General features: G+C 39.8%; 209 protein-coding genes, 1 tRNA gene and 6 pseudogenes (1 of these 216 cut by a window edge). 129 read left to right on the top strand and 87 right to left on the bottom strand.

All coding sequences use genetic code 11. From position 1 onward, the window contains the following. Positions 1 to 597 precede the first annotated feature (597 nt). The 6 genes from ACHB7C_RS06705 (at position 598) to ACHB7C_RS06680 (ending at position 5,353) form a co-directional block, all read left to right on the top strand. Positions 598 to 1,569: a hypothetical protein gene (locus ACHB7C_RS06705; RefSeq protein WP_395346804.1), complete on the top strand. Its 972-nt coding sequence runs from the start codon at positions 598 to 600 to the stop codon at positions 1,567 to 1,569. A 123-nt stretch (positions 1,570 to 1,692) separates the two neighbouring features. Next, positions 1,693 to 2,580, top strand: a complete 888-nt coding sequence (locus ACHB7C_RS06700; protein ID WP_395346802.1) for a GTPase family protein — start codon at positions 1,693 to 1,695, stop codon at positions 2,578 to 2,580. Between the two features lie 303 nt (positions 2,581 to 2,883). Continuing rightward, positions 2,884 to 3,348 carry a hypothetical protein gene (locus tag ACHB7C_RS06695; RefSeq protein WP_272667956.1) on the top strand — a complete coding sequence of 155 codons (465 nt, stop codon included), beginning with the start codon at positions 2,884 to 2,886 and terminating at the stop codon, positions 3,346 to 3,348. A gap of 158 nt (positions 3,349 to 3,506) precedes the next feature. Then, the gene (locus tag ACHB7C_RS06690; protein ID WP_395346800.1) at positions 3,507 to 3,848 is read left to right on the top strand and encodes a hypothetical protein; all 342 of its coding nucleotides are present in this window, start codon (positions 3,507 to 3,509) and stop codon (positions 3,846 to 3,848) included. A gap of 169 nt (positions 3,849 to 4,017) precedes the next feature. Next, the gene (locus ACHB7C_RS06685) at positions 4,018 to 4,464 is read left to right on the top strand and encodes an antirestriction protein (protein WP_395346798.1); all 447 of its coding nucleotides are present in this window, start codon (positions 4,018 to 4,020) and stop codon (positions 4,462 to 4,464) included. A gap of 61 nt (positions 4,465 to 4,525) precedes the next feature. Continuing rightward, entirely contained in the window at positions 4,526 to 5,353 is an 828-nt protein-coding gene (locus ACHB7C_RS06680) for a DUF932 domain-containing protein (protein ID WP_395346796.1), read from the top strand. Between the two features lie 81 nt (positions 5,354 to 5,434). On the opposite strand, the gene ACHB7C_RS06675 is transcribed toward ACHB7C_RS06680, so the two are convergent. The 5 genes and pseudogenes from ACHB7C_RS06675 to ACHB7C_RS06655 form a co-directional block, all read right to left on the bottom strand. Continuing rightward, positions 5,435 to 5,779, bottom strand: coding sequence for a cell envelope integrity TolA C-terminal domain-containing protein (locus ACHB7C_RS06675; RefSeq protein WP_395346794.1), 345 nt, complete (start codon positions 5,777 to 5,779; stop codon positions 5,435 to 5,437). 320 nt (positions 5,780 to 6,099) lie between these two features. Further along, on the bottom strand, positions 6,100 to 7,383 hold the full coding sequence (locus tag ACHB7C_RS06670) for a DUF4225 domain-containing protein (protein WP_395346792.1): 1,284 nt from the start codon (positions 7,381 to 7,383) through the stop codon (positions 6,100 to 6,102). Between the two features lie 426 nt (positions 7,384 to 7,809). After that, a pseudogene (locus ACHB7C_RS06665) lies at positions 7,810 to 7,964 on the bottom strand (IS3 family transposase); the annotation flags it as partial. Between the two features lie 231 nt (positions 7,965 to 8,195). Beyond that, complete coding sequence (locus ACHB7C_RS06660; protein WP_042845652.1) at positions 8,196 to 8,690, bottom strand: FidL-like protein; 495 nt, start codon at positions 8,688 to 8,690, stop codon at positions 8,196 to 8,198. 7 nt (positions 8,691 to 8,697) lie between these two features. Next, positions 8,698 to 9,519 carry a winged helix-turn-helix domain-containing protein gene (locus ACHB7C_RS06655; protein ID WP_198860961.1) on the bottom strand — a complete coding sequence of 274 codons (822 nt, stop codon included), beginning with the start codon at positions 9,517 to 9,519 and terminating at the stop codon, positions 8,698 to 8,700. A 1,158-nt stretch (positions 9,520 to 10,677) separates the two neighbouring features. On the opposite strand from ACHB7C_RS06655, the gene ACHB7C_RS06650 reads away from it, so the two are divergent. The 15 genes from ACHB7C_RS06650 (at position 10,678) to ACHB7C_RS06580 (ending at position 24,078) form a co-directional block, all read left to right on the top strand. Beyond that, positions 10,678 to 10,968: a helix-turn-helix domain-containing protein gene (locus ACHB7C_RS06650; protein WP_048605919.1), complete on the top strand. Its 291-nt coding sequence runs from the start codon at positions 10,678 to 10,680 to the stop codon at positions 10,966 to 10,968. A 143-nt stretch (positions 10,969 to 11,111) separates the two neighbouring features. Then, complete coding sequence (locus ACHB7C_RS06645) at positions 11,112 to 11,681, top strand: fimbrial protein (RefSeq protein WP_042845650.1); 570 nt, start codon at positions 11,112 to 11,114, stop codon at positions 11,679 to 11,681. A 132-nt stretch (positions 11,682 to 11,813) separates the two neighbouring features. Beyond that, complete coding sequence (locus ACHB7C_RS06640; RefSeq protein ID WP_166685017.1) at positions 11,814 to 12,281, top strand: fimbrial protein; 468 nt, start codon at positions 11,814 to 11,816, stop codon at positions 12,279 to 12,281. A gap of 40 nt (positions 12,282 to 12,321) precedes the next feature. Next, complete coding sequence (locus ACHB7C_RS06635; RefSeq protein WP_210855765.1) at positions 12,322 to 14,829, top strand: fimbria/pilus outer membrane usher protein; 2,508 nt, start codon at positions 12,322 to 12,324, stop codon at positions 14,827 to 14,829. 40 nt (positions 14,830 to 14,869) lie between these two features. Beyond that, positions 14,870 to 15,610 (top strand): fimbria/pilus periplasmic chaperone, encoded by a 741-nt coding sequence (locus tag ACHB7C_RS06630; protein WP_042845648.1) that lies wholly within the window; start codon positions 14,870 to 14,872, stop codon positions 15,608 to 15,610. Positions 15,611 to 15,635: 25 nt separating this feature from the next. Next, entirely contained in the window at positions 15,636 to 16,235 is a 600-nt protein-coding gene (locus ACHB7C_RS06625; RefSeq protein WP_166685015.1) for a fimbrial protein, read from the top strand. A gap of 17 nt (positions 16,236 to 16,252) precedes the next feature. Then, positions 16,253 to 16,771, top strand: a complete 519-nt coding sequence (locus ACHB7C_RS06620) for a fimbrial protein (protein WP_198860959.1) — start codon at positions 16,253 to 16,255, stop codon at positions 16,769 to 16,771. Positions 16,772 to 16,812: 41 nt separating this feature from the next. Further along, positions 16,813 to 17,259: a fimbrial protein gene (locus ACHB7C_RS06615; RefSeq protein WP_395346785.1), complete on the top strand. Its 447-nt coding sequence runs from the start codon at positions 16,813 to 16,815 to the stop codon at positions 17,257 to 17,259. Between the two features lie 112 nt (positions 17,260 to 17,371). Beyond that, positions 17,372 to 17,899: a fimbrial protein gene (locus ACHB7C_RS06610; RefSeq protein ID WP_166685013.1), complete on the top strand. Its 528-nt coding sequence runs from the start codon at positions 17,372 to 17,374 to the stop codon at positions 17,897 to 17,899. A 63-nt stretch (positions 17,900 to 17,962) separates the two neighbouring features. Continuing rightward, the gene (locus tag ACHB7C_RS06605) at positions 17,963 to 18,475 is read left to right on the top strand and encodes a fimbrial protein (RefSeq protein WP_166685012.1); all 513 of its coding nucleotides are present in this window, start codon (positions 17,963 to 17,965) and stop codon (positions 18,473 to 18,475) included. 39 nt (positions 18,476 to 18,514) lie between these two features. Further along, positions 18,515 to 19,276 (top strand): hypothetical protein, encoded by a 762-nt coding sequence (locus tag ACHB7C_RS06600; protein WP_166685011.1) that lies wholly within the window; start codon positions 18,515 to 18,517, stop codon positions 19,274 to 19,276. Between the two features lie 636 nt (positions 19,277 to 19,912). Further along, positions 19,913 to 21,178, top strand: a complete 1,266-nt coding sequence (mtnK, locus tag ACHB7C_RS06595; protein WP_166685010.1) for an S-methyl-5-thioribose kinase — start codon at positions 19,913 to 19,915, stop codon at positions 21,176 to 21,178. Between the two features lie 9 nt (positions 21,179 to 21,187). Continuing rightward, positions 21,188 to 22,288, top strand: coding sequence for an S-methyl-5-thioribose-1-phosphate isomerase (gene mtnA, locus ACHB7C_RS06590; protein ID WP_048605932.1), 1,101 nt, complete (start codon positions 21,188 to 21,190; stop codon positions 22,286 to 22,288). Between the two features lie 43 nt (positions 22,289 to 22,331). Continuing rightward, positions 22,332 to 22,979 carry an L-fuculose-phosphate aldolase gene (locus ACHB7C_RS06585; RefSeq protein ID WP_395346782.1) on the top strand — a complete coding sequence of 216 codons (648 nt, stop codon included), beginning with the start codon at positions 22,332 to 22,334 and terminating at the stop codon, positions 22,977 to 22,979. 94 nt (positions 22,980 to 23,073) lie between these two features. Continuing rightward, entirely contained in the window at positions 23,074 to 24,078 is a 1,005-nt protein-coding gene (locus ACHB7C_RS06580; protein WP_042845635.1) for a multidrug DMT transporter permease, read from the top strand. Between the two features lie 81 nt (positions 24,079 to 24,159). On the opposite strand, the gene ACHB7C_RS06575 is transcribed toward ACHB7C_RS06580, so the two are convergent. The 17 genes from ACHB7C_RS06575 to ACHB7C_RS06495 form a co-directional block, all read right to left on the bottom strand. Continuing rightward, positions 24,160 to 25,164, bottom strand: a complete 1,005-nt coding sequence (locus tag ACHB7C_RS06575) for a sugar-binding transcriptional regulator (RefSeq protein WP_042845634.1) — start codon at positions 25,162 to 25,164, stop codon at positions 24,160 to 24,162. A gap of 398 nt (positions 25,165 to 25,562) precedes the next feature. Further along, positions 25,563 to 27,206: a thiamine pyrophosphate-binding protein gene (locus ACHB7C_RS06570; RefSeq protein WP_395346779.1), complete on the bottom strand. Its 1,644-nt coding sequence runs from the start codon at positions 27,204 to 27,206 to the stop codon at positions 25,563 to 25,565. A gap of 41 nt (positions 27,207 to 27,247) precedes the next feature. After that, positions 27,248 to 28,717 (bottom strand): aldehyde dehydrogenase, encoded by a 1,470-nt coding sequence (locus ACHB7C_RS06565; RefSeq protein ID WP_042845632.1) that lies wholly within the window; start codon positions 28,715 to 28,717, stop codon positions 27,248 to 27,250. 13 nt (positions 28,718 to 28,730) lie between these two features. Continuing rightward, positions 28,731 to 29,522: an aspartate dehydrogenase gene (locus ACHB7C_RS06560; protein ID WP_042845630.1), complete on the bottom strand. Its 792-nt coding sequence runs from the start codon at positions 29,520 to 29,522 to the stop codon at positions 28,731 to 28,733. A gap of 10 nt (positions 29,523 to 29,532) precedes the next feature. Then, entirely contained in the window at positions 29,533 to 30,327 is a 795-nt protein-coding gene (locus tag ACHB7C_RS06555; RefSeq protein WP_395346777.1) for an SDR family oxidoreductase, read from the bottom strand. Positions 30,328 to 30,337: 10 nt separating this feature from the next. Further along, positions 30,338 to 31,177, bottom strand: coding sequence for an alpha/beta fold hydrolase (locus ACHB7C_RS06550; protein WP_129466672.1), 840 nt, complete (start codon positions 31,175 to 31,177; stop codon positions 30,338 to 30,340). 15 nt (positions 31,178 to 31,192) lie between these two features. Then, positions 31,193 to 31,705, bottom strand: a complete 513-nt coding sequence (locus ACHB7C_RS06545) for a cupin domain-containing protein (protein ID WP_042845626.1) — start codon at positions 31,703 to 31,705, stop codon at positions 31,193 to 31,195. 24 nt (positions 31,706 to 31,729) lie between these two features. Beyond that, positions 31,730 to 33,010, bottom strand: coding sequence for an MFS transporter (locus ACHB7C_RS06540; RefSeq protein WP_048605944.1), 1,281 nt, complete (start codon positions 33,008 to 33,010; stop codon positions 31,730 to 31,732). 21 nt (positions 33,011 to 33,031) lie between these two features. Then, a complete protein-coding gene (locus ACHB7C_RS06535) occupies positions 33,032 to 34,246 on the bottom strand; it encodes an NAD(P)/FAD-dependent oxidoreductase (RefSeq protein ID WP_131680056.1) in 1,215 nt (404 codons plus the stop codon). A gap of 4 nt (positions 34,247 to 34,250) precedes the next feature. Continuing rightward, the gene (locus tag ACHB7C_RS06530) at positions 34,251 to 35,177 is read right to left on the bottom strand and encodes a VOC family protein (protein ID WP_048605946.1); all 927 of its coding nucleotides are present in this window, start codon (positions 35,175 to 35,177) and stop codon (positions 34,251 to 34,253) included. Positions 35,178 to 35,287: 110 nt separating this feature from the next. Continuing rightward, positions 35,288 to 36,064 (bottom strand): IclR family transcriptional regulator, encoded by a 777-nt coding sequence (locus ACHB7C_RS06525; protein ID WP_042845622.1) that lies wholly within the window; start codon positions 36,062 to 36,064, stop codon positions 35,288 to 35,290. A gap of 29 nt (positions 36,065 to 36,093) precedes the next feature. Continuing rightward, on the bottom strand, positions 36,094 to 36,849 hold the full coding sequence (locus ACHB7C_RS06520) for an SDR family oxidoreductase (RefSeq protein ID WP_198860957.1): 756 nt from the start codon (positions 36,847 to 36,849) through the stop codon (positions 36,094 to 36,096). After that, positions 36,842 to 37,882 carry an aromatic ring-hydroxylating dioxygenase subunit alpha gene (locus ACHB7C_RS06515; protein ID WP_129466520.1) on the bottom strand — a complete coding sequence of 347 codons (1,041 nt, stop codon included), beginning with the start codon at positions 37,880 to 37,882 and terminating at the stop codon, positions 36,842 to 36,844. Before ACHB7C_RS06515 ends, ACHB7C_RS06520 begins: the two co-directional genes overlap by 8 nt. A gap of 58 nt (positions 37,883 to 37,940) precedes the next feature. Further along, complete coding sequence (locus ACHB7C_RS06510; protein WP_042845619.1) at positions 37,941 to 38,249, bottom strand: recombinase-like helix-turn-helix domain-containing protein; 309 nt, start codon at positions 38,247 to 38,249, stop codon at positions 37,941 to 37,943. Positions 38,250 to 38,251: 2 nt separating this feature from the next. Further along, positions 38,252 to 38,566 carry a non-heme iron oxygenase ferredoxin subunit gene (locus ACHB7C_RS06505; RefSeq protein WP_042845618.1) on the bottom strand — a complete coding sequence of 105 codons (315 nt, stop codon included), beginning with the start codon at positions 38,564 to 38,566 and terminating at the stop codon, positions 38,252 to 38,254. Positions 38,567 to 38,985: 419 nt separating this feature from the next. Continuing rightward, complete coding sequence (locus ACHB7C_RS06500; protein ID WP_048605950.1) at positions 38,986 to 40,332, bottom strand: MFS transporter; 1,347 nt, start codon at positions 40,330 to 40,332, stop codon at positions 38,986 to 38,988. A gap of 72 nt (positions 40,333 to 40,404) precedes the next feature. Continuing rightward, the gene (locus ACHB7C_RS06495) at positions 40,405 to 41,283 is read right to left on the bottom strand and encodes an SMP-30/gluconolactonase/LRE family protein (protein WP_048605952.1); all 879 of its coding nucleotides are present in this window, start codon (positions 41,281 to 41,283) and stop codon (positions 40,405 to 40,407) included. Between the two features lie 556 nt (positions 41,284 to 41,839). Between ACHB7C_RS06495 and ACHB7C_RS06490 the strand changes: the two genes are divergently transcribed. From ACHB7C_RS06490 to dmsD, 4 genes are read left to right on the top strand one after another with little or no spacing between them, the layout of a single operon-like run. Further along, on the top strand, positions 41,840 to 44,284 hold the full coding sequence (locus ACHB7C_RS06490; RefSeq protein WP_042845937.1) for a DMSO/selenate family reductase complex A subunit: 2,445 nt from the start codon (positions 41,840 to 41,842) through the stop codon (positions 44,282 to 44,284). Between the two features lie 14 nt (positions 44,285 to 44,298). Continuing rightward, positions 44,299 to 44,916, top strand: a complete 618-nt coding sequence (locus ACHB7C_RS06485) for a DMSO/selenate family reductase complex B subunit (RefSeq protein WP_042845616.1) — start codon at positions 44,299 to 44,301, stop codon at positions 44,914 to 44,916. Position 44,917: 1 nt separating this feature from the next. Then, positions 44,918 to 45,769, top strand: a complete 852-nt coding sequence (locus ACHB7C_RS06480) for a DmsC/YnfH family molybdoenzyme membrane anchor subunit (RefSeq protein WP_042845615.1) — start codon at positions 44,918 to 44,920, stop codon at positions 45,767 to 45,769. Positions 45,770 to 45,826: 57 nt separating this feature from the next. After that, positions 45,827 to 46,462, top strand: coding sequence for a Tat proofreading chaperone DmsD (gene dmsD, locus ACHB7C_RS06475; RefSeq protein ID WP_272678257.1), 636 nt, complete (start codon positions 45,827 to 45,829; stop codon positions 46,460 to 46,462). 62 nt (positions 46,463 to 46,524) lie between these two features. On the opposite strand, the gene ACHB7C_RS06470 is transcribed toward dmsD, so the two are convergent. Further along, positions 46,525 to 47,931: a cytochrome-c peroxidase gene (locus ACHB7C_RS06470; protein WP_042845614.1), complete on the bottom strand. Its 1,407-nt coding sequence runs from the start codon at positions 47,929 to 47,931 to the stop codon at positions 46,525 to 46,527. 595 nt (positions 47,932 to 48,526) lie between these two features. Here ACHB7C_RS06470 and ACHB7C_RS06465 point away from each other — a divergent pair. Next, positions 48,527 to 50,254, top strand: a complete 1,728-nt coding sequence (locus ACHB7C_RS06465) for a lysophospholipid acyltransferase family protein (RefSeq protein ID WP_166685002.1) — start codon at positions 48,527 to 48,529, stop codon at positions 50,252 to 50,254. A 70-nt stretch (positions 50,255 to 50,324) separates the two neighbouring features. On the opposite strand, the gene ACHB7C_RS06460 is transcribed toward ACHB7C_RS06465, so the two are convergent. Next, positions 50,325 to 51,593, bottom strand: coding sequence for a cytosine permease (locus ACHB7C_RS06460; protein WP_042845612.1), 1,269 nt, complete (start codon positions 51,591 to 51,593; stop codon positions 50,325 to 50,327). 702 nt (positions 51,594 to 52,295) lie between these two features. Here ACHB7C_RS06460 and ACHB7C_RS06455 point away from each other — a divergent pair. The 3 genes from ACHB7C_RS06455 to ACHB7C_RS06445 all read left to right on the top strand — a co-directional run bounded on the left by ACHB7C_RS06455 (position 52,296) and on the right by ACHB7C_RS06445 (position 55,687). Next, positions 52,296 to 52,958, top strand: coding sequence for an ABC transporter ATP-binding protein (locus ACHB7C_RS06455; RefSeq protein ID WP_048605956.1), 663 nt, complete (start codon positions 52,296 to 52,298; stop codon positions 52,956 to 52,958). A gap of 62 nt (positions 52,959 to 53,020) precedes the next feature. Beyond that, positions 53,021 to 53,953, top strand: a complete 933-nt coding sequence (locus tag ACHB7C_RS06450; RefSeq protein ID WP_370661197.1) for an ABC transporter substrate-binding protein — start codon at positions 53,021 to 53,023, stop codon at positions 53,951 to 53,953. 72 nt (positions 53,954 to 54,025) lie between these two features. Next, positions 54,026 to 55,687 carry an iron ABC transporter permease gene (locus ACHB7C_RS06445; RefSeq protein WP_166685001.1) on the top strand — a complete coding sequence of 554 codons (1,662 nt, stop codon included), beginning with the start codon at positions 54,026 to 54,028 and terminating at the stop codon, positions 55,685 to 55,687. 57 nt (positions 55,688 to 55,744) lie between these two features. On the opposite strand, the gene yghU is transcribed toward ACHB7C_RS06445, so the two are convergent. After that, entirely contained in the window at positions 55,745 to 56,587 is an 843-nt protein-coding gene (yghU, locus tag ACHB7C_RS06440; RefSeq protein WP_198860952.1) for a glutathione-dependent disulfide-bond oxidoreductase, read from the bottom strand. 486 nt (positions 56,588 to 57,073) lie between these two features. Here yghU and ACHB7C_RS06435 point away from each other — a divergent pair, with 486 nt between their 5' ends. The 7 genes from ACHB7C_RS06435 to ACHB7C_RS06405 all read left to right on the top strand — a co-directional run bounded on the left by ACHB7C_RS06435 (position 57,074) and on the right by ACHB7C_RS06405 (position 66,014). Beyond that, entirely contained in the window at positions 57,074 to 58,591 is a 1,518-nt protein-coding gene (locus tag ACHB7C_RS06435) for a class I adenylate-forming enzyme family protein (RefSeq protein ID WP_042845604.1), read from the top strand. Between the two features lie 69 nt (positions 58,592 to 58,660). Beyond that, positions 58,661 to 60,229, top strand: coding sequence for an acyl CoA:acetate/3-ketoacid CoA transferase (locus ACHB7C_RS06430; RefSeq protein WP_042845603.1), 1,569 nt, complete (start codon positions 58,661 to 58,663; stop codon positions 60,227 to 60,229). 26 nt (positions 60,230 to 60,255) lie between these two features. Beyond that, positions 60,256 to 60,993: a 3-oxoacyl-ACP reductase FabG gene (fabG, locus tag ACHB7C_RS06425; RefSeq protein ID WP_071548652.1), complete on the top strand. Its 738-nt coding sequence runs from the start codon at positions 60,256 to 60,258 to the stop codon at positions 60,991 to 60,993. Between the two features lie 8 nt (positions 60,994 to 61,001). Then, the gene (locus ACHB7C_RS06420; RefSeq protein WP_071548651.1) at positions 61,002 to 62,186 is read left to right on the top strand and encodes a thiolase family protein; all 1,185 of its coding nucleotides are present in this window, start codon (positions 61,002 to 61,004) and stop codon (positions 62,184 to 62,186) included. A 121-nt stretch (positions 62,187 to 62,307) separates the two neighbouring features. After that, entirely contained in the window at positions 62,308 to 63,648 is a 1,341-nt protein-coding gene (locus ACHB7C_RS06415; protein WP_071548650.1) for an MFS transporter, read from the top strand. A 33-nt stretch (positions 63,649 to 63,681) separates the two neighbouring features. Next, positions 63,682 to 64,845 (top strand): glycerate kinase, encoded by a 1,164-nt coding sequence (locus tag ACHB7C_RS06410; protein ID WP_042845597.1) that lies wholly within the window; start codon positions 63,682 to 63,684, stop codon positions 64,843 to 64,845. A gap of 14 nt (positions 64,846 to 64,859) precedes the next feature. Further along, positions 64,860 to 66,014 (top strand): sugar diacid recognition domain-containing protein, encoded by a 1,155-nt coding sequence (locus ACHB7C_RS06405; RefSeq protein WP_042845596.1) that lies wholly within the window; start codon positions 64,860 to 64,862, stop codon positions 66,012 to 66,014. 12 nt (positions 66,015 to 66,026) lie between these two features. On the opposite strand, the gene narL is transcribed toward ACHB7C_RS06405, so the two are convergent. Next, complete coding sequence (gene narL / locus ACHB7C_RS06400; RefSeq protein ID WP_042845594.1) at positions 66,027 to 66,683, bottom strand: two-component system response regulator NarL; 657 nt, start codon at positions 66,681 to 66,683, stop codon at positions 66,027 to 66,029. A 21-nt stretch (positions 66,684 to 66,704) separates the two neighbouring features. Beyond that, positions 66,705 to 68,432 (bottom strand): nitrate/nitrite two-component system sensor histidine kinase NarX, encoded by a 1,728-nt coding sequence (narX, locus tag ACHB7C_RS06395; RefSeq protein WP_048605964.1) that lies wholly within the window; start codon positions 68,430 to 68,432, stop codon positions 66,705 to 66,707. A 331-nt stretch (positions 68,433 to 68,763) separates the two neighbouring features. Between narX and ACHB7C_RS06390 the strand changes: the two genes are divergently transcribed. From ACHB7C_RS06390 to ACHB7C_RS06335, 12 genes are all read left to right on the top strand, one after another. Next, positions 68,764 to 70,167, top strand: a complete 1,404-nt coding sequence (locus ACHB7C_RS06390) for a NarK family nitrate/nitrite MFS transporter (protein ID WP_042845590.1) — start codon at positions 68,764 to 68,766, stop codon at positions 70,165 to 70,167. Positions 70,168 to 70,236: 69 nt separating this feature from the next. Further along, positions 70,237 to 73,998, top strand: a complete 3,762-nt coding sequence (locus ACHB7C_RS06385) for a nitrate reductase subunit alpha (RefSeq protein ID WP_210831517.1) — start codon at positions 70,237 to 70,239, stop codon at positions 73,996 to 73,998. Continuing rightward, entirely contained in the window at positions 73,998 to 75,539 is a 1,542-nt protein-coding gene (narH, locus tag ACHB7C_RS06380) for a nitrate reductase subunit beta (RefSeq protein WP_042845586.1), read from the top strand. Before ACHB7C_RS06385 ends, narH begins: the two co-directional genes overlap by 1 nt. After that, positions 75,536 to 76,258, top strand: a complete 723-nt coding sequence (narJ, locus tag ACHB7C_RS06375; protein ID WP_210831518.1) for a nitrate reductase molybdenum cofactor assembly chaperone — start codon at positions 75,536 to 75,538, stop codon at positions 76,256 to 76,258. Before narH ends, narJ begins: the two co-directional genes overlap by 4 nt. Beyond that, positions 76,255 to 76,932, top strand: coding sequence for a respiratory nitrate reductase subunit gamma (narI, locus tag ACHB7C_RS06370; protein ID WP_042845582.1), 678 nt, complete (start codon positions 76,255 to 76,257; stop codon positions 76,930 to 76,932). Before narJ ends, narI begins: the two co-directional genes overlap by 4 nt. 308 nt (positions 76,933 to 77,240) lie before the next feature. Next, the gene (locus ACHB7C_RS06365; RefSeq protein WP_395346763.1) at positions 77,241 to 78,200 is read left to right on the top strand and encodes a D-2-hydroxyacid dehydrogenase; all 960 of its coding nucleotides are present in this window, start codon (positions 77,241 to 77,243) and stop codon (positions 78,198 to 78,200) included. Between the two features lie 30 nt (positions 78,201 to 78,230). Further along, on the top strand, positions 78,231 to 79,040 hold the full coding sequence (locus ACHB7C_RS06360) for a class I fructose-bisphosphate aldolase (protein WP_004259316.1): 810 nt from the start codon (positions 78,231 to 78,233) through the stop codon (positions 79,038 to 79,040). 36 nt (positions 79,041 to 79,076) lie between these two features. Then, positions 79,077 to 80,117, top strand: a complete 1,041-nt coding sequence (locus ACHB7C_RS06355) for a zinc-dependent dehydrogenase (protein ID WP_042845579.1) — start codon at positions 79,077 to 79,079, stop codon at positions 80,115 to 80,117. A gap of 20 nt (positions 80,118 to 80,137) precedes the next feature. Beyond that, on the top strand, positions 80,138 to 81,640 hold the full coding sequence (locus tag ACHB7C_RS06350; protein ID WP_042845578.1) for an FGGY-family carbohydrate kinase: 1,503 nt from the start codon (positions 80,138 to 80,140) through the stop codon (positions 81,638 to 81,640). Between the two features lie 134 nt (positions 81,641 to 81,774). Next, positions 81,775 to 83,097 (top strand): MFS transporter, encoded by a 1,323-nt coding sequence (locus tag ACHB7C_RS06345; protein WP_042845577.1) that lies wholly within the window; start codon positions 81,775 to 81,777, stop codon positions 83,095 to 83,097. An 80-nt stretch (positions 83,098 to 83,177) separates the two neighbouring features. Further along, the gene (locus ACHB7C_RS06340) at positions 83,178 to 84,323 is read left to right on the top strand and encodes a glycerate kinase (RefSeq protein WP_395346760.1); all 1,146 of its coding nucleotides are present in this window, start codon (positions 83,178 to 83,180) and stop codon (positions 84,321 to 84,323) included. 175 nt (positions 84,324 to 84,498) lie between these two features. Beyond that, positions 84,499 to 85,656 (top strand): sugar diacid recognition domain-containing protein, encoded by a 1,158-nt coding sequence (locus ACHB7C_RS06335; RefSeq protein WP_042845573.1) that lies wholly within the window; start codon positions 84,499 to 84,501, stop codon positions 85,654 to 85,656. A 75-nt stretch (positions 85,657 to 85,731) separates the two neighbouring features. Here the strand turns inward: ACHB7C_RS06335 and ACHB7C_RS06330 are convergent, their stop codons facing one another. From ACHB7C_RS06330 to ACHB7C_RS06305, 6 genes are read right to left on the bottom strand one after another with little or no spacing between them, the layout of a single operon-like run. Next, entirely contained in the window at positions 85,732 to 86,382 is a 651-nt protein-coding gene (locus ACHB7C_RS06330) for a 3-oxoacid CoA-transferase subunit B (protein WP_395346757.1), read from the bottom strand. Continuing rightward, on the bottom strand, positions 86,382 to 87,038 hold the full coding sequence (gene atoD / locus ACHB7C_RS06325; protein WP_042845929.1) for an acetate CoA-transferase subunit alpha: 657 nt from the start codon (positions 87,036 to 87,038) through the stop codon (positions 86,382 to 86,384). Before atoD ends, ACHB7C_RS06330 begins: the two co-directional genes overlap by 1 nt. A 13-nt stretch (positions 87,039 to 87,051) precedes the next feature. Beyond that, positions 87,052 to 88,233, bottom strand: a complete 1,182-nt coding sequence (locus ACHB7C_RS06320) for an acetyl-CoA C-acetyltransferase (protein WP_395346755.1) — start codon at positions 88,231 to 88,233, stop codon at positions 87,052 to 87,054. Continuing rightward, complete coding sequence (locus tag ACHB7C_RS06315) at positions 88,230 to 89,063, bottom strand: 3-keto-5-aminohexanoate cleavage protein (RefSeq protein WP_395346753.1); 834 nt, start codon at positions 89,061 to 89,063, stop codon at positions 88,230 to 88,232. Before ACHB7C_RS06315 ends, ACHB7C_RS06320 begins: the two co-directional genes overlap by 4 nt. A 16-nt stretch (positions 89,064 to 89,079) precedes the next feature. Continuing rightward, positions 89,080 to 90,336 (bottom strand): MFS transporter, encoded by a 1,257-nt coding sequence (locus tag ACHB7C_RS06310; RefSeq protein WP_052219321.1) that lies wholly within the window; start codon positions 90,334 to 90,336, stop codon positions 89,080 to 89,082. A gap of 14 nt (positions 90,337 to 90,350) precedes the next feature. Then, entirely contained in the window at positions 90,351 to 91,127 is a 777-nt protein-coding gene (locus ACHB7C_RS06305) for a cyclase family protein (RefSeq protein WP_395346751.1), read from the bottom strand. A 317-nt stretch (positions 91,128 to 91,444) separates the two neighbouring features. On the opposite strand from ACHB7C_RS06305, the gene ACHB7C_RS06300 reads away from it, so the two are divergent. From ACHB7C_RS06300 to ACHB7C_RS06230, 15 genes are all read left to right on the top strand, one after another. Beyond that, positions 91,445 to 92,125 (top strand): TetR/AcrR family transcriptional regulator, encoded by a 681-nt coding sequence (locus ACHB7C_RS06300; protein ID WP_042845564.1) that lies wholly within the window; start codon positions 91,445 to 91,447, stop codon positions 92,123 to 92,125. Positions 92,126 to 93,406: 1,281 nt separating this feature from the next. Continuing rightward, entirely contained in the window at positions 93,407 to 93,937 is a 531-nt protein-coding gene (locus ACHB7C_RS06295; protein WP_166684993.1) for a fimbrial protein, read from the top strand. A 79-nt stretch (positions 93,938 to 94,016) separates the two neighbouring features. Continuing rightward, positions 94,017 to 94,568 carry a fimbrial protein gene (locus ACHB7C_RS06290; protein WP_166684992.1) on the top strand — a complete coding sequence of 184 codons (552 nt, stop codon included), beginning with the start codon at positions 94,017 to 94,019 and terminating at the stop codon, positions 94,566 to 94,568. A 20-nt stretch (positions 94,569 to 94,588) separates the two neighbouring features. Next, positions 94,589 to 97,279 carry an outer membrane usher protein gene (locus ACHB7C_RS06285; protein ID WP_198860948.1) on the top strand — a complete coding sequence of 897 codons (2,691 nt, stop codon included), beginning with the start codon at positions 94,589 to 94,591 and terminating at the stop codon, positions 97,277 to 97,279. Positions 97,280 to 97,314: 35 nt separating this feature from the next. Next, positions 97,315 to 98,067 carry a fimbria/pilus periplasmic chaperone gene (locus tag ACHB7C_RS06280; RefSeq protein ID WP_166686583.1) on the top strand — a complete coding sequence of 251 codons (753 nt, stop codon included), beginning with the start codon at positions 97,315 to 97,317 and terminating at the stop codon, positions 98,065 to 98,067. 13 nt (positions 98,068 to 98,080) lie between these two features. Continuing rightward, entirely contained in the window at positions 98,081 to 98,662 is a 582-nt protein-coding gene (locus ACHB7C_RS06275; RefSeq protein WP_166684989.1) for a fimbrial protein, read from the top strand. Continuing rightward, positions 98,655 to 99,209, top strand: a complete 555-nt coding sequence (locus ACHB7C_RS06270) for a fimbrial protein (protein ID WP_166684988.1) — start codon at positions 98,655 to 98,657, stop codon at positions 99,207 to 99,209. Before ACHB7C_RS06275 ends, ACHB7C_RS06270 begins: the two co-directional genes overlap by 8 nt. A gap of 10 nt (positions 99,210 to 99,219) precedes the next feature. After that, on the top strand, positions 99,220 to 99,705 hold the full coding sequence (locus ACHB7C_RS06265) for a fimbrial protein (protein WP_233102474.1): 486 nt from the start codon (positions 99,220 to 99,222) through the stop codon (positions 99,703 to 99,705). Beyond that, complete coding sequence (locus tag ACHB7C_RS06260) at positions 99,705 to 100,235, top strand: fimbrial protein (RefSeq protein WP_166684987.1); 531 nt, start codon at positions 99,705 to 99,707, stop codon at positions 100,233 to 100,235. The genes ACHB7C_RS06265 and ACHB7C_RS06260 overlap by 1 nt, the downstream gene beginning before the upstream one ends. 16 nt (positions 100,236 to 100,251) lie before the next feature. After that, complete coding sequence (locus ACHB7C_RS06255; protein WP_166684986.1) at positions 100,252 to 101,094, top strand: adhesin; 843 nt, start codon at positions 100,252 to 100,254, stop codon at positions 101,092 to 101,094. A gap of 14 nt (positions 101,095 to 101,108) precedes the next feature. Continuing rightward, entirely contained in the window at positions 101,109 to 101,381 is a 273-nt protein-coding gene (locus ACHB7C_RS06250) for a helix-turn-helix domain-containing protein (protein ID WP_042845554.1), read from the top strand. A 366-nt stretch (positions 101,382 to 101,747) separates the two neighbouring features. Continuing rightward, a complete protein-coding gene (locus ACHB7C_RS06245) occupies positions 101,748 to 102,716 on the top strand; it encodes a siderophore ABC transporter substrate-binding protein (RefSeq protein WP_166684985.1) in 969 nt (322 codons plus the stop codon). 3 nt (positions 102,717 to 102,719) lie between these two features. Next, positions 102,720 to 103,682 (top strand): ABC transporter permease, encoded by a 963-nt coding sequence (locus ACHB7C_RS06240; RefSeq protein ID WP_042845551.1) that lies wholly within the window; start codon positions 102,720 to 102,722, stop codon positions 103,680 to 103,682. Beyond that, positions 103,669 to 104,652 (top strand): iron chelate uptake ABC transporter family permease subunit, encoded by a 984-nt coding sequence (locus tag ACHB7C_RS06235; protein ID WP_042845549.1) that lies wholly within the window; start codon positions 103,669 to 103,671, stop codon positions 104,650 to 104,652. Before ACHB7C_RS06240 ends, ACHB7C_RS06235 begins: the two co-directional genes overlap by 14 nt. Before the next feature lies 1 nt (position 104,653). Next, positions 104,654 to 105,412 (top strand): ABC transporter ATP-binding protein, encoded by a 759-nt coding sequence (locus ACHB7C_RS06230; protein WP_042845548.1) that lies wholly within the window; start codon positions 104,654 to 104,656, stop codon positions 105,410 to 105,412. Between the two features lie 117 nt (positions 105,413 to 105,529). On the opposite strand, the gene ACHB7C_RS06225 is transcribed toward ACHB7C_RS06230, so the two are convergent. The 4 genes from ACHB7C_RS06225 to ACHB7C_RS06210 form a co-directional block, all read right to left on the bottom strand. Then, positions 105,530 to 106,996 carry a hypothetical protein gene (locus ACHB7C_RS06225; RefSeq protein ID WP_042845546.1) on the bottom strand — a complete coding sequence of 489 codons (1,467 nt, stop codon included), beginning with the start codon at positions 106,994 to 106,996 and terminating at the stop codon, positions 105,530 to 105,532. Between the two features lie 218 nt (positions 106,997 to 107,214). Continuing rightward, positions 107,215 to 107,718 carry a RidA family protein gene (locus ACHB7C_RS06220; RefSeq protein ID WP_042845544.1) on the bottom strand — a complete coding sequence of 168 codons (504 nt, stop codon included), beginning with the start codon at positions 107,716 to 107,718 and terminating at the stop codon, positions 107,215 to 107,217. A gap of 121 nt (positions 107,719 to 107,839) precedes the next feature. Continuing rightward, the gene (locus ACHB7C_RS06215) at positions 107,840 to 109,258 is read right to left on the bottom strand and encodes an FAD-binding oxidoreductase (protein ID WP_042845542.1); all 1,419 of its coding nucleotides are present in this window, start codon (positions 109,256 to 109,258) and stop codon (positions 107,840 to 107,842) included. Positions 109,259 to 110,121: 863 nt separating this feature from the next. Then, positions 110,122 to 110,784 (bottom strand): DUF1028 domain-containing protein, encoded by a 663-nt coding sequence (locus ACHB7C_RS06210; RefSeq protein WP_042845541.1) that lies wholly within the window; start codon positions 110,782 to 110,784, stop codon positions 110,122 to 110,124. A gap of 163 nt (positions 110,785 to 110,947) precedes the next feature. Here ACHB7C_RS06210 and ACHB7C_RS06205 point away from each other — a divergent pair, with 163 nt between their 5' ends. Genes ACHB7C_RS06205 through ACHB7C_RS06180 form a run of 6 tightly spaced genes read left to right on the top strand, consistent with a single transcriptional unit; the run spans position 110,948 to position 117,946 of the window. After that, a complete protein-coding gene (locus ACHB7C_RS06205) occupies positions 110,948 to 112,507 on the top strand; it encodes an ABC transporter substrate-binding protein (protein ID WP_042845539.1) in 1,560 nt (519 codons plus the stop codon). 48 nt (positions 112,508 to 112,555) lie between these two features. Further along, complete coding sequence (locus ACHB7C_RS06200; RefSeq protein ID WP_042845538.1) at positions 112,556 to 113,503, top strand: ABC transporter permease; 948 nt, start codon at positions 112,556 to 112,558, stop codon at positions 113,501 to 113,503. Beyond that, the gene (locus tag ACHB7C_RS06195) at positions 113,500 to 115,293 is read left to right on the top strand and encodes a dipeptide/oligopeptide/nickel ABC transporter permease/ATP-binding protein (RefSeq protein ID WP_210786969.1); all 1,794 of its coding nucleotides are present in this window, start codon (positions 113,500 to 113,502) and stop codon (positions 115,291 to 115,293) included. Before ACHB7C_RS06200 ends, ACHB7C_RS06195 begins: the two co-directional genes overlap by 4 nt. Further along, a complete protein-coding gene (locus ACHB7C_RS06190; RefSeq protein WP_395346742.1) occupies positions 115,293 to 116,090 on the top strand; it encodes an ABC transporter ATP-binding protein in 798 nt (265 codons plus the stop codon). The genes ACHB7C_RS06195 and ACHB7C_RS06190 overlap by 1 nt, the downstream gene beginning before the upstream one ends. A 31-nt stretch (positions 116,091 to 116,121) precedes the next feature. Further along, positions 116,122 to 116,892: a FadR/GntR family transcriptional regulator gene (locus tag ACHB7C_RS06185; RefSeq protein WP_042845532.1), complete on the top strand. Its 771-nt coding sequence runs from the start codon at positions 116,122 to 116,124 to the stop codon at positions 116,890 to 116,892. A 4-nt stretch (positions 116,893 to 116,896) separates the two neighbouring features. Beyond that, positions 116,897 to 117,946, top strand: coding sequence for an osmoprotectant NAGGN system M42 family peptidase (locus ACHB7C_RS06180; RefSeq protein WP_129466485.1), 1,050 nt, complete (start codon positions 116,897 to 116,899; stop codon positions 117,944 to 117,946). Between the two features lie 53 nt (positions 117,947 to 117,999). Here the strand turns inward: ACHB7C_RS06180 and ACHB7C_RS06175 are convergent, their stop codons facing one another. Together ACHB7C_RS06175 and dsdX are read right to left on the bottom strand one after the other, a co-directional pair. Beyond that, positions 118,000 to 119,334 carry a D-serine ammonia-lyase gene (locus ACHB7C_RS06175; protein WP_042845528.1) on the bottom strand — a complete coding sequence of 445 codons (1,335 nt, stop codon included), beginning with the start codon at positions 119,332 to 119,334 and terminating at the stop codon, positions 118,000 to 118,002. 12 nt (positions 119,335 to 119,346) lie between these two features. Further along, entirely contained in the window at positions 119,347 to 120,684 is a 1,338-nt protein-coding gene (gene dsdX / locus ACHB7C_RS06170; RefSeq protein WP_042845526.1) for a D-serine transporter DsdX, read from the bottom strand. A 228-nt stretch (positions 120,685 to 120,912) separates the two neighbouring features. On the opposite strand from dsdX, the gene dsdC reads away from it, so the two are divergent. Further along, positions 120,913 to 121,866: a DNA-binding transcriptional regulator DsdC gene (gene dsdC / locus ACHB7C_RS06165; protein ID WP_129466481.1), complete on the top strand. Its 954-nt coding sequence runs from the start codon at positions 120,913 to 120,915 to the stop codon at positions 121,864 to 121,866. Positions 121,867 to 122,010: 144 nt separating this feature from the next. Here dsdC and ACHB7C_RS06160 read toward each other — a convergent pair whose 3' ends face one another. The 7 genes from ACHB7C_RS06160 to ACHB7C_RS06130 form a co-directional block, all read right to left on the bottom strand. Next, the gene (locus ACHB7C_RS06160; RefSeq protein WP_395346739.1) at positions 122,011 to 123,483 is read right to left on the bottom strand and encodes an FGGY-family carbohydrate kinase; all 1,473 of its coding nucleotides are present in this window, start codon (positions 123,481 to 123,483) and stop codon (positions 122,011 to 122,013) included. 11 nt (positions 123,484 to 123,494) lie between these two features. Continuing rightward, a complete protein-coding gene (locus tag ACHB7C_RS06155; RefSeq protein WP_042845516.1) occupies positions 123,495 to 124,358 on the bottom strand; it encodes an L-ribulose-5-phosphate 3-epimerase in 864 nt (287 codons plus the stop codon). A 19-nt stretch (positions 124,359 to 124,377) separates the two neighbouring features. Further along, entirely contained in the window at positions 124,378 to 125,412 is a 1,035-nt protein-coding gene (locus tag ACHB7C_RS06150; protein ID WP_042845514.1) for an ABC transporter permease, read from the bottom strand. 13 nt (positions 125,413 to 125,425) lie between these two features. Beyond that, positions 125,426 to 126,415, bottom strand: coding sequence for an ABC transporter permease (locus ACHB7C_RS06145; protein ID WP_042845513.1), 990 nt, complete (start codon positions 126,413 to 126,415; stop codon positions 125,426 to 125,428). Further along, entirely contained in the window at positions 126,408 to 127,925 is a 1,518-nt protein-coding gene (locus tag ACHB7C_RS06140) for a sugar ABC transporter ATP-binding protein (protein ID WP_131680072.1), read from the bottom strand. Before ACHB7C_RS06140 ends, ACHB7C_RS06145 begins: the two co-directional genes overlap by 8 nt. Before the next feature lie 157 nt (positions 127,926 to 128,082). Continuing rightward, on the bottom strand, positions 128,083 to 129,075 hold the full coding sequence (locus ACHB7C_RS06135; RefSeq protein WP_042845921.1) for a substrate-binding domain-containing protein: 993 nt from the start codon (positions 129,073 to 129,075) through the stop codon (positions 128,083 to 128,085). 212 nt (positions 129,076 to 129,287) lie between these two features. Next, positions 129,288 to 130,100, bottom strand: coding sequence for a DeoR/GlpR family DNA-binding transcription regulator (locus ACHB7C_RS06130; protein ID WP_042845509.1), 813 nt, complete (start codon positions 130,098 to 130,100; stop codon positions 129,288 to 129,290). A gap of 454 nt (positions 130,101 to 130,554) precedes the next feature. On the opposite strand from ACHB7C_RS06130, the gene araD reads away from it, so the two are divergent. Next, positions 130,555 to 131,253, top strand: coding sequence for an L-ribulose-5-phosphate 4-epimerase (gene araD / locus ACHB7C_RS06125; RefSeq protein ID WP_042845508.1), 699 nt, complete (start codon positions 130,555 to 130,557; stop codon positions 131,251 to 131,253). Between the two features lie 335 nt (positions 131,254 to 131,588). Here araD and ACHB7C_RS06120 read toward each other — a convergent pair whose 3' ends face one another. Continuing rightward, a complete protein-coding gene (locus ACHB7C_RS06120) occupies positions 131,589 to 133,079 on the bottom strand; it encodes an altronate dehydratase family protein (RefSeq protein WP_349488445.1) in 1,491 nt (496 codons plus the stop codon). 252 nt (positions 133,080 to 133,331) lie between these two features. Here ACHB7C_RS06120 and exuR point away from each other — a divergent pair, with 252 nt between their 5' ends. Then, the gene (exuR, locus tag ACHB7C_RS06115; RefSeq protein WP_042845504.1) at positions 133,332 to 134,093 is read left to right on the top strand and encodes a transcriptional regulator ExuR; all 762 of its coding nucleotides are present in this window, start codon (positions 133,332 to 133,334) and stop codon (positions 134,091 to 134,093) included. On the opposite strand, the gene ACHB7C_RS06110 is transcribed toward exuR, so the two are convergent. From ACHB7C_RS06110 to ACHB7C_RS06100, 3 genes are all read right to left on the bottom strand, one after another. Further along, on the bottom strand, positions 134,094 to 134,828 hold the full coding sequence (locus ACHB7C_RS06110; protein ID WP_042845502.1) for a Crp/Fnr family transcriptional regulator: 735 nt from the start codon (positions 134,826 to 134,828) through the stop codon (positions 134,094 to 134,096). Positions 134,829 to 135,000: 172 nt separating this feature from the next. Further along, positions 135,001 to 136,311 (bottom strand): MFS transporter, encoded by a 1,311-nt coding sequence (locus tag ACHB7C_RS06105; RefSeq protein ID WP_042845500.1) that lies wholly within the window; start codon positions 136,309 to 136,311, stop codon positions 135,001 to 135,003. 188 nt (positions 136,312 to 136,499) lie between these two features. Beyond that, positions 136,500 to 137,612 (bottom strand): mandelate racemase/muconate lactonizing enzyme family protein, encoded by a 1,113-nt coding sequence (locus tag ACHB7C_RS06100; RefSeq protein WP_048605999.1) that lies wholly within the window; start codon positions 137,610 to 137,612, stop codon positions 136,500 to 136,502. 365 nt (positions 137,613 to 137,977) lie between these two features. Between ACHB7C_RS06100 and ACHB7C_RS06095 the strand changes: the two genes are divergently transcribed. After that, positions 137,978 to 139,297 carry a polysaccharide deacetylase family protein gene (locus ACHB7C_RS06095; protein WP_042845498.1) on the top strand — a complete coding sequence of 440 codons (1,320 nt, stop codon included), beginning with the start codon at positions 137,978 to 137,980 and terminating at the stop codon, positions 139,295 to 139,297. Between the two features lie 38 nt (positions 139,298 to 139,335). Here the strand turns inward: ACHB7C_RS06095 and ACHB7C_RS06090 are convergent, their stop codons facing one another. The 9 genes from ACHB7C_RS06090 to ACHB7C_RS06050 form a co-directional block, all read right to left on the bottom strand. Then, complete coding sequence (locus ACHB7C_RS06090; protein WP_048606001.1) at positions 139,336 to 140,439, bottom strand: acyl-CoA desaturase; 1,104 nt, start codon at positions 140,437 to 140,439, stop codon at positions 139,336 to 139,338. Next, complete coding sequence (locus tag ACHB7C_RS06085) at positions 140,432 to 141,553, bottom strand: sterol desaturase family protein (RefSeq protein ID WP_129466467.1); 1,122 nt, start codon at positions 141,551 to 141,553, stop codon at positions 140,432 to 140,434. Before ACHB7C_RS06085 ends, ACHB7C_RS06090 begins: the two co-directional genes overlap by 8 nt. Then, positions 141,550 to 142,161: a phosphatase PAP2 family protein gene (locus ACHB7C_RS06080; RefSeq protein ID WP_048606004.1), complete on the bottom strand. Its 612-nt coding sequence runs from the start codon at positions 142,159 to 142,161 to the stop codon at positions 141,550 to 141,552. The genes ACHB7C_RS06085 and ACHB7C_RS06080 overlap by 4 nt, the downstream gene beginning before the upstream one ends. After that, positions 142,158 to 143,423, bottom strand: coding sequence for a F390 synthetase-related protein (locus ACHB7C_RS06075; RefSeq protein ID WP_131680218.1), 1,266 nt, complete (start codon positions 143,421 to 143,423; stop codon positions 142,158 to 142,160). The genes ACHB7C_RS06080 and ACHB7C_RS06075 overlap by 4 nt, the downstream gene beginning before the upstream one ends. Positions 143,424 to 143,431: 8 nt before the next feature. Next, positions 143,432 to 144,235 (bottom strand): MBL fold metallo-hydrolase, encoded by an 804-nt coding sequence (locus ACHB7C_RS06070; RefSeq protein ID WP_042845493.1) that lies wholly within the window; start codon positions 144,233 to 144,235, stop codon positions 143,432 to 143,434. Next, positions 144,229 to 145,236 carry an NAD(P)-dependent oxidoreductase gene (locus tag ACHB7C_RS06065; RefSeq protein ID WP_129466669.1) on the bottom strand — a complete coding sequence of 336 codons (1,008 nt, stop codon included), beginning with the start codon at positions 145,234 to 145,236 and terminating at the stop codon, positions 144,229 to 144,231. The genes ACHB7C_RS06070 and ACHB7C_RS06065 overlap by 7 nt, the downstream gene beginning before the upstream one ends. Then, a complete protein-coding gene (locus ACHB7C_RS06060) occupies positions 145,233 to 146,231 on the bottom strand; it encodes a 3-oxoacyl-[acyl-carrier-protein] synthase III C-terminal domain-containing protein (RefSeq protein WP_042845492.1) in 999 nt (332 codons plus the stop codon). The genes ACHB7C_RS06065 and ACHB7C_RS06060 overlap by 4 nt, the downstream gene beginning before the upstream one ends. 56 nt (positions 146,232 to 146,287) lie before the next feature. Further along, positions 146,288 to 147,205 carry a LysR family transcriptional regulator gene (locus ACHB7C_RS06055; RefSeq protein ID WP_395346730.1) on the bottom strand — a complete coding sequence of 306 codons (918 nt, stop codon included), beginning with the start codon at positions 147,203 to 147,205 and terminating at the stop codon, positions 146,288 to 146,290. An 85-nt stretch (positions 147,206 to 147,290) separates the two neighbouring features. Next, positions 147,291 to 148,301 (bottom strand): nitrilase family protein, encoded by a 1,011-nt coding sequence (locus ACHB7C_RS06050; RefSeq protein ID WP_131680119.1) that lies wholly within the window; start codon positions 148,299 to 148,301, stop codon positions 147,291 to 147,293. A gap of 1,275 nt (positions 148,302 to 149,576) precedes the next feature. Here ACHB7C_RS06050 and ACHB7C_RS06045 point away from each other — a divergent pair. From ACHB7C_RS06045 to ACHB7C_RS06020, 6 genes are all read left to right on the top strand, one after another. Next, a complete protein-coding gene (locus tag ACHB7C_RS06045; protein WP_042845488.1) occupies positions 149,577 to 149,819 on the top strand; it encodes a helix-turn-helix domain-containing protein in 243 nt (80 codons plus the stop codon). 237 nt (positions 149,820 to 150,056) lie between these two features. Beyond that, positions 150,057 to 150,614 carry a fimbrial protein gene (locus tag ACHB7C_RS06040; RefSeq protein WP_042845487.1) on the top strand — a complete coding sequence of 186 codons (558 nt, stop codon included), beginning with the start codon at positions 150,057 to 150,059 and terminating at the stop codon, positions 150,612 to 150,614. 81 nt (positions 150,615 to 150,695) lie between these two features. Next, entirely contained in the window at positions 150,696 to 153,191 is a 2,496-nt protein-coding gene (locus ACHB7C_RS06035; protein ID WP_129466463.1) for a fimbria/pilus outer membrane usher protein, read from the top strand. Positions 153,192 to 153,202: 11 nt separating this feature from the next. Next, positions 153,203 to 153,931: a molecular chaperone gene (locus tag ACHB7C_RS06030; protein ID WP_129466462.1), complete on the top strand. Its 729-nt coding sequence runs from the start codon at positions 153,203 to 153,205 to the stop codon at positions 153,929 to 153,931. Positions 153,932 to 154,016: 85 nt separating this feature from the next. After that, a complete protein-coding gene (locus ACHB7C_RS06025; protein WP_226619077.1) occupies positions 154,017 to 154,493 on the top strand; it encodes a fimbrial protein in 477 nt (158 codons plus the stop codon). Positions 154,494 to 154,507: 14 nt separating this feature from the next. Next, on the top strand, positions 154,508 to 155,473 hold the full coding sequence (locus tag ACHB7C_RS06020) for a fimbrial protein (RefSeq protein ID WP_166684973.1): 966 nt from the start codon (positions 154,508 to 154,510) through the stop codon (positions 155,471 to 155,473). 108 nt (positions 155,474 to 155,581) lie between these two features. Here ACHB7C_RS06020 and ACHB7C_RS06015 read toward each other — a convergent pair whose 3' ends face one another. Next, on the bottom strand, positions 155,582 to 157,228 hold the full coding sequence (locus ACHB7C_RS06015) for a fumarate hydratase (RefSeq protein WP_042845480.1): 1,647 nt from the start codon (positions 157,226 to 157,228) through the stop codon (positions 155,582 to 155,584). Positions 157,229 to 158,107: 879 nt separating this feature from the next. On the opposite strand from ACHB7C_RS06015, the gene potA reads away from it, so the two are divergent. The 4 genes from potA to potD all read left to right on the top strand — a co-directional run bounded on the left by potA (position 158,108) and on the right by potD (position 162,066). Beyond that, positions 158,108 to 159,217, top strand: coding sequence for a spermidine/putrescine ABC transporter ATP-binding protein PotA (potA, locus tag ACHB7C_RS06010; protein ID WP_042845479.1), 1,110 nt, complete (start codon positions 158,108 to 158,110; stop codon positions 159,215 to 159,217). Beyond that, positions 159,204 to 160,067 (top strand): spermidine/putrescine ABC transporter permease PotB, encoded by an 864-nt coding sequence (gene potB, locus ACHB7C_RS06005; RefSeq protein WP_042845478.1) that lies wholly within the window; start codon positions 159,204 to 159,206, stop codon positions 160,065 to 160,067. Before potA ends, potB begins: the two co-directional genes overlap by 14 nt. Beyond that, positions 160,064 to 160,849, top strand: a complete 786-nt coding sequence (potC, locus tag ACHB7C_RS06000; protein WP_042845477.1) for a spermidine/putrescine ABC transporter permease PotC — start codon at positions 160,064 to 160,066, stop codon at positions 160,847 to 160,849. The genes potB and potC overlap by 4 nt, the downstream gene beginning before the upstream one ends. A gap of 167 nt (positions 160,850 to 161,016) precedes the next feature. Then, positions 161,017 to 162,066, top strand: a complete 1,050-nt coding sequence (potD, locus tag ACHB7C_RS05995; RefSeq protein ID WP_042845476.1) for a spermidine/putrescine ABC transporter substrate-binding protein PotD — start codon at positions 161,017 to 161,019, stop codon at positions 162,064 to 162,066. A gap of 80 nt (positions 162,067 to 162,146) precedes the next feature. Here potD and ACHB7C_RS05990 read toward each other — a convergent pair whose 3' ends face one another. Then, on the bottom strand, positions 162,147 to 162,707 hold the full coding sequence (locus ACHB7C_RS05990; protein WP_395346723.1) for an NADPH-dependent FMN reductase: 561 nt from the start codon (positions 162,705 to 162,707) through the stop codon (positions 162,147 to 162,149). Positions 162,708 to 163,015: 308 nt separating this feature from the next. Here ACHB7C_RS05990 and ACHB7C_RS05985 point away from each other — a divergent pair, with 308 nt between their 5' ends. The 18 genes from ACHB7C_RS05985 (at position 163,016) to ACHB7C_RS05900 (ending at position 178,233) form a co-directional block, all read left to right on the top strand. Then, the gene (locus tag ACHB7C_RS05985; protein ID WP_042845473.1) at positions 163,016 to 163,594 is read left to right on the top strand and encodes a TetR/AcrR family transcriptional regulator; all 579 of its coding nucleotides are present in this window, start codon (positions 163,016 to 163,018) and stop codon (positions 163,592 to 163,594) included. A gap of 52 nt (positions 163,595 to 163,646) precedes the next feature. Next, the gene (locus ACHB7C_RS05980) at positions 163,647 to 164,489 is read left to right on the top strand and encodes a transcriptional regulator (protein ID WP_166684972.1); all 843 of its coding nucleotides are present in this window, start codon (positions 163,647 to 163,649) and stop codon (positions 164,487 to 164,489) included. Continuing rightward, positions 164,486 to 165,004: a FidL-like protein gene (locus ACHB7C_RS05975; RefSeq protein ID WP_042845470.1), complete on the top strand. Its 519-nt coding sequence runs from the start codon at positions 164,486 to 164,488 to the stop codon at positions 165,002 to 165,004. The genes ACHB7C_RS05980 and ACHB7C_RS05975 overlap by 4 nt, the downstream gene beginning before the upstream one ends. A 657-nt stretch (positions 165,005 to 165,661) precedes the next feature. Further along, positions 165,662 to 165,940, top strand: a complete 279-nt coding sequence (locus ACHB7C_RS05970; RefSeq protein ID WP_004249182.1) for a BMC domain-containing protein — start codon at positions 165,662 to 165,664, stop codon at positions 165,938 to 165,940. A 20-nt stretch (positions 165,941 to 165,960) separates the two neighbouring features. After that, the gene (locus ACHB7C_RS05965) at positions 165,961 to 166,245 is read left to right on the top strand and encodes a BMC domain-containing protein (protein ID WP_042845468.1); all 285 of its coding nucleotides are present in this window, start codon (positions 165,961 to 165,963) and stop codon (positions 166,243 to 166,245) included. Between the two features lie 15 nt (positions 166,246 to 166,260). Then, on the top strand, positions 166,261 to 166,539 hold the full coding sequence (locus ACHB7C_RS05960; protein WP_004259063.1) for a BMC domain-containing protein: 279 nt from the start codon (positions 166,261 to 166,263) through the stop codon (positions 166,537 to 166,539). A gap of 68 nt (positions 166,540 to 166,607) precedes the next feature. Beyond that, positions 166,608 to 168,242: an acetaldehyde dehydrogenase (acetylating) gene (locus ACHB7C_RS05955; protein ID WP_053083841.1), complete on the top strand. Its 1,635-nt coding sequence runs from the start codon at positions 166,608 to 166,610 to the stop codon at positions 168,240 to 168,242. A gap of 26 nt (positions 168,243 to 168,268) precedes the next feature. Continuing rightward, on the top strand, positions 168,269 to 168,526 hold the full coding sequence (locus ACHB7C_RS05950) for a EutN/CcmL family microcompartment protein (protein ID WP_004259057.1): 258 nt from the start codon (positions 168,269 to 168,271) through the stop codon (positions 168,524 to 168,526). Positions 168,527 to 168,533: 7 nt separating this feature from the next. After that, the gene (locus ACHB7C_RS05945) at positions 168,534 to 169,664 is read left to right on the top strand and encodes a 1-propanol dehydrogenase PduQ (protein ID WP_071548630.1); all 1,131 of its coding nucleotides are present in this window, start codon (positions 168,534 to 168,536) and stop codon (positions 169,662 to 169,664) included. A gap of 57 nt (positions 169,665 to 169,721) precedes the next feature. Continuing rightward, positions 169,722 to 173,153 carry a choline trimethylamine-lyase gene (gene cutC / locus ACHB7C_RS05940; RefSeq protein WP_048606016.1) on the top strand — a complete coding sequence of 1,144 codons (3,432 nt, stop codon included), beginning with the start codon at positions 169,722 to 169,724 and terminating at the stop codon, positions 173,151 to 173,153. 78 nt (positions 173,154 to 173,231) lie between these two features. Then, entirely contained in the window at positions 173,232 to 174,182 is a 951-nt protein-coding gene (gene cutD / locus ACHB7C_RS05935) for a choline TMA-lyase-activating enzyme (protein ID WP_042845465.1), read from the top strand. 21 nt (positions 174,183 to 174,203) lie between these two features. Next, positions 174,204 to 174,641, top strand: a complete 438-nt coding sequence (locus ACHB7C_RS05930) for a BMC domain-containing protein (protein ID WP_042845463.1) — start codon at positions 174,204 to 174,206, stop codon at positions 174,639 to 174,641. Further along, positions 174,638 to 175,282: a phosphate propanoyltransferase gene (gene pduL, locus ACHB7C_RS05925; protein WP_048606020.1), complete on the top strand. Its 645-nt coding sequence runs from the start codon at positions 174,638 to 174,640 to the stop codon at positions 175,280 to 175,282. The genes ACHB7C_RS05930 and pduL overlap by 4 nt, the downstream gene beginning before the upstream one ends. Before the next feature lie 14 nt (positions 175,283 to 175,296). Next, positions 175,297 to 175,986 carry a hypothetical protein gene (locus ACHB7C_RS05920; protein ID WP_042845458.1) on the top strand — a complete coding sequence of 230 codons (690 nt, stop codon included), beginning with the start codon at positions 175,297 to 175,299 and terminating at the stop codon, positions 175,984 to 175,986. 62 nt (positions 175,987 to 176,048) lie between these two features. Beyond that, positions 176,049 to 176,465, top strand: a complete 417-nt coding sequence (locus ACHB7C_RS05915) for a multidrug efflux SMR transporter (RefSeq protein ID WP_042845457.1) — start codon at positions 176,049 to 176,051, stop codon at positions 176,463 to 176,465. Positions 176,466 to 176,486: 21 nt separating this feature from the next. Further along, a complete protein-coding gene (locus tag ACHB7C_RS05910; protein WP_042845455.1) occupies positions 176,487 to 176,813 on the top strand; it encodes a multidrug efflux SMR transporter in 327 nt (108 codons plus the stop codon). 205 nt (positions 176,814 to 177,018) lie between these two features. Beyond that, complete coding sequence (locus ACHB7C_RS05905; RefSeq protein ID WP_042845453.1) at positions 177,019 to 177,354, top strand: tRNA-binding protein; 336 nt, start codon at positions 177,019 to 177,021, stop codon at positions 177,352 to 177,354. 177 nt (positions 177,355 to 177,531) lie between these two features. Further along, on the top strand, positions 177,532 to 178,233 hold the full coding sequence (locus ACHB7C_RS05900) for an AraC family transcriptional regulator (RefSeq protein ID WP_166684970.1): 702 nt from the start codon (positions 177,532 to 177,534) through the stop codon (positions 178,231 to 178,233). A gap of 101 nt (positions 178,234 to 178,334) precedes the next feature. On the opposite strand, the gene ACHB7C_RS05895 is transcribed toward ACHB7C_RS05900, so the two are convergent. Then, positions 178,335 to 178,742, bottom strand: coding sequence for a DUF2628 domain-containing protein (locus ACHB7C_RS05895; protein WP_048606024.1), 408 nt, complete (start codon positions 178,740 to 178,742; stop codon positions 178,335 to 178,337). 192 nt (positions 178,743 to 178,934) lie between these two features. Continuing rightward, positions 178,935 to 179,315, bottom strand: coding sequence for a DUF1992 domain-containing protein (locus ACHB7C_RS05890; protein ID WP_042845917.1), 381 nt, complete (start codon positions 179,313 to 179,315; stop codon positions 178,935 to 178,937). 457 nt (positions 179,316 to 179,772) lie between these two features. On the opposite strand from ACHB7C_RS05890, the gene ACHB7C_RS05885 reads away from it, so the two are divergent. After that, entirely contained in the window at positions 179,773 to 181,344 is a 1,572-nt protein-coding gene (locus ACHB7C_RS05885) for an AbgT family transporter (RefSeq protein WP_042845449.1), read from the top strand. A gap of 147 nt (positions 181,345 to 181,491) precedes the next feature. Here the strand turns inward: ACHB7C_RS05885 and ACHB7C_RS05880 are convergent, their stop codons facing one another. Next, positions 181,492 to 181,809, bottom strand: a complete 318-nt coding sequence (locus ACHB7C_RS05880) for an MGMT family protein (RefSeq protein WP_042845448.1) — start codon at positions 181,807 to 181,809, stop codon at positions 181,492 to 181,494. 1,239 nt (positions 181,810 to 183,048) lie between these two features. Between ACHB7C_RS05880 and ACHB7C_RS05875 the strand changes: the two genes are divergently transcribed. From ACHB7C_RS05875 to ACHB7C_RS05840, 8 genes are all read left to right on the top strand, one after another. Then, on the top strand, positions 183,049 to 183,366 hold the full coding sequence (locus tag ACHB7C_RS05875; RefSeq protein WP_210856087.1) for a helix-turn-helix domain-containing protein: 318 nt from the start codon (positions 183,049 to 183,051) through the stop codon (positions 183,364 to 183,366). A 105-nt stretch (positions 183,367 to 183,471) separates the two neighbouring features. Next, entirely contained in the window at positions 183,472 to 184,005 is a 534-nt protein-coding gene (locus tag ACHB7C_RS05870; RefSeq protein ID WP_198860935.1) for a fimbrial protein, read from the top strand. Between the two features lie 70 nt (positions 184,006 to 184,075). Continuing rightward, positions 184,076 to 184,606: a fimbrial protein gene (locus tag ACHB7C_RS05865; RefSeq protein ID WP_166684968.1), complete on the top strand. Its 531-nt coding sequence runs from the start codon at positions 184,076 to 184,078 to the stop codon at positions 184,604 to 184,606. A 31-nt stretch (positions 184,607 to 184,637) separates the two neighbouring features. Beyond that, positions 184,638 to 187,169 carry an outer membrane usher protein gene (locus ACHB7C_RS05860; protein ID WP_233102473.1) on the top strand — a complete coding sequence of 844 codons (2,532 nt, stop codon included), beginning with the start codon at positions 184,638 to 184,640 and terminating at the stop codon, positions 187,167 to 187,169. A 69-nt stretch (positions 187,170 to 187,238) separates the two neighbouring features. Next, complete coding sequence (locus ACHB7C_RS05855; RefSeq protein WP_166684966.1) at positions 187,239 to 187,979, top strand: fimbria/pilus periplasmic chaperone; 741 nt, start codon at positions 187,239 to 187,241, stop codon at positions 187,977 to 187,979. A 33-nt stretch (positions 187,980 to 188,012) separates the two neighbouring features. Then, entirely contained in the window at positions 188,013 to 188,639 is a 627-nt protein-coding gene (locus ACHB7C_RS05850; RefSeq protein WP_166684965.1) for a fimbrial protein, read from the top strand. Between the two features lie 17 nt (positions 188,640 to 188,656). Next, positions 188,657 to 189,184, top strand: coding sequence for a fimbrial protein (locus tag ACHB7C_RS05845; RefSeq protein WP_233102472.1), 528 nt, complete (start codon positions 188,657 to 188,659; stop codon positions 189,182 to 189,184). Between the two features lie 31 nt (positions 189,185 to 189,215). Then, the gene (locus ACHB7C_RS05840) at positions 189,216 to 190,310 is read left to right on the top strand and encodes a hypothetical protein (RefSeq protein ID WP_395346705.1); all 1,095 of its coding nucleotides are present in this window, start codon (positions 189,216 to 189,218) and stop codon (positions 190,308 to 190,310) included. Positions 190,311 to 190,603: 293 nt separating this feature from the next. On the opposite strand, the pseudogene ACHB7C_RS05835 reads toward ACHB7C_RS05840, so the two are convergent. Next, positions 190,604 to 191,242 (bottom strand): annotated as a pseudogene (locus ACHB7C_RS05835) (integrase core domain-containing protein); the annotation flags it as partial. A gap of 174 nt (positions 191,243 to 191,416) precedes the next feature. Between ACHB7C_RS05835 and ACHB7C_RS05830 the strand changes: the two are divergent. The 3 genes and pseudogenes from ACHB7C_RS05830 (at position 191,417) to ACHB7C_RS05820 (ending at position 194,299) form a co-directional block, all read left to right on the top strand. Then, positions 191,417 to 192,157, top strand: a complete 741-nt coding sequence (locus tag ACHB7C_RS05830; RefSeq protein WP_166684963.1) for an SDR family oxidoreductase — start codon at positions 191,417 to 191,419, stop codon at positions 192,155 to 192,157. 609 nt (positions 192,158 to 192,766) lie between these two features. Continuing rightward, positions 192,767 to 193,088: pseudogene (locus tag ACHB7C_RS05825) on the top strand (hypothetical protein). A 107-nt stretch (positions 193,089 to 193,195) separates the two neighbouring features. Continuing rightward, positions 193,196 to 194,299 carry a hypothetical protein gene (locus ACHB7C_RS05820; RefSeq protein ID WP_198860932.1) on the top strand — a complete coding sequence of 368 codons (1,104 nt, stop codon included), beginning with the start codon at positions 193,196 to 193,198 and terminating at the stop codon, positions 194,297 to 194,299. Between the two features lie 298 nt (positions 194,300 to 194,597). Here the strand turns inward: ACHB7C_RS05820 and ACHB7C_RS05815 are convergent. The 7 genes and pseudogenes from ACHB7C_RS05815 to aspA all read right to left on the bottom strand — a co-directional run. Continuing rightward, positions 194,598 to 194,915: pseudogene (locus tag ACHB7C_RS05815) on the bottom strand (molybdopterin-guanine dinucleotide biosynthesis protein MobC); the annotation flags it as partial. Positions 194,916 to 194,955: 40 nt separating this feature from the next. Further along, positions 194,956 to 195,809: pseudogene (locus ACHB7C_RS05810) on the bottom strand (tyrosine-type recombinase/integrase); the annotation flags it as partial. A gap of 189 nt (positions 195,810 to 195,998) precedes the next feature. Further along, positions 195,999 to 196,074 (bottom strand) — tRNA-Phe (locus tag ACHB7C_RS05805). Positions 196,075 to 196,200: 126 nt separating this feature from the next. Further along, positions 196,201 to 196,779 (bottom strand): transcriptional regulator, encoded by a 579-nt coding sequence (locus tag ACHB7C_RS05800; protein ID WP_042845447.1) that lies wholly within the window; start codon positions 196,777 to 196,779, stop codon positions 196,201 to 196,203. A 267-nt stretch (positions 196,780 to 197,046) separates the two neighbouring features. Then, on the bottom strand, positions 197,047 to 197,340 hold the full coding sequence (locus ACHB7C_RS05795; protein ID WP_042846388.1) for a helix-turn-helix domain-containing protein: 294 nt from the start codon (positions 197,338 to 197,340) through the stop codon (positions 197,047 to 197,049). A gap of 673 nt (positions 197,341 to 198,013) precedes the next feature. Further along, complete coding sequence (locus tag ACHB7C_RS05790; RefSeq protein WP_048606083.1) at positions 198,014 to 199,336, bottom strand: anaerobic C4-dicarboxylate transporter; 1,323 nt, start codon at positions 199,334 to 199,336, stop codon at positions 198,014 to 198,016. 144 nt (positions 199,337 to 199,480) lie between these two features. Beyond that, entirely contained in the window at positions 199,481 to 200,905 is a 1,425-nt protein-coding gene (gene aspA, locus ACHB7C_RS05785) for an aspartate ammonia-lyase (RefSeq protein WP_042846386.1), read from the bottom strand. A 440-nt stretch (positions 200,906 to 201,345) separates the two neighbouring features. Here aspA and ACHB7C_RS05780 point away from each other — a divergent pair, with 440 nt between their 5' ends. The 7 genes and pseudogenes from ACHB7C_RS05780 to ACHB7C_RS05750 all read left to right on the top strand — a co-directional run bounded on the left by ACHB7C_RS05780 (position 201,346) and on the right by ACHB7C_RS05750 (position 207,137). Further along, entirely contained in the window at positions 201,346 to 201,861 is a 516-nt protein-coding gene (locus ACHB7C_RS05780) for an FxsA family protein (protein WP_048606085.1), read from the top strand. Between the two features lie 163 nt (positions 201,862 to 202,024). Further along, the gene (locus tag ACHB7C_RS05775) at positions 202,025 to 202,318 is read left to right on the top strand and encodes a co-chaperone GroES (RefSeq protein WP_042846384.1); all 294 of its coding nucleotides are present in this window, start codon (positions 202,025 to 202,027) and stop codon (positions 202,316 to 202,318) included. 51 nt (positions 202,319 to 202,369) lie between these two features. Further along, on the top strand, positions 202,370 to 204,013 hold the full coding sequence (groL, locus tag ACHB7C_RS05770; RefSeq protein ID WP_042846383.1) for a chaperonin GroEL: 1,644 nt from the start codon (positions 202,370 to 202,372) through the stop codon (positions 204,011 to 204,013). Between the two features lie 244 nt (positions 204,014 to 204,257). Continuing rightward, entirely contained in the window at positions 204,258 to 205,601 is a 1,344-nt protein-coding gene (locus ACHB7C_RS05765; protein ID WP_395346697.1) for a colicin E3/pyocin S6 family cytotoxin, read from the top strand. 9 nt (positions 205,602 to 205,610) lie between these two features. Further along, positions 205,611 to 205,868 carry a colicin E3-like toxin immunity protein gene (locus ACHB7C_RS05760; RefSeq protein ID WP_166696485.1) on the top strand — a complete coding sequence of 86 codons (258 nt, stop codon included), beginning with the start codon at positions 205,611 to 205,613 and terminating at the stop codon, positions 205,866 to 205,868. A gap of 326 nt (positions 205,869 to 206,194) precedes the next feature. Then, positions 206,195 to 206,374 (top strand): annotated as a pseudogene (locus ACHB7C_RS05755) (transposase); the annotation flags it as partial. Between the two features lie 418 nt (positions 206,375 to 206,792). After that, positions 206,793 to 207,137 (top strand): DUF4156 domain-containing protein, encoded by a 345-nt coding sequence (locus ACHB7C_RS05750; protein WP_042846381.1) that lies wholly within the window; start codon positions 206,793 to 206,795, stop codon positions 207,135 to 207,137. A 47-nt stretch (positions 207,138 to 207,184) separates the two neighbouring features. Here ACHB7C_RS05750 and epmB read toward each other — a convergent pair whose 3' ends face one another. After that, a complete protein-coding gene (epmB, locus tag ACHB7C_RS05745; RefSeq protein ID WP_166684954.1) occupies positions 207,185 to 208,213 on the bottom strand; it encodes an EF-P beta-lysylation protein EpmB in 1,029 nt (342 codons plus the stop codon). Positions 208,214 to 208,256: 43 nt separating this feature from the next. Between epmB and efp the strand changes: the two genes are divergently transcribed. Beyond that, on the top strand, positions 208,257 to 208,823 hold the full coding sequence (gene efp / locus ACHB7C_RS05740) for an elongation factor P (RefSeq protein WP_042846375.1): 567 nt from the start codon (positions 208,257 to 208,259) through the stop codon (positions 208,821 to 208,823). Positions 208,824 to 208,907: 84 nt separating this feature from the next. Here efp and ACHB7C_RS05735 read toward each other — a convergent pair whose 3' ends face one another. The 3 genes from ACHB7C_RS05735 to ACHB7C_RS05725 form a co-directional block, all read right to left on the bottom strand. Further along, positions 208,908 to 209,105 carry a YbdD/YjiX family protein gene (locus tag ACHB7C_RS05735; RefSeq protein WP_004258665.1) on the bottom strand — a complete coding sequence of 66 codons (198 nt, stop codon included), beginning with the start codon at positions 209,103 to 209,105 and terminating at the stop codon, positions 208,908 to 208,910. Between the two features lie 121 nt (positions 209,106 to 209,226). After that, positions 209,227 to 211,320: a pyruvate/proton symporter CstA gene (gene cstA / locus ACHB7C_RS05730; protein WP_094301223.1), complete on the bottom strand. Its 2,094-nt coding sequence runs from the start codon at positions 211,318 to 211,320 to the stop codon at positions 209,227 to 209,229. Positions 211,321 to 211,681: 361 nt separating this feature from the next. After that, positions 211,682 to 212,590 (bottom strand): EamA family transporter, encoded by a 909-nt coding sequence (locus tag ACHB7C_RS05725; RefSeq protein WP_395346694.1) that lies wholly within the window; start codon positions 212,588 to 212,590, stop codon positions 211,682 to 211,684. A gap of 268 nt (positions 212,591 to 212,858) precedes the next feature. On the opposite strand from ACHB7C_RS05725, the gene sugE reads away from it, so the two are divergent. Continuing rightward, a complete protein-coding gene (sugE, locus tag ACHB7C_RS05720; protein WP_125890504.1) occupies positions 212,859 to 213,173 on the top strand; it encodes a quaternary ammonium compound efflux SMR transporter SugE in 315 nt (104 codons plus the stop codon). Between the two features lie 74 nt (positions 213,174 to 213,247). Here the strand turns inward: sugE and ACHB7C_RS05715 are convergent, their stop codons facing one another. After that, on the bottom strand, positions 213,248 to 213,466 hold the full coding sequence (locus ACHB7C_RS05715; RefSeq protein ID WP_166686601.1) for a helix-turn-helix transcriptional regulator: 219 nt from the start codon (positions 213,464 to 213,466) through the stop codon (positions 213,248 to 213,250). A 206-nt stretch (positions 213,467 to 213,672) separates the two neighbouring features. On the opposite strand from ACHB7C_RS05715, the gene ACHB7C_RS05710 reads away from it, so the two are divergent. Genes ACHB7C_RS05710 through ACHB7C_RS05695 form a run of 4 tightly spaced genes read left to right on the top strand, consistent with a single transcriptional unit; the run spans position 213,673 to position 217,683 of the window. Beyond that, positions 213,673 to 214,434 carry a helix-turn-helix transcriptional regulator gene (locus ACHB7C_RS05710; RefSeq protein WP_395346691.1) on the top strand — a complete coding sequence of 254 codons (762 nt, stop codon included), beginning with the start codon at positions 213,673 to 213,675 and terminating at the stop codon, positions 214,432 to 214,434. Between the two features lie 39 nt (positions 214,435 to 214,473). Then, a complete protein-coding gene (locus ACHB7C_RS05705; RefSeq protein WP_166696488.1) occupies positions 214,474 to 215,664 on the top strand; it encodes an MFS transporter in 1,191 nt (396 codons plus the stop codon). 16 nt (positions 215,665 to 215,680) lie between these two features. Next, complete coding sequence (locus tag ACHB7C_RS05700; RefSeq protein ID WP_166686604.1) at positions 215,681 to 216,445, top strand: hypothetical protein; 765 nt, start codon at positions 215,681 to 215,683, stop codon at positions 216,443 to 216,445. A gap of 53 nt (positions 216,446 to 216,498) precedes the next feature. Then, entirely contained in the window at positions 216,499 to 217,683 is a 1,185-nt protein-coding gene (locus ACHB7C_RS05695) for an MFS transporter (protein WP_166686605.1), read from the top strand. Positions 217,684 to 217,737: 54 nt separating this feature from the next. Here the strand turns inward: ACHB7C_RS05695 and ACHB7C_RS05690 are convergent, their stop codons facing one another. From ACHB7C_RS05690 to tet(59), 3 genes are all read right to left on the bottom strand, one after another. Then, positions 217,738 to 217,914, bottom strand: a complete 177-nt coding sequence (locus tag ACHB7C_RS05690; RefSeq protein ID WP_395346688.1) for a hypothetical protein — start codon at positions 217,912 to 217,914, stop codon at positions 217,738 to 217,740. A gap of 180 nt (positions 217,915 to 218,094) precedes the next feature. Beyond that, on the bottom strand, positions 218,095 to 218,676 hold the full coding sequence (locus ACHB7C_RS05685; protein WP_129466456.1) for a TetR/AcrR family transcriptional regulator: 582 nt from the start codon (positions 218,674 to 218,676) through the stop codon (positions 218,095 to 218,097). Between the two features lie 79 nt (positions 218,677 to 218,755). Further along, entirely contained in the window at positions 218,756 to 219,958 is a 1,203-nt protein-coding gene (gene tet(59), locus ACHB7C_RS05680) for a tetracycline efflux MFS transporter Tet(59) (RefSeq protein ID WP_349483652.1), read from the bottom strand. 80 nt (positions 219,959 to 220,038) lie between these two features. Here tet(59) and tetR point away from each other — a divergent pair, with 80 nt between their 5' ends. Further along, entirely contained in the window at positions 220,039 to 220,641 is a 603-nt protein-coding gene (gene tetR / locus ACHB7C_RS05675) for a tetracycline resistance transcriptional repressor TetR (protein WP_000113092.1), read from the top strand. 57 nt (positions 220,642 to 220,698) lie between these two features. Here tetR and ACHB7C_RS05670 read toward each other — a convergent pair whose 3' ends face one another. From ACHB7C_RS05670 to frdA, 5 genes are all read right to left on the bottom strand, one after another. Further along, on the bottom strand, positions 220,699 to 221,097 hold the full coding sequence (locus ACHB7C_RS05670) for a hypothetical protein (RefSeq protein WP_198860930.1): 399 nt from the start codon (positions 221,095 to 221,097) through the stop codon (positions 220,699 to 220,701). Positions 221,098 to 221,461: 364 nt separating this feature from the next. Continuing rightward, positions 221,462 to 221,815: a fumarate reductase subunit FrdD gene (frdD, locus tag ACHB7C_RS05665; RefSeq protein WP_042846361.1), complete on the bottom strand. Its 354-nt coding sequence runs from the start codon at positions 221,813 to 221,815 to the stop codon at positions 221,462 to 221,464. A gap of 15 nt (positions 221,816 to 221,830) precedes the next feature. Continuing rightward, entirely contained in the window at positions 221,831 to 222,226 is a 396-nt protein-coding gene (gene frdC / locus ACHB7C_RS05660) for a fumarate reductase subunit FrdC (protein WP_042846360.1), read from the bottom strand. Between the two features lie 14 nt (positions 222,227 to 222,240). Further along, a complete protein-coding gene (locus ACHB7C_RS05655) occupies positions 222,241 to 222,975 on the bottom strand; it encodes a succinate dehydrogenase/fumarate reductase iron-sulfur subunit (RefSeq protein ID WP_004258616.1) in 735 nt (244 codons plus the stop codon). Next, a complete protein-coding gene (frdA, locus tag ACHB7C_RS05650) occupies positions 222,968 to 224,764 on the bottom strand; it encodes a fumarate reductase (quinol) flavoprotein subunit (protein WP_129466454.1) in 1,797 nt (598 codons plus the stop codon). Before frdA ends, ACHB7C_RS05655 begins: the two co-directional genes overlap by 8 nt. Positions 224,765 to 225,585: 821 nt before the next feature. Between frdA and epmA the strand changes: the two genes are divergently transcribed. Further along, a complete protein-coding gene (gene epmA, locus ACHB7C_RS05645; RefSeq protein ID WP_042846358.1) occupies positions 225,586 to 226,563 on the top strand; it encodes an elongation factor P--(R)-beta-lysine ligase in 978 nt (325 codons plus the stop codon). Positions 226,564 to 226,630: 67 nt separating this feature from the next. Here epmA and glpQ read toward each other — a convergent pair whose 3' ends face one another. Further along, positions 226,631 to 227,698: a glycerophosphodiester phosphodiesterase gene (gene glpQ, locus ACHB7C_RS05640; RefSeq protein ID WP_042846355.1), complete on the bottom strand. Its 1,068-nt coding sequence runs from the start codon at positions 227,696 to 227,698 to the stop codon at positions 226,631 to 226,633. A 104-nt stretch (positions 227,699 to 227,802) separates the two neighbouring features. After that, complete coding sequence (gene glpT / locus ACHB7C_RS05635; protein WP_166684949.1) at positions 227,803 to 229,152, bottom strand: glycerol-3-phosphate transporter; 1,350 nt, start codon at positions 229,150 to 229,152, stop codon at positions 227,803 to 227,805. A gap of 439 nt (positions 229,153 to 229,591) precedes the next feature. Here glpT and glpA point away from each other — a divergent pair, with 439 nt between their 5' ends. Beyond that, positions 229,592 to 230,686 carry the 5' portion of an anaerobic glycerol-3-phosphate dehydrogenase subunit A gene (gene glpA / locus ACHB7C_RS05630; RefSeq protein WP_129466452.1) on the top strand. Its footprint extends 564 nt past the window's final position, so the window shows 1,095 of its 1,659 coding nt (coding positions 1-1,095); the start codon lies at positions 229,592 to 229,594; its stop codon lies beyond the right edge, outside the window.

Here is a 230,686-nt window from a genome sequence, read left to right as displayed (position 1 = left end):
GGTTCTATGCAGAAACTTATCATCAATCATGAGTCACTAAGAAATTTCATTTAATTAGTGAAAACTTAAAAATCAGTAGGTATTGATTCAAATATTTCTTCGGGCTTATTTTAATCCCATTGATATGGAAGCGAGGGTACTCGACTCACCTTTCATGAATCTAACTACAGTTATTCATAGTAATGACTGAGAATGAATAACCAGATTGGACTCAATACTATTTTGGGGAATAGATTAATCAATTATCATCTTTATCAAATTAAATAACCTTCTTTATTAAATAATACTAATTAACCTTAATGAAATATTTTAACTAAAAAATGGAGAGGGAAAGCATGGGTTAACTTGTTTAGAATTTGAGTGCTTTGAATGTTCAGACTTTGACTAAGCGCTCCTTGATGACAAGTAGGTACTACATTAGGATTGTTTTCTTCCATAAAAAGCATCTTTTGTGATTGAGTACCTGGAATTTAGCTTGTTTTTATCAAAATTAGTCATGAATAAATCATGGAAATTTGATGTGAAAAATAAGTATAAATCATGAGGTTTTAATGGTAGCATCTTGTCATTATCACGGCGTGATTTACTGGAGGAGAGATGGCTTTTAATTATAATGATTACTCAATGGAATTCAGTAAGAAGACACGTTCTGAGTATGATGTCTTATTGAATAGTAATAAAAGGGAATTAATTTATTATATTCATCGCTTACAGAGTTATAGAAATTGGCGAGCTTATATTTCAGATTTGAATTACAATGATATTAATAATATAAAAAAACAAATAGAAAACTCGATAAATAAATTTACATATCATGATGGTGATATAAATAAATTCATTGATAGAATGTTAAATGATTATCATAATCACGGTATTCGAGAAAGTGAATTTGAATGGTTGAAAAGTGATGAGCGAGCATGTTTTTTAGTATTATTAATGTTATTAATTAATAATACTAAACCTGATGATTTAATCGGTATAGAAGAAAATAACAAACTTAATCTTCAATCTGGCTCTATTTATTACTCTATCATTGCTTGGTTTGATAAATTCACTGAGCCAAGAAGTCAACGAAGTGGAAGGCATGAGAATGAAAAAAAATTAAAAAAATATTATGAAAGGTGCATGGGCTTAGATGAAAATTCAGTTTTCAGCTGGCTTATGGGTATGAATGATGTAGGTGAAATAAATTATTGTTATAACTACTTGCAACGATTAGGTATGAATACGTTAGTTGTTGCTGTGAGTAATGAGAGCGCAGAATTTATATTTCGCCTAGGTGAAAAATATAATGTTAATAAAAAATCAGTTTTAATCGCTTTTTTTGACTACCTATACTTATCATCAGATATAGGTGTTTTTGCTGCTGAAAACTTAAAAATGAAAATGGCGAGTGCGCTCTCTTCTTGGAAAAATAGAAAAAATAAAGAAGGCTATGTTGATGTGCATTTTGATATCAAAAAAGAAAATATTCCTAAGCTGGATGAACTTAAAAAACGATTTAACGTAATGTCTAAAAAGGATGTCGTCAATGCGTTGATAGAATATATGTATGATAAAAAGGAATAGTCTTTCTAGATATATTCAATAGTGAGTTTAAAATTTTTTCAGATATATATCATTTTAGTGATATCTCATCCTTGATATCTCAATAGCCATCCATTTGGATGGCTGATTTATTTTGAGGTTAATATGAAAAAATTATCAGGCTATGCCCTTATTCGTAGCCATCTGCGGCGCTACCCTCGTTCACTGCGTCAAACCTTATTAAAAGAGCTCAATCAGCTTGTTACCTATCAACCTGTAATTGGCATAATGGGCAAGACTGGTGTCGGGAAATCCAGTCTGTGTAATGCCTTATTTCGCAGTCAAGTTTGTGCTGTCAATGCTGTTGAAGCTTGTACTCGGCAGCCCCAACAGGTCAAGTTACGCTTTGGGCGGCACACACTAACGCTAGTTGATTTACCGGGTGTCGGAGAATGCCAACAGCGTGATGAGGAGTATCGTGAGCTCTATCGTGAGTGGATACCTAAACTCGATATGGTGCTTTGGGTTCTGAAAGCCGATGATCGCGCATTTTCTATTGAAGAACAGTTTTATCAAACAGTATTCACGGAGTATAACGGAGAGCTACCGGCTATTACTTGGATTTTGAATCAAGTCGATAAGATAGAGCCTGTAGAGCAGTGGCACTGGGCATCCGCTCAGCCTTCAAAACAGCAGCAAGCTCATATCACATTGAAACGACATGCTATCGCCAAACAAATGCATATCTCTGTAGACACCATCATTCCGATATCTGTTAAAGGCCGATATCACCTTCCCCAATTGGTGGAGGCGATTATTACTCATCTCCCAAAGCAGGCACGTAGTCCCTTAATCCCACATCTACAAAATACCTATCAGACCACAACGGTTATCAATCATGCGCGTAGCTCTTTCGGTGATACGGTCGTAGATATCATTGAGCGCGTGATTGATTTCGCACCACTTCCCCAAATCGCTCGGCACGCCCTCAAATCAACAACTCATCATATCGCTCAAGCAGCGCGCTCTGTTTGGTCATTTTTCTTTAGTTAATTCAATGAAATGACTGTCATATTGGGCCATCGATAAACGATTTTACGTTGTCATGATCGAATTTGTCGATCGAACCGATCGGTTTTTTTCATTATCTACATCGAAATGATGGCGATACAATCTCTTAGAGGTATCAATGAATTAAATTTATTAATAAAAATCAATGCGATAAATCGCAGGGTTTGTCACGTTATTAAGAATTGAGAACCATCAGTTGTTTGTTGAGTACTCACTTTTTGTTCGTATTAATGAAGTCTTAGAGCCTTTTACCTGAATAGGCAAAATCACTAACTGGAAAATATCATGAAAACAAAACTTATTGTTTCTGCACTTTTTATTTCGGCTTTAACACCCACATTCACTCACGCTTTTGGTAACTCACACACTTGGACGAGTAACAAAACGCAAGGCGTGACTGAGTTTGTCATTCAGGGTCAGGGCAAATCTCAGCTTTATCTGTCTTGTGAAGACAAAGGGGATAAACCCATTCAAATTATGTTTACGGATAGCAATGGTCATCAAACCCGCATGGATACGGGGCAATATTTGGAAATGAAATTTGACGGAAAGGAGGTATATCAAATCAGTGACAGCGCAAGTAGAGCTGGCTCAAGTCATGTCGAAGTCGCTTGGGATAATTTACGTCATGAAAAACAGGTCACCGTCTCCGCTGACGGCGGGAAACCCGTGACCTTTACCTTAAAGGGAGCAGCTAGCATTATCCCTGAAATGGGGAAAAACGGCTGCTGGACTCAATTTATCCTCTAAGTGCCCTTTGGACTCAACGATAAGAGACCTAACTCACTGAAGCCACGGGATAGTGAAAACCGTGACAGCATTGATCGAGTGGGGGATGTCTCCTTATTCGAGCTCAAGTCCGACATATCCGTGATTTTTACGCTCATTCCATCATAAGGATACTCATTATGAAAAAACTCACTTTTGCACTTTCGCTGGGGCTGATGACGTGTTTCGCCTATGCAGAAAAGGCGCCTATTCGACTCAGTGAAGGGCCCAGCAATGCCGGGCGTTCATACAGTAAAATCTATATCACCTCAAACGTTGATAGCGTGGTCATCAATAAAATTTTAGTTAATCGCGGAAATTGTAAGGATGCGGAATACCGTCCTTGGAAGCCTATTAGGCTGAATTTTGGTAATACCTACACACGTCTATTTACGGGTAAAAGCCCAGGAGTACCGTGCAATGTCATCGAGGTCGCCGTGGATACCAACCAAGGCGTTTGGACATTTGATTTCAATCCCTAATGTGATCATGTCAATTTTTACCACTAAAGGCCTGCTTCTTATCAGCAGGCCTTTTTGTTTACTGTCGTCATGACACTTCTTAGGTATCGGTAGTTAAACAGCTGGTTTGTAGTCCTGTTCACTCATCATTTTTATTACCCGTTATTAATTTATTAACAGGAGAAATCATATGTCTTCCTCTTATTCTGCTTCTGCGCTAGAACCAAACTCATTTATTCTCGCTAATGTCGTGCCGCTTTCAGCTAGACCAAATTTCTGGCAAAGCCACTTTGGTACAGTGAAAGGCTTCGCCACGTTTGAAGTAGTGATTTTCACTATTATGGGGCAGTTTTGTGATGAGTACACTGGCGGCTATTGGGAATACTGCACATTACCCAACGGCGGTGCATTTATTTATCCTGATTTGCCCCCTGAAAAACTCACACTATTCAATATGCACAATGGCAATGAAGCGGGACTAAGCCCTGAAGCGGCAGGTGTCGCCGTCTGCTTGATGCTGTATAGCCAATGGTCGTTCAGAACGGAAAGTGAACTACTGGTTGACCGTTTCTACCAGCTTCGTGATTACGCCATTCAACATCCTGAAAGTTCGGCCATTTTCCATCTTATCGATTAACACCTTTCTTAATTTATTCTTTCAGTTTTACCTATCTTATTTATATTCAAGGAAATTAACTATGACTCGTTTAGCTTCCCGCTTTGGTGCGGCGAATAGCATTCGTCGTGATCGCCCGTTAACCATTGAAGAACTGTTTCGTATTGTACCGAGTGTTTTCTCTGAAGAAAAACACGAATCCAGAAGTCAGCGTTACACTTACATCCCAACCATTACCTTATTAGATAGTCTTCAAAAGGAAGGCTTCTACCCGTTCTTTGCGTGCCAGACTCGTGTACGTGATGCCAGTCGTCGAGAGCACACCAAGCATATGTTAAGGCTCAGACGTCATGACCAAATCACAGGTATTCAAGTGCCTGAAATTATTCTTTTAAATAGCCATGATGGTTCAAGCAGTTATCAAATGTTACCGGGGTTATTTAGAGCAGTATGTCAAAATGGTTTAGTTTGCGGAGATACGTTTGGTGAAGTGCGTGTGCCGCACAAAGGTGATGTCGTTGGGAAGGTAATTAAAGGAGCTTATGAGGTGCTAGAAACCTTTGATACGGTAGCTGAAAAACGTGAACAAATGCAATCGTTATTGTTACCGCCACCAGCACAGCAAGCCTTAGCGCATGCGGCTTTGACTTATCGCTTTGGTGAGGAACATCAACCGATTACCGAAGAACAAGTGTTACAGCCTCGCCGTTGGGAGGATAAGAAAGATGATCTTTGGACGGTATACCAACGTTTGCAGGAGAATTTAATCAAAGGAGGATTATCAGGTAGGAATCCCAAAGGCAAGCGAGCTCGCACTCGTTCGGTGAATGGTATTGATGGGGACATTAAATTGAATAAGGCACTGTGGGTGATGACAGAAAAGATGCATGAGCATTTTGGCTGTAGCTAGTTTACTTAAGCAAAACTTTATTGGTGGGCAGGTTATGGATGTTAGCTAATCAGCTAGCATCCTGTCTAACCTTATGATTTTTTATAGTCGAAGGAGAATAAAAAACACATTTTTATCTGATGTTAAGTTATCTTCTGGGGTAGGCAGAAATTTAGTGTTTTCAATTAACTCTATGCCTCGAATGCAAAGCTTTTTGTCATTGTTACTATTTTTATCATGAGCAATAGCTGAAATTAATTTGCCGTCATTATCTAGAGTGACCTTAATTTCGCACTCTTTTCCCTTATAGAGGTCTACATCATAAAACCGACTCTGAATAGATTTTTGGACATTCGAAGCATAGGTATCCATTGGATGATTGTCGGTTGGTGCTGCACTTAAGTGCCCAGTAAAAAGAATGCTAAAAAATAAAAAAGACTTCTTCATGAAAACGACCTCATGTTTGTATCTATAATTTTTATTTATTCGGGTATTCTAACTTTGAAACAAAGCCAAGATACATTAGAAAAAATAAAAAAGAAGTAATGAAAATAACCCAATCATTTACATCATCATTTTTTATTAAGCTCATGATGTATAGGCTTATTGAACCCATAATATAAGAACTAATTATAACAACAACCCTAATGATTCTTAACTTTTTGTTTTTTCTATAATCAAAAAGTGTTTTTCTTTTTAAACTTATGAACATGAATATAAAAAAAACATTAAGTCCATAATAGATAAAGTACATATTAGGTTATTCCTTAATAAATATCTAATGGGTTCCCATCTAGGTCTTCAGTATATCTGTTTCCATTATTATCAATACATACTCGGATTCTTGTTGGAGACTCTGTATCGTCATGTCCACTAATAAGCAAAGCAAAATAGCAGTCTTCAACAATTTCTTTTACATTAGATATATTTTCTGGCTCACTAATAACTAAACTAACATGATTATTATCTTTATCTAGTACAAGGAGATTTTTCACATGATCTTTTATTTTTAATAATGAAACACCATCACTAAATATTTCAATACTGAGGAAGAAGTCCTTTTTTTGTTTATATGCTCTTTCAAGATCTTTTCTAACATACTCATCAAAAAATAAATGTTTTTTAGGGTTTCCATAATCATTTAATTTAGGTATTAACTTTAGTTTTCCTTGGACGGATACACCTAAATCGATAAGATCGTACGCTAAGTTTCCTACTGATTCATTAAAACCTAACAGTTTAGCAGTTGCTTTGTAGCCTTCACGTAAAGGGCCTTGGACATCACTATTTCCTTGATAGATTCCCATACCACCTTCATAAATTCCATTAGCTCCGTGTGCCATCAGTGGTGCGCCAATTAGGCATCCTAAGCCTGTAAAGCACAAACCAAAGCCAACAGTAACCATACCTATACCTCCAATAATTGATAGTCCATTTAATAGAAGGTCAAATGCCTGCTCGGTTAAGCTTTTTTTCTCTTGCTCTAGTTCGGCAGAACCTTGCTTGTAGCTTTTTTGACCAGACTCAACCTGATCAACAATTTGATAAGCGAAATTTTCAACATCGCTTTTAAATTCACTTTTTACGTCGGGATAATAAAGGTGTTTTTCACAAAGCTCATCTGCACAATCAATTAGGTGTTGCGCATCAATTCTAATTTTGTTGCTGTCATTGGCAATAATAGGAGGAGCGTAATTATTACTGGGTTGACTAATTGGTTGCTGAGTAGGGGGCTCGGAAGCTACAGGGTTATATGCGCGAGACATCGGTTCATCTTCTTTACTGTAGCAATCTGTGATGGAGTTTATCAGTCTTGCTTTACACGGACAGGAGCTAAAGCTATCCAGTGTTCCCGCCATCATTCTGCCATTACCCCATACATTGCTAACGCCACCCAGTATGTTGTATGTCCCAGAATGCTTTCCACAGGTAACTAGATCGCCCTGACGAGCAGCAGATCTTCCATGAAATATAAAGGTATTGTCGCCGGTTAAAATTTGACCGCCACATGTTGTTTTATCACCAACTCGTAAAAAATATCCTATAGCCATGCCTGTCCCTAAACGAAATTGAACTTAAGTTAAATGTTATTGTTGACCAGTGTTAAGCTATTGACAAGTTATTTTTAACAATCACTAAGGATTACAATAGATAAGAGTAGGGGGGTATTTTAATAATATTCAATAAAAATGATAAAGATGCTATTATGGCAACAGCTTATGTAAGAGGGTGGATGGTGCTAATTAACCCAGTTTTCAAACCTCAAACCATTGAGTATACATTTAAGTATATAAAAAATTGATTATAAATTTATATCAAATAAAAACAATGCATTGTCTGTTGAAAGCGAGTCCGGCCTTCGCACCATAAGAACACCAAGAGGCATCAACAGACGTCTTTTTTTGTATCTGAAATCCAGTGCTTGCAAGGCTTGTCCTTACTTTTGATGCTAAGATCAACTCGGATCGATTACCTGCATGCCCAATCATGTATCGGGTGATTTGGTGCTGAGTTTCAACAAAGCTTTGATAGCCTATTTATTATACCCATTCCGTTTTTAAGTGCCTAAAACGCGTTTGATTGGCGCATTGTCCCAGCAATTGCCTTGTTGAAATAAACTTTGCTTTAACTGGTTAACTCATTTATCCATAGTAAATTTACTAGCACTTATAGCGTTAGTAGCTTTGACCACGGAATAGCTCTGGTCAAGGAAAAACTAGTCTCAAATTAAATTCTGCACTGAAATTACGTCGAGTTTGCATTGTCATATAGGTCACCTTGAACTAATAACACCTCTATTCAGGTAGCCAATTGACTATGACACTTCAGTCCGTATATCTTCTCTCAATATGCTTTATTGATATCAGATAGGGGGCAACTCGTTTTCTTTTTGTTCCCCACAAATGAAGTAAGGGCCAAATGCACTGGAAAAGAGATACCTTCCAGGGGAGATTTGATTAATTTTCGAGTAACTGGTTGTACCAAAAGAAAATGCTTTTAAATAGTGATTGAATACTTCATCACTCACATTATCATTTTTTGCCTTCCTCACTAATGTAATTTTCGTTTTGATATTATCGATTTCATCAATAGTCGAGTTAGTATAGTGAACGACTCTATTCACGGAATAGGTTTTATCCGTGGAAATTGAACCAACCAACTTTATATAGCCGCTATTATCCTTTTGATGGACGATCCTTAAGTCAATTTCATATCCAGCTTTAGGGTATAAGGGAGACTCAAAATTTGAGTTAATTTGTGCACTACAGTATTTGTTGTCCTCTACAGTCACAGAATAAAAAAATAGGCCAACTGACAATAATGCAATGACACATAATAAAATAGTAATTTTTCTCATTCTTAACCTACCAATTTATTCGAGTTGAAATACATATTTTATTATCTTCGCACTTAGTCAGTAGGGTTTGTTTTTCTACTTGAGCATTACTATGGTTACTGTAGTAATAAAAAATGGCGCTGTTATTACATTGTAAATTAAACTCTTTTACATGTTTATCAATATCTTTTGAATTATTTTTATCGTCAAAATTACTGTTAAATGAATAAACAGGGCATGACCCTATTGTACTGACAAGGTACGTATTAACTTTGTCAAAGCTTAATGCACCAAAAAATAAATTATACATTGAAGCCAGTGTTAAAATGACGCTGAAGCCAAGTATAATTTTCAATGAGAAATTACGCTTTAACGTATAACATACTCGGGGTTTAGCTATAACGGAAGATACCGCGACTTGATTATGTGTATTAAGCTCAATTAAAGGTAGCTTATCCCTTCCATCAAGTTTTTCTGTATCTCCTTTTTCTTCACTATGGCGAACAAGCTCGGTGTTACGTTGTGTAATAATGAGTTCTGAAGATAAAATAACACCTTTTTTAGGAATATTTAAAATTGCATTATCTATCTCAAGGTGCTGATAAAGTAGTTTTCGCAGAGCACTGATATATTGGTTTAATGTATTAATTGAGGCAGTCAAACCATGCTCATCCCAAACTTTTTTTAAAAGCTCTTCTCTTGGGATGATCATGTTATTATTTTCGACTAATACTCTGAAAATACGATTTAAAATAGGTGTAAGCTTGGCCACTTCGCTGTTTGAGCCTAGCTGAATTATCTCACCAGTTTCAGAATCATATTCTATACAATTGTTCAATATATATATCATTGTTTATAATTTTTACTCTGTTAAAAATGATTTTTAAGTTTATAAATTTCACTTACAGTCAGTCTGTTAATTATATTAAGCACTACCTCACGATTTTACAACACATTGATTTGTGGTTTTCTTAATCTAAAGCATGAATGATTGATTTAACAATTAATATGAATAACAACCAAATTATTACACGAAAATGGAGTGATGTCAGTTAGAAAGGAAGGTTTTCAAAGAGGTTAGCTAGCTGTTTAGTCTAAAAAAATAAATTTTTTAGACTAATAGTTTTAAGTTTTAATAAAGTTTGGTTTTTTAATTTGATTTATAAGAAGTACTTTTTTACACCTAGAATACTATAGTCATATGATCCTACTCTGGGGATAATTAAAATTTAATAAACAATGGGTTACCTGTTTTCCGTGTTTGTATCTACTTTGAGTTACACTAAATAATCCCCTCTACATTCCAACATTTCCGTTGAAATGATTCATTTATTCCATTTCCTTATTTTCTTTAGACAGAAAGAACGAGCAAGTAAAATCACCTTTATAGATGAGCTTTGTTAGGCTTTAAAATTTAGCTACGGTACTAATATGACAGAAAAGCAAAAGTCTTATTTACCCCTTCAGTTTCTTTGTAGGTAGTCTTAAAACAAATATCTATTTTATCAACTAAAACTAAAGGTAATATTTATTCTATAGTGTAATTGTCATATTTTGACTATCTATATAAGTTATTTTAATAAAGTTATCATATATCTTTTATTGAATAACTGTAACAAATTGCAAGTATGATAGGTGAAGATATGAGTACTAAATATTAAATTTGACAATGTTAACGAAAACATAATTTATAACGTGATTAACCAAAGTTATTCAACCCATTGATATATAAGATTATAATAACTTATAATTAATTTTAATAGGTTATAATATATGTTTTTATATTTTTCAATAGGTCGTGCCTATCTAAAAGCTCGCTTTTCATTGCTTAAAACACTTTTACTCCAATATTGGATAAATCTATAGTAAGCGACATCAAATGAGTTGAGTTAAAAAATACTCCTCCGTTAAATGACTTATTATTATATTAGAATTTATTATTTAGAATCTGGCTATGGTTTTAAGCTAATCGATTATTGATTAAAATATATTTTTAGGAGACTTGGCTATGTTTGTAGAAAATGTAGATAAGATAAAAAGTGAAGTTAAATATATCAATGGATTAGATATTACAAAAGAAACGGGTAAGTTTTTAAAATCAGCTAGAATAGAAAAATGTTTGTCTGGTACTGAAGTTGGAAAATTATTATACCTGAGTCAACAGCAAGTTTCTCGTTATGAGAATGGGTTGTGTAATATATCGATCGATATGCTAAATAACTATTTGCATGCACTTGGCAAGGATTGGTCTGATTATTATTACTACGTTATTGCAAATAATTTTTCGAACAAAATTTAATTGTCTAATTTTAAATTTTAAAACTGATTTCCTTAATTAGAGTAATTAAGGGTTTTACTCATGCCTATAAATAGGTATGAGCTTAGTGTCAATGTTAATAATCATTCGGTTATTAATTTATTTTAATTTATATAGGTAAATATATGAAAAAGTTAGTTATCGCAACAATGGTTTTTGGTGCAATGAGTGCGTCAGCATTAGCAGTTGATGCAGGTACTGGTAAAGTTCATTTCAGTGGTTCAATTATTACAGCGCCATGTTCAATTGCACCAGGTGATGAAAACCAAGAAGTACCATTAGGACAAATTTCTAATACAACACTTGAATCAGGTGGTATGTCTTCAGCTCAACCATTCGCAATTAAACTGGAAGGTTGTACTTTAAATGCAAAATATAAAGGTACAAATGAAGATGGTGAAGAAGTTGAATTAACTTACAATAATACTGTTAATGTAAAATTCACCGGTACTGAATGGGTTAATTCTGGTAATAATACTGGTTTAATTCAAATTACTGGTGATGGACAAGGTGCTGGTGTTAAATTAATGACAGTTTCAGGAAATAAAATTGACCTGAATAGCTCTACAACCCAAAACTTTGTTGCAGGGGATAATTCACTAAGATTCCAAGCTGCTTTGCAAGGTGTTTCAGGTGCACAAGTTAACCCAGGCAAATTTGAAGCAACTACAAACTTTGTTCTTTCTTATAACTAAGTTTCTGCAAAATATTAAGTGCTGACCTATCAGGAAAACACTAAATACTAAATAAAGGACATACCACCAATGATTGTTATCAGGAAAATCACGGGCTTCCTAATTTTATTAATTATAGGAGCCAATAACTCTTTGGCTGATAACAATACTATTATTGGTAAGGTAAATATGCAAGGAAGCATTTTAGAAACAGCATGTGCTATTTCAATGGACTCTTATGACCAATCAATAGATATGGGTGTAATTCCAATGAGTCTTATAAATCAATATGGTCATAGTCCAATAAAGTATTTTTCAATTAAATTAATTGGTTGCCATTTAGAAACGTTATCAGGAAAGCATTGGAATTATTTCACATTAACATTCGATGGACCAGCCAAAAATAATTTGTTCGAATTATTTGGTCACGCAAAAGGAATATCATTGTCTCTAGAAGATGAAAAAGGAAATTTAATATATCCCAGTGTTCCTCTTAAAGAACACTCAATAATACCTGGGGAATCAAACTTAAAATATGGTGTGAAGCTTATGAGAAATGGTTTATCTCTAAAGTCAGGTGGATATAGAACAACAATAAAATTTAAAGTTGATTATCACTGAAGATATTTGACATTTATTTTTGGGTAGTCAGGAAATTAATATGCCTATTAAGCAAAATAAAATACGACAATATATATTAAAAGGCTTGATCATATCAATGCTCTATAGCAGTATGCTGACTACCACATTTGCTAGGGTAATTGAATTTAATACTGATGTATTAGATGTAGAAGATAGAAACAATATTGATTTAGAACAATTTAATCGTATTGGATTTATTATGCCTGGTACGTATAACTTGAAAATTAATATTAATGGTCATTCATTATCTGAAATGTCAGTTATATTTAATGAAAGTGAAACTTCAGATTCAGGTAGTGTGGCTTGCCTTTCCCCAGATATTGTCGAAAGATTAGGGTTAACAAAAGAAGCCTTAAATAAAGCATTATGGGAACAGGGTGGCCAATGCTTAAATTTAAATAGTTTAGATGGGATGTCTGTTGAAGGGGATCTATCTACCTCTTCACTTAATATTAATGTCCCTCAGGCCTATTTAGAACAAATTTATGAAAACTGGGACCCTCCTAGTCGTTGGGATCATGGTATTTCGGCTTTATTATTTGACTACAATATAAATGGAGCAATTAACGATTCGCTTGAACAAGATCAAACATCATCATCTTTAAGTGGAAATGGTGTAGCGGGTATTAATTTAGGTGCATGGAGATTCCGTGGTGAATGGCAATCTCAAATCAATCGTACAACTGGAGAACAAAAAACAACTCAACATAATTTTGATTGGAATCGTATCTATGCTTATCGAGCGATAGCCGCTTTGCAAGCAAAATTAACTCTAGGTGAGGATTTTTTAAATTCAGGTGTATTTGATGCATTTAAGTTTATTGGGCTTGGATTGCAATCTGATTTGAACATGCTGCCGCCTAACTTACGTGGTTATGCACCAGAAATAGTTGGAACAGCAAAGACAAATGCCACAATTACTATACGTCAGCAAGGAAGAGTGATTTATGAAACACAGGTCGCTCAAGGCCCATTTCGTATTCAAAACCTCAGTGATGCAATTACAGGAAAAATGAATGTTACAGTTGCTGAGCAAGATGGGACCACACAAACATTTGATGTTGATACCGCCAGTCTGCCCTTTTTAACACGGCCAGGTCAGGTTCAATATAAATTTGCAACGGGAAAACCTATTGATAACCAAGGCCACCGTCAAGGCGTGAGCTTCGGTATGGGAGAATTTTCATGGGGAGTCAGTAATGGCTGGTCATTATTTGGTGGAATATTAGGTAGTCAAGACTATAAATCAACATCTATTGGTATTGGTCGTGACCTGTTGGTTTTTGGCGCGCTTTCATTTGATATCACGCAGTCTATTGCAAATATTCCTAACGATGGTTCGTTAAAAGGTAAATCTTATCGTCTGAATTATTCAAAGCGTTTTGAGGAATATAACAGTCAAATTAACTTTGCTGGTTATCGTTTTTCAGAACGAGATTTTATGAATATGAGTGATTTTTTAGATTTTCGAGTAACAGGTATGCGTTATGGCTCTAGCAAAGAATTATATACGTTATCAATTAATAAGAACTTTATTGAAAGTGGTCTTTCTTTGTACTTTAACTATAACCACCAAACCTATTGGGACCGACCAGCCAATGATTATTACAGCTTAATGCTATCAAAATATTTTGATATAGGCAGTTGGAAAAATATTAGTGCAACTGTTTCCGCAAATAGGCAGCAAACAGACTCAAAAAGTGACGATAGCATTTATTTTTCAGTCTCTATACCTTGGGGAAGCTCTGCAAGCCTCGGTTATTCGATGGATATAAGTCATAACAATGTTTCAAATAATGCATCCTATTTCGATACATTAACAGAAAGAATGAATTATCAATTTAACATCGGAAACAATCGTAAAGGCGCGACAACAAGTGGGTACTTTTCATATCAAGGAAATGATGCTTGGCTTTCTACTAACGTTAGCTATGCGATGAATCAGTATCGTGCCGCTGGGTTTAGTGCAAATGGCGGATTAACAATAACACCAGAAGGTGGGGCATTCCATGGTTCTAGCCTTGCAGGGGGAACTCGGCTCTTGGTTGATACAGATGGTGTTCCTGATATTCCTATTCGTGGCTCAGGTATTGCAGTTAAAACGAATTTATTTGGTAAAGCAGTCATTAGCGACATGAGTAATTACAACCGAAATAATATACAAATTGATTTAAATAACTTACCCGATAATGCAGATGCGCAGCAGTCAGTGCAACAAGCAACATTAACGGAAGGAGCCGTCGGTTATAGACACTTTGATGTGTTATCAGGATTAAAAGGTATGGTCGTTATCAGGTTAGAAGATGGGACATATCCCGCTTTTGGTTCCCAAGTTAAAAATAGTAAAGGGCAAAACACCGGTATTGTCGGCGACGAAGGGAATACCTATTTGAGTGGAATTAATGCCGATGAAGTAATGCGAGTAAATTTATCTTCTAACCAAGAATGTAAAATTGTTTTTCCCAAAAAGTTGGATGACTTATCGGGAGGGTTATTGGCACTTTGTGTTCGAGAAAATCACCAATAATCTAATGTCTAAATAAAGAAAAAGTAAAGGTATATAAATTATGAAATATAAATTATCCCACAGTTTATTAATAGGGCTATCCAGCATTTTATTGGCAAACATGTCTTTCGCTGGTGTTTCTTTAGATCGCACTCGCATTATTTTTGACGGTAATCAAAAATCTGTCACTTTAAATATAAACAATAATAATCCTGAGCTACCTTACTTAGCTCAAGGTTGGTTAGAAAACCAAACTGGTGAGAAAATTACTAAGCCATTAGTTGCGTTGCCACCAATTCAACGTTTAGAGCCTAGTAAATCTAGCCAAATTAAAATTGATTTAATGCCAACGATAAACGAGTTACCACAAGATAGAGAAAGCCTATTCTATTTTAACTTGCGCGAAGTGCCACCTAAAAGTGATAAAGATAATGTATTGCAAATTGCGTTACAAACGCGAATAAAATTATTTTATCGCCCAGCAGCTATCGTTCCAAAAGATGATGAAAAACCATGGCAAGAAAAAATCACATTAGAGAAATCAGGACATGAGGTCATTGTCAAAAATCCAACGGCATATTACGTCACAATTTTAAATGCATTTTCAGACAGATTAAAAACCGATCCAAATGATTTTGCTCCAATAATGATCGCACCATTTGGTAGCGAAAAATTAGGTGTAAGTACAAGTGTTTTAGGTAATAACCCCGTACTGATTTATATCAATGATTACGGTGGTAGACCTGAATTACATTTCCGCTGCCAAGAAATGAACTGTCAAGTAGAAGAACAGAAATCCTGATACTCTTTAAGAAAAGGAATATAAGATGAATGTCTTTCAAAAAAAATGGAATCCTGTTCTATTACTATTTTCTATATCCGGAATGACATTTGCAGAAAATCAATTTCCAATTAATCATTGGGATGTTGATGGGCAGCATGGGCAAGTGCATGTGAAAGGAATACTAACAGAAAGTCCGTGTCGTATTGCAATGCATTCAATGTATCAAGATATTGAAATTAGCGATTTAAAAACAGCAGATTTTCCCAGTATTCATTCTATGGGAAATGAGTATCCGTTTTATATTGAACTACTTGATTGCCTTGCAACACCCGTTAACATGTTAGATCCGTACTCTGGTAATATGACATGGAGTAATGACCAACCTGGGTTTTCAATAAGGTTCGTCACAACTAAAAGTGAAAATATGTCGAAGTATATCTCAATTAGAGGTATTGAAGGCTTAGGCTTAGTACTGAAAGATAAACAAGGAAATACTATTACTCTAGGGGAATATACAAAACCTAAATTAGTTCCACAAGGGCAAAGTATTTTAACTTACAGTGTGATTCCTGTTAGAACCTCGATGAATATGACGCCAGGTAAATTTTCATCGGTTATTAGCTTCCAATTAAATTATGATTAACTCTGAGTAAAATTCATATGAAAGAGAGTATAAGTATTTTAATAATTTCGATACTAGTATCTATTTTGAGTATACAAATTCCATCTGCATTAGCAGCGAATTCTGTAAGGATTAATTTCAAAGGAAACTTAATTCAAAACCCACCTTGTGAAATTACAGGGTTAAATGGTAATGAAATTACTATTGACTTTCAAGATATGGTTATTAGAAATATAACTGGAATGAATTATATGCAGGAGATTAAATATAAATTGACTTGTGATGCGCCAAATAATACAGGGCTTTCATTAAGTATAAAGGGGACTGCTGCTAGTTTTAATACAAATTTACTTACAACGAGCAATACAAATTTAGGTATTTCATTTTATAGTGGATCTACAAATTTATCTACAATTCGTGTAAATCTTGACCCTATAAAGTTTCCAAATAGCCGTCGAGACCCTATCTATGCTAATCCAGTAATTAATGCTAAAGCAGCTAATATTACAGCGGGTAGTTTTACTGCAACTGCAACGCTTTTAGCGGAGTATGAATAAGGTTAAAATTTATTATTCAGTGTATCTATAAAGGTTTTCCTATGATAAAAAAAGTTAACATTTTTGCTAAGATGATAAACTATTTCTTATTTATATTTTTAATATTAAATAGCCCTAATGTTTTTTCTAATAACTCTACGAGCTTATCATTTAAAGGAAATCTTATTGATACACCTCCATGCGATATTTATGGAACAGAAGGCATCAATAAACCAGTTAATATTCAATTTAGTAAGATAGCGATTCAACGTATTGATGGTAAACGGTTCCAAAAAAATTGGTCTTTAAATATTGACTGTGGAGCTAATTTAGGCAGTAACGTGTCTTTAGAGCTAAATTATATGGGGAACCCAGTATTATTTGATGAAAAAGCATTAGAAACTTCCCGAGCTGGTATAGGGATTCGTTTATATAACGCAACAGATAGTACCGTTATTGCACCGAATGATAAGAAAAAACTTACTATGACAAATAATGGTAAATTATAGATTCCGCTATATTCTATACCCGTAAAAATAGCCAAGCCTACTACACCGATAATAGAAGGGAAATTTACAGCAACAGCAACAATTTCCATTAATTACCCCTAAGGAAATTAATATGAAAAAAATAAACTCTGGCCTATTTTGGGGTTTTCTAATGATGCTATGCGCAGCCTCATTTGGAGATAATAATAATACAGTTCAGTATGAAGGCACGTTAATTTCATTACCTTGTACAATAGATGAGAGTACGCCAACTGTAGTTGAGTTTGGTGTTATTGTTGATAAACAGCTTTATTTACATGAAAAAACATCACTAAAACCATTTTCTATTATTTTACAAGATTGTGATGTATCTATTGCCAATACAATTTCACTATCAGTTCAGGGTACTGCTGGTAATGTAACTTCGGATGGCTATTTAATGCTAAATCCTAGTAGTACAGCGAAAGGTGTTGTCATAGGTTTAATGGATAGCTCTGGGAAAAAGATACCTATGAATTCAGTGTTATCTCCTATTGCCATTTCAAATGGAACAATGGCGATTCAATTGAATGCCTTTGTTAAAATTGAAAGTCAAAATGAAACAAAAATAATACCTGGTGAGTTTACGGCTATGCTCTATTACACCTTGGATTTCAATTAATATACAAGTAAATTTTAAAAATGTCGTATTTGAATTCTAATGAAAGACCAATAGGTGATTTAAATGAATAAATCTAGAAAATGTAAAAGGGGATTTGTAAATGGTATAACATCCATACTTATATTTCTTGTTAATTTTAACGTTAATGCTGCAATATTTAATACGAATGTTAGTGTGATTGTTTTACAGCAGACTTGTGATATCACATCATCGATAAATCCAAATCAACCTATTACTATTGATTTTGGTGATATTTCTGTACCTAAAATTAATGGTTTAGAATATCAAAGGGAAATTCCTTTTAATTTAAATTGTTCTGATGGTGCAAATAACCCTGCATTAAAGCTACGAATAGTTGGGAGTGATGGCATATATTCCACAATGTTAGGGACAAGTAGAGATAATTTATCAATTATATTCCGATTTGGAAATAATATATTAAATTTAAATGGCTGGGCTAATTTTAATTACAGCTTAAGACCCAAGTTGACAGCCGCGCCTTTTACAATGAGCCATAGCACATTGACTGGCGGCACGTTTACTGCAAGCGCCACTTTGGTGGTTGAATACCAATAATAATTAAATGGTTATTGAAAATTGAAGGTAATATTTATTATGCCAAAAGTTATTTTTATTCTTATTTTTTTATTTTCGAGCATCGCTCACGCTGATCGTACGATGCTTTCAAACGTCAGTCAATCAGCCGCTTTATTAGTTACCGCTTCGTGGTTTACAACTGGAAGCAATAATCCTGCTGAAAATACAGTAATACCTTGTGCAGGTTCTCAATGTAGCTATGGTGTGGTTTTATACTATCAAAATGGAAGTATTATTGATTTTAATGGTCGAAGTATACCTGTTACAGCAGGAATGACTTGGAAGATGGCGAATGATGCTTTTGTTCGCCGATTTGGTGCAACAGGAATAGCAGCATGGCAATGGAATTGGCAACCAAGCCAATGGGATGTTTGTATAGGCGCAATCCCTGTAAGGTCAGGTGGATTCGGAGGAATAGGGAGGCCTTTTTCAATTTATAGTTCCCCTTGTACACCAGTACCGCCTGTTAATGTCCAATGTAACGTAAATGGTGATGCTAATATTACACACGGTACTTTAAATGCTGGGCAAGTTAATGGGCATACAGCAGAAGCTACTATTCAACTAAGCTGTAATCGAGCCGCAACAGTTTCAATTGAAGTCCCATCTCCAGATATTGATTTAGGTGGCGGTGTAAAATCTCGTGTTAGTGTCACAAACGGTAGTCGTATTTCGGTTGCCAATTCAGTGGCCTTAAAAATTAAATCGGTATTAAGCGGCACAGCTCCAACAGCAGGACAGCATTCAGGTAGCACAGTAATTGTATTCAATATTGTTTAGTTTAGAGAAAAAACACTATTTAGAAAATTGAATGCAATTCAAAACCAGCCCTGCCTAAATATACCTACGATCCCCTCCTGATGAGGGGGGAATGTGAAATCCCTCATTAGGGAGGATGATGTATATCAGTACTTAATCATTTATTTTGTTGTGTATTTATGTAGCTAATGAATTTTCAATATAGGGAGATTTGTGGGTATAAAAATAATGACTAAAAATAGAGTATTTAAATAGCAAATACTCTGAATGAATATAGCTAAAAGCCCCTCTTTTTACTCTAATAACCTATATATACCTAGCCATGACCACCCCGCCTTAAAATCAAATTCAGTTTTATCCTTAAAAATGAAGCGTTCGTAAATTAGATAAGAAATATTTAGCGCTCAATACTGAGAAAATTTAACCACTGTAGCAGTGAGGATTATCCTCTATATAACTATACAAATGAACTGTATATAAAACATAAGATAATCATGCTTAGGGTGGTTTTTATCGTCTTTAGGCTAAATCTTACCTGTGTCTCAATTTATTGGCTTTCAGAAAGTGAACATAGATCACATTAACTTTTACAATTGATAATGTATACTTTGCATATGTAAAGCATAAGGCGATTAAACAACAGTAAGGGGATTTGTTATGTTGGACTCAATTCCAGCAGGCTACAAGCCGCTGACGTGTGAAACACTACCAATTTATTTAGCTTCCAAACTGACTTCGTCATGCGAGTTAGGTGGAGAGCCTAATCAATGGAAAGTAAATGAAGTTGGTGATGGTAATTTGAATATGGTGTTTCTTGTTGAAGGGACACAAAAAACAATTGTGGTAAAACAGGCACTACCATGGGTCAGGGCTGGAGGGGAAAGCTGGCCATTGTCCCTGACTCGAGCAGGTTTTGAATACAATATTTTATCTCAAGAAGCTCGCTGTGCAGGCCATGAATTAGTTCCTGAAGTCTATTTTTATGACCAAGAAATGGCACTGTTTGCGATGGAGTACCTTTCACCTCATATCATCCTGCGTAAAGAAGTGATGGCAGGTAAAAAATTCCCAAAACTTGCTGAAGATATTGGGACATTTATTGCCAAAACTCTTTTTTATACCTCAGATATCGGTATGAAAGCCGATCAGAAAAAAGCGCTGACCGCTCAATTCTCTCTGAATCATGAGCTTTGTAAAATTACTGAAGATCTGATCTTCACTGAGCCATATTTCAATGCCGAACGTAATAATTGGCTATCCCCTGAGCTAGACCAAGCAGTAGAAAAGATGTGGCAAGATAAAGAAATGATCCAAGTTGCCATGCGTTATAAATATAAATTTATGACTGAAGCACAATCATTGTTACATGGTGACTTGCATTTAGGCTCAGTAATGGTCACCGAGAGTGATACAAAAGTTATCGACCCTGAATTTGGATTTATGGGACCAATGGCGTTTGATATTGGTAACTATATTGGCAATTTACTGATGGCTTTCTTTTCTAGACCAGCATGGGATGAAAATCCATCAAGTCGTGTTGAATATCAAAACTGGTTACTTGACCAAGTCGATTCAACTTGGTCTGTTTTTGTTCGAGAATTCCGCCAATTATGGAATACAAAAACACAAGGGGACGCGTGGCCTTCAGAACTCTATCAACATGAACTCGGCCGCCAAGCTTTACAGGAAGCCCAAGACCAATTCTTTGCCACACTACTTGAAGATTCCTTAGTCAATGCGGGAATGGAAATGAACCGCCGCATAATTGGATTCGCAGGGGTGGCAGAGTTTAAACAAATTAAAGACATTGCTCTTCGTGCTGAATGCGAAAAACGCGCACTTACCATGGCTCGCGAGCTTATTGTCAATGCCAGTCTTTATAAAGAGATGGCTTCAGTTATCCAATTAGCTAAAAAACAGTAAGAGGAATTCATGAATATTGAAGGGAAACACTATCGTACAGTTTGGGTTTCTAAAGATGGAAAATCAGTAGAAATTATCGACCAAACTAAACTGCCTTTTAAATTTGAAGTACTCACGCTCGATTCCGCACAAAAAGTAGCAACTGCTATTCAAGAAATGTGGGTGCGTGGGGCGCCTTTGATTGGGGTTGTTGCTGCTTACGGAATGGCACTAGGTATGCAACAGGACCCGAGTGATAAAAATCTACAATCAAGTTATGACTTGTTAATCAAGACCCGACCTACTGCTATCAATTTAAAGTGGGCACTCGATAGAATGATGGAAAGCTTGAAGGATGCTCCTGAACAGACGCGTAGGGACATTGCTTGGGAGCTTGCCGGAAAACTGGCCGATGAAGATGTCGAGTTGTGTGAGCAAATTGGGCTCCATGGCGTAGAAATTATTCGGGAAATCGCGAGTAAAAAACCGGCAGGCAGTGTCGTAAATATATTGACTCACTGTAATGCAGGCTGGCTTGCCACGGTCGATTGGGGGACCGCACTTTCGCCAATTTATAAGGCTCATGAAGAAGGGATTCGTATTCACGTTTGGGTAGATGAAACTCGCCCGCGTAATCAAGGTGGCCTTACTGCATTTGAATTGGGTTCACACGGAGTTCCTCACACATTAATTGCTGATAATGCCGGTGGTCACCTGATGCAGCATGGCGAAGTGGACCTATGCATTGTTGGTACTGACCGAACCACAACGCAGGGGGATGTCTGTAATAAAATTGGAACATATCTAAAAGCGCTGGCGGCTTATGATAATCAAATTCCATTTTATGTTGCGCTCCCATCTCCAACTATCGACTGGACGCTTAAGGATGGGAAAACAATCCCCATAGAGCAACGCAATGGTGCTGAACAGTCACATGTATATGGGATCAACCCCGAGGGTGAACTAAGTTGGGTTAATACTGCGCCGGCAGGCACCACATGTGGTAATTACGCCTTTGATGTCACGCCTGCTAAATATATTACTGGATTGATCACGGAGCGTGGTGTTTGTGCAGCGAATGAACCTGCATTAACCAACATGTTCGCCGACCTAAAAAATTCGGTTATTTAATTGAGTGTGCATGGGGTATATGCACGCTTTCTAAGGAACTAAGATGGAAAGACTCAAATTAGCGGCAGATATTATCGTTACTTGCCAGGAAATGAATGCTTCTGGGTTGAATCAAGGGACGTCGGGTAATGTCAGCGTGAGGTATCTTGATGGAATGCTCATTACACCAAGTGGTATACCTTATTCGAAAATGACACCCGATATGATTGTTTTTGTTGATGGTCAGGGGGTATCAGAGTCTGGAAAAACACCATCAAGTGAATGGCTCTTTCATCTGGCTTGCTACCAAGCCAGACCTGAATTAAATACGGTTATTCATACACATGCGGTGAACTGTACCGCGGTATCCATAATGAACCATGCGATCCCCGCAATTCATTATATGATAGCGGTGACAGGGACGGACCATATTCCTTGTATTCCATACCATACATTTGGTAGTGCTGAGCTTGCAAACAGTGTGTTTGAGGGAATTAAATCTAGCAAATCACTTTTGATGCAACACCACGGCATGATAGCGATGGAAACAACACTGGAAAAAGCGTTGTGGCTTGCTGGAGAAACAGAAACTCTAGCAGATCTCTACATCAAAATAGGCGGACTACACAGCAAAGTTCCCACTTTATCTAAAGAAGAAATGACAATAGTCATCGGTAAATTTAAAACGTACGGTTTAAAAACTGACGCTTAAATTCAACTTGTTCTCATCGATAGCAGCCATTTTATAAAATGGCTGCCAACCTCTACCTATAACGATTAATTATAATTATCCCAAGGAGTTATTCATGTTTATCGTGGAATCATATCCTATAGCAATAATTATGTGTTTTATCACGATGATTTGTTGGGGGTCATGGGCTAACACAACAAAACTAGTCAGTAATAAGAAATGGGAGTTCCCTCTCTTTTATTGGGACTATTCTCTCGGTGTTTTATTCTGTTCTCTATTATTTGCTTTTACTCTCGGGTCAATTGGTGAAGAAGGCCGTAGTTTTATTTCTGATATTCAGCAGGCGGATATCAATATTATCTTTCTTCCTATATTGGCAGGTATGATTTTTAATGTTTCAAATATTCTTCTTGTTGCTTCAATTAGTTTAGCTGGTATGGCTGTTGCATTCCCTGTCGGTGTTGGGCTTGCATTAGTTCTCGGTGTTATCACAACTTATATTGGTAGCCCTCAGGGGGACCCAACTATTTTGTTCTTAGGGGTTGCTTGTGTAGTCGCCGCAATCATCCTAACTGCGATTACTTACAGCCGTGTTACTCAATCATCGGATAAAAGTCGCCGTAATAAAGGCCTGATAACTGCTATTTTTGCCGGTATCATTATGGGGTCATTTTTCCGTTTCCTCGCTCAATCGATATCAGGTAATTTAAGTGAACCAGAAGCGGGGTTGATGACACCTTATTCTGCACTTGTATTATTTGCTTTAGGTTTGTTTTTATCTAACTTTGTCCTTAATACACTGGTAATGAAAAAACCAATCGTAGGAGAACCAGTTAAAGGGAAAATGTATTTCTCTGGTAGCTTAAGGGACCATCTCTGTGGTTGGTTGGGCGGAATCATCTGGTGTATTGGTTTAGGGCTGAGCCTAATCGCATCAGGGCAAGCAGGGTATGCAATATCCTATGGATTAGGGCAAGGAGCTACTATGATTGCCGTGATTTGGGGGGTATTTGTTTGGCGTGAATTCGCCAGCGCACCAGCTGGCACGAATAAGTTACTCTTAGCTATGTTTTTGCTGTATATCGCCGGTATTGTCCTTATCATAGCGGCAAATCAGTAAATATTTTGCCCCATTATGTCTATAGTGGGGTAAATATTCTTTTTTATTAGGTGGGCCGTAAAAAGTGCGGCACCTTGCTCTTTAGGATGGGGATGAATCAACGTTGGGCAGCTCGCAGGATAATAAAAACTCAGCTGTTCCTTCATCAACAATAAGGTCTGTGACATAGCCGCCGAGTAATGCCCCTAAGGTTGCAGCATAGCCGTTCTCGCCCCCAGCCAGAAATATTTTACGCTCAATTTGCCTTAATTGGGCAAGGCTTATTCCTAGTATCCGTTGGTCAACTTCAGCAATAACAGGTACTCCATTTTTGTCGTAGAACCGGCCACAAATGACGCCGACGGCCCCTGCATCTCGGTAGTTTTGCATTTCTTTTTTGCTTAGGACACCGACTTGAATTAACGGGTTTTCATCCAGTGCGCTTCCTACAACAAAGAAGGCTTTTGTGCAGTGAGTTAATACTTCAAAATTAGCACGAATGATGGGTTCAGCTTGTAATTCCATGGCTAACCTTGCACTGGAGACAACCGCTGGGACATGAAGAGAAGCCACTTTCCCTGACAGTTTAAACGCTATTTGTGACGACGATTCGAGGATTGTCAGGTCTGGCTGAGAAGGCATGGAACCTAGCATCTGGATCACGGTGACATTTTTACATGAATTTGGTGTCATCGTTTTGCTCATCTCATGGATGGTTCTTCCCCAAGCAACCCCAAGAACGTCATTGTTCTCGATAACTTGGTTTAAATACATCCCTCCAGCACGGGAAAGTCTGGAACGCATCAATTTTGAGTCTGTTCGTTTTCCGGCATGCTCGCCATCAGGCACAATGATAACTCGATACAAACCAAATTTATCACGAATACGTAAAGCGGCATCAATTGAGCCAAAGACATTGGTATCTAAATTGATCTGAACTAAACCATTTTCTCTAGCAGTTTGTAGATATTTGACGACGGTGACACGCGAAAGGCCCATTAGGGCAGCGACTTCAGTCTGGCTTTTGCCTTCCTGATAATATAGCCATGTTGCGTGTAATACAGGATCATCATTGAACAAGCTGCTGTTTACTTGCTCTTTACTCATTATTGTCTCCTGGCATCATTTGGAAAAGCCTAGTTTAAACTATAAGAATATTACAGCCAGTCTTTCTCAAGGTTGTTTGCTTTTTTGAGCGGGCAAATCATTATTGGGTTAATTCGTGAATAGAACAATAAAATTTAGAAACGATGCTTTGTATTATAAGGAAAAAAATGGTGATGCCCTAACTTCTATTTAAATATAATTTCCACTATCCACTCTCAATGTAAAATACATAATAACCTAACAAATACTAACCTGTTGTCAGGAGCGGATTTTTTGCCATATTGAGCAAAATGTGGTGAATCAGCTAGGAAAGTAATTTGTATCAGACATAGGAGAGTTTTTTGTTTAATGGATTTGTAAAGCGCGACGGAGTGCCGCGCTCGATAAGAAGTTAGAGGTTAAAATAGTTTTTTCTGCGGGGGGCCCGAGAAATTCATTTTACCGATATGATTCATTAATACTTCAACGACAACTGGCCGCTTTAAAGCAACAGCTTGATGAAGTATAGGTTGGAATTCGCTGGGTTTATCTACCGTTAGGGCGGTGATCCCCATCGATTGTGCTAGTTGGCTAAATGATGGTGTTAATAACTCATTATAATATTGGCGACCTGAGAAATATTTTTCCTGAATACCACGCATGACACCATAACCTTGGTCATTCATGATTATCAACACAATCGGTAGTTGTTCTTGAGCCATAGTCGCAAGCTCACCGACCCCTAACATCAAGCCGCCATCCCCAACTAAGCCAATCACTGCGGTATTTGGGTTGGCTTTCGTACTACCAATGGCCATCGCAAGGCCTAAGCCAATGGCACCCGCTAAGGAATGAATATTGTGCATCGGCTGTGTAGCTTTTAATAAACGGCTGCCCCATAAGCTGCCTGATACAGTAATGTCCCGCACAAAAATACCATGTTCGGGTAAGGCTTGCTCGACAGCATCACTGAGTTCACTGTATGGCCCGCATTGTGCCCTTAATTGCTGTTCTGCCAACTGAACGGCTTGTTGTATTTGCTGTTTCCATGCAGAAGAAACAGGGCGGTTAGCTTGCTCAATTTTATCGGCAAGCGCATTAAGCAGGCCTTTACAATCCCCTGTGATATTGAGGTCGGCTAAGTAATTGCGGTTTGCCGCTAACGGGTTAATATCAATTTGGATGATGGGGTGAGGTAATGGTAATGACCAAGTTTTAGTCTCATTACTGCGTAACCGGGAGCCCGCGACCAGCGTCAAATCACATTCACGCATTAATGTATCAATTGAGTCCGCATTATGAAAAGCACGCAGGCTGAACGGGTGATCATCCGATAAAATACCTCTTCCATGGGTGCTGCTGATTACGGCGACACCTTGGTTAGCCAAGCGTTTAACGGCTTCTACCGCCTGCAATGCACCGCCACCGACCCACAATAATGGGCGCTGTGCATGCTGAAGTTTGTCCCAAATGGCTTCTATCTGTGATGAGCAAATTGCGGGCAAAGTTGGCACAGAAAGCGGGGCACTTAATAAGGACAATGGCACTTGGGCACTTTGAATATCAATGGGGATTTCAATCGAAACAGGGCCACATGGGGCGGTTTGCGCAACTTGGATTGCTTTATGCAGTGTCGCCACCGCTTGTTCTGGTGTATGTACACGGAATGCTTGTTTAGAGCTTGAACGCAAGAAACCCAGTTGATCCGCTGTTTCATGAATAAACCCTGCATCCATATCTAAATAGGCTTTTTCAACCTGCCCAGTAATGTGGAGCATTGGTGAACAAGCATTCATAGCTTCAATCATTGACCCCACTGCATTTCCTGCTCCAGCCCCCGTACTCGTTAGCGCGACGCCTAAGCCACTAAAACGGCTGTGTGCATCGGCCATAGTTACTGCTCCGGCTTCTCCACGGCTTGGGGTAAAGTCAATTTTAGCACGACGGCCAATCGCATCGGCAATAGGTAAATTGTGAATAGAAATAACCCCGTAAACCGTTGTGACTTGGTATTGTTCAAGTGTTCTGGCGATAGCTTCGCCAACTGTAATCATTTCAGACATTGTATTCTCCTAAATGCAGCCGTAATCCTTTAACGGATAAGCTATTCACACCAACGGTTTGGTTGTGGGTTAAGTGCCAAAAAAAGGCTTTTTTGTTGCATATAGGCTTTTAGGCTTTCTAAGCCTTTTTCTCTGCCAATGCCACTTTCTTTAAAGCCCCCAAATGGGGTTGAGATGGAAAAAACTTTGTAGGTATTGACCCAAACTGTTCCTACATCAAGGGCATCCGCCAGTTTAAAGGCGCGAGTATAGTCGCGAGTCCAAATCCCCGCAGCCAGCCCATAAACGGAATCATTAGCTTCTTGGATCAATGTGGCTTCATCATCAAAGGGGATCACCACTAAGACGGGGCCGAAGATTTCTTCTTGGCAAACACTAGATTGATTACTGAGGCCTTCAATAATGGTCGGTAAGAAATAATTGCCATTTTGTAGTGCGGGGTCTGTGGGAACGGTACCGCCAAGGCGAATATGACCGCCTTGTTGGACGGCTTGTTCAACGTAGGTTTTGACGCTATCACGGTGAGCCGCTGAAATTAAAGGCCCCACATGGATGCGTTCTTGCCTTGGGTCGCCAATAATCAAGTTCTGGGTTAATTGGGTTAATTTTTCCATAAAAGGTTGGTAGATATCGCGGGCAACAAATAAGCGAGAACCTGCGATACAAGCTTGCCCCATTGAACTAAAAATACCGTAACAGACTCCATGAGCGGCAATGTCTAGGTCAGCATCTGCTAGCACAATTGTTGGGGATTTCCCACCCAGTTCGAGGGAGGTCGTGATCAGTTTATCAGCCGCAATATGAGCCAGTTGGCGACCCGTGTTTGTCCCCCCGGTGAAAGAGATTTTTCGCACTAACGGGTGGCGAACCAATGCATCACCCACAATAGAGCCTTTTCCCGGTAATACGCTGAGTAAGCCACTTGGTAACCCTGCTTGTTCAAAGAGTTCTGCCAATTTTAATGAAATTAGTGGCGTGGCTTCTGCAGGTTTTAAAATAACCGCATTACCTGCGGCAAGCGCCGGAGCAATTTTTTGCATATCGCTGGCAATGGGGGAGTTCCACGGTGTGATGGCGGCGATCACTCCGATGGGTTGGTAAGTGCTTATTGTCATCAAGTCTGGTTGGCGTCGAGGTGGAAGCTCCCCTCCAGAAACCTCACAAACGGCGGCAAAATAACGTGCGGTGGCGGCTGCGCTCATGACTAAACCACGCGCTTCAGCCCACGGCTTCCCGTTGTCCAAAGTTTGTAATTGCGTTAAGGTTTCACGCTGCTCATCAATCAATGCGCTGACGTTATATAAGATAGCCGCGCGTTGATGCGCAGGCATATTGCGCCAGGTAGGTTCTCGCCAAGCTTTGTCCGCCGCGTTTACGGCGTCTTGGACATCTTCAAGGCTGGCACTGTTGAGAGTAGCAACGACATGGTTATCACCCGGAAAACGTGATTGCATTTCAGGTCCACGACCTTGTTGCCATTTTCCCCCCACAAAAATATCCATTTTATTCATGATTAGGCTCCTATTAGCTTACCTGTTGCTCAGCAATACGGCGGCAAATTTCAACGGCACTTAGGGCTGCAAGCATAGATGTCTTTGGGTTTGAAGGTAGGGGGTTGCCATTTAACTCAATAGAAAAATGCCCGAAATCCCCTCTTACATCAATTTGATGCGAATTTTTGGTGGTGTCCGGATCAACGATGAGTTGTACCTGAGTTGCATCCATACCTATGCCATACAGTGCAACGGTAGCGGCAACATTAGCATTGGCTGGGAAGTTCAAGGCAGCTTCTCGCGCACTACCACTAAAAAAGGCGGTAGCTTCAGAGACACTCGATAAGTCGATATAACGCTCAGCAGCACCATTGCGCCAACTGGCAGGGCTTTTACGTGACTGATAAATGACGTGGGTAATGTTCGCCTCTTTGGCTGCTCGTAAACCATCAAGCCCAGCAACCGCGCCTGAGAGAGGAATTAGTTGGCTTTGATGACGCTTTGCTAATGTGGTTAGTGTGTTTTCGAAAGTGGCATCAGCCAGTACACCAGTGGAAATAATGGCAAGAGTCCAGCCCCTTTGTAAAATGGTTGGCGCATACTGCTGTACCGCTTGATGACCAGCACACTCCAACACTAAATCGGGGTGTTCGTTAAAGTCATCAAGGCTATCAATAGGGAGCACCGCGCCCTTGAAGCGTTCTTGTATTGCGTTATGGTGATGAGGGCGAGCCACAACCCAGCGAAGGGTTATTCCACTAGGTAAACGAGCAATCACTTCTTGTGCCATTGCACCATAACCAATCAACATTAATGTTTTCATAATTAACCCTTTAAATGTGATGGCTAAAGCCACCCGAAATATCTAAAGCGGCACCGGAGGTAAACGAAGCCATCGGTGAAGCTAAAAAAACTAAGGCACGGGCTGGTTCTTCTGGTTTCCCCAAACGTTGCATCGGGATCCCTCGCTTGTTAGCGATATCGCCAATCCATTGCTGCCAATCCAAGCTTTTATCACTCCGGTTTTCGAAACGACGCCGCCATTGGTCTGATTCGACCATACCGAGCAAAATTGAGTTAACGCGTATCCCTTTGGGTAGCAATGTTTTCGATAAATTTAATGTCATGTTCAACAGAGCAGCGCGTGCGGCAGATGTGGCGACCATATGGGGCTCGGGTTGTAACGCTAATAACGAATTAACACAGGTAATTGACGCAATATTGGATTGTTCTAAGAAAGGTAAAAAAGCATTTACTGGGTTAATGACACCAAATAATTTTAATTGTGCTTCATGTAACCAAGCGGCTTCAGGAGTGTCAGCATAGCTTGCAACATAGCCTTGACCCGCATTGTTAATCAGAAGATCAACTTGCCCATAGTGTTGATAAACATGTTGAGCGAAGTTTTCTGTTTGTTCCTTATCGAGGACATCACAGCGCTGTGCGATAAATTCCCCTTGAGGGTAGAGAGACCGTAATGTATTGAGAGCGTGTTGTAGTTTTTCAGTATCTCGACCACAAAAAGCAACTTTACAACCTTCGTCGAGTAACAGTTTGACTGTTGCAAAACCAATACCAGAGCTCCCTCCAGTCACGACAGCAATACGGTTATTTAACTGTAAATTCATAAGGATTCCTTTATTCGACTGGGTTGTATACCGTCTCTAAAAATTGTTTCAAATGGTGATTAAACTGTGTGGGGGTATCAAGGTAACTGGCATGTCCCGCTTGTTTAATCAACCAAAAAGGGCACTCTTGTTGTATCGCGAGCTGCTGTACTTGTTGTGGTGGCGTAATGGTGTCATCAGCGCCTGCCAGTATTTCGATTGGCCCGTTATAACCCTTTAAATACAAACTAATATCGTCATGGGCTAACATCCATGCTGCCGCAAGAAAGCCTTGGGGATTAAGTTTTTCCATATTTTGTTTCACCCAATCGATTTTTTCTGGGGTTGCATTGGGTGATAGTAGGGCGGCGGCTCGGTTTTCAGCATAGGCTTGTAACCCTGAATTAGTTACAATCATCTGCCGTTGTTGATACACGGAAGCTTGCTGTTCAGGGCTTTTAGAGGCATAGCCTTGAGCTGGATTAGCTAAAAATAATCCTTTTACTCGCTGAGAATATTGTGCGGCAAAAGCGCTAGCCATCAAGGCTCCGAGTGAATGCCCGACTAAAACGACCTGTTGTATTTTTAGGCTATCTAAAAAAGCTTTTAATGCTGTAGCATAGTCAACAGCAGTTGGTTTCGCTGTGTTGAGCATTGAGCTGCCCGAATAGCCGGGAGCATCCCAGCTATACAGTCGATAGTGGTCGGTCAGTGATGAAGAAGCCAGTTGGCTTACCCATGAGGCCGAGCCAGAGCTGATCCCGTGCAATAAAACGACGGCATGCCCATGACCTGAACAGCGCCAATTAAGGCGGTATTGGCCAAAATCAGCCAGTTGTTGTGCAGGAAGTTTTTCGATTGGCAAATTCATCACTGATAACTCCGGTTAGTTACGTTTCACTTTAGATAACGGGTGGTCTTCTGGGTAAGTCGGGATTGCAGGCTTTTGTGTGCCAATCATCACGCACATTAATGCCTCTTCCTCTCCATGATTAAATAGACCACGGTAAATCCCCGCTGGAACAGAAATTAGGTCACGTTCTTTGAGAACCGTTTCATACTCTTCGTCACCATCACGAACAAATAGCGTAATAGTGCCCTTCAGCATGAAAAACACTTCTTCAACATCAGGATGTAAATGTAAGGGGCCTTCACATTTGGCAGGTAATACCATGGTGGAGAAAGTGAAGTTCTCTGCGGGGACGGTATTCACGTCATTAGCAACACCTGTTGCACCAGTACCGATGTAGCGCATTTGGGCACGACGATATTTAGGGTCGTAATCAGCTTGGAATTTCAAGGCGTTCCAGTCATATTTACGGCCTTCAAGGCGAGCAATTCGTGATTCTATCCATTGTGCCATTGGGATATCTTGGGGTTTGATTTGAGGTTGTGACATAGCGTTATCTCCTACACAGAGTGATTAGTATTTTTTCAGTAGAGGCAGAAGTAGTAGGCTGCCGACTAAACCAATAATTACGATAAATAACAGCCCGCTATCCATAGTGTGAGTGGCGGTGATCAGCACCCCCATCAGCAGAGGTGCCGCCGCGCCAGCGAGGTTTCCTAGGCCATTGAATATGCCACCGGCCAATGCACTGACTTGTTTTTGTGTGACTTTAGCGAGTAGAGCGAAGATATTGGGAGCACCTGCTCCCCACATAAACATGCTAAATGCCATCATGAGGATGATGCTGTAGGTATCAGTGAGGAATAGCACTCCAGCTAAGCCCAATACCGCACCTAAGAGAGATACAAAACACACTAAAGCTCTACGGTCATAGCGGTCAGACAACCATGCGCCTATTCCTTCGCCAAACAACATGGCGATAAAGGGGAGAGAGGATAAGACCCCTGCATGCTCTAAGTGGATTGATTTCCCTTTAATTAAATAGCTTGGTAACCAGCCATTCATCCCCCAAAGATAAACAAGAAAAGCGATGTTAAACAGGCAGATAATCCAAAAATGGCTGTTTTGGAATAAGCGTTTTTTATGGGCTTGTATGGTCGCGAGCTGTTCGGCTGATCGTTTTTCACCCGCTGAGTTTTTGGTTTGAGCCTGACGATTTACTAAGTTAGGGTGACGGATACCAATCACGACTAGCCACCAAACGGGTACGGTAAAGGCCGCCATTACAAAGAAGGTACTTTGCCAGCCAAAATTATTCAGAAGATATAGGGCGATAGGGAAGCCTAGAGCCGCTCCAATTGGAGTTCCAAGTAACCACATCATGGTGGCGCGAGCCTGCATCTTAGGTGGAAATGTGCGGCGTACAATGGCGTAAGCAATGGCTAGCAGGGGGCCTTCAGCAATACCGAGCAAGATCCTCAGAAAAACCATCGTGCCGTAATGATGGGTAAACCCCATGAAAATCATTAAGAAGCACCAACTGCTAATCATAAACAGTAGCATTTTGGTTGGGTGGAATCGGTCGCCAATTCCACTAAGTAACATTGAGGAAACGCCATAAGCAAATAAAAATGCGCTCATCAGCAGACCTAAACGTGTTGGATCAAAGTCAATGCCAAGTGCCTGCTGAAACTTTTCATCTGAAAACAGAGCTGCAATACTGATTTTGTCGAAGAAAGCGAGCAATACACAGGAAAATAAGCCAATTGGGATTAACCAATTAATTTTTTCAGGGATGTCTTGGGCTTGTTGGTCATGTTCCTTGGCTTGTAAGGTAATGCTTTGATTAGCCATGTTATTTCTCCTTGCTGTACACTATTTCAGTGACATCAGTGAAAATGTTGGATCAGCAAGTTCAGAAGGATCCAGTTTGCGGTGACTTTGCATCCAACGCTTACCTAGCTTGATAGCGCGTGCATCATTGAAAGCAATCATTTGCACCAATTCATTAGTGTCATTCAGGGAAAAATGGACCTCTGAGTTTGGTGTATAGCGCTGGATGTGTTGTTGCGCTTGCGAAGTTGGTATGCCCAATATTTGAATATTATCTTGGTATTGATCCGACCATAGCCAAGCTGGCTCATCAAACCCTTCTGATTGCGGGTTTAACATGGCTTTTGCCGTCGTGATGGCTTGGTTTTGTGCGTAAGCCCAAGATTGCAGACATAAAGAAAGTGTTGGATGACAAGCCACGTCGCCAGCGGCGTAAATATCAGGGTGTGAGGTTTGCCCTTGGTCATTGATAACAATACCATGGGTGATATCAAGCCCAGCTTGTTTGGCGAGTTCAAGGTTTAATTCAACCCCAATCCCCATTACGGCTAGGTCGAATGTTTGCCATGGTTGCTTCTGGCAAGTGATTTGTAAGCGAGTCACTGACTCCCCAAGCTTAATGTCACCACAATCCGTAATGATATGTACGCCAGCTCGGGTATGGCGCTGTGCCAATGCTTCAGAGACATTTTGTGGAACGCTGCGTTCGCATAGGCGGCTTTGACGCTCAAAAATTGTGACATCTATTCCCATTTGACGTGCAGAGGCAGCGACCTCCAAGCCAATCCACCCGCCGCCAATGATGGCAATTTTCTTTGCCTCAAGGAGTGCTGAGCGTAGTTGTTGTGCATCGTTCCATGAGCGTAATGCGAAAACTTGTGGGTGTTTTTGCCAATCATTGGAGAGGTAACGGGGGCGTCCACCTGTGGCGAGTAACAGTTTTTCAAATGTTACAATACGGCCATCATTGAGGTGAACACATTTTGTTTTTGTATCAATCTTAGTGGCTCGCACTGGGCGAAACCATTGCAAATGTAAGGCTTGGGTGGCTTCTTCACTAAATAACCGAGACAGCGCAAAGCTTTCTAGTGTGAGTGCGGCTTTTGATAGCGGTGGGCGTTCATAAAAGTCATGATCTTCATCGCTGATAACAGAGATTTGGCCTTGGTAACCTTCATCTCGTAAGGTTTTTGCCGCCCAGCCACCTGCTTGCCCACCGCCAATAATGACAATACCACCTTGGATTAAGGAATTCATAGGGTTACTCCTTTACCGGTTTGACTTGACGACGGGTTTCATAATCTAGACCGCCTTCCACCGCCCACTCGGTGAATGAAACCAGTGAATGTTCCAGTTCGCGAGGCTGCCATTTATCCGTCAAGAAATCGTCATTGGTGTAATATTCAAAGGCGCCACCGGTCGGGCTGTTAACGTACCAAAAATAAGCCGATGAAATCGGGTGGCGGCCAGGACCAATAAAGGTGCTCCATTGCTGCCGGTTCATTGCTAAGCCCCCGCCAATGACTTCATGGATATCACGTACGGTAAAGGCAACATGATTAAGGCCGCTGCCACGGTGTGGTAATTTGAGTAGGAATAAATTGTGATGACAACCATTAACTTGAGCACGTAAAAAGACAGCACGGTCGATATAACGGTCAGAGACTTGAAAACCCAGCTTTTGGCAATAAAAGGCTTCTGTGGACGGTAAGTCGTCGACAAAAAATACCACATGGCCCACATTAATTGGCGTTGCTTTTTCGTAAACAGGGCTAGGTTGATCAATACGGCGAATATCCCCCCATTGGTTGATTGGTGAGATTTCTATTTCGACGCTCTGTTGCTGAGTGACGGTAAAAGCCACTGTCATACCATTCGGGTCACGGCATTCGGCGCCATCTCCAGTAAGTTTGAAACCATCACAACCCTGAATGTTTTCGATGATTTTATTGAGTTCAGTGGCATTTTCCGTCCCCCAAGTTATTCGACGCAGGGTTGAGCCTGTTTCAAAAGCAGGTGGAAGTGTAGGGTCTTGATGGTCAAAAAGTTGTATTTTTGCCCCAGAGAGCGTCGAAAATAATGACGGGTTGACCGCAGTAACCTGTAGGCCAAAATCATGTAAAAATTTTTGGCAGTTAGGGATGTCTTCGACACCAAATTCTAATTTTTCTATTCCAATCACTGACATAGCAAAGTCCTCTGTAGATTGGTGTTATTGCCAAAGGCACCTTTTGGGCAAAAGGAGTCTGAGGCTTATGGCAATAAACCTAAAAATGTAGGGTAGATAATTGCTTAACGCTAAACGGCTTTTGCTTGGTTCATACCACCAATAAATTCAGTCAATCTTTGCGCGGCATAACTCACTTCATTTTGTAATCGCTGGCGTTCCTGTGCCGGAATACTGTTCATCGGTACCATGATGCTAATCACCGCCTCTACGCCATTAGCTTGGTTGTAGACGGGGTAAACAATGGATGAAATCCCCCGACGATAAAATGATTCGCCGATCACGTAGCCACGCAATTTGTCGGCTTGGATCATTTGCCAGAATTCGTGTTTACTGCCTGCATTGTCGGGTAACTCATCGTGAGGGTAGAGTGCATCAAATTCCGCACGGTTCAGCCCACTAAGTAGCATGCGCCCAAGTGAGGTACGATGCGCGGATAAACGTGTTCCGACACTGACGTGGTTAATTTTTGATTCGGCACCACTGACCCGAGCGATATAAATAATATCTGTGCCATCGCGGATAACTAAATGGCTGTTACATTGGCTACGGTCTCTCAATTGTTCGATAATGGGTTGACCTAATTGAGTTAAATCTAACGATGCAATATAACCAAGACCAAGGCTTAATACTTTTCGCCCCAGAGAAAAGGCCCCTGTGCGTGGGTGTTGGACGAGAAAATCCAAATGCACCAATGTTTGGATAGCCCGATATGCCGTAGCCTTTGGCATATCGACTAAGCGCAAGATTTCAGCAAAAGTTAACTCACGATGTTGCTGAGCGAGGAGAAGAAGAAGTTGTAACCCTTTTTCCAAACCCGGTATTAAATATTTGCATGTTGAACTCATTGCCTTAACCCCTTAGCCAACTTGGTTAGTTAATTAAAAACAAAGCCACCATTAACGGGAATTAATTGCCCTGTGACAAAATTAGCCATTGGTGAAAGTAGATACAACGCGGTGCCTGTTACGTCTTCAGGGATTTGTTCACCTTGTAGTGCTCGGCCATTTTCATAAAGCTGGTGGCGCTCAGTAGGGACATATTCTGTTGCTTCAACTTTGGTAAGCCCCGGTGCAATAGCATTCACACAAATGCGGTGAGTACCAAGTTCGCGAGCCATTGAACGAGTCATACTGATAATGGCCCCTTTACTGGCGACATAAGCCATTAGCTTTGGTGCACCCCACAGTGCAGTATCGGAGGCAATATTGACGATTTTTCCATGGCCACTGAGTTTTAAAAATGGCAAAGCCGCTTTTGTGACTAGCCATGTTCCTCTGACATTGACGGTCATGACGTTATCCCACAGTGCTATGTCATACTCATCCAGTAACTTGCCGCCTACACCTGTTGCAAGAGCTGCGTTATTGATCAAACCATCAATAACCCCTTGCTGACCGATGATATCGAATGCATGCGCTATTGAATCAGGGGAAGCAAGGTCAAGCTGAACACCTTGTGCATCAAAGCCTTGGTTACGGAGTGTTTCAACGCTTTCTTGTAATCGTTGTTCTAGGATGTCACATAAGACAACATGAGCCCCTTGCTGCGCTGCGGCTTGGGCAAAACTAAAGCCAAGCCCTCTGGCTGCCCCAGTGATCACAATCCGTTTGCCCACTAATAAGTCACGCATTTTCAGCTACCTTGCTGTTTATTAGGTCAAATTGTTTTTTCGCTTCACGCTGCATTATCCGGCGTAGGCGCGATAGCCCCACATCATGTTGGTAGAGGAATTCTTTATTACGTGCGTTAGGCGCAAGGTTTTCTAAAATAACGCGGTCTTGTTCTAAGACATCCCAGTGCAACCCTTCTAGACGATTGCGGTACATAAAGCGCCATAAATCACGTTGCCAATCTTTGACTTTGCGGATGCGCCAGAAGAAGACCCGAGTATGATCACGGTCTTCAGGAACGACCATACCGATAATCCAAAAATGCCCACCCGGCCCAAAACGTTTTTGATAAGGAATGGATAAGCGCATCCAATTTGCGCCTGTGCTCGCAAATTCGACCCAATCGAAGTTGACGCCAATTTGGTCATTCTTACGGAAAATGAAACCATTTTTTGTCGCTTCAAGGATCATCTCTGACTGTTTGTCTCCTTCAGCCATTGAATGTGATGATGAATGGAGGTAGGTTCCGTGCATGGGGTCCATTACGTTTTCTAACGCGTACTGGTAATTGCATTTCCATGAGGCAGTACATAGGAAATGACTGTGATTTTCGTCATCCGCTAATTCTTCAGGGAACTCAAGAGCGGGTGGGGTTTCACCTTCAATGACAGCAAAGTAGAGAAAAATAGCCCCATGAATTTCTTGAACTGGGTAGGTCTTTAAGCATTTTTGCCCTTCAAGCGGACATTGGCTGACCGCTGGAACATCTTTAACGACACCGTCGCCACCGACTTCGACGCCGTGGTACCAGCAAGCAATGCGTTCACCTAGGTTCCACCCCATTGATAATCGAGCGCCACGATGTGGGCATCTATCTTCAAGTGCGTGAAGTTGGCCTTTATCATCTCGCCATAAAACGATTTGTTCTTCGAGCCGAGTGATGCCAATAGGGTTACTGCTTACTTCCCAACTGGATAATACGGGATACCATTGTCCACGTAACCCAACATCTAAATATTCTTGAGAGTTTTGAAGTTGTGTATTGGTTGTCATGATTTGCTTCCGTTTATCAAAGGCGTTTTAATTATATTTTCTGAGTAATGCCAAGGTGTTAATAACCATTGACGAGAAGAAATTCTCGGAAACTGCTGGAAGACCAAAGGTGACCTTGTCGGTCATATATTTGCAGCTGGTTTAATGCGCTAACTAATTCATCAAGGGTTTCAGTGCCTGCTGCAAATAGAGTCTCAAGTGCCGAAATTAGAGTGGTCTCATATTCATCAGGTATACGTGAACGGGTTTGCCAAACAATATTGGGGGCACTTCCCGGTGCTTGAATACTGCCTTTCCCCCCTTCACGGGCAGGAATGATTTGGTTATTTGCAGGTAAATAAGGATTAAAATTCTGAATGGGTTCCATTTCTACTCCTCAATTAAACTGATTTCGATTTGGTTTTCGTGAACTCGCGTTTGGTAGGTTTTTAAGTCACGACCTCCTGGTTCACGTAAACATTTTCCGGTTTTGATATCGAAAATGGCTTCATGTAGTGGGCATTCAACTTTTCCATCTTCTACAAAACCTTGACTTAAAAGGGCATAAGCATGCGGGCAAACATCTTCCAAGGCGTAATATTGGTCCTCAACCAAGAAGATCCCAATCTCGGCATTATCAACTTTGGCGGAAAAAGGAAATTCTTCTTGAACTTGTGATACATCACATACCGCAATCCAGCTCATTATTTTCTCCTTTTAAATGTGGGTAACATTTTGTTTCATATATAAAACATTGTTTATTATTTAAAACCAGATTAATTGTATGGACGATTATTAGTCAATCAAATGTTGGTTTTATGTAAAATAATCGTTTCAAAATGTGGGGTGTGTCTAGGTTATGATGATGTTTTGTTTCATATAAGAAACTCAAGCTGACATACGCAGAGTAAAGTGCAGACTAAGCTGGTCGTGTTAGAAAAGGTGAGAGAGTGGGGGTGAGAGAAGAGGGGGAATAAAATTAAAATGGCGCCTTATTTAGACGCCACTAAAAAAGCGTTTCACGTATAGTTAAAACTGATTGAAGAAATAACTTAATGTCGTTTAAGTACAAAACCACTTATATACAAAGTGGTTCTATACTTACTATTGTCAAAAATGAAGCGTTAACTTGCTACTGGGGTTTGATGGTTGTTATTTAATGGTGCATGGGTCGTAAAGAGTTGTAATATAACGCCTAATAATGCGCATGCAGCCATCGCAAAGAAGGTATAAATATAGCCTAAAGAACTATTCCAACCCCCGCCTAAATTGATTAACCAGCCCATTAATAACGGTGATAACGCACCGCCAATAAACATTGATGTGGTAATAATACCATTTGCTGTGGATATGGACTGGTCATTTGCATTATCTGATGCCATGGCATAGTAAATAGGCCAAACAGCGTTAGCGACTAAGCCAAAAAACAGTTGTATTGCGATGATTTTTGGCATTGAGGTTGCGAAGTAAAATAAAGCAATCCCGATACTCATCCATAAACCACAGATGATCAATGTTCTTTTTCTGCCTAAGATATCCGATAACCATGGCCAAACAATTTGCCCAACCACGCCCGTCAATGTAAAAATAATACTCAAACCCGCAGAAGCCGCTAAAGATAACCCCGAAACATGATATAGATAAGAAGGTAATACCATGCTTATCCCCATATAGACGATTTGAGTTAATAGGGTATTCCCGGCGGTTAAGGCAATATTTCTATTTTTTAGTGTTTTCAGGAAAATTTTTAACCCTTCACCTTTTTGAACTTGAGTACTGCTATTCTCAGCAGGTTTTGTCATCCCTGACTTTTCAATATGTTGATATAATATTGAAATCCTTGCAGCGGTAGAATATTTTGCCCAAAAAATCATAATAGGCAGTGCGACGATTAATGGAATAAAGAAACTATAGCGCCAATTTGCTTCGCCAAATTCAGAAATAATAAAGCTTGCGACAACGCCACTTAATAAAGCCCCAATAGGATAGCCCGTATGATGTACACCGAGAGCAAACCCTCTTTTTTCTTTAGGCCACCATTCAGCAGTATTACTGACGCCAACAGGTTCACCCCAGCCTGCACCTAAATTAACCCCAAAACGCAATAGAATAAAATAGGTTAAGTTATGGCTAATTGCTTTAAAACCTGAAACAAATGAAATTGCGGTATAACCTAAAACTAAAGGAACTTGAAAACGAGCTCGTTTCCAACCGGAGCCATATCGGTCACTTAATACAGAACCTGGTATGTCAAGAATAGCGAGAGCTATCATGATAATAGCAACAATATTACCCCACTCTTCAGGGCTTAAATTAAACTCTTGAGAAATAACCGGACCTAACCTTAAAATCATTTCTCTATCATAAGCATTCAATAACCAAATAAGCCAACATATGAATAATGAAACCCATGAATAGCGATGTATATTCTTAAAGGATATTTTATTATTTGAAACATTATTTTTAATCATAATTATAGCTCTTTTATAAGTATAATAATTTGAGGTTAATTGATATTAAATTTTGATTAGCAAATTGTTTATCTACCCACCAAATCTTTTTTCAGCTATGCCCTTTACACCAAGATTATGTATTGAGAATACGCTTCCTCTTAATTGACCATCTTCAGGGAAGCGAGGTAATGGTGGCCTTGCCATTGAAGTAACATATAAAATATCTAAATTTTCGCCGCCAAAAGCGACGCTGGTGACCTTTTTAACTGGCATTTCGATAATTCTGTCAATATCGCCGTCGGGGTTATATCTCACGATTTTCCCTGCATAAACGAGTGCATTCCAAAGGTAGCCTTCACTGTCAACAGTTGCTCCATCTGCAGCGCCTCCTGTTGATGTATCGACTTTGCAGAATGTCTGGCGATTATTAATATTACCTGTCGATACGTCATAATCATATTTCCATATTTCCCCTGTCCATGTATCAGCAAAATAAAAAATATCACCGTTTGGTGACCAACAAGGTGCATTAGAAACAATAATGTTTTGTTCTATTTTATGGAGTGAGTGGTCTGTATTTAATCGATATAACGCCCCTGATGGGTTATCTTCTTGCATGTCCATAGAGCCGACAACAAAGCGTCCTTGTCTATCGACTTTTCCATCATTAAACCTATTGTTAGGTTTGTCACTTTCAGGTGCGTGCAGAAGATGAGTTTCACCTGTTATAAAGTCAAGAATATATATTCCTTTTTCTAGGGCGACTATAGCCGAATGACCGTCTTTGCATAAAGCCATTGAGCCTATTTTTTGCCTAACATCCCAACATTTAATTTCAGTTCCTTTTTCTGTACATGAAAATACTCGTCCATCTAAGCTATCAATCCAATATAAACGTTGTTGTTCTACATCCCATATAGGGCCTTCCCCTAAATTGTTTTTTAAATCCAATAATATATTTATTTTCATTTTTCAAATCCTACTAATAACATTATTTAAACTAGGGTTATTTAATGGGTTTCGGGAGTGTGATTACTTACACGATTGGGTTAATTAGTTATAGAGAATCTTAATAGTAGGGGAATAACGCTGGAATAATGTGAAGATGGCAATGTTTATTATATATTCAATTGTTAAATCATTTGTTCATTTGCACAATGAAATAAAATTTAATATTGAGGTGGGTTCTTATATTTTTTTATTCTAATAGTTATCTAAAATAAAATCAATTGACTTAAATTAAATGTATAGTTAGGCATATTAACTAATACTTCTTAATAAAGGTAATAGATTAATCGAGATTAAATTAACTTTTTAACAGAAAGTGGATTAACTTTATAAATTTAACTTTAGTTATTTTTTGTGTCAATAAACCTTACATTTTGTAATGGATTATTGATCGCGCACAAGGCTCCATTCTGACCTGTCTATAGAATAACCATTGAAATTACATAACTTAGCTAAATACAAAAAAATTTTAATAAAGCTATTTAAACTTTAAGAAGCAATGTTAAGTGAGGCAGATATGGATAAAGCATTATCTGATAGGTTGCTCCAATCGGAAATCAGCCGTAGGAAATTAATGCAAACAGGTACTGCAGGTGGGCTAGCGCTTGCCAGTGGTGCATTAAGTTTACCCTTTTGCAGTGCCGCGAATACGAATGAAACTGCATCACAAACAATGACACCCAAGGAAAAAATTGTTTGGAGCGCATGTACGGTTAACTGTGGTAGCCGTTGCCCGTTACGGATGCATGTGGTCGACGGTGAAATTAAGTATGTCGAAACCGACAACACAGGCGATGATGTTTACGGGGACAAACATCAAGTAAAAGCGTGTTTACGTGGCCGCTCTATGCGACGCCGTGTGTATAACCCTGACCGCTTGAAATACCCAATGTTGCGTGTTGGTGCGCGAGGTGAGGGGAAGTTTAAGCAAATTAGTTGGGAAGAGGCCTACGATTTAATCAGTGACAATCTAAAACGTATCATTGCCGATTACGGTAATGAAGCGGTCTATTTGAACTATGGTACGGGGACTCTAGGGGGGACGGTTGCTCGTTCGTGGCCGCCGGCCAACTCACCTATTGCACGCCTAATGAATTGTACAGGTGGTTATTTAAACCACTATGGTACATACAGTACGGCACAAATTAGCTGTGCGATGCCTTATACCTATGGCAGTGGGGCGGGAAACAGTGTTTCTGATATCGAAAACTCTAAGTTAGTGGTGCTATTTGGTAATAACCCAGCTGAAACGCGAATGAGCGGTGGTGGTATTACTTATCAATTAGAGCAAGCGCGTGAGCGTTCGAATGCACGCATGATTGTTATTGACCCTCGCTATACTGATACGGCAGCAGGGCGCGAAGATGAATGGATACCGATCCGACCTGGTACTGATGCTGCATTGGTCGCGGGGCTTGCTCATGTGTTAATCACAGAAGACATGGTTGACCAACCTTTCTTAGATAAATACTGCGTTGGGTATGATGAGAAAACCCTCCCTGCGGATGCGCCGAAAAATGGCCACTATAAAGCGTATATTTTAGGTCAAGGGGATGATGGTGTAGAAAAAACACCACAATGGGCTGCGCAAATCACCGGTATTCCGGCAGATAAAATCATTAAACTCGCGCGTGAAATCGGTTCAGCAAAACCAGCTTATATTAGCCAAGGTTGGGGGCCTCAGCGCCATTCAAATGGTGAGCAGACAGCGAGAGCTATTGCGATGTTGCCGATTTTGACTGGCAATGTGGGAATTAGCGGGGGGAATACAGGGGCCCGCGAAGGGAATTACGATATTCCATTTGAACGCATGCCAACCCTTGAAAACCCAGTTAAAACCAGTATCTCTGTATTCTTATGGACAGATGCTATTGAACGCGGCCCTGAAATGACCGCAACTCGCGATGGTGTTCGGGGTAAAGACAAACTAGATGTGCCAATTAAATTTATTTGGAACTACGCGAGTAACAGTTTAATCAATCAACACTCAGATATTAATAAAACACATGAAATTCTTCAGGATGATAAAAAGTGTGAAATGATTGTTGTGATTGATAATCATATGACGGCTTCGGCAAAATATGCAGACTTAGTCCTGCCAGACTGTACGGCCTCGGAACAAATGGATTTTTGTTTAGATGGTGCTGCCAGTAATATGGGCTATGTCATTTTTGCCAGTCAGGCAATTGAACCTCGCTTTGAAAGTAAAACTGTGTACGAAATGTGTACGCAAATTGCACGTCGTATGGGGGTGGAAGAGAAATTTACCGAAGGGCGAACACAAGAAGAGTGGTTACGCCATTTATATGAAATTTCAAGAGAAAAACTGCCAGAACTCCCTGATTTTGAGACCTTCCAGCGACAAGGGATCTACAAAAAAATGAATCCGCAGGGACATGTGGTGGCACACCAAGCCTTCCGACAAGACCCTATTGCTAACCCACTAAATACGCCATCGGGCAAAATTGAGATCTATTCATCACGCTTAGCGGATATCGCGAAGACATGGACATTGGATGAAGGCGACCTGATTTCTCCTCTCCCAATGTATTCTCCTGGCTTTGAAAGCCATGATGACAAACTTACGGATAAGTATCCTTTGCAACTTAGTGGTTTTCACTATAAATCACGAGTTCACTCAACTTATGGCAACGTCGATGTGCTTAAGGCAGCTTGTTTACAAGAGATGTGGATTAACCCGATTGATGCAAAACGTCGCAACATCAAAAATGGCGATATGGTGCGTATTTTTAATGATAGGGGTGAGGTTCATATCAATGCCAAAGTAACACCAAGGATTATACCGGGGGTGGTGGCGATGGGGGAAGGGGCTTGGTATGCACCAGATGAAAACAAGATAGACCACGGTGGGAGCCTTAACGTATTGACCACGCAGCGTCCGTCACCGCTGGCAAAGGGTAACCCTCAGCACAGTAATCTTGTTGAAGTGGCTAGGGTATAGGGAGGAGATAAATCATGACAACCCAATATGGTTTTTATATTGACTCAGCCCGTTGTACGGGGTGTAAAACATGCGAATTAGCCTGTAAAGATTACAAAAATTTATCTCCTGAAGTGAATTTTCGACGTATTTACGAGTACACAGGGGGAGATTGGCAAGAAGATAACGGTGTATGGCATCAAAACGTCTTTAGTTACTACCTGTCAATCTCCTGCAACCACTGTGAAGACCCTGCGTGTGTCAAGGTGTGCCCGAGTGGTGCGATGCATAAACGTGAAGACGGCTTTGTGGTCGTAGATGAAAGTGTCTGTATTGGCTGCCGTTATTGCCATATGGCTTGTCCTTATGGTGCACCGCAGTTTAATGCGGAAAAAGGTCATATGACAAAATGTGATGGCTGTTATGAGCGAGTGGCAGAAGGGAAAAAACCGATTTGTGCAGAATCTTGCCCACTGCGAGCCCTCGATTTTGGTCCTATTGACGAGTTACGTAAAACTCACGGCAATTTGGCTGAGATAGCGCCATTACCTGAAGCGCATTATACCAAGCCAAATATTGTGATTAAACCTAACGCCAATAGTCGCCCTGTCAATGATACGACGGGTCATTTAGCCAATCCACGGGAGGTCTAAGATGGGCAACGGATTACATGAATGGCCGCTGATTTTATTCACCGTTTTAGGCCAAAGTATAGCAGGTGGTGCGATTGTGACCGGACTTGCATGGCTATCGACTGATGATAAACAGCAAAAACAGCGCATTGTTAATGCCATGCTAGTGCTATGGGTGCTAATGGGGCTAGGCTTCTTAGCCTCTATGATGCATATGGGGTCACCATTACGGGCCTTTAACTCGATGAACCGTGTATTTGCATCTTCATTAAGTAATGAAGTGCTGTTTGGTTCAATCTTTTTTGCCCTCGGGGGGCTTTGGTGGCTGCTATCTGCGCTGAAGAAAATGCCTGAGGGGTTAGGCAAAATTTGGTTGATCCTTACAATGCTAATGGGGTTAGTCTTTGTCTGGGCTATGACTCGCGTCTATATGATTAGTACTGTACCTACATGGGACACGCCACATACCACTATCGGCTTCTTTATGACGGTGTTTGTGGTGGGACCTATCTTAGGGACATTGTTACTGCGAATCGCTAAATTTCCCCTTCATAGCGGTAAGTTAGCGGCAATCAGTATTATTGCCTATATTGTGACTATCGCATCGGTGTTACTACAAAGTGGTGAAATAGCGCTAATCGCTAGCTCAGTACAAAAAGCGAGTGATTTAGTCCCTGACTACGGCTTATTGCAAATGATCCGTTTAGTGGCTACAAGCCTTGGCTTGTTGTTGTGGATCTTGCCAATTTTCCGTCAAAGTCAACCTTCTGCGGTAAGTTTGTTGATCGGCACATTATTGGTGTTGTTTGGTGAATTGATTGGACGTGGACTATTCTATGGTTTACATATGACAGTCGGTATGGCTGTTGCTTAATAGTAAACTTTTCAGCGTAGGGGGGTCCCTACGCTGACCACCGCAGAGACAATGAATATGCAAGACATGCGATTTCTTGAACAGGTAGCAATTACTGGACGCGTTCTCGGTTCTTTATTTTATTTCGCCCCAGATAGTGAAAATAATACGGATATTGTTGCTATTTTGCAGGAACCGACATGGCATGAAGAATGGCCATTTGACTTACCGTCTTTAACTACCATAAGTCAATTTTTTCAGTCCAGTATTCACGATGAAGAACCCTTGAACGAAGCCTGGCAGCGTTTATTTATCGGGCCTTATGCTTTACCAGCTCCCCCTTGGGGCTCAGTTTGGTTAGATAAAGAAAATATTATTTTCGGTGATTCAACTGTTGAGCTTCGTCAATGGATGCGTACAAAAGGCATTGAACCTGTGACGACCCAAAAAGAGCCTGAAGACCATATTGGCTTGGTCTTGATGTTAGCGGCTTGGTTAGCAGAGCAAAATAGGCGAGACGATCTTGAAGAGCTACTCGCGTGGCATCTTTTACCTTGGTCTGAACATTTTTTGGATACTTTAGCGGATACAGCAGACAGTGCTTTTTATATTGCAGTAGCGAAATTGACCAAAGAGACGCTTGCTGGCTATCAGCAACAAATCACACAGCCTGTTTTAGCAAAAACAGTGTATTACAAGGAAAACGCCGAGTAAAAAAATAGCACCATCCAGTTATAGGGTTGGTGCTATTGGTTTCTATTAATTGTTATTGTAGCTTAGGGTGTTGTTTCGCCTTGTTGTACATAAGGTGTATACACACCCGTTAAACTTTTCAAGAAGGCCACAATATCATCGACATCTTTTTGTGGGAGTTCTTTACCCACTTGATAACGCAGCATCAGTTTAACGGCTTCGTCTAAGGTTGCCACATCACCACGGTGGAAATAAGGTGCGGTTAGCTCGACATTACGCAGTGTTGGGACTTTCTGACGTAGCTTATCGCGTTCATCGGAAGTCACATTCATACGGCCAATATCTTGTGCAGTTATTTCACCGAATTCATAATCTTTCTTCAAGCCTAGAGGTTCGAAAGAGCGACCGCCGAGAATAATTCCCCCATGGCAAGTTGCACATTTATTCTCTTTAAATAGTTGGTAGCCATGTAATTGTTGAGCGGTCAGTGCACCGTTATCACCTCTTAACCAATTATCGAATGGAGAATCCGGGGTAATTAATGTTTTCTCAAACTCGGCAATGGCATCGGTAATGGTATCGCCTGTAAAACCTTCAGGATAGACGGCATTGAAATCGCTTTTTAAAACAGGGTCCTGATCCAATTTAACAATGATTTCATCCCAAGATTTTGAGGCCATTTCAATTGGGTTTAATGGCGGCCCACCGGCTTGAGCTTGTAAGTCAGGTGCTCGTCCATCCCAGAATTGCTCAACGTTAAATACGGAGTTAAATACCGTTGGTGCATTGATAGGTCCTACTGCACCGCCAACACCAATTGATGTTTTACGACCATCAACCCCGCCGGCATTTAACGCATGGCAATGGGCACAAGAGATAGTACTATCGCCAGATAGACGCGCATCATGGTAGAGGCGGAAACCTAAAGCGACTTTTTTGTCATCGACTTCCAGTGATTTGGGAATAGGCTGGATTGGTTCATTACGATGTTCAGCAGCCATATCTTCACTTGCGTAATGTTCTGCTCGTTGCTTGGCTATCCAATCAAGAAGTTTAGTTCGTTCTTCATCACTGACACTGCTCGCCCAATGAAGTGCGACATAGCGAGTTGGCGGCATCGTGTGGTTCTGCATAACCCACTCAATTTTGTTTAATTCACTTTGTGGAACAGGTTCTCCAGCGATAAGAGCAGCGCGTGCGGCTTCGAGGTTAAATGATTTATAGCCGAGTTGAATATCATATTCCATCAATTGTTTTGCGATGGGGAATGATGCATAGGCGGGTAAATCAGCTGATGGAGTATGGCAGTAATCGCATCCTTTTTCGTCAAAAAAACGGAGGACTTGATTATTTTCTGCAATTTTAGATGTCTGAATGTCATTATTTTGTCTACGTTGATTATCGTGATACCAAACGTAACCAGATAACCCAAAATATCCGAGTAAAAGCAAAAATATGACAGCGACCGTAATGCGAGTAAGCTTTTTCATTACACTATCCTTGGAAGATTGCGGTCAAATATATTTAAATATTTTTAATTAATATAATTCTACAGCCGGACTATGATGGATAAATAAAGCTGAAAGGTTCTTGATTTTTATCAACGATGGCCATCGGTTTAAACGATTGCTGAAATAAGATTTGCCTATCAATCAAACTAAAAAGAAAAATAATCAATTTTAATTATTGTACTTGATTGAATTATATGTGAATTAATTTGTGGCTTACATCATGATGTGAGAAAGTCTAAATATTAAAAACAAGTTACCTTTAATGATGGCTTCCCCTTTATTTTTAATTAATCTAAGTAAATGCAAGTAGAAAAATATATTTTTATGCTTTTTTGATATTGTTGTAAATTAAATGCATATTTTAATATTGAATATAATATGTAAATTTTTTCTAATTTTTAAAATAAATTCTATTTTCTCTCGTTATTGTTGTATCGGAATAATTGTAAAATATATTTATTAACCCCCACTGACATTATCTTTTTTTATCGCTTCATTATTTTGTCATAAAAAAGACATTTCATTGTCATGAGCCTGACTTAAGTTCCTTGTAACTAAGCTAGGAGATAGCATTATGTTTAGTGTCGATACCTTGCTCCACGATATTTACCCACAGCAGCTACCTTCAGTATGGAAGCGTCGTATATTGAAGCGCTTGCTTTTCGAAAAGGAATTTAATCAATTTGCGCTTAATTACCCACATTTAAAAGGTTTTGACCTGATAGAACAGGTTATGGAGTACTTTGATATTCGCAGTGAATTTGCCGAAAGAGATTTAGAAAATATCCCTACTCAGGGGCCAGTTGTTTTAGTGGCAAATCACCCGATTGGTTCTTTGGATGGCCTCGCGATATTACGAGCGGTGGCTACAGTTCGTCCCGACGTTAAAATCGTAGCTAACCAATTTCTGAGTTATATTGAGCCACTAAGTAGCTTGTTTATTCCTGTTGACAATATAAAGAGTAGAACTAGTCGCCAACAAGTTTCCAATATGCAACAACATTTGAATAACCAAGGGGCTTTGATTATTTTCCCTGCGGGGGAGGTTTCTAGGGTTAGCCGCAAAGGTATACGTGATGGACATTGGCGTAGTGGTTTTTTGCGTTTAGCAGCGAAAGCCCGGGCTGTTATTGTTCCCATTCATGTTCAAGGGCGTAATAGTTATTTATTTTATCTCACCTCGATGGTTTATCGCCCTTTATCAACGTTAATGTTAGTCAGGGAAATGTTTAAGCAACAAGGTAAACAAATAAAAATACGGATTGGTGGGCGTATACCATTTACACATTGGCATAATGGGCATATGAAGGCTCATGAATTAGCAGAACGATTTCGTCGTCATGTGTATTTACTGGGTAAGGGTAAAGCGGGGTTATTTACTAGTGAATCAGCCATTGCACTACCTGAAGACCGTTCAGAATTAAAAAAAGCGTTAGTTGCTTGCGAGCATTTGGGGATATTGCCTGATGGCAAAATGATTTATCTTTATCAACGAAATCAAGATATCAGGTCGCCTATACTTCGTGAGTTAGGCCGATTACGGGAAATTGCTTTTCGCGCTGTCGGTGAAGGGTCTGGAAAACGTCGTGATTTAGATAGCTACGATGATGACTATTGTCATCTGATCCTTTGGGATGAAGATGAGCTGGATATTGTGGGTGCCTATCGTTTTATCCCAACTGAGAAACAATTGGCTGTGAAAGGGTTAGCCGGTATTTACAGTTATAGCTTATTTCACTATGACCAAAAAATGTTACCTATTCTTGCTCAAGGGATTGAGTTAGGAAGAAGTTTTATTCAGCCTAAATATTGGGGCAAACGAGGTTTAGATTATTTATGGTTGGGAATAGGCGCCTATTTAGCCAAGTACCCACAATATCGTTATTTATTTGGTCCAGTGTCTATTTCTGGTGCGATGCCAGTAGCTGCAAGGGATTTATTAATTGCATTTTATCGGCTCTATTTTTCTGCAAAACAGACAATGGCACAATCACGCCAGCCTTATCCCGCTTCCTTACCGCAAGTGCTTGCCCAATTTGCGGGAGATAACTACCAAGAAGATTTAATTAAATTAAAGAGCTTACTCAATAATATCGGTTGTTCGATTCCGACACTTTATAAGCAATATACAGAACTGTGTGAGCCTGGGGGCGTACAGTTTATGGATTTTGGTTCAGACCCAGCTTTTAATGACTGTGTTGATGGTTTGATATTAGTCGACTTAACTAAATTAAAGCCTACACGCTATCAACGGTATGTGGGGGGACATTTAACAGGGAAAAGAGTCGCCACATCATTGTAATGAATCATAATTAAATGAATCCGATTTGAGAGGGGGATTGGGGGAATAGTTCTCCCCCAATTGTGTTTATCTATTTAGTGAAATTATGGCCAATAAGGTAGATGAGCGAAGAAGATATTAACCCTGCAACCACGACTGATAACTCAGGAGCGTAGGCATTCACAATTAATGCAATTCCTGATGCTAATATCCAAGAGATAAAAGCTAAAGGTTGCCAATTTTTTGACTCATCGTTTTTTCTTTTTAAGACTAATTGGTCCATGATAATAATTGCCGCAATAGGTGGAACAATCAATCCAAGTAAATTTAACCAAGTTTGGAATGCATTCCAAATCCCTGTCACCGCAACGATAATCCCAATCACACCAAGGATAATCGTTAAGGTTCTCATTTTTCCTTTTGTAATATGTGACCAACCAACAGCACCATTGTATAAACAATGAGTACAGCCCACGCCTAAGTTAACAAAAACAAAAATGATAGCCAAAATAGAAAGTAACGGGCTAGCATTGGCTAGGATAGTAATAAAATCTCCGCCAGTCACTTCTGGGTGCAATACCACTCCGGTGGCTACAATTATTGCGCCAATCACTTCTGCAAAGAACTTGGAAATTGGGAAGGCGGTAAATGCAGCTAAAAAACCTTGTTTACCATTTTTTGCCCAGCGGGTGAAATCTGCGGTCATAGTACCTGAATCGGTAAAGGTGGAGAAGATCATCGTTACAGCGACACCGAATGAAAGTACGCCAGCACCAACCGCAGGCTGATAATTAATAATATCTGATGAGCCATTTTTCATAGCAATAACAACAGAAATAATGCCGAGGATTAAATACATCGGGGCTGCAATATAGCCTAGAAAGGCTAATGCTTTTATGCCTATGAATGTGGCTCCAACATAAAGCACACCACCTAAGATAGTCATCAGTAATAGGTTCTGTCCAAATGAACGAAACATTGTGTCGCCAGTTAGGCCAACCATCAGAGCAAACCAACCTATAACGACGGTTGCCAGCAACCCTGAAACTGCAATATATCCACGCTGTCCAAATGTTTTTTTAGCCGAAATAGCAAAGTTTTCCCCGGTTTTTCCTGCTAAATAACTTAAGGAACCAATAACTAAACATAAAAGTAAATTACCCACGAGGATTGCAGTGACCCCCATTTTGAAACCAAGCATTGCTGTAACGACACCGCCAATCACTGCGCTGGTTAATACTAGAGGGAAGCTGTACCAAACGGCAGAAACGGAGGCAAAGCTTTTTCGATGTTCAATAGGGACTGGGACATGTTCATATTCGGAATCTAATAGAGCATTTTCTTTTTCTTTATTTGACATATTAGGTGAACCTCATTTTATTAAAAATAATTGGAGTACCTATAAAAATAAATTTTTAAATATTTATTGTTCTAATATTTATGGTTTATTAATAATGGCGAAATAGAATCTATTGTTAATAAATAAATTTATTAACTTGTAATAAAAATGTTTTTCTTGGTTTTTTTATGATAAATCAAGCATATCAATAGTCAGTAGTGAATAGAATCCATTTGAAATTAATTCATCAATAAGGTGGGTGATTGTTGATCTTTTTTCAATAAACAAGGTTTTATGTGATTGCTAACATCATTAAATAAGAAATTAATATTGTTTTTAGATGGTTTGTAAAAAATTCATTAGAGTTAATATTACTCTCATTAAATAATAATGTTTAAATTGTGATTAATATCAAATTGCGTGTTTTCTTATTGTTATTTAACTGTGTTTTTTATGTTTCTTTTAATTCGTAAAAAGTACTTTTATTCTGTCAAAATGGAATATTAATTTTTTATGATGCCATATGAAAATGCGATCTTTGCATGAATTAGGCTGTCATCATCCAATCATAAAATTGTCATCAATTTGACGTATTCAAGCCGTAGCATCATCCATAACGATTAAGTCCCAAAGAGGATACAAATAGTTATGCGACAAACTCTCTCTTCCTTGAGTGAGTCTCCCTGTCTTTTGCCATGTAGGCAGGAAACGGGGGGCTTACCGATGATCTCAATTCAACGTTTATCTCAGGCATTTTCACACCAATATGTACTAAATGGCATCGATTTATCTGTAGAAAAAGGCACGATCCTTGCGCTATTAGGGCCTTCTGGTTGCGGTAAAAGTACTTTGCTTAAATTATTAGCGGGTTTATTACAACCTTCTGGCGGTGCGATTTATTTTGGTGATCAACTGGTGGCGAATTCTCAACGCCTTGTTCCTCCTGAAAAGCGCAATCTTGGCATGGTATTTCAGGATTATGCGTTATGGCCGCATATGAGCGTATTTCAAAATGTGGCATTCCCTTTGCGTATGCGCGGTTTCAGTCGTCCAGAAATCGAAAATCATGTTATGGAAGCTTTAAAGCGTGTGGGGTTAGTGGATTTTGCTAAGCGGAAACCCGCTGATTTATCAGGGGGACAGCAACAACGTGTTGCCTTAGCTCGTGCCATTATTGCTGAGCCTAAAATTTTGTTATTCGATGAGCCTTTGTCAAATCTTGATGTTGCATTACGCCAATCACTTTGCGCAGAAATGGCTCAATTACTAAGAGCATTAGGGACTACCGCTGTATACGTAACACATGACCCCGCAGAGGCTAATGCACTAGCACATCAAGTTGCACATATGCGCAATGGAAATATTGAAAGTTTGACCACATTATGAAGAGAGAGACCGCTATGCAAAATTTACTGTCAAAGAACCGATTTTCACTAAAGGGTATCACAATGAGTCTTGGCCTTTCCTGTGCATTATTTTCCATTCCTTCCCAAGCAATTACGGTTTACACCGCAGGGCCTGGTGCTATGGCGAAACAATTGGCGGCGGGGTTTGAAAAACAAACAGGCACTAAAGTGAATGTTTTTCAAGCAACAACCGGGAAAGTAATGGCAAGGCTTGAAGCTGAACAAGCGAATCCCCGTGCTGATGTGTTGATTTCTGCATCATGGGATACGGCAGAGGATTTGCAACAAAGAGGTTGGCTGTTGCCTTATGAAAGCGCAAATGCCCAGCAAGTGCCTGCACGTTTTAAAACACCTTATTATGTCGCCCAAGGTGTTTCTGCATTGGGTATTGTGTGGAATAGCCAAAGTGGCACACCAAAACCTACAGATTGGCAGGATCTTGCTCAACCTGCTTTTAAAGATAAAGTCACGATGCCTGACCCTGCACTTTCTGGTGCATCATTAGATTTAGTCTTAGGGTTACAAAATGCCAAACAACAGGCTGCTTGGACATTATTTTCTGAATTAAAAGCCAATGGAATGGTGATTTCTGGGCCGAATGCGCAGGCGCTGACTCCTGTATTGCAAGGGGCAAAAGCGGCAGTATTTGGTGCGGTAGACTATGTGGCATATAGCAGTATTGCCAATGGTGAGTCGATTGAAGTCATTTTCCCTAGTAGCGGTACGGTAATTGCGCCTCGCCCGATGATGATTTTAAACAGTACTAAGCAACCTGATGAAGCCAAAGCCTTCATTGATTATGTATTATCTCCAGAAGGGCAAACGATAGTCGCTAACGCTTGGTTAATGCCTGCTAGGGCTGATATTGAAGGGAAGCGGCCTGATTTTTCAACACTCAAATTATTACCAGAAGCAACAGTAGATAACGCAGAACGTAGTGAAGTGCTAACGCGTTTAAGCGCACTTTTCCGTTAAATAATGCAACAAGGTAATTTTAATTAGCAAACCGCTGGGTATGCATAATACCCGGCAGGAGTGTTGTTTCTAATGATAAAAATTCGTTTTTTACCTTTATTGGTGCTCATTGCATTAATCATTTTAGTCGTGATCCCTTTGAGCTTCATTATTTTACAGGCGGTTTTCCCCCAATTAGGGCAGGGAATATTTGAACAACCATTCGAACCAATTATTCATTTACTGAATGAGCCAGAGCTTCCACTGTTATTGCAAAATACTTTGTTGTTAGGTGGTGGGGTCGCTGCCATCAGCGCAATGATTGCTATCCCTTTAGGGGCACTACGAGGCTTATTTAATATCCCTTTCGCAAAAGGCTGGGATTTACTGTTTCTAATCCCTTTTTTGATACCACCTTATATTGCGGGGTTATCATGGATGTTAACTCTGCAACCCAATGGCTATTCTCAGCAGCTTTTTGGTCTGAGCCCAGGAAGTGCTATTTTCTCATTAGGTGGCATGATGGGGATTATGGCTTTAAATTTATTCCCCGTATTATATTTTGCCGTATCGAGAAGCATGGCTGCGAATGGTAATAGACTTGCTGATGTGGCTCAGGTTCATGGCGCTACCCCTTGGCAGGCCTTTTTTAAAGTGACGTTGCCGTTATCATTACCATCGATTGCCGCTGGGTTACTACTCATTTTTACTCTAGCGATTGAAGAATACGGTATCCCAGCAGCAATTGGTGCGCCTAATGGTATTCGAGTATTAACAACGGATATTGAACAACGCTTAGCGGATTGGCCAATTGATTTACCCGGTGCAGCATCGTTATCACTGGTGCTGGCGAGTATGGCAATTTTGGCTTATACCTTACAGCGTTCTATTGTTTCTGGGAAAAATGTTGTCACGACGACAGGAAAAGCGGCAGCACAAGTGACTCGCTCGTTAGGTGGCTGGCGTTGGCCAGTTGTTGGGATATTTACATTTACTGCTTTTTTGGCGGTGGGAATGCCTTTATTAGCGATGTTTGGTACTGCATTTTCCGCCACGGTTTCAGGTGGATTGGCTTGGGATAACCTGACGTTAAGGCATTTCTCAGGGCTAATTGACTCGCAAACAGAGGCTCTTTCAGCATTGTTGACCAGCGTTTCTTTAGCGACTGTAACAGCAATATTGACAGGGATATTAGGTTTCTTATCGGCTTGGATCGTTGTATCACAACGTATTCGTGGTGCCGCTGTTATCGATGCGCTTTCTTTACTGCCAATTTCTATTCCTGGCATTGTTATTGCGGTAGGGATGATTTTGGCTTGGAACCAGCCCTTTTGGCCTATAACACCCTATCATACATGGGGGATCTTACTACTTGCTTATAGTTGTTTGCTTCTTCCTTACCCTGTACGTTATTGCAGTGCCGCATTAACCCAAATCGGCGGAAGTTTAACGGATGCTGCAAGGGTACATGGTGCTTCAGCTATCACGACATTACGTTTGGTACTTTTCCCGTTGGTATTACCGAGTTTAGTCGCAGCCATGATGTTAGTTTTTGCCGTGGCTTCTCGAGAGTTAGTTTCTTCATTATTGCTAGCCCCAGCGGGTATGCAAACCGTATCTATTTTTGTTTGGCGTCAGTTTGAACAAGGCTCGATAGGTAGTGGGATGGCAATGGCCTGTTTGGCGGTATTAATTAGCTTAAGCTTAATGCTGTGCGCACAATGGGTAGAACAGCGATATAGCAGAAAGTCATAAAATAAAGCGCAAGTAAGTTTGTGAGTACTTACTTGCGCGCAAGAGTCATTTAATACATTACTCGCTAATATCACTCGCATCGTGGCGTTCGCGGACTTGTTGTGCCGGGTCACCTTGTAGACGGTTCACTCGGCGTCCACGTTGCACGGCTGGGCGTGCATAAACTTCATCGGCCCAACGAATAACATTTTTATATTCATGGACAGATAAAAACTCAGCCGCATCGTATAACCAGCCTTTTACTAGAGCACCATACCATGGCCAAATTGCAATATCTGCAATCGTATAGCTGTCACCGGCGACATATTTATGGTTGGCTAAGCGCTTGTCTAATACATCGAGTTGGCGCTTGGTTTCCATCGCAAAACGGTTAATTGGGTATTCGAATTTTTCAGGAGCATAGGCATAGAAATGCCCAAAACCGCCACCTGCGAAAGGCGCTGAACCCATTTGCCAAAATAGCCATGAGAAGGTTTCGGCACGCTCTGGTTGGGCTGTCGGTAATAACGCCGAAAATTTTTCGGCTAAATACGTCAGAATCGAACCTGACTCAAATACTCGAATAGGTTCTTCGCCGCTTCTATCTACTAATGCGGGAATTTTTGAGTTAGGGTTAACTTCAACAAAACCAGAACTAAATTGGTCGCCTTCACCAATATTAATTAGCCAAGCGTCGTATTCTGCCTCTTTAATGCCAAGGGCTAGTAGCTCCTCTAACATGATAGTGACTTTTTGTCCGTTCGGCGTTCCTAAGGAATATAGCTGTAGTGGGTGCTTACCTACAGGTAATGCCTTTTCGTGAGTAGCACCAGAAATTGGGCGGTTTATATTCGCGAATTTTCCGCCATTGCCTTGTTCCCATTGCCAGACTTTAGGGGGAACATAAGGGGAGTTTGCCATGAGTTATCTCCTTAACCGTTTTAAAGGGGGCGATTTTTCTCTTCAATAATCTTATGTTGAATGATCTTCACTGTAGCAATCTGCGATGAATTCGCCACCTTTTTATCGTATTTTACTGCGGGAGGTGCTTGAACCGCACAGAATGCATGAAATAGCCACCTAAGAAAGTCAGTTAGTCATTTACACAAAGATTACCTTTAGGTGGGGGGATTGTTCATGCGCACAATAGCGAGTCAATAAATGGGATGAATATACTTAAGACTGAGGTTTGAAAATCATACCCAAAGTCAAATAGTTCAATTTATCATCATCTTTAACGCCAAAAAAGGCACTTAAGTAAAAAATAATTAACAAACCGATTGTGCAGATAGCTAACTTAAATAAAAAAAAGGTGTGAACAATATGTGAACATTGGCACTAATTTATGAGGTGGCATTTTATACATTGATAGTATATCAGCCATATTCAGTTGTGTTGGAGTGTCTCATGCTTGCATCAAATTCAAATATTTATCAAAGCTTATTAAATAGAGCAAAAATACAACCAGATGCTATAGCCATTGTATTTGAAGAGCAAAATTGGAGTTATCACCAGCTACTGGTTAAAGTAAACCAAACGATGCATTGGTTAACATCCAGTTTGCAATTGAATAAAGGTGACCGCATTGTATTAGGTTGGGGAAATACCATTGAATTCTGCCAATTATTTTATGCTGCTGTGGGGTTAGGGCTGCAAGTTATTCCTTTAAGTACTAAAATGAAAGAGTTTGAAGGAAAAGAACATGTACTGAATATCAATGCGAAGGCAATTTTTTGGGATGACAGTTATCAACCTTGGTTAGCTCCATTAAGTGTAAAAGGTATGAGCCTTTCACAATGGCGTGCCTTAACATTAACTGATGAAATTAACTTTATTAATCAGGTTGACAATGATGACCCTGCTGTAATTATTTTTACTTCAGGTACAACGGGTGCCCCTAAAGGTGCTGTTATTACCCATAAAAATATATTATCTGCAATATATGCATATCAGGAAACATTACAGTTATCTGAGAAAGATAAAACAATACTTGCTGTGCCTATTTACCACATTACAGGGCTTTCAGCTATTTTAGCCTTATTTATTCATATTGGTGGGACAATTTATCTACATAAAAAATTTAATGCACAAGAGATTATTTCCACAATTGCGAAGTCGAATATAACATTTTTACATGGTTCACCAACAGTATTTATATTATTAATTCAAAAAATAAAAGAAAATAAAAGTATCAATTTAGAAAGATTTAATACATTGCGAATGATTGCATGTGGTGCGGGCCATTTAAATGAAGGCACAATTAAAGAATTATCATATATTTTTTCAAAGACATCTATTCACTCTATATATGGCTTAACGGAAACATCGTCTCCTGCAACAGTTTACCGTGACGATATTCGTAGCAGTAATAAAAAAGCAAGTTCTGGTACGCCGGTACCGGGGATTCAAGTGGCGATCCGTAATGAAAAAGGTGATGATCAACCCGCAAATAGTACCGGTAATATCTGGGTTAAAGGGGATGTTGTGATCCAGCGTTATTGGCCTGATTGCCCTGCGAATAAATCTTCATTTAAAGATGGTTGGTTTTTTACTGGGGACATCGGTTATATGGATGATGAGGGCTACCTTTATATTCAAGATAGAATCAAAGATATGATTAACCGAGGTGGTGAAAAAATATATTCCATTGAAATGGAGGACCTTATTTCTAATTACCCTGGTGTCAATGAGGTTGCTGTTATCCCTATAGAAAGCGCAATTTATGGTGAAGAACCGATCGCATTTATTATTCCAGAAATGCAAGTGTGTTTAACCAGTAAAGAAGTTATTGAATGGCTAAAGGAGCGGGTTCCAAATTATAAAGTTCCTATAAAAATTATATTTACACGTAATTTTCCTAGAACTTGGAATGGGAAAATAAGTAAAAAAGATTTGAAAAAACGATATTACTCTTTAAATAACTAACATCTAAATTAGTTTTTAATTAATCAAATAAAAGGCTACGAAATATTAGCCTTTAGGCAGGTTTTTATCATGAATAATAAATTTATCTCTAAACAGGAAGCCGCTAAATTAATTAATGATGGCGATACAGTTTGTACTGTGGGAATGACCTTAACGAGTGCTGCTGAATCTATTTTATCGGCAATTGAGCAACGTTTTTTATCTGAAGGCTCTCCAAAACAATTAACTTTAGTCCATGCGGCAGGGCAATGTAACCGTATTCGGGGTAATCAACATTTTGCTCATCAAGGAATGGTGAAACGCATTATTGGTTCACATTGGGGGTTAGCCCCTCGCTGGATGCAGATGATCAACGATAATCAGGTTGAGGCTTACTGCCTTCCTCAAGGGCAGATGGTGCATTTATATGGTGCGATGGCGGCTGGTCTACCGGGGCGCTTGTCCAAAGTTGGGCTAGGGACTTTTATCGACCCTGACTTAGAGGGGGGAAGAATGAATGCGAAAACATTAGCGCTTCCGTCCCTTGTGGAGAAAGTTAATTTCAAAGGGGAAGCGTGGTTATGGTATCCCGAAATTCCATTGGATGTTGTCGTGATCCGCGGTACACATGCGGATACTAAAGGTAATTTGACCACAGATGAAGAAGCCATGTCGTTGGAGGTATTGCATGCTGTTTTAGCGGCAAAACGCTTTGGTGGGAAAGTCATTGCTCAGGTGAAGTATTGTGTTGAAGAGGGGACTTTGCACCCGAAGCGTGTCACTGTTCCAGCCAGTTTTATTGACCATATTGTGGTTTGTGATAACCCTGAAGAAGATCATCGTCAGTCCTCAAGTTGGTTCTTTGATCCCACATTGTGCGGCGATATTCGAACGCCAGTGCAGCAAACCACGCCGTTACCTCTTGATATTCGTAAGTTGATCGGGCGCATCGCTTGCCGTTATCTCACGGAAAACTGTGTGATCAACTTAGGAACAGGGATACCTAACGATGTGATCGGTTCAATTATCCAAGAAGAAAATGCGACCAAACGCGTAGATATCACTGTGGAATCTGGTATTTGGGGCGGTGTTCAAGCGGGGGGAATCGATTTTGGTATTGGCCGCAACCTTTCTGCCATGATCAGCCACCAAGACCAAATGTTGTATTACAACGGTGCAGGGGTAGATATCACCTATATGGGCGCGGGGGAAATGGATGCCAGTGGCCATGTTAATGCTACTTTGCTTGGCAATATTTGCCCGGGTGCAGGTGGGTTTATCGATATCACGCAGAATGCTCGTCACGTCGTTTTTTGCTCAACATTTACGGCTAAAGGGTTAGATATTCGTTGTGAAAATGGGCAGTTAAAGATTATTCGTGAAGGTGATATCCGCAAGTTGGTGGATAACGTTAGGCAGATTTCTTGGAACGCAGATGTGGCGCGTCAGATTAACCAAACTATGCATTTTGTCACGGAGCGTGCGGTATTTACCTTGGGTGAGAAAGTCCCTGTGTTAGTAGAAATCGCCCCGGGAATTGACCTTGAGCGTGACATTCTTGCTCATATGGATTTTGTACCAGAAATCTCCCCTGATTTAAAAGTGATGTGCTCTTCATTATTTAAAGAAGCGCCTTTTGATCTGATTTCATATTTATAGTCTCAATATTAAAGAGGGATTTACGCATGTTAGTCAAAAATAAAGTTGCCATTGTTACAGGATCAGCGAGAGGGATAGGGTTTGCCATTGCACAAGTATTGGCAGAAGAAGGTGCAAAAGTGGTGATATCTGACCTTTCGATGTCCTCTGGCGAAGAAAGTGCGAAGCAATTACAAGAAAAGGGTTATGAAGCTGTTTTCATCCCATGCGATATATCGAAGCGTGACCAGGTTAATGAGTTGTTTTCAAAGACAAAAGAACATTTTGGCACCATTGATGTATTAGTCAATAACGCAGGGATAAATCGTGATGGCATGCTGCATAAATTAACCGATGATGATTGGGATAAAGTTATCGATATCAATCTAAAAGGTACGTTTAATTGCATGCAAGAGGCTGCAAAACTCATGCGCGAACAAGGCAGCGGACGCATTGTAAATATTTCATCTGCAAGCTGGTTAGGGAATGTTGGGCAGGCAAATTATGCGGCATCGAAAGCAGGTGTCATTGGCCTAACGAAAACGGCCTGCCGCGAATTGGCACGTAAAGGGGTCACTGTGAATGCGATTTGCCCAGGGTTTATTGATACCGATATGACTCGTGGTGTTCCCGAAAAAGTGTGGGACATCATGATCAGTAAAATTCCAGCAGGCTTTGCAGGCGACCCGCGTGATGTCGGCCAATGTGTGGCATTTTTGGCTTCCGATAAAGCGCGTTATATCAATGGCGAAGTGATTAATGTTGGCGGCGGCATGGTGCTGTAGGAGGAAATATGAAACAAGCAAATGACATTGTGATTGTAAGTGGTGTGAGAACGGCAATTGGGACGATGGGTGGTAGCTTTGCGAACACTCACCAACATGATTTAGGTGCGTTAGTTATTCGTGAAGCGGTAAAGCGTGCAGGGATCGCCCCTGAAGATGTTAATGAAGTGATTGTGGGGAATGTGGGGCAAATCGCAGAAAGTGGGTTTATTGCCCGTATTTGCCAATTGCGAGCAGGCTTACCAAAAGAAACGACCGCGTATTCTGTTAATCGCCAATGTGGTTCAGGGTTACAAGCGTTAGCTGATGGCATGATGTTGTTACAAACTGGTCAATCAGATGTGGTTGTGGCTTGTGGTACAGAAAATATGACCATGCTGCCTTATTACCTGCGCAAAGCGCGTTACGGTTATCGCATGGGGAATGATGTTTTAGAAGATGGCTTAACGTCAATTCTTACTTGGCCTGAAGGCCCATATCATAATGGTATGACCGCAGAAAATGTGGCCGAGCAATTTCATATTTCCCGTGAAGAAATGGATGATTTCGCATGGAACAGTCAGCAAAAAGCATTGAAAGCCATTGAAGAAGGCTATTTTCAAACGCAAATTTTGCCAGTTGAAATCGCAGAAGGGCGTAAGGGAACGCGTATTTTTGATACGGATGAACACCCGCGCGATACACCACGTGAGAAGCTTGCCAAATTACGTCCCGCATTTAAGGCAGATGGCGTGATTACTGCGGCTAATTCATCAGGGATTAATGATGGAGCCGCTGCGTTAGTCATGATGCGACGCGAAGAAGCTGAAAAACGGGGTTTGAAACCTAGAATGAAAGTGGTTGATTGGGCCGTTGCGGGCTGTGAGGCTGCCATTATGGGGTTTGGCCCAGCACCTGCAACACGCCGCTTGATGGATAAACTCAAGATGGACGTCAAAGATATTGACCTTATTGAGTTAAATGAAGCTTTTGCCGCACAAGCAATCGCAGTGATGAATGATTTGTCGTTAGACAGTTCTCGAGTCAATGTGAATGGCGGCGCAATTGCCCTTGGTCACCCTGTTGGCGCTAGTGGAGCAATCCTACCTGTAAAATTAATGTACGAAATGGAGCGTCGTCAGGTTTCTACTGGGCTAGTGACCATGTGTATCGGTGGTGGTCAAGGGATATCAATGTTGTTTGAAAAAGAATAAGAAATATTGCAAGCAGAAAGCCCGACGTGGGGCGTCGGGCTGTTGCTGAAGTAATAACAACAGGTAAGTCACTTATGACGAAGAACTATACCTGTTTCACCACAACATGAGGATCTTATCTATGTTTTCTACAAATGCAAATTTAGATTATGTTGCGCAGGGTAAAAAAACGAACGCAAAGATATATCGCAACCTGATGCCTTTACTGATCTTAGCTTATATTATTAGTTTTATTGACCGAACAAATATTGGGATGGCAAAGCACGCCATGTCAATTGACTTAGGGCTGTCAGCAACTGCATTCGGTATTGGTGCAGGGCTGTTCTTTCTGACCTACTCGATTCTTGAGATCCCAAGTAATTTGATTATGGAAAAAGTGGGAGCGCGGTTTTGGATCACACGGATCATGATCACTTGGGGGTTATTATCTGCTGCGATGGCATTTGTGACCGGGCCTACCTCATTTTATATTTTACGCTTATTACTTGGTGCGGCTGAAGCAGGGTTATATCCCGGTGTTATCTTGTATATGACATATTGGTTTAGCCAAGAAGAGCGTGCCAAAGCAACAGGGCTATTTTTACTTGGTGTCTGTTTAGCCAATATTATCGGTGCGCCGTTAAGTGGCTTATTATTAAGTATGGATGGCTTATTAGGTTTCCATGGTTGGCAATGGATGTTTGTTATTGAAGGTTTACCTGCGGTGATCTTAGCTTTTGTTGTCTGGTTTGTTTTACCCAATAAACCTGAAGATGCAAAATGGTTAGATGAGGATGATCGCAATTATATTAAATATAAACATGAACAAGATAAAAACAGTATTAGTGTGAGTAATAGTAAATTTTCACTGATGGCAGCATTTAAAAATAAAGCCTTCATGATGATTGTCGCAATTTATTTTACTCATCAATTTTCAGTTTATGGCTTAAGTTATTTCTTACCAACAATTATTGGAGAATATGGCAAGTTAACACCAATTCAAATTGGGTTATTAACAGCTATACCTTGGATCTCAGCAGCGATTGGTGGCATTTTTGTGGCAAGAAAAGCCAATACACCTCGTCGTTCATCGCGCATTTTAATTTCAGGTTATGCTGTTATGGCTATCGGACTAGTGATTGGCGCTATGGGCGGGCCTGTTGTCGGTTTAATTGGATTCTGTTTAACCGCATTTATGTTTTTTGTTGTCCAATCTATTATTTTCTCGCTTCCACCAACCTATATGAGTGGCAGTATGCTGGCAGGTAGCTTGGCATTGTTAAATTGTCTGGGGTTATTTGGTGGTTTTCTTGGCCCATTTATTCTCGGATTTTTTGAGGACTATACTGGTACTGCTACATCTGGATTATGGTTTGGTGTTGGTTTACTTGTTATCGGCACCATTATCGCCTCACGGGTCAATACTGGTAGTATAGGGGATAGTGCAAAAGTGGAAGCTACTACCTCAATACAAGTAAAGTAATACAACATCGCCATTTACAATAGGAAAGTCTGCATGAAAATTGTTATCGCACTTGATTCCTTTAAAGGAAGTTGTTCAGCACAGCTTGCGTGTCAGGCTGTTGCAGAGGGTTTCGAGCGTGTATCCTCCGAGTTGGATGTGACGTTATTACCTATCTCTGATGGTGGAGAAGGTTTGTTGGAGTCACTAGAGCACAGCCCAGTATTATCAGGTGTCACACCTTATACTTTTAATTGTACTGGCCCATATGGAAGTAAGGTTGATGCACGATTATTAGTATTAGAAGGAAAGACGGCCTTTATTGAAATGGCGCAATGTTGTGGTTTAGAACTGGTTCAAGCAGAACATCGTCAAGTTGAAAAAGCGTCGACTTATGGCTTAGGTGAAATGGTAAAACATGCACTCGATTTAGGGTGCACACGCATTATTATCGGTATTGGTGGAAGTGCAACTAATGATGGTGGTGCGGGTTTTGCACAAGCTTTAGGCGCAGAGTTTTATGATAATGACCAACAGCTTATCGAATTTCCTATTAATGGCGAAAATTTGATAAATATCGCAAAGATTAACTTTGATAAATTCGATCCTCGTGTAGCGGATGTCGAATTTAATGTTTCTTGTGATGTTGAAAACCCGTTATTAGGTAAAAATGGCGCAACCTATATTTATGGCTCACAAAAAGGCGCTGATAAAGCGATGTTAGATAAGCTTGAGCTAGGCATGGCTCATTACGCTCAATTAATGACAAAAATTACAGGGAAGGATTTCTCATTGGATGCGGGGAGCGGCGCTGCTGGCGGATTAGGGGCTGGGCTACGTTGGTTTGTTTCCGCTAAGCTTGAGAAGGGGATCGACTTGGTGTTGGGGCTACTTGGTGCGGAGTCGTATATTCAGCAAGCCGACCTTGTTATCGTTGGGGAAGGGCGGCTTGATAGCCAAAGTGCCAATGGTAAAGCTCCTGTTGGTGTCGCTCGTATGGCAAGTCATTATGGGGTACCAACAATCGCACTATGTGGGGGGTACAGTGAAGATAGCCGTATTTTATATCAACATGGTATCACTGCCATGTGGTCACTTTGTCCGGGGCCAGTTTCCCTTGAGCAGGCAATGGTTAATGGAGAACGTTATTTAGCTGATACGGCTGAAAATTTGTTACGTACTGTATTATCTAGCCATAGTAAGCAAATAAAACATTAAGATGAGGCGGTAATATGCTACTGACTGAAAAATTAGCTAATGATATTGTCACTCGTGCAATGGGGATAATCCATCACAACGTCAATGTGATTAATAGTCAGGGTGTAATTATCGCCTCAGGTGAAAAAAAACGTATTGGTGAGACTCATGAAGTCGCGGTGGAAGTTATTCGCTGTGGTAAACGGATCACCATTTATAATGAAAATGAGGCGAGTCGCTATTCCAATGTCGCGCCTGGTATTAATCATCCAATTATGGTGGCAGATAACGTTGAATTAGTGATTGGTGTCAGTGGTGACCCGGTTATTATTCAACGTTATGCCGAATTAGCAATACTCACAGCAGAGTTATTAATTAAACAGGAAATTGAGCGGCGTAGTATTAATTGGCAGCATCGTTTACGTGATATGCTATTTGTGCAATTTATTGAAAGTACTACGCCAATGCAAGGTCGTAGTGCTTTATTGAAATTACACAATTCGGGCTTTTCATTTTCGTTGCCTACAATCCCGGTCATTATTAATATCGAAGCGATTCAATATCGGCCAGAAATTCTGGATTCCATTATTACTGAATTGTCAGCAATGGAAAAAAGTGATGTATTACTATTAAATAGCCGTGAAATTTTGATGTTATTTCCATCAACATTTTATAAAAACGAATCCTTTATTTCTCATCTACATTTTATTTTAGATAGTCAACTTAGCCAGTACTATATTGGTGTTGGGGTTCAAGCTGATACGGAAGAACATGTGAGAGATGCTGTTCATTTCGCACGTTCAGTCATTGATGTAGGGCGGTTAACAGTTCCTGAGAAACAAGTTTTTTTATTTAAAGAAATGGCCTCTCTGTGTTTATTTAATGAGTTGGAGAATAGCTATTTATTTAATTTTTTCTTAGATATTTGCAATAAAATATTATTACATGACTCGGGGGATATCTTGCTTGAAACCCTAGAGTTATTTTTATCGCAAAATGGCGAGGTTGGCAGCACGGCGCAACAGTTAGGTATTCATAGAAATACATTAAGTTATCGATTACAACAAATTAAAAAGCAAACAGGCTTAGACCCGACAAAGTTTACTGACCTTATTCAACTGTCTGTTGCTATGCATGGCTATCGTCGGCGTTATCCGAAACAACAGCCATGGTTGGATGCGTTAACTTGATCTTAATGGGCATTATTTTTGCTGTAAAACAAATATTGCAGCTTCGACCCGTGACTTTAAATTTAGTTTTTTCAATAAATGTTTTACATGTACTTTTACTGTACTTTCTGTGATTTGCAATTTATTAGCGATCAGTTTATTTGAAAGGCCTTGTGCTATTAAGTTTAAAATACGGGTTTCTCTTGGGGTCAACGACGACAAATTATGGTCCGCAGAGGTTCGATTGTCTCTTAATGATTCAGCTAATACGGTGGCAAGAGTAGGGCTAACTACCATTTTACCGCTGGCGGCTTCTTTTAAGGCAACAATCAGTTTTTCAGGTTCCATATCTTTTAATAAGTAACCGTCCGCCCCCCGCTTTAAAGCATTAATTAAGTCTTCGCTGTAGTTTGAGACAGTAAACAATATAATTCGGCCAGAAAGTTCTCGGCTACGCAAATCATCAAGTACTTCAAAACCATTCATACCGGGCATATTGAGGTCTAATAAAATTAAGTCAGGGTCTTGTTCTTCGGCAATTTTAATACCTGTCACCCCGTCATCAGCTTCACCAATTACCCGTAATGTGGGCTCTAAACTGATTAATTGCTTAACTCCGTTACGTAGCATTGGGTGGTCATCAATAAGTAAAATGGTGGATTGCCCAATGGTGGTATTTTTATTTTTCATGAACGAGTTGCTCCAATTTGGTTAAGACACACTCACAGGGAATATGACATTAACAATGGTTCCCCCTTGAGCTCTTGGGGTAATAGAATATTCCCCGTTTAAGCTTAGGGCTCTTTCTCTCATAATAATCAGCCCATAATGATTATTTTTTGCAGGTTGAAGTTGAATGCCTTCCCCATTATCTTCAATCATTACCGTAATTAACCCTGCATTTTCGACTAATGAAACCTGAGACCAATTAGCATTAGCGTGCTTTAGGATATTACTCAAGGCTTCTCGAATTATTTGTATAATATGGATAGCTTGATGTGGTGAAATACTTTTTGCTGGGATCTGATAATTTAAACCAATGTCAAAACCAATGCGTTGGCTAAATTCTTGAATGGTGCTCTCTAAAGAGGGCAGTAACCCAGGCTCTGTTAGTTTTAACCTAAAGGTTGTGAGTAATTCACGTAATTGGCTATAAGCCGAGTTAATTTCATTGCGCATTTCATGAAGTAAATCTTGATGCTGTTTGGGGAGTGGTCCGGGTTGCATTTGCAGGTAGCTAATTTGCATTTTTAAACAAGATAATGATTGGGCAATAGAATCATGCAGTTCTCTTGCGATAGCGGAACGTTCATCCATAATGAGCAATTGTTGCTGTTGTTCTAGTTGGTGCTCCATCGCTAACATACCCGCGATTTGCTTTACTAGCATGAGAACTAAATTATTTTGTTCATCAGATAATTGCTGATCTATTGCGATCTCCGCCAATATCACACCGTAACGGTGTAAGTTATCGGAGATATCCCAAGACATTATTGTTGTAGGTTGTATGGTTTCTGGTGATAGAAGGCCGCCACAATGGAATTCATGAAAGCAACGGTCATTATCTTCTTCATATAATCGTAAACTAATATTTTGCAATGGTGTTAGGTTCTTGAGTTCAACCAAGACTTTTTCTAATCGGTTTGCTAATGGTTCAATGGAATGTAATATGCGATTAGATTGATACAAATACAGTAGCACTTTGTTTTTACTTTGGAGATCGGCGGTTTTTTCTTCGACACGTGATTCTAGCTGGTGGTAACTTTGTGCTAACTCGTCTGACATTTGGTTTAAAGTTTGCCCAAGGGAGCTTAATTCATCTTGTTTTTTACCCGCAGAAAAACGCTGACTAAAGTCCTTATGGCTAATGGCATTGACCATATTTAATAGTTTCAGCCAAGGGTAGTAAATTTTTTTTCTAAGATGGCATATGGTAAGCAAAAGTAGAAATGCGACGAGGGCAATAAAAACCATTTGTGTTATTGAGACATAAGTTATTTTTCTCTCTGTTTTTTCATCAATATTACGGACTAACTCGTCGAGTTTATTAACAAACGTAATGACTTCAAAGCGGGCATCATTTGGTGACGTTGCATTAATAAGTGCAGGTTTTAAATTTGTTTCCCAATAATGATAAAGCTGAGTAAATTGGTCTGTTAAATTTTCTACCTCGATCACTTGAGTTAATTCTTGGCTTAATAAGTTGTTTTCGAGTTCGTTTAAATAGGTATCGGAATATGGGGTTAATGGGGTGAGAGAAAGCAAATGGTAACTTTGCATTCGTAATGCGCCTGATTTATTAATTGCGTGAGCATTTCCTTGAACGCTGGTAATCATGCTATTAGAAATAGCCATGCCAATAATACCGAGTACGGCAATCAATAGCATTAACCCGATGACTTGGTTAATGATTGAAAATCGGTGATAAGTCGTTGGCATAAATAATTCGTTCCTTTTTATTTGGTTATTCATTCTTTTCTATAACGTGGGTATTGTTCCTCTATTGTGCAAAATTGAATATGCCACTTCGGTGTTACTCCTTAATATCCCTCTGAGTCATTTCGCCTAAATTCAAACAGTAAAAACGGCCATTTAACGAATTTTATTTATTTAATTCAAATGATTAAATGGTTGTACTCCCCATACTCCTCTGGTGGTTTATCCAAAAAACGCACAAAATTTGATTTAAATCTGTCTTGATTTAGATCAGCTTCGCGGCGACATATTCGCCACACACTGCGATAAGAAATTGTGTTTATCGGGGTGATTTATGTCTCAACGAGATAATGTTAATAGTGGAGTTGCACAGCAAAATGCCAATAGTGTTATTCAGGACTGGCGTCCTGAAGAAACGCAATTTTGGCAGCAAACAGGAAAACGAATTGCAGAGCGTAATTTGTGGATTTCTATCCCTTGTTTGTTGCTCGCATTTTGCGTCTGGATGTTATTTAGTGCCGTTGCAGTGAATTTAAACAAAGTGGGTTTTAACTTTACCACTGACCAATTATTTTTATTAACAGCATTGCCTTCAGTGTCAGGGGCTTTATTACGAGTACCTTATTCTTTTGTTATTCCTATTTTTGGTGGGCGACGCTGGACAGCCATTAGTACGCTATTTTTGGTGATCCCTTGTATTTGGCTTGGCTACGCTATCCAAGACCCAACTACGCCTTATCAAATATTTGTCATTATTTCCCTTCTTTGTGGTTTTGCTGGGGCTAATTTCGCATCGAGCATGGCGAATATCAGTTTCTTTTTCCCAAAAGCACGTCAAGGAGGAGCACTAGGTCTGAATGGGGGGTTAGGTAACTTAGGTGTAAGCGTAATGCAATTGGTAGCACCATTTATCGTCGGGGTGGGTGTTTTTGCCTTTGCGGGTGGAACTGGGGCATTACAGCCCGATGGTTCAACCTTATGGCTAGAAAATGCCGCTTGGGTTTGGGTGCCATTTTTATTGTTATTTACAGTGATGGCATGGTTTGGCATGAATGATTTAGCGGCGAATAAAGCGTCATTAAAACAGCAATTGCCAGTGCTTAAACGCGGCCATTTATGGATTTTGAGCCTGTTGTATCTTTCTACCTTCGGTTCATTTATCGGTTTTTCTGCTGGTTTTGCCATGCTTTCTAAAACCCAGTTTCCCGACATTATTATCCTCAAATTTGCCTTTTTTGGCCCTTTCCTTGGTGCATTAGCTCGTCCATTAGGCGGCATGCTGTCAGACCGCTTTGGTGGAGTCAAAGTGACTTTCCTTAACTTTATTGTGATGGCGATTTTCTCTGGCTTGCTATTTTTCACCCTGCCTGAAAACGGACAAGGTGGTTCTTTTGGTGCTTTTTATGGGGTGTTTATGGTGCTGTTTTTAACCGCTGGGTTAGGCAGTGGCTCTACTTTTCAAATGATAGCCGTGGTCTTTCGTAAATTAACTATGGATAAAGCCATTGCCCGAGGTGCTTCAGAGCAAGAAGCACAAAAAGAAGCAGTAACAGAAAGTGCCGCAGCATTGGGTTTTATCTCAGCAATAGGCGCCATCGGTGGTTTCTTTATTCCAAAAGCGTTTGGTACCTCCTTAACGTTGACTGGGTCTCCCGCCGATGCAATGAAAGTGTTCTTTGTGTTTTATCTTTCCTGTGTGTTTATCACCTGGCTAGTTTATGGGCGTACACATAAATAATAACAAGCAATAAAGATTAATTTTAAGCAATGTACGGCGCGAGTCGCCGTCTCTTTGGAGGCAATCCGAATGAGCAAGTTTTTAGATAGATTTCGTTATTTCAAGCAATTAGGTGATACCTTCTCAGGTGAACACGGCCAAGAGTTAAACGTAAACCGTGACTGGGAAAATGGTTATCGTAGCCGTTGGCAGCACGATAAAGTGGTGCGATCTACTCATGGCGTTAACTGCACAGGTTCTTGCAGTTGGAAAATTTACGTCAAAAATGGTCTTGTCACGTGGGAAACGCAACAAACTGATTATCCTCGCACTCGCCCAGATCTACCCGACCATGAACCAAGAGGCTGCCCGCGTGGCGCGAGCTATTCATGGTATTTATATAGTGCTAATCGCGTGAAATATCCGATGATGCGTAAGCGCTTACTTAAACTGTGGCGCGAAGCAAAAGCTGAACATCAAGACCCTGTCAATGCATGGCTTTCTATCATCAGTGATCCGCAAAAGGCGCAAAGCTATAAGCAGGCGAGGGGACGCGGGGGCTTTGTGCGTTCAAGTTGGCAAGAGGTGAATGAACTGATTGCCGCAGCAAATGTGGCAACTATCAAGGAGTTTGGTCCCGATCGCATTGTCGGGTTCTCTCCAATACCTGCGATGTCAATGGTTTCTTACGCGTCGGGAGCGCGCTATTTATCGTTGATCGGTGGTGCATGTTTGAGCTTCTACGACTGGTACTGTGACTTGCCGCCTGCATCCCCCATGACGTGGGGTGAACAAACAGACGTACCAGAATCCGCTGACTGGTATAACTCGTCTTATATTATTGCTTGGGGATCTAATGTTCCGCAAACTCGGACCCCAGATGCCCATTTCTTTGCAGAAGTACGTTATAAAGGAACAAAAACGGTCGCAGTGACGCCAGACTACGCGGAAATTGCCAAATTATGTGACCATTGGTTGAACCCAAAACAAGGGACAGATAGCGCCATGGCAATGGCGATGGGGCATGTGATCCTCAATGAATTCCATGTCAAGCGTGAAGCCGAGTATTTCCGTGAATATATACGCACATATACGGATATGCCAATGCTGGTTATGCTCGATAAACGTGATGATGGCTCTTATGTGGCAGGCCGGATGCTGCGAGCATCTGACTTAGTTGATTCTTTGGGAGAAGAAAAAAACGCCGAATGGAAAACTATCGCCTTTGATGAAGAAACAGGCGAATTGTGTGCACCACAAGGGTCGATGGGGTTTCGTTGGGATGGTAGTCAGAAATGGAATCTAGAACCTAGGGCAGGGCAAGATGCTCATGACATTAAAATGAAACTTAGCCTTGCAGATATGCATGATGAGTTGGTGAATGTAGGGTTCCCGTATTTTGGTGGTTTAGAAAGTGAACATTTCCAAAGCGTTGAACTGAAAGACGTCTTACTGCACAAATTACCCGCGAAACGTATTCAGCTGTCCGATGGTCGTGAGTCTTTGGTGACCAGTGTCTATGATTTGATGCTTGCTAACTATGGTATCGACCGCGGGTTTGGTGATGAAAACTGTGCGGTTGATTACGATGATATGAAAGCCTATTCACCTGCTTGGGCGGAAAAAGTCACCGGTGTTAGCCGCCAAAACATTATTCGTATTGCCCGTGAATTTGCAGATACTGCTGAGAAAACCCATGGCCGTGCGATGGTGATTGTGGGGGCAGGGATTAACCATTGGTATCACATGGATATGACCTACCGTGCGATTATCAACATGTTGATCTTCTGTGGTTGTGTTGGGCAAAGCGGCGGCGGCTGGTCACATTATGTTGGGCAGGAAAAATTACGTCCACAAACAGGTTGGTTGCCATTAGCATTTGGACTTGATTGGCAGCGTCCACCACGCCATATGAACAGCACGTCATTTTTCTATAATCACTCAAGCCAATGGCGCTATGAAACGGTAAGTACTGAGGAATTATTATCGCCTTTAGCAGATAAAAAAGCCTTTAATGGTAGCTTGGTGGATATGAACGTACGTGCCGAACGTATGGGCTGGCTACCCTCAGCACCCCAGTTGAATGTGAACCCACTGAAGATTGCCAAACAAGCACAAGAAGCGGGGCTTTCTCCCGTTGATTTTACTGTTAACCAGTTGAAAGAAGGAAAGATCCGCTTTGCTTCGGAACAACCGGATGACTCACAAAATTTCCCTCGCAACTTGTTTATTTGGCGCTCTAACTTACTTGGTTCTGCTGGGAAAGGTCATGAATATTTATTGAAATATTTATTGGGAACTGAAAACGGTATTCAAGGCAAAGACTTAGGTCAACAAGGTGGCGTAAAACCACAAGAAGTTGAATGGCAAGATAAAGCTGCTGAAGGAAAAGTTGACCTTGTTGTGACATTAGATTTCAGAATGTCGAGTACTTGCTTATTTTCTGATGTCATTCTCCCTACAGCGACGTGGTATGAAAAAGACGATATGAATACATCAGATATGCATCCGTTTATTCATCCGTTGTCAGCTGCTGTTGACCCAGCTTGGGAATCAAAAAGCGATTGGGAAATCTATAAGGGTATTGCTAAAGCCTTCTCGGTGGTTAGTGAGGGGCATTTAGGTCAGGAAATCGATGTGGTGACTCTGCCTATTCAGCACGATAGTGCGGCAGAAATGGCCCAAGCTTTGGATGTTAAAGATTGGAAAAAAGGCCAGTGTGACCTGATCCCAGGTAAAACAGCACCGCATATTATGTGTGTTGAACGTGATTATCCAAGTACTTATGCACGTTTTATCTCTCTTGGCCCACTCATGGATAAATTGGGTAATGGGGGTAAAGGCATCAATTGGAATACACAAGATGAAATTGATTTCCTGAAAAAATTAAATAAAACCCAGCCAGAAGGTGCAAATCAAGGCCGCCCTAAAATTGAAACGGCAATTGATGCCGCAGAGGTCATTCTAACCTTAGCGCCGGAAACCAATGGGCAAGTTGCAGTGAAAGCGTGGGATGCGTTAGGTAAGGTGACTGGGCGTGACCACACCCATTTAGCGCGTTATAAAGAAGATGAAAAAATCCGTTTTCGCGATATTGTTGCACAACCACGTAAAATTATTTCCAGCCCCACATGGTCAGGCTTAGAAGATGAACATGTGTCTTACAATGCTTGCTATACCAATGTTCATGAAATGATCCCTTGGCGTACGCTAAGTGGTCGCCAACAACTTTATCAAGACCATGAATGGATGCGTGCTTTCGGGGAAAGCCTCGTCGTGTATCGCCCACCAATTGATACGCGGGCGGCTCAGCCATTAATGGGCAAAAAGCCTAATGGCTTCCCTGAAAAAGCACTGAATTTCTTAACTCCGCACCAAAAATGGGGTATCCACTCAACTTATAGTGACAATTTATTGATGTTGACATTAGGGCGTGGTGGGCCAGTGGTTTGGCTTAGCGAAGAAGATGCCCGCGAACTGGGTGTTGAAGATAACGATTGGATTGAAGCGTTTAACAGTAATGGTGCATTAACCGCCAAAGCGATCGTTAGCCAACGTATTCCTGATGGCATGATCATGATGTATCACGCCCAAGAACGGTTGATCAACTTACCCGGGTCTGAAATTACGGCTCAACGTGGCGGAATTCATAACTCTGTCACGCGTGTTTGCCCGAAACCGACCCATATGATCGGCGGCTATGCGCACCTTGCTTATAGCTTTAATTACTACGGAACCGTGGGTTCTAATCGTGATGAATTTGTGGTTGTTCGTAAAATGAAACAGGTTGACTGGCTGGATGGTGAAGGTGATGACTACCAGCAGACCTTGAGCGGAAAGGAGAAAGCATAATGAAAATTCGTTCTCAAGTCGGCATGGTATTAAACCTTGATAAGTGTATTGGTTGTCACACTTGTTCAGTGACCTGTAAAAACGTGTGGACCAGCCGCGAAGGTGTTGAATACGCTTGGTTTAATAATGTCGAAACTAAACCGGGTATTGGTTATCCCCATAATTGGGAAGATCAGGACAAATGGAAAGGCGGTTGGATCCGTACTATCAAAGGTAAATTAGTGCCGCGAATGGGTAACAAAGTTGGGGTTTTATCCAAAATTTTTGCCAATCCCGATGTCCCTGCATTAGATGATTATTATGAGCCATTTGATTATGACTATGGCCATTTAAAAAATGCCAAAGAAGGTAAACATGTGCCAACGGCACGTCCGCGCTCTTTGATCACGGGCGAGCGAATGAGCAATGTAAAAATGGGCCCCAATTGGGAGGATGATCTGGGAGGCGAGTTTTCTAAACGTGCACAAGATAAAAACTTTGAGCACATTCAGAAGGAAATGTATGGGCAGTTTGAAAACACCTTCATGATGTATTTACCTCGTCTTTGTGAACACTGTTTGAACCCTGCTTGTGTGGCCACGTGCCCAAGCGGTGCCATTTATAAGCGTTCTGAGGATGGCATTGTACTGATTGATCAAGATAAATGCCGCGGCTGGCGTATGTGTTTAACCGGTTGCCCATATAAAAAAATCTATTTCAATTGGAAAAGCGGTAAGTCAGAAAAATGTATTTTTTGTTATCCACGCATTGAGTCTGGGATGCCAACTGTTTGCTCTGAAACCTGTGTTGGTCGCATCCGTTATTTAGGCGTTTTGTTATATGACGCAGATAAAATTGAGTCAGCAGCTAGTGTGGAAAAAGAGACCGATCTTTATCAAAGCCAGTTGGATGTTTTCTTAGATCCCCATGATCCGCAAGTGATTGCTGAGGCTGAAAAACAAGGGATACCATTGAGCGTGATTGAAGCTGCACAAAAATCCCCAGTGTACAAAATGGCAATGGAATGGAAGTTGGCACTGCCATTACACCCTGAATATCGTACATTGCCGATGGTTTGGTATGTGCCGCCTTTGTCACCCATTCAATCTGTTGCAGATTCAGGGCTATTGGCAAGTAATGGGGTATTACCCGATGTAGAAAGCTTGCGCATTCCTGTGCAGTACCTTGCCAATTTATTAACGGCGGGGGACACCGAGCCGGTATTATTAGCACTGAAACGGATGTTGGCGATGCGCCATTATAAACGTGCAGAAACCGTTGAAAACCAATGTGATACTAGTGCACTAGAGCAAGTGGGTTTAACTGAATCACAGGCTCAAGAAATGTACCGTTATTTGGCGATTGCGAATTATGAAGACCGTTTTGTGATCCCATCTAGTCACCGTGAATTAGCACGTGAAGCTTTCCCTGAAGCTAAAGCTTGTGGTTTTAGCTTTGGTGACGGTTGCCATGGTAGTGATAGCAAAACAAATCTGTTTAACAGTAAACGTATTGATGCCATTGATATCACACCAAAAACAACACAGGAGAAAGCACTATGATGACGTTAAAAGTGATTTCTCGTTTATTAGAATACCCTTCAGAGGCGCTTTGGTTACATCGTGATGAACTGATTGAGGCATTAGAACAAGCAGATGAATTACCGATAACTCGGGCGATCCAATTGATGATGTTTGTACGTGAATATCTTAATGAAGAATTGTTGGATATGCAGGCACAATATTGTGAATTATTTGATAGAGGCCGGGCAACATCATTATTGTTATTTGAGCATGTTCATGGCGAGTCTCGTGACCGTGGCCAAGCTATGGTCGATTTAATGGCGCAATATCAACAATATGGTTTACAGATTGATTGCCGCGAACTTCCTGATCATTTACCTATTTATTTGGAGTATCTCACGGTCTTACCCACAACAGAGACCGTTGGCGGTTTACAGGATATCGCCCCTATTTTAGCGCTCCTTGGTGCAAGGCTGAAGCAACGTGAAAGTCGTTTTGCCACATTGTTTGAAGTATTACTCGAATTATCAAATAGTGAAATTGCCACCGAGCAATTAACCGAAAAAGTGGCTTTGGAATCGCGCGATGATACTCCACAAGCACTGGATGCAGTTTGGGAAGAGGAGCAAGTGAAATTTTTTGCTGATGAAAAAAACTGTGGTGGAGAAGTTACAGCCCATCAACATCGTTTTGCCAACGCCGTCACCCCACAATACTTGGATCTCGGCTCTAGCAGCCATGTAGGAGTGCAAAAATGAATTTTCTCAATCAATTTTTCTTCGACATCTATCCATATATTGCTGGTACTGTGTTTATTGTGGGTAGTTGGTTGCGTTATGACTATGGGCAATATACGTGGCGAGCAGGTTCTAGCCAAATGCTCGATAAGAAAAACATGCGCTTAGCATCAAATTTATTCCACGTGGGTATTATTGGTATTTTCGCAGGGCACTTTTTAGGGATGTTAACCCCACATTGGATGTATGAATCTTTCTTGCCAATGCATATAAAGCAATTAATGGCGATGATTGGTGGGGGCGCTGCAGGTGTGATGATGTTAATTGGTGGCGCGATGTTATTGAAACGCCGATTGACTAACCCTCGTATTCGCGCAACATCTTCTTTTGGTGACATCATGATTATGGTGTTGCTAGTGGTACAAGTGTGTTTAGGGTTACTGACTATTCCATTTTCAGCGCAACATATGGATGGTAGCGAGATGTTGAAACTTGTGGGATGGGCGCAGTCCATTGTGACATTCCATTGGGGGGCTTCAAATTACCTTGAAGGCGTTGGTATCGTGTTCAAGCTGCATATTGTGTTGGGGATGACGATATTTTTACTCTTCCCATTCTGCCGTTTAGTGCACATTTGGAGTGCACCTATCGAATACCTGACTCGTCGGTATCAATTGGTGAGAAATCGCCATTAAGTTCAGGCTTCACAAGGATGTGAGCCAGTACATTGCTCTTGTGTAACTTGTTCTTATATCAACAACAAATGTGGCCATTTTGGCACCCCATCTCATATGAGATGGGGTTTTTTGTTTGTGTTCTTATAAAATAATAATCTTGTGATCGAATTCATAACAAATTGTGCATCTTCACAATTATATTCAATTTTTCACGTTAAAAACTAGTCATTCTTACAATGCCTTCCTGATAAGTGAACTATATAATTTAATTAAATCAAAAAGTCTAATTGATATTAATTTTATTGATTAATTGGGTGGTAATAAAAATGACAGTTAAAATCGTGTTTCTCGATTATGAAACTTTCCCTGAAGGAATAAATATTAAGAAAATAAATAAAGAATATAGTTTAGAACTGTATGGGAAAACATCGGAAGATGAAATTATTGAGCGAGTAAAAAATGTAGACATTATTATTACCAATAAAGTAAAAATTACTAAAAAAGTTATTGAAGCTGCAAAGCAACTTAAATTTATTTCTGTCGCTGCAACAGGAACAGATGTGATTGATATTGGTGCTTGTAATGAGCGTAATATATTAGTTTCTAATATCAGAAATTATGCAATAAATACGGTTCCTGAGCATACGTTTACCTTGATTTTAGCCTTACGTCGTAACTTATTAGCCTATGCACAATCAGTACGAAATGGTCGTTGGCAAGAATCAGGCCAATTTTGTTATTTTGATTATAAAATTAATAATTTATCTGGTTCGACGCTTGGTATTATTGGTGATGGTGTCTTAGGTAAGGCAGTTGCTGATATCGCAAAAGCTTTTGGTATGAAGGTGCTATTTTCCACATACAAAGGCACGAATAATATGGGCCCACTATATACACCATTTGAAGATGTTGTTGCGAAAAGCGATATTATTTCTATTCATTGTCCACTACTGAAATCCACCAAGGATTTAATTAGCTTTCCAGAATTCGAGCAGATGAAACCATCTTGTATTTTAATTAATACTGCACGAGGTGGGATCGTTAATGAAGAAGCATTATATGGCGCTCTAATAAATAATAAAATATTAGGTGCTGGGTTTGATGTTTGTCTTTCAGAACCACCTGAAAAAGAAAGTTATATGATCAAATTAACTCAATTATCAAATTTTATTCTTACCCCTCATATCTCCTGGGCTAGTTTTGAAGCGATACAAACCTTATCAGACATGATGATGGACAATATCGAAGCCTTTTTATCTGGCCATCCTCAAAATTTAGTTAATTAATTCACTCATTGATTTAAAGAGGTCATCAATATGTTTTTAGGAAAAGAAATCCGTTTAAAAAGATTATTAAATAAAAAATCTGGTCGTCTTCTTGCAATTACCATGGATCATCCAATTACACGTGGTGTATTACCGGGAATTGGTGATATTAAATCCGTCATGAAACAGGTTGTTGCGGGCGCACCTGACGCTATTACGATGCATAAAGGTATTATTGAAAAGGTTTATCCTCCGTATGTCGCTTCCGATGTTTCTATCATCATGAAAGCGACAAGTTACTCCATACCTTACCATGAAGCTTATGACACACCGGTTGCTGACGTTGAAGAAGCCATTCGTTTAGGTGCAGACGCAATTTCAGTCGGCTGTATTATGGGCGGGCCAGAACAGGCACAGCAATTGACATTTTTAGGCCAAGTATCGAAAGCTGCTGCTTCCGCAGGACTGCCTTTAGTCGCACACATTTATCCAAAAGGCCCAATGATTGAAGACAGTTTTGATGCGAAAAATCTCGCTTACTGTGTTCGCGCAGGCGCTGAGCTAGGTGTCGATATCATCAAAACACTCTGGTCTGGTTCCCCTGAGACATTTAAATCTGTCGTGGATAGCTGCCCAGCTATGGTTGCTTTAGCTGGTGGTGATATGGGGAGCGATCTTGTTAGCTTCCTAACAAATACACGTAAAGCATTAGATATTGGTGTTGGTGGTGTGACGTATGGGCGCTTCGTATGGCAGCACGAAAACCCAACAGCAGTCATTAAAGCTCTGAATGCATTAATCAATGATGATTGTTCGGTTGACCAAGCTATCGCGGAATATAAGCAAGCGGGTGGCAAATAACTAACGTTCATAGCTGTTATGCATGGGGAGGAAAAAATGAAAGCAGCGGTATTGTATGCGCCTAATGAACTTAGAGTGGCAGACGTTAAATATCCACAAGTTGGTAAAGGTGACGTGGTTATTAAAGTCAAGGCAGCCGCGATTTGTGGAACTGACGGACGGATTATTTCCGGTAAAAAAACCAAAGGTGTGCGTTACCCTTCTGTAATAGGACATGAATTTTCAGGGGAAATTGTAGAAGTGGGTGAAAATGTGACCGACCTAAACGTCGGTGACGCAATCGCAGTTGACCCTGTCGTACCATGCCGTTCTTGTGTTTATTGTCGCATCGGTAAAGAAAATGTCTGTTTAAACCGCCAAGCGATCGGCTATGAATTTGATGGCGCTTTTGCGGAATATGTTCGAATACCAGAGGTTGCTTTGTCATCGGGTAATGTCTTTAAGATACCGCAAGGAATGTCTTTTGAAGCTGCAGCATTAGCAGAGCCGTTAGCTTGCTGTATCAATGGACAAAAAAATGTGGGTATTGAGCTCGGTGATACGGTGGTCATTATTGGTGCGGGGCCTATCGGGTTAATGCATGTGCAACTTGCACGTTTCTCAGGTGCGACAAATATTATTGTTAGTGAACTCAATGAACAACGCCAACAGGCTGCGTTAAATTGTGGTGCTACACGTGTCGTCAATAGCCAGCAAGAAAACTTACTGGATGTAGTAAAAGGCTTGACGGAAGGGGTGGGCGCAGATGTGGTGATTATTGCTATTGGCATCCCTGGATTAGTTAATCCTGCATTGGAACTCGCTAGAAAAGGAGGACGAGTTAACTTGTTTGCCGGCTTTTCAAAGGATGATATGGCGCAAATTGATGTCAATATTATTCACTACAACGAGCTTATTCTTACAGGAGCCAGTGCGTTAAGTCGAGAAGGATACCAGCAAGCCTTGACACTGATTTCTTCGGGCTTAATTGATATCGAGAAATTAGTGACTCACCGATTTGCTTTAGATGAGATCAACGAGGCCATGGCAACCGCTCAAAAAGGTGACGCGATTAAAATTATTATACATAACAATTAAAAGCAGGCGTTGGAGGCAGCATGATGGACAGTGTCTATTTGGGAATTGATGCAGGTAGCAGTAGTGTGAAGGTTTGTGCGTTTAATTTTCATGGAGAATTATTGGCAAAGGCTTCACGTGATACCAATATTATTTCCAAATCTCCCAAAAATCATGAAATTGACTTAAATGACTTTTGGAAAAAGACCGCAGATGCAGTCAAAGAAGTGACTTCTCAAGTAAAGAATATCGTATCTGTGAGTTTCTCTGTTGCTTGCCCAACGCTGGTTTTATTGGATAAACATAATAAACCCGTCTCAAATGGGATTACTTATCTTGATGGGCGTTCTGAAAGCTTCATACAGCAAACACTCGGGGAAAATATAACGCATGTTCGGGCGCTTTCTTGTAATAGTCCAAGTCCGTCCGCATGTTGGGTAGGAACGTTAGGATGGCTACAAGAACAACAGCCGGAATTAATGCAAAAAGTTCATAAGGTTGTGCTACTTAATAGTTTTTTATCTTTAAAGTTAGGGAGTCAAAAAGCTGCTATTGACCCGACCCAAGCCGCGTATTCTGGCGCTGTGGTTTTGTCTAAAGCGCCTAAGTGGTCAAAAGAACTATTAAGGTATTGGAAGTTTAATCACGATATTTTGCCGCCGATTTATCAATGCACTTCTGTGGTTGGTAAAGTGAGTAAAGAAGCCGCTCAAGAAACAGGATTAAAAGAAAATACGCCAATTATTTTAGGGTCGGCAGATACCGCTGCTGCTGCATTTGCAGTCGGGTTACTTGACCCTGAAACAGCTTTTGAATCAACAGGAACATCGGGAGTCATAACGTTTTGCTTAGAAGAGCCAAACTTTGACCCTCGTTTTATGAACCGGTACCACATAGTCCCCAATCAATGGTTGGCCCATGGGGCGATGTCGACAACTGGGGGGACATTCAGTTGGCTAAACCAGGCTGTTTGGCCGGAAGTTAATGACCATGAACAGTTGGAGATCTTTTCAAAATCATCAGTACCTGGTGCTAATGGCTTAATTTATCTGCCTTATTTAGCTGGAGAACGTAGCCCTATTTGGGATGTTAATGCATCGGGAGCATGGATAGGCTTACGTCTAAATCATACTCGCGATGATATGGTCAGGGCGGCATTTGAAGGTACAGCATATGGTTTAAAACAGATTTTGAATATTGCTAATGAAAAATGGGGAGTGATATTAGATGAATTACTCAGCGTAGGGGGAGGATCACGTAATACGTTATGGACTCAAATTAAAGCGGATATTCTTCAGGTTGAATATAATATTGCCCAAACAGCAGACGCAGCCGCTTTTGGCGCTGCAATGGTTGGTGCGACAGGAGCCGGTTTTTTCTGTGGCATTAATGACCCTGATTTACCGATTATAAAAACAGAAGATATCACATTCACACCAAATCAAGATAAAAAAACACAAGATACTTATAACAAGCAGTTTAATATTTACAATGGGCTGTATCCTTTATTAAAAGAAACAATGCATAGCTTGTCGAGTAAATAAATTAGTTGAAGTAACTTTAAATTAAATAACGTTCCTAAATGTTAATTTTAATGAATTAGCAGGGATCGTTTCATTCTTAAAAAAGCAGGTAATAAAACGTGTATTAAATAATAAACTGCTCTGGAGCGAAAATAATGATAAATTCAAATCCGATTAGACCAAAGACGAATTATCGTTGGGTGGTATTAGCCCTGATTTTCATCGTCTATGCTGTAAATTATGCAGACAGAAGTAATATTGGTGCGGTTCTACCTTTTATTACTGATGAGTTTAAATTAACTAATTTAGAAGCGGGTTCTCTCGCGAGTATGTTTTTCCTCGGTTATGCTTTATGCCAAATACCCGCAGGCTTTTGGATGGCGAAACGTGGGATCAGAGGTATGGTGTCATTATCCATTCTTGGTTTCTCTGCCATGACTTGGTTTATTGGCCTAGCCCAATCGGCCTTTGCTATCAAGTGGTTGCGCCTTGGCCTAGGTATGGCCGAAGCTCCAACCCCTGTCGGGCTAACGTCGACAATTAATAACTGGTTTCCAGCAAAAGAAAAAGCGACTGCCACTGGGGTTTATATTGCTTCAACGATGTTTGCTCCGATTATTGTTCCACCATTAGTCGTTTGGATTGCATTAACTTATGGATGGCGCTGGGTCTTTATTCTGTTTGCTATTCCCGGTATTTTTCTCGCAATTATTTGGTATTTATTTGTTAGAACAAAACCAGAGGAAAGTCGCTTTGTTTCGCAAAGTGAATTAGATTATATTCGTGCCGATAATTCAGAAATTGCAGAAAAGAAAATAGAAGGCAATATTGTTCTGAGTCCTAAATTTAATACGCTAGATAAATTTATTCGTGTTAAATCAGTCACACCATTAAGTTCAGCTTCCCAAATATTTAAATCTAAAAACATTTGGTGTAATACTATTTCTTATTTCATGATGGTAAGTATTTTATATGGAATATTAACATGGATACCTTCTTATCTGGTAAATGAAAAAGGCTTTTCATTTATGAAGATGGGCTTTGTTGCATCAATGCCATTTATTGGTGGGTTTATCGGTTCGATTTTTGGTGGCTGGATCTCTGATAAAGTTTTTGGTCGTCGTCGTAAACCCACCATGCTTTTTACCGCAGTAGCGACGATTGCCATGATGTTAGTGATGTTGAATGTACCTGAAAGCACGAGCACAGTTGCACTTGCCCTTTTCTCGGTAGGCTTGTTCTTGAATATTGGTTGGCCTGCATTTACTGCTTACCCGATGGGAGTCGCTGATAATAATAACTATCCAATTGCGATATCTGTTGTGAATAGTGGAGGAAACTTAGGTGGTTTCGTTTCACCTATGATGGCGGGGTTATTATTAGATATGACTGGTAAGTTTGATGCTGTTTTCTCTTACTTTGGTATCTGTGCGGTGATTGGCTTAATTATGATCCTCTTACTCGATGAACCAAAATAATAAAATGTCGTATCAGGTGGGCGAATACCCACCTGAATTTTTAACTTATTGATAATAAAATTTTCTAAAGGATTATTTTTATGAAAATAGTCATTGCACCTGACTCATTTAAAGAGAGTTTATCTGCATTGAAAGTCGCAACGGTTATTGAAAACGGGTTCAAAGAGGTATTTCCTCATGCAACTTATGTTAAGTGTCCTATTGCAGATGGTGGTGAAGGCACTGTTATCACGATGGTTGAGGCTACCAATGGGGAAATCTATCATCTTGATGTTATCGGTCCTTTAGGCACGAGTGTTCAGGCATTCTATGGTTTATCTCAAAATAAGCAGCAAGCATTTATTGAAATGGCTGCGGCAAGTGGACTAGAGCTAGTCCCTGTTGAATTAAGAAATCCGTTACTCACGACATCATATGGAACAGGGGAATTGATAAAAGCCTGCCTAGATACTGGAGTAAGGCAGATTATTATTGGTATAGGCGGAAGTGCAACCAATGATGGCGGAGCAGGAATGTTGCAAGCACTTGGAGCCAAATTATTAGATTCGCATGGGCAACAAATCAAATTAGGGGGACAAGCGCTTGCCGATTTAGCCTGTATTGATGTCAGCACAATGGACCCTAGGATAAAAGCTTGTCAATTTAGTATTGCTTGTGATGTTTCGAACCCATTAATTGGGAAAAACGGTGCATCTGTGATATTTGGCCCCCAAAAAGGTGCGACAAATGAACATGTTGAAATGTTAGACAAAAATTTAGAACATTTCGCAGATATCATTAAGCGAGATTTGCATGTGGAAGTTCATTATATTGCAGGAGCCGGTGCTGCAGGAGGGATGGGAGCAGCATTACTTGCTTTTCTAAAAGCGGAACTTAAGCCTGGTTTTGATATTATTGCACAAACCTTGAACCTTGAATCACACATGGTAGGGGCAAATTTAGTCATTACTGGTGAAGGCCGGTTAGATAGCCAAAGTTTAAATGGCAAAGTGCCTTTTGGCGTCGCTCAGTTAGCTAGAAAACATAAGATACCCGTTATTGCCATTGTTGGAAGCCTTGGTGATGATCTCAGTCATTTACAACAATATGGTATTGATTCAGCGTTTAGTATTTTACATAAAATCAGTTCACTAAAAGAAGCTCTAAATAATGCTGAAAGTAATTTATTTAATTGTACTAAAAATATTGCAAATACGCTGAATATTAAAATAGATAATAAAAATTGAAATAATAGTTTTGAAATTTAGCTTTGTTTGCTTTATTTTAAATGAGATTTATTTTTCTTGATTTTTTCAAGGAATATTGAATACTGGAGTTTATTAAATTAAAAATAAACATTATTAAAATTTATGATTGGAAAGTTTGTTTCTATTTTACAGCTCCAGTAAAAGAGGTTGAAATATGTATGATTATTGTCTTACCTCCAAATTAGCGCAAGAAATCGTTGATAGAACCATGAAAATTATTGATTGTAATATTAATGTTATGGATGAAACTGGATGTATTATAGGGAGTGGAGATAGTAATAGATTAGGTGAGTTTCATGAAGGTGCTTTGCTCGCAATCAAACAAAAACGAACTGTAGTTATTGATGATGCAACAGCAAATAATTTGCATGGGGTTAAACCGGGGATAAATTTACCTCTTTATCTTAATAGCAAGATTGTAGGAGTGATAGGTTTAACGGGAGAACCTTCTTTAATTAAGCAATTTGGAGAGCTTGTTTCAATGACCGCAGTTATGATGCTGGAACAAGCTGAAATTTATAATCATTTGAATTTGAATGATCGTTTTAAAGAAGAAATTATTTTAGCTTATATTGAAGATGGCACTATACCAGATAATATTACTGAGTGGTCTAAAAAACTTAATATTAACTTCTCCATTCCAAGGGTTGCTATTATTATTGAGATTGATAGCGGCCAGCTAGGAGTTAATAGTGCTTTTAGTGAGCTACAAGAAATTAAAAAACTTATTGAGTATAATAATGCAGATAACTTAGTCGCTATTCAGTCATTAACTGAGATTGTTTATTTGAGTCCTGCTCTAAATCAATTTAATCGTTGGAATATTGATGAGCAAAAAAAGAGAGTTATAAAGTTGGAGTCAGATATTCAAGATTTATTTAAATTACGCGTCAAAATAGCGTTAGGTAATTTTTTTCTAGATCTCCCAGAAGAGGCTATAAAAAAATCATATGAAACGGCAAAGGTTACCATGCAGGTTGGTAAAGCTAAAAAACCACAGTTAAAGATTTATTGCTATCAAGATATTATGTTGCCTGTGCTTTTATATGGATTGAGTTTTAAATGGTCTTCTGAAGAGTTATTAAAACCTTTAAATACATTATTGCATGAGGATGCTAATGGCGTTCTTATTAAAACATTAACGACTTGGTTTAAAAATAACTTACTTGCAAATGAAACCGCAAAAGAACTTTTTATTCATAGGAATACATTAGATTACCGATTAAAAAGAATATCGGATATAACGAAGTTAAACTTACTAACAATTGAAAGTAAAGTCCTCCTTTATGTTGCTTTACAATTAAAAATTTAAACTATATAAAAACTCGTAATATAAATGCCCCCCAATAGGTGAGCTAGTAATTATTGGGGGGGAGTTTATTTATCGTTATAGTTTTATTTCTTTTAGATTATCAGCGATCTCAAAATCAGCATCAGTACGGGCTTTAATGACCTCAACACTGGTTCCTGGTGCATATTCTACCAGTGTGAGCTGCCCACCAATAAAACAAAAAACTGCTAATTCAGTAATAATAGTTGAAACACAATTTTGTGCTGTCAAAGGAAGCTGACATTGACGCAGTATTTTTGCTTCTCCAGTTTTTGTGCAGTGCTCCATCGCAACAATAACATTTTTTGACCCTGTGACTAAGTCCATAGCACCCCCCATACCGGGCACCATTTTCCCAGGAACCATCCAATTTGCTAAATTACCCTGCTGATCGACTTCTAAACCACCTAATACACAAGCATCGATGTGCCCTCCACGTATTAGGGCAAAGGAAAAAGCGCTATCAAAAGTAGAGCCACCTTTTATAATGCCGCAGGGTTGCCCCCCTGCATTGGCTAAATCAGGGTCGGGATTGTGTATATCGACGGGGCAAATACCTAAAAAGCCGTTTTCGGATTGCAATAAAATATCGATACCGTCAGCAAGATGAGCTGCTACCATGGTGGGGAGGCCGATACCTAGGTTTACGACATCACCATCTTTCAACTCTTGCGCAACTCGGCGAGCAATAAATGTTTTTGTATCCATTATTGATCTCCTTGAAATAGGCCTGTTATCAGTAGACCCGGAGTCATTATAGAGTCAGGGGCTAGGCCCCCTACTTCAACTAATTGCTCTACTTCTGCAAATACCTTATCAGCGGCTAAAGCAATTAACGGATTAAAATTACGGGAAGCTAAACGATAATATAAATTGCCAACGATATCGCCAGTGTGAGCGTGAATAATGGCGATATCAGCTCGTAATGGGAGTTCAAGTAAATAGTCTTTACCTTCAATAGTTAGCCGCTGTTTACCTTCCTCAACCACGGTACCAACCCCTGTTGGTGTCAGAAAGCCGCCTAAACCGGCTCCACCTGAACGTATGCGTTCTGCCAGTGTCCCCTGAGGTACCAGTTCAACATCTAGTTCCCCAGAAATCATTTGTTTTCCTGTTTCTGGTAATAGACCGATATGTGAACTAATTAAACGTTTAACTCTTTTATTTTCAATTAAAGGAGCAACTCCGATCCCCGGTATTCCTGTATCGTTACCTATCAGTGTTAAATTTTTAACACCAGATTCTAAAATTATATTAACGAGAGCCGCTGGAGTGCCTTGCCCCATAAAACCACCATACATGATGCTCATTCCATCATGAAACTGGCTAATGACCTTATCTTTTTCGATGAGTTTATGTTTCATTTTCATCTCCATCTTAAGAAAGGCGTTCTACAATAACGGAAACACCTTGACCACCACCAACACATAATGTAGCAAGCCCTGTAGTTTTATTTTGCATTGTCAAAGCATGTAATAGAGAAACTAAGATGCGCGCTCCTGAAGCTCCAATAGGGTGACCTAACGCAATAGCACCACCGTTAACATTCGTTTTTTCAGGGTCGAATCCAAGCTCTCGACCTACGGCAATGAATTGCGCGGCAAAGGCTTCATTAGCTTCAATTAAATCAAGGTCATTGATATGTAGACCTGCTTTATCTAAGGCCTTCAATGTTGAATAAACTGGGGCAATTCCCATGACCGCTGGGTCAACTCCAGCTGTTGCGTAGCTACGAATTGCTGCTAAAGGTGTTAGTCCTAAATTTTTTGCTTGCTGACTCGACATAAGGAGCAAAGCAGCTGCTCCATCATTGATCCCTGATGAATTACCAGCAGTTACACTTCCAGTAGGTTCAAATACAGGATGAAGTTGACTTAAGGATTGATAAGAGGCATCGGAACGGATGTATTCATCTTGCTCAAAAATAAGATCTATTTTTTTATGTTTCACTGTTACGGGGACGATTTCTTGTTTGAATGCGCCTTTTTCAATCGCTATTTGTGCTCGAAGTTGCGATTGCAGAGCAATTTTATCTTGCTCCTCACGACTAATATTATAGCGTTTTGCGATGTTTTCTGCGGTGATCCCCATATGGTAACGATTGATAGCGCAGCTTAAACCATCGTGTACAACACTATCGGTTAAGGTTCCGTTTCCTAGCCGATAACCGAATCGAGCTTTATCCAATAAGTATGGCGCAGCCGACATATTTTCCATTCCGCCCGCTAAGACGATTTTATTATCACCTGTACGAATGGTCTGAGCTGCCACTATGATGCTTTTTAGTCCAGACCCGCACACCATATTTAGGGTTGTAGCCGGTGTTGTTTCAGGGAGCCCTGCCTGTAAGGCTGACTGACGAGCAGGGTTTTGCCCAAGTCCAGCTTGTAGTACATTACCTAATAAAACTTCATCCACATCATGAGGTTGAATTCCTGCTCGTTCAATTACGGCTTGTGCCACTATTGCTCCCAGATCGGTGGCTTTGATTGAAGCAAGTGAGCCTCCAAAGCTACCAATCGCAGTGCGTACCGCACTTACGATCACGACATCATTCATAAGGCTCTCCTTTTTAAGGTTAAAATACTGCGTGTTTCATCGGGAGTTGCGGGGGCTCTATCGACTTCATTAGCAAGGCGAACTGCTCGAGCTACAAATTCTGCATTAGATTGTGCTAACCGTCCTTTGCTGTAATAGACATTATCTTCCATACCAACACGAACATGCCCACCCATTGCTAAGGTTGTCATCAGAATAGGCATATGCCCTCTACCAATCCCAAATGCAGACCAATGTGCGTTTTCAGGGAGTAAACTACGTAAAAAAATGAGGTTTTCGACTGTTGCAGAGATACCACCAGCGGCACCTAGAACGAATTGATAATAAGCAGGGGTTTTAATAAGGTTTTTCTTTATATAGTACAGTGAGTTATAAAACATACCTGCATCAAAGACTTCAATTTCAGGGCGGACTTCATTATCTATCATTAGTTGTCCTAGCTTCTCTAAAAAAGCAGGGTGATTAATAAATAAGCCAGAGTGTGCCCAGTTCATTGAGCCACAATCATAGGAGGCAAGCTCAGGTTTCAGTTCGACGAGGTGGATCATGCGGGTTTCATCAGTGGCATTTAAATCACCAGATGTGGTGAGGTTAAGAACAATGTCACACTTTTCACGAATTAAAGTCACAGTTTCGCGAAATTTATTAATATCCATTGTTCCGCGTCCTTCATCATCACGCATATGCAAGTGGGCAATAGCAGCCCCTGCTTGCCAACACTCGTAGACGTCCTCTGCGATTTCCCGTGGTGTCAGCGGAATATTTGGATTATCGTTTTTAGTTGGAAAAGCCCCAGTGGTGGCAACAGTAATTATTGTTTTATTTGTCATATTAAAAACTCTTGAATTAAGCATCTGAATGAGTAGCAATATCTGGTGGGGTGGCTGAATACCTTGATTTATCGATATCTGGTAAGGTAAACATCATCACCCCAGCCAAACAGAAGAAAATTGCACAGATAATTAGCCCAGTGACTAATCCATAGCTCAGGGCAATGAAGCCCATTGCAAATGGGGCAAAAGCGGAAATGCCTCGACCAATATTGAAACAAAAGCCTGCACCCAAAGTACGTACGCGAGTGGGGAACAGTTCAGGAAAGTAAGACCCCATTAAGCCGACAAAGGCAGTAAAAAAGGCATAAACTGGTCCCATCACAAGGAGTGCCGTGTGCCCTGTCATATTGACGTAAATAGGTAAGGTTATTGCGGTACCAATAAAAGAGATTATGAGTGCGTTTCGACGACCGATTTTATCAGCCATCACACCGAATACGTTGTAACCAATGAACATGCCAATATTTAGAACAACAAAGAATAGGGACATATTTTCCATAGTAAGTCCGCGGTCTTTAGTTAAAAACATCGGCAACCAAGTGGTACATCCCCAGTAGCCAATTAAACCAAAGCTAGCGACTGTAGTTGCTAGGAAAGTATTGCGAGCCATTTCTTTTGAAAAAATTTCGCTAATTCGAATTTTTTCTCCACGTTGGGTTTGAGCGGCTTTCTCTTTTTTCCAACTTTCGGACTCAGGAACAAAAATAAGAAAATAAAATGCGGCAATAATGGCTCCAGCACCGCATAGAAAGAGAGCTCGCCAACCGTAGGTTGGAATAATTAAATAAGCAAGGAATGCAGCTAATCCAGCACCTGCGGGGAAAGAGCTTAAAACAAAGGAAGCTGCTCGCCCACGTTGTTTTGCAGGCCAGGTTTCAGCAATGTAAGCAACAATAATGCTCCAAACACCCCCGAGGCCTAACCCCGCTAAAAAACGTAATATTAAGATCTCAAACCAAGTATTTGTAAATGCAATTGCAGCGGTAAGCACACTAAATAGCATTAAGCTCCAAAATAGTGTTTTACGTCGTCCATAAGTATCCGCACACCAACCAACAACAATACTACTTAAACCAATACCGACCATTGTCGCTGTGGCAAGTAACCCTCCATCAGCTGTAGAAATACCAAGGTCTGCGATGATGACGGGCATGGCAACGGCAAGTAGAAGAATATCAACAGCATCGAACATGTATCCAAAGAAACCGCCAATGAGCACATGCCATTTTACCTTTTGATTACCTACAGCATTGTCATGAGATTGTGTCATGATGTTATCTCCCGCTAGAGGTCAAACATAGCGACTGCACGGCACCAGCCGGCGCTAGCAGCTTTTATTTTGATGGGAAAACAAGCAATCTTGAAACCAAAAGGGGGTAACTTATCAAGATTCGTCATTTTTTCCATATGATAATATTCGCGTTCAATACCTGCGAAATGCCCTTCCCAAATTAAAGATGAATCACCTGTTTCTTCAAATTCCTCTGCAATTAATGAAAGAGGGCGATCCCAGCTCCATGCATCGGTGCCAACAACTTTTATTCCATGTTTTAATAAATAGAGCGTGGCTTCCCGAGTCATTCCACAACCTGCGTTTAAATAGGCATTGGTTCCCCAATATTTCATTGCACCAGTCTGAATAACGACGATGTCGAGGGGTTTTAAGGTATAGCCAATTCGTGTTAGTTCAGCTTCAAGAATATCAACGGTAATTTTCTCACCATTACCAGGTATGGTGGAAAAGTCGAGTTTGACTCCATCAGAAAAGCACCATTCAAGAGGTATTTGGTCGATTGTACGAGCCGGCTCTCCTTGATTCATCGTCGGATGATAGTGCCAAGGGGCATCAAGATGGGTACCACTATGAGTGGTAAGTTGAATATATTCGATTGACCAACCTAGCCCACTAGGAAGATCTTTTTCTGTGGCAGTAGGGAAAAATTGGCGCATATGCTCGGCACCTTTATCGTGTCCCCTGTAATCTATTTTTGTTGGCATAGAAGGGGGGTCACAAGGTGTTTCATGCTCTATAGTGACACTCAGATCGATAATTTTCATCATTATCCTCACGCTTTTCATTTTATTGGTCGTACGTCCAACCTATATGTAATTTGGACGATCGTCTAAATTTATCTATTGATAACGTGAGGTTGATCGAAAAATAAACAAAGTTGTGATGGAGAGCCCAGTTTAGTGAAATGACTTAATTGAGGTATTTTCGTCATTTACCAGAGGGAATAGGTGGAAATCGAAAAGACTTTTTGAAAAGCTCGGGTATTTTCAATGATGGGCTTTATAATAGTAGACAGAAATATTAATGTGGTAAACGTGGTGAAAATTAATCAATCCTTTTTATAAGGCGCAAGTTACGGACGGCTATGCAAATATCGACATCGGAAAAAATTTTAAATGCTGCAGAAGAGTTGTTTGCTCAAAGTAGCTATGATGCTGTTTCTATTCGGCATATTACACAGAAAGCGGGCGTGAAATTAGCGCTTGCTCATTACCATTTTGGTACAAAAAAAGAGCTGTTTGATGCAGTTGTTAAACGGCGTATTGGTCTATTGAGCCAATCAAGAATTCAATTACTTAATCATTTTTTAGCTCAAAATGATGATCAGCCTTTGCCTATCGATAAAATTGTCCATGCTTTTGTATTGCCCTATCTCTATTGGCATTTGAATGGAGGTGAAGGATGGCGCAATTATGCACGTATAGTTTCTACTTTACTTGGTTATAACCTTTCTTTATTACAAGAGCAATTTGATGCTGGAGCGCACGTTTTCTTGCGAGAACTTCGTCGAACAATGCATTCAACGAAAGAAGAAAAAGTACAATGGGGGTTTGATTTTATGGTTGGCGTTATGTGCAACACATTCTCTGAAGTTGACCGTATTGGTGGTTTAACTAAAGGTTTATGTTCAATAGAAGACAAGGAACAGGCTTGTAGCTATCTCATTCCTTTTATTACATCTGGTTTAGAGCAATTGGCTTCATCACCACAAGCTGATCTTAAAGAAAACCTTGCACTGTTGTCTACCTTAACCCTTTCATTCTAGTCTATAGCATTTTTGAAACTATTGGTTATATGGCCTCTGTTGACACTAAATTTGACTGTATAACCAATAATAGAGAAACCCTATTGAACAAGTGAGCCTCTTTGTAATACTTATAATTGCTCAATTTGATGTATATCAAATGTTCAATGTAATTAGCTTATAATATGTGATTAAGATTAGGTAATGAAATAATCATGACTTATAAAGTAAGTTACGTGTTTTTTCTTAGTGGTAATAATGATGTATTAATGATTTCTGATATTTTTATCATGTAACTATTAATTAATATATAAAGCATTACGCCTATCAGTTGTTTTGATTTTATGTATTATTTGGTAGTGATATGAAACCAATTAAATTAAGTGGTTTTATTATAAAGTTTTAAGCTAAAATAGAGTATTTTAAAGTTTGCTACTTAAAATAGAGTGATAACGCATCATATATGATTGTGGAAAATTACCTTTAATTACTTTTTGATAAATCTTGTAACATTTTTAATTTCTATTAAATAGTAATCTTATTCTTTAATTTGACATGATGTTAATTTTTTGTTCTGAATCCATATATCTAATAATCTATGTTATTTTATACTTAATTGTTTCCTATTATATATTTCATTTAGTATTTACTTTGTTTTTCTTTCTTTGTTGTTCGGGTTTAACCTATTGATTTTACTATGGTTTTGTTTTATTTTATTTGGGTTTATAAATGTAACAAAAAGTAAAAATAGAAATATTGTGAAATTGTTTTATTTGTGATTTTGAGATGTTTCTCATTAATTATTATGCGATATAAATATCGTTTTAATTAATCTAATTTCTCTATATTTAACTTTTCCTTTAGCGACATTTTTTTTCACTAATGAAAACCTGTTTTATGAGTATAAAAAACTTTATTAATAATGTTTGGGTTTATTTTGTGGTTTTTTAATGGAAAAACTACAACTTAATTAGATTTGTTATATCAATTTATCCTATTACAGTGTGTTAGTTAAGATGTTTTTTTTGAATATTATATATATATCACCAGCTTACGGGTAAAGTTATTAATTAAACCTGAAATTTGACATAACCAAAATGAGGTATAATAATGGCGACGTATTGATACGTTGCTTAATTATTCATTTTATTAATGGAGTTTGATAAAAGGGAATAATTCTTGGTATCAATTTTTTAATGTTTACTAATCAAACATATTTTAAGAAAAAATTAAAATAATCGGATTAATAATAACTCATTATTTTAATTTGTGTCGTCTTTTTATCTAATGGAAATGTATAAAATGAAATTAAATAAACTTGCTTTAGTATTAGGTTTAGGTATGGCTGTTGTTGCTGGCTCTGCAGCTGCAAACCAAGGTGGCGGCCAAGTCACTTTTAAAGGTTCAATCATTGATGCTCCTTGCTCAATTCCACCAGGTTCTCAAGCATTTGAAGTCCCAATGGGTGCTATCGCAACATCTGCATTAAACGGTGGCGGTAAAAGTATTGCTCGCGATTTCAACATCCAATTAGAGCAGTGCGATATCACGACTCTGAAAACTGTTCAAACTACATTTACTGGTACGCCAAGTGACTCTGTAACTGATGGTTTAGCGATTGCAGGTACTGCGAAAAACGCAGGTATCGTGATCACTGATTTCAACGGTACTAAAATTGCTTTAGGTGCTAAATCTCCATCTCAAGCTTTATTCACTGGTGCAAACACACTGCGCTTCCAAGCGTATTTGCAAGGTGATGCTGATGCAACAAATAAACCAGCTGTACCAGGTGAATTTGACGCAATCGCAACATTTGCTCTGAGCTACCAGTAATTGGTATCGCCCGTACAAGGATGTATGGGCACTAATTTTAATGCGTTGAAATTGGTTATTAAGTTGAAATGGAGTCGCTATGAATCACTTTGGCATCATTGTCATGGTGCTTTCAGGAATGATATTTGCCCCGATAGCGAGTGCGCAAAATCAAAATTCTCGGGCACAAAGTCAGTTCAAAGGAACTGTCACTATGGGTGGTTCAATCATTGAGAGCCCTTGTGCAATTGATGCAGATAGCCGAGATCAATCAGTTAACATAACAACTGTACCGGTTAGCCAGATAATTAACGATAGAGAAAGCCCTGCAAGTAATTTCTCTATACGCCTTATCAATTGTGTTCTAACACCGGTAACTCCTGGAACTCCTAATTGGCAAACTTTCAATATTACATTTGATGGCCCGACAGATGGTCGCAGCTTCGATGTTTTCGGGCATGCAAATGGGTTATCAATAAAAATTTCTGACATGGCTGGAAATATTGCTATACCTGGGAAACCTATGCCTAGTTTACCCATAACTGTGGGTGATTCTATTCTACATTATAACGTTCGTGTTGTGTCTAATAATAAACGTTTAAAACCAGGAAACTATCAGACTACTATCCGTTTTAAGATGGATTATTACTGAGTTATTACTAAGGGACTATTATGGCTCTGCTATTTAAAAGTAAAAATAAAGTATTTAATAACTCAGTAAGTTATTTTTTAACGCCTGTTGCTACTATGGTGTTTCTTGCGATTGCTCATATAAATTTAGCTAATGCAAATAATGATAGTATTGAGTTTAATACGGATGTTTTAGACCTTCAGGATAAAAGCAATATTTCCTTAAATGAGTTCTCTCGTGCAGGTTATGTGATGCCAGGGAAATATCCATTTAAAATTAACTTAAATAGTCGCGACTTAGCAGATAGTTTTGATATTGAGTATATTGCAGATCCTAATGATCCGGGCATGACGGAACCTTGTTTAACACCAAATGTTGTTGAACATATTGCTTTACGCGATGAATGGAAACAGAAGGTTGAATTTTCTAACAATGGCCAATGTTTAATTCCAGAAACGATTCCAGGAATGACAATAAATGGCTCTTTAGCTAAAGAAACTATCACAATTACTGTACCTCAAGCTTATATCGAATTTTCCTCTGAAAATTGGGACCCACCATCACGTTGGGACGAAGGGGTTCCCGCCCTCATTTTTGACTATAACTTGAATGCTAATGTGACAAGACCTGCTGATTCAGCCAATACTCAGTCGGTTACTGGTAATGGCACAACAGGTTTTAACCTTGGTGCTTGGCGTTTTAGAGCGGATTGGCAAGCAAGTTATAATCGGACTAATGGGCAGTCAACCGATCGTAAATGGGATTGGAGTCAATATTATGCCTATCGAGCAGTCAAAGAACTAAATGCAAAGCTAACGATGGGTGAACAATTTTTACGCTCAGGTTTGTTTGATTCATTCCGTTATCTAGGGGCAAGCTTGATCTCTGATGAGAGAATGCTACCACCAAATCTACGTGGGTATGCACCTGAGGTCTCCGGTGTCGCAAGAACCAATGCCAAAGTGGTTGTAACTCAGCAAGGGCGTGTTATTTATGAAACGCAAGTCGCTCCTGGTCCTTTCCGTATTCAAGATTTAAGTGATGCGGTTAGTGGTAAGTTAGATGTTCGCGTTGAAGAGCAAGATGGCTCTGTACAAGAGTTCCAAATGAATACGGCATCAATTCCGTATTTAACACGACCTGGCTCGATACTATTTAAAATCGCTGGTGGTCGTCCTAACAATATGGAACACAAGACTGAGGGGCAAGGATTCGTCATGGGCGAATTCAGTTGGGGGGTCTCTAACGGTTGGTCATTATTTGGTGGTGCACTTGGTGCGGGCGACTATAACGCGTTATCGCTGGGGGTTGGTCGAGATTTACTAGCTTTTGGTGCGATTTCTTTTGATATCACTGAATCACGCGCAAAACTGAAAACAGATAACAAAATCTATACGGGTGCATCGTACCGTCTGAGTTATTCAAAACGTTTTGAGGAATATGATAGCCAAGTGACTTTCGCTGGATACCGATTCTCTGAACGTGACTTTATGAGTATGAACCAATACCTCGACCGTCGTTATAGAGGCGTGGAGTTCGATAATAGTAAAGAATTGTACACCATTACATTTAATAAGTATTTCACGAATGCAGATCTAACTGCGTATCTGAACTATAACCACGAAACCTATTGGAATAAGCCAGCGGCAAAACGTTATAACCTTTCTATTGCGAAATATTTCAATATTGGTCGTTTTAAAAATATCAATTTAAGTTTAACGGCATTCCGCAACAAATTTGATAATAGAAATAATGACGATGGGCTATACATGAACCTCTCTTTGCCATGGGCAGATAGAGCATCAATTAGCTACAACAATATGATAACGAGAGATGGTAACTCACACACTGTCAGCTATTTCGACTCCGTTGATGATAAGACCAACTATCGTGTTGGTACTGGGGTGAGTAGCCGAGGTCGTGGAACTATTGATGGTTTCTATACGCGTTACGCAGATTTAGCAACAGTGACTGCAAGTACCAGCTATATCAATGGTGATACTTCTTCAGCCGCCTTTTCATTACAAGGTGGTGCAACAGTTACAGGGCATGGTGCCGCACTACACCGTATTAATACACCCGGCGGTAGCCGTGTGATGGTGAGTACTGAAGGTGTGAAAAATGTGCCTATCCAAGGTTTCGGACCGAACACTGAAACCAATATTTTTGGTAAAGCGGTGGTCGCTGATATCAGTGATTACTACCGTACCAATACACATATTGATGTGACTCAATTGCCTGACAACGTAGAAGCTATTCGAACGTCTCAGCCAATTACGCTGACCGAAGGGGCGGTTGCTTACCGCGAGTTTGAAGTGTTATCAGGTGTTAAAACCATGGTGAGATTGGCATTGGCTGATGGTAGTTACCCGCCATTCGGCGCCACCGTGAGAAATGAGAAGAATAGGGAGCTTGGTATCGTGACGGACAATGGCTCCGTGTATATCTCTGGCATTAACCCAAATGAAGTTTTAGATGTGCATTGGGATGGAAGTACGCAATGCAAAATTCAGGTTCCAGAAAATATTACAACGGCTGAATTTAACTCACTGTTATTACCGTGTACAAGCAGCCCAAGTGTTGAACCTGGGTATATGCCAGCAAAAGCCGTTCCTGTTGGGCAGTCAGCACCAGTTTACAAACCTGCACCGGTTAAACAGGGCGTAGCGCCGAGTCAGCGTTGGTTATTGAAACCACCGGATATTGCTTACAGCACAGATTATACCGAGTAACCCAAGTTGCTTGATTCTATAAATAGTTGGTACATATGAACATTAAGAAAATTGCATTTTTTACTACGACAATCACGTTATCTGCGGTGCTATGTGGGCAGGCTTTGGCCGCGATTGCACTCGATAGAACACGCGTCATTTATAATGGGGCTGAAAAGACCATTAGCTTGAATATTAAGAATGAAAACACAGAGTTACCTTACCTTGCACAGGGTTGGATTGAAGATGTTAATGGTAACAAAATTGAAAGTCCACTCACGGTTTTACCTCCAGTTCAACGTGTAGAGCCTGGAGAAGGTAGCCAAGTTAAAATTCAAGCTCTTCCTGATATCGCGGCATTGCCACAGGATAGAGAGAGTGTTTATTACTTTAACTTACGTGAAATTCCACCACGTAGTAAAGAAGCTAACGTATTACAAATTGCATTACAGACGCGTATTAAATTGTTTTATCGCCCAAAAGCGTTATACGCCACTCGTACAGATTTAGAGAATCCATGGCAAGAAAAAATTACGTTAACCCGTAAAGGTGATGCCTACGAAGTTACGAATCCAACTGCTTATTTTGTCACAATTGTAGATGCAAGTGCAAAAGTGGGTGGAGATACAGTAAAGCAGTTTGAGCCTGTCATGATTTCACCAAAAAGTAACGGAATGCTTAAAGGTAGCGCAAGTGCCATGGGGGCAAAACCAGTTCTAACTTATATCAACGATTATGGTGGAAGGCCTAAATTGACGTTTGGTTGCGCTGGTACAACTTGCAAAGTTGAATCTTCGACGGACAGATAACGGGGAATAACGTATGAAAAGGACTCTCCTGTTCAGCACTATCTTATTCGGTTTAGTTCCAGTGTTCACTTTTGGAGCAGACAGTTGGGATATTGATGGATTACACGGAACATTGACAGTCAATGGCATGATGACCGAAGCACCTTGTACGATGGATGTGACCAATTCAATGCGCCAAGAAGTGTCTCTAGGGGAGATCCCTTCTTATTCACTCCGTAAACCTGGAGATAGAGCTGAGCCAGTTTCATTCGAATTAGAATTTAGACATTGTATTCGTACCGAAAGCCGAATGAGAGATGTTAGAACTGATACACCGCTTTGGGATGCTATGCAACCAGTGATTTCAGTTTCATTTGTTGCGGTATCAGACAAACATTTTCCAGAAATGTTAAGTGTAAAAGGCGTCTCCGGCTTGGCGTTAGAAGTGACAGATGCACAACGAGAAGACATCAGGCTAGGAAGCCGAGGTCGTCCTCAATTTCTCGATGCACCGCAGGGAACTCTTCAGTATTTTGTCACACCAGTGAGAACTCCCGAAAAACTGACGGAAGGAAGTTTCAGCGCCGTAATGGACTTTAAGGTGGATTATGAGTGATTTAAATAAGCAGCGGTACCTGCTGGCATCATGTCTCGCTGGACTATTTTTTACATCGATTTCTTATGCTGGATTACCCGATTCGCGTATTAGCCCATCGGGAAATACACGGGCGACAATCACGCCCGGTATGATAACAGTGCCGATTAAAGGGGTTGTTTTGGCTCCGCCGCCTTGCAAAATCAATGGCGGAAATATTATCAAAGTCAATTTTGATGAAATCATGAGTACGCGAATTGACGGTAACGCCTATTCGAGACCCATAAATTACAATATTGATTGTGAAAAAAGGCCAACGTCACAAATGAAAATGACATTGGTTGGTGTTCCTGCATCTTTTGATAGTGGGGCAATTGAAACCGACCTTCCAGGTTTAGGGATTGCTTTTCGTTATAACGGAAGCAAGCTTCGATTGAACCAAGAGATCAAGTTTGTGTACCCAAACGCCCCTCAGTTTGAAGCCATACCTGTTCGTGATTTATCTACAACATTAACAAAGGGTGGGGTTTTTCATGCAGGCGTCACTATCAAACTTGATTATCAGTGAGGGGTAAATAATGCAAAAAATAATGAAAAGACTTCCACTGATAATGAGTTTGTTAGTTATACCTGTTAGCACTGCGGTGGCAAACGATGTGGAATTTACGGGAACCTTGTTAATTCCGCCACCTTGCACTGTTTTTGAAGATAAAGTCCATGTCATCGAATATAAAGATATTGGTTTACATAAGATTGATGGCGTCAACTTTACGAAACCTATTAATTACGCATTGAAGTGTGAAGACAACTTAAAAGGTTGGGACTTAATGCTAACTATCAAAGGAACAGCAACAGATTTTGATAAGTCGGCTTTGGAAACCAATTTCCGAGATCTTGGCATGCGTATTACCCAAAATGGTCTCGGTTTTGAAATTAATAAACCGTTAAAGATTAGTTATGGGCAACCGCCTGTTTTAGAAGTTGTTCCTGTCAAGAGATTGGGAGTTACGTTGCCTGAAGGAGGCTTTACCGCAACAGGGACATTGCTAGCGGAGTACCAATAATGAACAAACTAATTCAATGTGCAGTAGCTAGTGCTTTACTTATCAACGTTAGCATGGCTTTCGCTGTGCCTGATAATCTAAGAGTTATCGGTAATTTAGTCGAGGAACCCTGCACTATTTTACCGGGTGATGAAAACATTCCGATGGATTTTTTTGATACGCCAGAAAAAAACTTTTATGCCTATGGGGAAACCCCGCCTAAAGAGTTTGTGATTAAGTTGGCTGATTGTGACACGTCAATAGGTAAATTTGTGGAAGTCACCTTTTCAGGAACGCCTAATCTAGCACTTCCTGGTTTTTTAGCATTATCAACAAGTAGTGTTGCATCGGGTTTTGCGGTGGGGCTGCAAAATTCAGATAAAACACCACTGGCAATTGAACAGAAAGGATCGAAGCTAACGCTACAAGATGGCGCTAACCAGTTGCGTTTCTATGCCTATTTAAAAGGTGAACCGGATGCTATTGCGGATAAGACAATAAAAGTAGGGCCTTACAGTGCCGTGGCAACATTTAAATTAGATTATGAATAATAAGGCTGTGACTAATATGAAAGTTTTGTTATCGCTATTAATTGGTGCAGTCATATTTTCATCTACTGCATCAGCTTCTGTTTTTTCCTATATCACTGAATCAAGACCCGGTAATAACCCAAGTAATGGGGATGCAGACTACAAGTACGTCATTGCTCGTTGGGACCCTGAATTGCCGAGTACGCTTAATCCTTGTTATGGGTGGCCGACATGCTATCTCACCATAAGCCATAAGCATAACGCTAATGGAACACCGGGGGCTGCAACAGTCGAGTTGGCCGAAATTTCTAAGTATCGGTATATGCGTGATGTTCAGAATATACCTGGTGTTTGGGCAAAGGCGACAGCTCCAGCAGCTCAGTGGGCTGTTCATACCGGAGTTAGATTACAGAATAATCAAGAGTGTGTGGGGCTGTTTTACCAAGATCGTACTGGGGTTACAAGTAGTGGTGGGTTAATTCCCGGCTCATTATGTGGTATTGCGCCTCCACCGATTGGAGCTTGTAAGATCAACAATACGATCCCAGATATCAACTTTGGCCCAATTAGCGAAGCAGAACTTGCTGGCCAATCAAAACAAGTGAACATCAGTGTGACATGTAACTTAGCAATGGATGTTTTGGTGATTGCCACAGGTGTTAACGTGACAAATGGCCGTGTAAATTTACGGGCAGATAATAGCTTATATGCGAATTTGTATTTAGGTGGGAACGATACCCCAGGGGAAAATGGTTACAAAATCCATGTACCTGCTGGTGGAACAAATTCGGTCACCCTGAAAGCAGTATTAGGTACCAATGGCCGAGTTCAAGCCGGTCAATTTGAAGGTGCCGCAGCTCTTATTTTAACTGTGCCTTAATAAATGGTGAAAATATGTATTCAGAAAACGGCAGTGAAAAAATCCATTATATGGTAGGTCAGAGGATCTTAGAAAAACGTAGAGAACTGGGATATACAGGGTTTCAGTTAGCTCAGTTGTTAGGTGTGAGTCAGCAACAAATCTCTCGCTATGAAAGAGGTAAAATTAAGATTGATTTATTTCATTTGTTTAAACTTTCATTTTTAATGAGGACACCCATTGATTGGTTCCTTGAAGATATCAGTTCTCAGCTCACTGAAAATGGTCAATTAGATGATATACAATAATGAGCATTTTAATGCTTGTTAATAGTAAATAGGTTGAAGTTGAGGTTTATGTGGTCTGCTGTAATAGAAATAGTTAAGCAACTACAGTCGAAAATTCAACCTATTGATTTTTATTTAATCATAAAAATCAATTTGTTATTAACTTAAACTTCCTCTGTAATATTTATCCTCGTGACTTATTCTCTTCTTTTATGTGCAAAAAATATTGAAACAGTCAAATTGATGTTTTTGTGCGTTCTGACAATTTTTTAGTGAATGCAAATGCAAACTAATATCATTTGCGCTTGATTGTGTGTAATATACTTCCCATCTTTAAATCACCGAATTTTATCATCAGTATTTTTATAGACGGATGGAGAAAATCAGATGTTTGCAAAATCATTAGTTTCAGGTATTGCCTTGTTATCTGCTTTAGTATTAGTTGGTTGCGATAACGCTAAAGAAAAGACAGAAACAACTCAGGTTGCAGAACAACAAACTATCACAATTGAACATGCCCAAGGCAAAACTGAAATTCCTCGTCATCCGCAAAAAGTCATGGTGATGAACATGGAAACATTGGACATTATGGATGCACTCGGGGCACCAGTTGCCGGTGTTCCGCAAACCAACGTTCACTTCCCTGAGTTCTTAACTAAATACAGTGGTTCTGAATACGTCAATGGCGGGACATTATTTGAACCTGCCTATGAAACACTCAGTAATGCTAAACCTGACCTAATCTTAGGCGGTAGCCGTGCACGAGATGCGTATGACAAACTCAGCGGCGTAGCGCCAACTATTTCATTAGATATTGATAACAAAAACTTTATTGGTAGCTTAACTGAGCGTACTAATGAACTTGGTATGCTATTTGGTAAAGAAGAGAAAGCCAAAGAACTGATTGCTAATTTCAATAATAAGATAGAGGGTATTAAAACTAAAGCACCAACAGCGGGTAAAGCGATGGTGATCTTGGTTAGCGGCGGTAAAATTTCTGCTTATGGTCCAGGTTCACGCTTTGGTTTTATCTTTGATGTGCTAGGTTTTGAACCTGCGTATGTGTTTACAGAAAATACGGGCCGCCATGGTAATATTGTGAATGCGGAATTACTGGTGAAACTAAACCCTGATTGGTTGTTTGTTATCGACCGTGATAGCGCGATTGGTAAAACAGACGCCCAACCTGCTGCTGAAGTATTAGATAACGCTTTAGTGAGAAAAACAGCAGCATGGCAAAAAGGCCAAATTACTTACCTTGACCCAACAGCGGTGTATATTTCAGGCGGAATTCAGACTTATTCTAAGTTAATGGATGACATCAATAACGCGTTAGAGAAGAGCCAAGCAAAATAACCCATGAAAACGCTTTATCTTTTTTGTGGAATTATCGCGTTATTGGTTTTAGCGGTATTAAGCTTGTTTATTGGAGCGGGTGACGTGTCACCCGTTTCGCTTTTCACCGACCCAGAGATGCAAGACATCTTTTTTATTAGCCGAATTCCTCGAACTCTCTCTTTAATTTTAGCGGGCAGTGCAATGAGCGTTGCAGGCCTTATCATGCAGTTACTCACACAAAACCGTTTTGTCGAGCCTTCTTTAGCTGGAACAACACAGTCAGCGAGCTTAGGTTTGTTGGTCGTGATGGTGTTATTTCCTGCTGCAAGTATTATGACCAAAATGGTGGTTGCTAGTGGGTTTGCGTTGATGGGGACGATGCTGTTTATGGTACTTCTACGCAGAATTATTTTAAAATCTGCATTAATTGTGCCGCTTGTCGGGATTATGCTTGGTGCAGTCATTAGTGCATTGACTATTTTTACGGCTTATTACTTTGATTTGTTGCAATCACTAGGCGCATGGATGAGCGGGGACTTCTCTAGCATTATCCAAGGTCGTTATGAATTGCTGTGGCTAGTAGGAATTCTTACGCTAATTGCTTGCTGGATTGCCGATAGTTTTACCGTTGCAGGTATGGGGCGTGAGTTTTCGATTAATGTTGGGTTAAATTATCGCAAAGTAATGACAATTGGCTTATCCATCATCGCATTAATTAGTGGTGTGGTTGTCGTCGTCGTTGGGGCTTTACCTTTCCTTGGCTTAATTATTCCAAATCTTGTCAGCTTAGTGATGGGGGATAACATTCGCAAAACTATCCCGTGGATCTGTATTGCGGGTGGGGGCTTAGTGCTACTGTGCGACATTATTGGGCGCTTAATTCGCTACCCATTTGAAATCCCCGCGAGTGTGATTTTAGGTGTTGTGGGTGCGGTGATTTTCTTATATTTATTGTTGAAGCAGCAACGTTATGCAAAAAGTTAACTCATCAATGGCATTACCCAAAAAAGGGGTAACACCATTGCAAAGAATATGGATATTACTGGCATTGTCGCTGTTATCTATCATTCTTTATATGACGGTAAATCTCGGCAGTAATCTTGCTTATATTTTACCGCACCGCGGGTATATTGTTCTAACCATGGTTGTGGTTGCTTTTGCCGCAGGGGTTTCGACGGTTCTGTTCCAAACCGTTGCAAACAATAAGATACTTACGCCCTCTATCATGGGGTTAGAGGCCTTATTTGTTTTATTACAAACCATTTTTATCTTTTATACAGATAGCTTTCCTGCCTCTTGGCTACTGAATATCGGTAAGTTTTTATTAGAGTCAACATTATTAGTGTTATTCTCCGTCCTGCTTTATCGCTGGTTATTCGTGTCTGTTAAAATGAATATCAACCTAGTTTTAATGGTGGGTATTATCTTAGGGACTTTATTCCGTAGCGTGGCTACCTTGCTACAACGTTTGATGGACCCTAATGAATTCTCTATTTTACAGAGTCGTATGTTTGCAACCTTTACTAAAGGGACGCCGGAGCTGATTTTATTCACATTACTGATTACAGTCGTGGTGGGTATCTTACTCTGGCGGATGCGCTATTGTTTTGATGTTATTGCATTAGGGCAAGCTAATGCGGTGAACCTTGGTATTAATTATCGTCAGCAAGTAACGGTTATTTTATTGCTAATCTCAATATTAGTTGCAGTTTCGACCGCACTGGTTGGGCCCCTGACCTTTTTAGGGTTAATGGTAGCAAACTTAGCTTACTTGGTGAGTGGTAGCAGCCAACATCGTTATTTACTTCCTGTTTCGTTTTTACTTGGGGTAATAGCGCTGATTGGTGGGCAATTAATCCTAGAGTATGGCCTTAATATGGCAGGGACATTATCGGTTGTTATCGAGTTTGTCGGTGGGATATTCTTTATTTATATGGTGTTAAGAAGGTTTTAGTATGATTGAAATTAGTCAGATATCGAAAAGTTATCAGGGTACTAAAGTCTTAGATGACGTGACAACATCAATTAAAAATAGCGGCATTACCTCAATTATCGGCCCTAATGGCGCGGGTAAATCAACACTATTATCGATTATTGGGCGCTTATTGGTGCCAGACGATGGTGGTTATGTCAAAGTCAATGAGTTAGACGTATCGACAACGCCAAGTGATCAGCTAGCTAAATGTTTGTCAGTACTGCGCCAAGAAAATCAATTTGCCAGTCGGTTAACTGTTGAAGAGTTAGTTGGCTTTGGGCGCTATCCTTACACTAAAGGTCGTTTAAATATTGAGGATAAAAAGAAAATTGATGAGTCACTCTCTTTTCTTAATTTATCGAATTTACGCCATCGTTATTTAGATGAGTTATCGGGGGGCCAGCGCCAACGGGCTTATGTGGCAATGGTTTTATGTCAGGATACTGAATATGTTTTACTTGATGAGCCTTTAAATAACCTCGATATGAAACATGCGGTAATTATGATGAAGTTGCTGCGCAAAGCGGCTGATGAGCTGGGGAAAACTATTATTTTAGTTATCCACGATATTAACTTCGCTTCGGTATATTCTGACTATATTGTTGCCTTAAGAGACGGAAAACTGTCTTATCATGGTAAACCTGAGGATATTATGAAATCAGATATTATTGAGGATATTTTTGATACCCCAGTGGATATAAAGCGAGTTGATGATCAGTTCATTGCGCTGTACTACTAAATATTCGTCCTCATTTAGGCGGTAGTGGTTTAGCTACTCGGGTCACATACTGACCCGAGATATCGCCGCTTTCCGCCTTGCTACAAGCTCAATTGGTTACAATATTCGCAGTGAAAATTACTGTGGTGTGATTTCAATATCTTCATCAGTCGCTAATAAATCCAAAGACTGTAATACTTCCAAGCGTTTAATCCCATCAGCATTTACTACCAAACGCGCCAGCTCATTGTAAGTTTTCTTGTTAATGGTGACGCGGCGGCAGAGATAAATATGGTAAACCTTTTCACCAATAATAGCGGGTTCATCTTCATTAACGGTTAATTCTTCATAGCTAATATCAATGTATTTCAAAAAGTCAGAAATATTAAAGCGGGTGATATCAGCAATAGAAGACTGGTTTTTCTCAAAAACAGAATGGCGGTTATGGAGTAATACGTCCTTTCGATAATATAGAATATCTTCCATACGCTGTACATTGACCAAATTCACCCAGTGAGATTGCTGGCGCATTTCACGAATATCTGGCGATAGCATGTTTTCGCTGATAAACCGAAAGGATTCCTTACATACCCCAACAGGGGCTTTAACGCCTTCGCGATAAATACGTAATTGCCTGTCAGGTATCCATTTTTGGAAGAGCCGGTACAATTGCTCCCTACCGATTTCTTTTAGCCTATCTTTAAAAATATAACCGATGACCATAGCCAAAAATAAGTTTGCACTTAATGCACCGTATTTGCCCTGCCAAAGAAAGGCAATTAGCGTGGCAAAAATCATCGAAATAGCCGCAGCAATACCATAAATAGAATGCAACAGTAGCGGTAAACCGCGCTTATGGCGGATTTCTAAGTAGAGATAGCGATTAATATATTTTTTTAATAGATTGCGTCGGTAGGTAACCAATTCAGCATCTGTTTCGTCACTGGGAAAGCAATCAGGGTAGTGCTTCTTCAAGTAACGCATTTCTTGATACCAAAAATGGTGTATTTCTTCACGTATCGGTATTTGTTTATCAGCCAATAAACCACGTAAGTAATTGATGGTGTAATAAGTCATAAACTCATCGCAATAGGAAAATGCATTGGAGTGAATGGCTTCTTCTATATGAGCTGCAAGCGGTAACAAGGCACGGTAAGCGTTTAGGCATTTCCCAATATCAGCAACTAGCTCGGTTAGATATTCGGGAGTTTGTCGCTGCGGGTTTTTGCTGACCATTTTGATATTGAGACGCACGGTTTTCTTGATGGTGAGCGCATAGCGTTTTAGTTTATTTTCATACTCATCTAGCGATGGGGGATTCAGCGGGTCACATTGTTCTAACCAGCGCTTTAAATCGTTTAGCTCCCCGTTTTCATCTGGTGAGGCAGACAGTTTAATCGCAGGAGGGCTGAGGCGAATATAATTTTTGAGGCTACGTTGAAGGTTTGACGGTGTGTATAAGTCAGGGTTAACTTGCAATGAAGAAGGCAGAAAGAAAAATGTTTCAACTTGGTAGCGGATCTCTTTAGATTTGCGTGGAAATAAAACTTTTTGTTTTATTTCAAATTGCTTTTTCCCGTGGATCTTAAGAGACTCTCTGATCATATTGCGCCTTTATAAGTAACTTTTTATATTTTTTATTTTTCTATCAATCAGTGAAGCATAACATGGTTTGTCAAAACCCTAAAATAGCGGAAATTACGATGACAACCTGTGAAAGATAGTGAAAAAGTATGATGAAAGGAAAAGGGAAGGAACAAGAAAATATAACGAGGCATAAATAAGTTATGCCCCATTATCGTGTTGTTACTCGTTAGAATAACTTATTTTTTTGCAGCTGGACGAACTGCGGTAACTTCAATTTCAACTCTCCAAGCTGGGTTTGCTAGCTTAGCGACTTGGAAAGTAGAACGAGCTGGCAGATTAGTAATTTTCTCAGACTCATAGAACTTGTTATAACCCGCCATGAAACCAGCGAAGTCCATAGTGCCTTGAGTTTCTTCACCACCAACTAAGAATACTTGCATTTTAACAACATCATTCATTGTCAAACCCATGTCAGCTAGGTTTGCTTGAATTTGTTTTAGCACGTTGATTGTCTGTGCTTCGGTATTACCATAAGACTCTAAAACGCCTTCTTTAGCATCTGCAGAGATTTTTGAAGGGACTTTTCCGCTTAGGAAAATAAGGCTATTGCCCGCGCTGATTTCTACTGATTCAGAGATAGGAAATCCTTTCACTGGAACGCGTTTAACATCTTCAGCTGCATTTGCACTCGCTACACCTAAAATTAACGGTAGAGAAAGCAATAAAGTTTTATAGCGCATGTAAACTCCTTAACATTATCAAAGTAAAAAGGATCTGTTAGTGTTATTTAAAACTAAATTTAAGTTTAGCTTAATTCCATTGACTCGCAGATCCCAGTAAAAAAAAGCGTATTCTCGGTTATTAATTAAAACGAGAAAGTTTATACGGCGTTGGGTCGATAAATGGTGTTTCGCCCATTAATAGTTCTGCCGTTAATCGACCAGATGCTGGGCTTTCAGTCATACCCCAACCTGTTGCGGTGTTGATGACCAGACCTGGGTACTGTTCGATTGTTGAAATAATTGGAATTTCATCATCCGTTGGTGCCACTGTACCACCCCAACGTTCAACCACTTTAGATTCTTTAAATACTGGGAATTCTTTTCTCAGTCTTTCTAGGACGCCATCTAAGTGATCATTGTTTGGTGTATTGGTCGCGGTACGGAATTCTTCAAATGGTGTTTTCTCATCTAAATTCCAAGACGTTGCCATCATGAACGAGTTAAATAAGTCTTTACCGATAGAGAATTCTAATGGTAATTCACCACCTTGCAACAGGTGCATAAATTTAGGACCTAACAGGAAGCTGTCTTTAACGATAGAGCTGGTAAAGATACGTGGTGCAACGGCATAGGTGCCATCAGCTTGTTCACGGAAGTGAATACCATTAGGTAAGTGGACGTTGCCTTTCGGTGCGCCCGGAACGCCGGTAATGCGTTGTTGTGACAGGTAAACGTTCAGCGTTGGAACGTCGATACCTAAGTTGCCCATAAATAGACGAGACCAAATACCACCAGTTAGAACTACACGAGAGGTCTTGATTGCGCCTTTTTCAGTGACAACATCAGAAATTTTGCCGCCTGCGGTTTCAATACCGCGTACTGCGCAGTTGGTATAGATGCGAATACCAATTGATTTAGCGTAGTTAGCCATGGTTGGGGTGACAACCTCAGGGTCTAGACTACCTGAGTCTTCTTCAAACCCACCAATTTTCCATGGTGTTTGAGCGTCGACTAGACGATTAGCTAACTCAGTACCTTCGATCATTCGGGTACGTAATGGCGTATCAAAACCTGGGTTTTCAGAAGCAGATTTAATCCATGCTCTTGAAATTTCTAAATCTTCTTCGCTTGAAGGAACTTCAACACGGCCTTGAACACGGTAGCTGGTATCAGCACCAATTTTTTCGTTCATACCGAGCCATTGAATTTTCCCATAGTGGTGTAAAGGAAAAATTGCTGGAGAGGTTTTGTAACTGATAATTTGGCTGTATGCGCGGCCTGATTGCTCACCACCGACAACACCTTTTTCACAGATAACAACATTAAGACCTTTTTCCGCAAGGTTTATTGCCGTCATGATCCCTTGAAGACCAGCACCGATAATAACTGCATCAGCAGATTCCGGTAGTTTGCCTTCGGTACCTGCAACCGCAGGTACTCGTGATTTAGTCGATTCGAAACGACCTTCACGATTGATCATAGGAACAACCGCAGCACCCCCTGCTAGAACCCCAGCAGCACCAACCCCTAATAATAGCTTTCTTCTCGAGATTTTCATCTATAACCTCAATAACAATCTTGTTTTTTATATAGTAAATAATTTCAAATTGAGATAATGATCTTATCATATATTTTGAAATTGTTAAGTAGGGTTAGCATTTGTTAATAACTGTCGATTAAATGAAAAGTGAAGTAAATTGATATAGTCAGTGCTGTAAAGGGTTTGTCGCGAGTAGCTCTATTTTATCTATACATCAATTCTTATTTTAAAAATGTAAATGTCATTAAAAGTGTACAGGTGTAAATATTGGTATTTTGCTTAAGTTGAATAATTAGTAATTAATTATCAGCGAGAGGTTAATTATTAATCGTAGATGAAAATGCTAAATATCATTTAAGTCCTAATAATCAAATATGATGTAAAAAAAGCTTAGTTAAAAAGAATGAGCTATTTTTTGTTCAGTTGATTATTAATTAGTCTTTATGGTTACCTTTCAATCAATATATAGCTTTGTGGGACTGTTTTGTTTTTAAGTTTTAGTTAATTAATTGATATTTATGATTTTATTTTATGATGGGCGTGGTGAGTCTAATTTAATTTATTGTTGGTTTTTCTAAATGGAGAATAATATTTCATTTTAATAAGATAAAATTATTTTATAGATTAGACATTACCTTGTCGTATAAGTCAGATAGGCTAGTTAATAAAATATAATTCTAAATGTAGACAATAATTTATTTTAACTGGTTGATAAAAATAAACATATAATTGTACTAAATAATAATTGGCGATAATTTTGATGTCGTTGGGGGATTTATATTACGATGCAGATGTAATTAGAATATTAAATATACATTTAATTACTGGGTGTATATTATTAAGAATATTTACATTATTAGTTAATATACACCATCGTGATGTTAATTTTCAGTTTTATATTCATTCCCAGTTGGGATTTGAGCAAAGAAATTAGCATAATCCTCGGAACGAACCTGTTGAAGGACCAAATAAAGCTCAGTTAACGGGGTTTCTGACCAGTCACAGCGAATATCAATATCTGCATATTGCCGGTTATTCCATATTTTTAATGCAGCAGAGCGTATCCCACGGTAATCACCACCTTCATTTGCCCCTGCTTGCATGGCGAGTAATAGCCTGTCTGCAAGCTCAAGATGTGAGTTTTGCTGATAACTTTGGTGTATTGCTTGAAGAACCTGCTCACCGGTTAGCATATTCCCTGCTGTAGCGAAGTTTTTTTCAGACAAACTACCACACCAAGGTAAGCATTTACTTCCTGTCCAGTCTGCACTTTCCCCATATTTATCAATAATGATCAGTTGCCGTAATTCACTGTTGGTATCTTCCATCAGAAGGAAATCTAAGCTCTGTTTGGCGTGGTCACTAAGCCGTAAATGTTCAATACCTTTTAAACCTGCTATCGGGTTGGTCATGGCTTGGGTTGCGATAGCTCCCACTTGGCTTGCACCATGCAAAACAAGGGCACCGACAGCGGGCCCGCCTGTTGCTGTTGCTGCGCCAATTTTCCCTGTTTGCGGACAGTGAGCCACAATTGAAAATGTCATTTCACACCTCATAAATTAGACATCGATCAAATTTATCATTATAAATTGTTGCGTGAAACATAATTTATCATCATAAATAGGATAAAAGATAAAATAATTAACAAAATTGACACAAATCACATTTAAAAATCACATAGCAATGTCAACGCTCGGGGAGGGCCGTATGAGGATGCGTTTATGCAGGTGGATAGCCAGTTTTTGGTTTTTCTGCTTTATTTCTACACCGACATTGGCGGCAAACCATAGTGATGTACTATTGCTTGGGCAGGTTGCGGAGCCGCAATCACTCGACCCGCAAGTGGCGACTGCGGCCAATGATTCTCGGATACTCGTGAATATATACGAAGGGTTAGTTCGCAATGCCGATGGTACATTGACACTTGAACCTGCATTGGCAAAGTCATGGTCAGTCAGCGATGACGGTTTGACTTACACATTTCATTTACGTGAAAACATCAAGTTCCATGATGGTAGTGCGTTTGATGCGCAGGCAGTTAAATTTACGTTTGACCGCATGCTAGATAGCCAACATCCTTACTATCATACTGGTCCATTTCCTTTATCATTTTTTTTCTCTGCGATAGATAAAATTACCACCCCAGATAATTTAACGGTGGTATTTACCTTAAAAGAGCCATTTGCACCGTTCTTATCAAATTTAGCTACCCCCGCAGGGCTGATTGTGTCACCGGCAGCCGTCAAGCAATATGACAAGGACTTTAGTCGTCATCCAAGCGGGACAGGGCCGTTTAAATTTGACGAATGGACGGCAAACCAGCGCGTTGTGGTCTCGGCAAATGAGCAGTATTGGGATGGAAAACCACACTTAAAAAATGTGGTTTTCCGACCAATAACGGACGCCAATACACGGGTAGCAGAAATGCTATCAGGTGGGATTGACGCGATGGTTGAAGTGCCTGCGGATAACGTCCCTTTATTTATCAAGGATGAGCGTTTTAAGGTTTATGAAGCCGTAGGGCCACATGTGTGGTACGTGATGCTAAATGCATCACAACCTCCTTTTGATGATGTGCGTGTAAGGCAAGCGGTAAATTATGCGGTTAATAAGCAAAATATCGTTAAGTATATTCTCCAAGATTCAGCTGGTGTGGCTGAAGGGCCTATTCCATCTGCTTTTGACTGGGCGTTTGACCAAGAAACAGAGGCTTACCCTTATGACCCTGAAAAAGCGCGGCAATTAATTGCAGAAGCGGGAGCACAAGGGCAAAAAATTGTTTTTTATGTTACGGAAGGGGGCTCAGGTATGTTAGACCCTATCCCGATGGCAACCGCAATCCAAGCAGACCTCAAAGCTGTTGGGTTATCTGTTGAAATTCAAACCTTTGAGTGGAATACCTATTTATCTAAAGTTAATTCAGGCTTACAGCAAGCCCACATGGCTGAAATGGCATGGATGACGAATGACCCTGATACCTTGCCGTTCCTAACCTTACATTCTGCATCTTGGCCCGATAAAGGCGGCTTTAATTCCGGTTATTACAGTAATCAACAACTCGATAGGTTGTTAGATAAAGCGAGAGTCACGAATGACCTTGAAGAACGCGCTCAACTGTATAAACAAGTACAAAAAATTGTTCACCGAGATGCGCCTTGGCTGTTTGTTGCTAATTGGAAGCAAAATGCAGTCGCGAATGAGCATGTTAAACATTTTAAATTGCAGCCGAATTTTAATTTATTACTTAAAGATGTTCGCAAAGATTAATTAACGTGAATATTTTCAGTTGGTTAATAGATTTTATGGGGAAAAACTATGTGGTTATACTGCTTTAAACGCCTGTTAGCGACGATACCCATACTGATTGGTCTAACATTAATTGTCTTTTTTATCATGGCAATGATCCCTGGGGAGCCAGCTCAAGCATTGCTTGGACCTTGGGCAACACCAGAGAACGTGGCTCGAGTGAAAACTGAGCTTGGTTTAGATAAACCGTTATATCAGCAGTATTTTATTTGGATGAATAATTTGATTTCAGGGGACTTAGGGCGTTCTTTTGTGCTGAATCGTCCTGTGGTTGATGAGGTCCTTGAGCGTTTTTCTGCCACCTTAATTTTGGGGGGAAGTGCGTTATTGCTCAGCTCAGTGCTGGGGCTATTAGCTGGGATTATTTCTGCGATCCGTCAATTTAGTTGGAGTGATAGGACGATCACATTGGCGGTTTTACTCGGTATTTCAATGCCATCCTTTTGGATTGGGTTGTTGATGATCATGCTTTTTTCGGTACAGCTACAATGGTTCCCCGCATCAGGAATGTATGATATTTGGCAGGGGGGCGGCTTTCGCGACTTATTGCATCACCTTGTTTTACCCGCAATAACCCTTTCGCTGGTTGCGACAGGCGTGATAGCGCGTTTGACGCGAACAGCAATGTTAGAGGTTCTACGCCTTGATTTTATTCGTACTGCACGCGCAAAAGGGTTGAGTGAACGCAAAGTCATTTTCCGCCATGCATTTCGTATGGCATTGGTATCGGTGATCCCTGTTATTGGTATTCAGGCAGGGTTTGTGTTTGGTGGTGCGGTTTATATTGAAACGGTTTTTCAATGGCCGGGCTTAGGGGCAATGTTGGTCAAAGCGGTAGCTACCCGTGATTTATTTTTAGTGCAAGGGGGCGTGTTAATTGCTGCTGCGTCCTATGTGTTTATCAATTTGCTGGCTGATGTGGTGCAAGCAATGTTAGATCCGAGGTTGAAATCATGAGTCATAATACCGCCCCAGTTATTCAACATCGTCATCGTCAATCAATAGGTTCTTTATTGCTCGCTAATCGCCTTGCGACACTAGGGCTGTTTATTTTAACCATTATTATGCTACTTGCCTTGCTTGCGCCTTGGTTGCCTTTGGCTAATCCAGATGAAACGGACTTAGTGAACCGCTTGCTCCCAGCTTTTTCACCGGGGCATATATTAGGCACTGACCATTTAGGGCGGGATATCTTGTCTCGATTATTGTGGGGAACTCGTGTTTCGCTGATGGTGGGTATTTCAGCGACGTTAATCGCTGCAATACTTGGAACCCTAATTGGTTTAATCGCCGGCTATGTGGGCCACCGAACTGATACCTTATTGATGCGCTGTATTGATATGTTGATGGCATTTCCATATATCCTATTAGCGTTAGCGATTGTAGCTGTACTTGGCCCCGGTTTATTAAATGCGCTATATGCTATCGCATTAGTAAATATTCCTTTTTTCGCGAGAAATATCCGTGGGTTAACAGTTGGGCTGCGAGATAGAGACTTTATTCAGGCCGCAAGGTTGTCAGGTAAAAACCATTTACAGGTCTTACTGACCGAGGTTTTACCGAATGTATTGCCAATCATTGTTGTCACAATGTCGACGACCATCGGGTGGATGATTTTAGAAACCGCTGGCTTGTCATTTTTAGGATTAGGAACCCAGCCGCCGAATGCTGATTTAGGGTCGATGCTAGGTCAAGGGCGTGCTCAGATGTTTGTTGCACCACATGTTGCTCTGGTTCCTGGAATTATGATTTTCCTGATTGTGATTAGCTTTAACTTACTGGGGGATGGGGTACGTGACATCCTTGACCCTCGCCTAAAATCAGGTGCCTTACATCGTTCACAACCGATGACACAAACAGACCGTATAAATATTCCTGCCAAAACCGAGGGAAAACAGGCGATATTGGAAGTTAAAGACCTTTCTGTCGCCTTTCGTCAGGGGGGGCAATTACGGCCTACCGTTAAAGGTATTAGCTTTAATGTTGGTGCGGGGGAATGTTTGGGGTTAATTGGTGAAAGTGGTTCAGGGAAAAGTGTAACTGCATTATCTGTTATGGGGCTTTTGGCTTCGCCGCCCGCGGTGATCACCGCAGGTGGCATCTATGTTGAGCATGAAGAAATGTTGTCTTTACCTTTATCCGTTATGCAAAGACGCCGTGGTGCTAAGGTGTCATATATTTTCCAAGATCCTCTGACTACGTTACACCCCCAATTTACCGTGGGTGTACAGCTTCGTGAAGCGATCACGGCTCACCAAGCGTTATCGAGTTATGATGCCAAAATGAAAGCGATTGAACTACTTGATAGCGTCGGTATACCGGATGCAGCGGAGCGTTTTGATGCTTATCCTCATGAGTTATCCGGTGGGCAACGCCAACGAGTTGGTATTGCGATGGCATTAGCGAATGACCCTGTTTTGATTATTGCCGATGAACCGACAACCGCACTAGATGTCACCGTACAAGCGCGAATTTTAGAATTGCTCGATCAACTACGTCGTGAACGAGGGGTAGCATTGTTATTTATTACTCATGATTTTGCGGTGATTAACCAAATTTGTGACCGAGTGGCCGTTATGCAGCAGGGCGTTATCGTAGAAACCGGTAATACACAAGACGTGTTACAGCAACCTCAGCACCCTTATACACAGCGGCTGATAGCCAGTGTTCCAAAATTGGGAGAGGGCAGAGCGTTTTTGACTCAGGTTGAGCAGCTTTATGGAAATAATTCCGCACAGGAGGCCTAATGAACAAGGTTATTGAAGTTAATCAACTGGTGAAAACCTTTGGTCACCCTCGCAGCTTATTTCATCCCCGAGGGAGAGAAGTTCAGGCGCTGAAAAATATTTCATTGTCATTGTACGAAGGGGAAACGTTAGCCGTCGTAGGGGAAAGCGGCTCAGGGAAAAGCACTTTAGCCCGTATTCTAGTTGGGTTAGAGAAAGAAACCTCAGGCGACATTACGGTACTCGGGCAAACTCGTGCTCAGTGGCAAAAACAGGGGGCTCGTGCTTTCGGTCAAGCTATTCAATATGTATTCCAAGACCCTGTTGCTTCTTTAAATCCACGCAAAACCATCGGTGAAACATTGTCGGTGCCTTTAAAATATTTAAAGCATATGAATCAAACACAAAGACACGGGCGGTTGGCTGAATTGCTTGAGGCTGTCCATATGCCAATGGATGCATTAGCCTGTTACCCTCACGAGTTTTCAGGGGGGCAAGCTCAGCGCTTAGCGATTGCGCGAGCGCTTGCCGCAGATGCGCGAATCTTAGTTCTTGATGAGCCTGTGAGCGCATTGGATGTGTCAGTACAAGCCCAAGTTTTGTTGTTACTCGAAGAACTAAAGCAACAGTTTTCACTGTCTTACTTATTTATTAGCCATGATCTGGCGGTGGTAGAGTCTATAGCAGATAGGGTGGCCGTACTCTATTTAGGGGATTTGCTAGAATGTCGTGATACTTGTGACTTATTTGCGGCACCAGAACACGACTACACTCGTAACTTATTGGCGAGTGCGCCGCGTATTCGCGTTGAAGCTTAGAAATATATTTAAAATCAGTTGGGGTCCTAATATGAGCACGGATAAGACAGCGGCTATCGAGCCAGTTCGCATTAAACGTACTGATGAAATTGTTAATGCGATAAAAGAAACGATTATGGCGGATAACCTGATACCGGGTGACCGCTTACCCCAAGAAAAAGAGCTAATTGAGCGTTATAGCGCGAGTAAAAGCACGGTAAGAGAAGCCTTAAAATCATTGGAAGTGCAGGGGTTAATTAAAACCAAAACGGGCCCAGGCGGGGGGGCGTTTATTGATTCAATGACCGAATCCCGTGCGATGAGCTTGTTATCAAACTATTTATTCACGCGAGATATTTCCATTAAAGATATCTATACATTGCGTAAATTATTAGAGCCAGTTGTTGCAGTGAGTGCCATTGATAATATCGATAATGCGGGAATTCAAAAACTGTATGACACCATTGCGATTTACGACCATGAGCCTGCTAATGAAGAGGAACGCTGGCAACAGCGAATGGCAGAGTTGGATTTCCATGCCGTCGTTGCCAGTTACTCTGATAATGTTCTCTTAGTGTTTATCTGCCATTTTTTACAGCGTTTACTTAAAGATTTAGCGGTTTGTAAAGACATTTACCTGAAACCCGAACCAGTAGATAGATGCCAAGGCATTGAATATCAGTATCAATTAATAGAGGCATTACGCCGTAAAGATGCCGCTAAGGTACAGGCGGTGATGGAAGAGCACATGAATTATGCCGAGCAAGCAATGTTGGCTCTACAAGCCACACTGCAAGAACGTTTTTTAAGTGAAGATAGGTAACATAATGATAGATAAAGCATATCTAACCTCAGTATTAAAGACACTTTTATGTACACCTAGCCCGGTGGGTATGACTGAGAAAGCGGTCGCACAAACGCACCAATGGTTGACTGAGTTGGGTTTTACACCGCAGTATACGCGCCGTGGAGTGTTATATATTACATTCGGTAATGATGAACCCAAACGGGCACTTGCAGCCCATTTGGATACCTTAGGGGCAATGGTTACTCAGCTCAAACCTAACGGGCGGTTAGCGTTACGTAATACGGGCACTTGGGCTGCGCGCTTTGCTGAAGGCGCTCGAGTCACCGTGTATGGTGATAATCACCAGTATCGCGGCACCATTCTACCGTTAAAAGCATCAGGTCACCGCTTTAATACCGAAGTGGATACTCAAGTGGCTGATTGGGATAACTTAGAAATTCGCCTTGATGCCCCATGTTATAGTGTGGAAGATCTACAATCTCATGGTCTGAATGTGGGGGATATGGTGGCAGTTGATGCCCAACCTGAATTTATTGACAATGGGTTTATTGTTTCTCGTCATTTAGATGACAAAGCAGGCTGTGCGGTGATGTTAGCGGCATTAAAATCGCTAGTGGACGATGGTGTGCTACCGGCTGTTTCTTGCCAATTGATGTTCACGATTTCTGAAGAGGTCGGGATTGGAGGGACTCATGGCTTTGGTGAGCAAGTTCAGGAATTATTAGCGATTGATAATTCTGTTTCAGCGCCTGATCAAACAACACGTGATGACGCATTAACATTGGCATTTCGTGATAGAACGGGGCCATTTGATTTAGCGATTACGCGCCACTTACTGCAATTATGCCAGCAATATAACATCCCTCATGTGCGCGATACATTTAAACACTACCGTTCTGATAGTGCGGCAGCTATTGATGCTGGGTGGGATATTCGGGCTGCATTAGCATGTTTTGCCTTAGATAGCTCCCATGGTTGGGAAAGAACGCATATTGATTCACTGGTTGCGTTAGCAACATTGGTACGACGTTATATTGAAAGTGATTTAGTGCCATTACCGGGGCAGTAATTTTAAAGCCATCTTCTGATAAAAAAAGAAGATGGCTTTAATCCTATGTATCACTAGCTTAGTTTGGCTTGCGATAAATATTTATCCATCTCATCTTGCGGTACCATACCGCCACCGGTCGCCCAGACAAGGTGGGTGGCATTGGCCATGACTTCTGGTGTCAGTGACTTAGACTGTAAATAGTCTGTGTTTTGGGTGACATGAACACTGCCGGTCATACCTGCTAGTGCGGAAGGCTCGAGCTTAATCGACTCCGTTTGATTAAGTAAGCTTAATAGGTTGTACATCTCGGTATCATCAATCGTGTAATAACCATCAATTAAACGTTCCATTGCACGCCCCACAAACCCTGACGCGCGGCCCACTGCAAGGCCATCAGCAGCCGTGATGTTATCAATGCCGATTTCTTGTACTGAAATGGCATCATGGAGCCCTGTATGCACGCCAAGCAACATGCAAGGTGAATGTGTGGGTTCGGCAAATAAGCAATGTACCGCATCACCAAAGGCTAACTTCAAGCCAAAGGCAACGCCACCCGGGCCTCCGCCGACACCACAAGGCAGATAAACAAACAGCGGGTGTTGGTTATCAACAATAATGCCTTGCTCTACAAATTGTTTTTTCAAACGTAAACCTGCAACCGCATAGCCTAAAAATAGTGTGGTTGAGTTTTCGTCATCAATAAAGAAGCAGCGCGGGTCTTTTTCAGCTTCTTTGCGGCCTTGTTCGACCGCAATGCTATAATCCTGTTGATATTCAACAACATTTACGCCGTGAGAACGTAACTTATCTTTTTTCCACTGACGTGCATCCGCCGACATATGTACACTGACACTAAAGCCTAATTTTGCACTCATAATGCCAATAGACATGCCTAAATTGCCGGTTGAGCCAACGGCGATACTATATTGGCTAAAGAATTGTCGAAACTTATCTGAGGATAGAATTTCATAATTATCATCAATTGATAATAAACCGGCTTCTAAAGCGAGCTTTTCCGCATGGGTCAAAACTTCATAGATACCGCCTCGCGCTTTTATTGAGCCCGAAATAGGTAGGTGGCTATCTTTTTTAAGTAACATTTCCCCAGTAATTGGCGTTTCATAACGTGTTTCAAGAGCACTTTGCATATTGGGAATAGCAACCACGTCGGATTCTATGATCCCTTGTGTGGTTTGCGTTTCAGGAAACGCTTTCATTAAATATGGGGCGAAACGTGTTAAACGTGCCTCGGCGTCTTGCACATCCTCGAGGGTCAACCCCACATAGGGTAAACCCGCTTGTGTGGTGGTTGAGTTTGGGTTAAACCAAGTAACTTGCTTTAAATCGATTAAGTCCTGAACTAAAGGGGTGTCAGCAATTAACTTATCAATATTTATCTGAGTCATAATTACTCTCTTTTAAATCACAAATGAAAGTGCAAAGGTGCCTGCCAGCGCAACGAGGGATGCGATAAGTGTGGCGACACTGTAAAAACGAAATGTTTCAGCTAAGGTGGCATTACAATATTGTTTGACCAGCCAGAACAAGGAGTCCGTCACGATGGTACAGCCAATTGCGCCTGAGCCGATGGCTAATGTCATGATCTCAGGGCTGATATGCGGGTACATTGGCATTAATGGGGCAACAATTGCAGTGGCGCCCATCATGGCAACGGTCGCAGAGCCTACCGCAGCATGTAGAATGATAGCCACTAACCAAGCCAATAGGATTGGGTGCATATCAATGCCTGAAAGAACCAGCGCAAGGGAATCGCTTAACCCACTTCCTTTTAAGATGCCATTAAACGCCCCTCCCGCACCAATGATTAATAAAATATTGGCGATGGAACTAAAGCTTTCTTCCGTTTTACTGAGTAGCACGCTCATGCCCATATTACGGCGAATGCCCAGTACGTAATAAGCGACAAATGCGGCAATAAACATGGCAGTGATTGGGTTACCAATAAACTGTAAAAGGGTAAATAATTGATTGTCTTTGCTCATGTTCAAATCTGCTGCGGTTTTGATCAACATGAGAATAATTGGCAGTAAAACGGTAAATAAAGTGGCACCTAGCGAGGGTAAATCTTTTTCTTCACGGACTTCTAAGTCAGAAAAGGCTTCTGGTACCGTTTTAAAAGGTAAGCGCTCACCTAAGAACTTTAGGAATAATGGCCCGCCGACCAGTGAGGCGACTAAACCAACGGCTAAGCCCGCAACAATCACAGTGCCAATATCTGCCCCAAGTTCATTAGTGACAAATAGTGCAGCAGGGTGTGGCGGAACGATACAGTGTACGGCCATCAGCGCAGTACATAGCGGGATAGCCAGTTTTAATAAAGAGGTATTGGTTTTTTTGGCGATGGAAAATGCCAGTGGGATCAACAAAACAACCCCCACCTCAACAAATAAAGTGATACCACAGATTAAACCAATTAGTACCATGGTGACGTCTGGAGTTAACCAACGGCTTTTCTGTAGGGTGATCCCGATGCGCTCTGCTGCACCTGAAATCTCCATCATTTTCCCTAGTATGGTGCCTAGTCCAATAATAGCGGCTAAAAAACCGAGTGTACCGCCAATCCCATTTTCGATAGCATTCACCATCTCTAACGGGTTCATTTTCATTGCAATACCGACAAAAAAGCTGGCGAGTAACAGGGCTAAAAAAGGGTGAAACTTAAATTTAATAATTGAGACTATGATCAGCAAGATACTAATAACCAGAGTACCGAGCATCCACATTGTAGAGTCCATATCCTACCCCTAATCATTTTGTTGTTGTACTTCTATTGGATAATAAATATGCAAGGGTGACAAACGATGAAACCTAAGCTTTAGATGAATTCAATTAATTCAAGTGCGTGATATGGGTCATATAAAATACCAATATTAGGATTTGCATCATATAAATTCACCTTAAAGGCGCTATATTGTTGATAGCAACGAGCTGGGTCATTTCTCAAATAAGGGGGGAAGAGGTTGGTGTCATCGAATTTGAATCAATTTGAACAATCCGGTTTTATTCAATGGAATAAGCGGTTATCGAGCTATCAATTATCCCGCCTACATACCTTTGAAGCTGCGGCGCGACATAGCTCTTTTGCCCTAGCGGCGCAGGAGCTTGCCCTCACACCCAGTGCGGTAAGTCATCGTATTAATACCTTAGAGGGGGAACTGGGTTTTAAATTATTTGAGCGTTTTCATCGGCGTATTGAGTTAACTTCCGATGGTGAGCGTATTTATTGGGCGTTACGTAAAAATCTGGATGATATTAACCAAGAAATTATTGATATCAAAAACCAAGAAATTTCTGGGGAATTAACAGTTTACTCACGCCCATCGATTGCCCAGTGCTGGTTGATCCCGAAAATTGCAGATTTTGCTAATCAATACCCATCGATTCAATTAAATTTATTAACAGGGAACGATGATGTTAATTTTCGCGGCTATGGTATTGATGTGGCAATTTATTATGATGATATGACAAGGTCTAATCTCTATTGTGAAGACCTGATGTCAGAGTCGATGGTTCCAGTGTGTAGTCCGAAATATGCCCAGCAATATGATTTGCTGAATAATATTCATCAACTAAAAAACTGTACGTTACTGCATGACCGGCAAGCATGGAGCAGCAATTCCGACTATGATGAGTGGAAAGCATGGAGCGAATACTATCAGCTACCCTTGTTTCCCCACCGCCGAAACCTGTGTTTTGACCGTTCAGACTTAGCTATTGTAGCCGCAATGAACCACGCAGGTGTAGCAATGGGGCGCAAGCAGCTGGTGGAAAAGCGGATTAAAAGCCGTGAGCTCGTGATGCCTTTTGGCGATACGCCATTAACCTGCCAACAGCGGTATTACTTTGCGATGCTTAATGATAAGCGGCACCCAAAAGCGGATATTTTTATTCAGTGGTTAAAACAGCAGGTTAGCTGAATATCGCAATTAAAATACAATAGCTTACCGCAGGGCACAGTACTTTCCCCTATAACCGTTAATACAAAAATTATTGCGGATTAACTAAACAAAAAAGGCAGGGCCTAATGTCAGCACTGCCTTTTTATCGATATAAAACCTTAATTAGCGGCTCAGAGCATCCGCCACGGATTTAAAACGAGCAAATTTATCGCGTAATTGCTGATGCCCAACGGCATTGGGTTGGTAAGTTGTCATTTTCGCTGTACTGGCTGAAATGGCGACATCGAAGCCGGAATAATAACCGGTTCCAACGGCAGCACACAGCGCCGCCGCTTGGCAGCCAGACTGTTGTATGTTGACGACATCTAACGGTAAATTACTCGCATCACAGAACATTTGCATCCACAATGGGGAGTGGGTTGGGCCACCCGTAAAGCGAATGGACTCAGTGGTATTATCGAGCCCAACAATGCGGTCTTGATGCAGCAAGTGAGAGAACACAATACCTTGGTAAATCGCGTAAACAATATCTGCATCTGTATGGTGAGAACTTAAACCTAATAGGCCGCCATGCAGGTTACTATGGTAATTAGAGCCATATAGCCAAGGGAAAAATAGGATATCATTTTGCCTTGTTGCCCCTTCGGCTACGCAATGGTTAAGTACCTCATAGTCCTGTAAGCGTTGATTGAAGAAATGGCGCGTAAACCACGCGAGGTTACTGGCTGACGTTGGGCTTCCTTCATGGACAAAATAAGTACCTGGAATACAGTATTTGCTCCAAACATACGGGTAATCTGATGGGATAATTTCATCAAAAACACGGGTGGAGATTGTCCATGTCCCAGCAACTGCACTCAGTTTATCTTTTTGATTGACGCCCGAAGCCAAGGCTGCACCGACAACATCGAAGAAACCACCAAAGACAGGCGTCCCTTCTGTCAGGCCACATTCTGCTGCTGCTTTATGCGTTACAGTCCCCGCAAGTTGGGCTGAATTGATCACTGGTGCTAATTTGTCATTGACCTCGTCAATACCAAATAGTTTGCATAAGCTAGGGTCGTAACTTGATTTAGTTTGGTTAAATAACTGGCTACCTGAAATATTAGTTTCTTCACAGGCAATTTGGTCAGTAAGGCGATAGCGAATATAGTCATGTACCATTAAAACATGACCTGTACTCCGGTAGTTATCGGGTTCGTTTTCTTTTAACCAGCGTAGTAATGCGACGGGGTGAGAAGCCCAGAGCTGCTGTAAACTCAGCGGATAGGCTTTGTCTACCGTGCCATTTTTATGCCATTCATCAACAATGGCCTGAGCGCGGGAATCCGAAGATACAATCCCATTTCTAACGGGTTTACCGTGTTTATCGAGTAAATAGAGGCCCTTACCGTGCGAAGAAAAGCTAACGCCCGAAATTTGTGAAGCATTCAAGCGGCTATTTTTAATCGCTTCGCGGATCACGCTACAGGCTGCTTCCCATAGCACATCCATATTTCGTTCACTAAACCCTGCTTCAGGGCTCTCAGTGGGGAAAGGGTGCTCTGCAACAACAATTTCTTGGCCTTCAGGTGTGTAGACTCCCGCTTTAATAACAGTACCACCAAGGTCGACACCCATAAAAAATGCATTCATTGTGGGCTCCTTTAAGCGTTGTACCAACCAGCTTGTTGCATTTTATCTTCTATCCAATGGCGAGCCTTAATGATTTCAATCAATGGTTCTTCTGCTTTTTCTGTCCACATTTCAATCAAAAAGGTACCGCGATAATTTAAACGCTTTAATAGTTTGAATAAATTCACAAAATCGACACAACCTTCCCCAAAAGGGACATCACGGAATTGGCCTTGGCAGGTTTCTGTTACCGCGTAGGTATCTTTTAAGTGAATAGCCGTGACGTGCTCAATACCTTGTGTGAATTCCTGTTCGACATTATTCCCCCATGCGGTCAAGTTACCCACGTCAGGGTAAACAGAAAACCATGGAGAGCGAATTTTGTCAGATAGGGCTTGCCACTTAGTGATGGAATTCATAAATGGCGTATCCATGATCTCTACGGCACACATTACCTGAGCCGCTGCGGCAACTTCGCTGACCCATTGCATCCCTTTTTCAAAATGGGCAATGGTCTGTGCATCTTGCTCTTCATAATAGACATCGTAACCTGCAAGTTGGATAGTCCGGATCCCAAGGTCTTGCGCTAATTTGATGGCTTTTTCCATCAAGGAATAAGCCATCATGCGAGTTGCTTCATCGTGGCTACCGAAAGGGAAACGGCGGTGACCAGATAAACACATTGTTGGAATACGCACGCCAGTTTGCTGGATGGCTTTGACAATGTCTAGGCGCTCAGCTTGGTTCCAGTCCAAGCGTGCAAGGCGTTCGTCGGTTTCATCCACTGACATTTCAACAAAATCAAATCCAGCGGCTTTAGCTAACGCTAATTTCTCTAACCAACTGCTATCTTTAGGTAATGCTTTTTCATAAATTCCAATTGGATGCTTGCGCATGGTGTTCTCCCTGAAAAATTTAACTTTGTGGTGATGTTTTATTAAGGCGCTGGTTGCGGGTCATGGCTCGTTTAGCACTCCATCTTTCTTTGAAGAATTTGAACGCCAGTGCCAAAATTAGGGTGATCCCCCAAACCGCAAGGTTAAAGTGCAGGCTGACTCCCAGTAGGCTTAAACCCGTTGCGATGACTTGTAAAACTAATAAAGCGCAGAATACACGGCTAACTTTCCCAACTCCGCCAAATGGGTTAGTCCCACCTAATACAATGGCAAGGATGGTGAGTAATAAATAAGAGTCACCATAGCCCATACGTGCAGAGTTAAAGCGTGCCATCATAATGAGGCCTGCAAGTACGCACAGAAGGCTAGAAATGGTATAGATGGCGATCATTACGCGGTCTGTACGAATACCGCTGAACCATGTGGCATTGATATTACTGCCACTCATGTAAATATTTTTCCCTAAGCGTGTACAACCTAAAAATAGGGCTAACAAGATAGCGGTGACAATAAAGATAATCATAGCAATAGGGACACCAAATACAGTGTCAGCACCAATAGCACGTACAATCGGTGGCATACCGCTGAGTGCGGCACCTTTAGTAAGGTAAACCCCAATACCACTGATAATGGTCATCGTACCAAGTGTGACTAGAATTGGGTGGGCACCGATATGGGAAATCATTAGCCCTGTGAGTGTGCCAATAATTACCGCGATGACCGTTGCACCGACTAATGCCAATAATAACCACATTAATTGCGTACCAGTTCCTGCCTCCACGGGTAGGTAATTAATAAAGACCCACGCCATAAATAAGCCCGTTAAGTTAGCGGTGCTGATAATCGCAAGGTTTAAACCACCGCTTAACATCGGGACAAACATGGCAAAAGTGAGTAAACCTAGCTCAGGTAATTGGAAGGTAATACTTAAAAAAGTATTTTGCGTAAAAAAATGCCCCGGCATAGCGATGCTGAATGCAGCTATCGCCAATAAGAAGATTGAAAGCAGTCCGATAACAGAGCCATCAATTTTAAAAAAAGCGTGTTTTTTCATGGTGATATTCCTGTTAAACAAAACCTACGTCCGTCTCTTTGCGTTTTTTGTAGTGAGTAATACAAATCGCAATGAGGATAACCATGCCGATGACGATATTGACGAAATAGTTAGAGACGCCAATTAAGTTGAGGCCATTCTTTAAGATACCGATCAGGAAAACCCCCATGAGCGTACCGATCACCGTACCGCGTCCCCCCGACAAACTTGCCCCTCCTAACACCGCCGCAGCAAGTACATCGAGTTCTCCTCCTACGAGGGCACTGGGTACCACTTCACTCATTCGGTAAGTTTGCAACATGCCACCAATGGCTGCCATAGCACCTAGATAGCCATAAGCGAACAAATAAATGACGGAAACTCGAATACCAATACGAGTCGCAGACTCTTGGCTGCCCCCAACCGCATATAACTGGCGGCCAATATGGGTTTTATTCATTAAAATCCAAGTCAGGAAGGCAATACCAAGCATCACTAAAAGAGGCAGGCCAACTTGGTAGTATTCCCCATCGACTTCGAACGGCAAGATAGTCACAGGGTCTACCCACCAATCGGGTAAATCATAAATACTATGACCATTTGTTAACCACATCAGCATGCCAAATAACAATGATTGCATACTGATGGTGATAATGATGGAAACCACATTGAGGGAGTAAATTAATATTGCATTGATTAAACCAAAAGCGATACCAATGATTATTGCCAATGTGATACTCAGGGCTGGGCTAGCAATAATTCCTTGTAATAACCATGTTGCTATGACGTATTGAACGACGGAAGCTACGGCCGCAAAAGAAATATCTATCCCACCAGTGACTAAGACGACAAATAATCCTAAAGCAAAGACACCTGTGACTGCATAGCTTTCACTTAGGTCGAGTAAGTTTTGAATAGTCAGAAATTGTGGGCTCATAGCAGTAAAGAAAACCACCATAATGATAATGACCCAAATTAACCAACCTTCAACTGATTGTGGTCGAAGTTTTTGCCAATTAGCCATTGATGATTTCCTCCAACTGTTGCTCATTGATGGAATCTGTCATGATTTCTTTGACGATAGTTCCTTGTTTCATATGTAAAATTCTGTCGCAGTTATAATAAGCTTCGGAGGCTTCATCGGTAATTAGAAGAATTGAAATCCCCACACCAGATAAACGGTGAATTAATTTATAAATACTGTCTTTTGCACCAATATCGACACCCACAGTTGGGGAGTCTAAAATCAATACTTTTGGGCGAGTTAAAATCCATTTAGCAAGAACCACTTTTTGTTGGTTACCGCCAGATAGCGTGGAAAGGGGGTTATTGGGGTCAGTTACTTTAATATCTAAGTCAGCAATCCACTCTTGGACAATGTCTTGACATTGTTTTTCATCAATCAAATGCAATGGGGTTTTTAAACGATCAAGAATGGAAATGACCATATTATCGGCGATAGATTGCTGTAATATCGCACCTAACGTTAGGCGGTCTTCGGATACATAGCCAATACCGTGTTTAATCGCTTCGGTATTGTTCTTCAGCTTAACGGGTTTACCTTCAATACGTAACTCACCATTATCGGGGTGAGTAATACCAAATAAAGAGAGCGCTAGTTCAGTACGGCCGGAACCGAGCAAACCACATAAACCTAATACCTCACCGCGTTTTAAACTCAACGAAATATCTTGATATTGGCCTGAGCGGCTGAAGTTTTTAATTTCTAGAACCGTACGTCTATCTTCCGCATTGTTTGGGGGTTTGCGTTCATGAACGATGTCTAAACCAGTCATGAGTTCGGTAATTTTGCGGGTGGTTAAGCCTTCAGCAGGCCATGTGCCAATTTTTTGCCCATCACGGATCACCGTAATGCGGTCAGATATTTCCTTGACTTCTTCAAGTCGATGACTGACAAAAACGACGGTGATCCCTTTGTTTTTTAAGTAGTTCACTGTCGATAGTAATTGATTTACTTCGGTTCGAGTGAGGGACGCCGTTGGCTCATCCATAATTACTAGGCGAGCATCCGCGACTAAGGCACGGCAGATAGCGACTTGTTGGCGCTGAGCAATGGGTAAAAATTGAACTGGCGTATCTGGGTTAATGGAAAAAGCGAGTTCATTGAGTATTTCTAACGCTTTTTCGCGCAATTTCTTTTTTTGGAACCAACCAAAATACCCTTTGAGGTTCAGCTCAAAAGCGATATTTTCAGCCACCGTTAAGTTAGGGAATAGCGATAAGTCTTGATAGATAACCTGTACGCCTAATTCACGAGCTTTATCGGGTGTTAACCGGTGGTAACTTTTGCCATCAATCTCGATTTTACTGCCATTATCAGGAGCGTACACACCGCTGATAGTTTTGATCAGGGTACTTTTTCCACACCCATTGGTGCCTGCTAAACAGTGCACCTCACCTTTGTTTAGCGTCAAATCAATATTGCGTAATGCACGATGACCCCCAAAGCTTTTGGAAAGGTCTCGTAAGGTGATGAGTGGGTCGGATTTGTCAGCTTTTGAGGTGGTTGTCATAGGTATAATTCCTACTGCAAATAAATTGGTGTTGGCTTGTTTGTCATAGCGCAAGCTGTTGCGTTGTTGGCTACAACTCGCGCTATACAAAACAGTAAATTCAAAATGCTAATTAATATTGTATTTTTGTTTTAAATGTTATTTTGCTAGTGAAGAATTACAGGCCGACTTCAACCAATTTTTTGGTGTTTTCGATATTCAGATTGACAGGGTTATCACTTAAAATGGTATTGCCACTGACTTTAATTTCACCCATATCACCGATTGAAACGCCATCTTTAATTTCTTCACCGTTCATCATTGCAGTCGCAACTTGAACGAAGACTTGTCCTGCAACTTTAGGATTAGAAATGTAGCCACCATCAATAGCGCCTTTTTCTAGTAACTTAATGCCTTGGCCTGGGGTAAAGGTGCCGAATACACAGGTGGTATCATTTTTGCGGCGCTTATCAATAGCACGACCTGCACCGATAGGGCCTTGCGAGCCAAATGACATAATGCCTTTTAAGTCTTTGTGCTTAGATAACAGGTCATTAGCGGTACGCATTGAATCATCAACGGATTCTGCAACACCAAAACGGTCATCTACCATTTGCATTTTTGGGTAATTGGCTTTTTGGTAAGCAATGGCAGCATCCGCCCACTCATTAACAAGAGGGACCGTTAAACTGCCGACGAACATGGCGTATTTACCTTCTTCACCCATACAAGCTGCCATATCTTTCATATGGTTAGCTCCCATGCTTTGGGTATCAAGTAATTCAAAGTCCCAGTCTGCGTTGGTTTGATTTGGAGATTCGTGAGTAATGACTTTAATACCAGCTTCTTGAGCGCGTTTTAATACAGGCTCAAGTACTTTTGCATCGTTAGGAACGACACCAATGACATCCACTTTTTTGGCGATTAAATCTTCGATGGCACGAACTTGTTCTGCTGGATCAGCCGTTGTAGGGCCAACTTGGAATGCGTTAACGCCCAGTTTTTTACCTTCTTCGGTGATCCCTTGTTCCATAACGTTAAACCAAGGAATACCACCGACTTTAACGACTACGCCCATCGTGAATGGCTTTTGTGCTTTTTGTGATTCGGCCATTGCGACATTGGAAAACAGTGCAACGCTCATTAAACAAGGTAAAACTAATTTTTTCATGTTCATAGTTGTATTCCTTAGTGTAGATGGATACTAAATCGAGATCTCTCATCAACATAGGGTCAATGTTATTATCTCATTTAGGTATGCCTATAATTAAGCGCTAAGGAATTATGGGTACATAATATCCCTGCACTTTTTAATACAGAAAATAAATGAATGATTATTATTTTACTTACATCACGGTTACGGACTTTTTATATTTTAATAAATTACTTATCACACTCGATAATATTTAAATTCGGGAATTGTTTTTGAAAATTAGTATCATTAAGCTTGTTAGTAATGAGTACGTTAATATCCTCAAAGGTACAAACTTGGCTAAAAGCATATTTTCCGAGTTTACTGTTGTCGGCGAGCAAAACTTTATTCTCTGAAACTTGCAACATAATATTTTTTAGCTTTGAATTTATTTCGCTACCATCACGAATACCATTTTCAATATTAAAACCTTGGCATGATAAAAATAAGGTTTTTATCTGAAAGCTACGAATAATACTTTCTGCAATAGGGCCATGAAAATCATCATGACGTTCTGAGTATTCACCACCAATCCCAATCACTCGTACACGATCACGGCAAGCCAGTGCTTGGATAATTTTGACCGAATTAGTGACAACAGTAATATCGATATCAGGTATTTGCCGTGCTAAAAACCAGCAAGTACTGCTGTTATCTAGCATAATACAGTCGCCGGGTTGGATAAACTTCAGTGCAGCCTTAGAAATTTTCATTTTCGCATCAGGGTGTTCTTCGGTTCTTTTGCGAAAGGATTCTGCACCATCGACCATTTGACTGAGTTTGACCGAAGAAGGTATTACATTGACCATTGGCATTTCTTCTTGGTCAATGGCAACGGCACCGCCGAAGCTACGAATAATTCGGTTTTCTCGCTCTAGTACTGTTAAATCACGGCGGATCGTTTCTTGGGAAACAAGACATAACTGAGCTAATTCACGCACTAACGCCGAACCATTTTGTGAAACATGAGAACAAATTAATTTATGGCGTTCGGCTTGTAACATGTTTAACTCCTATTTTTTCCACGATATTTATTCTGCCTGTGTTGCTTTTTTTTTGTCGTGATTAGATTCAAGTATTCCATTCTTGAAAAAAACAAAGCCGTTTAAAGTGATCTTGTATAGCTATATTTGAAAGCAATATGTAATCGTTACATTTTAGTTGTGATGTACTGCGCATTATTTGCAGTATCTTTCTGTGTTACTCATAAGAAACAAAAAAAAATGGGCTAACTCGGTCATCTTTCCACGCCTCAATATTGACTTAATGTGACCGGCAGTGACCGATTATGACCGATTAACTGTGGTTTGTTGCGAGTTTGTAAATGTGACCGCTTTTTAAATCAGCAAAATCTGTTTACCTTAATAGGTAGAGACAGGTTATCAACACACAAAATATACCCAGAGAATAAATTTTTGTTGTTGATATTAAAGCAAATTTTATAGCTAGGGGATTATTATGTTAGAACAATTGAAGCAACAAGTCTTTGAAGCAAACCTCGCATTACCAAAACATAACCTAGTGACCTTTACTTGGGGAAATGTCAGTGGCATTGATCGCCAAGCAGGGTTAATGGTAATTAAGCCATCCGGTGTGGATTATGAAACCATGAAAGCAGAAGATATGGTGGTTGTCTCACTGGAAACGGGAAAAGTTGTTGAAGGTAATTTTCGACCGTCTTCTGATACAGATACCCATCTGGCACTTTACAAGGCATTCCCTGAAATTGGCGGTATCGTGCATACTCATTCGCGTCATGCCACTATTTGGGCACAAGCAGGGCAGCCATTAAGTGCATTAGGCACCACACATGCAGATTATTTTTATGGTGAAATTCCGTGCACGCGTTTAATGACAGAAAATGAAATTGCTGGGGATTACGAAAGGGAAACGGGTAATGTCATCATTGAAACATTTAAAGAAAAAGGTATCACAGCCAAAGATGTTCCCGCAGTATTAGTTAACAGTCACGGCCCATTTGCATGGGGGACAAACCCTGATAATGCGGTGCATAATGCGGTTGTCTTAGAAGAAATCGCTTATATGAATTTATTTACTCGTCAATTACAGCCTGCTGTAGGGGCAATGCAGCAAGAATTGTTAGATAAACATTATTTACGTAAGCATGGTAAAAATGCCTATTATGGGCAAAAGTAAAGAATTAAATGTAGTGTAATTGACATAATAAATTGATTAAAAATAACAAATACTATTTCTTGATTTTTATTATAGTCAAGGAAGGGGTTATTATACAAATAACCACAAAGAAATGCAGTGTGGTTATTACTGTTATTAAAATAATACCCCTTAAAGAGATACCATCATAAAACTGTTCATTAAAGTTTAAATATAATGTTTATATACCCATATCCTAAAATAGAAAATAGGCGGTAATTCATTATTATCTATAGGGAAATGAAATTAAGACAATAGAATAGGTTAGAAGCGCCCCTATTGTTTCCTAATAGCGAAAACAATAGGGGTAGTTTATTCTAAAGTGTGACGCCCATTTTAAAAATGGCTAATTCGCGGAAGTCATTCACTTCATTTTTGGTTTGTTCTCCATTTACGACCTTAACCACATGTTGAATAAAGTCAGCCAATAACTGATCCATGGATTTACCGGTTAATAAGGCACCTGCATTAAAATCAATCCAATGGGGTTTTTTGGCGGCCAGTTCATTATTAGTGGCAATTTTTAATGTTGGTACAAACCCACCATAAGGAGTTCCACGACCCGTAGTAAATAGCACTATATGGCAGCCTGCGGCGCCTAATGCACTGGTTGCAATCGCATCGTTACCTGGAGCACTTAATAGGTTAAAGCCCGGTTTTGTTAGGCGCTCGCCGTATTTTAATACATCCATTACTTGGCTGGTTCCCGCTTTTTGAGTACAACCAAGGGATTTTTCTTCTAGCGTAGAGATACCGCCTGCTTTATTACCCGGAGAGGGGTTCTCATAGATAGGTTGATCATGAGCAATAAAATATTGTTTGAAGTCATTGATCATATTTACTGTTTTTTCGAAGGTTTGTTGGTCATGACAATGGTTCATTAAAATCTGCTCAGCACCAAACATTTCTGGCACTTCGGTTAAAACAGTCGTTCCATTATGGCTGACAAGGAAATCAGAAAAACAGCCTAATAGTGGGTTGGCGGTGATCCCTGATAACCCATCAGATCCACCACACTCAAGGCCAAATTTCACTTCACTAAGCTTGCCTGACACACGTTTATCTTGTCTAACTAATTGATAAAGTTCATTAAGGTGTTCAACGCCCGCTTCAATTTCATCTTCCAATTGTTGACATACCATAAATTTAACGCGATCAGTATCGAAATCACCTAATGTTGCTTTAAACTCAGCCACTTGGTTATTTTCACATCCCAACCCAATCACCAGAACGCCCCCTGCATTAGGGTGTTTTACCATATCTTGCAAAATAGTACGGGTGGTTAAGTGGTCATCGCCTAATTGAGAGCAGCCTAAGGTATGGTTGTAAAGATAGACCCCGTCAATATCAGTCGCTTCATTGTGCTGTTTATTGAAGCGTTCGATCATTTTTCTTGCAAGGGCATTGACGCATCCAACCGTTGGGATCACCCAAATTTCATTACGGACAGCAATGTCACCGTTATTGCGGCGATAAATTTGTACTTCAGGGTCAGGGAGAGTTGCCGCAATTAGGTTACATTCTGGGTCATATTCATAGTCATTTAATGCACTTAAATTTGTTGCAATATTATGAGTATGCACATGCTCACCAGCACTAATTGCAGTGGTTGCATGACCAATTGGGGAACCGTATTTTAAGATATTGTGATCTTTTTCAATCGGCACTAATGCGATTTTATGACCGCGGGCGATATCCTGTTTTAGGGTGACGGAGTGGTTATCAATAGTGATAGTTTCTCCTACTTGCCTATCAGTTAGCGTAACAGCGACATTGTCATTGGCATGTATTTTAATTATATCTTTTATCATGTTTAGTTCCCTGGGCTGGAAATCGGATGTAATGGGATAAACCAATCATATCAAGGTGTGATCAATCATTTTATTGACTAAATTTCAGGCATTATACTATTTGGTTTATATCTTTTAAAGGTGTTATACCAATTTAACTGTAATTTCTTTTCTTAACATTTTCTATTTCACCCAGACATGGTAAATTTCGTTATACTTAGAGCGTTTAGATGCTGGTTACACAGGGTTGTATTGCGAAAGGAGAAAATGATGAGCTCACAAGAGAGTGAACCACGCTTATATCAGCAAGTTGCCGCTTTAGTTAAAGATAGAATTGAAAATGATGCGTACCCAATAGGGACAAAACTCCCCGCAGAACGCTTACTTGCAGACGAAATGAATGTCAGCCGTACGGTGATCCGTGAAGCCATTATTATGTTAGAAGTCGAAGGTTATGTGGATGTTCGCAAAGGCTCAGGTATACATGTTATTAGTAATCGGTCTAACAACTCGGTTAATACGGACAGCGGGCTCGAGTTTAGTCGTTGTGGCCCATTTGAATTACTACAAGCAAGGCAATTGATTGAAAGCCATATTGCAGAGTTTGCCGCGACTCAAGCAACTAAAGAAGATATTTTAAAACTGGTTGATATACAAAAAAATGCACGGAAAGAAGACCGCTTTCGTGATTCAACGTGGGATTTAGCATTCCATATGCAAATTGCAGCATCGACTCATAACAGCGCCATGGTAATTATTGTTGAGCAGATGTGGAGCCAGCGCTTGCGTAACCCATACTGGTTAAAACTTCATGAGCACATTGATAATAGGTCGATTGAAAGTTGGTGTGATGAACATGACCAAATTTTACAGGCACTTGCACGCCGTGATGCAAAGGGGGCAAGGCAAGCAATGTGGCAACACTTGGAAAACACTAAAAAAATGTTGTTTAATGCCACTAGTGATGACTTCGAATTTACCATGGATCGTTACTTTTTTGCGGATAGTCCAACCGTCGATCATAACGATTAGTTATTCCTCATCATCTTCAGAGATTTGCTTTAATGCGGGGAGATTCACTAAGATAATTTTCCCGTATTTTGCATCGATCCAACCTAATTTTTCCCAAGCAACCAAGCGCTTATTGATGGTTTGTCGAGTGGTATTAATGATCGTTGCTAGGTCATCTTGTGTTAGGTATAGGCTAAGTTGGATGCCTTTCTCATGGGGTTCTCCGTACCCTTCGGCTAAGCTAAGCAGCCGTTTAGCTAACCGAGCAGAAACTGACAATAAAGCGCTGTCATTGATAATGGTAAAAGCGTTGCGAATGACCTTACACAGTAAGATATTCAATGATTGATAAAAAACAGGGTATTTCTCTAAGATTGTAGCTAAGTCTTTTGGTGAAATCGTCAACAAAATTGTTGGGCTAATCGCTTTTGCATCGTGAGTACGGGCGGATTTATCTAACATGGCAATTTCGCCAAACCAGTTCCCGGGGGAAAGATAGCGGAATACACATTCACGCCCATCAGTAGAGATGGAACTCACTTTAACGGAGCCTTGAATGACGGCGTATAGCCCTCTAGCTGGGTCGCCTTGGTAGTGAACCATTTCGCCATCGTTATAAAAACGTAGCGTTGCGCATTCCATTAATATACTAATCAAATAGTCAGGTAAGTTATTAAACCAGCTATTGGTTTGTAAAATTTCAAGAATGTTTGCATGGGGCAAAACTAACTGGCTATTTTGTACTGCAATGTTCATCTGAATGCTCCCTGCATGAAATAAGCTGACTTTATCATGACATTTGGTAGGGGTATGTTCAATCCTGAACCACCGCAATATTTGATTAAACCTCTTTGTGTAATAAATGAAAGCTAATGTTGCCATTAATTAAGTAAAAACGAGCCACCGATGGTGGCCCGGGAACAAAGATTTAATCTTCGAATCGTTTTTCAATACCTAATCGTTTTAATGTCAGTATTAAAAGACCGCCAATAAAGGCAACGAGCGCGATAAAGTACAACCCAGCTCGCGCAGATTCAAACGTCGTTTCTGCCCAGACTCTTAAGTTTGGTGCCACAAAACCGCCTAAGTTGCCTACGGAGTTAATTAAGGCAATACCGGATGCCGCAGCGGTTCCACCTAAGTAAGCCGATGGGAAGCTCCAGTACAGAGGTTGCATCGCTAAGTGACCTGCTGCTGCCACACACAGTGCAATAATGGCAATGACTGGAATGCTATCGAACAAGCCGGATACAGCAATCCCCGCAGCCCCTAACATAAAGGTAATCGCAGCCACTTTACGACGCTCTTTTAGGCGTTCAGAAATGCGCGGGACATAGTAAACTGCGATAGCCGCACACAGAGGTGGAATTGCCGTCACGAAGCCGACTAATATTCCAACTTTACTGCCTAATAGCGTCCCGATTTGGGTTGGCAGGAAGAAATAAATACCGTAACCACATACTTGAACAGTGAACCAAATTAAGCATAAATAGAGAACCCGCATATCTAATAGCGCACTTAAAGCGCCTTTTGGACTATGCCCTGCTTTGGCATTTTCTTCTGTGGCTAATTTAGCGGAAAGCGCACTTTTTTCTTCTGCTGTCAGCCATTTTGCTTTTTCTGGGCGGTCATCAAGGTAGAAAAATACCCAAATCCCGACGAGAGAGGCGAGTAACCCCTCGACAACAAACATTAACTGCCAGCCATATAAACCGAATGCGAATGATGAGCCTTCTAGTGCGAGTAATGAACCGGATAATGGTCCTCCAATAATAAAGGCTAATGGTGCACCAAATAAAAAATAGCCAGTGACACGGGCACGAATATTTTGTGGGAACCAGAAAGTTAAATACAGAATAACCCCTGGAAAGAAGCCCGCTTCACTCACGCCTAATAAGAAACGCAAGACAATAAAGGTAGTTTCATCGTGAGCGAACATCATTGCCGCTGAAACTAACCCCCATGTGACCATAATGCGTGATAGCCATACACGTGCACCTATACGGTACAGTAAGATATTGCTTGGTACTTCAAATAGTGCATAACCAATAAAAAAGATCCCTGCACCGAATGCATAGGCGGCGTCACTTAACCCTGTTGTTAATTGAAATTCTTGCTTTGCAAAACCGATATTTGAACGGTCTAAATACGCTAATATGAACATTAATACCACCATGGGTATTATTTTTCGTATTGCTTTGCTGGTAGCCGATGATAAATGATCAGTATTGGTGGACATGGTTCACCCCAGTTTTGTAAGGTAATGATGTTATCTATTCATTTTTATTACGTGTTTAGCCCACCGCTGAGTTATCAGCAGGGTAGAGTATAGAGCTAATGAATAAGTAACTTAAAATGAATAATTCTTGTTATTTATTTCCCTTTCTCGTGGTGTTAGTGATGAAATAGCGAAAAAGGGAATTATTATTATTTCACGTTAAATTTAGCCAATGCTTCCGGTTTTAACGTCGTACCGGCTCCCGGAGCCGTTGGGGTGGTATAAACACCATCAATGACTTCAACTGGGTCAACAAAGCAATCCAATGTCCATGGAATAAATTCCAGTAATGAACAGGCTGGATGTGCCATGACTAAGTGCAATTGTGCTTGCATCATATCGCCATGGTGCGGTGTTACTGGTAAGTTAAATGCCATACCTAAATCCGCAATTTCCCATACTGCAGTTAAACCACCACAACGGGTTGCATCTGGTTGTAGGTAATCAACTGCGCCAGCAAGGACAAATTCTTTAAATGAATCATTGTGATACAGTAATTCACCTAACGCGATTGGTGTATCCATATAAGCTGCTAGCTGCTTGTGACTTGCCACGTCATCGTGCCACAGTGGCTCTTCAAACCATTTAATGTTGAAATCATTTAAACGGTGGCCATATTGTTTGGCGATGCTGATATCCCATTTACCGTTAGCATCGACCATTAGGTCAATATCATCGCCAATTGCATGGCGAACGGCTTCGATTCTTTGTAAATCTTCACGTGGATCTGGCTTGCCAATTTTCATTTTGATCGCTTTAAAACCTTCTTCGAAGATCATTTTTTTACAATCATCAACGAGATCGTCTTGGCTACGAACCAGCCAACCGCAGTCAGTATTATAAGCGTTCACTTTATTGTGTTTTGAACCGCCAAACAGTTGCCATAGTGGCTGATCGGCAGCTTTCGCTTTGAGATCCCACAAGGCAATATCAATGGCAGAGATAGCCATTTGCATCAAGCCACCACGGCCTACCCAAATATTGGTCGAACTACGAGTGAGCTTACGATGTAAATAACGTACTTCAGTTGGGTCTTCACCCAGCAGCATGGGGCCAAAAACATCTTCAATGATGGTGGTAATTAAACGATCTGTAGTGATATCCGCATGTGTTCCTGTATGACCATAACCGACTAACCCACATTCAGTTTTGATCATGACACCCGGCATTCCCCAATGGGTAATGCTATGCGTCGAATCACCAATTAGATCATTAGTGACCGGAACGTGCATGATAAAGGTACTAATTTCTTTTATTTTCATTGTTATTCCCAGGTGTTGAAAGGTGGTTGATTGCCAATCTAACAGTGGGAAATGGAATTAACTGTCAAATGATTTACAGATCGTACCTTGAAAACGTTTTTTACTGATAAACATGAGCTAGATCTCTTTATTTTGTATGATACATCAAGGTTAAACCACCTAATTGGTATAATAACTTTTGTAAGAAATAAACACTGATTAAAATGAGTATTGGGGCTAAGCTGTAAGGGGGGGTTAGCTGCTTGATAAAGAAAGTGAGGTAACAGGGGGGCGACCTCTCAATAAAAATTTTTCATGGGGTATAGGGTTAATTCTTGAGTAGGTTTAGAATAATTAATGCAAACTTTGTTGGTAATGGATAAAAAATGTGTAAACAATTACTTGTTTTATTTTTAGTCTTATTCATAAATTCTATTTCCCCATCTTTAGCCACAGTTGTTGAGCATAATACGCAGGATTGGCGGTTAGCCGATATTCCCCCTAAACTAATCCAAACCCAAAAAACAGAAATTATTTTTTCAAGGGTCGCGGGTGAAATGCGTGCGGTGGCTGAACTTAACCATAATCATGGGTTCTATGCTTATAACTCTTCAGGGGATTATAGCGCGATGCAATTTGGTAATGATTATGCGTTTGTAAAGGCAACAGCACTTGCGAATAAACCCCCTCGTTATATTCCAGATATTGATAGGTTAAATGACTTACAAAAACCCGTTTATGATTATCTAATCACACGGCAAAAAACGCCTGTTTATCAATCAGCTGATAGCAGTGGCCGGCAAATTGCCTCTTTATGGGCAAACTTACGTTATCCGGTCGTCGCTAGAATGATAAAAACCGATAAAATAGGTACAAAGACAGCTTGGCTGACAATTCGCTTAGGTGACAGACTAGGGTATGTTCATCTGGATGATGTTGCGTTGGATAAAGGTATTCCAATCTTAACTTATCACCATATTTTACAAGATAGTGAAAATAAACTGTTTCGTGAAACATCGACAGCCACTTCAGTGGAAGCATTCAGTGAACAAATGAATTACCTCAAGCAAGCGGGTTATCAAACCCTTTCTTTGCAGGATGTGGAAGATTATTTGAATAAATCAGCTAACTTGCCCGGCAAAGCCGTGGTATTGACTTTCGATGATGGTTTGAAATCCGTATACCGTTATGCGTTACCGATTTTAAGGCAAAATCATCAGCAAGCAACTTTGTTTGTTATTTCTTCAAGGGTCAAAACTCATCCAGAAAAGTGGTCTGCAGATTCGTTACAGTTTATGAGCAAACAAGAAATAAAAGATAGCCAAGATGTATTTAATATTCAATCGCATACGCACTTTTTACATCGTTTGGATAACCATAACTCACCGATTATTTTTAGCCGTAAACAACACACGGCCATGTTGGATTTTAAACGCTCAATGAGGCTACTTAGCCATTTTGAGCCAGAGCAGCGCTATTTAGCCTACCCCTTTGGTGGCTATAACCAATCTGCAATGGATGCCGCAAAAGAAGCGGGCTTACACCTAGCTTTGACGACAATTCAAGGGAAAGTGAAGCTAGGGGATAACCCATATGCCTTAAAACGCTTGTATGCATTTCGTACCGATCCCCTCGACAAATTTTCTCAGATGGTTGGGAATAGCGAACAGAATGTGGTTAATCAAAATATTATTATCGACAGGTGATATCCCGTTTAATGCACTGAATTCCTTTCTATCGGTATTCAGTGCATATCGGCTTGTTTGCCAGTTCCCATTTCCTTTAAGAACCGCTGCTGGTAGATAAACAGTTCCTTGGCATTGATACAGTGATATTCCATTGAGAACTGCTTTGCCGTTTGTTCGATGATCTTTGCAAGGGCAGGGTAGTGGCGGTGATTCCAGTTGGGAAACAAATGATGAGTTAAGTGCAAGTTTAAACCACCTAGCCAATAGGTGAGCCAACGAGGCGTGGTATGCCAATCATAAGTGGTTGAAAATGTATGTGTATAAAACCCGTGGGGCATATTACCTTCTTGGGGTGGGGTGTAGAAGGTTGCCTTTGCCCAGTGTGTGCCGAGTATCAAAACAACAAATATGAGTGATGCAAACATTTGGCTAAGCAAATAAGTGAGCAGCAATGTACCTAAGCTGATATCACTAACAACTAAGATAGGGATAATAATAGCGATAAACAGATGGAGAAATTTTGCCAATAAAAAGGTACTAAGCCCTTTCTGCCCTTGATGGCGCATATGTGGGGCGACTCTCGTGAAGTGAAACCTATCTAACCAATCAAAAAACCAGATCAACGCCGGAAATGTCATGGCTGCAACCAAGGGCCAGTACAGATGTTGCGCCCGCATAAAAGGGTACCAGCGTTGGTATGGGGTCTGCCGTAGCACAAAATTTTCTTCAATATCTAGGTCATAGTGACGAATATTCGTGTGGGCGTGATGAAAAATAATGTGTCTAACACGCCAACACTCAGGGTCTAGGCCAAGTGGGATAGTGACCCAGAAATTAAGCCAATAGTTGGCTTTACCATGTTTAAAAATCGCATTATGGGAGGCATCGTGGACCAAATTAATCGCCAACAACAGGGCAAAACAGATAAAGAGCGGATAAAAAGTGAAAAAAGCCCATTGCGCATTCGCGCACAAGGCTACGATGTAACTGCCGAAACAGCACAATACTAAAACTAGGCTTTTTAAATAGAAGCGTAGATCTGCAAAACGGTGATCTGAACGGTCTTTTAAATACTGCATAGCAGCATTGTTTAATGCTTTTTGAAAAGCCTGATCATGGCGATGTTGATAACCTAATGGTCTTAGTGGCTCATTAGACATTGAGCACCTGCACTGGTTTACGACCAATGCCAATGAGCATCAGCAAACTATGTAACCACAGCGCACTGGTCGAAATTATCCAAAATGGGCTTGTCCATTGCCAAATAAATAGAATACAAATAAGTAATAAGCAGGCTATAAAAAACCAGCTTATTAAGCCACTTTTACGGCCATCTGATATCCCTGATAAGGCAATAGTTCCCAGTGCTAATAAAACAAATAAAATGACTTGTTGCTGTGTTGTACCTTGATAACCGTAGCCGTATAGGTAGACATAACCAATTACTAATATAAATAGCAGAAGTGTTCCTATCACAAGAGCAAATTGGTTGGTGCGAAATAACGGTGATGGTTTTTGGGTTGTCTGCCGGCGGCGATTAATAATTTTCCAAAAAGGTAAATTGCTATCAATAAATGGGTTCTCGGATGCTGGTGCACCCTTGATACCAAAATGGTGCTCTGTTTCTGGTAGCTTGGAAAAAGTGCCAAATAGCTTATCCCAAAAAATAAAACTACCTGCAAAATTACGGTTCGAGTAGTGCCCTTCCTTTACATGATGAACTCGGTGATGCTGTGGTGTCACCATAAACTTTTCTAACCAACCAAGGCGTGGGATCAACGCGCTATGGTTAAAAAATTGGATGGTATAGTGCAAAATGGAAACAGTAATAAAGACTTCTAAAGGCACCCCGATAAGAGCCAATAACATAAAAAATGGGATTGAGGTTAGAGATGAATACCATGAATTACGTACACCTAATGATAGGTTGTAGTGTTCTCCTTGGTGATGTACTACATGTACTGCCCATAATAGGCGGTAAGTATGGTGTAAGCGATGCAGCCAGTAAAAGCCAAAGTCCCACGCTAAAATAGCAAATATCCAAATTAAAGCTGTTGGCCAGTTTTCAACAAGGTTGAATGAGTAGTGTGTAACGACAAAGCCATAACAAAAAAGCTCTAACCCTCTAAATAGCCACAACATAATATGACCAGAGTTCAGGTTAAAAACCAATTCCTGCCAACTTACCGACCCCTTTTGTGTTTTGGCGATCACTAAGCCTTCAGCAATGACGACCGCTAACATAAAAATAATCGGAAAGGTTAATTCATTCATGAGCGTTTTCTCTCTAAGCCGTATTTTGCCATGTGGACAACCAACAGCGCTCCACAAGCGGTTACTGCTCCAGTGATAACATCAATAAATAAGTGGCGTTTTAGTACCAACACAGACACACAAATGGCTGCGGCCCATAAAAAGTACAACAGTGTTCGAAATTTATATTTTACCGACCATAATGCATTCAGTACGACAAGAGTCAATGAGACATGTAGAGAAGGTAATAAATTTTGAGGGCTATCAATCTTGATTAAAGCGGATAAAGCGTGAGCCGAAAATGAGGTTAAATCATAATCGTAATATTGCATTGTGGTTGGATACAGTAAATAAACAGCGCCAGAGACTAAGGCACATAATTGCATAGCAAACATTAATGACCGAGTTCGTTCTATTGGGCTGCAAAAATAGCCTAATGGGATAAACAAAAAGAAGGATAGATAAAACCAAACCGCACTAGGGGAGAACGGCACCGCGCTATCAACCGCACTTGGAGCCAGTAGATGGACATTATCTGTATTTTGACCAGTATAACTATACACAATGCCGACTGTTCCCCAGCCGATTAAACAATATAACGCCCTAATGAATAACGTTTTAGTATTCATTGCTCTTCCTTTCGAATAATCCGGCGTTTTTTAATAGAGAGAGCTTGTTGAATTGGCTCAGATGATAATTGCCAGCGTAACTGAGTGATATCGACTTGCTGACGAGTGAAATAGTTTTCGAGTTGCTGTTGGCAATCATTTAATTCAAGCTGTGTACATTCCGCTTGTAAAATTAATAACTGGCCTTGCTGGGTCAACCGAAAGTCAGCGGTAAGGGGAATGCTATTGGCAATGACTCGGGCGCAGGGGTCTGCAAAGATAGTCACCGTATTCCCTTTTTGGTCGGGGAGTTGGAGTAAGTCATCACAACGGCCTTCGATACGTTCAATCGCTAATTCAGGGGAACCGCAGGGGCAAGGTGTTTTTTTCACAACTAAAACATCATCGAGTTGATAACGGACAATCGGCTGAGTTTTCCGCGTGAAATCAGTGATAATCGGAGAGAATCGTTCATCATCGATCCAGTTAGGTTCAATATGAATAAAGGCTTCATTTAAATGTAGAGTTCCATGCGAACAAGTACAGCCTAAAAAACCTTCAGTGGCTTGGTAGACCTCACCAACACTCGGGAAGCAGTTCTGTAATTTTTGTTTATCATGTTGTTCAAGCACTTCCGCCACTGAAATGACTTTTTGTACTTTTAATTGAATTTGTTGGCGGCTAATCGCTTGGGCAATAGCGCACAGCACTTGAGCTGGGGCAACAATAATAGAAGGTTGATATCTTTCTAGTTCGATTAATTGTTGTTGAAAATCCGCGAAAAGGTCATAAAAACGCAGGGATATCCAGCGGTTATTGACGCTTTCATACAGGTTATTATTGGCTCTAAGAAATAACGCAATACGCTCACCGTTGAACAGCCCACTCGGTAACATTTTGGCTAACATACTGCCAGACCAGATATTTTGCTCCTCAGGGCTAACAACAAAAAGGCCGCGGCGACCTGATGTCCCAGAGGATAACCCAACACTATATTTCCCTACTTTAGGGGCAAAATCGCGAGATTGCTCACTTTTTTGTGCACAATCGAGTAATGTTTGGCGAGAAAGCCCTGCGGTATTCATCGTATCAAAATGACTCATCATGATGTGTTTATTCATGATGGGAAAATCATGGAGTGGTTGATGAATATACGGGGAAAAATAGCGGCTATTAGCCAATGTTTTTTGCTTGAATTGTGTTAAGCGCTTTTGCTGATAGGCTTCAAGTTGTTCACGGTTTTCAAATTTTAGACGGCGTGCTCGCCAATAGTGCCAAAGCATGGAAAAGATCACTGCAATTCACCCTCGTGACAAAGTTGGATGACAATATTTTGCTTATCAATTTCATGTAATTTATTCAGCGTTTCATAATACGCTTGCTTATCATCCATGATGATATTAGCAATCGCCATTGGCCCACGTAATTGTTTATAGTTGGTTGGTGACCACGCGGCATCCCCCGCAAGGAGCACCCAACCTGTATTCGTTAAAACGCATAAACCAATGTGACCTGCTGCATGACCAGGAAGCGGTACAATTAATAAGGTCTTTTGCTTATTTACGGCGTAACCTTCGCCTAATATTTGCAATTCATGAGGCAAAGAAACACGCTCAAACCCTTCATAAAACACAGTGCGTTGTTCAAAATCATCGGGTAATAACCCGCTGACAAAGGCATTTTTTAAGGCGGCAAAACCAGTTAAGTGACGTGTTTTTGCCCACCCATCACCAGAGCAAATAATGGGGATCTCAGGGAAGTCACGTAGCCCTGCGATATGGTCACCATGAAAGTGAGACAAAATAACGGCATTAATATCTGCGGGTTTTATTCCATCATCAGCCAGCTGATTAACTAATGCCTGTTTACTGTCGAAGTAAACTGGGGTAATGGCTCGATATAACCGCATAATTCCGTGGCGGGTATGATCATAAAAATGCGTCGCATAACCAGTATCAAATAACCAACGTTGGTTTTCATCGTTAATTAACCATGCTCTGGCAGGAAATTTACAGGATTTAAAGCTCGCACCTTTAAGGGCGACGCAACCTGGGTGTGTGCAATACCCCACTTCATACTGGTGGATGGTTAACATAAATTCTCCTGCTGTTTTAACCATTTCGCCGTTAATTTGACCCCTTGTTGCATCGTATATAAAGGGTAATAACCGAGTTCTTGTTGTGCTTTTTGGTTATCAAGTGTCATGGTGAAATAGGCGGCTCCAAGGCTATAACGCGTCAGTAAGGGTTCTTTTCCTGTTATATAGCCAATCGCTTCTAAAAGAGTTGCCAGACCATACAGTAACGGGTAAGGCGCAGAACGAATTTCACACTTTAAATTCAATTCACTAAACAATTGTTGAAGCGTTTGCTTTAGCGCTTGAGGCTGTTGATTGGTGATATTGTAGGCAGCTCCACTTTTAAGTCCATTTTTAACAGTCGCTAATTGCATACTGTGAACCACATTTCCCACATAAGTGAGGTCGAAATGGTTATTTCCCCCATTAGGTAATATCAATTTACCTTGGCGTGATTTTATTTGTGCTAATAACCTCGGTAAAAGTACACGGTCATGAGGTCCAAATAACCCCCTTGGACGTAAAATAGTGTAGCGTGTTGTTGGAAACTGGCTCACACACTGTTCGATAACGGTTTCTGCTAAATATTTTGTTCTTGCATATTGATTGGCAAAATGGGTATTAACCGTCGATTCACTAATATCTTGCTGGTGTGTGAAATTGAAATAAATTGCAGGGGTAGAAATATGAATAAAGCGCGAAACGTTAGCTTCACCAGCGGCAGTTGCTAAGGTTTGAGTCGCATGTATATTTGTTTTTTCAAAGTCTTGGCGCTTTCCCCAAGGCGAAGAAAGTGCGGCACAGTGCCATATTGCATCACAGCCGGCCATTAGTTTTTTGGCATCTTGCTGGGTTAAATCGGCCAATTCTACTGAAATAAATTTAGCACCCATTTGGCTCAGTTGTTGACCTGCTTGTTGATTACGACCACAAGCAATGACTTCAATACCCCTTTGCAGTAAATATTCGCTAGCATTGCGTCCTAGCCCACTGGTTGCGCCGGTGACTAATATTTTCACGGGATAAGTACCATTGCACATAGTGCTAATCCTGCTGCTGTTCCGATTAACATTGCACTTTGCTTTTCATAAAACCGACCGCTAATAATCGCCTCATGTAATGCTGAGGGGATAGATGCTGCGACTTGGTTACCACGATATCGATAGATATCAATCAATTGGTCTGTTGTTACCCCGACACGTTGGCGCATATGCTCTAACGATAAATGACTAGCTTGGTGTGGAATAACTGTCTCTATTTGCTTGAGTTGTAAGCCTGATTCATGAAAAACCTGTTGCATAAAGTCTTCAATTAAAGAGGAGGCTAAGCGGAATAGTTTTTTACCTTGCATATGGAAAAGGAAATCATCCTCAGTCATACCTGAACGCGGATTACGCCTTGTACCGCCAGCTCGGATTTCACAAAAATCAATGCCAGCAGTATAAGTTGTATGGGTATAAGAAATAATACCGCTAGTTCCATCGCCTTTTTCAACGATCACACAAGCTGCACCATCCCCAAAAATCAATGATGATTCCTTGTCCTGCCAATCAATTCCCCGTGAAGCAATATCTGCAGAGACGATAGCAATTCGCTGATAAGCACTGGTTGCGAGTAAGCCCGCGGCAACTTGTAATGCGGTAATAAAACTAATACAACTGGCATTGACATCAAAGCATGCAATGCCTTCCCTTAAGTTTGATTGCTCCAGGATATGCGCTGCAGAGCAGGGTAACGCCTGAACAGGGATAGCAGAGGCATTTATTAGCATATCAATACTTTGAGGATTGATATGACTAGCGTCCAGTGTGTTTTGGATCGCCTGAGCTGCCAGCTCGGCTTGCGAATCAGTATTACTGGCATGATAGCGGTATTCAATGCCTGAATGTTTTTCAACAAACCCTATCGATTTATTGAGTTTTTCATCAAGCATTGAAGAAAAAATTTTATTCTTAGGCAGTGCTACACCAGAAGCTATGATTTTAAGTGGGGTGATTAAGCTATTACCAGACATATAAAGTAGTGCCTATCTAACAAAGATGGGGGTAATAAATATCAGAGTTCTACCATTTAATATATAGGAATTACGGAGTTATTATTATCGGTAAACTCTTTATGAACCTCGTCAATTAGCGCGTAAATAATTGTTTGCCATGCTTTAGGTAATGACGATTGCCAAACAACGTCAATTTGCCATTGGGCTTGCTTGTGATGTTGAATAGGAATAAAGCAGATATCTTCCCGGCTAATATGCCTCGCACTGTATGGAACAAGGCTTACGCCTACTTTAGCGGCAACCAATGCAATAAGAGTCTGAATATCATTAGCTTCCTGCAATGGGGTAATTTTAACCCCCTCAGATTGCAGGTAGCGCTGAATTTGCTGATATAGACCTAAACCGCGTTGAGCCCGCAATGTGAGTAATGGATATTGCGCTAAGTAGTCATTTATTGTGTTTTTCTTCTGATGACCTTGGGCTATAGCAAGAGCGAGTACTTCCTGTTTTAATTTCTGGCTTGTAAGTGTTTTTGTAGTGGCTGTATCAAGGTGGCGAGTAAAGGCAATATGCAGTTGATGTTCTTGAAGCTGTTTTTCCATTTCATGGGAGGGCATATCATCTAGTTGAATCGCAATATTAGGTAATTTTTCACGAAGCCGTGCAACAAAAAAAGAAGCTTCCTGAAAAGTTGAAATCCCAAAGCCGACATTTAAGGACAATGGTGGTTTTTCTCCAAGAGCGATAGCTTGGTTAAGCAACTCCATTATTTGGCTAATAGCTTGTTTTGCATAAGGTAATAATGCTTGGCCCGATTCGGTGAGTACAGCACCGTGGCGACCACGCTGAAATAATATTATACCTAATTGGTTTTCTAATAATTTTATTTGCTTTGTTAAAGCCGGTTGGCTAATACAGAGGCGTGACGCGGCTTCACGATAGTTTGCCGTATCAGCGAGGGTAATAAATGCACGAAGAAGCCGAGTATCCATTATGGTTTGCTGCACACCTCTTAGTTGAAATGTATTAACTCTATAATATCCACCTTATTAATAAGATACTATAGAGTTTCCGGTCTTATGGTTTAGTGCTTTTACTTGGGTTAGGCACTGAAGGTGGTGTCTGGCAAGCAAAACGAACACGGCGAATATCCGTTTCATTGCCTATTGTTTCATTGATCATTCGGTAAAGTTCTGGCCGTCTTCCCGTTAGCCAACGTCGACCACTTGATGTTGGCAGTAAGTTGAGGTCAAGATCCGCAATGACCATATCATCGTCAATGGCTAAGCTTTCGTTGATAATCCGCCCATAAGGGTCAATTATCATCGCATTTCCAGTACGAATTTCATCATCATCTAAACCTACGCCATTACTGAATAGGTAAAACACACCGTTATCATGGGCTCTAGCAGGTAGCCAGCGCATCAGCCATCCACGCCCATGTTCCCCTTGAAATGCATCAAATAATGCTTGTGGGTTATTTTGCCTATTTTCCCAAAGGTTCAGGTCGAGTGGTTTCATTCCATATGGGCTACTTGAATGAGTTCCTCCTGTTTGATGGGGAGCAAGAATAATATCAGCACCTAGCAGTGCGTTGATCCGCGGGTTTTCTATCAAATTATTATCCCAGCAAATTAAGATCCCCACTTTAACCCCCCATGGGGTATCGAATACCGTATAGCTATCTCCACTATGGATAACGGGGTGTTCAAAGGCATGTAATTTTCGATGAGCATGGTATTGCCCATCCGGCATGCAGGCAACCCAAGTATTGTAGCATTGCCCATCTAAGCCTCTTTCAATTAACCCGACACCGATGAGCATATCTAATTCTTTAGCCCGCTGGCGGATTAGGGACAATGATGGGCTATCGTGTAGTGTTTCACTGAGCGCATAAACGGCAGGAGCAGCTAGTTTAGGAACATGCCAGTAACCAGTTATGCACATTTCAGGCAAAACAAGTATTTTTACTTTTTGTTTTGCGGCTTGGGTAATGAAATGGTGAATACGCTCTAGGTTATAAGCTTTGTCGCCAGGTTTATGTTGGAATTGCACTGTTGCAACGCGAAGTAATGATTGTGTTTGCATAGAATCTCCTTGGTTAAGGAGATCAAAGCAGGTTATTCGCACAAAAAATAATGAGTTATTTTCTTGTTCAATTACTATTTGTTATCGGAAGGGTGTCCTTAGTTGTTATCAAATATATATATCGATAAATAAATATTTTTAAATATATTATTTCGTATGGCGTTCAAAAAAAGACTTTTCTTGGTGTTGATATCTTTATAGCGTTATTGATCTTAGTTTAACCCATTGACTAATATATTTTCTGCCAAGCTATGAATTTTATAAATAAACGATGAAAGTGATAGCTATTCTAAGTATTGACTCACTGAATTTCCCCTAAAATGCTTTGAGGAGCAGCCATATTCTGTGTTTTATGAATGGTTTTTACTGTTTAAGAGATATCTTACAAGAATAAACATCGATTTTATGCACTTTTTACCAGCTAAGGTGATAATTATTATGTTTTATTTTTGTTAAATTGTTTTTTTATAGCTCTTTTGGCAATAATATTTCTTATTTTGTTACATTTGGAAATAAATATAACCGATTGTTATTTAAAGGTTATTTTTCCAATATTAATTTATTAAATCTAAAAAATGGGGTATTTAACTATTTGATAATAGTATTACTCGCTAAATGAGAATTACACGGTTTTTATGAGTCAAAAATAGATGTTTTAACCTATTCTCTGATTTTTTATCTTTCGCACTCTTAATGGGAGTATGGAAAATTGACTATCAATTCCATTATAAAAAATGATAAAAATAAAAATACCACTGACAATGGTTTTTTTAAAATAAACTAAAACAATGTAAAAAATAAATTAATTTATAATTTTTTTATATAAAAATACTTATTAATCAATGGCTATATTATTAAATACCTAAAAATCATCTGAAACTATCAAGTAAGGTTACTTGAGTCTCATTTTTATATATTACCATTATGGGTTGTAATATAGTCTAATTTTACTTAAATCAACGTGTTAGGATTATAAATATCATATGAATAATAAGGTGAAGTTGTATTATTTAGGTGATTTTCTTTTTAGTGATAAAGCTAAATTTAAATGAACAAATATTGATAGGTTTCACTGACTTGAATTGATTAAATTGATCGTTAGAAACAGTTTTACTTTTATATATTGAAATTTATAATTAACTCAAATTACGAGTTTTAATTAATTTGTTCTATTTTAATTTGCATTTGTAAGTACAAATTTTATTATACTAAAGGTTTTTGATCTGTTATATAGTTTAGCCGTTTAATATTTTAGGTTATCTTGGGCTATCGTTGATGACAAACGTTAATAGAATAGTAGGAAAAGAAATTAGAAAAAGAAGAAAGCACTTGGGGCTTTCTGGTTTTGAATTGGCAAATCTTGTTGGTGTTAGCCAGCAACAAATTTCACGCTATGAAAGGGGGGAGTGTAACATTAATATCGAAAATTTACATGTTCTCGCTAATGCGCTGGAAACGGAGATGATTTGTTTTTTCATTGATGATGTATTTATAAATAAAGAAAATAATCATATATAAATATTAAAATTAGTCTAATTATAAATGCTAAAATAATCATCCATTAGTATGGGTGTATTAAGATAAATTCACATTTCATAAAAATAATTATTTTTAATAACGGTGTATTACTATATTTATTGTATATAGTAAATGCCTGCTTTTTTATTACACTCTTAGCAAAAAAATATCAACTTAATAATTATCTTGATTATTAGGTGATTGGTACATCTGTCGTCTTTTTATAGGAAAATATAAATGAAATTAACCAAAATTGCATTAGCTACAATTATCGCATCTTCATTTGGCATTGCAAATGCAGCACCAGTAGACCAAGGTAGCGGTATTATTAACTTTACGGGTAAAGTTATCAATGCACCTTGCTCACTTCCTGGTGATGGCACAATCAATGTAGACCTCGGCCAAGTTGCAAATAAAGTATTAGAAACCGGTAATAAATTTAGCCAAAGCGTTCAGTACAATATTGCTTTAGAAAACTGTGACTTAGGTGAAGTTAAAGATTCTAACGACCAAGTTGTTTTCCCTGCGGTTAGCAAAGTTAAAGTCACTTTCACAGGTACTCCGGACACTACGGCTAAAGAATTATTAGCAAATACAGGTACTTCTAAAGGTGTTGGTGTTCGTTTAATCAACGCTGATGGTGCGACAATGAAAGTAGGTGATACAAGTGTTGAGATGCCATTAGCTGATGGTCCAAACAAACTGGCATTCAGTGCTCGTGTTGAAGCAAATGGTGACAAAGTTGAAACAGGTAGTATCATTTCTCAAGCAACTTACGCTTTAAACTACCTGTAATTTATATTTTTAATAACAGGCATGTATTTGCCTGTTATTTTCCTTTGTTATTTGCTTTTTATTTTTTTGGCAGGGAACTCCATGTCTTTATTGCCTCATTTTAAAATGAATAAAATATTATTTTCTATTGTATTGGCATTTTCTATTTCAGAAATATCCAATGCTGTGGAATTTAATATGAATATTATTGATGCAAAGGACAGAGATAATATTGACTTGAGTCAGTTCTCAAACCCTGATTTTATTCCAGCCGGTGAATATCTGACAGATATTACGTTGAATGGCCGAAAGTTATCTGGTCAACACTTAATTAAGTTTATTGAAACGAGTAAAGATAATTCAACACTCTGCATTACACCAGAAATGGTAGATATTTTTGCACTAAAAAAGAAGGTTAAGGAAGAACTTCTGCAAAATAATAATGGCCAGTGTGTTGAACTATCTAAAAATTTAGATATTACATATCGCTTCGACAAGGCGAATCAAAATATCTTATTTTCTATTCCTCAAGCTTGGTTAGAGTATGACGACCCTTATTGGGTTCCACCATCTCAATGGGAGAATGGCATTACAGGGGCTTTTCTTGACTATAACCTATTTGCGAATTATTCCTCTCCTAAAAATAATAGTGAAACATTTAGTGCCAGTAGTAATGGTACCACTGGTATCAATTTAGGTGCTTGGCGTTTTCGTGCAGACTATCAATATCAATATAATCGTTCTCAAGGGAAAACAAACGAACGTTTCGATTGGACCCAACTTTATGCTTTTCGTGCATTACCAGAAATGGGTGCGAAAGTATTGTTAGGGGAGTCTTATTTAAAAACAAACCTATTTGATAGTTTCCGTTTTATTGGTGCTTCTGTTTTCAGTGATAATCGCATGTTACCGCCTTCTTTGCGTGGGTATGCGCCACAGGTAACAGGGATTGCAAAAACAAATGCAATGGTGATTGTTTCACAAAATGGGCGAGTGATTAAGCAAGCAAGGGTAGCTCCAGGGCCATTTAATATCCAAGATATTACAGAAGCTGTACAAGGCACCTTAGATGTGACTATCGAGGAAGAGGATGGGTCAAAAACGACGTATCAAGTGACTGCGGCATCATTGCCGTTTTTAACTCGCCAAGGGCAATTTCTGTATAAATTTACGGTCGGTCAGTCCGATCCATTTGGTCGCTCGCAGAAAGTCGACCCGCGGTTTATTGCGGGTGAGATATCCTATGGGTTATTTGGAAATACCTCTCTTTTTGGGGGCTTAATAGCGACTATTGATAATACTAATTACCAAGCTGTAAACCTTGGTATTGGGCAAAATATGAATATGTTTGGTGCGATCTCACTGGATATTACTCGCACACACGCAAACTTAGATAATTTTGGTTCTTATTCAGGTAATAGCTATCGTTTAAATTATTCTAAGCGCTTTGAGTCTACGAATTCCCAGGTGACATTCGCTGGCTATAAGTTCTCTGAAAAAGAATTTTTAACCATGCCGCAATATATTGATGCAGCTAATGGAGCGCTGGACTTTAGACGCGATAAAAACGTGTATACGGCATCTTTTAATCAATATATCAGCCCATTAGATTTAACTATTTATTTTAATGCGTCACATCATCAATTTTGGAATAGTGAATCTACAACTAACTTTGGGATGAGTTTCAGTAAATTGTTTAGTGTTGGGCAGATTAAAAATATTTCTGGGACATTGTCACTTAATAAAATTAAATATGAAACGACAGATGATAACCAAATTTATTTATCATTTTCTATCCCATTAGAAGGCGGTAGCTCCATCAGTTATGACGCGCAATATGCTGATAATGACCACAGTTTTGGGCAGTCTGTTGCGTACTATAGCGAGAATGTGAATAACAACTATTGGAGTATGCGTGTTGGCGGTTCTCAACATGAACTTGGACGCGCAGAGCCAAATATTAGCGGTAGCTATCAGCATTCATCTCCTTACGGCGTATTAAACGTCAACGCGACGGAAAATATTAATTCTTATCGTGCATTTGGCGGTAGTTGGTATGGTTCGATGACAGCCACAAAATACGGCGCAGCAATGCACCGCAATGGAACCAATAATGAGCCGCGAGTTATGATTGATAGTGACAATGTTGCTGGTATTTCTATTGATAATGGCGAGTCAGTGACGAACCGTTTCGGGATTGGAGTGGCGACAAGTTTGAACAGTTTCTCCAATTCAGATGTATATATCGATATGAATACATTACCAGATGATGTTGATGTTAATGACAATATCATTGGTAAAACATTAACTGAAGGTTCGATTGGTTACCAAAAAATAAAGGCAAATCAAGGGAAACGTATTTTAGCGGTTATTCGCTTGAGTAATGGGAATTATCCACCATTAGGGACGAGTGTTATTGAAGTGAATACCGGTAGGGAAGTCGGCATCATCGCAGATAGTGGGGTGACTTATTTGACCGGTGTTAATCCAGAAGAAAACTACATTGTTAAATGGGCCAGTGGCGCGAATCAGTGTCGTTTAAATTTACCTAATATTGCCGAAAAAAATCAGGGGAAAGTCCTGATCCCTTGCCAATAAAGGAATGATGTATGAGTAAAAAGTATGTAGTCGCTTTAGGGCTTTCACTCGTTTTTGTCGGTATGCAATTTGCGTCCGCAGCAATCAATATTGACCGTACCCGAATTATTTTTCCGGGCAAAGATAAGTCGATTAGTTTGGTTATTAATAATCAAAGTAAAACAATGCCATATTTAGCTCAGTCTTGGATGGAAGATGAAAAAGGGAATAAGGTTTCAGAACCTTTTACGGTACTCCCTCCTATGCAACGGGTTGAACCAAATGCGAAAAACCAAATTAAAATCATCAAAACAGAAGGCGTTGATTTACTTCCCCAAGATAGAGAATCGCTATTTTATTTAAATGTACGTGAAATTCCGCCTGTCGCTGATAAAGAAAATGTCGTGCAAATTGCGATTCAAAGCCGTTTGAAAATGTTTTATCGCCCACCTCAGATTGAAAATAATAGCGATAAGGTTTGGGCAAAAGAATTGAAATATACTCATACAGGTAATCAATTACTCATTGAAAACCCAACAAAATATTATGTGACATTAGGTTATTTAAGTAACAACAATAGAAAAAATTTCCCCGGTTTTGAAAGTGTTATGGTGGCACCTCTTTCGAAAGAACGTGTTGTCGTGCCGAGCGAAGGGTTTACTCAATTGTACACCGGGTACATGGATGATTACGGCGGTATGAAGATGTTGACTTATCGATGTGCTGCTTCGACATGCCAATTGTCAAAAGAGAGTCAATAGGATTTTAGAAATGAGAAATTGTTACTTTTCAATATGTTTTTTCATGTTGTCTTTGGTTGGAAATCATTCTTACGCAGACAGTAGCATGATGAGAGGAGACCTTAATTTTACAGGGAATGTTATTTCATTACCTTGCAAAATCTCATTTTCCTCTATTGATCAAAATATTGAACTTGGCCCAATTTCTCTGAACTATTTTAATGAGATCGGGGATCGAAGCCCTAAGCATGAGATCAAATTAAAATTTGATGATTGTATTTTTCCCAAACGCGACCGTGATGATAGAGACCCTGTTGTTCGGCTTATGTTTATTTCAGAACCAACCAGCAGCACAGACCGTAATTTATTTGGCGGTAAAACAATTTTAAATGGTTATGGTATTCGGTTAATGGATAAAGATGGAAATATTGTGCCAAATGGTGAATATCGCAGTTATCCGATTTATTTTGATGATAACCAGCAAATTACTATCTATTCCATGCTCGAGAGTTATCTTTCAAGAAGTGAATTAACAGTGGGTAATATAAAAACACAGATTACCTTGAATATTACCTACCTATAAAAGGTGTATAAATCATGATACACAAGTTTATTACAAAATATGGTTTCTACTTTTTATTTTTATTTATCTTTATAAGCCCAAAGACATTTGCTTTAGATTGTGTAGAAGCAGGAACAGGGGTTGTGATTAAGCCTCCAGTACCTGTTGGGCAATTAGCTATTCCTTCTGATACACCGGCAGGTACCATTATTTGGCAATCAGACCCAATGACCGTAACGGTATATTGCGATAATGTTTTGGGAAATATGGTTGACGTTGTCCATATGTATTTTAATCCGACGTCCCAAAAATTGGGCACCGGTTTATTACTTGGAGCGAATTATCAAGGCGAATTACTTGAGCGCGATAAACAAAGAGTGAATTTAGGTACACCTCCGATTAGCGGCAAGCAAAACGTTACCGTGACAGTCACTTTCACGTTATATATTAAAGTAACGGGTATAGTTCCGCCATCAGGTAATTATGAGGGAGATAACCAGTTTACGGTTTTCCAGTTTGATGGTAGTGGAGGAATAAACATGACTCCGGGAGCGAAAAACCTACGATATGCAATATCGGGGCTAAGGGGGATTCGTTTTTTAAAATGCGGTGCGGATATAAAAGTGTACCCTGAATCACAGCAGATTGATTTTGGCCAGATGATGATCACTGAGCTGAACCAAGGTAAAGAGTTTAAAAAAAGTTTTCAAGTTCAAGCTGTGAAAAGAGGCTGCCTCGATAATTTTTCCATGAATATTAATTTTGAAACCACCGATCCGTTAAATGGTGAATATGCGATTGATTTAAAAAACGGAACCAATCTAACGATTATGGATGATAAAAGTAACCGTATAAAATTTAACTACTTTCAATTTTTTGGGAGCTTGCCTCAAGGAAGTACATCTGTAACTCGTGACTACAGTGCGTCGATTAAAAAAGTTAGCTCAGTGAAAACAGGGGCATTTAACGCCTCAACTATTGTTCGTATTAACTACTATTAATTTGCATATATGTGAAAAGAGCAGGCTTTGAACCTGCTCTTTTTCTATGGTGCACAAAGAGACAAACTAACGAAAGTGAATGTAATTCATTACTTAGTATAGAGAGTCTTATTTAACACATTTACGGCAGCTTTTATCTTGAACTTGCTCAAAGAAATTATTTCCTTTGTCATCCACAAGAATAAAGGCTGGCAACCCTTCAACTTCCATTTTCCAAATCGCTTCCATTCCTAATTCTGGATACTCAAGGCAATTTAAACTTTTCACATATTCTTGAGCGAGGATCGCAGCTGAGCCCCCGATACTGCCTAAATAGAAACCGCCATGTTTTTTACACGCATCAGTCACTAATTGAGTCCGATTACCTTTTGCAAGCATCAACATGCTACCACCATGGGACTGAAACAAATCTACATAAGGGTCCATGCGGTTGCCTGTTGTTGGGCCTAAAGAACCGGAGACCATGTCTTCTGGTTTTTTCGCTGGCCCTGCGTAGTACACCATATGGTCTTTAAAGTATTGCGGTAACTCTTCGCCGTTATCTAAACGCTCTTTAAGCTTGGTATGAGCAATATCACGAGCAATAATGAGTGGACCACTGAGGGAAACTCGAGTCGATACAGGGTGTTTACTTAGCTCGGCCAAAATATCTTTCATTGGACGGTTAAGGTCGATATGAACCACTTTCCCTTCTGTTTGGTTACGCATCGATTCAGGGATATATTGGGCTGGATTATGTTCCATTTTTTCAAGCCACAAACCGTCTTTAGTGATCTTAGCCTTGATATTACGGTCAGCAGAGCATGAAATGGCTAACCCGATTGGGCAAGAGGCTCCGTGGCGTGGTAAGCGAATAACACGGACATCATGAGCAAAATATTTACCGCCAAATTGTGCACCAAAGCCAAGGTGACGTGAGGCTTCTAATAACTCATTTTCTAACTCAATATCACGGAAAGCACGGCCGTACTCATTACCTGTTGTCGGTAAGTTATCGTAGTATTTAGCAGAAGCCAATTTGGCTGTTTTCAGCGTAGTTTCAGCAGAAGTACCGCCAATAACGAATGCGATATGATATGGAGGGCAAGCGGTTGTCCCCAAATTACGCATTTTATCAATTAAGAAGTCTTTTAATTTAGCAGGAGTTAGCGTTGCTTTGGTTTCTTGGTAAAGGGCTGACTTATTAGCAGAGCCGCCGCCTTTGTTGACGAACAGGAAGTGGTATTCATCACCTGTAGTCGCAAAAATATCAAATTGTGCAGGTAGGTTCGTGCCTGTGTTGACTTCATTGAACATATCAAGTGGAGCATTTTGAGAAAAACGTAGGTTTTCATGTTGAAATACGTTATAAATCCCTCGAGAGAGGTATTCTTCGTCATCGCAGCCCGTCCAAACTTGCTGGCCTTTTTTACCAACAACAGCAACTGTTCCGGTATCTTGGCAGTTTGGTAAAATGCCTTTTGCAGAGATATCAGCGTTACGCAGCAATTGTAGTGCTACGTATTTATCATTTTCACTGGCTTCTGGATCATGCAATATAGCTGCAACTTGCTTTTGATGAGCAGCCCTTAGAAAAAATTGTGATTCATAAATTGCGCGTTCAGCAAGAAGTGTTAGTGCTTCAGGCTCTATTTTTAAAATTTGTTTACCCGCGAATTGCTCGACAGAAACATATTTATCAGAAACTTGGGTATATTCAGTTTTATCCTCAGATAAAGGATATGGTTCTTGATAAAAAAACTCTTTATTAGCCATTTTGATCACTCACATATTAATTTCAGTGGAATATCCAAAAAATCACCCGTAGGCTTATGTTTATTCTTAATTAATTCAATTTGAAAGACACAAAGTAAAATTTATAGGTGTAATAATAAAACTAAGCTTACAAAACAAGTTACTAAAGGTTACAATTTAAGCTGATATTATATCAATTTGGCCCTTATATTCAAAGGGATGCATGAGATTATATGACGCGGATTAAATTTATAGGGATAAAAGTCATTGATTAATAAAAATTAGATTCAAATCACATAATATTATTAATAACTAAGGTTTTAACCATTTGTTATAGATGTTATCGATTATTGACTATTTAAGTGCTTAATCATGATAAATAGCTATGGCTACATTTTTTCAATTAAAACGATTCAGTTAATTCAATGCTTATTTTCATTTTATTTTTTGCAGGAATATGTGATTTAAAATCATACGGTATTTATAATCCAAGGGTTTTAAATAAATGAAAATGATTATTTACATAATTAAGTTCTATTTCCTATTAGATATTTTAAGCATATGAAAAGCATTGAATTTAACTTAAGTTTAGTGTGTGAATATACTAAGAAAATCTATAGATATCGATAAATTGATAGCATATACCTCTATGTTGCTTATTTTTATCAGAAATCTGATTTATTTATTGATAATTCATAATGAAAGGCAAACGAAATGGCGAAAATGGCTTTCAATTTACAAAAACTGTGTTTATCATGCAGGGCTTATGAACTATAAAATGGCGCTACTGGTTTTGGGCTTTGCTGGGGAAGGATGAAGAGTATATCTCCGACAAGCTTATACAGTCTTTAACGGTGGCGGTTCTATCTGCATTATTCCTAGGGATAGAGTGTATAATAAATGACTGAGACAACCTCTCTGACACCACTCGTCGAATTAAAATCTTTGAATAAAGGTTTTGATGGCAAACAAATTATTTCTGAACTTGACTTAACTATTCAAAATGGTGAGTTTTTAACCATTCTTGGGCCTTCAGGTTGTGGCAAAACGACGGTTTTACGTCTTATTGCTGGGCTAGAAGACGTCGATGATGGGAAAATTATTCTTGATGGTCAAGATATTACGGATATTCCCGCAGAGCAGCGCTTTGTGAATACCGTATTCCAAAGCTATGCTTTATTTCCTCATATGACCGTGTTTGAAAACGTGGCCTTTGGTTTACGCATGCAGAAAACACCTGCGGCTGAAATTCAAAAGCGCGTTGACCAAGCCTTGCGTATGGTTCAATTGGAAGATTTTGCTGAGCGTAGACCCAACCAACTGTCTGGTGGTCAACAACAGCGCGTGGCAATTGCTCGTGCCGTTGTTAATCGGCCGAAAGTCTTGCTGCTGGATGAATCATTGTCCGCGCTAGATTATAAACTACGCAAACAAATGCAAAATGAGCTAAAAGCCCTTCAGCGGAAATTGGGGATCACGTTTATTTTTGTTACCCATGATCAAGAAGAAGCTTTAGCGATGTCTGATCGGATCATCGTTATGCGTGAAGGGAAGATTGAGCAAGATGGTACGCCTCGTGAAATTTATGAGGAGCCCAAAAACTTATTTGTTGCTCAATTTATTGGCGAAATTAACATTTTCGATGCAAAAGTCTTGTATCGCCTTGATGACAAACGCATTCGTGCCAACGTCGAAGGCCATGAATGTGATATTTTCACCGAACTTTCTGTCGAGGAAGGGCAGCATGTTAATGTGTTATTACGCCCAGAAGACCTACGAGTTGAAGAAGTGAATGATGCCGATAATTACCCAGGGCTGATTGGCTACGTGCGTGAGCGTAACTACAAAGGCATGACGTTAGACTCAGTGGTTGAGATGGAAGATGGCAAAATTATCATGGTAAGCGAATTCTTCAATGAAGATGACCCTGATGTTGACCACTCCCTTAACCAAAAAGTTGCTGTGACTTGGGTCGAAAGCTGGGAGGTAGTTCTGGATGATCATTCGTAAACATAAAATTTTGCAGAATGTCATCATCACCGGTGTCGTTGCTTGGTTAGTCCTATTTGTCTTTTTGCCAAATGTCATGATTATTGGCACCAGTTTTTTGACACGTAGTGATACTAATTTAGTTGACCTCGTTTTCACATGGGATAACTACATTCGCTTATCTGACCCAATGTATGCAGAAGTGATGCTTCATTCGCTTAATATGGCGCTGATTGCGACCTTCTTCTGCTTAGTCATTGGGTACCCGTTTGCTTTTATATTGGCTAAGTTACCAAAGCGTATCCAACCCCTGATGCTATTTTTGTTGATTGTACCTTTTTGGACTAACTCACTAATCCGTATCTATGGTTTGAAAGTTTTTCTTAGTACCAAAGGGTACTTGAATGACTTTTTACTTTGGGTTGGCATTGTTGATAAACCTTTGAGAATTATGTACACGCCAGAAGCGGTAATATTGGGGCTTATCTATATATTACTGCCGTTTATGGTAATGCCGCTTTATTCAAGTATCGAAAAACTGGATAAATCATATTTAGAAGCGGCAAGGGATCTTGGTGCGAATAAATTCCAGCGGTTTGTAAAAATTATCATTCCATTAACGATGCCTGGGATTATTGCGGGCTGTCTATTAGTTCTGCTGCCTGCAATGGGGTTATTTTATGTTGCAGATTTAATGGGCGGAGCAAAAAACCTGTTAATTGGTAATGTGATTAAGAGCCAGTTCTTGAATATTCGTGATTGGCCATTCGGGGCAGCAACCAGCATTTTCCTAACTGTGATGATGGGGTTATTGCTGTATGTGTATTATCGAGCGGCTAAGCTTCTGAATAAAAAGGCATATGAAGAATGATCGGACGTACTTTGCGTGGTGGCTTTATGGCCATCATTTACGCTTATCTTTATATTCCAATTATTATTTTGATTATTAACTCTTTCAATGAATCTCGTTTTGGTATTCAGTGGCAAGGGTTTTCAACAAAATGGTATGAATTACTCAGTAATAATGACAGCTTATTGGAAGCAGCAGGGCATTCATTGACAATGGCTATCTTGTCAGCAACTTTTGCCACAGTTATTGGTACATTAACGGCGGTTGCTTTGTTTCGCTACCGTTTTAGAGGAAAGCCTTTTGTGGGGGGAATGCTGTTTGTGGTGATGATGTCCCCCGATATCGTGATGGCCATTTCCTTATTAGTGCTATTTATGATACTAGGTGTTTCACTGGGCTTTTGGTCATTGCTGTTTTCTCACATTACTTTCTGCCTGCCGTTTGTGGTTGTTACCGTATACGCAAGGCTCAAAGACTTTGATGTGAAGATGCTCGAAGCGGCACGTGACCTCGGTGCGGGTGAATTTACTATCTTACGTAAAATCATACTGCCTTTAGCATTACCTGCCGTTGTTGCTGGGTGGTTACTGAGTTTCACATTATCGATGGATGATGTGGTGGTTTCGTCATTTGTTACGGGGCCGAGTTATGAAATTTTGCCATTAAAAATTTATTCGATGGTGAAAGTGGGTGTTTCTCCTGAAGTGAATGCATTGGCAACCGTGTTGCTGATAATGTCCCTATTGCTTGTCTGTTTAAGTCAGTGGGTGATGCGGGATAAATACTCAAAAAAAGCCAAGTAATAAGTTAAACGATGGTGCTGTGTTTTGTTGTATTGCAGCATCTTTTTTAGTGCCATTAGGCGAGAGGGTGGGCTCCAATTGAGTCCATAAGATACATACCCTAAATAATTCAAGTTATTGCTTGAGATATGCGGGGGTAAAAACACGTTGTTGAGGGAAGCTCAGTCATGAAAAAATGGTCCTATCTACTGGCGGCAGGCTTAATGGCTGCAAGTATTGGCACGGCAACCGCCGCTGACGATAATAAAGACGTACTGTATTTCTATAACTGGACAGAATATGTTCCCCCCGGTTTATTAGAGCAATTTACCAAAGAAACGGGTATCAAGGTAATTTACTCCACCTATGAATCAAACGAAAGTATGTATACCAAATTAAAGACCTATAAAGAAGGTGCTTATGATTTGGTTGTACCATCTACTTACTTTATCGCCAAAATGAGCAAAGAAGGGATGCTGCAAAAGATCGATCAAAGTAAATTAAGTAATTTCAAAAACCTTGATCCAAATTTAATTCATAAAGAATTCGATCCAAATAACGATTATTCCGTGCCTTATATTTGGGGCGCTACGGGGATCGGGATTAACGGTGAAGCGGTTGATCCAGGCTCGGTGACTTCGTGGGCTGACTTTTGGAAACCTGAGTATAAAAATAGCCTACTAATGATGGATGATGCGCGTGAAGTATTCCAAGTCGCGTTGACTAAACTGGGCTATTCAGGGAACACGACCGACCCGAAACAAATTGAAGAAGCTTATAAAGAGCTACAAAAACTTCGTCCGAATATTTTAGCCTTTAACTCTGACAACCCAGCGACACCATTTATCGAAGGTGAAGTGGATGTGGGTATGTTATGGAATGGCTCTGCATTTGTGGCAAGGCAAGCAGGTCTACCTATTGAGGTCGTATGGCCAAAAGAGGGTGGGATTTTCTGGATGGATAGCTTAGCCATCCCAGCCAATGCAAAAAACGTTGAAGGTGCCCATAAGCTAATTAATTTCTTACTGCGCCCTGAAATTGCGGCACAAGTTGCTGAATCTATTGGTTACCCAACACCAAATTTAGAAGCTAAGAAAATGTTACCTGCGGAAATTGCTAACGACCCATCCCTTTACCCAAGTGAAGAGGTGCTGAAAAAAGGCGAGTGGCAAAGCGATGTCGGGAATACCAATATTCTGTATGAAGAGTATTTCCAAAAGCTAAAAGCAGGCCGTTAATAATCTGATTATTAGGTTTATTTTATGTAAAGGGCACTGGTTGAGTGCCCTTTTTTATGGGCGGCATATTGCCAACCCACTTATTTACTCACAATATTATGTGCCACAAACTTTGCAAAGGTATCGGCCCAAGGTTGTAAGAAATCTTTGCTTTTTGGTGAGATATTTCCCTGCTCATCCACCATGCCGTCATACCATTTCAGGTAACATTCGGGTTGGTTCATGGTAGGCATATTTAAGAATGCAAGGCTATTGCGTAGGTGCTGTTGGGCTACCGCGGTACTGATATTACCAATAGAAACACCTAAAATGCCTGCTGGAATGCCATCCCATGAATTATCACCCCAAGGGCGGGAACCTTGGTCAATGGCATTTTTCAACACGCCAGGGATTGAGCGGTTATATTCTGGGGTAGCAAAAATAATTCCGTCACAAGCTTTAATCTGCGATTTAAAATTTGCGACCACAGTTGGCACACTTTGGTCTGCATCTTGGTTGTAGAGAGGTAAGTCACCGATGTTGATAAACTTAAAGGTAAAGTTTGCTGGGAACAACTTGGTAATGGCCTTAGCCACGGTTAAGTTGTAAGAATCTGCACGTAAGCTACCAACAATAACACCAATACTATATTGATTTGACATGATAAAACCTCTTCTATCGACAGTTGATCATTATTACTTCATATGATTTGTATTTTGTCAGAACGTTGTTTCTTTTATTAAACATCATAATATGAACAGGTGCAAAATTTAAGTTAAATTAAAACGACAGAATAAGTGAAACAAATATCAAAAAAAATTGAATTTTTTAAATTAATTATAGTGATATGAATTATTACGATGGCATATTGTGAGTCCTCTTCCAGTATTTCTATTTACCCACTGACAAATCATAGTTACTTGATTTTAGTCAAAATGAAACATACCGACTGGTCGGTATCATTCGTTTCATGAATAAAACGGCACAGCATAGAAAAAAAGATCCCGCCAAACTCCAAGTTGAGTTACTCAAAGCGGCTCGCATTATTGCTGGTAGAGAAGGGATTTCTTCGTTATCTCTTAATGCTGTGGCAAGAGAAGCGGGTGTCAGTAAAGGCGGGTTGATGCACCACTTCCCAAGCAAACAGGAACTCATCCATGCGTTGTTTCTCCAATTATTGGGAATTATGGATGAGCGAATTCATTTGATTATGGAGAATGATCCGAATCCGTATGGGCGTTTCTCTCGTGCATATTTGCACTATATTGGTGAACTTAAAGAATCGGATGAAAGTTTTCAACTTGCTTTGCTGTCTTTAGCTATGCCAACAGAGCCGGTATTACGTCAATGTTGGCGAGATTGGGTGTTAGGCCATTTAGCAAATGGGGATGAATTTGATAATAGTTATTTAGGGGCATTAGTCAGGTATGCCGCTGATGGGTTATGGCTTTCGTCATTGACTGAAGGGGAAACATTATTACAACAAGAACGCGCTGCTATTGTAAGTCGGTTGACACAAATATCATTTGAAAAACTACCTGAGGAGTAACGGTAATACCAGCAGTGTAATTTTATTAATATAATAAGCACATGAGGCGATAGTGAAATATAAAATCAATGCCTTCATTATATATGATGCAGTTGATGGCACTTTATCTTTGAAAGAAGGTGAGGTGGACACGCAATTGTCTATCACTGCTAATGCATTATTATTTTATTTTATACAACATAATGGTGTTTTATCCCGAGACGATATATTGAAATCTGTATGGGATGATAATGGCTTAGTGTCATCGAACAGTAATTTAAATCAATACTTAAGTATTTTAAGAAAAGCATTCCGTCAATATGGTATTGAAAATATTATCGTTACTGTTGGTAGAGGCTTATTAGAATTCAATTCTGAAGTCTCCTTAGAATTAATTGATGATATTAAAATCAACCCTCTTGAGTTAATTAGTAATCTTAATGAAATTGATGGCGCAGAGGTCGTTTTATCTTCTGTTGCGAATTCAGCCCCACATCCCCTTGAAGAACCACAAGTTATTACTTCATTAACCCCAGAAAAAAAAGAAATTTGTTGGTATTTAGCTAGTGCTGCCTTATTGCTTTGCTCAATTTTATTAGCCGTGATGGCTTATCTATCCAAGCAACCATCATCACCAATTAGTATGACGGTGTTGGAACACAATAATTGCGATGTCTTGTCAAATGAGAAAATGATTAATGGCACTGTTGCCCTCAACTATATACAAAATTTTGACAAGGTAAGAAATAACTTGAAACTAGACTGCATAGAAAAGGAGCGATTTGTTTTTTTCTATGGTGATAAGTTACAAACGAATGGATTAGGGCGAGTTTTTCTGGCCCATTGTGCTGTGAATGAAGATAACCCATTTAGTTATTGTGATAATTACTTCTACTATTCATGGAATCCATCATGAAGATTTCAGGCAAGGTATTATGCTTACTGAGTGGTTTACTATTTATCATAGTAGCGGTTTATACTCAGTCAGTGTTATTTTCAAATCAACAAGATGGTTTGATGGTCTGTTCGACTAAAGGCATTATGCGCTTTGAAAATATGATAGATGAAAATGTTAATGGCAACATTCATTTCAATTTTGGTTCTAATGGCAAGGGCTCGATTGTTGTGGAAGGTTATACAGACTCCAAAGCAGGGTGGCTATATTTACAACGTTACGTAAAATTTAGTTATACTACCCAACGAGTATCCCCAACAGAAAGGCATTATAATATCAGCCAATGGGAATCACGAGCATCTTCTATTGATGAATCCCCCGATGTTATTTTCGATTACTTTATGCGAGAGATGTCAGATAGCCATGACGGTTTATTTCTTAATGCCCAAAAGCTCAATGACAAAGCATTATTGTTAAGCTCAATAAATTCCCCGCTTTATATCTGCACACTTAAACCTGGCAGTAAATTTGATTAATGGTCTGAAAATAGCTTAAAGAAAAGGGCGCTATGGGCTCTTTTCTTTCGGTATTTTATGCGTATAGAGATGCTCCCCCGCGTTTTATCCAATAGCTCATTGGAGCTTTACTTAGTTTAAACTAATTATGCCTATGCAGGGTTCCTCATAGTGGTTTCGTGAATGAGATTAGCCAAGTTGGTATTGAAGTTGGCAGTTGCCCAATCGCTATCTCACAAATAAATACTTAGCTAAGCTTATAAGCAAGTGAGCCCTTCCACAGTTATCACTCCCTAAATTACCCCGCCTTATCAGCTCAATAATATCTTGTTAACAATTCCTTTGATTAATCGTAAATCAACTTTTAGCCCTTTTTTCATCTCCAGATAGAAACGTGAATTTTTGGTTTTTTCAGTGAGATTACATAAAAAATCAAATAAATCACGCTAATTTTTAGAGCAAAGCACTAAGTATTAATCATTCATGGATTTATATTTTGTTTTGTTTTTTAGGCTCTATAGTGAGTTTGAAGCCAAAGGCTGCGTTCAATAAATCACCGCGCAGACACCCTTGGCGCAAATGATTACCCCGATATTTCAAAGGATATGTACTCGGACACATCAATTTGAATTATCAGCGGTAAAGAAAAACAAAGAAGGTTTCTCGGAGGAAATAACAATGGGTGATGCATTAGGTCTTATTGAAACTAAAGGTTTGGTGGCTTGCATCGAAGCAGCGGATGCCATGTGCAAAGCGGCGAATGTTGAGCTAATTGGTTATGAAAATGTCGGTTCCGGTTTGGTAACTGCAATGGTTAAAGGGGATGTAGGCGCGGTTAAAGCGGCTGTCGATTCCGGTGTTGAGTCTGCTCAGCGTGTTGGGGAAGTTGTGACCTCTTTGGTGATTGCGCGTCCACACAATGACATCAACAAAATTGTTATTAAACATAAAGCATAACTTTTTCCGGAGGAAAAAACATGGGTGACGCATTAGGTCTTATTGAAACTCAAGGGTTAGTGGCCTGTATTGAAGCCGCAGACTCGATGTGCAAAGCCGCAAACGTTGTGCTGATTGGTTATGAAAATGTTGGGTCAGGGTTAGTTACCGCCATGGTCAAAGGCGATGTAGGTGCAGTGAAAGCTGCAGTGGATTCAGGTGTTGAATCCGCCTCTCGCGTTGGCACCGTCGTGACATCTTTGGTTATCGCGCGTCCTCATAGCGATATTCAAAAAATCGTCGCCCAGTATAAAGTCACGGAATAAAAAAGGAAATCACTTATGAAAGAAGCACTTGGTCTAATTGAAACCAAAGGTTTAGTGGCTTGTATTGAAGCGGCTGATGCGATGTGCAAAGCGGCGAATGTCGAGCTAATCGGTTATGAAAATGTTGGTTCAGGGCTCGTGACAGCAATGGTTAAAGGTGATGTGGGTGCCGTTAATGCTGCTGTTGAATCCGGTGTTGAGGCTGCAAAACGTATCGGAACAGTGGTGACTTCACGCGTTATCGCAAGACCACACAACGATATTGGCAAAATTGCGCAGCAACACAAAGCGTAATTATTGGCTAATAAATCAATAAAACAACAAGTTAATGAGTTAATTTTGACTCCGATACGGGGGAAGACATGGTTGCATTAGACAAAGATCTGCAATCCAGACAGCTAGCAAGAGAGCTAGTTCGAAACGCGAAACAAGCGCAGAAAGAATTCGCGACATTTTCGCAGGAAAAAATCGACAGTATTGTTAAACACATTGCTATTGAGTCTGCACTTCATGCAGAAGAGTTGGCAAAAATGGCCAATGAAGAGACAGGGTTTGGGAAGTGGCAAGATAAAGTCCTGAAGAATACCTTCGCTTCAATGCGTGTTTATGAGCACATCAAAGATCTAAAAACCGTTGGCATCATTAATGATGACAAAGTCAACAAAGTTATGGATGTGGGGGTACCTCTTGGTGTTATCACAGCGTTAGTACCTTCTACTAATCCGACATCAACCATCATCTACAAAACGTTGATTGCCTTGAAGGCTGGTAACGCAATCGTCTTCTCCCCTCATCCAAATGCTAAAGCATGCAGTTTCCGTACGTTAGAAATAGTCAAAAAAGCCGCACTAGAAGCGGGCGCACCAGCAGGTATCGTTGATGCAGTCACTATGTTGACTCTTGAAGCAACGAAAGAACTGATGCACAGCAAAGACGTTTCATTAATTTTGGCAACGGGTGGTGAAGGCATGGTACGTGCAGCCTATGCATCAGGCACACCAACCATTAGTGGCGGCCCGGGTAATGGCCCTGCATTTATTGAACGTAGTGCTAATATCAAGCAAGCAGTCAGTGACATTATCACCAGTAAAACTTTCGATAATGGTGTGATCTGCGCATCTGAACAATCCATTATTGTTGAGCGTTGTATCTATAACGAAGTCCATCGTGAACTCCTTGCCCAAGGTGCTTACTTCATGAACGAAGAAGAAGCGAAGCGTATGGCATCCATGTTGCTTAGAGCGAACGGCACTATCAACCCTGAAGTGGTAGGTAAAGATGCGATTACTTTAAGCCAACGAGCAGGTTTCGCTGTCCCTGCGAATACCCGTGTATTAATTGCATTACAAGATACCGTTTCCCCTAAAAACCCGTACTCCCGTGAAAAATTGTGCCCAATTTTAGGGATGTATATCGAAGAAGACTGGCAATCAGCTTGTCATCGGGTGGTTGACTTACTGACCAACGAGGGCTTAGGCCATACCTTGGTTATTCACACTCAAAACGAAGATGTTATTCGCCAGTTCTCTCTCGAAAAACCCGTTAACCGCATTTTAATTAACACACCAGCGGCGCTTGGTGGTATCGGGGCAACCACCAATATTACGCCTGCATTAACATTGGGGTGTGGCGCAGTGGGTGGGGGTTCTAGCTCAGATAATGTAGGGCCAATGAATCTACTGAACATCCGCAAAGTGGGTTATGGCGTACGTTCAATTGAAGATTTAAGGCAACCCACTCAGCCTTGTACAACTGCACAACCTGCGGTGTCAGCAACGGTAACTCAACCGCAAGTCAGTATTTTTGATGATAACCGCTTCCGTAACCCTGTTGCGGCGACAACATCACCCGTAGCTGTCCATCCAATAGGTGATGACCGATTTGGCGGTGCGGTGACAACGGCTGCGGTTACTGAGGCTGTCGTTTCTCACGGTGATATCAGTGAAGAAAATGTTGAGCAGATCATCAAGGCCGTTCTCGGACGCCTAAATAAGTAACTCATTGGAATAAGGCGGTATAAACCATGATCCTTGCAAAGGTAGTCGGGCATGTTGTTGCAACGCAGAAATGCCAAGAACTTAGCGGCAGTAACTTACTGATGGTAACAAAGCTAGGGGATGACCTTGAACCGTTGAAAAACAAAACGTATGTGGCAGTCGACAGTGTTGGTGCTGGTATCAATGACATTGTTTTAGCTGAAGCTTACTTCGCTTTGAATAAAGACAATTACAAAGCCATGTCAGTGGTTGCCATTGTGGAAAAGGTTTATACCAAGGAGTAAAAACAGCATGAACCAGTTTTTGATTAAACCTAAAGTCCAATTCGGTGCTAACGCATTGGATTTTATCTCACAAATGAGTGCTCACCATGCATTTATCGTCACTGACAAAGCGATGGTGAAGTTTGGCTTAGCTGATGAAGTCACTCGCAGGCTAACCCAAAGTGGCATCACCTTTTCGATTTACGATGATGTTGTGCCAGATCCAGACATTTCAGCCATCGTTAACGGCATGAAAATAATGGATAGGCAATACCCAGATGTGGTGATTGCACTCGGTGGTGGGTCGGTGATTGATGCTGCGAAAGCTGTTATTTACTCCCTTTGGCACACGAAAAAAGACCCCAATCGAGTTAAACCGCAGTTTATCGCTATTCCAACCACCAGTGGAACAGGCTCTGAAGTGACATCATTTTCCGTGATCAAGTCTCAGTCTGAAAAACTGGTTTTGGTTGATGAGTTTATGTTGCCAGATGTAGCTATTTTAGACCCCGCACTAGTGAAATCTGTGCCAGCTTCTATTACTGCGGATACAGGAATGGATGTGCTGTGCCATGCATTGGAAGCGTATGTTTCGCGTACCGCTTCTGATTTTTCCGATGCATTGGCAGAAAAAGCCGTGCAATTAGTCTTTGGTCATTTAATTGATTGCTACCGTGAAGGCAGCAATTTAGTGGCTCGCGAAAAAATGCACAACGCGTCATGTATTGCAGGAATGGCTTTCACTAATGCCTCCCTTGGGATAACGCACAGTTTGGCTCATGCATTAGGTGGTGTGTTCCATATCCCACATGGCCGCGCCAACGCTCTGTTAATGGCACAAGTGGTTGCTTTCAATGCAGATTTAGAAGGCCGTTGTGACACTGAGGCAGCGAAACGCTACGCCAATCTTGCGAAAAATTTAGATTTACCCGCGTCATCAATACGTGAAGGCGTTGAAAGCCTGATGGTGGCGATCAACGTATTGAAAGATGAAATGAACCTGCCAAAAGGCATTCAAGCAACAGGTATCAATGAATTCGATTTTAACGCCCGTTTAGGGGAAATGGTTGGGCAAGCACTGCGCGATAGTTGCACGCCGACCAATCCACGGGATGTGAGCAAGGTGCAACTGGAAGCGCTGTATAGACAGTCTTTTTAACAGTTAACGCTTTATGTGATGAACAACAAACTAGAAAGAACATCAGGATAGGCTAACATGAATAAATATGCTTTGACCCCACGCGTAAAAATGCTGGCTGAACGCTTAAGTGCCCGCAACAGTTCAATTATTACTGAACGAGCTAATATTTTAGAAGCATTGGGTAACCAATTATCCGGTGCGCCGCAGGCGATTAAACCTGCTCAACGTTTTTATGAGTTTATCCGCCATTTTCCAGCCTTTATCGGGCAAGACGAGTTGATTATTGGTAGCCAATCATCAACCCCACGTGGTGCTATTTTCCATACTGAAAATGAAATTAATAGCCACAGTATTTATACCTTTTTAGCAGGCGACAGTAACGTCGATGCGCCAGATTACTTAGCAGTATTAAACGTAGGCTTTTTAGCTATCAAAGCGCAGCTAGAAAATAAAGTGAGAAATATTGGTAGCGCAGTGAGCCGCAATAGCATTGATGAGGCAAATAATTGCCGCTCTGCGATTTATGCGTGTGATGCAGCAATCCACTTTGCGCAATCTTTAGCGACGAAAGCTGAAAGCATGGCAGCAATCGAATCGAACCAATATCGCCGTGCGGAGCTGCAAGAAAGCGCAGCAATTTTGCGCAATGTGCCTGCTAAACCTGCGCAAACCTTCAAGGAAGCTTGCCAAGCCTTTTATTTATTACAGCTGATCTTGCACTTAGAAAATGGCAGCTATGCGGTTAATCCAATGGGATTTGATAAAGCCGTTTATCCATTCTACCAACGCGATATTGAACAAGGCCGTTTAACTCAGGCGCAAGCTTATGAAATTGTAGAAAGTTTATGGCTGAAACTGGCTGAGCTTTCAGAAGTTCGCTCAACCAAGCAAGTTGATGGCTACCCAATGTTCGATGCATTAAAAGACGGTATCTATCTGAATGATCCTCGTGTTTGCATTAACGAGTTGTCTGGCATGATGTTATCCGCTAATGAAAATATCAGTGCTATCAATAATGGGTTAAAAGTCCGTTTATATTGCGGTAAAAACAGTGTTCAGCCGCAATACGCAGCGCCAAATGCGAATTATATTGCTCCAACAGCACAAGCGGAAACTGAATTCAAAGTTATGGAAGGTTTAACTCCCCGCTTACAACGCTTGCGCAATCGCTACTTAGAAGCGCGTCCAAGTGTGTCTATCTACCGCGCACTCGCCTTCACTGAAGTTGTCAAAAATAACCCAGGTTTACCGCCAATTTTATTGCGTGCGAAAGCGTTCCGCCGAGCTTGTGAAACGGCACCAATCCTAATTCAACCCGAAGAGCTGATTGTGGGTCATCCATGTGGTAAAGCCCGTGCGGGTGCATTCTCACCGGATATCGCATGGCGTTGGGTAGTCGAAGAACTCGATACCATGAGCACGCGTCCACAAGACCCATTTGTTATCTCAGAAGAAGACAAAAAAGTGATCCGCGAGGAAATTGCCCCGTTCTGGGAAGGGCGCTCTCTGGATGAAATTTGTGAAGCACAATACCGTGAAGCGGGGGTATGGGAATTCAGTGGTGAAACATTTGTCAGTGACTTGTCTTATCACCAAATCAACGGTGGTGGTGATACCTGCCCAGGCTATGACGTTTTATTATTCACCAAAGGAATGAATGGCATTAAAGCGGATGCTCAGGCGAAATTAGCTGAGTTGAGCATGGAAAACCCAGATGACATTGACCGCATTTATTTCTATAAAGCGTCAATTGAAACCTGTGAAGGGGTTGTTGCTTATTCACATCGTATTGCTGCACATGCGCGTGAATTAGCCGTACTTGAATCAGACCAAAAACGCCGTGAAGAATTACTGACTATCGCGCAAGTGAATGAAAATGTACCTGCTAACCCGCCGGTGACATTACAAGAAGCATTACAAAGCATTTGGACGGTTGAGTCATTATTTGAAATTGAAGAAAACCAAACCGGTCTTTCTTTAGGGCGTCTCGACCAATATTGCTTACCAATGTATGAAAACGACATCAAAACAGGCCGTTTAACTGAAGACCAAGCATTAGAGATGATGCAGGCATTTATCATCAAGTGTGCTGAGTTAATGTGGATGTCGAGTGAGCTAGGTGCGAAATACTTCGCAGGTTATCAGCCATTTATCAACTTAACTGTTGGTGGACAAAAACGTTCTGGTGGTGATGCTTGTAACGATTTGACCTATTTAATAATGGATGCGGTTCGCTTTGTGAAAGTGTATCAGCCATCTCTGGCATGCCGTATTCATAACCAATCACCACAGAAATACATGGAGAAAATCGTTGATGTGGTGAAAGCCGGTATGGGCTTCCCAGCCTGTCACTTCGATGATTCCCACATCAAAATGATGCTACGTAAAGGCTTTGATTTTGAAGATGCGCGTGACTACTGCTTAATGGGGTGTGTAGAGCCACAAAAATCAGGCCGTATTTATCAATGGACATCAACAGGTTATACCCAGTGGCCAATTGCGATTGAATTTGTGCTAAACCGTGGTCGCATGGTGTTATTTGATAGCTATCAAGGCTTAGATACGGGTGACTTACGTGAACTGAAAACTTTCGAAGACTTTGATAATGCAGTAAAAGCACAGATTGGCCACATTGTTCGTTTATCGGCTATCGGGACTGTTATCAGCCAGCGTGTACATCGCGATGTAGCTCCAAAACCCTTGATGTCTTTACTGGTAGAAGGTTGTATGGAAAAAGGGAAGGACGTTGCAGCTGGCGGGGCGATGATCAACCACGGCCCTGGGCTGATTTTCTCAGGCCTTGCTACCTATGTTGACTCCATTGTTGCTATTCGTAAATTGGTTTATGAAGAGGGCCGCTACACGCTTGAGCAAATCCGCGATGGCTTACTCGCAAACTTTGAAGGCTATGACGAATTACGTCGTGACTGCTTAAATGCGCCTAAGTTTGGTAACGATGATGACTATGTTGACCAATATGCGCTGGATATCACCGAGTGGACAGAGCGTGAGTGCCGTAAATATGACATGTTGTATTCAACATTGAGTCACGGAACCTTATCCATTTCCAACAATACCCCAATTGGTGAATTGACCGCAGCAAGTGCTAACGGCCGTTTAGCGTGGATGCCACTCTCGGATGGTATCAGCCCAACACAAGGTGCGGACAAACAAGGCCCTACTGCCATCATCAAATCAATCAGCAAGATGAATGTTGAGACGATGAACATCGGTATGGTGCATAACTTTAAGTTCTTAAAAGGCTTATTGGATACACCGGAAGGACGTCATGGCTTAATCACGTTACTGAGAACCGCCTCTATTTTAGGTAACGGGCAAATGCAGTTTAGTTATGTAGATAACGAAATGCTGAAAAAAGCACAGCAAGAGCCTGAAAAATACCGAGATTTAATCGTTCGTGTTGCAGGTTATAGCGCATATTTCGTTGAGCTTTGTAAAGAGGTTCAAGATGAGATTATCAGCCGTACTGTAATTGAGAAGTTCTAAACCAGCGTTGGCAGGTATGGCTTCATACCTGCCGTTTCATAATAACAATAATAAATTTGAACTGATTTTAGAGGTGTAATGATGAGCGCGGCAGAGATTAAAGGTCGGATATTTAATATCCAAAAATACTCAATTTATGATGGCGATGGCATTCGAACGCTGATTTTCTTAAAAGGGTGCAATATTCGCTGCCCATGGTGTGCTAATCCAGAAGGGCTAAGTAGCCAGTTTCAAGTGATGTTTTCTCACGACAAATGTGTGAATTGTGGGAAGTGTGTCGATGTTTGCCCTACCGGTATCCATTACAAAACCATTAATGAACAAGGTGAACAGATTCATCGTGTCAATCGCAGTATTGACTGTATTGGTTGTCGTAAATGCGAAGAAGTGTGTATTGGCGGTGCGTTAGACATTATGGGCAAAGATGTCACGGTAGCCGAAATGATGGAAATCATTATGCAAGATTATGATTTTTATATCTCTTCCGGTGGTGGTGTAACAATCGGTGGTGGCGAAATGAGCCTACAAACCGACTTTGCTGTTGCCCTACTGCGTGAGTGTAAAAAAATGATGATCAACACCGCCGTAGAAACACAAGGAACAACCTCATTAGCCAACTATGAAAAGCTAGCTGAAGTTGTCGACCTATTTTTGTATGACATTAAACATATCGATACGGTACAGCATAAAAACTTATTCGGTATTGGGAATGAAAATGTTCGCCGTAATCTTGAAAGGTTGGTGGAACTTGGCGCTAACATCGTCGTTCGTATGCCGTTAGTCCGTGGATACAACGATTCATTTGATGCCATTACTGGTGCGATTAATTATGCGATGGAATTATCCAAACGCGGCAATGTAAAGCGCATCGATATTTTACCTTATCACCAGTTGGGTCGTGGCAAATACGACAAGTTAGAGATGATTTACCCGGTTAAACAAGACCCAACCTATAGTGCTGAAGAGTTAGATCAACTTGAAGCGTTCTTTAAGCAATTCGATTTCGATATTCGACTGGTTCGTCACTAAGTCACAAAGTAGGAGAGACAGATGAAAAGTTTAGGTGTGATTGAAACTCGGGGGCTGACATCCGCCATACAAGCCGCAGATGCAGCATGTAAAGCCGCTAGTGTAGAAATTATAGGTTATCGGAAAATAGGTTCTGGGTTGGTATCAGTTTGTTTTCAAGGTGAAATTAGTGCAGTTCGCACTGCGGTTGATCATGGCATTGACGTGATAGCGAATAGCCAACTGCTTGTCGGCTCATTAGTGATTGCTCGCCCAGAAGAAAGTGTGACGGCTAAATTGTTAACGGTGAAAAGTAAAAAGGGTGAATTAGAAAAAAGCATTGAAAAGACAGAAAAAGGACAAAGTTCATCAGAAAGTGAAACGGTTGAAGCAAAACCTCAACATACTGCGCCTGAAGTAAAAGAGGATACCAGTGTAAAAGAGACCAAAAATGACCTACGCAAAGGTAAAAAATCATGATTAATGAGCAGTTGATGGGCAAAATTTTATCCCGTCTTTCAACCAATAGCTTTGCTCAAGGAATACAACCGAACATTGCAATTCCTGTCGGTATTTCAAATCGTCATGTTCACCTGTCACAGCAAGATGTTGAAGCGTTGTTTGGTCAAGGATATCAACTGACACCATTCAAAGATTTAAAGCAGCCGGGGCAATTTGCAGCCAAGGAATGTGTCATGGTGGTTGGGCCAAAAGGGTCGATAAGCAAAGTGAGAGTCTTAGGGCCTGTTCGCCCAAAAACGCAACTTGAAGTGTCCAAAGCGGATTGTTTTGCACTGGGTATTAAAGCGCCAGTGAGAGAGTCAGGAGATTTAACGGGCTCAGGTAACGCTTTATTGATTGGCCCTGCTGGGCACGTCAACCTTGAGTCGCAAGTTATATGTGCTCAGCGTCATATTCATATGAGTGTGATGGATGCGAGGTCACTCAATGTGGTGAATGGGCAAAAGGTAAATATCCGTACTGAGGGTGAGCGTAGCTTAGTATTTGATGAGGTTATCGTGAGAGTGGATGAGCGGTTTTCTCTTGAATTTCATATTGATACAGATGAAGCGAATGCTGCGGGTTTACGTAATAACGATAGCGTATTTATTGCGGGTTAAGGAACGGTGGCAAAATGAACGAAAAACTGATCGAGCAAATTGTGCAACAAGTTTTACGTCAGTTAAAACGACAAGTTTTGGTTGTGTTATCACCGGTTGAGGGCTATCAGCAAGCTATTTACCAAAGGTTAGCGCAGCTAGATTCTGTTTGTTTTTCCTTTTATGCCACCGCATCAATGCTTCAGTCTTCGAATATGGAGAAATGGGCTGAGCTAGGACATGTTATAGACAAAAATACGTTATCAATAAATAAGTTAAGCCGCTATAGCTGCTTATTTTTACCTTTTATTGATGCAAAAGTTGTCGGTGAAATTGCCAGTGGTTTATTTGTTAGTGAGGAAAGTGAATTAACTTTACACGCACTATCACAAAATATTCCTATATTGGCATTGAAATACCATTGCTGCCCAGAAAGTGAATTAAGCCATATCTTAGGTTTAAATAAAAATGAAAATTATAATCATCTTATTAAAGAAAATATCAGTAAAGCAATTAACTTAGGTATTCAGTTTTTTCCATTAAATGAAATTGAAAAAAAGTTACTAACTCATGATATTTCTAAATATTTAAAACCTGAAATAACTAATGAAACTCCAAGTCGCTATATTACTTTAAAAGAAGTAATGAATAACCCTAGGGGGTATTGCGCGAATGAAAATAAATTAACAGATTCTGCAATTGATTATTTAAAATCATTGAAATAATAAAATAAATTTAGCGTATTAAAAATCATCTTAATTTTCTATTTATTGTAGGAGTATTATCTATGTCCCCTAAAGCAAAATCATGGCTTTGGATGTTGGCGGTTATTATTTCTGAAACCTCAGCAACATCAACGCTAAAAATGTTTGATAATAGTGAAGGAATGACAAAATCGTTATTATTGGCATTAATCGTCGTACTGTATGTTATTTGTTATTATTCACTTTCTCGCGCTGTTAAATATATTCCGGTGGGTTTAGCTTATGCAACATGGTCAGGAACAGGGATATTAATGGTTTCTACTCTTGGCATGTTATTTTATGGTCAGCATCCAGATACTGCCGCAATGATAGGCATGGCTGTAATAGCAAGTGGTATTGTAATTATGAATCTATTTTCCAAAATGGGTTCTGATGAAGAAGCCGAAGAGCCTAAAGCTGAAGCTTCATTATTATCAGCAAAAAATAAAGCAGCTCACTAATTTAAATTTAAGGGGAATATTATGTTTACTGGATTTTTATGGTTAGCGCTTTCTATTGGCTCAGAAATAACAGGCACATCCATGATTAAAAAGACCAACAGCTTTAGTAAGTTGGGGCCTTCAGTATTAGTCATTATTGCATATTGCTTATGCTATTTTGCATTGACTCGCGCAATGGGGTATATCCCTGTCGGAGTCGCTTACTCATTATGGTGTGGGTTTGGGATTGTCGGTGTAACGTTAGTTTCTATGGTGTTATATAAACAAAAGCCTGATTTTCCTGCTGTCTTTGCGATGGGGTTAATTATCTCTGGCGGGATAATTATGAATACATTCTCCACTATGTAATTAATACATTAGTTTAATTGCTACTCTCAGAACTTTATTATTATTTTGCTCATTACGTTGCCTTCATTTTAGTGTGAGGGCTTTTTTTTAAGTAACCGAAGCTATTGATGCTTCTACAACATAAAATGATTGCCTAGCGATAAAAAGCTAAATCCGTTCTATGTTACTTTACAGAAGATAAGTGAATTAATTCAGGAATAGATTTATGCAAATTATTGAGTGGGATGATTTTACTCGGGTAGAAATGCGAGTCGGTACGATTATTCGTGCCGAAGTGAATAGTAAAGCTAAAAAGCCAGCTTACGTAATGGACGTGGATTTAGGCGAGTTGGGAATTAAACGTTCCAGCGCACAAATTACCGTCAACTATACACCAGAAGATTTGATTGGTAAGCAGGTGCTATGTGTCTGTAATTTTGAGGTGAAACGGATAGCAGGGATTAAATCCGAGGTATTAATCACGGGGGCACCGGATGAAACAGGGGCGATTGTTCTTGCAGAATTTAACCTGCCTCTACCGAATGGTGCGCTTTTAGCATAATGCTCGTCATTCTTTGTATTATCGTGTTGTTGGCTTCGCTCACTCGCCCTAGTTACATACTTTTGTATGCCCCTAGGGGCTCGTTTGCTTGCCGCCTAGCATAGTCGGCGCCATCGCTGCCATTTATCAGTAAAAAGGTTATACTACTATCATCTGTATCAGTAGGAGTGTGACCTTTTGCTATTGCCTGAACTTCATTTTCGCCAATATTCAGACGAAGTCATTTCTCATCAACATGATGGGCAGTGGCAAGTCGTTTTGTCGTTATCTGGGCAAATGGAAATCAATATGCATCGCCAACATTTTTTACTTAATGCAGGCAATGGGGTAGTGATCCCGCCAAGTGTTAATCACGCTTTTAGTGGGCAAGTCGGCAATCAAAATTATGTATTAGAAATGCCCGCTACAGCTCAGTGGGCATTGAGTGAGAAAATGACGCAGTTCACTTTGACTCCTGCCGCTGTCGGTCTTTTGAATTGGTTGCAAAGTTTCCCGCAAGCACCTGAACATAATTTTACGGTTGCCCGCTTATTATTGGCTCAACTAAAGCCTGAAAATAAATGGATTGATGAAGTTTCTCAATGGGTTGAACTACGCTTACATCACCCTATTAGCTGTGAAGATATGGCGACAGCTTTTTGTATGTCGATAAGTACGCTCCAACGCAAAATAAAGGCTGAAACACAATTAACGGCGATGCAGTTTTTATTACATAAACGGATGGAAGCTGCGGGGAGCTTATTGCTAAAAAATATTCCGATAGAACAAATCGCATTAACAGTCGGCTATGATTCACATTCCGCATTTAGTCATGCATTTCGTAAATTTTATGGTAAAACGCCGAATGAATATCGTATACAGAAATTTCACTTACGGTAGGTTACGACTCAGCGGCTTAGGTTAACTATTTAGAAATCGAATTATCACAACACGATGATAAAAATTAGCTACTTTTAAGCCGCCATTTTATTTTTCTGCCGCTATACCATGCGTATCCCTTCGAATGGGTTCCAACCATCTAGCCCTTTAGTTTCTTTAATATAGTAAGCATAGTTAGCAACCATCGCCCACATCACTGAAATACCTACCGATAACCCAGTATAAGCACCATTAGGGATAGTTCCACCTACCATAAAATCAATAATATTTAAGACAAGGCCTATCGCTATAGAAATACCAAGCATCACCAGACCTTTCTTCCAAAGCCCTAATATTAGGAAGTAAATAATACCGAAGAAAAAAGCAAAAAAATTCATGTTAATTAAAAGGCGCTCGCCAAAGGACGCTGCTTTTAATGCAGTTTTAAATTCAGGTGTACTCGGTGAGCCATACTTTTCAAAAAAGTCGAAACGTTTTTGCCATTTATTAGAGTATTGTTTTTGTTCCATTTCCCATTCCTTGTTGATATATAATATAAAATAGGGATTGATAATACTTATATGTTTATATAAAAACAGTGGGAAATAGTCTTAATATGACTATTGCAGAGCTTTCTTAATACAGTATGCAGAAGCTATAAATAGAAAAGATATTAAGAAGATAAAAGGCTAGTGGCTATTTACTAATCTATTTACGTAAAGTTACTTTGTTTCTGAATTATTGGTTATTTTCTCAGAAATAGAGTTTGAGTAATTACCATGCAAGAAGTCAGTATTTACATTGGCTTGTCTAAGTTTTAATTCAAGTAAAGCAAGTTGTTTGCTAATGCTTGAATAATTGGGGTCGTCGGTTGAAAGACTTTGCAACATATTACTTAATGTCAGAGCATCTTTTCTTTGCTGTAATTCTGGGGGTAAATACCCCGAATTTTTCAAGAGCCGATACCCAGCCTTAAGCTCTGGTGGAACCAAACTATCATCTTCAAGCTGCAACGGCTGACCTTCTCCCTTTAAACTCGATAGTTCACCTTTGTTTAACGCTTCTTGAATATGGCGTTCAGCCCAAAGATCGATAACTGACATAATAGTGACCCCGAAAATTGATTTTATACCATTATAGCCTTTCATATTCGCTGAATGAAGGCTGGTATATTATGCTTCATTAGCGTTGTTATTACGAATAATCAGTAAGGTTTTATCGAGCATTGATAAATGGAGGTTTAACTATTTATATAAAATAAAACTGCTAAAAATTGATATATATTTAGTGATAAATGATGAAAAATGGTTATTAATAATGTGTAAATTGTTATGTTGAGCACATTTATAGAAATTAATTTACGAGGCTTTCTTTGGTGTTATATCTCTAGTTTAATTAAATTAATAGTTTTAATAGCTGATTAAGTGATTGCACTCCTGATTTTTATGAATCTTATGTCTAATTTGTATAAATTTTGTTGATTTGCAATTATCTATTTGTAAATAGCAAAAAAGAAAAACATTGTGTAATGTCCGTTTTTCTTGTTTATAAGGAGAAAATATGGAACAAAAAAAGCAAGAGGGAAGCCGTTTTTTGCGAACGGTAGAGTGGTTAGGTAATGCTTTACCACATCCCGTTATTTTATTTATTATTTTGATTGCCATTTTATTAGTTTCTTCAGCAATTGGTCAGTACTTTGGTGTCAGTGTGGTTGATCCTCGTCCAGAAGGCGCAAAAGGGCGCGCGGAAGATGGTATCATTCACATTGTGAGTCTATTGGATGCCGAAGGGATCCGAAAAATTATTGCCAATGTTGTCACAAACTTTACAGGGTTTGCACCATTAGGGACGGTGCTTGTCGCACTATTAGGGGTTGGGATTGCAGAAAGGGCAGGCTTACTATCTGCCGCTATGCGCTTAGTTGTGACCAAAGCTCCACGAAAATTAACCACTATGGCGATTGTGTTTGCCGGGATCATGTCAAACACCGCTGCAGAGTTGGGCTATGTGGTTCTTATTCCACTGGCTGCCATTATTTTCCATTCATTAGGTCGTCACCCTTTAGCGGGTCTTGCTGCTGCATTTGCTGGGGTTTCAGGCGGCTATTCAGCAAACTTATTATTGGGTACAGTTGACCCGTTACTTTCTGGTATCACTCAGCAGGCTGCACAAATCATTGACCCAACGTATATCGTGGGTGCAGAAGCAAACTGGTACTTTATGTTTGCCAGTACGTTTTTAATTACTATTTTAGGTTATTTGATCACTGAAAAAATTGTTGAGCCGCAACTCGGTCCCTATACCGGTGGTGCGGTTGATGAGGATGAAAATAGCCTCTATGCTTCGGCAAATGTCACCCCACTAGAGAAAAAAGCATTATTTTGGGCCTCTGTGACTTTTTGGGGATTGGCGGCGATTCTGGCGTTAATGGTAGTACCAGAAAACGGAATATTACGTAACCAAGATACTGGGTTAGTTAGTAACTCTCCTTTCTTGAAAGGAATTGTGGTCTTTATCTTTGTTTTTTTCGCGGTTCCAGGGATTGTGTACGGCTATATTGCCAAAACCATGCGCTCAGATAAGGATATTGTTGACGCAATGGCAGGGGCAATGAGTACACTTGGTTTATACCTTGTTATTATTTTCTTTGCAGCACAATTCGTCGCTTTCTTTGGCTGGACAAACATTGGGCAAGTTATTGCGGTTAAAGGTGCTAACTTCTTAAATAGTATCGACCTTCACGGTGGTGTTCTATTTATTGGCTTTATTCTTATCTGTGCATTTATTAACTTAATGATTGGCTCTGCATCCGCTCAATGGGCTGTTACTGCGCCTATCTTCGTACCGATGTTGATGTTGGCGGGTTATGCGCCAGAAACTATCCAAGCGGCATATCGTATTGGGGACTCAGTCACTAATATTATCACCCCAATGATGAGCTATTTTGGGTTGATTATGGCGATTGTCGTGAAATATAAAAAGGATGCAGGTATAGGGACATTGGTTTCAATGATGTTGCCATACTCTATTATCTTTTTTATCGGATGGTCAATATTCTTCATTGTCTGGGTATTTGTATTAGGTATTCCAGTCGGACCGGGCTCCCCAATTTATTTTACTCCGGGTAGTTAGTTTTTTTATTAGGTATAACCTGTCTTAAAGAGGGTTATACCTTTTTACTTTTAAGCGATAGGCTACAATACGCGTTTGGCTTAGCCAGTTCAGTCAGTTTATGGTGAGGAGGATGTGAATTTCAGCGTGTAGGTTTTTATTTAGGAATTAATCAAGCCCTTCCCATAAATAGTCTTTCAATTTTATCTTATCGTTCAAACCAAAAATAATACCTTCATCTATCAGTGCTTGTTTATGGCGCAGATAGCACTCGCCCTTAACGGATAATTTCCCCTGACCATTAATGATACGGTGGCAAGGTAAAGTACTGCCCGCCGGAATGGTTCGAATTGCTTGGCAAACTTGGCGTACATGGGCTGGGTAACCCGCCATTTTCGCCAGCGTTCCGTAAGTCACGACCCTACCTTTAGGAATGCTTCCTATGAGGCTATAAATGATGTCTCGAAAAGATGGCGCATTGTTCATGGTTATGGTCTCAATTACGATGAGTGTTTGTTAACCTAACTTATAAGATGATACTAGCCATTATTCTGTTCTAAATAGGTTTTAATGGCAAATATGACCCAAACTTAGGTAAAGCGTTGGATAAGTATTAAGGGCGGGATAGGTGAATAGCCACCTACTTGATAGGCACCTTTAAGTTAGACAGAATAGCTAAAAGAGAGGTATTTACCCAGCTTGTTGTGCTCTTGACTTTCACTACTCAGACAATCTTTTAAGTGTAACTCTATAGCAATAGGTACTCCTGTTTGACTAACTTGTTGCATTATTTCTTTTGTAATAGTTTCTAAATTGATACTTTGATTTGCGGAAGGCATCACAAGTCGACAAATACTTTCTGCTAAGGCATTTTTGACATGTCGTCCACATTCTAGTTATTGACTTCAACTAAACCCGTCGCCATTGCGGCACCACTAAGTAGGTTTAATGCTAAATTGTTTAAATGCACATAGTGGAACAACCGTGTGTCTCTCATGATATTCCCCTGCTGTTCATATTGTTAGTTATGCCTATGTTCTATAATTACCTTTATCAATAGGTTAGTTTAGGTCTCGAAATATTTACTTACAAAATTTTGCAACAGTGCCCGATGGATTCACTCTGAAAAAACTACGACTAGATTACGCTATTTGTTTTTAACGCGACAGAATCAAAAAGCCAAGTTCCTCTTTTTATTTATAATGGTATATTTAGAAATCATCATTCTAAACTTGTTTTGTATAGATTTAACTCTAAATAAGGGTGTGGTTTATGCACCTGATTTATAATAATTTATACTTAGCAAAGATCACTCACCTCATCAAAAAACACCTTAAAAGAGTAAAAGTCATCGTTTTAGTACTGATATTTGTTACAATTTGAATGAATTTATTAAAATTTATTAATTAAAGTTTAAAAAACTTTTTTTTGAAGTAAATCAAGTTTTAAAAACTACAGGCATGCATCAATTGTTGAATGGTCTAAATTTTTAGATAATTCTCAAATTTTACTATCTACATAATTTTATTGAATTAATTATGGTGTGTAAATATTGTAAAAATAGTGAATACTCTTTAAATCGGCAACTCTAGTTATTTGATTTTAAAGTTTCACTCTTTATAATTGTCGGCAATTGAGCAGGTAAGCTTAGAAATAAAAAATATTATTAAATTTATATATAAAACTTTTAGTTATATATATCTTACTATCTTATAGGAATATAAAATGATTGGGGATAACACCCAAAATAATCTACTGTCTTTTTATTGCGGATTAGTAATAAGAAATCTAAGAAAAGAGAGTGGTATTTCAGGGGTTGAATTAGCTAAACAACTGAATATTTCACAACAGCAGATGTCACGTTACGAAAGAGGTGTTAATAGGTTAAGTGTAGATACATTATTTAGAATATTAACAGTTCTTGATGTGTCTTTTGAAAGATTATTAAGGTTATTAATGACTGAAATAAGAAGTAGTGATTCAAATGACGCTTTAGTTTTGAAAGAAAAAATATCTTTATTAGATTCAGTTTATTTTTATTAAAATTTACTATTGTCAAAATAAAACTAAACGATTAAATAACTTATTTAATCGCTGTATTAATATTGCTATAAATATAGCAACCAAAATTAACTCAATGAGGAATGTATGAAAAAGGTTATTTTAGCAACTTTAGTTTCAGGTATTATGAGTGCATCAGCTTTAGCAGTAGATGCGGGAAGTGGAACAGTGACATTCTTAGGTTCAATTATTGAAGCGCCATGTTCTATCGCACCAGGTGAAGAAAACCAAGAAGTCCCATTAGGTCAAGTATCTAATATAACTTTGGATAATGGTGGTGAATCATCCGCTCAATCTTTCCAAATTAAATTAGAAGGTTGTAATTTAAAAGGTGATAACCAAGTCTCTGTCACTTTTAAAGGAACTGAGGCTGGAACAGGTACTGGCTTTCTTCAAATTACCGGTGATGCCACCGGCGCAGCTGTAAAAATTATGAATGCATCTGGTTCTCAAATTAAGGTTAACTCTGCGGCTAAACAAAATTATGTTGAAGGAAATAATACATTAAAATTCCAAGCATCATTAATTGGTCTTGAATTGCTTGATGCTAATGACGAATCTATTCCTGTAACCCCAGGTAAATTCCAAGCAGTAACTAACTTTACATTAGCTTATAACTAATAAGTATTATTAATATGCTATTGCACTGCAAGTTAGTAATACTTGTAGTGCATATTATGATGACCAAAATATGAAAATAAAGAAAAAAGGAATTAACTTTCTTTTATTAATTTTTTTATTAGTACCCTACTCTAAATATATTTATTCAAAAGATTCAATGTATTTAACTATGCAAGGTAGCATTATGGATACTGCGTGTGCTATTGATACAGGATCTTATGAGCAATCTATTGATATGGGTACTTTACCTATTTCATTATTACGAAATCAAGGCCAAGGTCAGGAACAACCTTTTTTTATTACTTTAATTGGTTGCAAGTTAACCTCTTATACCGGTGAACCTTGGAAAACATTTGAAATATCTTTTGATGGTTTAGCTAATGGAGATTGGTTTGCTACATCAGGAACAGCACGCGGTGTTGCACTTTCATTAGTCGATGCAAATGGAATAGCTATTTTGCCAGGAAAAAAACTTGCCCAACAAAATATTCAGGCTGGAAAACATATTTTGGGTTACCAGTTAAGGCTTGTTTCAGATCGAACACCATTGCGTGTAGGCAAATATCAAACATCAATTCGTTTCAAACTTGATTACTACTAATAATAATTAATTGCCTTTAGGAATGTTTTTTATGTCTTCGTTATCTATTTATACCCCGCAACTAAAATGGTTGAGTATTATCATTGGGTTAACACTCATCGGTATTTTACCTGCAGCCAGTGCGACTGATCATATTGAATTTAATACTGACGTTTTAGATTTAGAAGACAAAAATAATATTGACTTAAACCAGTTTTCTCGTGCTGGCTATGTTATGCCTGGTGTCTATAACTTTACACTCAAGGTTAATAGCGAACAAATATCTGAAATTAAGGTGCCTTATTACACCTCAAAAAATGATCCAAAAGGCAGCGAAGCTTGTTTATCACCAGAACTGGTCAATAAACTAGGGCTAACTTCAGAGTCATTAAATAAACTAACATGGTGGCATGAAGGCCAATGTCTTAATCAAGAAAGCTTACCTGGATTATTAATACGAGGTGATTTAGCAACCTCGTCACTCTATATCAATATTCCTCAGGCTTATATGGAATATACATCACCCAATTGGGATCCACCCTCTCGTTGGGATAATGGTATTTCAGCATTACTCATTGATTATAATATCAATGCCAATACCACCCATTCCTATAATGATGGACCTGATTCATCTTCATTAAATAGTAATGGGGTAGCCGGTATAAACTTAGGAGCTTGGCGGTTTAGAGCTGATTGGCAAAGCCATTATAGCCATACAACGGGCAACCAAGATAGTAGTCAAACTGACTTCACGTGGAACCGTTTCTATGCCTATAGAGCCTTATCAACATTAAAGGCAAAATTAGTGCTGGGTGAGGATTATTTAACCTCAAATATTTTTGATGGATTCCGCTTTATCGGTGCCAGTATTCAATCAGAATTGAGTATGATGCCGCCAAATTTACGGGGCTACGCTCCCGAAATTACAGGGATCGCAAAAACTAATGCTACCGTTATCGTGAAGCAACAAGGGCGTGTACTCTATGAGACCCAAGTTGCACCTGGTCCTTTTCGTATTCAAGATTTAAGTGATGCGATTAGTGGAACTCTAGATATTACTGTTAAAGAACAAGATGGCTCCGTCCAAGAATTTCAAGTTGATACCGCAAATTTACCTTATTTAACAAGACCGGGACAAATTCAATATAAATTTGCTTTAGGTCAGCCGACGAATACAGATCGTCAGAGTGAAGGCGAGAATTTTATCGCTGGGGAATTTTCTTGGGGTGTTAACAATGGCTGGTCTTTAATTGGTGGCAGCTTAAATAGCCAAAACTATAATGCATTATCCATTGGGCTTGGTCGTGATTTACTTGCTTTTGGTGCGCTTTCATTTGATGTCACACACTCTATTGCCCGCTTACCCGGCGAAAGTACATTAAGTGGTGGCTCATATCGAATTAACTATTCTAAGCGATTTGAAGAATTCGATAGCCAAATACAATTTGCAGGTTATCGATTTTCTGAACGAAATTATATGAGCATGAGTGACTTTCTTAACGCTAAAAAAACTGGTGAGCGTTATTACGGTAGTAAAGAGCTCTATACCATATCAATGAATAAGAATTTCCAAGATTTAGGGCTATCACTATATTTAAATTATAACCATCAGACTTATTGGGATAGACCGGATAATGACTACTACAGTTTAATGCTGTCTAAATATATGGATATTGGTTCAATAAAAAATGTGAGTGTTAGTTTATCGGCAAATCGTAATTTTTATAATGGCGTTAAAGATGACAGTGCTTATGTGTCATTGTCTTTCCCATTAAGTAATGGTGCGAACGTTGGTTATTCAATGAATACAAACCGTTATGATACTGTAAATCGAGTTTCATATTATGACCGATTAGACGATAGAACAAACTATCAAATAAGTGCAGGCGCAAATCGTAAAGGTGGTTCAGCGAGCGCCTTTGTTTCTCATCAAGGAGATATTGCACGTTGGTCAGTAAATGCGAGCCACTCAAATAACCAATACAGTGCGTTTGGCTTATCCTCTTCCGGTGGTTTTACGTTAACAACGGAAGGTGCAGCTGCTCATCGCGTAAGTAATTTAGGTGGTGCTCGTTTACTGCTTGATACAGATGGAGTTCCAAATATACCAATTAGGGGTGTTGGCTCTCCAGTAACATCAAATCGATTTGGGAAAGCAGTGATCTCAGATGTTAGTAGTTACTATCGCAGCAAAGCGCAAATAGATTTAAATAAATTACCGGATGATATTGATGCGCAGCAGTCAGTAGTTCAAGCAACCTTAACGGAAGGTGCGGTTGGCTACCGTCCGTTCTCGATAATTTCAGGCCAAAAAGTAATGACTATAATAACGTTAAATGATGGTACTCACCCACCATTAGGTGCACAGGTAACTAACCATAAAAAGCAAAATGTCGCAATTGTAGGAGATGCAGGTAACACTTATATCAGTGGTGTTCATCCTTCAGAAACCATGAATATAACGTGGGGGAAAAATATGTCGTGCAAAATTACTTTTCCTATGGAATTAAACAATAGAGAAGTACTCGATAATTTACTGCTACCTTGTAGCCCGACAATTAAGAATACGAAAAATGATGAGTGACTAATTCACTCATCATTTTAAACAAAAAACATTTTATTTAAATAAGTAAAGAGTAAAGGTAATAACTAAATGAAAATCAAATACACACTAATCAGTAGTCTTTTAGGATTACTGGGACTGATTCAAATAGCAGAGGCTGCTGTATCATTAGATAGAACAAGGATCATCTTTGATGGCGAAAATAAATCTATCTCTTTAAATATTACTAATAATAATAAGCAACTGCCTTATCTTGCACAAGGCTGGATTGAAAATGAAGAAAGTAAAAAAATAACATCACCACTAATTGTATTACCCCCTGTTCAACGATTAGAACCAGGGAAATCAAGCCAAATGAAAATAGAATCTCTACCGGCAATAAAAAATTTGCCACAAGATAGGGAATCTTTGTTTTACTTTAATATGCGAGAAATACCACCTAAAAGTGATAAACCAAATACATTACAAATCGCATTACAAACAAAAATAAAATTATTTTATCGCCCAGAAACTATTACACCACAAAAAAATGGTACGCCATGGCAAGAAAAATTACAACTTGAAAAAAAGAGGGATACCATTTTTATTAAAAACCCAACCCCTTATTATGTGACTATTATTAATGCTGGTGCTAATGCAACTACTGATGCTAAAGCCTTTAACCCTATCATGGTTGCACCATTTGGCGAGGAAAATATTGGCATGACAAATAGCCAATTAGGTAATACCCCCGTAATTACTTATATCAATGACTATGGTGGGCGCCCACAATTAACCTTTAGCTGTCAAAATACAGTTTGCTCTGTTGCACAAGATTCACTAACAAAATAATAAGTCAATTTTAAGCTAAATGGAGACGCATTCATGACCTCAAGAGCACATCATCGACTTCATCAAGGATGTATAGCAAGCTTGTTTTACTTAGCGGCAGTATTACCTGCAATTGCAGATAATAGTCACCATATATTTAGGCCGACTGATGGTTGGGAAGTGGATGGCCAACATGGCGTTATCCATGTTTCGGGTTCCTTGACTGAAAACCCCTGCCGATTAGCCATGGAGTCCAGCAATCAATCAATATCGCTTGGTAATATTTCTTTTGCAGATTTAAACCAATCTAAACAATCGAAGCGTCAAGTTCCATTTCAAATCGAATTGCTAGACTGCTTAGAAGTTCAAACTGAATTACAAAATAGCCAAACTGGCGATACCGTTTGGAGCACCACCCAGCCAGCCGTAAAAGTGAGATTTATTGCACCCACAGAACCCCAATATACTGATATTATTCGTATTAATGGTGCTCAAGGTTTAGGGTTAAAGGTGATGAATGTTGCAGGCCAAGTGTTACCTATTGGAAAAGATAGCAATCCTATGTTAATTGCTTCTGGGCAAAACCGTTTAACTTATTACGTCACTGCTGTCAGAACTTCTGGCCCACTAATTCCCGGTGCTTTCTCAGCATTGATTGCCTTTGAAATGCTGTATGATTAATACAGAAAGGTAAAACTATGATAATTTATATAAGAGGCAATAAAGTATTTCATCATCTGATGAGCTTTGTTTTTTCTGCGATCTTGTTATTGTATAGTTCAATTGGCTTAGCTGAAGTATTTTCGGTTAATATTAAAATTGATGTTATTCAAAAAAGCTGTGATGTTTATGGTGATTTAGGGCCTAACCTTCCTATTGAAATTAATTTTGGTGAAATGAATCTCAATGGATTTACGAGTGAACGCTATGCTAGAAATATTAATTATAATTTAGATTGTGGTGATAAGTCCTCAAGTAATCCGAGTTTGAAATTAATATTTGAAAGTAGTAGCTCAGATTTTGATACTACTTTAGTAGGGACATCAAACCCTAATTTAGGTTTAAAAATACTAGCGGATAATACATTATTATTACCTAATCAGCCTCGTAACTTTATGTACTCTAAAAAGCCCTCACTCAGCGTAATTCCTGTATTGAATGATGGGGAGGAAATAAAGTTGGGTCCTTTTGATTCAAGCGGGATAATAAAAGTAGAGTACCAATAATATTTAGGTGTCTTATCACTTCGAGGTTTTTATGAAGATATTTTTTTGTTTTTTAAGCTCATTTTTTATATTTTTTTCATTACAAGCAAATGCTGTACAATGGATATATGGAACTAATACAGAAACTGGTTCGTTACCAATGCCAATTATAACCAATGAAATTAATTGGGTTGGGACAGGCTCTACTTATCAAGTTGGTGCTTTATCAAGTGAAACGTATAATTCTTATAATTTAGATTCAACAGGTTGCCCTTCTTCTGGGTCCAACGGTAGTTATTGTCGTGTCGGTGTAAAATTTGGTCAATTTAGGTTTTCTGGCGGAGTTATTCAATTTAATCTAGATAGAGGAACACAACCTATAGGAAACACTGGCGGTAGTAAGTGCTATTTAACATCAGTAGCCACTATTACGGGAAGTACAGGTTTTTCTGGTAGTGATTTACATGAAACCATGAGGTTTAACTCACCTCAATGGGCTGTTAATGATTCAGGCTGGATCGAAGTTAATGGTGCTTGTCGTGACTTGATGCCAAGCTCCCCTTCTATTTCCCAATTATCTATTGTAGTGCCAGAGATATCGGGGTATATCCCATTGCTAGTGAGTGGAACAACTCTCGCTCCAAGGGAATGGTCTTATTTTGGAGGAGGAGATGTATTACATTCTTTTCGAGGTTTTACAACTTCAGCGTCTATTAAACCAATAGCACGAATTATTGCTTGTGGTGAAGCTAAATATACAAATACATGTGCTGCTTCATGGCACAGTTATTCTCCTTTAGCAATCAACCCCAATGTTCCTGATGTAAATTGTGATGTTATTGTCCCTAAAGAAATAATAATTAGTGATGTTACTACTAATGATTTTATCGGAAAAAAAGGAAGTGATAATATTTATGCTCAATGTTCCGCGGCTACAACACTTTCATTTCAGATGGTAAATAATGGAATAGTAAAAGTTGGTCCTTTTAATGTTACAACATTAATTGACAATCAGTCATCACCAAAATTAATAGTGTCGGAGAGTGGTATAAATATTAATATGAGCGCTGAAATAAAAGGAAATACCGAAACTGTTGAAGCGGGTAATTATGAAAATTCAGTTATTATTATTATGAATATTTCATGAAAACTTCAAAAATAAAAAAATCATTTAATATGATAGTCAATAGGTTATAGGTTGATTTAGAATAATTAAAATTGGGCAATTTTACTCAAGGACGAGTAAGAGTATTGCTGTAAAGTTTAATTAGTTGGCATGTCAAATCATTGCTGAGGCTCATTGTATGAACATATCGGCATTATCCTTTAAAGTGGAAAAACTCAATCTCTTCTCTATTATTTGCAACAGTGTCCGTTAATGTTACCTCGCATTTTATTTCTAACGTGTTGAATGATTGATATATTGATGTCCAATTCTCATCAATTGAGAAACACCAAATTAGAGTTTTCTAACTGTTTACGATAGACCTCTGGTGGGAGGTGATGTAAACTTTGTGCGTTCGGTTTTTGTTATAATCTTGCTGCTAATACTACGCTAATTATCTAATTTGGCTCAACGATTCAAATAAATACGTATTTAAAAACTTACGACTGAATGAATCATTAAAACGTTCAATAAAGCCATTTTTGCAGTTTACCTAGTTGAATATGGTACAGTATAACTTGGTTATTATTCACAATAATTCAATAGATTAACTGAGATTAATTCAAGACCATTATCGACTCGAATTTGTTTCGACAACTCTCTTCCGGTTTTTAAACGGCCAGCATCATGATGATACGGTCGAGTAGTAATGACGTATCAACCTCAATCGCCAAGCATTCAGGCGTTCCTTCATCAATAATATTGAGGGGGATGACGCGCTTGCCGAAATATAAACTGTCGTGCATAAAATTCAATTCCCATTGAATATTCGGGACTTTTTCAATCATTAATGACCTTTTTTCACGTTTTGGAAGCACTTTTTTAACTCGCCGTTTCAGGTTTAATCCTAATCGGCAATAAACGCGATAAGCTCGTTTATTATTAAAATAATAACCTTGAAATCGTAGTCGAAAGCCCAGACCAGAATGAGGACAGCAATCTAACTGTAAAGTTGGACGTGATTTTTTAAGTCGATCAATTTAATTGAAGAAATGGTAGTTAATTTGGAGGGAGCACAAATTTAATACTGTAGAGTCCATGTCATTGCTAAAGTGTAAACTCATTTTTCTTATGATGAGGTCGTTATAATGAGTACTACACGTAGTAAATTGGCTTTAGTTACGGGAGCATCCAGTGGTATTGGTTGTGCTATTGCGAAAAGATTATCTGATGATGGTTTTATTGTTATTATTCATTATTCTGGAAATAAGACTAGCGCTGAAGAGACGGTAAGGTCAATAAAAGCTAGGGGAGGGCATGCCATTACAATTCAAGCTGATGTGGCTAATGAATATGATGTGGCTCGTTTGTTTAGTGAGGCAAAGTACCTAATCGGAAAAATTGATGTTGTCGTTCATAGTGCGGGAATTATGCCATTAGCTAAAATAGCGCCCGCTGGATTGGCTGATTTTGATAAAGTGATTAACACCAATCTTCGAGGGGCTTTTATTGTCCTAGCCAATGCCGCTGAAAATGTTATCGATGGTGGACGAATTATTGCTTTAACGACGAGTGTTATCGCAAAATCATTTCCCACATACGGCCCCTACATTGCTTCTAAGGCTGGTGTCGAAGGGTTAATTCCTGTATTAGCAAATGAGCTAAGAGGTCGAAATATAACCGTTAATGCTGTTGCACCAGGACCGACAGGGACTGCGTTATTCTATCAGGGGAAAAGTGCTGAACAGGTTAACACAATTGCGAAATTAAGCCCATTAGAGCGAATTGGCACACCTGAAGAAATTGCTAATGTTGTTTCTATGTTAGTTAGCGAAGAAGGTGGCTGGATTAACTCACAGGTAATTCGAGTCAACGGTGGGTTTGCTTGAGGATTGAATGTAATAATTCAGGGCTGCCATTGTGCAGCCTTCTTCTATTTAAAGGTAGCTCGTTATGAGTAACACAACCGATGATGAGATGATTAAATCAGTGAGTGTAACCGTTTTCTCACGAGGAGTTATATGCCTTAGAAAGAGTTTGTTGAATTGGGGGAACTTAATATTATGCTGGGCAGTGATAAAAATTTCCCCCGATTTTTTTGCTTGCAGTGTTTAAAGGTGTCTTTAAAAAAGTAAACGGTTTTTATTTATACGTAATATGTTAAGTTAGCTCAATAGCCTCAGAGTAAAGTGTTAACTAATTTAATTATTGTCATTCTATATTTTAAAATATGAAGAGTAAAATAGGCTAAGAGAGATTATGTTTTCAATCAAAAAATAAGGGTGAGTAGTTTAAATTTATTTTTAATCTTGATCATAAGGTGTTTTATTAGCGATAGTGGAGTGGGGAGGTTGTTGTTATATATGCTTTTTCATTTAGCTTATTTGTGTTTAAAAATAATATGATAATAGTCATCCTTACGGATAGTTGTAAAGATGACTAGGTTGATAGAGGATATTTCAAGTTATTATTCAAATTATTCGGCAGTGCTTTGATTAATCGCATGTAAGCTCACCGAACATGTACTATCTTTATTCTGTTGCAGCGTGGAGTCTATGGACAACTGGCTAAAACTACGGGCGATGAAAAATCAGGTCACTGGAGCATCACGAACTTTAGTTAGTTTCGATTATTCAAAAGTGCTGGCAGTGCTCTGGTATGTGACGCTGGGCTAAGTGTGATTCAGATTGCTGATGCTATCGGCATTTGCGGGATGCTGGCTTATGTGTTGTTTGATGACGCACGGGAATTTTATCTACGGGTGGGTTTGAACCTTCGCCGATAGATGCGATGATGTTGATGGTGACGTTGGGGATTTGATTGGAAGTTTTTAATTTTGGAGTATTTTTTTCAGTACCATTTAGAAATGAATGTTATTTTTTTGGAATGTTTACAATTATGGCTAGTTAAATTCTATAGAGGGTAATATGATTGATATCAATACTTTTGAAAATATGGAAAGTACACAATCACATACATTTATTAATTTTTCTCAAGGAGTGCCGTATACGACTTTAGGATGGAATAACTATAAAAAATTTAATAAGAAAATGAATGATATCTTGTTGAAAGTGAAAGGTGAATTTGATGTCGATGTTTACCTTCAGGAGTATGAGGATATTAATATAGCTAAGAATTTTTATTGGATATATAGTTTTTCAGTAAATGAAAAAGATATTTTGATGGATATAAACTCTTTTATTAAAAGTAACATAAATGATGTGATGAACTGTTTTTTTATTAAGGAGGACGATGAGCTATACTCTTTCAATAATCATGATAAAAATTTTAAAAATCACATGCATCCTTTATTGGCACACTATTATTGCTATATGGTTTTTACCTATAACATGTATATAGAACCTACGCATCCACCAAGAGAAAAATCTTATAGTAAAGAGACTTTCGATATTTCTATAGTCAGTACTATAATGAAACTATCTGAATTTAAAAAAATAATTAATGATTATATGAGTATTACCAGTTTTTCTGAGTATTATGAGTATATGTATGCTGATGATGGCTTTTTTTCGAGTAAGTATGAAGGAAATAAAACACTGAGAGAGGAGTGCCTTCCAATAATAAAATATGTCGAATATAAAAACATTCCTAAGAATTTATATATTCAGTTAGGTATTAAAAAAGATAATTTTGACGCGAAAATATTTAACGATAAATTTGCTATTATATTAGAAATAACATCTGCTGTGCCTGCACATGACCATCATTACTTATCAATAAGAAAAAGAGTCACACCTGAAGGATATTTGCCAGTAAAAAATATGCACGATTTGAAAAAGGAATTTGATATGTTTCCTGACAAAATTGTAAGGGCAATAAACTTAAAGCATGAAAAGGAATATGGAGATAAAAGAATACTTATAGTAAATATGCCTATGGAGTATACGTATCAGAATGAGAAGTATATAATAGATGAAATCCTAAAGGAAGTAAAAGAAAGGATAACACGAGGAAAAGGCGGCTTTGTTGAAATTCTACTTAATGATAAGAAAATAATAAGATTATTTTAAATTAAAATTATTTTTTAAATATGGTTTGTGATTATTTTTGTGATATGCAAAGGGTATTCAAAATGATTATGTTATATTCATGGTTTGCAATGTGGTAGCAATTTTTTGATGTTGTTATCCGCGGTTTATACATATAGATAATGAGGTGGTGGCCAAGATTCATCTGTCAATAAAAACTAGTTTAATGCATGGTGTACGAAAAATGGTAATCCCAATAAACAATAAAAAAGTTGAAGTAGAGTTACCATATTGGGACAGATACAAAGATATTTTAGATTAAATTGATCTATGTATCAAATCAGAAAACATAACGATGCCGCGCTTCCAGCAGGATGTTCTGACGGTTAACGATGGCGTTTTCACACTATTGAACAGCAGCTCAATCACGCGTTCCATCTGCGGGGTGGGTACGATATAGAAAACGCACATCTATTGTTGCTGTGTGCGGGTCAACAAATGGTTGGTGATAATATAACTGATAGCTGCTGCAGGACGTTGAGCAACGTATAACTAACCCATCCATAAGCGCCTTTCTTTTCAGAATAAGCCGTGTGAGTTGGTTATCAAGATGATGCTCCAGCATCCAGCCAGTGATTTTTGTTTCATATCGACAGGGGGTACACATTTCTTTATCAAAGTGTCCACATTTATTAAAGCACAATAGTGATTGCTTGGCGGCTAAGGGGAACTAAATACGGAGTATGCATTTTAGCGCCTCTGTGTGAGAACTTAACACCGGGTATAGGCTTTCGCCCTGCAGGAATAGTCGATAATGCTTTGTCAAAATCGATCTCAGGCCAACGAGCATAGCGGAGTTCACTTGGCCGAATAAACACTAATAAATTTAACATCATAGCTAAACGGGTGACAGGCTGCCCTTTATAAGCATCAATATAGATAATCAGTTCAGGTAGGCGGTCAAGGTTAAGAACTGGACGGTGTTGGCGCTGTACTGTTGTCAAAGCCCTTATGGTGATTATAACCAAATACCCGATTGCACGGCATAGCGCATGACAGCAGCGATACGTTGCTGTAAACGCTCAGCTATCTCATAAATCTCTTTACTTTCTGTTGCACGGATAGGGATCAGTAGATCAGGTGTTTTGAGGGGGGTGATATTGCGTAATCCAATATAAGGAAAGACATGCGACTGCAAACTCTTTAACACCTTTTCACTGTGTGATTCAGACCACTTTTTATTACTGGTATGCCATTGCCGTGCGATGATTTCAAAGGAGAGATTAGTTTCTGAGGTTGTTTTTGTCTCGCGTTTTTGCTCACAGGGATCAATGTCGTCAGCAATCAGCTTTCTGGCTTCATCGCGTTTAAGCCTTGCTTCAGATAAAGAGACATCAGGATATAAACCTAATGCTAAGGTTTTCTCTTTACCTAAGTGGCGATAGCGCAATCGCCAGTACTTAGAACCATTAGTATGAACCAATAAATGTAAACCTACACCATCGGTTCATTTATAGGATTCGACCCGAATTTTAGCATCAGTCAGAGCCATAGCAAGCTTCCTGAGAGGTAAAGTGGGTACAAGATTCTATCGAACTAATATGTACCCGCGATTGTACTCGTACTATGGGGGGGATAGAGTCGAATAGAATTCTGTGGAGTTGAAATTTTGGGAGAGTGTCGATTTTAGCAGGCACTACAAACGAAAACAGACGTCTATTGACGTCTGTTAATAATAAGGTGGTGCCCGGACTCGGAATCGAACCAAGGACACGGGGATTTTCAATCCCCTGCTCTACCGACTGAGCTATCCGGGCAACGGGGCGCATTAAACCGTATTAAGCCGTTTACGTCAATGAGTTTTTATAAAAAAAACATATTTTTCGACTGAGTGTTTTCTTTTTCAGCAAAAGATGTGTGTTTAATAAACGGTTGTTGGTTTTTTAACTTAAGGCGCCTTTTTTACGACATAAAGCAATGGCTAAAATGTCTTCGGATAAGTGCTGAGCAATTTCAACATCTTGAATATCTCGCTGAACTAACAAGCGGTTCAAGCAACCCTCTAGTACTAATTCCATTTGGTTGGCAACCAGCTCAGAGTCCTCTATATCAAGCTCATCTAACAAATCTTTGGTAAATTTAAAGGAATTCTCTTTTTGCAGACGGCTAAGTTGGTGAATAGGGTGCTCTGATTCAGGGTAATAATTACAAGCAGAGATGAACAAGCAGCCAGGGAAACGCCCTTCACGGACTTTCTCGGATAACTGCTGGTAACGGGCCATAAGCTTCTGCTGAGGGTTTAATGATTCATCTAGGAGTGTTTGGCGCTGCCACACTTCAATTTGCTGACCATGATAGCGTAGGCAATCATAAACAAGCGCTTCATCGTCGGGCCAAAATTGGCGTATAGTAGAGAAATCAGATTCAATTTCATGCAGTAAATTTTCTGTGGATGCAGATAAACCCTGGATTTCAAGTTGGTTTAAAGCATGACTTAGAATAGTGTCACGTTGGATAGGCATTGTTAACTCCATCACAGTAAAGTCTGATTTTCTCCCATCATAACAATGTTCAATTCTGAATTATAGCTGTTTGTTTTACCCCCAACCAATTGAGAAAAATAGATAATACAGCCTTAAGAATGTGAGTCGCCCACATGTTATGGCTAGGGCTTATGAGGGGGAATGATTTAGTCGATTAGAAGAGAGCAAATAAACTGAAAAAGTGGGCAACAGGAGGGGGAGAACCCCCCTGATATTGACTGATTGTTTTTAATTTATATTAAAACATTAGTTAATCAACTTAGCTTCTAGTGCAGCATCGATATAATAGAACTGAAAAATATTTTTCATAAAATCATCTATATCGTGTTTTCTTAGTTCAAGAGCTTGTAAAATATCCAAAAGACCTTGAATAGTAATGGAATTTTTTCCTCTTTCATAACGAGAAACTTGCTGTTGACTAATATTTAAGCGGGAAGCTAACTGCGCCCCCGTTAAGCCAACCGCTTTTCTGCGGTGCTTTAAATATGTTCCAATATAAATAGTCACATTAGTATTTTCATTTCGTTGAGCGTTTAACATTCCTCCTCCAAATAAATAGATACAAATAGTACACTATTTAATTATCAAAAATATTCTTTGTTATCGTCTATTACGATGATGGTTAATAAAAGGTAATCGTAATAAGTTCCGCGGTCTATTTAACTAGGATTAATTAGTTATTACCAATATTTATGGCGAATTGGTTTTAATGATTCAATAGGTTGTTTCTATATTCAATACACGGTAGGTGAGTGTAGGATATGGGTTTGTTGGTATTTAGTTTTGTAATCTTTGATTAATTTGGAGTTAACCTTCAATTTATTGTTGTTTTTTCTTTATTTTTGGCATTTAATTTTGTGGCTAAGTTAGCGTAAAAATGTCTTTTTTATTTATCATTTTATGTAAATAGTCATTGTTTGTTACACTTATATTGAGAGTATTAATATAAATGTAACGCCAGTAAAATTATTATAATTAGTTTTTATTTTAACGACTAAAATAAGAGGGTAATGCACTTTAAATATGTATATTGGTATTGTTTTTATACATATTAAATAAAAATAATAGATAATCTATAAGAGACCTATTATTTTTATAGTCACGTATGTAACTTTATTTTGATAAGAGAGAATAACATACTGTTGTGTATAGATATAAAAAACCCGCGCAAATCGCAACGGGTTTTAAGTGTATTTAATTATGATTAGTAAAACTACAGGATCATACCACCAAACAGGAAGCCGAATGAAACGGCTAATGCAACACCAATAGTGCCTGGGATGAAGAATGGGTGGTTAAAGACGAAACGGCCAATGCGTGTTGTCCCTGTGTCATCCATTTGTACCGCAGCAACCAGTGTTGGGTAAGTTGGTAGAATGAATAAACCAGATACCGCAGAGAATGACGCAATAGCGGTTAATGGGCTTACATTCAAGGCTAATGCCATTGGCATCAGTGCTTTTGCTGTTGCAGCTTGTGAATAAAGTAGTGCAGAGCAGAAGAAGAAAATTACCGCTAACATCCATGAATGTTCGTGGATTAAGTCACCTGCAGTTGCTTTGATCCAGTCAATGTTGTGTTGTACGAAAGTATCACCTAACCACGCCACACCTAAGATACAAATACATGCACTCATACCTGCTTTAAAGGTACTTGAATTCAAGATTGCATCGGTGTTTACACGGCATAGTACAGTAATTAATGTTGCCACTGTTAGCATGATAATTAAAATTGCGTTAGTGGTGTTCATTAATGGTGTTTCAACAATACCAAGGCTAGGGCTATTGATGATGGCATAACAAACAACGCCGATAACACCAAACAAGAATAACAAGACGGAAGATTTAGCACCCGCTTTGATTTCTTTTACTTGGCTTCCACGTAATTCGACTAATCCTTCTGCTAAACGTTTTTGATAAATAGGGTCATCAGACAACTTGGAATTAAATGTCCAAGAAATGATGAATGACATTAAAATGATAGCGAGGAAGGTGGCCGGTAATAAAATACTCAGCAGCGTGATGTAACTTACAGTATTTCCTGCGCCAACCATTGCTGGGTTTTCCATGACTGATGCCATGTAAACCACTGCGGCTGAAATTGGTGATGCAGTGATACCAATCTGTGCCGCAACAACCGCGGTTGAAAGTGGACGACAGGGTTTAACACCTTGCTCTTTTGCGACTTCTGCAATAACAGGTAATGTCGCTAAAGAAATATTACCAGTTCCTGCAAAAAGGGTCAGAAAATAGGTGACGATTGGGGCAAGTATGGTGATGTATTTTGGGTTGCGGCGCAGTAATTTTTCTGTTTGGGCAACTAAGTAATCTAAACCCCCTGCAATTTGCATTGCTGAGATAGCGGCGATAACAGCCATGATGATTGAGATAACGTCAAATGGAATCGTACCCGGTTTCACGCCAATTGCAGCGAGTACCAGTACCCCAAGGCCACCGGCAAAGCCGATACCTATCCCACCTAAACGGGCCCCCAAAAAGATGGCCAGCAGAACAATAATAAATTCTACGGCTAACATAGTGTTTACTCCTCGACAAAATGAAAATTAAAATTATGAAACTGTTATGTTAATTTTTTGTGTGTGTATGAATCAAAAAAGGCACGCTTTCTGGTGAGAGGCGTGCCTTTATTTTTAAGTATTATTTATGATAAACATAAATTTTTAGTCATCAAAACGTTTTGCTTTATAAGCAGGGTGTTTTAAGTTCTCAACAGAGAAAATATCATCCAGCTCAGCTTCTGTTAGTAAACCACGTTCAAGAACAACTTCACGTACGCTCTTACCTGTTTCTGCGCAAATCTTACCGACGATATCACCATTATGGTGACCAATGAATGGGTTCAGGTAAGTGACGATACCGATGGAGTTAAATACAAACGCTTCACAGATCTCTTTGTTCACTGTAATGCCGCTAATGCATTTTTCTTGCAGATTACGACAGGCGTTGTTCATCAGGGAAATCGATTCGAACATAGCTTGACCGATTGCAGGTTCCATTACGTTTAATTGTAATTGACCTGCTTCTGCAGCCATAGTCACGCAAATATCATTACCGATGACTTTGAAACAAGCTTGGTTAACAACTTCAGGGATAACAGGGTTAACTTTTGCTGGCATGATAGAAGAACCAGCTTGTAACTCAGGTAAGTTGATTTCTTTAAGACCTGCACGAGGCCCAGAAGACAGTAGACGTAAGTCGTTACAAATCTTAGACAGTTTCATCGCCAGACGTTTTAGGCCTGCATGTACAGTGATATAAGCACCACAGTCTGAAGTTGCTTCGATTAAGTCTTCTGCTGGTACACAAGCTAAGCCTGTGACCTCTGCTAATTTTTTAACAGCTATTTCTGAATAGCCCGGTGCGGTATTCAGACCAGTACCGATAGCAGTTGCACCTAAGTTAACTTCGAGCAGTAATTCGATGCTACGTTTTAGATTTTTCTCTTCTTCTTTTAAAAGAGTCGCGAAAGCATGGAACTCTTGACCAACGGTCATTGGAACAGCATCCTGCAATTGGGTACGGCCCATTTTCAGAATGTCTTTATATTCTTCAGCTTTAGCTTCAAAGCCTTTTTTCAGGTATTCAACAGAATCAATTAATTTCAGTACAGAGTTATATACTGCGATACGGAACCCTGTAGGGTAAGCATCGTTAGTTGACTGGCTTTTATTAAGGTGATCATTCGGGTTTAAATAATCATATTCCCCTTTTTTATGGCCCATCAGCTCTAAACCGATATTTGCCAGAACTTCGTTGGTATTCATATTGAGTGATGTGCCCGCACCACCTTGGAATACGTCAACAGGGAACTGATCCATACATTTGCCTTCATTTAATACAACATCACAGGCTTTAATGATAGTATCCGCGATATTACGTGGGATAGTTTTCAGTTCTTTATTGGCTAAAGCTGCCGCTTTTTTGACCATAACCATGCCTCGAATAAATTCTGGGACATCGTTAATAGTGCGGTCGCTGATATAAAAGTTTTCAATCGCACGCAGAGTATGAACACCATAATAGGCATCAGCTGGAACTTCTTTTTTACCTAACAGGTCTTCTTCGATACGAGTATTGTTTGACATGAGAACCTTCTTAATTAGATTACAGTTTACTGTCCGTTTATGCGCTTGCAAAAAAAGTAATATATCGTAAAGCAAAATTCACAGGTGATTAATATTGTGAAATAAAACTTCACAAGCGATTAACACCAACTACTACGTTGTCAGCATTATGATCTACTGATTTATGGGTAGATGATAAGCTTTTAATCATGTACTGCCTTGAACCTAGATCACTATATAGTTTGATTTATGCAACAGATTTTACGTTGTGTGACATTCATCACAGATAAGTATCATTAATGAGAAAAATCTGTGAGTTGAAAAGCGTTATATCTGCCCCAATTATTATGGCTATACTAAAGAAAAAAGCGAATATTGATAGTTGTCTCTTAGATACAGTTCACAAAGGTTTTCCAAGGGGCGTAAAATAGTTGATAGCTTATTGAAATAAAGGAGAACTTGTGCGCTGGTTACCACTCATTCTGATAGGTATTCTCGTTTACATTGAATCTGTCATTTTTGTGCGAGTTGCGTCCGAAGTTGGCGTATTAATGACTTTAATTTTAGTTGTTCTAACTTCTTGTCTAGGTGTTTCACTCGTCAAGAACCAAGGCATGAAAAATGTACTGCAAATCCAACAAAAATTAGTGTCAGGTGAAAGTCCCGCAGCAGAAATGATCAAAAGTGTTGCGTTGGTTTTAGCTGGCTTTTTACTTATCGTTCCAGGCTTCTTTACTGACTTCATTGGTTTATTGTTGTTACTTCCGCCAATTCAAAAACTCATTGTAATGCGTTTAATTCCTCACATCCGTTTTTATCAACCGGGGAATGGTTTTGGCCAAACGGGGGGCGGGAAATACCAAAATGGAGACACTTTTGAGGGGGAATTCCAACGTAAACAAGATGACCCTTCTTTTACAATTGATAACTCAGATAAAACGGACTCATCTGATAAAGACGACCGCCCCAAGTCGTAAATCCATTCTTTTTGTAGGGAGATAAAAATGAAAAATTTTTTATCTCCCCCCTTGAAGTCCCTCTGTTTCGCCCCAATCTGCTCAAACATGGTACTAGTTTATTTGAGACATACTGGTATCGTCCTTTTACCTAGTGTGGACTTTATTTATAGGAGAACTATTAATGAAAATTCGTCCATTGCATGACCGTGTTATCGTTAAACGTAAAGAAGTTGAATCAAAATCTGCTGGCGGGATCGTTCTGACTGGTACTGCTGCAGCTAAATCAACTCGTGGTGAAGTACTTGCTGTAGGCAACGGTCGCATCCTAGAAAATGGTGAAATCAAAGCACTGGATGTGAAAGTTGGTGATATCGTGATTTTTAACGACGGTTATGGTGTGAAAGCTGAAAAAATCGACAATGAAGAAGTCCTGATCATGTCTGAAAGTGACATTCTGGCAATTGTTGAAGCGTAATTTTCACTTAAAACTTCTCAACTAACGAAAAGAATTTGAAGGAAAGAGATAATGGCAGCTAAAGACGTTAAATTTGGTAGTGATGCACGTACGAAAATGCTTCGTGGTGTGAATGTTCTGGCAGATGCAGTAAAAGTAACTTTAGGTCCTAAAGGCCGTAATGTAGTTTTAGATAAATCTTTCGGCTCACCAGTTATCACCAAAGATGGTGTTTCTGTAGCACGTGAAATCGAATTAGAAGATAAATTCGAAAACATGGGTGCACAGATGGTGAAAGAAGTTGCCTCTAAAGCTAACGATGCTGCGGGTGACGGTACAACTACAGCAACAGTTTTGGCTCAAGCTATCATCACTGAAGGTTTAAAAGCCGTTGCAGCGGGTATGAACCCAATGGATCTTAAACGTGGTATTGATAAAGCCGTTATTGCTGCAGTTGAAGAGCTGAAAACACTTTCTGTTCCATGTTCAGACTCTAAATCAATCGCACAGGTTGGTACTATTTCTGCAAACTCCGACGAAACCGTGGGTAAACTGATCGCAGAAGCAATGGATAAAGTCGGTAAAGAAGGCGTTATCACTGTTGAAGAAGGTACAGGCCTAGAAGATGAATTGGATGTGGTTGAAGGTATGCAGTTTGACCGCGGTTACCTGTCCCCTTATTTCATCAACAAACCAGAAACAGGTGCTGTTGAGTTAGAAAACCCATTTATTTTATTAGTTGATAAAAAAGTTTCTAACATCCGTGAATTACTGCCGGTATTAGAAGGCGTAGCTAAAGCTAGCAAACCACTGTTAATTATTGCAGAAGATGTTGAAGGCGAAGCGCTGGCAACACTAGTTGTCAATACGATGCGTGGTATTGTTAAAGTTGCGGCTGTTAAAGCTCCTGGCTTTGGTGATCGTCGTAAAGCAATGCTACAGGATATCGCTGTTCTGACTAACGGTACTGTTATCTCTGAAGAGATCGGTATGGAGCTAGAAAAAGCAACGTTAGAAGACTTAGGTCAAGCAAAACGCATTGTTATCAACAAAGATACTACAACCATTATTGATGGTGTTGGTGATGAAGCGACGATTTCAGGCCGTGTTGCTCAAATTCGTCAGCAAATCGAAGAGTCTTCTTCTGATTATGACCGTGAAAAATTACAAGAGCGTGTTGCTAAATTAGCAGGCGGTGTTGCTGTTATTAAAGTTGGTGCAGCAACAGAAGTTGAAATGAAAGAAAAACGTGCTCGCGTTGACGATGCTCTGCATGCAACTCGCGCAGCTGTTGAAGAAGGTGTTGTAGCTGGTGGTGGTACTGCACTGGTTCGTGTTGCTGCTAAACTGGAAGGTTTAAAAGGCGACAACGAAGATCAAACCGTGGGTATCCGTGTTGCTCTGCGCGCAATGGAATCACCTATGCGCCAAATCGTGACTAACGCAGGCGAAGAAGCCTCTGTTGTTGTGAATAAAGTTAAATCAGGCCAAGGCAACGAAGGTTATAACGCAGCGACTGATGCATACGGCGATATGATCGATATGGGTATCTTAGACCCAACTAAAGTAACGCGTTCTGCTCTGCAATTTGCAGCATCTATCGCAGGTTTAATGATCACGACAGAAGCGATGATCACTGAACTGCCAAAATCAGATGCACCTGACTTAGGTGCTGCTGGTATGGGCGGCATGGGTGGAATGGGCGGCATGATGTAAAAGACATCAAGCTTAGGTAACAGCTAACTTAGTTGGTTGTTACTAGCCGATATAAAACCGGCACCGTTAGTTTAACTAGCGGTGCCGGTTTTTTTATTGCCAATGAATTAGTCACATTATACAAAAATGCTTATAAGAGTACATTTAATGATAATCAATATCATTTGAAGTGTTGAATGTAGGTTTTTATACTTGGATTTCTGTATGTAATTACAGCGATAAAGTAGACTACAAGGATATCATCATGAAGGACAGAGTCGATATTAAAGAGGTATTAGACAGAAATATTTGCCCAGTTTGCGGCAAGCAGGATTGCCCTTATTTAACTGAGAATAAAAAAGCCAAGGCAATGATGGATGCATACCGTAATGGTGACATGGACACTGCCAATAAAATTTATGTTAAAAATTATGCGCAATATGCAGGAATGAATAATGAACAGTATAGAGATGCTGTCAAGTTGCATGATGCAGTGACTCAGAGTTTGACTCGAGGAAATAACAGTAATTCACCACTAAATATTTCACCTGTTTTTAATTCTGCAATTACAGCAGCAATGTCTACATTAAAGCCTTCGAATTCATTAATCGGTAATATAGCACCTGTTTCCTCATTCAACTTAAGTGCAATAGCAGGTTCGAAATCTGAATCATTGGGAACGATTATTGGGCGTTCTTTAGGGATCGGGGTTGGGCTACTAACTCATTCCCCTCCTGCTGGGTCGCCAGGATTAGATACACTACATGGGTTTTCTAAACATGATTTTAATCATCTAACGAGCAATACCGATTCATCATTCACTTCAATAGGTAAAATGCTTGGGCTCCCCAGTGAACATAAGCTGCGTGATATTGCTAAAAGTAAAGGAACAGTTGATACTTTCGCAGTAACAGCTGAACGAGTCAATAATGGTGTTAAAACGCTGGAGTTATCACCAATAAGTACACCGATTAAAGCAATGGTCGTAGAAGCTAGGCCTACAAATCAGAAAGGTGTATTTAGTTATTCTGTTCCTAATGAATCAAAAGAGAGGCAAATTCAAATTGGTAAGCCTAATGTGCTTGCTGGTAATCCGGTTTCTCCACCTAAAAGGCTTAAAGAACTACCTGGTAATGTTAATGATATTAGTCGATTTAATAATATACCATTAGACCCACCTTCATTTTCTAAGTTCGATAAAAGCCAAAGCCCATTAGTCATTGTATTCCCTTGGGAGATTGGTGTTAAACCTATTTATGTTTCTTCGAGTAAGAGAAAAGAAGGCAAGGCTAAGGATGAACCGGAAAAAAAACGTAAAGGCGTAAAAGAAAAGGGGCATGATTACCATCCAGCACCTAACACTGAAGAGATTAAGGGGTTGGGCGAGTTAAAACCAGGTAAGGATAAAACACCTAAGCAAGGCGGGTCTGGAACACGAAGACGTTGGATTGGAGATAAAGGGCGAAAAATCTATGAATGGGACTATCAACATGGTGAAATAGAAGGTTACCGGGGCAGTGATGGTCAGCATCTTGGGGCTTTTGACCCGAAAACAGGTAAACAGATAAAACCTGCTGATCCAAAACGTAATATTAAAAAATACTTGTAAGGAAAGATCATGGGATTAAGAGTGTATATGAAGTGGTTTGATAAAAAAACGGAAGATTTTATTGGTGATGAATATTCAGTAGACTTGGGGGATGATGATACTGTTATCGAACAAACTATTAATCCACGAGAAGAAAATATTATTAATGCAGGTAGTTTTGATGTGGTCTCCGCTTGGGTTTCTAATTTACAAAAATATCTAAACCATAAAATTGAGCTAGATAAATACGATTATCAAGTGTCATTTGATTATCGGGACAACTGGTAGTTTTTCATAATAGATTCCAAGAGTTTGGTTTGGAAGATTGAATCATAGATTTATCAATACTCAGTGAGTTCAGATTATTGTTAAACATATTATGCTTAGCAATAATCGGTAGAGGTTGTAGAAGCGACTAGAACATTGAGACTGCTCTAAGAGACTGTAATTTAAATTGTGCATTTGTATTACCTTTAACACAGTCTTACACGTAAAGCTAACAGATCTTAACTGTCGAATGAATTGTAGTAGCCAAATTTTATTGATCACTACAATTGGCTCATTTTTTAGCTGAGTATGCTGGGAAAAATGTTTTTGTACTTTACCCATCTAGTGATAGACATGCGAATTTAAAATATAAATTTGGTAATAGGAAATTTTGGTAGGAAGGCTACTATGTAAGTACGGTAGGGCTAAACGAAGCGACAATTCAGAAGTATATCAGAGAGCAAGAAAAGCCAGATTTAATCACAGATAAACTCAGTACGAAAGAGCATATAGACCTCTTCAAGGGGGAGGTCAAAGTAGCAAAGATACCAAGCTTGAACGAAGAGAAAGCAGCGTCATTAAGACTCAGTCGGTAATAAGCCCTTATAGGGATGGAGCAAACCCTCCTATGCGGGTGGTTATGATTGCCAATGAATTATTACCATAGAATTAATTCGAACTTATTTTTGCGTAAAGGTCCATCAAAAGGTTATATTTAGCGTAAGGCAAAATGGTTTGAAGAAATAAACAACAGGGCGGTTGTCTTGATTGTTTTGTGATAGACTCTATTTGGCTGGTGAACTGTGGTATTTACACGGTAATTTTGACGCAGTATGTTAATCACCTCCTAGATATTTCATGATATATTGCTATCAATATGGTATTGGGACTAAAACGATTTTCAAACCAGTTGCAAAAAAAACACAATGAAAAATGAGGGAAAACATGCGAATTAAAGTCTTGATTGGTGCTGCTGCATTACTGCTTTTAGCGGGTTGTTCTACAACAACTAATTTGACTGCGGCAGGCTCACAAGTTCGTTTTGTTGAGAATCAACCAGGAAGTGATTGCCAGCTTCTGGGGCAGGTTGCAGGGACACAAAGCAACTGGTTGAGCGGTGTGAATAATGAATCCAGCTCAATGCGCAGTGCAGCGAATGACTTGCGAAATAAAGCTGCTGCAATGGGTGGTAATGTTATTTTTGGCGCAACAAGTCCAAGTGAAACAGTATTATCTAGCTTTATTCCGCTAGATAGCAAAATGGTTGGCCAAGTATATAAATGTCCCTAATATGATTTCATAGCGCCCAAATTACAGTAATTTGGGCGTTTTGCTTTTTAAATCTGCCTTAAATTTAGGTCAAGCAATGTTTTGCTTGGCTCTCCGCCAATTTCCCGTGCCAATTTTGGTACGAGGTATCCGGATACCTGACTTAATAACTGCTGTATTAATTGTCGAGCTTCTAAATCACTCACTAAAAAGTGTGCTGCTCCTTGGACTTTATCCAATACATGTAAGTAATAAGGTAAAATCCCTGCGTCAAATAAGGCATTACTTAAATTAGCTAATGCGCTTACATTGTCATTAACTTGGCGTAATAATACGCTTTGATTCAGTAAGGTAACACCTGATGACTTCAGTTTAAACATGGCGGCAGTTAATGGTTTATCAATTTCATTTGCATGGTTAATATGTGTAACCATAATCACTTGAAGCCGCGAAAGCGCAAGTCTGTTGCATAGTGTGTCGGTAATACGTTCTGGAATAACAACGGGTAAACGAGTATGAATTCTAAGGCGTTTTATATGTGGGATTGCCTCTAGTTGGCTAATTAACCAGTCGAGTTCATGGTCTTTTGCCATTAGTGGGTCACCACCTGAGAAGATGATTTCATTGAGTTCGGTGTGGTTTTTTATATAATCCACAGCCATCAACCAGTTATTTTTATTTCCTTTGTTATCTTCATAAGGAAAATGCCGGCGAAAACAGTAGCGACAGTTGACTGCGCAACCACCTTTTACCAGCAGTAATGCGCGGTTGTGGTATTTATGCAGCAAACTGGGAATTGCGTTATCTTGCTCTTCTAGCGGGTCTGTAGAAAAACCTGGATGTATATCAAACTCTGCTTTTGCCGTTAATACTTGCAATAACAGAGGGTCTAGTGGATCGCCTTTTTTCATCCGCGAGATAAACGGCATTGGCACACGCAAAGGAAATAATTTACGCGCTTCATTGCCTTCTTTCGAAAAAAGGTGGTTTTCTAAGTTAAGCATTTGCAGCAATTCATCTGGATTAGTGATTGCTTCAGCAAGTTGTTGTATCCAGACTTCTCTGGATGAGGTATTTTGAGTTACAATATCGACCATTTTTTGGCTATGCCATTTTTAGTTTATAAATTAGAGGATCACCATGGCTACTTATAGTACCAATGAATTCCGCTCAGGTCTTAAAATCATGTTAGATGGCGAGCCTTGTGTCGTTTTAGAAAGTGAATTCGTAAAACCAGGTAAAGGTCAAGCATTTGCACGTGTGCGTATCCGTAAACTGATTTCTAACAAGCTGTTGGAAAAAACATTTAAGTCTACTGACTCCGTTGAAGGTGCTGATGTCATGGATATGAACTTAACTTACCTATATACCGATGGTGAGTTCTGGCATTTCATGAACAACGAAACTTTCGAACAATTAGCAGCAGACGAAAAAACCGTTGGCGATAACGCCAAATGGTTAGTTGACCAAGCAGAGTGTATTTTAACTTTGTGGGACGGTCGTCCTATCGCGGTAACTCCACCTAACTTTGTTGAGTTAGAAATTACCGATACTGACCCAGGCTTGAAAGGTGATACTGCTGGTACAGGTGGTAAACCAGCGACACTGAGCACTGGCGCAGTTGTTAAGGTTCCGCTGTTTGTTCAGATCGGTGAAGTTATCCGTGTCGATACTCGCTCAGGCGAATACGTTTCACGCGTAAAATAATAGCGTATCCTATACGGAATCGCTAAAAATAAAAAGCCGTGGTCGATGTGAACTGACCTCGGCTTTTTTGTCTATTTTAAGTCGCTAACAGCACTTAAACCCACCTTTACCACCATAGCGTGCGTCTTGACGTTCTTTGAAAAACTCTTCATAGGTCATTGGCGTTTGATCAGGATGCGTTTTTTGCATGTGAGCAACATAGTTGTCATAGTCAGGGACGCCAACCATCATTTTTGCCGCTTGGCCGAGGTAGCGGGCTGCTTTTCCCAGTTCTCCAAACATAAATCCTCGTCATATTTTGTGTTGTAGCTTCAATTATTTTGGAGAAAGAGAGTGAATCTTGATAAATACTTAAAAACTAAATATTTAAAACAAAATTGCTCAACTTTCAATCTCCGGTGTATTAATGATGTCGTGTATTTGCCACGATTTCTTCATAGTTGGCTGGCATTGGCTCGTAGGGTACTTCATTCGCAGTTGGTTGGTCAGATTTTAAGGCCTTCAACGCAGTGCGGATGGAGAAAAGAGCTAGTAATACCACAACAATCATAAAGAAAATAGTTAAGCCAGCGTCTAAACGGTTATTGAAAATCAACTGCGTGAGTTGAGATTCGGTGTACTGAACTGGAATATTTCCACTATCAATCATTGCTTGGAATTTATTTGCAACAGCTAAGAAGCCAACACGGGCATCTTCACTAAAGGTTTTTTCCCAACCAGCTGTCATAGTACAAATCAATAACCAAGCTGTTGGTATCAATGCAACCCATGCGTATCGTTGACGCTTCATTTTGAACAGTACCACAGCACAGAGCATTAATGCCATACCTGCTAGCATTTGGTTTGCGATACCGAATAGTGGCCATAGTGTGTTAATCCCGCCCAGAGGGTCGACAACACCTTGATGCAGGAAATATCCCCATGCCAGTACGCATAGTGCGGTTGCTATTAAGTTTGCAGGTAGTGAGTCTGTTCGTTTTAGTGACGGTGACACCACCCCAAGCAAGTCTTGCAGCATAAAACGTGCGGCACGTGTTCCTGCATCAACTGCAGTTAAAATAAATAACGCCTCAAATAAAATAGCAAAGTGGTACCAGAAGGCGACATTCATCAACCCACCAAGTGCACCGTGTAAAATATAGGCCATTCCGACAGCAAGCGTCGGTGCTCCTCCTGCCCGTGAGATAATACTGCTCTCACCGACTTCATGAGCTATTGTATTTAACTGCTCAGGCGTAATTTGGAAACCCCAACTACTTACAACTTGAGCCGCAGAGGCAACAACATCTTGTGTACCGGCGGGGGCTAACATTGCCATTGGACTATTCATGGCAAAATACACACCAGGGTCAATCACACAAGCTGCGACTAGCGCCATGATGGCAACAAATGATTCCATTAACATACCGCCGTAACCGATAAAGCAGGCTTGGTTTTCATTTGCTAACATTTTCGGCGTTGTGCCTGAAGAAATCAGCGCATGGAAGCCAGAAACAGCACCACAGGCAATAGTGATAAATAAGAATGGGAACAAATCCCCTGCCCAAACGGGGCCTGTACCATCAATATATTTCGTTAGTGATGGCATTTGTAGATTAGGATTTAAAATCAAAATACCAATAGCAAGGCCAATAATAGTACCGATTTTTAAGAAGGTAGAAAGGTAGTCTCGTGGAGCAAGGAGTAACCAAACAGGAAGTACCGCAGCAACAAAGCCATACCCCACTAACATCCACGTTAATTGGACACCAGTATAATCAAAATAAGGTGCCCACGTTTCACTTTCAGCAACCCATCCTCCAGAAATAATGGCAAAGACAAGGAAAATTAACCCAATAATCGATACTTCGCCAATACGCCCAGGACGGATATAACGAGTATAAATCCCCATGAAAATGGCTAATGGGATAGTGAAAGCAACAGTGTAAGTTCCCCATGGGCTATGGGTTAGCGCTTTAACGACAATCATGGCCAGTACCGCTAAGATAATCACCATGATCATAAAGCATGCAATTAATGCCAGCACACCTGCTGTATTACCCATTTCTTCCTTAACTAACTCTCCAAGAGAGCGCCCATCTCGTCGCGTCGAAACAAATAACACCATAAAGTCTTGTACAGCCCCTGCCAGTACTACTCCTGCTAACAACCAGAGCATACCCGGTAAGTACCCCATTTGGGCAGCAAGAACCGGACCAACAAGAGGGCCTGCTCCAGCAATAGCGGCAAAATGGTGACCAAATAATACTTTTTTATCTGTTGGTACGTAGTCGAGCCCATCATTATGACGAATTGCAGGCGTCATACGTGTTGAATCGACTTGTAATACTTTTTTCGCAATAAATAGCCCGTAGTAGCGGTATGCAATGAGATAAATACATACTGCAGCAACAACAATCCACAGAGCATTGATCTGTTCACCGCGATTTAAGGCAATATAACCTAGTGAAAATGCACCAAGTAAAGCGAGTACAATCCAAATTAATTGTTTACCCATAGCCATCCCCATTTATTCAGTTAACAGCGCTTTGTTATCTATTTAAATGTCACTTAATTACTATTTATTTAAGTAGAACAAGGAAGATATAGCTAATTTAAGTTAAAGGAAAAGTAGCTAAAACGAGACACCTATTGGAAATTGTGAGAACAATTCTATAATTGCAGTGAGCTTCACTAATTTATCATTAGCGACTGGATTTTATCGGATTTTAAGCTAAAGGCTTGCTATTTTTTTTAATTAAACCATAAGTTTTATTTAGTGTGGATTTTTGAACTAAATAATAGTCAGAAATAAAATGCTTTATGAGGGGGGATTTAATTACCGAAAGATAAAACTCTCGGTAATTAAATCGGCTACTTTAAGCATGCCTTAGGCTGAGAATAATTTTTTTACCAAAAAGCGTTATAATTAAGCCAAACATAATTAAAATAAGCCCGGCGATTTGTATGCCATTAATATGTTCATCAAGGAATAAAGCACTACTGCTTAAACCAAATACAGGAACGAGCAAAGAGAATGGCGCAACTCGCCACGCTTCATAGCGGCCAAGTAAGATCCCCCATAGCCCATAGCCAACAAAAGTAGATAAATAAGCAAGATATAAAATAACGCCAAATATGGACCAATTAAAACCAGTAAGTCCGTCTACGATGGCATCTTCCCCTTCTAAAACCCAAGAACTTATTAAGAATGGAATAATAGGGATTAGCGCGCTCCAACTTACTAAGGACAAGGCACTGCATTTTTCAGCCCCTTTATGTTGCATAATGATCCTATTAGTAATGTTACCGCAAGCCCAAGAAAGCCCCGCGATCAGTGTAAAGACTAGCCCAAGTAGCGGTATATCATCTAATCCACCAGCGGTTGCCCCATTGGCTAATATGGTTAACCCTATTATGGCAATAAACATGCCGATGAAGTGAGTCGGTTGCAATGATTCTTTTAAAATTATTGCGCCAAGTAATAGGGTAAAGAAAGCTTGGGATTGCAATATGACAGAGGTTATACCCGCAGGCATACCCACTCTAATCGCGCAAAATAAGAAGGCAAATTGACCGAAGCTGATGGTAAGTCCATAGAGAAGTAATAATTTGAGCGGAATTTTGGGGCGCTTAAAAATAAAAATAGCAGGGAAGGCCACAAACATGAAGCGTAATGCACCTAATAATAACGGCGGAAGTGCGGTAACGCCGAGTTTAATGATAACGAAGTTAACACCCCAAATAACCACCACACAAAGGGCGAGTAAGATGTCTCTGAGACTCATGCTATTTTCTCGATTAACTTGCCAGATTAAACATCTACTTTACATGTGTATAATTTTGAGTGCGATGGTTATGATGCTTAATAATAAAAAACGGTATAAAAATGTTGAATTTTATGGTTGATTTGCGCTTATTTGTTATTTTTCGTGGCTTGAGTCAGCGCTAACGAAGGTTTATAATGTATTCACACATCACACGTATTCAGGACGACCTGAATAAACGTCATTCAAATATGGGGACGGCCCCGAGTAATTAACGGGAGTAACCCAAGTGGCTTGGATCATTCTTTTATTTGCAGGCTTATTAGAAGTAGTATGGGCTGTAGGGTTAAAATACACTCATGGTTTCACGCGTTTAACACCCAGTATTATTACCATTATTGCGATTATCGCCAGTATGGGGTTATTAGCTTACGCCATGCGTGACCTACCAGTAGGAACTGCCTATGCAATTTGGACGGGTATAGGTGCTGTTGGTACTGCAATTGTTGGGATTATTTTCCTGGGTGAATCAGCGAATATGTTCCGTTTATTAAGCCTAGCTTTGATTATTACTGGGTTAATTGGCTTAAAAGTGTCGAGTTAACTATTTAAAACAAGCGGGTGGTTTTCATCTTACCCGCTTTATTATTGTTATATATTGCTTGGGCATAAATAAAACTATCCCTTTTGTTTGCCGACATAACGGGATGGCCAAATTTCCTCTGCTGGTACCCCCAGAAACTCCGCAATAATTCTCTCCCCTTTAGGCCAGCGCCTTGAAAGTGCATTATTCAATGTGGATGAATTTAACCCTGCTGAACGTGATATTTGTGAAAGAGAAGACCCTTTTTTCTTTATTGCTGCAATAATATCAGCCGAGTGCCAATCTTGTTTCATATGATCTCCAATAGTTAATATATAAATATAATTTAAATTATTTTAATGAGCTTTAACTCAATAGAGATATAAAGATATAAAAATAACTCTTAATTTTAAATACCTTTAAATTTTGGTCTTTGAATATTTACTTTTATGTGTTAAAGATATTTATTCAACGTTTTTATTATCTTTATTTTTATTTAAATAACTACAAGGTGATTTTTATGGATATAGAAAACAGGAAGATAGAAAAAATAAGTGCTAGAGTAAAATTAGATCTTTACAACTATTTTGATTGGAATGATATTGATATCCATTATACGGTTATTAATGTTGATGAAAGGAATATATATACATTATCTAGTGATTATGAATGGCAATTAATTTATTGGCACCATGATATGGATTTATCATTAAAAGAACGGTTATTTTCTGGGGTTCAATATTGGTGTAATTATTCCGATGCATATCAGAAAATTTTAACCAAATTAGATAAAGGTAATAAAAAAGTAGATATTTGTAATAGATACAATAACTTATTTGAGATATTTTCACTTAATGCGAATCATAAAGTCCCATATGAACATTTACTTACATTGTATCAATGGCGTTCAATAGTTTCTGAATATGCATATAAACAATGGTCTGAAAATAAAACGGTTGCATTACCATTACGCCAAAAAATTGAATTAGATGAACCTGAACCTATTATTTGTAGGGGGAAGGAAACTCCTAATTTTATACGTTTTGGTCAGTTATCATTTTCAAACAAAGAAGCATTAACCATCCGTTTGTTGCTTTCCCATCGAAATATAAAGGAAATTAGCCGTATTCAAGGCTGTTCGGAGGACGAAGAATATAGAAGGCTTAATAATATTAAGAAAAAATTAAATTGTGAAATGGTATCTCAAAAGGAATGTTTTTCGGTAATGAAAGAACACGGGATTACATTAGCAAGTTTAGAAAAATTAATGCCTATTAATTAATTTAACTATTTGTTTTATATAGGGATGTAAAATTATTTTATGAAATGGAAATTACGTTTTGGCGCTGTAGCAGGGCATACCTTAGAATTTTATGATGTTGCAATTTTTGCAGCGATTTCATCATATTTAAGTGCAGAATTAACTCGCCTAGGTTATCAGCAAGCAACGGAAATGGTGTGGGGGATTTTTGCTTTACGTTTTCTTATACGGCCATTAGGGGGGTATGTGATTGGCCGTTATGCAGATAAAGTCGGTAAAAAACCGGCAATGATTTTGGTAAGTACCCTTACAGGTAGCGCTACATTGTGTATGGCATTTCTGCCAATTGAATTCTTAGGGGCATATACGCCTTTAGTCATCTTATTTCTTCAAATGTTGTTATCTTTTAGTTATGCGGGTGAAAGCCCATCACTGTCTACCTATTTATATAAAGATTCTAAGCCCCAAGAACGAGGTAGAATTTCGGCGTTGTTAACCGGAAGTGCGGTTGTTGGTGTTATTGGCTCGTTAGGGGTCGTGTTAATTCTCGAAAATATATTAGACCCTGAAACCATGCAAAGGGTGGGGTGGAGGATACCACTACTATTAGGTCTAGGTAATATACTGATCTGTTTTTGGTTTCGCTATCGTTTACCAGACCAACCCATTGAGTATGATGGGGGGAAAAAAATAGATTGGCTTAAGGCATTTAATATTTTACTGATTGTTATTCCTGGCTCGGTTATTTTTTATACCTTAAATTTTTCATCTTCATTTTTACTTAAGGAGTTAGAATTAGAAGAATTTAAAAGTATATATTCAATGATATCATCAACTTTATTATTAGTTTTAATGGCAATAATTGGTTGGTTAACCGATAAATACAGTTACTCTGAACAGGTGTTTAACTTAGGGGTAAAGCTAGCTGCCATATTATCAATTCCTATTTATTACCTAATGTCGACTAAGGTTTTATCATTAATACTTATCTCCCAATCGTCAATTATTATTGTTTCAGCGATGGTTTTATGCAATTGGAATTATGCGATGACAAAACCAGCCAATGGGCAAGTTACCACTTTAAGCATGGGATATAACCTTTCATCGACGATCATAGGCGGGTTAACGCCATTAATTATCAATTACTTAGTTATCATTGATGTTTCCTTGGTTGGTGTTTTTGTTTCGTTGAGTTCATTAACTCTATTTGCTTCATTGTTATTGAGTAAAAAAAAATTGTTAGCTATTTAAATTTAAAAGGGGATGTATGAATATAGAAAATAAACACCTAGAGCTCTCTTGTTCGGGTTTTGGTGATAAGTTTTTAAAGTATTTCGATTGGAATGATTTAGATGTTACTTACAGTAGAGTGGATGTAAGAAATAACGAGGTAAAAGTTATTTCAAGTCACTATGAGTGGGTTTTAATATTTTGGGATGATGATCTAGATAAAAAAGTAAAGGAACGATTAACCCCCGGTATTCAATATTGGAATAATTACTCTTCCGCATTTCAAGAAACATTATCTAAAACTGATAAGAAAGAAATGAAGGTTGATTTTTGCACTCAATATGGTGGTATATATGAAATTACATCAATAAATTCAAGGAAAAAATTTTCATGTAATGAATTATTAGAACTCTATAAATTAAGGGCTGTTATTTCTGATTATTCCCAACATATCTGGAAAGATAATGAAAATATTATTTTACCGCTTAGGGCAGACATAAGCTTACCTCAACAAATTGAAGATAATAATCGGGATATTTTAGATGCTCACCATTATATGCGATTTGGTAATATTCGTTTTACTCGTAAAGAAATGACAACGATTCGTTTATTATTATCACATTGCCGAGTAAAGGAAATTAGTTATATTCAAGGTTGTTCAGAGGCGACAGAAAATAAACGTATTCAACGTATTAAAGAAAAATTAGGTTGCTCTTATACTTCACCTGGTGGTTTATTTCAGGCATTAAAAGAAAATGGTATTACCCTTGCGTGTTTGGAGTCTCTGGTGAGTTACCCTTAAATACATAGGATGTTTTTCTATAAGGGAATAAATTAATAGAAAAGGGATAAACAATGAAATGGAAATTCAGGTTTGGTGTGGTTGCTGGTAATGCTTTGGAATACTATGATATTGCAGTTTTTGCTGCAATATCTACTTATTTAAGTATGGAATTAACTAAACTAGGTTATTCCCAAGCGACAGAAATGGTATGGGGTATCTTTGCATTGCGTTTTATAATCCGCCCATTTGGGGGATATGTTATTGGCCGGTATGCTGATACAGTAGGGAAAAAATCCGCTTTGATATTAACAAGCCTGATAACAGGCACGGCAACATTAATGATGGCACTGTTACCCATTGAATTGTTAGGAAACTATACACCATTAGTAATATTAATTTTGCAATTAGCACTTTCTTTTAGTTTCGCTGGGGAATATCCTTCTTTAATCACTTATTTATTTAACGATTTAGATAGGAATATTCAATCCAGAGTTTCATCAATTATTGTTGGTAGTTCTTTATGTGGCGTAATAGCATCATTAGCTATCGTTTGGGTGTTAAAGAACACATTTTCTGAAGAAATGATGCAATCAATTGGCTGGAGAATCCCATTGTTAATTGGTTTAGTTAATATTTTAATTAGTTTTTGGTTTAGAGCTAAATTACCTGATTACAAAAATGAATTAAACAGAAAAATAGTGTTCAGTTGGCACCACATTTTTGGGGTTTTCTTATTTACTATCCCTGGAACTGTCACTTTTTACTCTCAAAATTTATCAACTTCATTAATTATTGAACAATTAAAGATAGATGAGATAAAAAATTTTTATGAAATATTCTCATCCGGTCTATTGTTAATTTTTATACTGATATGTGGTTGGTTAACCGATAAATATAGTTCAGCTAAATCTGTTTTTAATATGGGAGTTACTGGGATGGTATTGCTTTCAGTACCACTCTATTTTTCCTTGCAGCTAGATAATTTACTTCTAGTCTTTTTCGCTCAGGTCGTTATGTCCACATATTCAGCGATGATATTGTGTAATTTATCAGCCGTAGTGATGGATAAATCTAATGGGCAGACAACAATACTAGGCGTTGGGTATAATAGCGCTTCTGCCTCTATCGGGGGGGTAACTCCTCTAGTTGTCGGTTATTTAGGTCACTTTAACTTAGGTTATGTTGGGCTATTTATTGCGGTTTGTGGGCTTTCATATTTTATTACGGTTTGGCTTCCAAAGCCTAAGCTGATTTAGGCTTTATTATTTTTGCTAGCCCCTCTATGGGGGCTAGCAATATTAATTTACAGACTAGAGTATCCAAGCTCTTCTAGCTCCTACTGTCGTACTTTTATGGTGTTCAGTGTGACTAAGGCACAGGGCATCAATACCTGCACTAGTTCGTGAATACCATGCACCTCCACGCATTTGGGCTCGCTTACCGTAGTTGCGTAGATAAATTTGGTCATCTGTTAGTTTCGCTAGCATAGATCGTAAACCGACCGTCGGTCAATATAATTAATAATCATTTGCATTTAAATGATGAGGTGTAATGAGCCTATAAAAAAGGGAGTTAAGTAATAGTTTGATATCTAAATAAAAATAGATAATGTAAGAGAAGGAAAAATATGAGAAATGCAGCGAGGTATCACTGCATGGATGGCTAAATTATTTTAGAAGTTGGCTAAAGCGCTGGTAGAGGATTTGGCCTAAATTATGTTGATTGTATTCGGTGCTAGTCGATAAATTATCAACCGCAGCATGCATCGAATGGTAAATCATTGTCGACATCAATTCTTTAGGCAACTCTGGCCATGCTTTGTTTTGTTCGCCAAAAGCTAAAATAGTTTTAATCTGCTCAACGGCACGGGTTTCATGATCATTGCTGCGGCCGTGGTATTCGTCATGAAATAACATGTCGTGAATATTTTGTTTTTCGACATAGTATTTGACGCTATTTTCGCACCATGCTTTTAATTTTTCACAGGCGCTTGTTTGGCTATCTAAAGCCGTTTGAATATGGCCTAAATACCAGTCCATATAGCGTGTGCGCAGGGCTTCCATGATATCATTTTTAGATTGAAAATAATGATAAAAGGTCCCTTTTGCTACATCAGCTGATAAAACAATTTCGCTGACGGTGGTACTCACAAACCCTTTAGAAAGAAACAGTTTTTCCGCTGCATTCATTAGGTCATCTAGCCTTTCTTCCGCAGGTTTTGTTCTTGGTTTTTTAGGGGGTAATGTCATAGGGTTTGTCTCTTAATATCTTGTGCTAAAAGCAAATCTGATAGGGGTATCATAGCACTTAATATTGATATGCTAAAACTTAGCTCGCTGGTAGCTTCGCTATTTTAACTATCTTTTTGGTGCTTCTATAAAAAGATAAAATAAATACAATCAATAAAACATACATTATCGCACCAATCATCCATATCCAGCCATCCCAACTTGCCAGTGTTTGACCAAAAATAAAGCTAAATAATAATGGGCCGATCACCCCCGTCGTATTGGTTAAGCTGACTAGAACGCCTTGTAGCTTACCTTGGTTAGTTTGATTGACTTGAGCTGACATTAACCCCTGTAAGGCTGGTAGCGCAATACTGCCGCCGGCGAGTAAGATTAATGTAGGGTAAATCATCCAACCCTTTGTCAATAATGACAAAATAATGAATGCTGCTCCATCAACAACAAAGCCCACAATAATCGTCACTTTTTCATTGAATTTCTTGGCGATTGCGCCCGCTACAAATGCTTGGAACAAGGCATGCATGATGCCTAACCCCGCTAAAGATAGGCCGACCTCCATACTGCCCCATTGAAAACGATGTTCCGTAAATAACACCCATGTCGTTGCTGGAATTTGCCCTATCATTTGAGTCATAAAAAAGATAAATAACAATAGTATGACTGGCTTGATCACTTGCAGGAAAGGTCGCGAATTTTCTGCTGTTTCTGTGGTGTTTTTTTCAGTATTTTTGATTTTATTATCTTTAAATATCAACATAATAACTAAAAAAGAGAGCGCATTTAAAATGGCAGCAATAATAAAAGGAAGATGAGCTGAGAATTGCCCTGTAAAGCCGCCAATTGCAGGGCCAGCGATTAACCCGATACCAAAAGCCGCCCCTAAGCGTCCAAACCACTTAGTACGCTCTTGTGAAGCAGTATTGTCAGCAATAACAGAAGCGGCGACCGCACCTGTTGCGCCAGTCACTCCAGAAATTAATCGCCCAACGTATAGCATCCAAAGTGAGCTAGATAATGCAAGCAAAGTGTAATCCACAGCAGCGCCTGCAAGAGATAGTAGTAATATTGGTCGGCGCCCGAATTTATCAGACCATTTGCCAAGTAGAGGAGCAAAAAAAACCTGCATGATGGCATACAGTGCCAGCAGGATACCGTAATGATTTGCTAAATTTTCAGCCAACACGTATTCACGTAACAATGTAGGCAATACAGGCATGATCAAGCCGATCCCCATAGCATCTAGGGCGGTGATCGTTAAAGCGGTGATCGCAAATTTATTCATTGTTTTTTCTCTATCAGTGATAGAGTTGGAATATATCCCTATCAGTGATAGAGTGTCAATAGAAAAAAAGAGAGGGCAGTATGGCGCGATTAGATAAAGAAACCATCATCACAGTGGCATTAGAGTTGCTAAATGAAGTGGGAATGGAAGGGCTGACAACGCGAAAACTAGCTCAAAAACTGGGCGTAGAGCAGCCTACACTATATTGGCATGTGAAGAACAAGCGCACATTGTTGGATGCATTATCTGTTGAAATGCTAAAGCGCAATCATCGTCATTCATTACCCGCAGTTGGGGAAACGTGGCAACAATTTTTACGTAATAATGCATTGAGCTTTCGTGATGCATTATTAAGTTACCGTGATGGCGCAAAAGTGCATTTAGGGACTCGCCCGAGTTCAGACCAATATGACACCGTAGAAATGCAGTTGCAGTTTATGGTGGACAATGGTTTTTCATTGAAATGTGGGTTATATGCCATAAGCGCGGTTGGTCATTTTACGTTAGGTTCTGTGTTAGAGCAGCAAGAACATATCGCAGCACTTAATGATAGGCAACAAATAGCAGATGATACGATGCCTCGACTATTAAAAGATGCTTTGCAAATTATGGATCAAGATGATGGCACAGAGGCTTTTTTATTTGGTTTAGAAGCATTGATTAATGGTTTCGAAAAGCAGTGATAAGGTGTCTGTGTTTTTAGGCTCGCACAATAGGGGGGATTTGTGCGAGTGGTGGATTTATTTAGAACATTGTTTTTCAATTTGGCGTTTTTGTTCTACCAATTTTTTAGCTGTTGCCATCGCGAGTTGTTCATCGGCTTGCATTTTTGCCGTAAAAGAATTGAGGTCATTTCCTACTATATCTTTTAACAGCTTATATTCGCGTGGAGCCACACATTTACATTTTTTCTCTACGGCTGCTTTTCTTTTCGCACGTTTTTTATTTACGGAAGACTGGGATTCACCAGGGGTTGGTAAGTAACTGTAAGTATTGGATTTTATGCAGTCATTATACAACTCTGTTTCGGTTGGCATTTGGTTGGAAGATTCTTTTTTAACAGAAAAGGAGTCAGCCTGTGCGGGTAATACGAATGCACTCGAAATTAATAGTGCAACAAATAGAGTTTTAAATTCCATTTAAATTTCTCTTAACATAAGAATATTGATAAAAATAAAGAATGTGTGAATGCTATCCTTTATTCTTAGAGGGGTATGATTAATACATTGATATTTGATAATTAATGACTTTTCTAAAAGGTATTATTGATCATAGCAAGTAAGGTTTTGATTTAACTTCAGGTTATTCTGAATGTTTTTTAGCTTGGGAATTATGCAGTTTAAGGTGGCTAAAAGGGTGTATTGGCGTAAAAATAGAAGGTTTTCTTGTTTATAAGCGATGGATAAATATATTCATCTATGATTTAAAAATACCACTATTTAAATAAAAAATACCCCATTACTCAATAGCTAATGGGGTATGTATATTTTGTTAGGTTCGCAATTACAGAGTGAAAACACCGATAACTGCGATCACACTAATGATCGCTGAGCCGCCATAGAAAACCCATTTAGTTGCAGGGACATGGATTTTAAAATCGTGCAGTGTATGGTGAATACGGTGCATACCACACCATACTGGCAGAATAATCATCAGTAATAAGAAAACGCGGCCGATAAAGCTTTGGCAAAATGCCATAATGCGTTCATAGCTAAGCATTTCTGGTGCGACACCCAGTGGAATTAAAATCCCTAACAGGATGATAATTGCGGGGCCAATTACAGCACTCCACATACCACCAGCACCAAATAACCCCCAGAAAATCGGCTCATCGGAACGTTTAGGCGTTAGATTCATCAGATTCTCCTTCGATTAAAATAACAATGCGATAGCTAAAATTGCCGCAGTGACGACAATCGTGACAGCCCAAAAGCCTTTAACGATAGGCTCATCAGACATTTTCTTATCTTTAACAATAATACTGACAGCTTTAGGTGCAAGGTTGAACCACGTTGTGGTATGTAGCAGCGTTGCAGCTAACGTAATGATGTTAATAATAAGAATAATTGGGTTACTTAAAAAACCAACAAAGCCAGCCCAAGACTCAGGACCGCTTTTAAGCGCAAACACCCCATACAGGACTAAAATACTGAACCAGACCTGAAGAACGGAGGTGCTTTCACGCATGATGTAAAAGCGGTAAAAACCGAGCTTTTGCCACCAGTCGCCCTTCATTTCTCTGACATAGGGTTTACGTTTCGTAGTCATGACTTCAATTCTCCTTATCGTGGCTTCAGCATGGCGATAACAAAGTCTTGCGCACTGGCAACTTTACCTTGCTGGATAGCGCCTGCAGGGTCGACATGCTTAGGACAGACTTCAGAGCAGTAGCCTACAAACGTACAGCTCCAGACACCGTTGTCACCATTTAACAAGGTCATGCGCTCTTTCGCACCATGGTCTCGGTTATCTAAATTGTAGCGCTCTGCCAATGTGATCGCGGCTGGTCCGATGAACTCTGGGTTCAGTCCAAATTGTGGGCAAGCTGCATAGCACAGACCACAGTTGATACAACCTGAGAACTGATGGTATTTAGCCATCTGTGCAGGCGTTTGTTTATTTGGGCCTTCAGATGGTTTGCGATCATTCCCAATAATATAGGGTTTGATTGCTTCTAAACGCTCAATAAAGTGAGTCATATCAACAACAAGGTCACGCTCGATTGGGAAGTTACCTAACGGCTCAACTTTCATACCTTGTGGGTATTCACGCAGGAAGGTTTTACAAGCCAGTTTAGGGACTTTATCTACCATCATGCCACAAGAACCACAGATAGCCATACGACAAGACCAACGATAAGACAGGTCTGGAGCAAGGTTATCTTTGATATAGCCTAACGCATCTAACAAAGAAGTTTGCTCATCGTAAGGGACATCATACGTCACCAAATGGGGTTCACTATCCGTTTCCGGATTGTAACGCATGATCTCCATTTTTAGGTGTTTCATATCATCCATTAGCTTGCTCCTTCTTCGCCTTATCTTGAGCTTCAGCTTCGGCACCGTAAACACGTTTAGCTGGCTGAGATTTCGTGATTTTCACATCACTGTATTCTAAACGAGGGGAGCCCTCAGGGTTATAGAATGCCAAAGTATGTTTAAGGAAATTCACATCATCACGCTCAGTACAGCCTTCATCTAAACGTTGGTGTGCACCACGTGATTCTTTACGGTTGATTGCAGAGTGAGCCATACATTCCGCCACATCAAGGCCAAAGCCTAATTCAATGGTGTACAGTAGGTCAGTATTAAAGACGCTGCTATGGTCGGTAATTTCGACATTTTTGAAGCGTTCTTTCAGTTCAGCAATCTTATCAACCGTTTTTTGCATTAATTCAGGAGTACGGTAGATACCGCAGCCTTCTTCCATCGAAATTCCCATTTCATCACGGATTTTCGACCAGCTCTCTTTCCCTTTTTGGTTCATGAGTTTGCTGAGGTCAGCTTCGATATCACGAGTACGGGCTTCGATAGCATTTGCATTGGCTGGCGTTGCCTCAGCAGCATGGCGGGCAGCTTGTTCACCGGCTAAGCGACCAAATACTACTAGCTCAGCGAGTGAGTTAGAGCCTAAACGGTTTGCGCCGTGTAAGCCGACAGACGAACATTCACCCACTGCAAACAGGCCTTTAATGCGGGTTTCAGTATTTTGATCTGTTTCGATACCACCCATGGTGTAGTGAGCCGTTGGGCGAACAGGAATAGGGTCTGTGACTGGGTCAACACCCACGTAGGCTTTCGCCAATTCACAAATAAATGGTAAACGCTCATGCAGTTTTTCTGCACCAAGGTGGCGAAGATCCAGATACACAACATCACCACGGTGTGTGCTAATGGTGCGACCTGCACGCCATTCGTGCCAGAAGGCTTGAGAAACTTTGTCACGAGGGCCCAGTTCCATATATTTATTTTCAGGCTTGCCGAGCGGTGTTTCTGGCCCCATTCCATAATCTTGCAAGTAACGGTAGCCATCTTTATTAACAAGGATACCACCTTCACCACGGCAACCTTCGGTCATTAAGATACCTGAACCTGGCAGACCCGTTGGGTGATATTGCACGAATTCCATGTCTCGTAGTGGAACCCCATGGCGAAATGCCATCCCCATACCATCGCCTGTTACGATACCACCGTTGGTATTGTAACGATAAACACGACCAGCCCCACCTGTTGCCATAACGATAGAGTTCGCACGGATTTGAACTTTGGTGCCTTCCATCATGTTAAGTGCAACAAGACCACGAGCTTGACCTTCATCGACAATGATATCTAGAACAAAATGCTCGTCAAAACGTTGAATTTGCGGATATTTTAATGATGTCTGGAATAACGTATGGAGCATGTGGAAGCCGGTTTTATCGGCAGCAAACCATGTACGTTCAATTTTCATCCCACCAAAGCGGCGGACGTTAACTGAACCATCTGGTTTACGGCTCCACGGGCAACCCCATAGTTCTAGTTGGGTCATTTCTGTAGGGCAATGTTCGACGAAATAATCGACGACATCTTGCTCACACAGCCAGTCCCCACCAGCAACAGTATCATTAAAATGATAGTCATAGGAGTCATGAGCCTGAGTAACTGCAGCTGATCCCCCCTCTGCGGCCACTGTGTGGCTACGCATTGGGTATACTTTTGAGACCAGAGCAATCTTGATATTGGGATTTGCTTCAGCGGCAGCAATTGCTGCACGTAAGCCTGCGCCCCCGGCCCCGATAATCGCTAAATCGGCATTGAAGGTTTGCACTGCGCTTCTCCATTGTTCAAGTGTAAATTGATAAATTCTTTTAAATACTTTTGATAATTAGCTATGTCATTTGTCATTTAACTTTGGGCTAAACGACAAAATATCTGTTTTTTAATAGTAAATAATATAATAGCTAATAATGACTTATCATGCTGTGAATTATAACGAATAGTCCCCAAGATAAATTTGATATAGAGGGGGGTTTTAGCCAAAATTAGCAATAAAGTGTGATCTTGATCTTCTTTTTATAAATTGTTTTTACATTTTATGTTTTTTTAGTTTGTTAACAGTGAATAAAAAGGAATTTCAAATAATTATCATTAAATTTACATACTATTATAGTATATAAAACCAAGTGGAATACTCGGGTTTTATCAACTTTAAGTGAATAATATTGTTATTATCGCTGAATATTTTAATTCATATTGAATATTTATTTGCGAGCGGCTTCACTATTTATTTTGCAGATAAATTTTATTTTATTGTTTAATTTCTAAAATAAGTTGAGAAAGCGAATCGTTTCGTTTTTTTATTAACAGTTGTGTCACATAACATAAGAAATAATCATGTTTTGTGTTCTTTTTATTCTTTTGTTCATTCTAGTACAAGCGGTACCATTTCTACTAAAAAGTAAAGACTTTGCCTAATCGTGTAAAGCAGGTGATAATCAGCATCTCTTTACTCATCTTTAGTGTCTAACACGGCCCGTAAGCAATCATGTTTTTTTACCCAGATAATTATGCTTTATCAGTGTAAATTCATTGTGTGTTGCAGGTGAGGTGGGTACACTGCACGACTAAGTTTATTTTGGAGTCATCTTCATGAGTGATATAGCGAACTGGCAGCCAACCGCCCCCATCGCTAACCTGCTACAGCGCGCAAAAATTATTGCGGAAATCAGGCGTTTTTTTACTGATCGCTGTGTACTTGAGGTCGAAACACCAGCAATGAGTCAGGCAACTGTAACTGACATTCATCTTGTTCCATTTGAAACGCGTTTTGTTGGCCCTGGAGCCGCACAGGGGCTGAATTTATATTTGATGACAAGCCCTGAATATCATATGAAACGCTTACTCGCTGCGGGTAGTGGGCCTATCTACCAATTAGGTCGAAGCTTTAGAAATGAAGAGGCGGGGAGGCACCATAACCCTGAATTTACCATGCTTGAATGGTATCGCCCACATTTCGATATGTACCGTTTAATCAATGAAGTTGATGACTTATTACAACAGGTTTTAGAATGCGAAAGTGCCGAGCTGCTTTCTTATCAGCAAGCATTTTTACGTTATCTGGATATTGACCCACTTTCAGCAGAGAAAAGTGAGTTACGAGAAGTCGCTGCACGCTTAGATTTAAGCAATATCGCTGATAACGAAGAAGATAAAGATACCTTATTGCAGTTGTTATTTACTATGGGGGTTGAACCTCATATTGGTAAAGAAAGGCCGGCAGTGGTTTATCATTTTCCGGCGACTCAAGCTTCGTTAGCTGTGATTAGCACAGAAGATCACCGGGTAGCAGAGCGTTTTGAGGTGTATTACAAAGGGATGGAATTAGCGAATGGCTTTCATGAATTAACCGATGCCAGTGAACAGCGCCAACGCTTTGAGCAAGATAACCGTAAGCGTGCGGCAATGGGGTTAGCTATTCAGCCTATTGATGAGCATTTATTGTCAGCGCTTGAGCACGGCTTACCTGATTGCTCAGGCGTTGCTGTTGGGGTTGATAGGTTAATCATGATGGCATTAAATGCAGAAAAGATTAGCGATGTCATCGCGTTCCCCGTTACTATTGCGTAACAGCGAAATAAACCGTTTCTAATAATGCAGCCAGATGGCTGCATTATTGTTTTACAACCAATAAAAGTTATTTTTGTTGTTCTAGAAATTTAACGCCTAAATCAGGGAAGTCGGTAAAGGCACCATCAACATTTGCTTGGTTATAGATGATGTCATAAAGCTGCTGCCCATCTTTTGCATATTTAGGTAGCTTGTCGACACGAATGGTGAATGGGTGAACTGCCATTTTGTTTTCATGGGCTTCTTTTACCATATCATTCACTTTGATATTAGTTGGGGTAGACTCTTCATCGATTAGCATATGGTAATCAGGGCCAATACCATCAGCGTATGTGGCAATTTCTTTCATTGCACCAGGTTTCATCATCCAGTCGTAATTATAGTTAACCCAAGTACCATCTGGTTTTTGTTCTTGAGTTTCATTCCAGTCCGTGTAAGCGATCAACTGAATTAACTTAAGATCCATCCCCATTTCAGGCATCAATGTGTTTTTAATCCGTTTTAGATCATTTGGGTCAAACGATTGTAGGTAAACATTAGAGTCTTTGTTGGTATAGCCATATGCTTTTAGCACCTCTAGTGTTTTTTTAGTGATATCTTTCCCTTCTTGTTGATGGAACCAAGGTGCTTTAATTTCTGGGTAAATACCAATATTTTTACCTGTGGATTTGTTCAAGCCCTGAACAAACTCAATTTCTTCTTGAAATGTATGAACACGAAAGTCTGATTTACCCATTGGGAAACGATTCGGGTAACTCTGGACTTTCTTGCCATCAACAATATCAAACCCTTCAGTGAATTTAAGAGATTTAATTTCATCCAGCGTAAAGTCTATCGCATAGTAACGGCCATCTTTGCGAGCACGATCTGGAAAACGTTCGGCAACATCTGTAACCCGATCAAGATAGTGGTCGTGTAACACCACAAGCTCGTTATCCTTTGTCATGACTAAATCTTGTTCAAGAAAGTCTGCACCTTGTGCGTAAGCCATTGCTTTAGCGGGTAGAGTATGTTCGGGTAAATAACCACTTGCACCACGATGTGCAATGACGACTTTACCTGAAGCTTGAGCTACGGCAGACACTGACATCACTAAAACCATACTTGCCACCAATGTTTTTAATGGAAAGTTCATGATTATATCTCCTTGGCACTTTAATTGGATAAAAAAAATGGGCTACATCATTTTTTGATATAGCCCACGAGTCTAGCGATTAACAATGAACATTTGATGAATGCTTATTGTGAGTTTGCTAATTCACGTTTATGTTTGCTTTCGCTTAACATCACGATAAACAGTAGAACAACCGCTAATGCTGAACCACCAATCATGACAGCGAAGCCACCGTCCCAACCGAAGAAGTCAACGGTATAACCGACGATAGCACTTGCCGCAACTGAACCCCCGAGGTAACCGAACAAGCCAGTAAAGCCTGCTGCTGTACCTGCCGCTTTTTTCGGAGCCAGTTCAAGTGCGTGCAAACCAATTAACATCACCGGGCCATAAATTAAGAAACCGATGACCAACATACAGGCCATATCAATATTTGGGTTACCCGCTGGGTTCATCCAGAATACGATAGTTGCGATGGTTACTAAGGTCATAAAGAACACACCTGTTGCACCACGGTTACCGCGGAAAACTTTATCCGACATCCAACCACACAGAAGTGTTCCTGGGATACCTGCGTATTCATATAAGAAGTAGGCCCATGAAGATTTATCCATAGCGAAGTGTTTTACTTCACGCAGATAAGTCGGAGACCAGTCCAAAACACCGTAACGTAATAAGTAAACAAATACGTTGGCAATCGCAATCATCCATAACAGTTTGTTAGGGAAGACATACTTCATAAAGATTTCTTTTGCGGTTAACTCATGTTCATCAGACTCTTTGTAGTCTGTTGGATAGTCGTTTTTGTATTCTTCGATAGGTGGAAGACCACAAGATTGTGGTGTATCGCGCATTAATGCAAATGCGATAATCGCAACAAGGATAGCAGCCAATGCAGGCATATACAGAGCAGCTTTCCAGTCGTTAAACCATGCCATACCTAACATGAATAGCAATGGCGGGATACCACCACCAACGTTGTGGGCACAGTTCCAAACAGAAACGATACCACCGCGTTCTTTTTGTGACCACCAGTGAACCATTGTACGCCCACATGGAGGCCAACCCATACCTTGGAACCAACCACAAAGGAACAATAGAACGAACATGACCATGATGCTAGAAGTCGCCCATGGTACAAAGCCCATAACTAACATGACTAAAGAGGCGAGGATCAGACCTGCGGGTAAGAAATAGCGCGGGTTTGCACGGTCAGAGAATGACCCCATGATAAATTTAGAAAAGCCGTAGGCAATTGAAATACCGGATAATGCGAAACCAAGGTCACCTTTTGAAAAACCCTGTTCAACAAGATATGGCATCGCTAACGCAAAGTTCTTTCGGACTAGATAATACGCTGCGTAACCAAAGAAAATACCCATGAAGATCTGCCAGCGAAGCTTACGATAGACAGGGTCTATCTTGTCAGCTGGCAGCCTCTGTATGTGAGGTGCTGGTTTAAAAATGCTTAACATATACGCCTCCGATGGCATGCTAAATTATTTATTCACTCATTCCTTCTCTTTTTAAGAAAATCATTGAGTGTTTATTATTGGTGAAGTAACAAAAACGAAAATAATCGAGTAATTTAAGAGTTTTTATTTTCTTAATTGCTCTAAATTGTAGTCGTTAGAAAACAATTTATCTGTAATCCAACGCACAATTATTGATTTTGTTTATGAAGTTGCATAGTAAATGACATTTGTGAATAGAATGGAACCATAATTGTTAATTATTTTGTGATTTACATCACGTATTTGTTGTTTTCAACGCTAAAAATGTACCAATCACTTTCGTTTTTGTTCCTTATCAAACATTGGTCGCATTTCTGGTCTATATTTAGTAATAGATTATAAAAATAGAATCTATACTTGTACTGATTATAGAAATGTTTATTAATGTGAGGAATGCGACATGAATGGCTCATCTGTGACTGAAACGGATGTCATCATAATTGGTGGTGGCGCAACAGGTGCAGGAGTCGCTCGTGACTGCGCTCGCCGAGGTCTAAGAACGGTTTTACTTGAGCGGCATGATATTGCAACGGGGGCGACAGGACGTAACCACGGTTTACTACATAGCGGAGCACGTTATGCAGTAACGGACAGTGAATCAGCTAAAGAATGTATTGAAGAAAACAAAATATTGAAACGCATTGCGCATCATTGTATTGAGCGTACAGATGGTTTGTTCATTACGTTACCTGAGGATAGTTTAGACTATCAGCAAAAGTTTATTGCAGCCTGCCAAGCAGCCGGAATCGATGCAACAGCAATTGACCCTGCTCAAGCCATCCGTCTTGAACCTTCAGTTAACCCTCAGCTTATTGGGGCAGTTCGTGTACCAGATGGAACTGTTGACCCATTTCGTTTAACCGCAGCGAATATGCTTGATGCTAGAGAGCATGGCGCTAAGGTATTAACTTATCATGAGGTTATTGGCCTCATTCGTAACGGGGATACTGTGCGCGGTGTTACCGTTTATGACCATCAAGCAAAAAAACAATACGATATTTATGCGGAAATTGTTGTTAATGCGGGGGGAATTTGGGGGCAAAAAATTGCAGAATATGGCGATCTAAAAATTAAAATGTTCCCCGCAAAAGGGGCTTTATTGATTTTAGGTCATCGATTAAACAATATGGTAATAAACCGTTGCCGCAAGCCTGCGGACGCCGATATTCTTGTGCCTGGTGATACTATTTCCTTGATCGGCACCACCTCAACTCATATTGAATATGACCAAATTGATAACATGTATGTCACGCCTGAAGAAGTGGATATTTTGATCCGCGAAGGCTCTATGTTATCCCCCGCACTGGCGAAAACGCGCATTTTGCGTGCTTATGCAGGCGTTCGCCCATTAGTTGCTAGTGATGATGACCCTTCAGGGCGTAATGTAAGCCGAGGGATCGTATTGTTAGACCATGCAAAACGTGATGGCTTGGAAGGGTTTATCACTATTACTGGTGGTAAATTAATGACTTATCGGTTGATGGCTGAATGGGCT

It is taken from the genome of Providencia sp. 2024EL-00732, from assembly GCF_044006275.1.
GTDB classification, from domain to species: Bacteria; Pseudomonadota; Gammaproteobacteria; order Enterobacterales; family Enterobacteriaceae; genus Providencia; species Providencia huashanensis.
This window is presented reverse-complemented; position numbering and strand designations above follow the sequence as displayed.

What these genes read in the sequence shown, in the direction of transcription:
- ACHB7C_RS05830 (WP_166684963.1), top strand. Translation starts at nt 191,417, where the DNA reads ATGAGTACTACACGTAGTAAATTGGCTTTAGTTACGGGAGCATCCAGT.
- ACHB7C_RS05850 (WP_166684965.1), top strand. Translation starts at nt 188,013, where the DNA reads ATGACCTCAAGAGCACATCATCGACTTCATCAAGGATGTATAGCAAGC.
- cstA (WP_094301223.1), bottom strand. Translation starts at nt 211,320, where the DNA reads ATGGGTAAACAATTAATTTGGATTGTACTCGCTTTACTTGGTGCATTT.
- efp (WP_042846375.1), top strand. Translation starts at nt 208,257, where the DNA reads ATGGCTACTTATAGTACCAATGAATTCCGCTCAGGTCTTAAAATCATG.
- ACHB7C_RS06200 (WP_042845538.1), top strand. Translation starts at nt 112,556, where the DNA reads ATGTGGTTATACTGCTTTAAACGCCTGTTAGCGACGATACCCATACTG.
- dmsD (WP_272678257.1), top strand. Translation starts at nt 45,827, where the DNA reads ATGCAAGACATGCGATTTCTTGAACAGGTAGCAATTACTGGACGCGTT.
- ACHB7C_RS06250 (WP_042845554.1), top strand. Translation starts at nt 101,109, where the DNA reads ATGTATTCAGAAAACGGCAGTGAAAAAATCCATTATATGGTAGGTCAG.
- narI (WP_042845582.1), top strand. Translation starts at nt 76,255, where the DNA reads ATGAATTTTCTCAATCAATTTTTCTTCGACATCTATCCATATATTGCT.
- ACHB7C_RS06360 (WP_004259316.1), top strand. Translation starts at nt 78,231, where the DNA reads ATGTTTTTAGGAAAAGAAATCCGTTTAAAAAGATTATTAAATAAAAAA.
- ACHB7C_RS06485 (WP_042845616.1), top strand. Translation starts at nt 44,299, where the DNA reads ATGACAACCCAATATGGTTTTTATATTGACTCAGCCCGTTGTACGGGG.
- ACHB7C_RS06205 (WP_042845539.1), top strand. Translation starts at nt 110,948, where the DNA reads ATGAGGATGCGTTTATGCAGGTGGATAGCCAGTTTTTGGTTTTTCTGC.
- ACHB7C_RS06270 (WP_166684988.1), top strand. Translation starts at nt 98,655, where the DNA reads ATGAGTGATTTAAATAAGCAGCGGTACCTGCTGGCATCATGTCTCGCT.
- ACHB7C_RS06280 (WP_166686583.1), top strand. Translation starts at nt 97,315, where the DNA reads ATGAACATTAAGAAAATTGCATTTTTTACTACGACAATCACGTTATCT.
- ACHB7C_RS06435 (WP_042845604.1), top strand. Translation starts at nt 57,074, where the DNA reads ATGCTTGCATCAAATTCAAATATTTATCAAAGCTTATTAAATAGAGCA.
- ACHB7C_RS06585 (WP_395346782.1), top strand. Translation starts at nt 22,332, where the DNA reads ATGGAAAGACTCAAATTAGCGGCAGATATTATCGTTACTTGCCAGGAA.
- ACHB7C_RS06495 (WP_048605952.1), bottom strand. Translation starts at nt 41,283, where the DNA reads ATGAAAATAAATATATTATTGGATTTAAAAAACAATTTAGGGGAAGGC.
- yghU (WP_198860952.1), bottom strand. Translation starts at nt 56,587, where the DNA reads ATGGCAAACTCCCCTTATGTTCCCCCTAAAGTCTGGCAATGGGAACAA.
- ACHB7C_RS06195 (WP_210786969.1), top strand. Translation starts at nt 113,500, where the DNA reads ATGAGTCATAATACCGCCCCAGTTATTCAACATCGTCATCGTCAATCA.
- ACHB7C_RS05985 (WP_042845473.1), top strand. Translation starts at nt 163,016, where the DNA reads ATGAATAAAACGGCACAGCATAGAAAAAAAGATCCCGCCAAACTCCAA.
- ACHB7C_RS06095 (WP_042845498.1), top strand. Translation starts at nt 137,978, where the DNA reads ATGTGTAAACAATTACTTGTTTTATTTTTAGTCTTATTCATAAATTCT.
- ACHB7C_RS06450 (WP_370661197.1), top strand. Translation starts at nt 53,021, where the DNA reads ATGAGTCTTGGCCTTTCCTGTGCATTATTTTCCATTCCTTCCCAAGCA.
- ACHB7C_RS05685 (WP_129466456.1), bottom strand. Translation starts at nt 218,676, where the DNA reads ATGACATTACCCCCTAAAAAACCAAGAACAAAACCTGCGGAAGAAAGG.
- ACHB7C_RS05990 (WP_395346723.1), bottom strand. Translation starts at nt 162,707, where the DNA reads ATGTCAAATCAATATAGTATTGGTGTTATTGTTGGTAGCTTACGTGCA.
- ACHB7C_RS06215 (WP_042845542.1), bottom strand. Translation starts at nt 109,258, where the DNA reads ATGAAAATCTCGAGAAGAAAGCTATTATTAGGGGTTGGTGCTGCTGGG.
- ACHB7C_RS05820 (WP_198860932.1), top strand. Translation starts at nt 193,196, where the DNA reads ATGATTGATATCAATACTTTTGAAAATATGGAAAGTACACAATCACAT.
- ACHB7C_RS06615 (WP_395346785.1), top strand. Translation starts at nt 16,813, where the DNA reads ATGATAAAAAAAGTTAACATTTTTGCTAAGATGATAAACTATTTCTTA.
- ACHB7C_RS06235 (WP_042845549.1), top strand. Translation starts at nt 103,669, where the DNA reads ATGCAAAAAGTTAACTCATCAATGGCATTACCCAAAAAAGGGGTAACA.
- ACHB7C_RS06660 (WP_042845652.1), bottom strand. Translation starts at nt 8,690, where the DNA reads ATGAGAAAAATTACTATTTTATTATGTGTCATTGCATTATTGTCAGTT.
- ACHB7C_RS06630 (WP_042845648.1), top strand. Translation starts at nt 14,870, where the DNA reads ATGAAATATAAATTATCCCACAGTTTATTAATAGGGCTATCCAGCATT.
- ACHB7C_RS06220 (WP_042845544.1), bottom strand. Translation starts at nt 107,718, where the DNA reads ATGCGCTATAAAACTTTATTGCTTTCTCTACCGTTAATTTTAGGTGTA.
- ACHB7C_RS05965 (WP_042845468.1), top strand. Translation starts at nt 165,961, where the DNA reads ATGGGTGACGCATTAGGTCTTATTGAAACTCAAGGGTTAGTGGCCTGT.
- ACHB7C_RS06525 (WP_042845622.1), bottom strand. Translation starts at nt 36,064, where the DNA reads ATGAGTTCAACATGCAAATATTTAATACCGGGTTTGGAAAAAGGGTTA.
- ACHB7C_RS05690 (WP_395346688.1), bottom strand. Translation starts at nt 217,914, where the DNA reads ATGCTAGCGAAACTAACAGATGACCAAATTTATCTACGCAACTACGGT.
- dsdX (WP_042845526.1), bottom strand. Translation starts at nt 120,684, where the DNA reads ATGGACTCTACAATGTGGATGCTCGGTACTCTGGTTATTAGTATCTTG.
- ACHB7C_RS06505 (WP_042845618.1), bottom strand. Translation starts at nt 38,566, where the DNA reads ATGAGCTGGATTGCGGTATGTGATGTATCACAAGTTCAAGAAGAATTT.
- ACHB7C_RS06675 (WP_395346794.1), bottom strand. Translation starts at nt 5,779, where the DNA reads ATGAAGAAGTCTTTTTTATTTTTTAGCATTCTTTTTACTGGGCACTTA.
- ACHB7C_RS06035 (WP_129466463.1), top strand. Translation starts at nt 150,696, where the DNA reads ATGTCTTTATTGCCTCATTTTAAAATGAATAAAATATTATTTTCTATT.
- ACHB7C_RS05945 (WP_071548630.1), top strand. Translation starts at nt 168,534, where the DNA reads ATGAACCAGTTTTTGATTAAACCTAAAGTCCAATTCGGTGCTAACGCA.
- ACHB7C_RS06415 (WP_071548650.1), top strand. Translation starts at nt 62,308, where the DNA reads ATGTTTTCTACAAATGCAAATTTAGATTATGTTGCGCAGGGTAAAAAA.
- ACHB7C_RS05845 (WP_233102472.1), top strand. Translation starts at nt 188,657, where the DNA reads ATGATAATTTATATAAGAGGCAATAAAGTATTTCATCATCTGATGAGC.
- ACHB7C_RS05915 (WP_042845457.1), top strand. Translation starts at nt 176,049, where the DNA reads ATGTCCCCTAAAGCAAAATCATGGCTTTGGATGTTGGCGGTTATTATT.
- ACHB7C_RS06610 (WP_166685013.1), top strand. Translation starts at nt 17,372, where the DNA reads ATGAAAAAAATAAACTCTGGCCTATTTTGGGGTTTTCTAATGATGCTA.
- ACHB7C_RS06580 (WP_042845635.1), top strand. Translation starts at nt 23,074, where the DNA reads ATGTTTATCGTGGAATCATATCCTATAGCAATAATTATGTGTTTTATC.
- ACHB7C_RS05710 (WP_395346691.1), top strand. Translation starts at nt 213,673, where the DNA reads ATGGATATAGAAAACAGGAAGATAGAAAAAATAAGTGCTAGAGTAAAA.
- potC (WP_042845477.1), top strand. Translation starts at nt 160,064, where the DNA reads ATGATCGGACGTACTTTGCGTGGTGGCTTTATGGCCATCATTTACGCT.
- ACHB7C_RS06240 (WP_042845551.1), top strand. Translation starts at nt 102,720, where the DNA reads ATGAAAACGCTTTATCTTTTTTGTGGAATTATCGCGTTATTGGTTTTA.
- ACHB7C_RS06110 (WP_042845502.1), bottom strand. Translation starts at nt 134,828, where the DNA reads ATGAACATTGCAGTACAAAATAGCCAGTTAGTTTTGCCCCATGCAAAC.
- ACHB7C_RS06365 (WP_395346763.1), top strand. Translation starts at nt 77,241, where the DNA reads ATGACAGTTAAAATCGTGTTTCTCGATTATGAAACTTTCCCTGAAGGA.
- ACHB7C_RS06405 (WP_042845596.1), top strand. Translation starts at nt 64,860, where the DNA reads ATGCTACTGACTGAAAAATTAGCTAATGATATTGTCACTCGTGCAATG.
- epmA (WP_042846358.1), top strand. Translation starts at nt 225,586, where the DNA reads ATGAGTGATATAGCGAACTGGCAGCCAACCGCCCCCATCGCTAACCTG.
- ACHB7C_RS06320 (WP_395346755.1), bottom strand. Translation starts at nt 88,233, where the DNA reads ATGAATGATGTCGTGATCGTAAGTGCGGTACGCACTGCGATTGGTAGC.
- ACHB7C_RS06155 (WP_042845516.1), bottom strand. Translation starts at nt 124,358, where the DNA reads ATGCGCAAGCATCCAATTGGAATTTATGAAAAAGCATTACCTAAAGAT.
- ACHB7C_RS06265 (WP_233102474.1), top strand. Translation starts at nt 99,220, where the DNA reads ATGCAAAAAATAATGAAAAGACTTCCACTGATAATGAGTTTGTTAGTT.
- ACHB7C_RS06190 (WP_395346742.1), top strand. Translation starts at nt 115,293, where the DNA reads ATGAACAAGGTTATTGAAGTTAATCAACTGGTGAAAACCTTTGGTCAC.
- ACHB7C_RS06300 (WP_042845564.1), top strand. Translation starts at nt 91,445, where the DNA reads ATGCAAATATCGACATCGGAAAAAATTTTAAATGCTGCAGAAGAGTTG.
- ACHB7C_RS06100 (WP_048605999.1), bottom strand. Translation starts at nt 137,612, where the DNA reads ATGAAAATAAAAGAAATTAGTACCTTTATCATGCACGTTCCGGTCACT.
- ACHB7C_RS06490 (WP_042845937.1), top strand. Translation starts at nt 41,840, where the DNA reads ATGGATAAAGCATTATCTGATAGGTTGCTCCAATCGGAAATCAGCCGT.
- pduL (WP_048606020.1), top strand. Translation starts at nt 174,638, where the DNA reads ATGATTAATGAGCAGTTGATGGGCAAAATTTTATCCCGTCTTTCAACC.
- ACHB7C_RS06025 (WP_226619077.1), top strand. Translation starts at nt 154,017, where the DNA reads ATGATGAGAGGAGACCTTAATTTTACAGGGAATGTTATTTCATTACCT.
- ACHB7C_RS06625 (WP_166685015.1), top strand. Translation starts at nt 15,636, where the DNA reads ATGAATGTCTTTCAAAAAAAATGGAATCCTGTTCTATTACTATTTTCT.
- ACHB7C_RS06575 (WP_042845634.1), bottom strand. Translation starts at nt 25,164, where the DNA reads ATGAGTAAAGAGCAAGTAAACAGCAGCTTGTTCAATGATGATCCTGTA.
- ACHB7C_RS05670 (WP_198860930.1), bottom strand. Translation starts at nt 221,097, where the DNA reads ATGGAATTTAAAACTCTATTTGTTGCACTATTAATTTCGAGTGCATTC.
- ACHB7C_RS05695 (WP_166686605.1), top strand. Translation starts at nt 216,499, where the DNA reads ATGAAATGGAAATTCAGGTTTGGTGTGGTTGCTGGTAATGCTTTGGAA.
- ACHB7C_RS06635 (WP_210855765.1), top strand. Translation starts at nt 12,322, where the DNA reads ATGCCTATTAAGCAAAATAAAATACGACAATATATATTAAAAGGCTTG.
- cutD (WP_042845465.1), top strand. Translation starts at nt 173,232, where the DNA reads ATGATGAGCGCGGCAGAGATTAAAGGTCGGATATTTAATATCCAAAAA.
- ACHB7C_RS06540 (WP_048605944.1), bottom strand. Translation starts at nt 33,010, where the DNA reads ATGGCTAATCAAAGCATTACCTTACAAGCCAAGGAACATGACCAACAA.
- ACHB7C_RS06545 (WP_042845626.1), bottom strand. Translation starts at nt 31,705, where the DNA reads ATGTCACAACCTCAAATCAAACCCCAAGATATCCCAATGGCACAATGG.
- ACHB7C_RS06260 (WP_166684987.1), top strand. Translation starts at nt 99,705, where the DNA reads ATGAACAAACTAATTCAATGTGCAGTAGCTAGTGCTTTACTTATCAAC.
- ACHB7C_RS06670 (WP_395346792.1), bottom strand. Translation starts at nt 7,383, where the DNA reads ATGGCTATAGGATATTTTTTACGAGTTGGTGATAAAACAACATGTGGC.
- ACHB7C_RS06230 (WP_042845548.1), top strand. Translation starts at nt 104,654, where the DNA reads ATGATTGAAATTAGTCAGATATCGAAAAGTTATCAGGGTACTAAAGTC.
- ACHB7C_RS06295 (WP_166684993.1), top strand. Translation starts at nt 93,407, where the DNA reads ATGAAATTAAATAAACTTGCTTTAGTATTAGGTTTAGGTATGGCTGTT.
- ACHB7C_RS06700 (WP_395346802.1), top strand. Translation starts at nt 1,693, where the DNA reads ATGAAAAAATTATCAGGCTATGCCCTTATTCGTAGCCATCTGCGGCGC.
- ACHB7C_RS05870 (WP_198860935.1), top strand. Translation starts at nt 183,472, where the DNA reads ATGAAAAAGGTTATTTTAGCAACTTTAGTTTCAGGTATTATGAGTGCA.
- glpQ (WP_042846355.1), bottom strand. Translation starts at nt 227,698, where the DNA reads ATGAACTTTCCATTAAAAACATTGGTGGCAAGTATGGTTTTAGTGATG.
- ACHB7C_RS05880 (WP_042845448.1), bottom strand. Translation starts at nt 181,809, where the DNA reads ATGAACAATGCGCCATCTTTTCGAGACATCATTTATAGCCTCATAGGA.
- ACHB7C_RS06555 (WP_395346777.1), bottom strand. Translation starts at nt 30,327, where the DNA reads ATGAATTTACAGTTAAATAACCGTATTGCTGTCGTGACTGGAGGGAGC.
- ACHB7C_RS05855 (WP_166684966.1), top strand. Translation starts at nt 187,239, where the DNA reads ATGAAAATCAAATACACACTAATCAGTAGTCTTTTAGGATTACTGGGA.
- tetR (WP_000113092.1), top strand. Translation starts at nt 220,039, where the DNA reads ATGGCGCGATTAGATAAAGAAACCATCATCACAGTGGCATTAGAGTTG.
- ACHB7C_RS06050 (WP_131680119.1), bottom strand. Translation starts at nt 148,301, where the DNA reads ATGCAAACACAATCATTACTTCGCGTTGCAACAGTGCAATTCCAACAT.
- ACHB7C_RS06445 (WP_166685001.1), top strand. Translation starts at nt 54,026, where the DNA reads ATGATAAAAATTCGTTTTTTACCTTTATTGGTGCTCATTGCATTAATC.
- groL (WP_042846383.1), top strand. Translation starts at nt 202,370, where the DNA reads ATGGCAGCTAAAGACGTTAAATTTGGTAGTGATGCACGTACGAAAATG.
- ACHB7C_RS06020 (WP_166684973.1), top strand. Translation starts at nt 154,508, where the DNA reads ATGATACACAAGTTTATTACAAAATATGGTTTCTACTTTTTATTTTTA.
- ACHB7C_RS05655 (WP_004258616.1), bottom strand. Translation starts at nt 222,975, where the DNA reads ATGGATGATATGAAACACCTAAAAATGGAGATCATGCGTTACAATCCG.
- ACHB7C_RS06080 (WP_048606004.1), bottom strand. Translation starts at nt 142,161, where the DNA reads ATGAATACTAAAACGTTATTCATTAGGGCGTTATATTGTTTAATCGGC.
- atoD (WP_042845929.1), bottom strand. Translation starts at nt 87,038, where the DNA reads ATGAAACATAAACTCATCGAAAAAGATAAGGTCATTAGCCAGTTTCAT.
- ACHB7C_RS05930 (WP_042845463.1), top strand. Translation starts at nt 174,204, where the DNA reads ATGAAAAGTTTAGGTGTGATTGAAACTCGGGGGCTGACATCCGCCATA.
- ACHB7C_RS06515 (WP_129466520.1), bottom strand. Translation starts at nt 37,882, where the DNA reads ATGACAACCAATACACAACTTCAAAACTCTCAAGAATATTTAGATGTT.
- narH (WP_042845586.1), top strand. Translation starts at nt 73,998, where the DNA reads ATGAAAATTCGTTCTCAAGTCGGCATGGTATTAAACCTTGATAAGTGT.
- ACHB7C_RS06460 (WP_042845612.1), bottom strand. Translation starts at nt 51,593, where the DNA reads ATGTCAAATAAAGAAAAAGAAAATGCTCTATTAGATTCCGAATATGAA.
- ACHB7C_RS05860 (WP_233102473.1), top strand. Translation starts at nt 184,638, where the DNA reads ATGTCTTCGTTATCTATTTATACCCCGCAACTAAAATGGTTGAGTATT.
- ACHB7C_RS06275 (WP_166684989.1), top strand. Translation starts at nt 98,081, where the DNA reads ATGAAAAGGACTCTCCTGTTCAGCACTATCTTATTCGGTTTAGTTCCA.
- potA (WP_042845479.1), top strand. Translation starts at nt 158,108, where the DNA reads ATGACTGAGACAACCTCTCTGACACCACTCGTCGAATTAAAATCTTTG.
- ACHB7C_RS06470 (WP_042845614.1), bottom strand. Translation starts at nt 47,931, where the DNA reads ATGAAAAAGCTTACTCGCATTACGGTCGCTGTCATATTTTTGCTTTTA.
- ACHB7C_RS06055 (WP_395346730.1), bottom strand. Translation starts at nt 147,205, where the DNA reads ATGGATACTCGGCTTCTTCGTGCATTTATTACCCTCGCTGATACGGCA.
- ACHB7C_RS05800 (WP_042845447.1), bottom strand. Translation starts at nt 196,779, where the DNA reads ATGCCTATCCAACGTGACACTATTCTAAGTCATGCTTTAAACCAACTT.
- ACHB7C_RS06560 (WP_042845630.1), bottom strand. Translation starts at nt 29,522, where the DNA reads ATGAAAACATTAATGTTGATTGGTTATGGTGCAATGGCACAAGAAGTG.
- ACHB7C_RS06705 (WP_395346804.1), top strand. Translation starts at nt 598, where the DNA reads ATGGCTTTTAATTATAATGATTACTCAATGGAATTCAGTAAGAAGACA.
- ACHB7C_RS05895 (WP_048606024.1), bottom strand. Translation starts at nt 178,742, where the DNA reads ATGGAACAAAAACAATACTCTAATAAATGGCAAAAACGTTTCGACTTT.
- exuR (WP_042845504.1), top strand. Translation starts at nt 133,332, where the DNA reads ATGAGCTCACAAGAGAGTGAACCACGCTTATATCAGCAAGTTGCCGCT.
- ACHB7C_RS06075 (WP_131680218.1), bottom strand. Translation starts at nt 143,423, where the DNA reads ATGCTTTGGCACTATTGGCGAGCACGCCGTCTAAAATTTGAAAACCGT.
- ACHB7C_RS06695 (WP_272667956.1), top strand. Translation starts at nt 2,884, where the DNA reads ATGAAAACAAAACTTATTGTTTCTGCACTTTTTATTTCGGCTTTAACA.
- ACHB7C_RS06520 (WP_198860957.1), bottom strand. Translation starts at nt 36,849, where the DNA reads ATGCGTGACTTATTAGTGGGCAAACGGATTGTGATCACTGGGGCAGCC.
- ACHB7C_RS06130 (WP_042845509.1), bottom strand. Translation starts at nt 130,100, where the DNA reads ATGTTACAAGCCGAACGCCATAAATTAATTTGTTCTCATGTTTCACAA.
- ACHB7C_RS06535 (WP_131680056.1), bottom strand. Translation starts at nt 34,246, where the DNA reads ATGAATTCCTTAATCCAAGGTGGTATTGTCATTATTGGCGGTGGGCAA.
- ACHB7C_RS05955 (WP_053083841.1), top strand. Translation starts at nt 166,608, where the DNA reads ATGGTTGCATTAGACAAAGATCTGCAATCCAGACAGCTAGCAAGAGAG.
- ACHB7C_RS06175 (WP_042845528.1), bottom strand. Translation starts at nt 119,334, where the DNA reads ATGACTCAGATAAATATTGATAAGTTAATTGCTGACACCCCTTTAGTT.
- ACHB7C_RS06345 (WP_042845577.1), top strand. Translation starts at nt 81,775, where the DNA reads ATGATAAATTCAAATCCGATTAGACCAAAGACGAATTATCGTTGGGTG.
- frdD (WP_042846361.1), bottom strand. Translation starts at nt 221,815, where the DNA reads ATGAATCTAACGCCTAAACGTTCCGATGAGCCGATTTTCTGGGGGTTA.
- ACHB7C_RS05725 (WP_395346694.1), bottom strand. Translation starts at nt 212,590, where the DNA reads ATGAGTCTCAGAGACATCTTACTCGCCCTTTGTGTGGTGGTTATTTGG.
- ACHB7C_RS05975 (WP_042845470.1), top strand. Translation starts at nt 164,486, where the DNA reads ATGAAGATTTCAGGCAAGGTATTATGCTTACTGAGTGGTTTACTATTT.
- ACHB7C_RS06290 (WP_166684992.1), top strand. Translation starts at nt 94,017, where the DNA reads ATGAATCACTTTGGCATCATTGTCATGGTGCTTTCAGGAATGATATTT.
- mtnK (WP_166685010.1), top strand. Translation starts at nt 19,913, where the DNA reads ATGTTGGACTCAATTCCAGCAGGCTACAAGCCGCTGACGTGTGAAACA.
- ACHB7C_RS06145 (WP_042845513.1), bottom strand. Translation starts at nt 126,415, where the DNA reads ATGGCTAATTGGCAAAAACTTCGACCACAATCAGTTGAAGGTTGGTTA.
- ACHB7C_RS05790 (WP_048606083.1), bottom strand. Translation starts at nt 199,336, where the DNA reads ATGTTAGCCGTAGAATTTATTATTGTTCTGCTGGCCATCTTTTTGGGG.
- ACHB7C_RS06645 (WP_042845650.1), top strand. Translation starts at nt 11,112, where the DNA reads ATGAAAAAGTTAGTTATCGCAACAATGGTTTTTGGTGCAATGAGTGCG.
- fabG (WP_071548652.1), top strand. Translation starts at nt 60,256, where the DNA reads ATGTTAGTCAAAAATAAAGTTGCCATTGTTACAGGATCAGCGAGAGGG.
- ACHB7C_RS06210 (WP_042845541.1), bottom strand. Translation starts at nt 110,784, where the DNA reads ATGACATTTTCAATTGTGGCTCACTGTCCGCAAACAGGGAAAATTGGC.
- ACHB7C_RS06105 (WP_042845500.1), bottom strand. Translation starts at nt 136,311, where the DNA reads ATGTCCACCAATACTGATCATTTATCATCGGCTACCAGCAAAGCAATA.
- ACHB7C_RS06140 (WP_131680072.1), bottom strand. Translation starts at nt 127,925, where the DNA reads ATGACAACCACCTCAAAAGCTGACAAATCCGACCCACTCATCACCTTA.
- potD (WP_042845476.1), top strand. Translation starts at nt 161,017, where the DNA reads ATGAAAAAATGGTCCTATCTACTGGCGGCAGGCTTAATGGCTGCAAGT.
- ACHB7C_RS06650 (WP_048605919.1), top strand. Translation starts at nt 10,678, where the DNA reads ATGTTTGTAGAAAATGTAGATAAGATAAAAAGTGAAGTTAAATATATC.
- aspA (WP_042846386.1), bottom strand. Translation starts at nt 200,905, where the DNA reads ATGTCAAACAATACTCGTATCGAAGAAGACCTGTTAGGTAAAAAAGAA.
- ACHB7C_RS06090 (WP_048606001.1), bottom strand. Translation starts at nt 140,439, where the DNA reads ATGTCTAATGAGCCACTAAGACCATTAGGTTATCAACATCGCCATGAT.
- narX (WP_048605964.1), bottom strand. Translation starts at nt 68,432, where the DNA reads ATGCCAACGACTTATCACCGATTTTCAATCATTAACCAAGTCATCGGG.
- ACHB7C_RS06550 (WP_129466672.1), bottom strand. Translation starts at nt 31,177, where the DNA reads ATGAATTTGCCAATCGAAAAACTTCCTGCACAACAACTGGCTGATTTT.
- ACHB7C_RS06160 (WP_395346739.1), bottom strand. Translation starts at nt 123,483, where the DNA reads ATGAATGCATTTTTTATGGGTGTCGACCTTGGTGGTACTGTTATTAAA.
- ACHB7C_RS06070 (WP_042845493.1), bottom strand. Translation starts at nt 144,235, where the DNA reads ATGTTAACCATCCACCAGTATGAAGTGGGGTATTGCACACACCCAGGT.
- ACHB7C_RS06315 (WP_395346753.1), bottom strand. Translation starts at nt 89,063, where the DNA reads ATGACAAATAAAACAATAATTACTGTTGCCACCACTGGGGCTTTTCCA.
- ACHB7C_RS06245 (WP_166684985.1), top strand. Translation starts at nt 101,748, where the DNA reads ATGTTTGCAAAATCATTAGTTTCAGGTATTGCCTTGTTATCTGCTTTA.
- ACHB7C_RS06305 (WP_395346751.1), bottom strand. Translation starts at nt 91,127, where the DNA reads ATGATGAAAATTATCGATCTGAGTGTCACTATAGAGCATGAAACACCT.
- ACHB7C_RS05705 (WP_166696488.1), top strand. Translation starts at nt 214,474, where the DNA reads ATGAAATGGAAATTACGTTTTGGCGCTGTAGCAGGGCATACCTTAGAA.
- mtnA (WP_048605932.1), top strand. Translation starts at nt 21,188, where the DNA reads ATGAATATTGAAGGGAAACACTATCGTACAGTTTGGGTTTCTAAAGAT.
- ACHB7C_RS05960 (WP_004259063.1), top strand. Translation starts at nt 166,261, where the DNA reads ATGAAAGAAGCACTTGGTCTAATTGAAACCAAAGGTTTAGTGGCTTGT.
- narJ (WP_210831518.1), top strand. Translation starts at nt 75,536, where the DNA reads ATGATGACGTTAAAAGTGATTTCTCGTTTATTAGAATACCCTTCAGAG.
- ACHB7C_RS06285 (WP_198860948.1), top strand. Translation starts at nt 94,589, where the DNA reads ATGGCTCTGCTATTTAAAAGTAAAAATAAAGTATTTAATAACTCAGTA.
- ACHB7C_RS05775 (WP_042846384.1), top strand. Translation starts at nt 202,025, where the DNA reads ATGAAAATTCGTCCATTGCATGACCGTGTTATCGTTAAACGTAAAGAA.
- ACHB7C_RS06355 (WP_042845579.1), top strand. Translation starts at nt 79,077, where the DNA reads ATGAAAGCAGCGGTATTGTATGCGCCTAATGAACTTAGAGTGGCAGAC.
- ACHB7C_RS06085 (WP_129466467.1), bottom strand. Translation starts at nt 141,553, where the DNA reads ATGAATGAATTAACCTTTCCGATTATTTTTATGTTAGCGGTCGTCATT.
- ACHB7C_RS05865 (WP_166684968.1), top strand. Translation starts at nt 184,076, where the DNA reads ATGAAAATAAAGAAAAAAGGAATTAACTTTCTTTTATTAATTTTTTTA.
- ACHB7C_RS05970 (WP_004249182.1), top strand. Translation starts at nt 165,662, where the DNA reads ATGGGTGATGCATTAGGTCTTATTGAAACTAAAGGTTTGGTGGCTTGC.
- ACHB7C_RS06180 (WP_129466485.1), top strand. Translation starts at nt 116,897, where the DNA reads ATGATAGATAAAGCATATCTAACCTCAGTATTAAAGACACTTTTATGT.
- ACHB7C_RS06255 (WP_166684986.1), top strand. Translation starts at nt 100,252, where the DNA reads ATGAAAGTTTTGTTATCGCTATTAATTGGTGCAGTCATATTTTCATCT.
- ACHB7C_RS06620 (WP_198860959.1), top strand. Translation starts at nt 16,253, where the DNA reads ATGAAAGAGAGTATAAGTATTTTAATAATTTCGATACTAGTATCTATT.
- ACHB7C_RS06680 (WP_395346796.1), top strand. Translation starts at nt 4,526, where the DNA reads ATGACTCGTTTAGCTTCCCGCTTTGGTGCGGCGAATAGCATTCGTCGT.
- ACHB7C_RS06410 (WP_042845597.1), top strand. Translation starts at nt 63,682, where the DNA reads ATGAAAATTGTTATCGCACTTGATTCCTTTAAAGGAAGTTGTTCAGCA.
- ACHB7C_RS06430 (WP_042845603.1), top strand. Translation starts at nt 58,661, where the DNA reads ATGAATAATAAATTTATCTCTAAACAGGAAGCCGCTAAATTAATTAAT.
- ACHB7C_RS05905 (WP_042845453.1), top strand. Translation starts at nt 177,019, where the DNA reads ATGCAAATTATTGAGTGGGATGATTTTACTCGGGTAGAAATGCGAGTC.
- frdC (WP_042846360.1), bottom strand. Translation starts at nt 222,226, where the DNA reads ATGACTACGAAACGTAAACCCTATGTCAGAGAAATGAAGGGCGACTGG.
- ACHB7C_RS05875 (WP_210856087.1), top strand. Translation starts at nt 183,049, where the DNA reads ATGATTGGGGATAACACCCAAAATAATCTACTGTCTTTTTATTGCGGA.
- ACHB7C_RS05920 (WP_042845458.1), top strand. Translation starts at nt 175,297, where the DNA reads ATGAACGAAAAACTGATCGAGCAAATTGTGCAACAAGTTTTACGTCAG.
- cutC (WP_048606016.1), top strand. Translation starts at nt 169,722, where the DNA reads ATGAATAAATATGCTTTGACCCCACGCGTAAAAATGCTGGCTGAACGC.
- ACHB7C_RS05750 (WP_042846381.1), top strand. Translation starts at nt 206,793, where the DNA reads ATGCGAATTAAAGTCTTGATTGGTGCTGCTGCATTACTGCTTTTAGCG.
- ACHB7C_RS06330 (WP_395346757.1), bottom strand. Translation starts at nt 86,382, where the DNA reads ATGGATACAAAAACATTTATTGCTCGCCGAGTTGCGCAAGAGTTGAAA.
- ACHB7C_RS05890 (WP_042845917.1), bottom strand. Translation starts at nt 179,315, where the DNA reads ATGTCAGTTATCGATCTTTGGGCTGAACGCCATATTCAAGAAGCGTTA.
- ACHB7C_RS06015 (WP_042845480.1), bottom strand. Translation starts at nt 157,228, where the DNA reads ATGGCTAATAAAGAGTTTTTTTATCAAGAACCATATCCTTTATCTGAG.
- ACHB7C_RS06390 (WP_042845590.1), top strand. Translation starts at nt 68,764, where the DNA reads ATGTCTCAACGAGATAATGTTAATAGTGGAGTTGCACAGCAAAATGCC.
- ACHB7C_RS06045 (WP_042845488.1), top strand. Translation starts at nt 149,577, where the DNA reads ATGACAAACGTTAATAGAATAGTAGGAAAAGAAATTAGAAAAAGAAGA.
- ACHB7C_RS06310 (WP_052219321.1), bottom strand. Translation starts at nt 90,336, where the DNA reads ATGACACAATCTCATGACAATGCTGTAGGTAATCAAAAGGTAAAATGG.
- ACHB7C_RS05765 (WP_395346697.1), top strand. Translation starts at nt 204,258, where the DNA reads ATGAAGGACAGAGTCGATATTAAAGAGGTATTAGACAGAAATATTTGC.
- ACHB7C_RS05795 (WP_042846388.1), bottom strand. Translation starts at nt 197,340, where the DNA reads ATGTTAAACGCTCAACGAAATGAAAATACTAATGTGACTATTTATATT.
- ACHB7C_RS06690 (WP_395346800.1), top strand. Translation starts at nt 3,507, where the DNA reads ATGAAAAAACTCACTTTTGCACTTTCGCTGGGGCTGATGACGTGTTTC.
- ACHB7C_RS05950 (WP_004259057.1), top strand. Translation starts at nt 168,269, where the DNA reads ATGATCCTTGCAAAGGTAGTCGGGCATGTTGTTGCAACGCAGAAATGC.
- ACHB7C_RS05700 (WP_166686604.1), top strand. Translation starts at nt 215,681, where the DNA reads ATGAATATAGAAAATAAACACCTAGAGCTCTCTTGTTCGGGTTTTGGT.
- ACHB7C_RS05760 (WP_166696485.1), top strand. Translation starts at nt 205,611, where the DNA reads ATGGGATTAAGAGTGTATATGAAGTGGTTTGATAAAAAAACGGAAGAT.
- araD (WP_042845508.1), top strand. Translation starts at nt 130,555, where the DNA reads ATGTTAGAACAATTGAAGCAACAAGTCTTTGAAGCAAACCTCGCATTA.
- ACHB7C_RS06150 (WP_042845514.1), bottom strand. Translation starts at nt 125,412, where the DNA reads ATGAAAAAACACGCTTTTTTTAAAATTGATGGCTCTGTTATCGGACTG.
- ACHB7C_RS06605 (WP_166685012.1), top strand. Translation starts at nt 17,963, where the DNA reads ATGAATAAATCTAGAAAATGTAAAAGGGGATTTGTAAATGGTATAACA.
- ACHB7C_RS05910 (WP_042845455.1), top strand. Translation starts at nt 176,487, where the DNA reads ATGTTTACTGGATTTTTATGGTTAGCGCTTTCTATTGGCTCAGAAATA.
- ACHB7C_RS06335 (WP_042845573.1), top strand. Translation starts at nt 84,499, where the DNA reads ATGTATGATTATTGTCTTACCTCCAAATTAGCGCAAGAAATCGTTGAT.
- ACHB7C_RS05735 (WP_004258665.1), bottom strand. Translation starts at nt 209,105, where the DNA reads ATGTTTGGAGAACTGGGAAAAGCAGCCCGCTACCTCGGCCAAGCGGCA.
- ACHB7C_RS06480 (WP_042845615.1), top strand. Translation starts at nt 44,918, where the DNA reads ATGGGCAACGGATTACATGAATGGCCGCTGATTTTATTCACCGTTTTA.
- ACHB7C_RS06465 (WP_166685002.1), top strand. Translation starts at nt 48,527, where the DNA reads ATGTTTAGTGTCGATACCTTGCTCCACGATATTTACCCACAGCAGCTA.
- ACHB7C_RS06685 (WP_395346798.1), top strand. Translation starts at nt 4,018, where the DNA reads ATGTCTTCCTCTTATTCTGCTTCTGCGCTAGAACCAAACTCATTTATT.
- ACHB7C_RS06600 (WP_166685011.1), top strand. Translation starts at nt 18,515, where the DNA reads ATGCCAAAAGTTATTTTTATTCTTATTTTTTTATTTTCGAGCATCGCT.
- ACHB7C_RS06135 (WP_042845921.1), bottom strand. Translation starts at nt 129,075, where the DNA reads ATGAAAAAATTAGTTTTACCTTGTTTAATGAGCGTTGCACTGTTTTCC.
- ACHB7C_RS06040 (WP_042845487.1), top strand. Translation starts at nt 150,057, where the DNA reads ATGAAATTAACCAAAATTGCATTAGCTACAATTATCGCATCTTCATTT.
- narL (WP_042845594.1), bottom strand. Translation starts at nt 66,683, where the DNA reads ATGAAAAATAAAAATACCACCATTGGGCAATCCACCATTTTACTTATT.
- glpT (WP_166684949.1), bottom strand. Translation starts at nt 229,152, where the DNA reads ATGTTAAGCATTTTTAAACCAGCACCTCACATACAGAGGCTGCCAGCT.
- ACHB7C_RS06455 (WP_048605956.1), top strand. Translation starts at nt 52,296, where the DNA reads ATGATCTCAATTCAACGTTTATCTCAGGCATTTTCACACCAATATGTA.
- ACHB7C_RS06510 (WP_042845619.1), bottom strand. Translation starts at nt 38,249, where the DNA reads ATGGAACCCATTCAGAATTTTAATCCTTATTTACCTGCAAATAACCAA.
- epmB (WP_166684954.1), bottom strand. Translation starts at nt 208,213, where the DNA reads ATGGTCGATATTGTAACTCAAAATACCTCATCCAGAGAAGTCTGGATA.
- ACHB7C_RS06030 (WP_129466462.1), top strand. Translation starts at nt 153,203, where the DNA reads ATGAGTAAAAAGTATGTAGTCGCTTTAGGGCTTTCACTCGTTTTTGTC.
- ACHB7C_RS06655 (WP_198860961.1), bottom strand. Translation starts at nt 9,519, where the DNA reads ATGATATATATATTGAACAATTGTATAGAATATGATTCTGAAACTGGT.
- ACHB7C_RS06565 (WP_042845632.1), bottom strand. Translation starts at nt 28,717, where the DNA reads ATGAATAAAATGGATATTTTTGTGGGGGGAAAATGGCAACAAGGTCGT.
- ACHB7C_RS06500 (WP_048605950.1), bottom strand. Translation starts at nt 40,332, where the DNA reads ATGATTAAAAATAATGTTTCAAATAATAAAATATCCTTTAAGAATATA.
- ACHB7C_RS06420 (WP_071548651.1), top strand. Translation starts at nt 61,002, where the DNA reads ATGAAACAAGCAAATGACATTGTGATTGTAAGTGGTGTGAGAACGGCA.
- ACHB7C_RS06060 (WP_042845492.1), bottom strand. Translation starts at nt 146,231, where the DNA reads ATGTCTGGTAATAGCTTAATCACCCCACTTAAAATCATAGCTTCTGGT.
- ACHB7C_RS06385 (WP_210831517.1), top strand. Translation starts at nt 70,237, where the DNA reads ATGAGCAAGTTTTTAGATAGATTTCGTTATTTCAAGCAATTAGGTGAT.
- potB (WP_042845478.1), top strand. Translation starts at nt 159,204, where the DNA reads ATGATCATTCGTAAACATAAAATTTTGCAGAATGTCATCATCACCGGT.
- ACHB7C_RS06350 (WP_042845578.1), top strand. Translation starts at nt 80,138, where the DNA reads ATGATGGACAGTGTCTATTTGGGAATTGATGCAGGTAGCAGTAGTGTG.
- ACHB7C_RS06570 (WP_395346779.1), bottom strand. Translation starts at nt 27,206, where the DNA reads ATGTCTGAAATGATTACAGTTGGCGAAGCTATCGCCAGAACACTTGAA.
- ACHB7C_RS05715 (WP_166686601.1), bottom strand. Translation starts at nt 213,466, where the DNA reads ATGAAACAAGATTGGCACTCGGCTGATATTATTGCAGCAATAAAGAAA.
- ACHB7C_RS06225 (WP_042845546.1), bottom strand. Translation starts at nt 106,996, where the DNA reads ATGATCAGAGAGTCTCTTAAGATCCACGGGAAAAAGCAATTTGAAATA.
- ACHB7C_RS06185 (WP_042845532.1), top strand. Translation starts at nt 116,122, where the DNA reads ATGAGCACGGATAAGACAGCGGCTATCGAGCCAGTTCGCATTAAACGT.
- ACHB7C_RS06530 (WP_048605946.1), bottom strand. Translation starts at nt 35,177, where the DNA reads ATGTCAGTGATTGGAATAGAAAAATTAGAATTTGGTGTCGAAGACATC.
- ACHB7C_RS05840 (WP_395346705.1), top strand. Translation starts at nt 189,216, where the DNA reads ATGAAGATATTTTTTTGTTTTTTAAGCTCATTTTTTATATTTTTTTCA.
- ACHB7C_RS05885 (WP_042845449.1), top strand. Translation starts at nt 179,773, where the DNA reads ATGGAACAAAAAAAGCAAGAGGGAAGCCGTTTTTTGCGAACGGTAGAG.
- ACHB7C_RS06340 (WP_395346760.1), top strand. Translation starts at nt 83,178, where the DNA reads ATGAAAATAGTCATTGCACCTGACTCATTTAAAGAGAGTTTATCTGCA.